This is a genomic window from Brevibacillus antibioticus (assembly GCF_005217615.1).
GTDB lineage: Bacteria > Bacillota > Bacilli > Brevibacillales > Brevibacillaceae > Brevibacillus > Brevibacillus antibioticus.
The window spans coordinates 5,547,672-5,745,000 of record NZ_SZNK01000001.1; the positions used below are offsets into that span (position 1 = coordinate 5,547,672).

160 protein-coding genes, 3 pseudogenes and 1 riboswitch (1 of these 164 running past the window's edge) are annotated in these 197,329 nt (G+C 47.1%); of the genes and pseudogenes, 120 read left to right on the plus strand and 43 right to left on the minus strand.

The genetic code is table 11. The annotated features are described in order from the left end of the window. A protein-coding gene (locus E8L90_RS26780) for an RDD family protein (protein ID WP_137032256.1) crosses the window boundary here: on the minus strand, window positions 1-690 show its 5' portion. The gene continues 390 nt to the left of window position 1, outside the view; only the first 690 of its 1,080 coding nucleotides appear in the window; the start codon lies at window positions 688-690; its stop codon lies off the left edge, out of view. Between the two features lie 135 nt (window positions 691-825). Here E8L90_RS26780 and E8L90_RS26785 point away from each other — a divergent pair, with 135 nt between their 5' ends. The 20 genes from E8L90_RS26785 (at window position 826) to E8L90_RS31155 (ending at window position 53,160) form a co-directional block, all read left to right on the plus strand. Then, the gene (locus E8L90_RS26785) at window positions 826-1,944 is read left to right on the plus strand and encodes a hypothetical protein (RefSeq protein WP_137032258.1); all 1,119 of its coding nucleotides are present in this window, start codon (window positions 826-828) and stop codon (window positions 1,942-1,944) included. Between the two features lie 242 nt (window positions 1,945-2,186). After that, window positions 2,187-4,757 carry a winged helix-turn-helix domain-containing protein gene (locus tag E8L90_RS31150; protein ID WP_137032260.1) on the plus strand — a complete coding sequence of 857 codons (2,571 nt, stop codon included), beginning with the start codon at window positions 2,187-2,189 and terminating at the stop codon, window positions 4,755-4,757. Window positions 4,758-4,947: 190 nt separating this feature from the next. Beyond that, window positions 4,948-9,912, plus strand: coding sequence for an Ig-like domain-containing protein (locus E8L90_RS26795; protein WP_137032262.1), 4,965 nt, complete (start codon window positions 4,948-4,950; stop codon window positions 9,910-9,912). 970 nt (window positions 9,913-10,882) lie between these two features. Beyond that, the gene (locus E8L90_RS26800) at window positions 10,883-17,998 is read left to right on the plus strand and encodes an amino acid adenylation domain-containing protein (protein ID WP_137032264.1); all 7,116 of its coding nucleotides are present in this window, start codon (window positions 10,883-10,885) and stop codon (window positions 17,996-17,998) included. A 10-nt stretch (window positions 17,999-18,008) separates the two neighbouring features. Further along, window positions 18,009-27,551, plus strand: a complete 9,543-nt coding sequence (locus tag E8L90_RS26805) for a non-ribosomal peptide synthetase (RefSeq protein ID WP_137032266.1) — start codon at window positions 18,009-18,011, stop codon at window positions 27,549-27,551. 79 nt (window positions 27,552-27,630) lie between these two features. Beyond that, a complete protein-coding gene (locus E8L90_RS26810) occupies window positions 27,631-29,658 on the plus strand; it encodes a condensation domain-containing protein (protein ID WP_137032268.1) in 2,028 nt (675 codons plus the stop codon). A gap of 18 nt (window positions 29,659-29,676) precedes the next feature. Continuing rightward, window positions 29,677-38,448: a non-ribosomal peptide synthetase gene (locus E8L90_RS26815; RefSeq protein ID WP_137032269.1), complete on the plus strand. Its 8,772-nt coding sequence runs from the start codon at window positions 29,677-29,679 to the stop codon at window positions 38,446-38,448. 71 nt (window positions 38,449-38,519) lie between these two features. Beyond that, entirely contained in the window at window positions 38,520-39,419 is a 900-nt protein-coding gene (locus E8L90_RS26820; protein ID WP_137032271.1) for a GHMP family kinase ATP-binding protein, read from the plus strand. 91 nt (window positions 39,420-39,510) lie between these two features. After that, complete coding sequence (locus E8L90_RS26825; RefSeq protein WP_137032273.1) at window positions 39,511-40,782, plus strand: MFS transporter; 1,272 nt, start codon at window positions 39,511-39,513, stop codon at window positions 40,780-40,782. Between the two features lie 51 nt (window positions 40,783-40,833). Next, window positions 40,834-42,360 carry an argininosuccinate lyase gene (locus E8L90_RS26830; protein ID WP_137032275.1) on the plus strand — a complete coding sequence of 509 codons (1,527 nt, stop codon included), beginning with the start codon at window positions 40,834-40,836 and terminating at the stop codon, window positions 42,358-42,360. Beyond that, window positions 42,350-43,402: a PLP-dependent cysteine synthase family protein gene (locus E8L90_RS26835; RefSeq protein WP_137032277.1), complete on the plus strand. Its 1,053-nt coding sequence runs from the start codon at window positions 42,350-42,352 to the stop codon at window positions 43,400-43,402. Before E8L90_RS26830 ends, E8L90_RS26835 begins: the two co-directional genes overlap by 11 nt. Continuing rightward, window positions 43,377-44,633: an ATP-grasp domain-containing protein gene (locus E8L90_RS26840; protein ID WP_137032279.1), complete on the plus strand. Its 1,257-nt coding sequence runs from the start codon at window positions 43,377-43,379 to the stop codon at window positions 44,631-44,633. The genes E8L90_RS26835 and E8L90_RS26840 overlap by 26 nt, the downstream gene beginning before the upstream one ends. Continuing rightward, complete coding sequence (gene ltaE, locus E8L90_RS26845) at window positions 44,630-45,685, plus strand: low-specificity L-threonine aldolase (RefSeq protein ID WP_137032281.1); 1,056 nt, start codon at window positions 44,630-44,632, stop codon at window positions 45,683-45,685. Before E8L90_RS26840 ends, ltaE begins: the two co-directional genes overlap by 4 nt. Window positions 45,686-45,892: 207 nt before the next feature. Continuing rightward, window positions 45,893-47,632, plus strand: a complete 1,740-nt coding sequence (locus E8L90_RS26850) for a peptide-binding protein (protein ID WP_137032283.1) — start codon at window positions 45,893-45,895, stop codon at window positions 47,630-47,632. Window positions 47,633-47,725: 93 nt separating this feature from the next. Then, window positions 47,726-48,697, plus strand: coding sequence for an ABC transporter permease (locus E8L90_RS26855; protein WP_137032285.1), 972 nt, complete (start codon window positions 47,726-47,728; stop codon window positions 48,695-48,697). Then, the gene (locus tag E8L90_RS26860) at window positions 48,694-49,674 is read left to right on the plus strand and encodes an ABC transporter permease (RefSeq protein WP_137032287.1); all 981 of its coding nucleotides are present in this window, start codon (window positions 48,694-48,696) and stop codon (window positions 49,672-49,674) included. The genes E8L90_RS26855 and E8L90_RS26860 overlap by 4 nt, the downstream gene beginning before the upstream one ends. Continuing rightward, entirely contained in the window at window positions 49,650-50,696 is a 1,047-nt protein-coding gene (locus E8L90_RS26865; protein ID WP_137032289.1) for an ABC transporter ATP-binding protein, read from the plus strand. Before E8L90_RS26860 ends, E8L90_RS26865 begins: the two co-directional genes overlap by 25 nt. Beyond that, the gene (locus tag E8L90_RS26870) at window positions 50,693-51,667 is read left to right on the plus strand and encodes an ABC transporter ATP-binding protein (protein WP_137032291.1); all 975 of its coding nucleotides are present in this window, start codon (window positions 50,693-50,695) and stop codon (window positions 51,665-51,667) included. The genes E8L90_RS26865 and E8L90_RS26870 overlap by 4 nt, the downstream gene beginning before the upstream one ends. A gap of 255 nt (window positions 51,668-51,922) precedes the next feature. Continuing rightward, window positions 51,923-52,993 carry a DUF5050 domain-containing protein gene (locus tag E8L90_RS26875; protein ID WP_137032293.1) on the plus strand — a complete coding sequence of 357 codons (1,071 nt, stop codon included), beginning with the start codon at window positions 51,923-51,925 and terminating at the stop codon, window positions 52,991-52,993. Between the two features lie 32 nt (window positions 52,994-53,025). Next, complete coding sequence (locus tag E8L90_RS31155) at window positions 53,026-53,160, plus strand: hypothetical protein (protein ID WP_279633696.1); 135 nt, start codon at window positions 53,026-53,028, stop codon at window positions 53,158-53,160. A 679-nt stretch (window positions 53,161-53,839) separates the two neighbouring features. Here E8L90_RS31155 and E8L90_RS26880 read toward each other — a convergent pair. Both E8L90_RS26880 and E8L90_RS26885 read right to left on the minus strand, forming a co-directional pair. Further along, a protein-coding gene (locus E8L90_RS26880) for an IS1182 family transposase (protein ID WP_162309130.1) occupies window positions 53,840-55,170 on the minus strand; the annotation gives its coding sequence in 2 pieces (ribosomal slippage) (window positions 53,840-54,630 and window positions 54,630-55,170; 1,332 coding nt in all). A gap of 240 nt (window positions 55,171-55,410) precedes the next feature. After that, window positions 55,411-56,741 (minus strand): IS1182 family transposase gene (locus tag E8L90_RS26885; RefSeq protein WP_162309130.1). Its coding sequence is split into 2 segments (ribosomal slippage): window positions 55,411-56,201 and window positions 56,201-56,741, totalling 1,332 coding nucleotides; the frame shifts between segments, so codons are not numbered across the junction. Between the two features lie 230 nt (window positions 56,742-56,971). Here E8L90_RS26885 and E8L90_RS26890 point away from each other — a divergent pair. Together E8L90_RS26890 and E8L90_RS26895 are read left to right on the plus strand one after the other, a co-directional pair. Beyond that, window positions 56,972-57,802, plus strand: a complete 831-nt coding sequence (locus E8L90_RS26890; RefSeq protein ID WP_137032295.1) for a hypothetical protein — start codon at window positions 56,972-56,974, stop codon at window positions 57,800-57,802. 12 nt (window positions 57,803-57,814) lie between these two features. Further along, on the plus strand, window positions 57,815-57,997 hold the full coding sequence (locus E8L90_RS26895) for a hypothetical protein (protein WP_137032297.1): 183 nt from the start codon (window positions 57,815-57,817) through the stop codon (window positions 57,995-57,997). 75 nt (window positions 57,998-58,072) lie between these two features. Here the strand turns inward: E8L90_RS26895 and E8L90_RS26900 are convergent, their stop codons facing one another. Next, window positions 58,073-59,368, minus strand: coding sequence for an MFS transporter (locus E8L90_RS26900; protein WP_137032298.1), 1,296 nt, complete (start codon window positions 59,366-59,368; stop codon window positions 58,073-58,075). A gap of 190 nt (window positions 59,369-59,558) precedes the next feature. Continuing rightward, on the minus strand, window positions 59,559-60,674 hold the full coding sequence (gene hisC / locus E8L90_RS26905; RefSeq protein WP_137032300.1) for a histidinol-phosphate transaminase: 1,116 nt from the start codon (window positions 60,672-60,674) through the stop codon (window positions 59,559-59,561). Window positions 60,675-60,902: 228 nt separating this feature from the next. On the opposite strand from hisC, the gene E8L90_RS26910 reads away from it, so the two are divergent. The 9 genes from E8L90_RS26910 to E8L90_RS26950 all read left to right on the plus strand — a co-directional run bounded on the left by E8L90_RS26910 (window position 60,903) and on the right by E8L90_RS26950 (window position 68,868). After that, a complete protein-coding gene (locus E8L90_RS26910) occupies window positions 60,903-62,360 on the plus strand; it encodes an aminotransferase class I/II-fold pyridoxal phosphate-dependent enzyme (RefSeq protein WP_137032302.1) in 1,458 nt (485 codons plus the stop codon). Between the two features lie 223 nt (window positions 62,361-62,583). Continuing rightward, complete coding sequence (cyoA, locus tag E8L90_RS26915) at window positions 62,584-63,489, plus strand: ubiquinol oxidase subunit II (RefSeq protein WP_137032304.1); 906 nt, start codon at window positions 62,584-62,586, stop codon at window positions 63,487-63,489. A gap of 36 nt (window positions 63,490-63,525) precedes the next feature. Further along, the gene (locus E8L90_RS26920; protein ID WP_137032306.1) at window positions 63,526-65,499 is read left to right on the plus strand and encodes a cbb3-type cytochrome c oxidase subunit I; all 1,974 of its coding nucleotides are present in this window, start codon (window positions 63,526-63,528) and stop codon (window positions 65,497-65,499) included. Then, window positions 65,499-66,095, plus strand: a complete 597-nt coding sequence (cyoC, locus tag E8L90_RS26925; RefSeq protein ID WP_137032308.1) for a cytochrome o ubiquinol oxidase subunit III — start codon at window positions 65,499-65,501, stop codon at window positions 66,093-66,095. The genes E8L90_RS26920 and cyoC overlap by 1 nt, the downstream gene beginning before the upstream one ends. After that, on the plus strand, window positions 66,096-66,428 hold the full coding sequence (gene cyoD / locus E8L90_RS26930; RefSeq protein ID WP_137032310.1) for a cytochrome o ubiquinol oxidase subunit IV: 333 nt from the start codon (window positions 66,096-66,098) through the stop codon (window positions 66,426-66,428). It abuts the gene before it with no gap. A 28-nt stretch (window positions 66,429-66,456) separates the two neighbouring features. Further along, the gene (locus tag E8L90_RS26935) at window positions 66,457-66,837 is read left to right on the plus strand and encodes a UbiA family prenyltransferase (protein ID WP_244297402.1); all 381 of its coding nucleotides are present in this window, start codon (window positions 66,457-66,459) and stop codon (window positions 66,835-66,837) included. An 89-nt stretch (window positions 66,838-66,926) separates the two neighbouring features. Beyond that, window positions 66,927-67,253 carry a c-type cytochrome gene (locus E8L90_RS26940; protein ID WP_137032312.1) on the plus strand — a complete coding sequence of 109 codons (327 nt, stop codon included), beginning with the start codon at window positions 66,927-66,929 and terminating at the stop codon, window positions 67,251-67,253. Window positions 67,254-67,268: 15 nt separating this feature from the next. Further along, window positions 67,269-67,841 carry an SCO family protein gene (locus E8L90_RS26945; protein ID WP_137032314.1) on the plus strand — a complete coding sequence of 191 codons (573 nt, stop codon included), beginning with the start codon at window positions 67,269-67,271 and terminating at the stop codon, window positions 67,839-67,841. Window positions 67,842-67,911: 70 nt separating this feature from the next. Further along, window positions 67,912-68,868, plus strand: coding sequence for a carbon-nitrogen hydrolase family protein (locus tag E8L90_RS26950; protein ID WP_137032316.1), 957 nt, complete (start codon window positions 67,912-67,914; stop codon window positions 68,866-68,868). A 508-nt stretch (window positions 68,869-69,376) separates the two neighbouring features. Here the strand turns inward: E8L90_RS26950 and pdxR are convergent. Beyond that, window positions 69,377-70,840, minus strand: coding sequence for a MocR-like pyridoxine biosynthesis transcription factor PdxR (gene pdxR / locus E8L90_RS26960; RefSeq protein ID WP_137032318.1), 1,464 nt, complete (start codon window positions 70,838-70,840; stop codon window positions 69,377-69,379). 243 nt (window positions 70,841-71,083) lie between these two features. Between pdxR and E8L90_RS26965 the strand changes: the two genes are divergently transcribed. Continuing rightward, on the plus strand, window positions 71,084-71,593 hold the full coding sequence (locus E8L90_RS26965) for a DUF2165 family protein (protein WP_137032320.1): 510 nt from the start codon (window positions 71,084-71,086) through the stop codon (window positions 71,591-71,593). A gap of 62 nt (window positions 71,594-71,655) precedes the next feature. Here E8L90_RS26965 and E8L90_RS26970 read toward each other — a convergent pair whose 3' ends face one another. The 3 genes from E8L90_RS26970 to E8L90_RS26980 form a co-directional block, all read right to left on the minus strand. Continuing rightward, entirely contained in the window at window positions 71,656-72,513 is an 858-nt protein-coding gene (locus E8L90_RS26970) for an SDR family NAD(P)-dependent oxidoreductase (protein ID WP_137032322.1), read from the minus strand. A 232-nt stretch (window positions 72,514-72,745) separates the two neighbouring features. Then, window positions 72,746-73,369, minus strand: coding sequence for a hypothetical protein (locus E8L90_RS26975; protein ID WP_137032324.1), 624 nt, complete (start codon window positions 73,367-73,369; stop codon window positions 72,746-72,748). A 202-nt stretch (window positions 73,370-73,571) separates the two neighbouring features. Continuing rightward, complete coding sequence (locus E8L90_RS26980) at window positions 73,572-74,888, minus strand: MBL fold metallo-hydrolase (RefSeq protein WP_137032326.1); 1,317 nt, start codon at window positions 74,886-74,888, stop codon at window positions 73,572-73,574. Between the two features lie 174 nt (window positions 74,889-75,062). Here E8L90_RS26980 and E8L90_RS30495 point away from each other — a divergent pair, with 174 nt between their 5' ends. Further along, window positions 75,063-76,259, plus strand: coding sequence for a hypothetical protein (locus E8L90_RS30495; protein WP_208759447.1), 1,197 nt, complete (start codon window positions 75,063-75,065; stop codon window positions 76,257-76,259). 89 nt (window positions 76,260-76,348) lie between these two features. Here the strand turns inward: E8L90_RS30495 and E8L90_RS26990 are convergent, their stop codons facing one another. Both E8L90_RS26990 and E8L90_RS26995 read right to left on the minus strand, forming a co-directional pair. Then, window positions 76,349-76,780: a hypothetical protein gene (locus E8L90_RS26990; RefSeq protein WP_137032328.1), complete on the minus strand. Its 432-nt coding sequence runs from the start codon at window positions 76,778-76,780 to the stop codon at window positions 76,349-76,351. Between the two features lie 173 nt (window positions 76,781-76,953). After that, window positions 76,954-77,616 carry an NAD(P)H-dependent oxidoreductase gene (locus E8L90_RS26995; protein ID WP_137032330.1) on the minus strand — a complete coding sequence of 221 codons (663 nt, stop codon included), beginning with the start codon at window positions 77,614-77,616 and terminating at the stop codon, window positions 76,954-76,956. Window positions 77,617-77,831: 215 nt separating this feature from the next. Here E8L90_RS26995 and E8L90_RS27000 point away from each other — a divergent pair, with 215 nt between their 5' ends. From E8L90_RS27000 to E8L90_RS27035, 8 genes are all read left to right on the plus strand, one after another. Beyond that, window positions 77,832-78,194 carry a winged helix-turn-helix transcriptional regulator gene (locus E8L90_RS27000; protein ID WP_279633697.1) on the plus strand — a complete coding sequence of 121 codons (363 nt, stop codon included), beginning with the start codon at window positions 77,832-77,834 and terminating at the stop codon, window positions 78,192-78,194. 110 nt (window positions 78,195-78,304) lie between these two features. Further along, a complete protein-coding gene (locus E8L90_RS27005; RefSeq protein WP_137032333.1) occupies window positions 78,305-79,831 on the plus strand; it encodes a YcdB/YcdC domain-containing protein in 1,527 nt (508 codons plus the stop codon). A gap of 76 nt (window positions 79,832-79,907) precedes the next feature. Continuing rightward, entirely contained in the window at window positions 79,908-80,456 is a 549-nt protein-coding gene (locus E8L90_RS27010) for an RNA polymerase sigma factor (RefSeq protein ID WP_137032335.1), read from the plus strand. Then, on the plus strand, window positions 80,443-82,128 hold the full coding sequence (locus tag E8L90_RS27015) for a YcdB/YcdC domain-containing protein (RefSeq protein WP_137032337.1): 1,686 nt from the start codon (window positions 80,443-80,445) through the stop codon (window positions 82,126-82,128). Before E8L90_RS27010 ends, E8L90_RS27015 begins: the two co-directional genes overlap by 14 nt. A 282-nt stretch (window positions 82,129-82,410) precedes the next feature. Beyond that, window positions 82,411-84,105 (plus strand): YcdB/YcdC domain-containing protein, encoded by a 1,695-nt coding sequence (locus E8L90_RS27020; protein ID WP_137032338.1) that lies wholly within the window; start codon window positions 82,411-82,413, stop codon window positions 84,103-84,105. 350 nt (window positions 84,106-84,455) lie between these two features. Further along, window positions 84,456-86,429 carry a M6 family metalloprotease domain-containing protein gene (locus tag E8L90_RS27025; RefSeq protein WP_137032340.1) on the plus strand — a complete coding sequence of 658 codons (1,974 nt, stop codon included), beginning with the start codon at window positions 84,456-84,458 and terminating at the stop codon, window positions 86,427-86,429. A gap of 183 nt (window positions 86,430-86,612) precedes the next feature. Beyond that, window positions 86,613-86,915 (plus strand): DUF2089 family protein, encoded by a 303-nt coding sequence (locus E8L90_RS27030; RefSeq protein WP_106835778.1) that lies wholly within the window; start codon window positions 86,613-86,615, stop codon window positions 86,913-86,915. Further along, on the plus strand, window positions 86,912-87,202 hold the full coding sequence (locus tag E8L90_RS27035; RefSeq protein ID WP_137032342.1) for a hypothetical protein: 291 nt from the start codon (window positions 86,912-86,914) through the stop codon (window positions 87,200-87,202). The genes E8L90_RS27030 and E8L90_RS27035 overlap by 4 nt, the downstream gene beginning before the upstream one ends. Before the next feature lie 284 nt (window positions 87,203-87,486). On the opposite strand, the gene E8L90_RS27040 is transcribed toward E8L90_RS27035, so the two are convergent. Next, window positions 87,487-88,575: a suppressor of fused domain protein gene (locus E8L90_RS27040; RefSeq protein ID WP_137032344.1), complete on the minus strand. Its 1,089-nt coding sequence runs from the start codon at window positions 88,573-88,575 to the stop codon at window positions 87,487-87,489. Window positions 88,576-88,720: 145 nt separating this feature from the next. Here E8L90_RS27040 and E8L90_RS27045 point away from each other — a divergent pair, with 145 nt between their 5' ends. The 9 genes and pseudogenes from E8L90_RS27045 to E8L90_RS27085 all read left to right on the plus strand — a co-directional run bounded on the left by E8L90_RS27045 (window position 88,721) and on the right by E8L90_RS27085 (window position 98,328). After that, a complete protein-coding gene (locus tag E8L90_RS27045) occupies window positions 88,721-89,899 on the plus strand; it encodes a DUF4272 domain-containing protein (protein WP_137032346.1) in 1,179 nt (392 codons plus the stop codon). After that, on the plus strand, window positions 89,880-90,608 hold the full coding sequence (locus E8L90_RS27050; RefSeq protein WP_137032348.1) for an alpha/beta fold hydrolase: 729 nt from the start codon (window positions 89,880-89,882) through the stop codon (window positions 90,606-90,608). Before E8L90_RS27045 ends, E8L90_RS27050 begins: the two co-directional genes overlap by 20 nt. After that, window positions 90,605-91,442 (plus strand): annotated as a pseudogene (locus E8L90_RS27055) (DUF2785 domain-containing protein). Before E8L90_RS27050 ends, E8L90_RS27055 begins: the two are co-directional and overlap by 4 nt. Before the next feature lie 359 nt (window positions 91,443-91,801). Continuing rightward, the gene (locus E8L90_RS27060; RefSeq protein WP_137032350.1) at window positions 91,802-92,374 is read left to right on the plus strand and encodes a TetR/AcrR family transcriptional regulator; all 573 of its coding nucleotides are present in this window, start codon (window positions 91,802-91,804) and stop codon (window positions 92,372-92,374) included. A 57-nt stretch (window positions 92,375-92,431) separates the two neighbouring features. After that, window positions 92,432-94,318 (plus strand): alpha/beta fold hydrolase, encoded by a 1,887-nt coding sequence (locus tag E8L90_RS27065; protein ID WP_137032352.1) that lies wholly within the window; start codon window positions 92,432-92,434, stop codon window positions 94,316-94,318. A 232-nt stretch (window positions 94,319-94,550) separates the two neighbouring features. Continuing rightward, complete coding sequence (gene nikB / locus E8L90_RS27070) at window positions 94,551-95,486, plus strand: nickel ABC transporter permease (protein ID WP_137033629.1); 936 nt, start codon at window positions 94,551-94,553, stop codon at window positions 95,484-95,486. Between the two features lies 1 nt (window position 95,487). Continuing rightward, the gene (locus E8L90_RS27075) at window positions 95,488-96,342 is read left to right on the plus strand and encodes an ABC transporter permease (protein ID WP_137032354.1); all 855 of its coding nucleotides are present in this window, start codon (window positions 95,488-95,490) and stop codon (window positions 96,340-96,342) included. 37 nt (window positions 96,343-96,379) lie between these two features. After that, window positions 96,380-97,369: an ABC transporter ATP-binding protein gene (locus E8L90_RS27080; RefSeq protein WP_137032356.1), complete on the plus strand. Its 990-nt coding sequence runs from the start codon at window positions 96,380-96,382 to the stop codon at window positions 97,367-97,369. After that, complete coding sequence (locus E8L90_RS27085; protein ID WP_137033628.1) at window positions 97,366-98,328, plus strand: ABC transporter ATP-binding protein; 963 nt, start codon at window positions 97,366-97,368, stop codon at window positions 98,326-98,328. Before E8L90_RS27080 ends, E8L90_RS27085 begins: the two co-directional genes overlap by 4 nt. Window positions 98,329-98,522: 194 nt before the next feature. Here the strand turns inward: E8L90_RS27085 and E8L90_RS27090 are convergent, their stop codons facing one another. Both E8L90_RS27090 and E8L90_RS27095 read right to left on the minus strand, forming a co-directional pair. Further along, a complete protein-coding gene (locus tag E8L90_RS27090) occupies window positions 98,523-99,023 on the minus strand; it encodes a hypothetical protein (RefSeq protein WP_244297407.1) in 501 nt (166 codons plus the stop codon). A gap of 93 nt (window positions 99,024-99,116) precedes the next feature. Beyond that, window positions 99,117-99,431 carry a hypothetical protein gene (locus E8L90_RS27095; RefSeq protein ID WP_137032359.1) on the minus strand — a complete coding sequence of 105 codons (315 nt, stop codon included), beginning with the start codon at window positions 99,429-99,431 and terminating at the stop codon, window positions 99,117-99,119. Here E8L90_RS27095 and E8L90_RS27100 point away from each other — a divergent pair. From E8L90_RS27100 to E8L90_RS27155, 12 genes are all read left to right on the plus strand, one after another. Next, on the plus strand, window positions 99,412-100,533 hold the full coding sequence (locus E8L90_RS27100; protein WP_137032361.1) for an aminopeptidase: 1,122 nt from the start codon (window positions 99,412-99,414) through the stop codon (window positions 100,531-100,533). The two genes, E8L90_RS27095 and E8L90_RS27100, sit on opposite strands and share 20 nt — an antisense overlap. Further along, the gene (locus tag E8L90_RS27105) at window positions 100,530-101,534 is read left to right on the plus strand and encodes a dipeptidase (protein WP_137032362.1); all 1,005 of its coding nucleotides are present in this window, start codon (window positions 100,530-100,532) and stop codon (window positions 101,532-101,534) included. Before E8L90_RS27100 ends, E8L90_RS27105 begins: the two co-directional genes overlap by 4 nt. 20 nt (window positions 101,535-101,554) lie before the next feature. Next, entirely contained in the window at window positions 101,555-102,868 is a 1,314-nt protein-coding gene (locus tag E8L90_RS27110) for a helix-turn-helix domain-containing protein (protein WP_137032364.1), read from the plus strand. Window positions 102,869-103,028: 160 nt separating this feature from the next. Beyond that, window positions 103,029-104,669, plus strand: a complete 1,641-nt coding sequence (locus E8L90_RS27115; RefSeq protein WP_137032366.1) for an ABC transporter substrate-binding protein — start codon at window positions 103,029-103,031, stop codon at window positions 104,667-104,669. Between the two features lie 3 nt (window positions 104,670-104,672). Continuing rightward, complete coding sequence (locus E8L90_RS27120; protein WP_244297409.1) at window positions 104,673-106,172, plus strand: serine hydrolase domain-containing protein; 1,500 nt, start codon at window positions 104,673-104,675, stop codon at window positions 106,170-106,172. Then, window positions 106,169-107,299: a mandelate racemase/muconate lactonizing enzyme family protein gene (locus E8L90_RS27125; RefSeq protein WP_137032368.1), complete on the plus strand. Its 1,131-nt coding sequence runs from the start codon at window positions 106,169-106,171 to the stop codon at window positions 107,297-107,299. The genes E8L90_RS27120 and E8L90_RS27125 overlap by 4 nt, the downstream gene beginning before the upstream one ends. A 13-nt stretch (window positions 107,300-107,312) precedes the next feature. After that, window positions 107,313-107,777, plus strand: coding sequence for a GNAT family N-acetyltransferase (locus tag E8L90_RS27130; RefSeq protein ID WP_137032370.1), 465 nt, complete (start codon window positions 107,313-107,315; stop codon window positions 107,775-107,777). Between the two features lie 232 nt (window positions 107,778-108,009). Then, on the plus strand, window positions 108,010-108,369 hold the full coding sequence (locus E8L90_RS27135) for a GIY-YIG nuclease family protein (RefSeq protein WP_137032372.1): 360 nt from the start codon (window positions 108,010-108,012) through the stop codon (window positions 108,367-108,369). Between the two features lie 23 nt (window positions 108,370-108,392). Then, the gene (locus E8L90_RS27140; RefSeq protein WP_137032374.1) at window positions 108,393-108,872 is read left to right on the plus strand and encodes a DUF6530 family protein; all 480 of its coding nucleotides are present in this window, start codon (window positions 108,393-108,395) and stop codon (window positions 108,870-108,872) included. Between the two features lies 1 nt (window position 108,873). After that, window positions 108,874-110,082 (plus strand): MFS transporter, encoded by a 1,209-nt coding sequence (locus E8L90_RS27145; protein ID WP_137032375.1) that lies wholly within the window; start codon window positions 108,874-108,876, stop codon window positions 110,080-110,082. A 16-nt stretch (window positions 110,083-110,098) separates the two neighbouring features. Then, a complete protein-coding gene (locus E8L90_RS27150; RefSeq protein ID WP_137032377.1) occupies window positions 110,099-111,217 on the plus strand; it encodes an AAA family ATPase in 1,119 nt (372 codons plus the stop codon). Window positions 111,218-111,291: 74 nt separating this feature from the next. After that, a complete protein-coding gene (locus E8L90_RS27155) occupies window positions 111,292-112,314 on the plus strand; it encodes a vWA domain-containing protein (RefSeq protein WP_137032379.1) in 1,023 nt (340 codons plus the stop codon). 55 nt (window positions 112,315-112,369) lie between these two features. Here the strand turns inward: E8L90_RS27155 and E8L90_RS27160 are convergent, their stop codons facing one another. Beyond that, a complete protein-coding gene (locus E8L90_RS27160) occupies window positions 112,370-114,001 on the minus strand; it encodes a peptide ABC transporter substrate-binding protein (protein WP_137032381.1) in 1,632 nt (543 codons plus the stop codon). Window positions 114,002-114,235: 234 nt separating this feature from the next. Beyond that, the gene (locus E8L90_RS27165) at window positions 114,236-114,805 is read right to left on the minus strand and encodes a DoxX family protein (protein ID WP_137032383.1); all 570 of its coding nucleotides are present in this window, start codon (window positions 114,803-114,805) and stop codon (window positions 114,236-114,238) included. Window positions 114,806-115,052: 247 nt separating this feature from the next. Between E8L90_RS27165 and E8L90_RS27170 the strand changes: the two genes are divergently transcribed. The 5 genes from E8L90_RS27170 (at window position 115,053) to E8L90_RS27190 (ending at window position 120,145) form a co-directional block, all read left to right on the plus strand. Continuing rightward, entirely contained in the window at window positions 115,053-117,119 is a 2,067-nt protein-coding gene (locus E8L90_RS27170) for a methyl-accepting chemotaxis protein (RefSeq protein ID WP_137032385.1), read from the plus strand. Window positions 117,120-117,219: 100 nt separating this feature from the next. Next, complete coding sequence (locus tag E8L90_RS27175) at window positions 117,220-117,795, plus strand: histidine phosphatase family protein (RefSeq protein WP_137032386.1); 576 nt, start codon at window positions 117,220-117,222, stop codon at window positions 117,793-117,795. Window positions 117,796-117,939: 144 nt separating this feature from the next. Further along, entirely contained in the window at window positions 117,940-118,344 is a 405-nt protein-coding gene (gene tnpA / locus E8L90_RS27180) for an IS200/IS605 family transposase (protein WP_137032388.1), read from the plus strand. Between the two features lie 2 nt (window positions 118,345-118,346). Continuing rightward, window positions 118,347-119,438 carry an IS200/IS605 family element RNA-guided endonuclease TnpB gene (gene tnpB / locus E8L90_RS27185; RefSeq protein WP_137032390.1) on the plus strand — a complete coding sequence of 364 codons (1,092 nt, stop codon included), beginning with the start codon at window positions 118,347-118,349 and terminating at the stop codon, window positions 119,436-119,438. A gap of 140 nt (window positions 119,439-119,578) precedes the next feature. Further along, a complete protein-coding gene (locus E8L90_RS27190) occupies window positions 119,579-120,145 on the plus strand; it encodes an SMI1/KNR4 family protein (RefSeq protein WP_137032392.1) in 567 nt (188 codons plus the stop codon). Between the two features lie 82 nt (window positions 120,146-120,227). On the opposite strand, the gene E8L90_RS27195 is transcribed toward E8L90_RS27190, so the two are convergent. Further along, on the minus strand, window positions 120,228-120,731 hold the full coding sequence (locus tag E8L90_RS27195) for a sigma-70 family RNA polymerase sigma factor family protein (protein WP_244297411.1): 504 nt from the start codon (window positions 120,729-120,731) through the stop codon (window positions 120,228-120,230). An 83-nt stretch (window positions 120,732-120,814) separates the two neighbouring features. On the opposite strand from E8L90_RS27195, the gene E8L90_RS27200 reads away from it, so the two are divergent. From E8L90_RS27200 to E8L90_RS27210, 3 genes are read left to right on the plus strand one after another with little or no spacing between them, the layout of a single operon-like run. Then, window positions 120,815-121,555 (plus strand): GNAT family N-acetyltransferase, encoded by a 741-nt coding sequence (locus E8L90_RS27200; RefSeq protein WP_137032394.1) that lies wholly within the window; start codon window positions 120,815-120,817, stop codon window positions 121,553-121,555. Window positions 121,556-121,575: 20 nt separating this feature from the next. Then, complete coding sequence (locus tag E8L90_RS27205) at window positions 121,576-122,232, plus strand: sigma-70 family RNA polymerase sigma factor (protein ID WP_244297413.1); 657 nt, start codon at window positions 121,576-121,578, stop codon at window positions 122,230-122,232. After that, window positions 122,229-123,632: a hypothetical protein gene (locus E8L90_RS27210; RefSeq protein WP_137032396.1), complete on the plus strand. Its 1,404-nt coding sequence runs from the start codon at window positions 122,229-122,231 to the stop codon at window positions 123,630-123,632. The genes E8L90_RS27205 and E8L90_RS27210 overlap by 4 nt, the downstream gene beginning before the upstream one ends. Window positions 123,633-123,715: 83 nt before the next feature. Here E8L90_RS27210 and E8L90_RS27215 read toward each other — a convergent pair whose 3' ends face one another. Genes E8L90_RS27215 through E8L90_RS27225 form a run of 3 tightly spaced genes read right to left on the minus strand, consistent with a single transcriptional unit; the run spans window position 123,716 to window position 126,082 of the window. After that, a complete protein-coding gene (locus tag E8L90_RS27215; RefSeq protein WP_137032397.1) occupies window positions 123,716-125,122 on the minus strand; it encodes a nucleoside recognition domain-containing protein in 1,407 nt (468 codons plus the stop codon). Then, window positions 125,100-125,831, minus strand: a complete 732-nt coding sequence (locus E8L90_RS27220; protein WP_137032399.1) for a FeoB small GTPase domain-containing protein — start codon at window positions 125,829-125,831, stop codon at window positions 125,100-125,102. Before E8L90_RS27220 ends, E8L90_RS27215 begins: the two co-directional genes overlap by 23 nt. Next, window positions 125,828-126,082, minus strand: coding sequence for a FeoA family protein (locus tag E8L90_RS27225; protein ID WP_137032401.1), 255 nt, complete (start codon window positions 126,080-126,082; stop codon window positions 125,828-125,830). The genes E8L90_RS27220 and E8L90_RS27225 overlap by 4 nt, the downstream gene beginning before the upstream one ends. 401 nt (window positions 126,083-126,483) lie before the next feature. Here E8L90_RS27225 and E8L90_RS27230 point away from each other — a divergent pair, with 401 nt between their 5' ends. The 4 genes from E8L90_RS27230 to E8L90_RS27245 all read left to right on the plus strand — a co-directional run bounded on the left by E8L90_RS27230 (window position 126,484) and on the right by E8L90_RS27245 (window position 131,088). Next, a complete protein-coding gene (locus E8L90_RS27230) occupies window positions 126,484-128,013 on the plus strand; it encodes a hypothetical protein (protein WP_137032403.1) in 1,530 nt (509 codons plus the stop codon). A gap of 21 nt (window positions 128,014-128,034) precedes the next feature. Beyond that, complete coding sequence (locus tag E8L90_RS27235; protein ID WP_137032405.1) at window positions 128,035-128,580, plus strand: RNA polymerase sigma factor; 546 nt, start codon at window positions 128,035-128,037, stop codon at window positions 128,578-128,580. Beyond that, window positions 128,564-130,279 (plus strand): hypothetical protein, encoded by a 1,716-nt coding sequence (locus E8L90_RS27240; RefSeq protein ID WP_137032406.1) that lies wholly within the window; start codon window positions 128,564-128,566, stop codon window positions 130,277-130,279. Before E8L90_RS27235 ends, E8L90_RS27240 begins: the two co-directional genes overlap by 17 nt. An 89-nt stretch (window positions 130,280-130,368) precedes the next feature. Then, a complete protein-coding gene (locus E8L90_RS27245) occupies window positions 130,369-131,088 on the plus strand; it encodes a DUF421 domain-containing protein (protein WP_137032408.1) in 720 nt (239 codons plus the stop codon). Window positions 131,089-131,135: 47 nt separating this feature from the next. Here E8L90_RS27245 and E8L90_RS27250 read toward each other — a convergent pair whose 3' ends face one another. Next, window positions 131,136-132,389 (minus strand): ATP-binding protein, encoded by a 1,254-nt coding sequence (locus E8L90_RS27250; protein WP_167497624.1) that lies wholly within the window; start codon window positions 132,387-132,389, stop codon window positions 131,136-131,138. A gap of 202 nt (window positions 132,390-132,591) precedes the next feature. Then, window positions 132,592-132,711: riboswitch (SAM riboswitch) on the plus strand. Window positions 132,712-132,804: 93 nt separating this feature from the next. Here E8L90_RS27250 and E8L90_RS27255 point away from each other — a divergent pair. From E8L90_RS27255 to E8L90_RS27325, 13 genes and pseudogenes are all read left to right on the plus strand, one after another. Beyond that, a complete protein-coding gene (locus E8L90_RS27255; protein ID WP_137032411.1) occupies window positions 132,805-133,827 on the plus strand; it encodes a sugar ABC transporter substrate-binding protein in 1,023 nt (340 codons plus the stop codon). 93 nt (window positions 133,828-133,920) lie between these two features. Further along, entirely contained in the window at window positions 133,921-135,411 is a 1,491-nt protein-coding gene (locus tag E8L90_RS27260; RefSeq protein WP_137032413.1) for a sugar ABC transporter ATP-binding protein, read from the plus strand. 1 nt (window position 135,412) lies between these two features. Further along, window positions 135,413-136,411, plus strand: a complete 999-nt coding sequence (locus E8L90_RS27265; RefSeq protein ID WP_137032415.1) for an ABC transporter permease — start codon at window positions 135,413-135,415, stop codon at window positions 136,409-136,411. Between the two features lie 637 nt (window positions 136,412-137,048). Next, complete coding sequence (locus E8L90_RS27275; protein WP_137032417.1) at window positions 137,049-138,572, plus strand: YcdB/YcdC domain-containing protein; 1,524 nt, start codon at window positions 137,049-137,051, stop codon at window positions 138,570-138,572. Window positions 138,573-138,899: 327 nt separating this feature from the next. Next, window positions 138,900-139,229, plus strand: a complete 330-nt coding sequence (locus tag E8L90_RS27285; protein ID WP_137032421.1) for a DUF2085 domain-containing protein — start codon at window positions 138,900-138,902, stop codon at window positions 139,227-139,229. A 94-nt stretch (window positions 139,230-139,323) separates the two neighbouring features. Next, complete coding sequence (locus tag E8L90_RS27290; protein ID WP_137032423.1) at window positions 139,324-140,139, plus strand: alpha/beta fold hydrolase; 816 nt, start codon at window positions 139,324-139,326, stop codon at window positions 140,137-140,139. A 131-nt stretch (window positions 140,140-140,270) separates the two neighbouring features. Then, window positions 140,271-141,014, plus strand: a complete 744-nt coding sequence (gene map / locus E8L90_RS27295) for a type I methionyl aminopeptidase (RefSeq protein WP_137032425.1) — start codon at window positions 140,271-140,273, stop codon at window positions 141,012-141,014. A gap of 124 nt (window positions 141,015-141,138) precedes the next feature. Beyond that, window positions 141,139-141,696 (plus strand): DNA-3-methyladenine glycosylase I, encoded by a 558-nt coding sequence (locus E8L90_RS27300; protein ID WP_137032427.1) that lies wholly within the window; start codon window positions 141,139-141,141, stop codon window positions 141,694-141,696. A 65-nt stretch (window positions 141,697-141,761) separates the two neighbouring features. Further along, window positions 141,762-142,105: pseudogene (locus tag E8L90_RS31275) on the plus strand (DinB family protein); the annotation flags it as partial. A 391-nt stretch (window positions 142,106-142,496) separates the two neighbouring features. After that, window positions 142,497-142,646: a hypothetical protein gene (locus E8L90_RS31020; RefSeq protein WP_244297419.1), complete on the plus strand. Its 150-nt coding sequence runs from the start codon at window positions 142,497-142,499 to the stop codon at window positions 142,644-142,646. A gap of 37 nt (window positions 142,647-142,683) precedes the next feature. Further along, on the plus strand, window positions 142,684-142,911 hold the full coding sequence (locus E8L90_RS27315) for a hypothetical protein (RefSeq protein ID WP_137032428.1): 228 nt from the start codon (window positions 142,684-142,686) through the stop codon (window positions 142,909-142,911). After that, window positions 142,908-143,105: a hypothetical protein gene (locus E8L90_RS27320; protein ID WP_137032430.1), complete on the plus strand. Its 198-nt coding sequence runs from the start codon at window positions 142,908-142,910 to the stop codon at window positions 143,103-143,105. Before E8L90_RS27315 ends, E8L90_RS27320 begins: the two co-directional genes overlap by 4 nt. Window positions 143,106-143,355: 250 nt before the next feature. Further along, window positions 143,356-144,009, plus strand: a complete 654-nt coding sequence (locus E8L90_RS27325; protein ID WP_137032432.1) for a hypothetical protein — start codon at window positions 143,356-143,358, stop codon at window positions 144,007-144,009. Window positions 144,010-144,151: 142 nt separating this feature from the next. On the opposite strand, the gene E8L90_RS29985 is transcribed toward E8L90_RS27325, so the two are convergent. Next, on the minus strand, window positions 144,152-144,304 hold the full coding sequence (locus E8L90_RS29985) for a hypothetical protein (protein WP_162309122.1): 153 nt from the start codon (window positions 144,302-144,304) through the stop codon (window positions 144,152-144,154). An 80-nt stretch (window positions 144,305-144,384) separates the two neighbouring features. On the opposite strand from E8L90_RS29985, the gene E8L90_RS27330 reads away from it, so the two are divergent. From E8L90_RS27330 to E8L90_RS27420, 19 genes are all read left to right on the plus strand, one after another. Then, complete coding sequence (locus E8L90_RS27330) at window positions 144,385-144,882, plus strand: hypothetical protein (protein WP_244297422.1); 498 nt, start codon at window positions 144,385-144,387, stop codon at window positions 144,880-144,882. Beyond that, window positions 144,882-145,073 carry a hypothetical protein gene (locus tag E8L90_RS27335; protein WP_137032434.1) on the plus strand — a complete coding sequence of 64 codons (192 nt, stop codon included), beginning with the start codon at window positions 144,882-144,884 and terminating at the stop codon, window positions 145,071-145,073. The genes E8L90_RS27330 and E8L90_RS27335 overlap by 1 nt, the downstream gene beginning before the upstream one ends. 2 nt (window positions 145,074-145,075) lie before the next feature. After that, a complete protein-coding gene (locus E8L90_RS27340; RefSeq protein WP_137032436.1) occupies window positions 145,076-146,413 on the plus strand; it encodes a phage tail sheath subtilisin-like domain-containing protein in 1,338 nt (445 codons plus the stop codon). After that, on the plus strand, window positions 146,414-146,866 hold the full coding sequence (locus E8L90_RS27345; RefSeq protein WP_137032438.1) for a hypothetical protein: 453 nt from the start codon (window positions 146,414-146,416) through the stop codon (window positions 146,864-146,866). 14 nt (window positions 146,867-146,880) lie between these two features. Further along, a complete protein-coding gene (locus E8L90_RS27350; RefSeq protein WP_137032440.1) occupies window positions 146,881-147,267 on the plus strand; it encodes a phage tail assembly chaperone in 387 nt (128 codons plus the stop codon). Between the two features lie 224 nt (window positions 147,268-147,491). After that, window positions 147,492-149,690 (plus strand): hypothetical protein, encoded by a 2,199-nt coding sequence (locus E8L90_RS27355; protein ID WP_137032441.1) that lies wholly within the window; start codon window positions 147,492-147,494, stop codon window positions 149,688-149,690. Next, complete coding sequence (locus tag E8L90_RS27360) at window positions 149,687-150,277, plus strand: hypothetical protein (protein WP_137032443.1); 591 nt, start codon at window positions 149,687-149,689, stop codon at window positions 150,275-150,277. The genes E8L90_RS27355 and E8L90_RS27360 overlap by 4 nt, the downstream gene beginning before the upstream one ends. Window positions 150,278-150,292: 15 nt before the next feature. Beyond that, entirely contained in the window at window positions 150,293-151,246 is a 954-nt protein-coding gene (locus E8L90_RS27365) for an XkdQ/YqbQ family protein (RefSeq protein ID WP_137032445.1), read from the plus strand. 3 nt (window positions 151,247-151,249) lie between these two features. Further along, on the plus strand, window positions 151,250-151,498 hold the full coding sequence (locus E8L90_RS27370; protein WP_137032447.1) for a hypothetical protein: 249 nt from the start codon (window positions 151,250-151,252) through the stop codon (window positions 151,496-151,498). Then, window positions 151,498-151,932 carry a DUF2634 domain-containing protein gene (locus tag E8L90_RS27375; RefSeq protein ID WP_137032449.1) on the plus strand — a complete coding sequence of 145 codons (435 nt, stop codon included), beginning with the start codon at window positions 151,498-151,500 and terminating at the stop codon, window positions 151,930-151,932. Before E8L90_RS27370 ends, E8L90_RS27375 begins: the two co-directional genes overlap by 1 nt. Then, window positions 151,920-152,735, plus strand: a complete 816-nt coding sequence (locus E8L90_RS27380; protein WP_137032450.1) for a baseplate J/gp47 family protein — start codon at window positions 151,920-151,922, stop codon at window positions 152,733-152,735. Before E8L90_RS27375 ends, E8L90_RS27380 begins: the two co-directional genes overlap by 13 nt. Next, complete coding sequence (locus E8L90_RS27385) at window positions 152,732-153,304, plus strand: DUF2313 domain-containing protein (RefSeq protein ID WP_137032452.1); 573 nt, start codon at window positions 152,732-152,734, stop codon at window positions 153,302-153,304. Before E8L90_RS27380 ends, E8L90_RS27385 begins: the two co-directional genes overlap by 4 nt. Beyond that, window positions 153,301-153,618: a hypothetical protein gene (locus E8L90_RS27390; RefSeq protein WP_137032454.1), complete on the plus strand. Its 318-nt coding sequence runs from the start codon at window positions 153,301-153,303 to the stop codon at window positions 153,616-153,618. The genes E8L90_RS27385 and E8L90_RS27390 overlap by 4 nt, the downstream gene beginning before the upstream one ends. Continuing rightward, entirely contained in the window at window positions 153,619-153,891 is a 273-nt protein-coding gene (locus tag E8L90_RS27395) for a hypothetical protein (RefSeq protein ID WP_137032456.1), read from the plus strand. A 59-nt stretch (window positions 153,892-153,950) separates the two neighbouring features. Further along, complete coding sequence (locus E8L90_RS27400; RefSeq protein WP_137032458.1) at window positions 153,951-155,771, plus strand: DUF5050 domain-containing protein; 1,821 nt, start codon at window positions 153,951-153,953, stop codon at window positions 155,769-155,771. Beyond that, window positions 155,771-155,965, plus strand: coding sequence for an XkdW family protein (locus tag E8L90_RS27405; RefSeq protein WP_137032460.1), 195 nt, complete (start codon window positions 155,771-155,773; stop codon window positions 155,963-155,965). The genes E8L90_RS27400 and E8L90_RS27405 overlap by 1 nt, the downstream gene beginning before the upstream one ends. After that, window positions 155,965-156,102: an XkdX family protein gene (locus E8L90_RS27410; protein ID WP_137032462.1), complete on the plus strand. Its 138-nt coding sequence runs from the start codon at window positions 155,965-155,967 to the stop codon at window positions 156,100-156,102. Before E8L90_RS27405 ends, E8L90_RS27410 begins: the two co-directional genes overlap by 1 nt. Window positions 156,103-156,195: 93 nt before the next feature. Beyond that, window positions 156,196-156,651 (plus strand): phage holin family protein, encoded by a 456-nt coding sequence (locus E8L90_RS27415; protein ID WP_137032464.1) that lies wholly within the window; start codon window positions 156,196-156,198, stop codon window positions 156,649-156,651. A 6-nt stretch (window positions 156,652-156,657) separates the two neighbouring features. Further along, window positions 156,658-157,494 (plus strand): N-acetylmuramoyl-L-alanine amidase, encoded by an 837-nt coding sequence (locus E8L90_RS27420; protein WP_137032466.1) that lies wholly within the window; start codon window positions 156,658-156,660, stop codon window positions 157,492-157,494. 45 nt (window positions 157,495-157,539) lie between these two features. Here the strand turns inward: E8L90_RS27420 and E8L90_RS27425 are convergent, their stop codons facing one another. Next, a complete protein-coding gene (locus tag E8L90_RS27425) occupies window positions 157,540-158,043 on the minus strand; it encodes a S4 domain-containing protein (protein ID WP_137032468.1) in 504 nt (167 codons plus the stop codon). A gap of 564 nt (window positions 158,044-158,607) precedes the next feature. Between E8L90_RS27425 and E8L90_RS27430 the strand changes: the two genes are divergently transcribed. Then, window positions 158,608-159,750: a sensor histidine kinase gene (locus tag E8L90_RS27430; protein WP_137032470.1), complete on the plus strand. Its 1,143-nt coding sequence runs from the start codon at window positions 158,608-158,610 to the stop codon at window positions 159,748-159,750. Window positions 159,751-159,842: 92 nt separating this feature from the next. On the opposite strand, the gene E8L90_RS27435 is transcribed toward E8L90_RS27430, so the two are convergent. The 7 genes from E8L90_RS27435 to E8L90_RS27465 all read right to left on the minus strand — a co-directional run bounded on the left by E8L90_RS27435 (window position 159,843) and on the right by E8L90_RS27465 (window position 167,302). Continuing rightward, complete coding sequence (locus E8L90_RS27435) at window positions 159,843-160,883, minus strand: acyltransferase family protein (protein ID WP_137033637.1); 1,041 nt, start codon at window positions 160,881-160,883, stop codon at window positions 159,843-159,845. Between the two features lie 188 nt (window positions 160,884-161,071). Further along, the gene (locus E8L90_RS27440; protein WP_137032472.1) at window positions 161,072-161,380 is read right to left on the minus strand and encodes a hypothetical protein; all 309 of its coding nucleotides are present in this window, start codon (window positions 161,378-161,380) and stop codon (window positions 161,072-161,074) included. 84 nt (window positions 161,381-161,464) lie between these two features. Continuing rightward, complete coding sequence (locus E8L90_RS27445) at window positions 161,465-161,671, minus strand: cold-shock protein (protein WP_137032474.1); 207 nt, start codon at window positions 161,669-161,671, stop codon at window positions 161,465-161,467. A 151-nt stretch (window positions 161,672-161,822) separates the two neighbouring features. Further along, the gene (locus E8L90_RS27450; RefSeq protein ID WP_137032475.1) at window positions 161,823-164,711 is read right to left on the minus strand and encodes an ATP-binding protein; all 2,889 of its coding nucleotides are present in this window, start codon (window positions 164,709-164,711) and stop codon (window positions 161,823-161,825) included. Then, complete coding sequence (locus tag E8L90_RS27455; RefSeq protein ID WP_137032477.1) at window positions 164,708-165,070, minus strand: response regulator transcription factor; 363 nt, start codon at window positions 165,068-165,070, stop codon at window positions 164,708-164,710. Before E8L90_RS27455 ends, E8L90_RS27450 begins: the two co-directional genes overlap by 4 nt. A 12-nt stretch (window positions 165,071-165,082) precedes the next feature. After that, entirely contained in the window at window positions 165,083-166,705 is a 1,623-nt protein-coding gene (locus E8L90_RS27460) for a GGDEF domain-containing response regulator (RefSeq protein ID WP_137032479.1), read from the minus strand. Between the two features lie 111 nt (window positions 166,706-166,816). Then, window positions 166,817-167,302 carry a hypothetical protein gene (locus tag E8L90_RS27465; RefSeq protein WP_137032481.1) on the minus strand — a complete coding sequence of 162 codons (486 nt, stop codon included), beginning with the start codon at window positions 167,300-167,302 and terminating at the stop codon, window positions 166,817-166,819. Window positions 167,303-167,379: 77 nt separating this feature from the next. Between E8L90_RS27465 and E8L90_RS27470 the strand changes: the two genes are divergently transcribed. Beyond that, complete coding sequence (locus E8L90_RS27470) at window positions 167,380-167,583, plus strand: YwbE family protein (RefSeq protein ID WP_137032482.1); 204 nt, start codon at window positions 167,380-167,382, stop codon at window positions 167,581-167,583. Between the two features lie 55 nt (window positions 167,584-167,638). Here the strand turns inward: E8L90_RS27470 and E8L90_RS27475 are convergent. The 3 genes and pseudogenes from E8L90_RS27475 to E8L90_RS27485 all read right to left on the minus strand — a co-directional run bounded on the left by E8L90_RS27475 (window position 167,639) and on the right by E8L90_RS27485 (window position 169,503). Beyond that, window positions 167,639-168,080, minus strand: a pseudogene (locus E8L90_RS27475) (NUDIX domain-containing protein). Between the two features lie 102 nt (window positions 168,081-168,182). Next, a complete protein-coding gene (locus E8L90_RS27480; RefSeq protein ID WP_137032484.1) occupies window positions 168,183-168,740 on the minus strand; it encodes a cysteine hydrolase family protein in 558 nt (185 codons plus the stop codon). A gap of 214 nt (window positions 168,741-168,954) precedes the next feature. Then, complete coding sequence (locus E8L90_RS27485) at window positions 168,955-169,503, minus strand: GbsR/MarR family transcriptional regulator (RefSeq protein ID WP_137032486.1); 549 nt, start codon at window positions 169,501-169,503, stop codon at window positions 168,955-168,957. A gap of 260 nt (window positions 169,504-169,763) precedes the next feature. Here E8L90_RS27485 and E8L90_RS27490 point away from each other — a divergent pair, with 260 nt between their 5' ends. From E8L90_RS27490 to E8L90_RS27500, 3 genes are read left to right on the plus strand one after another with little or no spacing between them, the layout of a single operon-like run. Beyond that, complete coding sequence (locus E8L90_RS27490) at window positions 169,764-170,990, plus strand: quaternary amine ABC transporter ATP-binding protein (RefSeq protein ID WP_137032488.1); 1,227 nt, start codon at window positions 169,764-169,766, stop codon at window positions 170,988-170,990. Then, window positions 170,987-171,832, plus strand: a complete 846-nt coding sequence (locus E8L90_RS27495) for an ABC transporter permease (RefSeq protein WP_137032490.1) — start codon at window positions 170,987-170,989, stop codon at window positions 171,830-171,832. Before E8L90_RS27490 ends, E8L90_RS27495 begins: the two co-directional genes overlap by 4 nt. A 17-nt stretch (window positions 171,833-171,849) precedes the next feature. Beyond that, window positions 171,850-172,776, plus strand: a complete 927-nt coding sequence (locus E8L90_RS27500) for a glycine betaine ABC transporter substrate-binding protein (protein WP_137033639.1) — start codon at window positions 171,850-171,852, stop codon at window positions 172,774-172,776. A gap of 54 nt (window positions 172,777-172,830) precedes the next feature. On the opposite strand, the gene E8L90_RS27505 is transcribed toward E8L90_RS27500, so the two are convergent. The 3 genes from E8L90_RS27505 to E8L90_RS27515 all read right to left on the minus strand — a co-directional run bounded on the left by E8L90_RS27505 (window position 172,831) and on the right by E8L90_RS27515 (window position 176,762). Then, a complete protein-coding gene (locus E8L90_RS27505; RefSeq protein WP_137032492.1) occupies window positions 172,831-174,252 on the minus strand; it encodes a DUF1254 domain-containing protein in 1,422 nt (473 codons plus the stop codon). Between the two features lie 94 nt (window positions 174,253-174,346). Beyond that, window positions 174,347-175,831: an amidase gene (locus E8L90_RS27510; protein ID WP_137032493.1), complete on the minus strand. Its 1,485-nt coding sequence runs from the start codon at window positions 175,829-175,831 to the stop codon at window positions 174,347-174,349. A 79-nt stretch (window positions 175,832-175,910) separates the two neighbouring features. Continuing rightward, window positions 175,911-176,762 (minus strand): helix-turn-helix domain-containing protein, encoded by an 852-nt coding sequence (locus tag E8L90_RS27515; RefSeq protein WP_137032495.1) that lies wholly within the window; start codon window positions 176,760-176,762, stop codon window positions 175,911-175,913. 124 nt (window positions 176,763-176,886) lie between these two features. On the opposite strand from E8L90_RS27515, the gene E8L90_RS27520 reads away from it, so the two are divergent. Then, complete coding sequence (locus tag E8L90_RS27520) at window positions 176,887-177,498, plus strand: DedA family protein (RefSeq protein ID WP_137032497.1); 612 nt, start codon at window positions 176,887-176,889, stop codon at window positions 177,496-177,498. A gap of 9 nt (window positions 177,499-177,507) precedes the next feature. On the opposite strand, the gene E8L90_RS27525 is transcribed toward E8L90_RS27520, so the two are convergent. Both E8L90_RS27525 and E8L90_RS27530 read right to left on the minus strand, forming a co-directional pair. Beyond that, window positions 177,508-179,049 (minus strand): vWA domain-containing protein, encoded by a 1,542-nt coding sequence (locus tag E8L90_RS27525; protein ID WP_137032499.1) that lies wholly within the window; start codon window positions 179,047-179,049, stop codon window positions 177,508-177,510. Window positions 179,050-179,207: 158 nt separating this feature from the next. Further along, window positions 179,208-180,287, minus strand: coding sequence for an alpha-helical endospore appendage domain-containing protein (locus E8L90_RS27530; protein WP_137032501.1), 1,080 nt, complete (start codon window positions 180,285-180,287; stop codon window positions 179,208-179,210). Between the two features lie 250 nt (window positions 180,288-180,537). Here E8L90_RS27530 and E8L90_RS27535 point away from each other — a divergent pair, with 250 nt between their 5' ends. The 5 genes from E8L90_RS27535 to E8L90_RS27560 all read left to right on the plus strand — a co-directional run bounded on the left by E8L90_RS27535 (window position 180,538) and on the right by E8L90_RS27560 (window position 186,984). Then, entirely contained in the window at window positions 180,538-181,602 is a 1,065-nt protein-coding gene (locus E8L90_RS27535; protein WP_137032502.1) for an AAA family ATPase, read from the plus strand. 3 nt (window positions 181,603-181,605) lie between these two features. Next, entirely contained in the window at window positions 181,606-183,405 is a 1,800-nt protein-coding gene (locus E8L90_RS27540; RefSeq protein WP_137032504.1) for a vWA domain-containing protein, read from the plus strand. Window positions 183,406-183,526: 121 nt separating this feature from the next. Continuing rightward, window positions 183,527-184,732, plus strand: coding sequence for a chromate transporter (locus E8L90_RS27545; protein ID WP_167497625.1), 1,206 nt, complete (start codon window positions 183,527-183,529; stop codon window positions 184,730-184,732). 358 nt (window positions 184,733-185,090) lie between these two features. Further along, complete coding sequence (locus tag E8L90_RS27555; protein WP_137032508.1) at window positions 185,091-185,690, plus strand: TetR/AcrR family transcriptional regulator; 600 nt, start codon at window positions 185,091-185,093, stop codon at window positions 185,688-185,690. 64 nt (window positions 185,691-185,754) lie between these two features. Next, complete coding sequence (locus E8L90_RS27560; protein WP_137032510.1) at window positions 185,755-186,984, plus strand: MFS transporter; 1,230 nt, start codon at window positions 185,755-185,757, stop codon at window positions 186,982-186,984. A 64-nt stretch (window positions 186,985-187,048) separates the two neighbouring features. Here E8L90_RS27560 and E8L90_RS27565 read toward each other — a convergent pair whose 3' ends face one another. Both E8L90_RS27565 and E8L90_RS27570 read right to left on the minus strand, forming a co-directional pair. Continuing rightward, complete coding sequence (locus E8L90_RS27565) at window positions 187,049-188,227, minus strand: oxalate decarboxylase family bicupin (RefSeq protein WP_137032512.1); 1,179 nt, start codon at window positions 188,225-188,227, stop codon at window positions 187,049-187,051. Between the two features lie 155 nt (window positions 188,228-188,382). Next, window positions 188,383-188,946 carry a YEATS domain-containing protein gene (locus E8L90_RS27570; protein WP_137032513.1) on the minus strand — a complete coding sequence of 188 codons (564 nt, stop codon included), beginning with the start codon at window positions 188,944-188,946 and terminating at the stop codon, window positions 188,383-188,385. 152 nt (window positions 188,947-189,098) lie between these two features. Here E8L90_RS27570 and E8L90_RS27575 point away from each other — a divergent pair, with 152 nt between their 5' ends. Then, the gene (locus E8L90_RS27575) at window positions 189,099-189,686 is read left to right on the plus strand and encodes a TetR/AcrR family transcriptional regulator (RefSeq protein ID WP_137032515.1); all 588 of its coding nucleotides are present in this window, start codon (window positions 189,099-189,101) and stop codon (window positions 189,684-189,686) included. 89 nt (window positions 189,687-189,775) lie between these two features. On the opposite strand, the gene E8L90_RS27580 is transcribed toward E8L90_RS27575, so the two are convergent. From E8L90_RS27580 to E8L90_RS27590, 3 genes are read right to left on the minus strand one after another with little or no spacing between them, the layout of a single operon-like run. Continuing rightward, window positions 189,776-190,927 (minus strand): Ger(x)C family spore germination protein, encoded by a 1,152-nt coding sequence (locus tag E8L90_RS27580; RefSeq protein ID WP_137032517.1) that lies wholly within the window; start codon window positions 190,925-190,927, stop codon window positions 189,776-189,778. An 8-nt stretch (window positions 190,928-190,935) separates the two neighbouring features. Beyond that, complete coding sequence (locus E8L90_RS27585; protein WP_137032519.1) at window positions 190,936-192,456, minus strand: spore germination protein; 1,521 nt, start codon at window positions 192,454-192,456, stop codon at window positions 190,936-190,938. Next, a complete protein-coding gene (locus tag E8L90_RS27590) occupies window positions 192,434-193,540 on the minus strand; it encodes a GerAB/ArcD/ProY family transporter (RefSeq protein WP_137032521.1) in 1,107 nt (368 codons plus the stop codon). Before E8L90_RS27590 ends, E8L90_RS27585 begins: the two co-directional genes overlap by 23 nt. A gap of 113 nt (window positions 193,541-193,653) precedes the next feature. Between E8L90_RS27590 and E8L90_RS27595 the strand changes: the two genes are divergently transcribed. Together E8L90_RS27595 and E8L90_RS27600 are read left to right on the plus strand one after the other, a co-directional pair. Continuing rightward, a complete protein-coding gene (locus E8L90_RS27595; RefSeq protein ID WP_137032523.1) occupies window positions 193,654-195,936 on the plus strand; it encodes a DEAD/DEAH box helicase in 2,283 nt (760 codons plus the stop codon). Further along, the gene (locus E8L90_RS27600) at window positions 195,926-197,302 is read left to right on the plus strand and encodes a ribonuclease H-like domain-containing protein (RefSeq protein ID WP_137032525.1); all 1,377 of its coding nucleotides are present in this window, start codon (window positions 195,926-195,928) and stop codon (window positions 197,300-197,302) included. The genes E8L90_RS27595 and E8L90_RS27600 overlap by 11 nt, the downstream gene beginning before the upstream one ends. The last annotated feature ends 27 nt before the right edge of the window (window positions 197,303-197,329 follow it).

Genomic DNA, 197,329 nt, shown 5'->3' on the forward strand with positions numbered 1-197,329 from the left:
CCAATCCGAAGAGGCTGTTATTTGAAACTTTTTATCCTTGCTATAGAAAATTTCTTCAGTAGGCGTTCTTGATGCGAAATTGATGATCCCAAAAATCATACTAATGATAGATAAAACGGCTACGATGGAAAAGACAACAGCGAGTACGGTTGTTTGCCTTTTGCTGACGTTGTTTAGATCCTTCACTTTAACGACGTATGTATTCGCTGCCAGGTCGCCTAACCGTTGTCTTTTGTCGGTAGCCAACACACTGATACCAGCTGGCAACCCGCCTAGAAGAAATGCATTTGCTTCAAATAGACGAATGAGGGAACGGATAAATGATTTCCATAATCCTGGTGGTCGTCCTTCTGCATTGACAGCAATGATGCGGAAAGTGAATTTTCCGATCGTATATCCAGTTAGTCCTTCTAACAGTACATAATAAGAACATAGGATAATGGCGGCTAGGATGAAGAAAAGGAAAAAGAGACCGCTGGAGCCTTTATCAATGGAACCCCCGAGTGAGAGCAATCCGGTTAGAAAAAAAGCGAGAAGAATATGATCCAGAATATGGGCTCCCCATCTTGTAAAAAAAATCGTTGCCTTGTCGTACGATCTCGATAAATCCCCCATGTTTTTGGGTGACTCTTGTTGGGCAAGAGGAAAAAACTCTGTCGGTACTGATGGTGATGGTGGTTGTTGCTCCAATTTTTTGCACCTCCTGAAAAAATGTAAACATATAACATTTAACCATTTTGAAAATTGTATTGTCAATTGTATACGATTAGAATGGGAAAAGATAAGCGCGCGCGGCTATCCTATTCAGGGAAAGGAGAATAGCATATGGAAATCCACCAAATACCCGAGCAATTGTCATTGATCAAACATTCCAAAGATCTTTGGGACTCTTTTGCATACAGCAAATGTAAGGATGCATACGGTTATGACAAAAATGGGCTGAAAAGATACGCACTGATCGTTCAGTTACAATACGATCAGACTGTGACAGAAGCAGACAAGGAGCTCCTGTACTATTTGATGAGCCAAGAGATTGAGCTGCATAAGTCCCATCCGTATCAGGGATTACATGAATCCATGGACATCGTGGCTTATTTGTTGGCGAAGTGTAAGGATGTTAACCATATTCCATTGTTTGTGCAGGCAAAATTAAGCAATTTTGATACCTACTATGGCTTCGACACCGAGTATATCATTTCGGCGGGGATTGAAGAGGCGATCACGTATATCGAAGAGAACGGTTTGTACCGAATCAGCTCTTTCTTTCAGGATAAGAAAGAGGAGCTGGAGACGATGTATACGGCTGAACATATGGAGCGATGGTTTCAATCCAAGGCTAGGGATTACCCTGCCAATCTTGAGGATGAGTCTTTGATTACGTTAATGGACAGAGCAAGCGATTTTGGTAACATGGCAGAAGCCAGGAAATTATTTGGGAAGCTAGAGGAGCAGCTCGGCTCTGACAAAAAGAATTATTCTCTGCTTTATCATCAGGCAAAACAATTGGAAGAGTACGACAAGGCACTTCACTATCTCACACAGGATCTTCCGGAACAGGAAGATTTGTTTGACAAAGTATCCCTTTGGTTAAGAATTGCCGAAATCCATTTGCTCAAGCAGGACTGGATTCAGGCTTTTGCCAGCGTCAAGCAGTGCGAACCAGAGCTCAAGCTCTTCTCCTCTTGGAAGAGAACCGGTTTGGGCAGACGCTTGAGCGAGATCTTGTTGGATATTTGCTTGAAGGCGAAGGATAGCAACGAGTCTTTGGCTAGAGAAGCGTACCGCTGGGGCGACCAGATGTTGAAATCGACAAACAACTACAGCAGTAATGTTTTGAGAAAGGCGCATCAGTGTGCCAAAGTGCTGCAACTCAAACAGGATAAAAGGCTCTACAGTAAAAAAGTCGCGATAGAAGCCAGACGAATCAACCGAATGATTAGATGACGCAAAGTAAACCTGACATCTGCAACCGTCGGGTTTTTCTCTGTTTGGATGCAACGTTCATAAAAAAAATACCCACGCAGGAGCGAGTTTGCTGTATCTTTAATCTGAGCAATATTTCCTATCTTTATATGAACTCTTTTTCCCCCGTTAGCCAACCTCATTGCGCTTCAGGTCATCGATAGCAAGGCTACTTTCCATGTTTCCTTCATGAATGTCATTTTACTTCTAGGTAGGAGATGCGTATGGATTTATTAACGTACAGTCCACTTATCGCAACCAAGCTTCATGTTCCGAAGTATGGTTCGGACTTGTTACTTCGGCATCAGATATTAAAAGAAATCGATGACGCGGGCGCTGCGAGATTGATTCTCGTGTGCGCGCCAGCCGGTTTCGGTAAAACGACAGCAGTCAGTCAATGGACGCAAAATTCCGGCAAACCGACCGGTTGGATCTCTCTGGATGAATCCGATAATGATCCCGTGCGCTTTTGGCGATATTTTGCTAGGGCAATTGATAGGGCACAGGAAGGCTTGGGCAAAGAATCTTCCTCGGTGGTTCACCCACAGTATACGGCTTCTGCTGAGCAGTTGATGTCCGTGCTACTCGAAGAAATTGCGAGGTTTGAATGTGATTTTTATCTGGTATTGGACGATTACCATCTCATAAAGGAGCCTTCGATTCATGAAGGATTGCAGACACTGATCCAGCATGCTTTCTTCTATATGCATGTCGTCCTAATTACGAGGGAGGAACCTCCTTTTGCCCTGCACCGTCTACGCGTTCGGAAACAGTTGAAGCAACTGGGCTCAGACACTCTTCGGTTCAATGCGGAAGAGTGCCAGCGCTTATTTCGGGAGCAACTGGGTCTGCGTTTGTCCGAACAAGACATTGGCTTGCTAAGCAAACGAACGGAGGGATGGGTGGCCGGTTTGCAGTTAGCAGCGTTGTCCATGCAAGGAAAGCCCGAAGCTTCTAAGGTCATTCATCAATTTTCCGGTAATGACAAGTATGTTGGGGATTATTTGACGGAAGAAGTATTGAAACGGCTTCCAGAAAAGGTACAGATGTTTTTGTTGAAAACGTCCATATTACCGCGTCTGACAGGAGATCTATGCGCAGCCGTTACCGGAGAGTCGGACGCTCACGACATCCTTCGTATGCTGGAGAGAACGAATTCATTTGTCATCGCGCTGGATGGCGTAAATGAGTGGTATCGTTATCACCATTTATTCGCAGACCTCCTGCTTTCTCATGTAAGGAAAACATATAACGATCTACTTCCTGCTCTACATATCTCTGCAAGCTGTTGGTTTGAAAGTCACGGGTGGATCATGGAGGCGACTGAGCATGCGTTTCTCGGAAAGGACTGGAACCGGGCGAGCCGTTTGATCGTCGCACATGCGCCGTGGATGTTGAAGCAGTACGAAAATATTACACTGCGTAGATGGATGAGATACTTTGATAAGTTCTGGTTGGAAAGCAACCCCGAGCTGTGCATGGCTTTTGCCTGGCTGCATGCTGTGTCCAACGAAATTGATCAGGCGGGAATCCTCCTTCAATTGGCTGACGAAGCAACACAGATCAATCATGGGAGCTTTGACGACTGCCGAGTAGAAATGTGTGTGCTTCGGGGATATATCGAAGTGATGCGGGGAAATGTAGACCTTTCCCTCAAATATATGGAAGAATCGGTTCAAATGAAGCCAAAATTCAGCCGCTACTTCATCGTCGGCATTGAACTGAATTCGGATGAGCCGTACGTCCTGCGCAGTCGCGTGGCTTTGAGCGGATATTTGTCCAACGTGAATGAATACTATCCAAAACTAAGGGCGATCTGGAAGCACAGTGGTCTTGGGATATTGGCCTACGGTTCTATCGTTTTGGGTGAGCTTTATTATGAGCAAAATGATTTTGAGCAGTTGAAATATTTCGTACCTCGTGCAATCCAGTTAGGCACGATCTCATTGAACTTTGGTGTATTGGTCCCTGTGTATCTGACTTTGGCTCGATGGAGAAAAGCAGAGCACCGTAACGAAGAGATGTGGCTGGCTATGGAGGAAATCACTTCGCTTTGCCGTCAGCATGATGCACCTCCTCATTGGATGTCTTTTGTAGAAACATTTCGCGTCCGATTATGGATCGAAGAAAATCGCCGGGAAGAAATAGAAAAATGGGCCGAGTCTTATACCAAAATGAATGTAGATATTGTCGCTTCCCGGCATGAATTTGAGCGCATGACGCTGGCCCGGGTATACATCTATTTAAAAAACGACAGTGCAGCCATCATGCTGCTAACCAGCTTAAAGCACGAGGCGGAAATAAAGGATCGGCTCGGGAGTCGGATTGAAGCCTTTCTTCTGCTCAGCCAAGCTTACATGATCCCAAAACAGCAGCATGAAGCTATGGAGTGTATGCGCTTGGCGGTGACGTTAGCCGCGCCAGAAGGCTATGTACGTACTTTTTTGGATGAAGGCCCTGCTGTTGCCAAAATGCTCTATTCGCTCTATAAAAGCAAAAATGTATCCAAACAAGAGATGGCTTATCTTTCGATGCTGCTCAAAAGTGTGGAGAAGGAATTTCCCACGCTTGATATTCAAATCCGGGTATCCCCTTCCTTGGAAAAATTGACGGAAAGAGAGTCGGAAGTGCTGGCACTGATCGGTGAAGGATTGTCCAATTCCGAGATTGCGGACAAGCTACATCTCACACTAGGGACGGTAAAAGGGCATGTGCATCAAATTTTTAGCAAGCTCCAGGTAAAAAATCGGGCACAAGCCATCGTCAGATTAAGAGAAAGTGAGATCGACCATTAGAATCAACCCCGCCTATACGGTGGGGTTTTTTGTTGGGAAGAAAACAATCACGCAAAGACATAACTTTAGTTAGTATTTTTTGCAAAAGACTGTTGTTACCATATTTTTGTTTCACCTAGATGTTTTGCTGGGGGAGTGTGTCGACAGTAGGAGGAGTTCAAATGAAGAAGGAAGGAGGACAGTGTTATTGATGAAAAGAATGATGGCTCGTCTGTTGGTATTTATTTTGCTGTTTGCAATTGTCCAACCTGTGTTTATTTATGAAAAAGTGAATGCAGCTATTACAGATGTGATTCGAGTAGAGGCAAACAAGATCGTGGATGCGTCTGGTGGCTATCCAGAAGGTTTGCCATATGAAATGATTCCGAACGCGTTGATTGTCGGCTATGCGCGAGACAGTAGCATGGATTATGGGGCTGCGAATACTGCTCTACGTTTTGACCTGAGCGGCGTGAAAAGTGAGATGAAAATTGAGTCCGCTAAACTAAGAATTTATGTGCATAAGGTAGAATCAACAGGCGGAGATATGCCCTTTATTGATTTATGGGGCTCGTCTGATGACAGTTGGAACGATGATGCTACGATGACGCTACCTATGCATCATGAAAGAATCATAACAAATGAGATGCTACCGAGTAATTTCACAGGGTGGAAATCGTTTGATGTAACCAGCTTTGTTAAGAGCCAGATTCCAGACAAAAAAGCTACCTTTGTTTTAAGAGGACGACAAACAGCGCCACCTGTTCCCCTTTTGTATCAGCCTCAAATCGTTTTCTACGACAAAAGAAATAGTAGCTACGCTTCTCAGTTGGAAATCACTTATGCTGCTAACACTCCACCAACCGATATCCTCTTATCGTCCAATTCGATTCCTGAAAACAATCAAATAGGAGCGGTAGTTGGTACGCTTTCGGCAGTAGATCCTGATCAAGGGGAAACCGTTACGTTTAGCATTCTAAACAATACGTTGCCATTTACTGTTGAGGGAAATCAACTGAAGGCAACGGAAAAATTTGATTTTGAAACGAAGTCAACTTACTCTGTACCGATAACCGCAACAGACTTGGCTGGCAATTTCTTTACCAAGGTGATGACCATCCAGGTGACAGATGTAAATGAACCACCTACGACAGCGACGGTTACCATCAATGGCGGTTCCGCGATTACGAGTTCAGCAAATGTGACGCTCACCATGAGCCATGATGACCCTGACGCGGCCAAGCCCGAGTACCGTTTGACGAATGTGGAAGGTGGTCCTTGGAGCGAATGGAACTCGTTAGGGACACCTGTAACGTGGACTCTCACAACAGGCGAAGGGACCAAAACGGTCTTCATGGAGCTGCGTGACGGAACAGGAACTGTCCTGCAAGCGGAGGATAGCATTGTGCTGGATACGACGCCTCCGGCAGGGACCATCGAGATCAATAATGGGAACGAAGCCACTTCATCAGAAAAGGTAGAGCTTACCATACAGGGAAGCGATGCGAACGGCCCGGTAGAAGTGATGTTGTCGAATGATAACAACTTTACAGGCAGTTGGATACCTGTCCCAGTCAACAACAAGCTGGAATGGAACTTGGCGAGTGGAGATGGACAAAAAACGGTCTATGCGAGGTTCCGTGATGGTGCAGGGAATCTGTTTACGACATCGGATACCATCGTGTTAGACAAAACACCACCTGTTGTGACGGGGGTTGCGAATGGCAGCTTCTACACGGCAGATGTCACCCCTGTCTTCGACGATGGCACAGCAACATTGAATGGTGCTCCTTTTGCCAGCGGCACAAAGGTGAGTGTGGAGGGCAAGTACACGCTGGTAGTGACGGACACAGCGGGGAATACAACTACGGTAAACTTTTCCCTGGATAAAACCGCGCCTACTGGAACTCTTGCGATCAATAACGGAGCCACCCATGCGAATAATCAGGATGTCACTTTGCAAATCGATGCCACTGACGCTACCAGCAAGGTGAAAATGAAGCTGTCCAACGATAACATCAGCTGGAGTTCGCCAGAGGATGTTGCGACGACCAAGGCTTGGAAACTAACAAATGGAGATGGACAAAAAACGGTCTATGTACAGTTGATCGACGAAGCTGGCAACACACATGATTTACAGGCAACGATTACACTCGACACGGTTGCACCTGTTGTCACAGGGGTAGAGAACAACAAGCTGTACAATCAGAGTGTTACGATCAGCTTCAACGAAGGAAAGGCGACCTTGAACGGAAAGCCGATAGCTGACGGAGAAATCGTCAATGACGATGGCGCTTATACGCTAATTGTCACGGATGAAGCGGGCAATACAACAACGCTTGCATTTTCGATTGATCAAACGAAGCCGTCAGGCAGTCTCAAGATCAATGGTGACGCCAATTATACCAATACACTGGCAACCACATTACAAATTGCTGTTACCGATTTCAGCAATGAACTACAGATGCGCTTTTCCCATGATGCGAGTGATCCAGCCAATTGGACTTCTTGGGAAGCGCTGACGCCAACAAAGGCATGGTCCTTGTCGACTGGAGACGGAACCAAGTCGGTTTCCATGGAAGTAAGGGACAAAGCAGGGAATATTGCCAGCTTTACCGATGAGATCACACTCGATATGACCAGCCCTACGGGTGCTTTTGAGATCAATCAAGGTCAGTCGTATACCAACATGAGCAAAGTTACGTTGAGTGTGGAGTCGGCTGATGCTCATGGTGTGGAAATGCGCTTGTCGAATGACAACCTGACGTGGAGCGATTGGAAAACCGCGCCGACAAAAGGCGACGTTCCATGGGAGCTGAGCGGTATTGATGGAACCAAAATGGTTTATCTGGAGCTGAGAGATCCGGCTGGAAACCAATTGGCCCTTCAAAAGCAAATCACGCTGGATTCCGCTGGACCAGTCGTCACAGGAGTCGTCCAGGATGGTGTCTATGCGAGTGACGTAACAATTACCTTCAATGAGGGAACAGCATTACTGAATGGCAATCCGTTTACGAGCGGTTCTGTCGTCACTGTGGAAGGATCGTATGAGTTGGTCGTCATAGATGATGCACAAAATCGCACGACGATTCGTTTCATGTTGGATAAAACGCCACCGACTGGAACGCTCAGCATCGATAACAGAGCCGAATTTGCGAAAACAGTAGATGTTACGCTGCAACTCACTGCGTCAGGAAAAACAGACGACATCGAAATGGTTATCTCTAACGCGGATGACAATTCGGGCACGTGGGAGCGTTTCGCGGAGTCAAAAGCATGGAAGCTGGCTGATGGCAGCACAAACGGCACCAAAACGGTTTATGTCAAGCTGCGGGACAAAGCGGGGAACGTCACAAAGCTAAGTGATACGATTGTACTGGATGTGTTGGCGCCGACTGGATCCATCACGATCAATAACGGAGACAACCACACCAAGTCTCGTGATATTACGCTCACGATCACAGCGAACGACAGTACCAGTGATGTACAGATCCGCTTCGCCAATGGTGACAACGACTGGAGCGATTGGGAGGCAGCAACTGCGACCAAAGCATGGCAGTTGAAGTCCGGTGATGGAACCAAGACTGTCGAGATGCAGATCACAGACAGGGCAGGGCACATCACAACCGTTTCCGATACGATCGAGCTGGATGCAGATGCACCAGTGGTTACAGGAGTCGAGGACAAAGGCATTTACAAAGATGATGTGACCATCACATTCACCGAAGGAACCGCGACGTTAAACAGTGCTCCGTTCACAAGTGGCGACCAGGTAACAAGTGAAGGCAAGCATGAGCTGCGGGTCGTAGATACTTCCGGAAACGAAACCAAGATCACGTTTACTTTGGATAAAACAGCACCAACGGGCACGTTCGTCATCAACAATGATGATCGTCTAACCAACTCGACCAGCGTGAGACTGCATGTTACTGCCACGGACAATTTGGGAGATGTCGAGATGCGTATCTCCAATGAACAAGGCAAGTGGAGCAGCTGGGAAAAAGTGACGGGAACGGTACCGTGGAGCTTGACGTATGGCGATGGGATGAAAAAGGTTCTGATCCAGCTTCGCGATCAGGCAGGAAACACCGTCGATCTGGATGATTCCATTGAGCTATATGTGCCGAATGTGCCGAATCCATCAACAGGAGAGCCGGTCACCGGAGTTGAGTTAGAAGAAGAGGAGTTGACGCTGCGTGTTGGCGATACAGAAAGCCTTCGAGCCACTGTAAAACCAACGAATGCCACCAACAAACGAGTCAAGTGGGAAAGCAGCGACTCTGAGATCGTCGAGGTAGATGAGGAGGGCAAGATCAAGGCAGTAGCTCCTGGGACTGCGACGATTACAGTGACGACCGTAGACGGGAACAAAACCGATTCGGTGGAAGTAACCGTTAAGGAAATAGCCACCTTCCAGTTGGAAACAGACGAGCCGTCCTTCTGGATGAAACCAAGAGTAACCACAACCTTACGACTCTATAAGGTAGAAGGCAAAAAACGCAAAGACATCACGCGAGACAAAAATGTGGAATACGACACGAAAACCGGGTTGGTTACCGTCAAGCAGGGCCGCATTACGGCAGGCAAAGCAGAGGGAGAAGACATCGTTACCGTTCGTTATATGGGCGAGGAACTGGAGATTCCGGTGACGGTTTCTAAGAAAACCATTCGTTCTTTGACGACCTCCTTCAAGGATTTGGTGCTGGAGATCGATGACGAGAAGCAGCTAACGCTGACAGCCGTCTTCAGTGACAAAAACACCGAAGAGGTGACAGAAAAAGCAACTTGGTCCTCAAGCGACGAAGAGGTCGTCGAAGTAACAAAAGAGGGAAAAGTGACAGCACTGGCTGAAGGGAAGGCTGTCATTACTGCGAAATATGGCGGTAAAAAGGTAACCAATCGTGTGCTCGTGGTAGAAGAAAAGAAAGTGAAAGATTTGCGAGTATCGCGCTCTTCGCTGCGCTTGAATGCAGACAATACTGGAGAGATCGTCCTGTATGCGGTCTATGAAAATAGATACGAGGAGATCGTCACCAAGGATGCCGAATGGACAGTGGAAGATCCTGAGATTGCGACTGTAGAAAATGGTGTCGTGACCGCACTGGAATCTGGTAAAACAACGATTACAGTGGAATACGGCGGCGAGACCATTACGATTAAGATTACGGTCTGGTAAATGAAAAGGGGCTGCTCGATCAACCGTGGAGGGCAGCCTCTTTTCCATTCTGTTTTCAAAGGTGAAGAACTATGGAAAATGCATTCATTGCTTTTGTCACTAGCATGATGATTGGGGCTATTTTCTTTGGAATTTTATGGTGGGAAGGCTCGTGGTTCAGTTTTCGGTTTGCGAAGTGGTACTTCGGTATTTTAATTGCAGTCTCGATAGTGGTAGGAGGGTATACCCTTTTTCAAGGTTAATGATTTTATGTATGGAGTAAGCAAATTTCTACAAAGAAAAATAGACATGTTCAACCTTCTCAGGTATCGATCAATTTCTACACCAGCCTACCCGAGAAGGTAAACATGTCTATTTTTGTTTTATAATAAACAAATGTCTACGCTATGATTTGACATAAAATTCAGATATGATATAATGCCATTAAATGGTAATCTATTACATTTTACGCTCTTAATAGGTAATTGTTCCAGAAATTCCCCTCTTCCTAGTAGAATCTGAAGCTGCCTTCCCACGATTCGAAAGAACAATTCACCATTCCATTGCAAGGCTTTCCTGCATAGGTGTTTCATACTCAACAGTATTCAAAACACTACTCCACTTTTTTCGCGAATTCATAGCAATTCAATTCAGTTACCTTCCTTTTCACATCTCGTTTGTAGCCGCTTTGAACATGCTCTATAAAATTTAGAAACAACATGTTTGTTCGGTCAACTATTCCTCTGGTTTTCCCTTTTTCATTTGTATATATTGGCCTTTTTTGACGCTGCTTACTTGCTTCACCTTAACCAATCGGGTGTCCAGTCTTTATCGTGGACGATTCGATGAGTCAACGCCTACTTTGTAAAGGAGGGGGAGGCTTACCGACCTATATCCATTTTAAAAGTCTGATCAAGCAAAAGCGGGTGAGGAACTTCATGATTTTAGAGGGTTTCTCTTTCATTATCAAGCTCAAAAAGGGAGGATAACCATGACCATGAAAGATCATGTGAATCAGTGGCTTTCAGAATTGGCAGAAGGGGCGCCATTGCTGCAGCTTCCGTTTGATGTCCCCAGACTTAAGAATGCTCGTTATGCGGAAGAGACGCAATCGATTGATCTGTCAAAAACGGTTGGGGAAAAAGCAAGATTCCTTTGCGTGGAAGAAGAGACTGACATGTTTACACTATTTTTGGCTGCCTACCATAGCTATCTTTACAGATATACGGGGCAAAACGACATTCGGATTGGTGCCATAGCGGATGAAAGCTCTGCTTTTTTTGCAAGTCGTGTGATTGTTGGTGGAACGCCGAGCTTTAAGCAGCTGTTGAACGAGGTCAAAGAGAATCTGACGGAAGAGAAGCTTGCTAGTAGCTGTGAAACTACGAAATTATTTCATACCTTTTTCAGAGTGGGAAAAGCCGGGGATGAGGATAACAGACTTTTTGTCGATTCCCAAATAGCAAATGTAGAGCTGCGTGTTGATGTCGAAGAGGCCGAGGGAATGCGTATCACATTTACATATAATTCCTTCCTGTTTACCCAACAAACGATACGACGAATGATCGAGAACTTTTGTAACTGGATCGAACATGTAATTGCTAATGTCGAAACTCCTATTGATTTATTGCGATTGATCACCCAAAACCAAGAGAGAGAACTGGTGGACGAGTGGTGCAGGAATGATGAACCCACGAATGTTCCTGACACAATCTTGACTGCCTTTGGTTTCCAGGCCAGTCGGAATCCCGATGCCATTGCGCTCGTTTTTAAGCAAGAGAAGATGACCTATAGGCAATTGGAGATCCGCTCCAATCAATTAGCGAATTACCTCCGAAAGATTGGGGTAACGAGTGAAGTACTGGTGGGAATATGCCAAGAGCGGTCTATTGAAATGATCGTGAGCATATTAGGTGTGTTGAAAGCAGGAGGCGCTTATGTACCAATCGATCCTGCTTATCCTGTTCAAAGACTCCACTATATTATGGAGGATGCTGCTTTACAAGTAGTGATTGCGGATGAAGCGTCCGCGACGAAAGTGCCTGACGGAATAAAAACGGTTAAATTATCGGATTATTGCAAAATTTTGTCGAATGAAAGCACGGAACCCCCTGCAATCGAAGTAAACGGCCACAATCTTGCTTATGTCATTTATACTTCCGGTTCGACAGGAAATCCCAAGGGGGTAATGATTGAGCATCATTCCGTTATGAATTTTCTTCAAACGTTGGAGAGTCGTAGTCCGCTTTTACATACAGACAGGCTTTTGCAAAAAACGTCTGTTTCCTTTGATGCATCTGTTTGGGAACTCTTTTGGTGGATGCTGAAAGGTGCTAGCCTGTACATCCTCCCGAACAACGATGAGAAAGACCCCGCCTTGCTTGCGAAAGCAGTCGAGACGTATGAAATTACCCATCTTGAGTTTGTGCCGTCTATGTTGAAAGCCGTCTTGGATTATATTGAAAATCATGGTTCTTCTTCTGCATTATCCTCCTTGAAATACGTCACAGTTGGAGGGGAAGTGCTTCCACCTCATGTCGTTACGAAGTGTATCGATCTATTGACCATTCCGCATGGTACAACCTTATACAACACGTATGGGCCGACAGAGACGACAGTCGAGGTTGCCAGCTTCAAATGCCATTCAGATGAAAAGCACACGCAAATACCCATTGGAAAAGCGAATGCCAATACACAGTTATACGTGTTGAACGAGCAATTGCAAATTCAACCTGTCGGAGTTGCCGGAGAACTGTATGTCGGCGGATCAGGCGTAGCAAGAGGTTACTTAAATCGTCCTGAATTGACAAAGGAACGCTTTATTTCCAACCCATATTGTTCAGGAGCAGACTCGCGTTTGTATCGAACGGGTGATTTGGTTCGGTACATGGCAGACGGAAACCTGGAGTATATCGGGCGGAATGACAACCAGGTAAAAGTGAGAGGGTACAGAATTGAGCTGGAAGAAATTGAAGTCACTTTGGGCAATCATTCGACTGTGGAGCAAGCAATCATTGTGGCGAAAAAAGACGCCTATGAAAATAACAAGCTGATCGCTTATGTAATAGGGTCTGGAACGGTAACAGAATGGCGCGATTATCTGAAGGCTCAGCTTCCAGAGTTCATGGTTCCGGCTTACTTTGTGAAAATGGATGTTTTCCCACTTACTCCTAGTGGAAAAATTGATCTTACATCACTGCCAGAGGTAGGCAATAGTCGCCCGCATGTTTCGACGGAATATGTAAAACCGGAAACAGAATGGGAAACGAAGCTCTTGGACATTTGGATGGATTTGTTTGGATACGATGAGATTGGAGTCGAGGATAATTTCTTTGAATTAGGCGGACATTCGCTGTTGGGGACTCAGGTTATTGCCAGAATCCGTGCTCTTTTCAAGAAAGAAATTCCGTTGTCTGCTCTGTTTGCATATCCGACGATTCGGAGCATCGTGCCGATCGTAATTGCCGCAGATGAGGTAAACGCAGTGGATGCATTCCCTGCCATCAAAAGGGTATCACGAGATCGAGAATTGCCGCTTTCTTACTCGCAAGAAAGAGTATGGTTTTTAGAGCAGTTAAGCGCGAATAATTTGGCTTATATTTTTCAAGCCACAATGAAAGTACGTGGGATGCTGGAGCTCCCCATACTCAATAAGTGTTTTGCGGAGATTGTGCGCAGGCATGAAATATTCCGAACCGTTTTTCACGAGAAAAATGGACAACCGTATCAGGTGATCTATGAACCGTTCGATGTGGAACTGCCTGTTATAGATGTCTCGCACTTACCTGAGAGTGATCGTGCCGCTGAAGTCCAAAGATTGATCCAAATGGAGATCAAAAATCCGATTGATATCGCGCAGCTACCATTGGCACGATGGATTGTTTATAAGATTTCTGAGTGGGAGTCTGTCATTTTGTTTGTGGAGCATCATCTGATTCATGATGGATGGTCATTCCGCAAATTTTTAAAAGAACTGTTTACGTTGTACAGTGCCTATCTTGAAAAAAAACCATCTCCACTGGCTGAGTTGCCGATTCAATTCGCAGACTATTGCGTATGGCAAAATGAGCTGTTTAAGCGCGGCAAGGAAAACAAGCAGTTAACGTACTGGAAGAATCTATTGCAAGGGGCAAATGGGGTTCTGGAACTGCCCACTGACAGGCCACGACCAGTCAATCAAACCTTTCACGGGAATATGTTTACCCAATTAATACCGGAAGAACTGTATCTTCAATTGCGTAATTACTGCATGAAAACAAACACGACCTTATTCATGGTCATGATGTCTGCGTTTCAAACCTTGCTCCATCGTTATTCGAATCAAGAAGACATTATTGTAGGCTCGGGTATCGCGAATCGCCGCTGGAAGGACACGGAAGAATTGATCGGGATGTTTGTCAACAATATTGTGATCCGTCAGCAATTTACCGAAAATATGACGTTCCGGGATATATTGCAAGATGTGAAGAGGTCAGCCTTGGAAGCGTACGAGAATCAAGAGATTCCTTTTGATCAAGTAGTCGATGCCTTAAAACTGAAGCGCGATCAAAGTCGTAACCCTCTATTCCAAGTCATGTTTAGTTTCCAGGATGCAAAAGTTACTCATTTACCCGTATCCAATCTGAATATTCAACTCACCGAAGGCATTAGCAACGGATCGGCCAAATTTGATATCAACGTCGTAGTGACGAATCACGAGGAGCTCTCTTCTTCCCTTTTAACAAAGGATGAATACGGAAGTATAAGCCTTGACTGGGAATACAATACGGATTTGTATGACGAAGTTACTATGCGCCGCATGTTTGCGCATTATATTGAGTTGCTGAAAAGCGTTCTTACGCATAGTGACCGGACGTTGCATTCCATGCCTATGCTGACCGCTTCTGAACAGACCCAAATCCTCCAAGAGTGGAATGACACGGAGGTTGTGTTTGAGGATCAGAAAACGCTCCATCAAATCTTCGAGGAGCAAGCTGCCCGGACGCCAGAGCGAATGGCGGTTGTATTCGGCAACGAACAATGGACCTACAGGCAGATAAACACCAGGGCAAACTTCCTGGCAAGCAAATTGCGAGATCTGGGAGTGAAGCCGGATACATTAGTAGGTCTAATGAGTGAGCGTTCTTGCGACATGATGATTGGTATTCTTGCCATTCTAAAAGCGGGTGGCGCGTATATGCCAATGGACACAGCGGCTCCGAAAGAAAGATTGGCCTATATTCTTCGGGATAGCGATACGAAGGTCGTCGTCATGCAAGAGAAATTCAAGACAGCGATCGACTTCAATGGACCTGTCCTGTTATTGGAAGAGAATAGGCCGGATCAGGATGTAGAATGCGAGAATCTGGAGTCTGTTGCCCATTCGAAAAATTTGGCGTACGTCATCTATACCTCAGGTTCGACGGGGACACCAAAAGGAGTCATGATCGAACATTGCTCCGTTGTCAATCGGATGAACTGGATGGTCCATCGCTACCCCATGAACGAGCATGACACCATCTTGCAAAAGACTCCCTATTGCTTTGATGTTTCGGTAACGGAATTAATCCTATGGTTTTTCACGGGCAGCAAACTTTGTTTCCTCGCTCCCCATGCAGAGAAAGACCCGGAGGTTATTGTCAAAACGGTTGCCCAGCACCAAGTCACTTACATTCATTTTGTTCCATCTATGCTCAGCATCTTTTTAGACCATTTGGAAAATGTGGATTGCGTAGAGGAAATAAAAACATTACAGCGAGTTTATACGACAGGGGAAGCTCTGAGTACGGAACAGGTTCAACGTTTTCATCGATTAATCGGGCAACGAAACCATACGACGCTTATTAATCTGTATGGTCCTACGGAAACGACCATTGAAGTGACCTACTATGATTGCCAGGCAGATAGCAAGGTAATCCCTATTGGTAAGCCTATGGATAATATTCAAGCTTATATCCTCAATAAGGAAGGGGACCTGCAACCAATAGGCGTGATGGGCGAATTGGTTATTGGGGGCATTGGTCTTGCACGAGGGTATATCGGAAAGCCTGAGTTAACAGCTGAACGTTTTGTCCCGAATCCTTTTGGCAATCCATCTGAAAGGCTATACAAGACAGGTGACTACGCGAGGTGGATGCCAGACGGCAATATTGAGTACATCGGCCGTATGGATAATCAAGTGAAAATTCGCGGTTATCGGATTGAATTAGGTGAAATCGAAGCGGTTATGAGGAAGCAGCAAGGGGCAGGAGAAGTTGCCGTCATTGCCCATGAATATGAGCCAGGGGATAAACGATTAATCGCTTATTTCAGTGGGGCATCAGAGATCGAGACGTTAAAAAGCCATTTGCAAAAACAGTTACCGTCTTATATGATTCCTTCTCATTTTGTGCGGGTGGGGGAAATGCCGCTCACATCGAGTGGCAAATTGGATCGTAAAGCATTGCCACTGCCTGAGATCTACAACGTAAGCCAGCACTACACAGCGCCGCGAAACTCAACAGAAGAATTGCTTGCACTCATATGGAGTGAAATTTTAAGAGTAAACCAAATAGGGGTATTTGATTCGTTCTTTGAATTAGGCGGGCATTCCCTGTTGGCAACACAGGTTGTATCGCGCATACGAGAAGTGTTTGGTCAACATGTGCCTCTCCGAGCGATCTTTGATTGCCCGACCATTGAGAGCTTGGCTAAGCGGCTAACCGAATTGCGACAAGGCGAGAAAATGGTTCAACTGCCTGCGCTCCTGCAAGTGGATAGAACGGAACCAATCCCCTTATCTTTTGCGCAGCAGCGGTTGTGGTTTTTTGACCAACTGGAGCCAGGAAGCAACGTCTATAACATTCCTTATGTATGGCGTTTAAGTGGTTCATGGGATGTTGCCGGATTAGAAAAAGGATTGAACCAATTAATTGAACGTCATGAAATGCTTCGTACCGTATTCGCAAAACAAAATGGCGTCCCTGTTCAGCTCATTAAGCCGCATCAAGCAAGAGCATTACCTGTCATAGATGTAAGCAGTCTCTCCGCGGATGAAAGAGAACAGCAGGTCCAGCATTATATTCAACGGAGTGCTGATCGCGTATTTGACTTGAGTCAAGGACCGTTGATTGAAGCCGAGCTGATTAAGCAGGATGAATCGGAGTATGTACTGCTTTGTACCGTCCATCATATTGTTTTCGATGGCTGGTCAGAGGATATCTTGCTGGACGAGTGGATGGCCTTTTATGAAGAAGCAGTCAGCGGAACGCCTGCCGATCTGCCACCGTTATCCATTCAATACGGGGACTTTGCTGTGTGGCAAAGACAATGGCTATCGGATGAGACGATGAAAGAGCAAGTGGCGTATTGGGAAAGTGAACTTGCAGACGAGCTCACAGTGCTTCAGTTGCCATTCGACCGTCCACGGCCAGCGATTCAAACGTATGCAGGGGACATGCAGCATATCGATTTGGAAGCTCCATTACTAGAAAAACTAAAAGCTTTCAGCAAGCAAGAGGGTGCTTCGCTGTTCATGACATTACTGGCTGCCTATCAAGGCTTTCTCTCTCGCTATACCGGACAAACAGATATTTTAGTAGGAAGCCCGGTTGCGAATCGCACGCAAAAAGAAATGGAAGGGTTAATCGGGTGCTTTGTAAACACGCTAGTTTACAGAGTGAACGTCGAAGACAATCCAAGCTTCAGGCAATTGGTCGCCCAAGTAAAAGAAAAAACATTGCGCGGGCAAGAAAATCAGGATGTGCCCTTTGAAAAAATAGTAGAGGTCCTTCAGCCAGAGCGAAATGCAAGCTATTCTCCAATCTTCCAAACGATTTTTACGATGCAAACCCATCTGAGAAACCTAAAGCAATGGCCAAATCGAAAAATTGAGCCAGTGAAAAGCACCATTAAGGTCGCCAAATTTGATTTGTCCATTTCCATAGAAGTCAATTCCGAGCACTCGTTGACGATTTCATTTGGCTACAATACAGACTTATTTAATCCGTCCAGCATAGCACGAATGATCGGACATTTTGTGAATTGGCTCGAACAAGTGATGGCATATCCTGAGGAGCCAATAGAAGGCTTGCGACTGATTTCAGAAGAGGAAGAAAGACAACTGCTGGAGATGTGGAGTAATTATTAGGAGGTGCTGTATGCAAGATTCCATTACCGCATTATTTGAAGAACAAGTGGAACTTCATCCTGATGCCATTGCATTGGTATACAAAGATGCAAGCCTTACCTACAAGGAGCTTAACAGCAGAGCGAATCGATTGGCGCATTATTTAAAATCGTGCGGGGTTGGAGCAGAGAGCCGAGTGGGCTTGTACATGGATCGCTCGTTTGAAATGATCGTCAGTATGGTCGCTATTATAAAGGCAGGCGGGGCCTATGTCCCGCTTGACCCTGCCTACCCCGAGCAACGATTGTTTTATATGTTGCAAGATGCAAGCATTTCGATTGTGCTGACACAAGAAAGCTTGGTGCCCAGATTGCCAGACGGAACGAAAATCGTTTGTCCCGATCTGGACGCTAGCAAGATCAACAAGGAATCAGATGCGAATGTAGGCGAGAGCACGACTTCGGAAAGCCTAGCCTATTTGATGTATACGTCTGGTTCGACAGGAAATCCCAAAGGGGTGCTCATCCCGCACCGAGGGGTAGTTCGACTTACGAAGCATGCCTCTTATGTATCGCTCACACCGGACGAAACCATGCTGCAACTCGCGTCGATCTCATTCGATGCGGCGACTTTCGAAATCTGGGGGAGCTTGCTAAATGGCGCGAAATTAGTGATTTATCCATTTCACGGTCTGTCTCTTGAAGAGTTGGGACAGGTGTTGCGCGACGAAAAAATCAGCACGTTATGGCTAACCGCAGGCGTCTTTCATCAAATGATCGATTACCGGATCGAAGACTTAAAAGGGGTACGTCAATTGTTGACGGGCGGCGATATCGTGTCGGCCAAGCATGCGCAACGAGCCTTGGACATGTTACCGAATACACTGGTGATTAACGGGTATGGCCCGACAGAAAACACGACATTTACTTGCTTTTATCACATAACACAGAAGAACGAGATTCAACATTCCGTTCCGATTGGCCGACCAATCAATGATACCGAGGTCTTTATCCTAAACGATAAGCAAAAGCTCGTTCCTGTCGGTCTCGTGGGCGAATTATACGTGGGGGGCAAGGGACTCGCTTTCGGATATTGGAATCGACCGGAGTTGAACGAAGAGAAATTTATTCCGCATCCATTTCAACCAGACGCGGAAGCGAAACTATACAGGACGGGCGACTTGGTGAAATATGTACCGGGGCGAGGAATCGAATTTATCGGGCGAAAGGATAATCAAGTCAAAATAAGAGGAAACCGGATTGAGCTCGGTGAGATCGTGGCTGTTCTCAACCAGCATGAGAGTGTACGGGAAGCCGTCGTCCTTGTACATGAATATGGAGCGGATGATAAACGGCTGATTGCTTATATCGCGGGAGACGGAGATGTCGATGAGTGGAAACGGTATGCGAATGAGCAATTGCCGCCTTTCATGGTCCCTTCCTATTTTGTGAAAATGGACGTTTTTCCGCTCACAGCTAACGGGAAGGTAGACCGACAAGCATTACCGTTGCCAGATATGCGCACGATGAAGGATGAATTTGTCGCACCACGTACGGATACAGAGAATCGGATCGCAGAGATTTGGTATGAAATTTTAAAGGTGGAGCGTCTTAGCATTCATGACTCCTTTTTCGATTTGGGCGGACACTCGCTGCTTGCGACGCAGGTCATATCCCGCTTGCAGGATGCCTTTCAACTGTCTATTCCGTTGCGCATGTTGTTTGAATGCCCGACGATCGCAAGCCTCGATGCCAAAATCATGGAGCTTGACCGGGATGGCAAAAGAGAACGAACACCAGCTATTGCGAGAGTCTCTCATCGAGACAAGTTGCCGCTATCGCATGCCCAGCAGCGTCTATGGTTTTTGCATCAATTGGAGCCGGAGAGTACGGCTTATAACGTTCCACACGTGTGGCGTTTAACAGGGAAATGGGATGTGCGGGCGCTGGAAACGGGATGGAATGCGCTCCTTCAACGCCATGACATCTTGCGCACTGTGTTTCCGAATGAAGGGGGTCAACCTTTCCAGGTCATTGAACCCTATGTGTATCAAACGTTACCCGTGATTGATCTACGCGATCAACCTACCGTCGAAAAAGAAGAGCAAATCCACGACTATATCAAACAGGAATCAGACAAAAGCTTTGATCTACAGAGAGGACCTTTGATTCAAGTCAAATTAATCGTCGTAGAAGAGGAGCAGTTCCTTTTGCTGTGCACGATGCATCATGTCATTACGGATGGCTGGTCAGAGGATATCTTATTGGAAGAATGGCTGGCCTTTTACGAGGAAGCAGAGAGTGGAACACGTGTGGAGCTGCCAGAATTGCCGATTCAATACGCGGATTTTGCGGTATGGCAGCGCGAATGGCTGACGGATGAGGTGATGGGCCAACAACTCGACTATTGGAAAGCGGAGTTGTCCGGGGAGCTTCCTGTCTTGCAATTGCCGATCGATCGACCAAGACCAAGCATTCAAACGTATGCCGGAAGTATGCATAAGATTGTACTGGCATCCGAACTGCTTGAAAAGCTGAAAGCGCTCAGTCGGCAAGAGAATACGACGTTATTTATGACCCTGTTGGCCGCTTACCAAGGTTTTTTATCCAGATATACCGGACAAAACGATATTTTAGTGGGCAGCCCCATAGCGAACCGAAATGTAAAGGAAATCGAAGGCTTGATTGGCTTTTTCGTCAATACGCTCGTCTACCGGGCAAACCTCCAAGACAATCCAACGTTCAAGCAATTGCTTGCCCAAGTAAAAGAAAAAGCTCTACAGGCACAGGAGTACCAGGATGTTCCGTTTGAAAAAATCGTCGAAATGCTGCAAGTGGAACGCAATCCAAGCTACTCCCCGGTATTTCAGACAGTGTTCACATGGGCAGAAATGGAAGCGGATGTCTATCGCACGTCCAGTGGACAATTAGAAAAAATGCCGGTTCAGATCAATGTGGCGAAATTTGATCTTCAATTATCCATGGGTGAGTCCGAGGACGGTCTCGTGATGAACATGATCTACAACACGGATCTATTTGATCCATCCACGATTGGAAAAATGACAGACCACTTCGCTTATTGGTTGCAAGAGCTTGTGAACGAACCGGACGTGCCGATGGCCTTGCTGGAATTGTTGACCGAGGAAGAACGTCACAAGCTCTTACTCGAATGGAATCACACGAGGGCTACAGTCTCCATGCTAGATTCTATCCCCACATTATTTGAGGAACAAGTGGAGCTTCATCCCGACGCCACTGCATTAGTATACAAAGGCACGAGCCTGTCCTATCGAGAGCTTAATAGCAGAGCGAATCAATTGGCGCATTATTTAAAAGCGTGCGGGGTGGGAGCAGATAGCCGAGTTGGCTTGTACATGGATCGCTCGTTTGAAATGATCATCAGTATGGTCGCTATTGTAAAGGCAGGCGGGGCCTATGTCCCGCTTGACCCTGCCTATCCTGAGCAACGATTGCTTTACATGCTGCAAGATGCAAGCATTTCGATTGTGCTGACACAAGAAAGCTTGATGTCCAGATTGCCAGACGGATTGAAAATCGTTTGTCCCGATCTGCAAGCTAGCGAGATCAATAAGGAATCAGTGGCAAATCTGGGCGAGCGTACGACTTCGGAAAGCCTTGCCTATTTGATGTATACGTCCGGTTCGACAGGAAATCCCAAAGGGGTACTCATCCCACATCGCGGGGTGATCCGCCTTACGAAGCAAGTCTCTTATGTATCACTCACACCGGATGAAATCATGCTGCAACTCGCGTCGATCTCATTTGATGCAGCGACCTTCGAAATCTGGGGGAGCTTGCTAAATGGCGCGAAATTGGTGATTTATCCATTTCACGGTCTGTCTCTTGATGAGCTGGGACAGGTGTTGCGCGACGAAAAAATCAGCACGTTATGGCTAACCGCAGGCGTCTTTCATCAAATGATTGATTACCGGATCGAAGATTTAAGAGGAGTGCGTCAATTATTGGCTGGTGGCGACATCTTGTCCGCCAAGCATGCGCAACGTGCCTTGGATATGTTACCAGATACAGTGGTGATTAACGGGTATGGTCCGACTGAAAATACGACATTTACTTGCTATTATCCTATAAAAAATAAGAGCGCAATTCAGCACTCCGTTCCGATCGGTCGACCGATCGATGATACAGAAATCTATATCTTAAACGAAATGGTAAAGGTAGTTCCTGACGGTCTCGTAGGGGAATTGTATGTGGGAGGCAAGGGACTGGCTTTCGGATACTGGAATCGACCAGAGATGAACGAAGAGAAATTTATTCCACACCCGTTTCAACAAGACTCCAAAGCGAGGTTATACAGGACGGGCGACCTGGTGAAATATGTGCCGGGGCGTGGAATTGAATTTATCGGTCGAAAAGATAATCAAGTCAAAATAAGAGGAAACCGGATTGAGCTCGGTGAGATTGTAGCTGTCCTCAGCCAGCATGAGAGTGTAAGAGACGCCGTCGTCCTTGTACATGATTATGGAGCGGATGATAAACGTCTGATTGCTTATATCGCGGGAGACGGGGATGTCGATGAGTGGAAACGGTATGCGAGTGAACGATTGCCGTCTTTCATGGTCCCTTCCTATTTTGTGAAAATGGATGTTTTCCCGCTTACAGCGAACGGGAAGGTGGACCGTCAAGCACTGCCGCTGCCAGAAATGCGCACGATGAAGGATGAATTCGTCGCACCACGTACGGTTACAGAGAGTCGGATCGCATCCATTTGGCGTGACGTTTTAAAAACGGAAACGGAATGCTTGGGTATCCACGATTCCTTTTTCGATTTGGGCGGACACTCGCTGCTTGCGACGCAGGTCATTTCCCGCTTGCAAAAAGCCTTCCATCTGTCTATCCCGTTGCGCATCCTGTTTGAATGCCCGACGATCGCAAGCCTCGATGCCAAAATTATGGAGCTGGGCCGGGATGGCAAAAGAGTACGGACACCAGCTATTGCGAAAGCCTCGCATCGAGAAAAGCTGCCGTTATCGCATGCCCAGCAGCGACTATGGTTTTTACATCAATTAGAGTCGGAGAGTACGGCGTACAACGTTCCTCACATGTGGCGCTTAACCGGGGAGTGGAATGTGCAGGCGTTGGAAACGGGATGGAATGCGCTCCTTCAACGACATGACATCTTGCGCACTGTGTTTTCGAATGAAGGGGGTCAACCTTTCCAGGTCATTGAACCCCATGTGTATCAAACATTGCCGGTGACTGATCTGCGCAATCGACCTGCCGCCGAAAAAGAAGAGCAAATCCACGATTTTATTATGCAGGAAACAGACAGAAGGTTCGATCTACAGCGCGGACCTTTGATTCAAGCCAAGTTAATCGTTGTTGAAGAGGATCAGTTCCTACTGCTGTGCACGATGCATCATGTCATTACGGATGGTTGGTCAGAGGATATCTTATTGGAAGAATGGCTGACCTTTTACGAGGAAGCAGAGAGCGGGGTACGTGCAGAGCTGGCAGAATTGCCGATTCAATACGCGGATTTCGCGGTATGGCAGCGCGAATGGCTGACGGATGAAGTGATGGGCCAACAACTGGATTATTGGAAAGCGGAGTTGTCCGGAGAGCTTCCTGTCCTGCAATTGCCAATTGATCGACCGAGACCAACCATTCAAACCTATGCGGGAAATATGCACAAGGTTGTGCTGGCAACTGAACTGCTTGAAAAGCTGAAAGCACTCAGTCGGCAAGAGAATACGACCTTGTTCATGACCTTGATGGCTGCTTACCAAGCCTTTTTATCCAGATATACCGGACAAAGTGATATTTTGGTGGGCAGCCCGATAGCGAACCGAAATGTAAAGGAAATCGAAGGCCTGATTGGCTTTTTCGTCAATACGCTCGTCTACCGGGCGAACCTCCAAGACAATCCAACATTCAAGCAATTGCTTGCCCAAGTAAAAGAAAAAGCGCTTCAGGCACAGGAGTATCAGGATGTTCCGTTTGAAAAAATCGTAGAAATGCTGCAACTGGAACGCAATACAAGCTACTCCCCAGTATTTCAGACGGTGTTCACATGGGCAGAAATGAAAGCGGATGTTTATCATTCGTCCAGTGGGCAATTAGAAAAAATGCCGGTTCAGATTAATGTGGCGAAATTTGATCTTCAGTTATCCATGGGTGAGTCTGAGGACGGTCTCGTAATGAACATGATCTACAACACGGATCTATTTGATCCATCCACGATTGAAAAAATGATAGAGCACTTCACCAATTGGTTGCAAGAGCTTGTGAACGCACCGGACGTGCCGATGGCCTTGCTAGAATTGTTGAGCGAGAAAGAACGTCACAAAATCGTCGTGGAGTGGAATGATACAGCAGTCGCCATTCCGGAGAATACATGCCTACATGAATTGTTTATCGAACAAGTAAAAAAGACACCGGAACTCATCGCAGCTGAATATGGCAGTGAAACAATAACTTACCAAGAACTGGATAGACGTTCTAACCAGTTGGCGCACTACCTGATGATGCTGGGGGTTGGACCCAATACGCCTGTCGGGATATGTATGAATCGCTCCATTGAGCTTGTCATATCGATCCTCGGAATCGTAAAGGCTGGCGGAGCATTTCTCCCCTTAGATACAGAAATGCCACAAGCGAGGATGACGAAACTGTTGGAAAGCGCAAGAACCAACATTTGTCTATCTGAGCAGGAGTTCATGAACCTGTTTGGAGAAGCCACTTCAGTTAGATGTATAGATACCCAAGCGGAAAAAGAAAAAATAGCAAGTATGCCGGAGGGATTGCCAGAGCAAACCGTAAAGCCGACAGATTTGGTTTCGATTTATTACACGTCAGGTTCGACGGGAAATCCGAAAGGCGTTGAAAACCTCCATTATGGTTGGGTAAATCGCATGTTATGGATGCAGCGACAACATGGCTTGGAGCAGGGCGAGTCTGTTCTGCAAAAAACAACCTTAACATTTGATGATGCAGCTGTTGAGTTTTTTTGGCCATTGTCTGTAGGGGGACGGATATCACTCTTGGAACCATGGCTGCATCGGGACCCTGAGGCGATTATCCAGGCTGCCATTCACTATCAGGTTGCGTGCATTCAATTTGTCCCGAGTATGCTCAATATGTTTGTGGACGCCCTTACTCTAGAAGATGCATCCAACTTGCACAAATTAAAAAATGTCATCTCCAGTGGTGAGGCGCTATTACCCGAAACAGTAGGCAAGTTCTTTAATAAGCTAAATGCCAAACTCCATAATACGTGGGGGGCCACAGAAGTATCGATCGACTCCACCATTTACACATGCTCGCCAATGGACGCGCTGGAAAAGGATTGTGTGAGTGTAGGCAAGCCGATTGATAACAACAGAGTCTATGTTCTTGACCAGAATAGGAAGGCTGTCCCAATTGGCGTCATTGGCGACCTTTATATTGGTGGTCTTGGATTGGCCAGGGGCTATCTGCATAATAGCGAGAAGACCCAAGAAGTATTTATGGAGAATCCGTTTGTACCAGGGGAAAGAATATATCGAACCGGTGACAAGGGGTACTTCCTGCCTTCGGGCAACATTAAATTCGTAGGCAGACAAGATAATCAAATCAAGATTAGAGGCATGCGGGTTGAATTGGGTGAAATTGAATCCACATTAAGCAGGCATCCGTCTGTTCGTGAGGCAGCCGTTATTTCTGTGAAAAACGACAGGTCAGCTACCGAATTGGCTGCCTATATCGTGGGGGACGGGGATGTAAACGAATGGCGGGCATTCCTGAAGGAGCATTTGCCTGCTTATATGATTCCAACTTATTTCATGAAGTTGGACAGCATTCCTAAAACTACAAGTGGGAAAATTGACCGAAACAGACTTGAATTACCGGTCATGAAGCCAAGCGATTTCTTGATCATCGGGCCGCGCACGATACCTGAGGAACTTATACACTCCATCTGGTGCGATATATTGCAGGTGGATCAGATTTCGATCAAGGACTCCTTCTTTGATAGAGGTGGCCATTCCTTATTGGCTACGCAAGTCATTTCCCGCATGCGAAATGCATTTGGGATGGACATACCTTTGCGAACAATATTTGAATTTCCAACCATTGAAGCAATTGCCGCTCGTATATCTGAGATCAAGCAAGGCAGTGAGACGAATACCCGCATCCATGAAGTATCGCGCGTGGAAAATCAGACAGACGTCTCCTTATTCGAAGTATCCCACGGACAAAGAAGACAGTGGTTCCATGCAAAATTCAGTGACCAGGAAGCAGTAGGAGGGGTTTACCTCTTTGAAGTAGCGGGTACCGTTGACAGTCATTCTATGCACAGGTCTATGGGCCTCATGTTTGAACGCCACAGAATCATGCGCACGACGATTATCGAAAACGAAGGGCAATTGTATCAAAAAGTGCATGACGACCTTGAGGTGGAGAATGCGTTTGTAGATTTGTCTTCATTATCCGTGACGGAAGGCGAGCAGCGTATCCAAATGGATTTGCAATCTGCTCTGTACAAGCCATTTGATTTTTCACGTGAGTCTTTCTTCCGGATGACTTTGTATCGAATGACACCATCGAAGCATTTTCTCATCTTGAGTGCTCATCATATTGGATTTGATGGCTGGTCGTTAGATGTGTTTATCAATGATCTCGCGGGCATTTATCAACAAGTAAAGCGTGGTATGCAACAGGAGTTTTCCAAACCATTGGATTATATGGATTACACCTTGTGGCAGCAAACAAGATTGCAAAATGGAGAACTGAACCGTCAACGGGATTATTGGTTAAAACAGCTGCAACAAAATGCAGATGCACCGTTCATACCGCGAGAGACACATTCACTCACTCACGGCAACCGAATTTCAAACGTAGCATCACTTCTCATTGAGCAAGAGACGGCCCAATCGCTTTTAGAATTGACTCGAATGGCTGGTGGTACCGTCTATACGAGCTTGCTTGCGGCGATCAACATTTGGCTGTCACTCCTCACAGACCAAACCATTATTACAGTCGGATCGACTTTATCTGGCCGAACGCAGACGGATCTAGAAGGAATTATTGGTCCGCTAATCAATCCGGTCGCCATGCGTACGGACTTGTCTGGCAACCCGACTGTATTGGAAATGTTGAACAGAACAAGAGAAACCGCATATGGTGCGTACGAGAATCAAGAATATCCGTACAATTTGGTCGTAGAGGATCAACTAGCGGCCACAGGTGATAAGAAGAGTTTGTATTCTATTGTGTTTATTGGACAACACGTATCAAACAATCAGCCTGAATCAGACGAAATGACCTTTACGGAATGTCCGTTGCGTCGTTTTCTGGATGAAGCGATTATCCAAACATATGAAGGTAGTCACTTTGTTCAAGATGATCAATTGGATATGATGCTATTTTTGTCCACGCGTCATGACCAACTGACGTTAACGGCACATTACAACACGGAAGCATTCAGCGAGAATGCCATGGATACGTTACTGGATCAGCTAAAGCATGTCATCTGCCAAATGATAGACAATCCAACGCAACGCTTGTCTCAAATAAACGTGGTGGAAGAATATGATTTCACTGAATTATTCAGCTAACTAGTTTATGGCTGTTGGGGCATGCTGGTGAGAGCCGCATGCCCAACCATTACGCAGTTGCGTATCGGGGAGACTACGAATGATGGATAAAACTTTTGTCAAAACCATCCCTTTGTCTGAGGCTCAAAAAGATTACTATCTACACTATTTAGTCTATCCAATGAGTCCCTATTATCAGGAGCAGTATCTGTTTCACTTCGAAAGTCGATTGGATGTATCGGTTACAATCCGTGCGCTTTACGAGATCGTGAAACGCCACGAAATCTATCGTTCCATTTTCGTCTTGGAAGACGAGCCTATCCAAAAAGTATATAGCGAGTCCGTATTGGATTTTGAACAAGTGTCTTCCGCTACCTGGGACGATACGAGGATTAGAGAATATTTCAATGAGGAGTTCAGCAAGCCTTTTACACTGGAAGAGGGGCCGTTATTCAGTTGCAGATTGCTAGATTATAAAGATAGCGGCAGTATTTTAAGTTTCAAGTATCACCATATCTGCTTTGATGGGTGGAGTGTCTCGCTCACGCTCGATGAATTTACGATGATCTACCAATTACTAATATCTGGAAATGATCAGGGGTTGCAACCACAAATACACCAATACGCAGACTTTGTGGAATGGGAACAGAATTACATAGCCAGCCAAGAAGGCGAAGCTGCGAGAGTGTTTTGGAAAAAGAAATTGGGCGGAACTCTTGAGAGGTTTGAATTACCGGCAGATAAAAAACGTCCTGGTACCCCTTCGTTTAAAGGTGGGACATCATTCTTTACCTTTAGCCGCGAACTCCGGGATGAGTTGATTGCTTATCATAAAAATAATCAATATCCCACAGATGTCATTTATTTATCCCTTTTTAGTGCTTTTCTTTATCGGATAGCTGGGCAAGACGACATCATTGTCGGCGTACCGCGATACGGCAGGCCAAAAAGAGAGTTTCATACGATCATGGGACCGTGTATGGTGATGCTTCCCCTGCGAATCCAAATTCCAAAGAACAGCTCGCTTCGTGAGTTGGCAAAGCAGATACATGAAGAGTTGTCTGTATGTTCACAGTATCAAGACTATCCCATTTCTTTGATTGCAGCTGAGTTGCAATATGAGCGCGATAAAAAATATGCGTCCTTTTTTTCAACGGCTTTCGTCCATCAAAAAGCGATTAAGCAAAATGCAGCCATTATGCTGGGCAATGCCCAAAATACGTTTGATAGCAATGGTCTTACCGTAAGCACCTATCCGATTGGAAAGGATGTATCCCAGTATGATTTATGCTTGGTTGTTGAAAAGGACAACCATCATGACATTCTGGCGGGATTCGAATACAACTCGGATATTTTGAATGAAGAAACCATTGCTAAATGGGTTGTCGACTTTGAACGCACCAGCCTTTCTCTTTTGAAAAATGATTGCGAAAGCATCCCTGTATTTGCAGGTACTCCTAACGATTGGATGAAAAGTCTTGCCAATTTGCCTTCCCTCAAGATATTGCCGGAGGACGTCATCCCGCTTACTACTGACTCCATAAAGTTCGAGCAAGCGGCATTTGAATGGCCATCCCTGCAGGAGACTGGAATATCTCAACTGGCTGAAGTCTGGAATACGTCCTCCTATGTGATATTCATGACCGCATTTCTCGTACTTTTGTATGCAGAAACCGAGACGGAGGATTTGACTTTGGCATTTCGTGCGGGGCAGGTCGAGTGTGAGGATGTCCCAAGCGCCTTGCTTTTACGAGTTGATCTGTCGGGCAATCCCCTACTTGGCGATTTGGTTTTGCAGGTACAAAGCAAGGTAAAAGAAGCCCATTATCATCAAGCGCCCTTTCCTAAACCTCATGAGCCTCAACTCTTATTTGAAATGAGTGACAACGAATATCCCTCCATGATTGATTTTCAATTCCGCATCCATGAAACGAACGATCACATAAATGGTGCCATTACCTATAAGGCGAATGTATTCAAGAGGGAGACTGTGCAACGGATTTGTACCCACTATGAATACTTGTTGGAAAGTGTGAAAGCCGAGCCGCATCAAAGAATCCGCGAGATTGTCAGTCATCTGAACAGCCAATTTCTGACCAGTGATGATTTTGAACAATTATTTCTGTAGCGAAAGAGGTGCACTGGCTTGAAGCATTTAACAAAAGAGAACGTACTGGAAGTTATAGAGCTTTCCATGGTGCAAAAGCAATTGTTACGTCCTGACAAGGTTACATCCATGCGCTATCTCATCGAGCACAGTCTCGAACTGGGACGCGTTCAAGAAACGTGGAAGGAATTAGTCAGCGAGACGCCAGTGATGCGAACGGTTTTTCGCCAGCTCAAAAATAAACATGTACAAGTCGTATTGAAGGAGCTACCCATTCCCATTGACTGGCACGATGTCCGGGAATTAACTCCTGAACAGCAAGAGGAAGTGTATCTCTTTACACTTACATCCCATCAGGAGCCCATTTCGTATGAGGAGGGGCCATTAATCCGGGTATCGATTTTGCAGATGGACGCCAATCAATCCGTCCTCATCTGGACCCATCATGCACTATGTATGGACGATGCCAGTCGCGAGCTTCTTGTAGCGGAATGGCTGAAACGGGTACGGGGTACTCAGCCATCTGTTGACCAGCGGGCCTCTTTCAAAGAGTACGTTGCTTGGGAGTCAAGCCAAGATGGCTCCAAAGTCAAAAGCTTTTGGACAGATCAATTCCAAGGCTATGAAAGCGAGACTGTGTTTTATCCAGTACAAGGGGCACAGAAGGAAGCAAGTCATCTGATCAGTTGCAACGCTGTTCTTTCTGAAGCATTAACCACGTCCATCAGAAGCATGGCATTCGAGCAGCGTGTCTCCATAGAGGCTATCTTTCAGGCTGCTTGGCTCCTCTTGGAGAATATGTACAGTGGCGAGGACAAGCTGGTCATAGGGGTTACCGTCTCTGGCAGACCCGAAGCATGGAAGGAGTCAAATAACATTGTTGGGCCACTAGCGCACAGCTTACCTGTTTTCCAGACCGTGCATGCGAATCAAAAAGTGCGTGATGTCGTAAAGGATGTCCAGGAAAGCTGGGAACAACTGCAGCAACATGAAATGGCCACTCTCGACATGGTCCGTAACTATGCGGGTGTTCGGGAAGCTGATCCTATATATGGAACGACACTGACGATACTAAATGGTGCCGAAGATTACCAGGAATCTGCCATGCTTTATCGCGGCGGCCTCCAAACAGTGGAGATAGTGGTGACGGTCGGGCAGCTCATGAAGATTCAAATTTTCCATGAGAATGCGTCCTCTACGAGCGATCTGGAACGACTGCAATCCCATTACATCCATATGCTCGAGCAGATTTGCCGAGAGGCAGACAGGAGCATCAGCGATCTGAACATCGTGACGGATGAAGAACAAGAGATCATGACAAAGGTGATGGGCAATTTTGCGAAGTCGAATCGCAGTATGGAGCAATTTGCGCACCAAATCATAGAAGAGCAGGTCAAGCGCAATCCTGACGCTATTGCTGCTATCGATCAGAAGCAATCCATCACCTATGGAGAATTGAATGAGGGTTCGAACCGATTGGCGCATTGGCTCAGAAGACAAGGATTTGGCCGGAATGATCTTGCTTGCCTATTTGCAGAGAGAAGCATCGACATGCTGATTGGCATTTTGGCTGTGCTAAAAGCAGGAGGAGCCTATGTCCCGCTTGATACAGCCCATCCCGATCAACGTCTTCTTACCATTCTTGATAACAGCAAGGCGAAGGTCTTACTGACTGAGGCGCGTTTCCAAGCGCGCAGCATGGCTTTGGCAGACACATTGGAGCACAATCCGGTCGTGTTTTGCCTGAACAAGGGGGACGGGACAAGCCCAGACATTTCTTCCTTGCAAGCATCGGATACATCGAATCCAGAGATCATCCATGCACATGCTGATTTGGCAAACGTCTTTTTTACCTCAGGCTCCACTGGTATGCCAAAAGGGGCAATGATCGAGCATAGCGGCATGCTGAATCATCTGTACGCCAAAATGGATGTCCTTGCATTGAATTCAGACAGCATCGTCGTGCAGAATGCCTCCCATTGCTTTGATATATCGGTTTGGCAATTCCTGGCCCCCTTGATGGCAGGGGGAAAGCTTGTGATTTACGACAACGAGACGGCAACTGATCCGGATGCATTGCTCCAAGCCTTGAATCGAGACGGTGTCACCGTGATTCAGATGGTACCAGCGATGATAGAAGCTTTGCACAATGCTGCACGGACTCTTCCACCGGAACAACATGCGTTGCCTCAATTGCAATACATGATCTCTACCGGAGAGGGATTGCCAGTTACCCTGTGCAAAAAATGGCAAGACCTGTATCCCGATGTGATCGTAGTGAACACGTATGGAGCTACGGAGTGCTCGGATGATACGATGCATGAAATCATTGATCGTTCGTATGCGCATGAGGATTATCCGTATGTGGCCTTGGGAAGCTCGATTGCCAACATGAAGCACTATGTGTTGGACAAATGGATGCGCCCTGTTCCGGTTGGTTGTGTCGGGGAAATCTACATTTCTGGAACTGGCGTAGGGCGTGGATATCTACGTGATGCTGAACGCACAGAGCTAGCCTATTCAGAAAATCCATTTTTGCAGGATAGAAAAGAACGGCTGTATAAAACCGGAGATTTGGGACGTTATTTGTCCAATGGGAGACTTCTATTTGTTACGCGTGCTGATTTTCAAGTAAAAGTACGCGGACATCGCATCGAGCTCGGCGAGATAGAAAACGCCCTGTTACGTCACACGTTGGTGAGACAGTGTGTAGCGGTTACACGAGAAGATGAACATGGGCAGAACCGAATGGTTTGCTATGTGGTCATGCATGAACAGCAGAGTGAACAGGAGCTGCAAGCTTATCTCAGAACGATCTTGCCAGAGTACATGATTCCAGAGCGAATCGTCATTCTGGATGCGATGCCACTGAATCGCAACGGAAAAGTAGACAAAAAAGCATTGCCAGCGACAGATGTCATTCAAAAGAAGCCGGAAGCATTCGTCGCTCCCCGCAATGATCTGGAACGAAGCTTGGCAGCTATTTGGCGTACCGTGCTAAACGTAGAGGACATCGGGATCGACGATGACTTTTTCCAGCTTGGCGGGCACTCCATGAAAACCATTCAGGTTCGTTTGCGCATGAAAAGAGAGATGGGCATAGAAGTTACCATCAAGGACTTATTCGAGCATCGAACCATTCGGGAGTTATCCTCCCTGTTTCATACCGAGGAAGTGCTGTCCACAGGTGAGCTCCATACGCAACATGATCGATCAACGATCCCCAAGGCAACAGAGCAAGTGTATTATCCGGTGTCACATGCGCAGAGGAGACTGTTTTTCATTCAGCAGCTAGAGCCTGAGAACACGGCTTATAACATGCCGACGATCTACCATATCACGGGACCATTGAAGGAGCGTATTCTGCATCAGGCATTCGGGTTGCTGGTGACAAGACATGAAGTGTTGCGAACAAAATTCCTGTTAAGAGACGGACACCCCGTTCAACAGGTGCTGCCGGGCAATGACTTCACCTATGCATTTGTCGATCTTTCCAAGGAGTCAGAAGTGTCGAAGCAAGAAGTGATTGATCTGGTTATCCAAAAAGAGACGGAAACCAGCTTTGATTTTGACAGGGATACATTGTTTCGTGTGAAGTTATATAAGGCTGCGGAAGAAAAATACGTATTGTTAATGAACATGCATCACATGATCAGTGATCAATGGTCATGGGGGATATTTCTGAAGGACTTGGGCACCATCTACGAATCCTTGCATCAAGGGATAGAGCCCGAATTGCCGGAATTGAGGATCCAGTATAAAGATTACGCAGTCTGGCAAAATCATTCGATTCATCATGAAGAGCTTGGCGAATCAGAAGCGTATTGGCTGAAGACATTCGAAAAAGAGCTTCCCGTATTGGATTTGCCGACAGATTATCAGCGCCAGCCTGTACAAACGTATTTTTCGGCAATGGAATCTTATCGGATTCCGGATAAAACATTTAACCGGATGCGAGAGATTGCGCAGCAGCACGATGCATCCATGTTTATGGTGATTTTATCAACGATAGGCATTTGGCTGTCCAAGCTAACCAATCAACAGGATATCATCATCGGTACTCCAGAGGCTGGCCGGAATCACATGGATATTGAACAGGTCATTGGATTTTTTATTAACACACTCCCTTTGAGACTGGAAGTCAATCAGGAGCAGACCTTTATCGAGGCGTTGCACGTTTGGCGACAGCAAGCACTGGAGTCTTACATGCATCATGCGTATCCATTCGATAAATTGGTAGAAAAAATTAACCCGGAAAGAGATGTTAGCCGCAATCCTATTTTTTCTTTTATGTTCCAATATATCGAAAAAGTAGAAGAGGAAAATAAAATAACCGGTTTGGAAATGACAGCAGTTGAATCCTATAATTCCATGACGAATTTCGATTTATCGCTTGTATGCATGGATCTGGAAAATGGAGCGGGTTTGACTGTCGAATATCGCACGGATTTATTTAAGCCAGAAACGGTGCAACGGATGCTCAGATATTTGGGCAACATCATCGAACAGGTAGCCAATCAACCAGATATTCATTTCAAGCATATCGAATTATTGTCCGTGGAAGAAAAACAGGCAATGGTCTCTGCCTATAAGGAAGTTTCTTTTACCAATGGGGATGAGCATAAAACGATCATCGAATTATTCGAGGAACAAACGGAGAGAACACCGGATCGAATTGCTCTCGCTTTTGAAGAGCAAGAACTGTCTTATTCGGAACTGAACAAACGGGTGAATCAACTGGCGCGGACATTGGTAGCTGAGGGCGTCGGTGCAAATCAATTGGTGGGGATCATCGCGGAACGGTCCATAGAGATGGTCGTTGGCGTGTTGGCCATTTTGAAAGCGGGTGGAGCCTACGTCCCAATTGACCCTGATTATCCAGAAGAGCGCATACGATACATGCTGGAACATTCGGGAGCAGAAGTTTTGCTGCTGCATCAGTCGGTACGCCATAAAGTGAATGCTGACCAAAAAATGATCATGCTCGACGATGAGGAGTCCTATCATCAGGAGAATACGAATCTGGGGTTACCTGTTCAGTTTGATCAGCTTGCTTATGTGATTTATACATCAGGCACTACGGGAACGCCAAAGGGAGTCATGATTGAACACCGACAGCTTCATTCGCTTGCACAGGCATGGAAACAAGAGTACAAGCTCGATGAATTCCCCGTCAGGAGTTTGCAATGGGCCAGTTTTTCTTTTGATGTGTTCACCGGTGATTATATGAGATGTCTGTTATACGGTGGGAAACTGGTTATTTGCCCAAAAGATGCGAGAGTGGATTTGGAGCGCCTTTACCACCTGATGGAAAAGCATGAGATTAATCTATTTGATTCGACTCCCGTTCTGGTGCTTCCTTTCATGGACTATGTCTATGAAAATGGGCTCAACATAGACTTCATGAAAATATTGATTCTTGGCTCGGATCAATGCCCGTTACATGCCTTTCACAAACTTGTCGATCGGTACGGAAGCGCAATGAGAATCTTAAACTGCTATGGAGTGACGGAGGCAACCATTGATTCCACCTATTATGAAAGAGTTGACCAGCAAGATTACAAATTTTTGCCGATTGGCAAGCCTTTGCCAGGGGTGAAGATGTATATTCTGGATGCCAATCTTCATGTGCAGCCTGTGGGTGTCCCAGGCGAACTGTATATTGGGGGATTGGGAGTAGGAAAAGGATATTTCAAGCAGCCAGATTTGACGAATGAAAAATTCGTTCCCAATCCGTTTTGTATCGGCGAAAACATGTATAAGACAGGGGATATGGCTCGATGGCTCCCCAGCGGAGATATTGAATTTTTAGGACGATTGGATAATCAGGTGAAAATACGTGGAAATCGAATCGAATTGGAAGAAATCGAAGCGGAATTACGAAAAATGGGCGATATTCGTGACGCGGTCGTTATTGTAAGAGTGGATGAATCAGGTCAAAAAAGGCTGGTTGCATTCTATGTAGCGACAAAAACGGTGGAATCGAACGTATTGAGAGAGTCGTTGCGCAAGTCGTTACCGGCATTTATGGTCCCATCTCATTTTGTTCAGCTAGACGAAATACCAGTAACGCCGAATGGAAAGATTGATCGAAAAGCGCTAGTGGAGATTAACATCGTCTTGCAGAGTGAGAGGGAATATGTGGAGCCCCAAACGGACACCGAGAAGACATTGGTGGCTGTGTGGCAAGACGTTTTACATGAGAGAAAGATTGGGATTATGGATCATTTCTTTGAGCTAGGGGGCGACTCGATCAAATCCATTCAAGTCTCCTCGCAATTGGCAGCTATGGGATACAAGATGGAGATTCGGGATCTTTTCAAATATCCAACAATCGCAGAACTGAGTACAAAACTGAAACCATTGAATCGCAAAATTGACCAGAAGGATATGGAAGGCGTTGTACCACTGACACCGATTCAGCATTGGTTGATGCAAGAACACAGTCAGCATCTCCATCACTATAACCTATCTTTTGTGTTGTACCGCAAAGAGCGGTTTGATGAGGGGATGGTTCGCAAAGTCATTGATAAGCTCGTACAGCACCATGATGCACTGCGAATGATTTTCTGCGAGACCAATACCGGCTATGAAGCCTATAATCGAGGCGTCGACACTAGCGACGACATGTATCATCTGGATATTTGGGACTATCAAAATATGAATGAGTCTGAGCTCGAACAAGCAATGGACTTGAAATGCAGTGAAATACAATCGAGGCTTAACATTTTTGATGGCCCATTAATGAGGCTGGGGTTATTCCAATGCTCGGATAGCGATCACTTGCTTATTGCTGTTCACCATTTAGTCGTAGACGGGGTATCATGGCGTATTTTGATCGACGATTTCAAAACAGCTTATGGGCAGCTCCTCCGTAACGAAGAGATTCGTTTACCTTTAAAAAGTGATTCCTTCCAATTATGGGCCCAACAATTGAACGAGTATGCCAATAGTGAAAGGCTCGAACAAGAGCGTGAATATTGGAATCGCATCGAGGAGCGGGACACCCAATCGTTGCCAACGGATTACGATGAGCAAAAACCGCTTCGGAAAACAACTAGGACGAAAACGGTTACGATGGATCAGCACCAAACCGAGGAATTGCTAAAACAAGCCAATCGTGCCTATCAGACGGAAATCGATGAACTTTTGTTGGCGGCTATTGGAATGGCCTTCAAAAAATGGGCAGATATCGATCGCCTTGCCTTAAATATGGAAGGGCATGGAAGGGAATCGATTCTACCAGATCTGAACATTAACCGCACAGTAGGATGGTTCACGAGTGAATATCCAGTAATGGTAGACGTCGGGAACGAACTGAATCCGTCAGCTATCATTCCAAAAATCAAAAAAGATGTGCGACGAATCCCACATAAAGGGATTCACTACGGTGTATTGAAATATTTGTCTGCAAAATCGCCAAACACCACCATGAAGGCACAACCTGAGGTCAGCTTGAATTATTTGGGGCAATTTGATATGGATCGGAAAGAGAAGGATGACGACATTCAATTGTCGACATTCTCAGGCGGAGAATCCATGAGTCTGGAGCAGTCCCGGGAATGCAAGATTGACATTGAGTGCGTGGTGTTGAATGGAAGCTTTCACTTTATGGTCGCTTACAGCGAGGCACAGTATAAAAAGGAAACTATCGAACGACTTACTGCATGCCTCAAGGATAGTCTAAGGGAAGTCATCCAGCACTGCATGATGAAATTGCGCAACAGTCCTGACCACGAAATCGCTGGAGAATGGGTAGATTTCGAGGCAGTGATAGACGGATTTTTCGACTCTTCTACGATGGATGATCTTCCTGGTGCAATAGCGGTGGTAGTCCAACACGGTCAAGTGAAAGTGAAGAAAGCTTACGGTTACGCCAATCTATCAGAAAAAGTGCCTATGCGTGCAGATGAAACCGTAGTCAAGGTAGGTTCGATTTCCAAGCTCGTAACAGTCGCTGCCATTATGAAGCTAGTGGAGCAAGGTCTGATTGGATGGAACGAGGATGTTCAACAATACCTCGATGTTGAAATACCGAGAAGGGTTGAGGGACCACTCACGGTAGAACATTTACTCAGTTACACAACAGGGTTTGACTCCCCAGACACGGGAAATGATCAAAGCTATAATTTTGGCGGGCGTGACTCCCTTACGTTACGAGAGTATATTCACCGCTATATGCCAACCGTGATTTACAAACCTGGCGAACAATATGGAAATGAGAATTTTGCCTTTATGCTGGCGGGTTATCTTGTGGAAAGAGTTACGGGAGTTTCCTTTGATCGCTATGCCAGAGAGCATTTCTTTGCGCCTCTCGAAATGATAGACAGCAGTTTTCTACTACAACCAGAATTAGAGGCGAAAATGGCCACAGGCTATGATCTGGAAAATCAGGCGGTGCCAAAGTACGATTTCAGCCCTGCAATCTCACCTGACGGCAGCATGCTCTCCACGGGGCACGATATCGCCACATTCATGCTGGCTCTCTTAAATGGGGGCGCTTATGGAAAAGAAACCATTTTAGAGGCGGATTCGATAGACAAAATGTTCTCCAGTAAATCAGTACCTCATCCAAATCCAAATGGAACATATACAGGGTATGGATTTACAGTAAAATTCCACCCAGAATACATGCATGAGAATGTTTTGGCGAAGGCAGGCGAGGTCATAGGCTTCAACTCATTTATGTGGCTCCTGCCAGAAAAACAAATGGGGGTTTTTGTTAGTACAAATAAAAGTCAATTTAACAAAATTGAATTTTTCGATTACTTCATGAAGCACTATCGTCCTGCGGAAGCGATCGTCATGTAAATCATGTGCTTCCCTGTAGTCTGTATAGGGGAATCAGCACCAAATCATATTCGTGTAAACGGGGGGCCACTATGAGCATGATAAAGACTAGTTCCATTAGTCGTTTTCCTAATACGAATGACGTAGGTATCGGTGTATCTGTCGGTACTTTTGGGGAACTTCTGCAGGGGATATTAGAGGAAAATAATCGGGACTTTCTGGTGACTTTGCCTATCAAAAATGCATCCTACGCTACTTTTTATTCAATCCCAACCTTACAGGAGATCGTCATCGTGCCACACTCCAAGCAAAAATCAAAAAGGTTGGTCGAAAAAATCATTCAGCACTACGGATTGCCCGCAGGTGGAATTTTAGAGATCAACTCTGAGCTCCCGGTTGGAAAAGGCTTGGCAAGCTCATCAGCAGATTTGGTGGCTGCCTCCAGAGCGGTTGGAGATTGTTTTGATATAAACATTGAGCCTTCCTTACTAGAGTGGTTTTTGTCGAGCATTGAGCCGACGGATGGCGTTATGTATGAGGGTTCCGTTTCTTACTACCATAAAGAGGTCAGATTGCGAGAATACATCGGGGAACTGCCGCCATTATGCATTGTAAGTATTGATGAGGGAGGAACCATCGACACCGTTGAGTTCAATAAACGAACAAAGCCTTATACCCAAGAAGAAAAAATGGAGTACAGTGTGTTGTTACAAAAAATCACGAAAGCCATCAGAGAAAGGGATGTCCACACGATAGGTGCCGTGTCGTCTCGAAGTGCGATCTTAAATCAAAAAATTCTGCCCAAGAAATTATTGCCGGAAGTCATGAAGATCAACGAGAAAATGGGTGGGTTAGGTACTGTTGTGGCACACAGTGGGACCAGCCTCGGTATTTTATTGTTGAAAGAAGAACCTGACTTCTATCAAAAGCTCGAATTGGGATATAGATGGTTAAGTGAATTGAATAAAGAAGTGCATGTGTACCACACGTAGAGGATCAGATCCAAGAGATGGCTTCTGGCATGCACGGAAGTCATCTTCCCTCAAAAATTGATTCCGTTCGTATTGGGAGTGGATTATCGAGATGGAACAGCCAGTAAGCGTTAATGAAAAGGTATCTTTTCGGGCGTTGCTTGGCTTGAAAAGTTATCGCTATTTAATCTTTTCGCAATTTGTCTCGAATATGGGAGATGGAGTGTATCGATTAGCGCTTATTTGGCTAATGAAGGTTTTGACGGAAAGTCCTTTGTTAATGTCAGTTTTATTGGCAGCGGAGACCATTCCATTGATCCTATTCGGATTGTTCGCGGGCGTTTTTGTTGACCGAGGAAATAAAAAGAGGATCATGGTCGTTTCGCATGTATTGAGAGCTGCGCTCATTTTATGCATCGTCCTGTTGTTCCTGTTTAATAGGCTACATCCTGCTGCTCTGATCATCATTGCCGTTTTGCTGACCACAGTCAGTGCCTTTTTTAGGCCAGCGCTCACGGTAGCGATACGGACACTGGTTCCCGAACACCATATGACGCAGGCCCAAAGCTTATCGCAGATGATTCAAACGATTGTCAGTTTGGCGGCTCCGGCATTGGCAGCGGGGTTGATCGCGTTTGGAATGGAATATGCTTTTATTTTGAATGTCGTCACCTATTTGTTAGGTGCTCTGATTATTTTATGGATTAACGAGAAAGAGCTTGTCATGTCTACTGTCAGTGAGTTTACAGCCAAGATGATCATGACGGATTTGAAGGATGGAATCCATGCGATTACGAAGCATGACTTTCTGCGAAACTGCATGATTTATTTTACCATCCTCAATTTTTTGACGGCTCCAGAAACGATCCTGCTGCCACTGATCGTTTCCAATGTTACCGAATTGGCCATGCTCGAGATCAGCTTTTTTATCGGGATTATGCTTGGGTCTCTCCTTATAAATTATTTGAATCGATATGATGCGATTGTTTACATTTGCTGCGGCATTAGTCTGTTCAGTATCGGAATCGGAATGTTTGCGTTTAGCATTCCACTTGTTTGGCAGGTCATCTGTGTATTCGTGAACGGGATAGGCTCGGCATTCGTCAATATCAAAATGGGTACGTTGATCACTTTGATGGTGCCGAAAGAAGTGTTGGGAAGAGCATCGAGCTTGATCAGTGTAATGGTTATGTGCGCCATGCCAGTCTCCGTCTTTCTGGTAGGTCTGACTACTGGCCTTGTTTCCATCTTTACGATATTTGGAATTATTGGCGGAGCGGGACTTCTCATTGTGGTTCTCATGCTGATGAATCCACACTTGAGGATGAAAAAAGAACATCACTATGATTATGCGGAACAAAAATCAGGAGGTATCTCTCTTTAGGGCAACTCCTGATTGGATCGTTACTCAGTCGGAAGCGAGGTGTATTTTTGCATGAGTGTAAAATTAACGGGCAGAATTGCTTCGACACCAAGCAGCCTCTTGCATGATGAAGTATTGAAACCACAGTTCAACTATGAAGTCGATCACTTGCTGCCTGGGTATATTCAGATTGAATTCGCCATGCTTTTGGAATATGTCAGGATGGGCTTGATTACACGACAAGACGCTTTGCCTATCGCAAAGGCACTTCAGGGCGCTACACCAGAAACAATAGCTCCTGACCCTGGACGGAACATGTCTGATATCTCTTTTGCCCTCGAGCGTTATATCGAAGGCTTGCTCCCGAGACCGGTACCGTGTTGGCATATGGATCGCAGCCGCAATGACGTTCAAGCGTGCGCCCAGCTGATGTTTGGGCGTGCGCAATGGCTGGAGACGATAGGGGAATTGGGACAGCTTATTCAATCGATGCATACACTGGCTGTTCAATATCGTTCGGTTCCCATGCCGGGATATACTCACTACCAATCCGCACAAATCATTACCCCTGGATTCTATCTTTCCTCTATTAACAGTGAATTTTTGCAAGCCATGAATCGATGGATACAAATTTATGACGACGTGAATCAGTGCCCGCTTGGGGCAGGGGCCATGGCAGGGGTAGAACTACCGTGGAACCGTCAACGGTTGTCCAAGCTGCTTGGGTTCCGACAGCCTCGAATGAGTGCGTTGTCGGCCGTCGCGTCCCGGGAATGGGTTTTGAGGATGGCAGGTGAGCTATCGACCTTCTCAGTATTGATCTCCCGATTTACAACGGATTTGATTCAATGGGGCAGCAGCGAAATGAACTTTCTCCATTTGCCGGATGAGCTATCAGGTATATCTTCTGCCATGCCACAGAAAAGAAACTTCCCGATCCTGGAGCGTATCCGGGGGAAGAGTGCGCATCTAACGGGATTTTATATGGATATGGTGCTAGGTCAGCGCAATACAGCTTTTACGAATTTGGTAGAGACGTCCAAAGAGGCAGGCACTCATCTTCTGGCGTTGTTTCAACAAACAAAAACGCTCTTGCGCCTGTTAAAGGCGGTGATCGATCATTTGCAATTCAATGAGGATCGATTGCTCTATATATGTAAACGGGACTTTTTTGGAGGCTTTACTCTTGCGAATTTGCTGACGTTGGAGCATGAGATTCCGTATCGCACAGCACAGGTAATCGCAGGCAGATACATTGTTCGCGCGCTGGAACACGGTGTATCGCCAAAGCCGGGAGATCCACGGTTACTCGATGAAGCTTGCGTGGAGGCAGGCTTTCAAGTACCAGATACGGCTGTACTTCTCGCTGCTTCCTTCAATGTGCAGGGCGGCTTGTACGCGAAGAAATCAACGGGTTCCACGAATCCGGAGGAAGTACAGCAGATGCTGACAGCACAGAGGGAGCGTGCAGAGAAGCTACAACGGGAATGGCAGGATCGACAAGGGCAATTGCAGGCGATCGAAGAAAGGCGGGAGAGGGTAATGAAGAGACTTCTTTCTGGCAAGCAAAGGAAGGATGTGAGCGTAGATGCGGTATGAACAGTTGGCAGATACGATCGGGGATACCCCTCTGGTCAAGCTGAGGCTTGATGAAAGGGCAGTAGGCTCCGTATTTGCAAAGCTCGAATTAATGAATCCGTTCGGTATGAAGGATCGTGTGGCCAAGCAGTCAATTTTGGCGGCGATAGAATCGGGAGAACTTCAGGCGGGCATGCCGATTATCGAGAGCTCGTCAGGAACGTTGGCTTGCGGCTTGGCCTTGGTTGGGCGTCAGTTGGGGCATGACGTACACATTGTGACTGATCCGAGAATTGACCCGATTACCTATGCCAAGTTGACCTCACTTGGCTGCCAAGTTCACGTAGTTTCAAAGATGGGCAAACAAGGATGGCAAAGCGCTAGACTGGAGCGACTCCAAGAATTAATGAGCGAGTATCCAGGAGCGTTCTGGCCTCGACAATACGATAATCCGGAAAATCCGCGTGCCTATGCTGCGTTGGCATCCGAGTTGATGCGAGACCTCGATCGAATTGACGTGCTTGTTGGCGCAGTCGGCAGCGGAGGCTCCTTGTCCGGGACCGCCAGAGAATTGAAGCATCATTATAAGGAGCTGCGCGTCGTGGCGGTCGATGCAGCAGGGAGTGTGATATTCGGACAGCCCGATCAGCCGACGCGTCTACAAGGTGGATTGGGAAACAGCTTGATCGCTAAGAATGTAGATTTTTCCATGATGGATGAAGTGCATTGGTTAAACGATGCAGAGGCATTTGCCGCTACGCTGCAGTTGGCCCGTAATGAGCATATTTTTGCTGGCAACAGCTCGGGTTCCGTTTATGCGGTAGCCAACTGGTTAGCGAGCCAAGTCGGGAGTGAGTGCAATATCGTGGCCATCTTGCCGGATCGAGGGGATCGTTATGTCGATACGATCTATAGCCACTCCTACCGTGAGAGCAAAGGTTTGATGCAAATGAACCTGCCAGACACGCCGCAATGTGTAGAACCTAAGACAGTCGTGACTAGCTGGTCCTATTCTAAAGTGATGGGGATGTATCCGAATGAACAAACACTTTCTGTTCGTTGAAGCGAATACGACGGGGACAGGTATGCTCGCTATTAAAAAGGCACGTGAGTTGGGGTTTACGCCCGTATTTTTCACAGAGAAGCCTGAACGTTATCACGGTTTAAATGAGGTGGAATGTCACGTAGTCGTGACAGATACGAATTCCCAAGCAGAGCTGACTGACAGTGTAGCACAAGCGATTAAGGAAGGCAGAGAGATAGCCGGAATCATGTCGACAAGTGACTATTACCTCGAATCGGTTGCCAAGCTGGCTCGGAAATTTGGTTGGACAGGCAATTCCCTGGAGGCGATTGAGGCCTGCCGCAATAAAGCGATATTTCGGGCGAAGCTTCAGGGGCATCAAGTGTCTCAGCCGGAATTTGTGGCAATAGGCTCTATGGAGGCATTGCTGGAAGCGCGCTCTTCCATTTCTCTGCCCTGCGTGGTGAAGCCCGCTGACGATAGCGGGTCGAATAACGTGCGACTGTGCTTTAGCTGGGATGAAGTGGAGCATATAGCGAAGGAAATCCTTGCGATCGAGTACAATGTGCGCGGCCAGGAAACAGCCCGGACAGTTCTTCTCGAGCAGTATGTCGAGGGCCCTGAATTTAGCGTGGAGACGTTCTCGTGGCAAGGACAATGCTTTGTCATCGGCATTACCCAGAAACGGTTGACGGGATATCCATTTTTCGTGGAAGCCGGGCATATTTTCCCTGCACCGCTGTCGGCAGAAGATAAACAGGAGATCGAGCGAACAGTGGAAAGGGCGCTTGCGGCGGTGAACTACCAGTTCGGTGCTGCCCATACAGAAGTGAAGTGGACATCAGCAGGTTGTGTTGTCATCGAAGTCAACGCAAGGCTTGCCGGTGGAATGATTCCAGAGCTGGTTCGCCGCTCCACGGGGATTGATCTGCTTTTGCAACAGATTCGGTGTGCGGCTGGACTTGCGCCTGAATTGTCTCAGACAGTTGAAGTGCAGCAATATGCAGGTATTCATTTTCTCGTGTCTGAGAGTCAGGGAACCTTTAGCGGGATACATGGAATGGATACCGTTCACAACCTGCCGGGAATTGCTGAAGTAGCGATTCATGCAAAAATCGGTCAAAACATCCAGCCTCCGCAAAATTTCTCGCATCGTCTCGGCTATGTCATCGTGGAAGGCAAGCATTACAGCGAGACCGCTGAGCTGATCCAGCAGGTGAAAGACTGCCTGAGGGTACAAGTAGGTCAGCAATTGGAGAGTGGGGTATGAAACCGTTGATAGAATTGAGAAGCGATACATTCACTTTGCCGACAAGTCAGATGATGGATGCAATCCAAGAGGCGGTACTCGGTGACGATGTGTATGGGGAAGATCCTACGGTTCGCCAATTGGAGCAAGAAGCGGCCCAAAAGCTGGGCAAGGAGGCAGCCATTCTCATGCCGAGTGGAACGATGGCCAATTTGGCATCCTTAATGGCGCATTGTCCTCGCGGTTCCAAAGTAATCGTAGGCAATGAGACGGATATTTACATCTATGAAGCGGGTGGTGCGGCTGTGTGCGGTGGCATTATGTACGAGCCGATTCCGACGCAGCCAGATGGAAGGTTGGACATCGCTGATATGGAGCGGGTATTTCCGTTGGAGCCGGAAGATCCACAATTCGCACTGCCTTCCCTGATCTGCCTGGAAAACCCGCATAACCGGATGGGGGGGCGCGTCCTGCCGCTGTCTTATTTGGAAGAGGTTCGCGCATTTGCAAACGAAAAGGCTGTGCCCGTCCATATGGACGGTGCACGCTTGTTCAATGCGGCAGTTGCTCTTGACGTGAATGCGGCTGAGATTGCCCGTTATGCAGATTCCGTGCAAATATGTTTGTCGAAAGGGTTGTCAGCACCGATTGGTTCCCTTGTCGTCGGAACAGAAGACTTTATTCAGAAAGTGTATCGTCTGCGTAAAATGCTGGGTGGCGGTATGCGCCAGGCTGGGCTTATTGCAGCGCCAGGCCTGGTTGCCTTGCAGCAAATGACGGAGCGTTTGGCAGTCGATCACGCAAACGCTCTTCGCTTGGCTCGTGGTCTGGCGGAGATTCCAGGAATCGTGATTCAGGTGGAGGATGTAGAGACCAATATTGTGTTTTTCCGGATTGAACACCCAGTTCATACGTGGCAGACCTTCGTAGAAGCAGCGCAAGCACATGGGCTGCACGTTGCTGAGCTCGGTCACGGCAGAATTCGAGCAGTCACTCATTCCGGTATTGAGACAGCGGATATCGACAAGGCGCTAAGCATCGTACGTGAGCTGTTGCAGTTCCAAACGGTGTAGAACAGACATGTACGCTCCCCCTTCTGAGAAGGGGGATTTGTTATGAAGGTTTATAAAAAAATATAAAATCATCCGATTTTTCCAAAAATTTTAAAGGGAAAATATTTTCAAATAACAGAAAATTATTTAATATGGAAAAGACAAGTCTTGGGATGTATTACCTGTTACGGAAAAGACTTGAAAACAAGTGAAAGAGGGGGAAATGATTTGAAAAGAGGGAAAGGTTGGTTGAAGCCGTTGGCGTTGCTCTCGTTAACCGGCGCACTGTTGGTCGGTTGCTCAAGCGGGAACAATGCTTCGCCAGGAACACCAGCACCAACAAAAAAACCGGTGGAGCAGGTGGCTCCTCAGGCGACCAGTACGGATGATGAGAAGCCAGTAGACGGTGGAACGTTCACGCATTCTACCACGTCTGACATCGTCACGCTCAATCCGATTTTCGGAAATGACACGGCATCCGGCGACGTGATGGAGTACACCCAGGCGTATTTGTACAATCGGAACCCGTCATTTGATTTAGCGGTTTACCCTTGGTCCCTTGCAGCTGAGTTGCCGAAAATTAGCGAAGATGGCCTCACCTATACCATCAAGATGAAGAATAATGCAAAATGGTCGGATGGAACGCCAGTCACGGCAGACGACTTGATTTTTACCATTAATGCCATCAAAACTCCTGAGACTGGCTCACCAGAAATTACGAAATACGACAAAGTGAAAGAGATGAAAAAACTGGATGATTACACCGTAGAAATCAAATTGAAACAATTGTACGCTCCATTTGCTTTTGGATTAATGCAAAAGTTGGCACCAGCCCACGTGTTAAAAGACGTACCGTTTAAAGAATTACAAGCACATTCTTACGGAAAAGATCCAGCCAAGACGCCAACTTCAGGACCGTACAAATGGTCCGAGTGGAAACAAAAGGAATTCCATGTGCTAGATGCTAACCCAAATTACTGGGGTGAAAAGAAGCCGCATATTCAAAAGGTTGTGTACAAAATCTATGCGGATCAAAACACACAAGTACAGGCTCTGATGAAAGGCGACGTTGATTTTGTAGGTTCCATTCCTGTCACGCAGCTCGAAGCGGTGAAGGCGAAAGGAACGATCAACATCTCGACAGAGCCAGGTCCTAGCTATGAATACTTTGCCTTCAACTTCGACAAGAAGAACTTCCCGAACAACTACGGGTTGTTTGAAGGTCAAAAAACGCGTCAGGCTATCGCTCACGCAATCAATCGTCAAGGTATTATCGATAATATCTTGAAGGGAACCGGAAAAATTATGGATGCACCGTTCCTGCCTGGTACATGGGCAGACCCGGGCGATGCAGCAGTCCATTACGAATATAGCGCAGAGAAAGCAAAACAATTGCTGAAAGAAGACGGATGGGTAGCCGGGGCAGATGGAATTCTTTCCAAAGACGGCAATCGTTTCTCCTTTGAATTCATTTTCAACTCGGGGAACAGTCGTCGTGAACAGGCAGCAGTCGTTATTCAGCAAAACCTGAAAGAGATCGGAATTGAAGCGAAGCCAAAAGCATTAGACTTCTCGGCTCTTGTCGATCAGTATGCCAACCCTGGTAAATTCCAGGTTCTGTTACTCGGATGGCAATTGTCTGATCCAGATCCGGATGGCATTTCTACTTTCGGGAAAAAGGCATTCCCGCCTGGTAACAACGCTGGCTGGTACGACAATCCGAAGCTGGATGAGCTCTGGGGAAAAGCTGTATCCACGGTTAAACAAGAGGAGCGCGCAGCGATCTATAAAGAAGTCGGAAAAGAAATCTCGACCAACCTGCCATACGTATTCATGTATCAGTACGGAACGCCACGAGGCATGACTTCTCGCGTCAAATATAAGGATGAGTTTAAACCAGTATCCATGATTCCATATGGGGAGACCTTTGGCTTCCTGAACTGGTGGATCGACGATACCAAAAAATAAGCTCGGCTGGTAGCGGTTAGCGGTTAGCAATAGGAAAAGGGGGAAGGGCAGCCTTATTGTCCCTTCCCCTTTCAAACGAAAGGAGGATGCTGATTGACTGAATATTTAGTACGCCGCGTACTACAAGCCGTGCTTGTTTTATTTTTGATCACAGTGGTTTCGTTCGGACTCATGCATGCAGCACCCGGAGGACCGCTAAAAGTCATGCTTTCACCGGGAATGTCCCCTGAAGCACAGCTCATTCAGATGAAAAATATGGGGTTGGATCAGCCTGTCTATATTCAATACATGAAATGGGTAGGTAATTTACTGCAAGGAGATTTGGGCCATACCTTTAAAAATAACGTGCCTGTTGGTGATATTTTGTGGCCGACGGTTTGGAATACGTTTGTGCTCATGTCTGTAGCGTGGGGACTTTCCATGCTGATCGCTATCCCGTGGGGGATTTACAACAGTACAAAGCAATACGGTCTGTCTGACCAGATCGCCTCCATCGTGGCCTATCTCGGATTCGCGATGCCGACCTTCTGGTTTGGGATAATGCTACAGCAGTATTTTGCGATGCAGCTGAATCTACTCCCACTATCTGACATGTACACGATGGGGAATGAAGGACAAGTAGGCGACCTTATTTTGCACTTGATTTTACCTGTTACGGTGTTAACACTGGTGAACATCGCAGCCTATGTCAAATATACGCGTGCCAGTATGCTGGAGGTTTTGGAGCAGGACTATATTCGGACAGCACGTGCTAAAGGGATGAAGGAAAGACGCGTTATTTTTCGCCATGCTCTGCGGAACGCACTGATTCCTGTCGTGACGATCATCGGATTGGATTTGCCGACTCTGGTAGCAGGTGCAGCATTGACAGAGAGTGTATTTAACTGGCCAGGCATGGGGCGTCTGTTTGTGGATATGGCTGTAGCGCGTGAGTATTCTGTGTTGATGTCGATCACGTTGCTGATTTCGCTTATGGTGATTATCGGAAATCTGTTGGCAGATTTAATCTACGCACTAGTTGATCCTCGTGTTCAGCTTGGGCGAAAAGGAGGCAAGGCAGCATGAGTCAAGTGCAGCTTCAAGACGACACTGTGGTCGAACCAAATAGACCAAGTGGACAATTACCGACGAATCCTGTTGGTCAAAAACCTCCTGGGCTCTTTGCAACAGCGGGTAAAAAATTTATACGAAATCCATATGCTGTTGGTGGGCTGATCGTACTGTTGTTTTTTATTGCGATTGCTGTGTTTGCCGATTGGGTTGCACCGCATGATCCGGCAAAGGTTGATTTTATGATTACCAATCTGCCTCATGGAACAGAAGGGCATGTGCTCGGAACAGACGAGCTCGGTCGTGATATCTTGTCCCGCCTCATTCATAGTAGCCGGGTGTCCATGCTGGTCGGCTTCAGCGTTGCTTTTGCTGCGGTTGTCATTGGGACGCTGATTGGAGCGATTTCTGGTTATTTTGGCGGCTGGGTTGATACCTGCTTCATGCGTCTCGTGGACGTGATGAATTCCATTCCGAGTCTGTTCTTTAACATTCTGGTTCTGGCTCTCTTCGGAGCTGAATTTATCTACATGATCCTGATTTTGTCGCTGACGAGCTGGACAAGTGTGGCACGTTTGGTACGCGGGCAGTTCTTGCAGCTACGGGAAATGCAGTATGTGGAGGCGGCGAGAGCGATCGGCGTCTCGCACTGGGGCATTATAACGCGTCACCTGATACGCAATGCAATGGCTCCGATTATTGTGTACGCGACTCTCATGGTTGGTTCGGCCATTCTATCAGAGTCAGGTCTCTCTTATTTAGGCTTGGGGATTCAACCACCTGAAACAAGCTGGGGATTAATGCTGAGCAAGGCACAGGAATTCATGCTGGTCGATCCTTTGCAAGCACTTTATCCTGGTCTTTGCATTTTGCTCGTAGTGCTAGCGGTTAACTTCGTCGGAGACGGTATTCGTGATGCATTCGACCCACGTAAGAAAAAGAAGAACCCGAAAAGGAGGCTGAACAAGTGGAACGCAACATCCTCGAAATAAAAAATTTGACCACTTGCTTCTTTACGGATGACGGCACGGTCAAGGCCACAGATCGAGTGAGCATCAACGTTGGCAAAGGACAGACGGTGTGCTTGGTAGGGGAATCCGGCAGCGGGAAGAGTGTGACGTCACTTGCGGTCATGCGACTGATTGATTATGCGGGCGGATTTATTCAGAGTGGGAACGTCATGTTTCACGGTCAGGATCTGGCGGCAAAAGACTTGGATGAAATGATGCACATTCGCGGAAACAAAATCGCGATGATCTTCCAAGACCCAATGTCGGCTCTCAATCCGGTGTTTACGGTAGGCGATCAAATTGCGGAGAGCTTGATGCTGCATCAAAATATGGACCAGATAGATGCGTTTAGAAAAGCGATCGAGATGCTTCGTCTGGTGGGGATCCCGGCGCCGGAAGTACGAGTGAAGCAGTACCCGCACGAAATGTCTGGAGGGATGTGCCAACGCGTTGTCATCGCGATGGCCTTGGCCTGCAACCCAGAAATGCTGATAGCAGACGAGCCAACTACTGCTCTTGATGTAACGGTTCAGGCACAAATTTTGGATTTGCTCAGACGGCTGCAACAGGAATTGGGCATGTCGATTTTGCTGATCACCCATGACATGGGAGTAGCAGCAGAGATGGCGGATCGTATCGCGGTGATGTATGCAGGAACGATTGTGGAGGAAGGAACGGTCGAACGGATATTTGACGAGCCTAGGCATCCTTACACGATTGGCTTGCTGCAGTCCATTCCCGGATTTGAAGGGGAGCGCGGCAAAGAATTGTACACCATCCAAGGCACCATCCCGAGCATTACCCAATTGCCGACGGGCTGCCGTTTTCACCCGCGTTGTCCGCATGCGATTGACAAATGCCGAAAAGAGGAACCTATTTTGCGCGAGATTGTCACGGGACAACAAGTGGCTTGCTGGTTGAATGAAGATGTCAGCAATCCATTCAGAATAAATCAGCGTGCCAATTCAGTCGCTGGAAGCAAAGCAGAGGTGAACCGCAAATGAACCAGGAATATTTGATCGAAGCCAACCATATCAAAAAGTATTTTCCGATTAAGGCCGGCTTGTTGAGCCGTGTCATCGGTCATGTAAAAGCCGTAGATGACGTATCTTTCGGAATTCGCGCAGGGGAGACATTTGGACTCGTAGGAGAATCCGGCTGCGGGAAGTCGACGCTGGGGCGTGTTGTGCTGAATTTGCAAAGGGCGACGAGCGGAGAAGTGCTGTTTGACGGAACCAATATCCATCAGGTGAACAGGCAAGAGAATTTGAAGCTGAGACGAGATATGCAAATTATTTTTCAAGACCCGTTTGGTTCGTTGAATCCACGATTTTTGGTTAGCGATATTATTGGAGAGCCGTTGCGGGTTCATCTGCGTGCGTCTGCAAAGGAAATAGATGAGCGGGTAGTCGAGCTGATGAGTCTGGTGGGACTCGATCCTTCGAGACGAAATCGGTATCCGCATGAGTTTTCCGGCGGACAGCGGCAACGGATCGGTATTGCGCGGTCGATTGCACTCTCACCACGGTTTATTGTGGCGGATGAGGCTGTTTCTGCGCTGGATGTGTCCGTACAGTCACAGGTTTTGAACCTGATGATGAAATTACAAAAAGAGATGGGGCTGACCTATCTATTTATCGCGCATGGTCTGAATGTGGTACGCCATATTTCTGATCGGGTAGGCGTGATGTACTTGGGGAAAATGGTGGAGATTGCACGAACGGATGACTTGTTTGCACAGCCACTGCATCCGTATACGGCGGCATTGTTGTCGGCGATTCCAAAGCCTACTCCGCATCGGCGACAAGAGAGGATTGTCCTGCAAGGGGATGTACCATCTCCGGCCAATCCTCCGTCAGGTTGTCGTTTTCATCCTCGTTGTCCAATGGCACAGGAGAGATGCAGCAAGGAGATTCCCGAGCTCATAGAGGTTGGGCAGGATCGGCAGGTCGCGTGTCATTTCCCTTTAGCATAGAGAGAGAAAGAGAAAGAGCCACCTAGGATGGGTGGCTTCTTCTATTCTCAAAACACGGTTATCCCCCTGAAAATCATAAATAGAACTCGTCCCATTGTTCTGATGTATTTGATATATAATTTTACAAAATTTACATATATATCTAGACAAAGGTGGATTCGCTTTGGTACATATAAATCAGAGTTGCCGGATTGTATCGGAATGGGGGATATCTTCGCTGTGACTATATTAGGCTATGAACGGGAGGTTGCATGCATGGTGCAACATAAAGGGAAATGGATGATCACCATTGCGATGGCAGTATGTCTGATTGTGGTTCTTGGCTTTGGCAATCAACAAACAATGGCGACTGCGCCAACTAAAAAACCAGTGATAAACGTTTTTGGCAGCGATCCTGTGAATATCAATTCATACCGAAGCTTTGTCGCCGTTCAAGGAGAGTGGATTTTTTATAACAACGATGGTTTATACAAAATCAAACAGGATGGAAGCTCTCTTCAAAAGTTGAGCAGTGATTGGGCCCATAATCTGAATGTGGTAGGTGACTGGATTTACTATACGCGGAATAAGCCCGTGAAAGAATTCTATCAGCTTGAGATGTCCCCTTATGAGATTGGCTATACGTATGAAGATGTGATGGAGCTCATGAAAATCAAGACAGATGGCAGTTCGAAAACAGTTATCAAGAGCAGTAGTCCTGCGGAAGATGACCCCGATAACGTACTTAGATTGTATGTAGTGGGAGATATCATTTATTACGCGGATAATAAAAGTCATTTGTACAGAATGGACACGAACGGCAAAAATCAAAAGAAGCTACTTGATCGGTTTGAGGAAGTTTATTTCTATCAAGATTGGATTTTTTACACCACTGAGAATCGTCAACTATACAAAATGAAGCGGAATGGAACGCAGAAAAAGCTCGTAAGCAAAGACAAAGAACTGACCCTTGTGGGTCTGTCTGGCGATTTCATTTACTATACAAAATGGGTAGACCATGGGGTCGTCGATGTTTATAAAATAGGATTGCAGGATGGGAAGACTGCTCTAGTCAAGAAAGGGTTGCCACCAGCAGAGAATCCGATCATTATAGCTGGGAAGAATCTATACTACATCTCAGAAATAAACGGCGAAGAAATGGTAGGCCGAATGAATATGACGGACGGCAAGACAACCCCACTGTCTCCATTGGGTTTACAGCTAAACATCGGGGGAGATTTCATCTTTTTTTACGACTATCAAACTTCCGATCATGATAAAAAAGAACTATTCAAAGTAAAGATAGGCGAAAACAAAGTGGAAAAGGTAACCCCAAAGGCGAAGTAAGGATAAGAGCCACCCCAAGGCGGGTGGCTCTATTGTTATGGGCTAATTCCTCGAGCATTCAACTGAAGCCAAACAAGAAAGTAGAAGCGATGAGCGCACTAAACGGGCAGCCTGACGATCACCCACGAATCAATGGCAAAGTACCGACTGTCGCCGAAATGGGTTAACACCAATCCACACGAATAACAAAATCAACAACACGAGCATATACTGATACGGTATCTTCACTTTCTTCTCGAGACCGCCATTTAGCTTGAAGGCGAGAACGCCGAGTGTGATACTGACTTATTCAAGGTAGGGCAAGTCTACTTGATCTATCGAAAATGCGCGCTATGACTAACTCCTTTTCGCTTGGATTATCCTTTATTATGGCAAGGAGTGTGGATGTCAATTGTGCCAATGGGAGCAACATTGTCTGTAACAAAACCGTCACTAACAGTGGAAAAGCAGCACCTAGAAGAGGGGTCTAAACAAAATTAGAACGGCATAAGGTAAGGGGTATTACCTAGACGGATGAAGGTCATAATGAGCATTTCGTGTTTGATAGAGGTGAAAAATGGGCAGACCAATAAGGGAGCGTTTCGTTACGAAGTACACCCAGTATACCGATAGGGGGAATGCGGAATTGTTGAGTTCATTTAAACCGCTAAAGAGAATCGAAGAAAACAGCAAGATTGTACAGCAGACGATACAGTACATAGGCAATCAAAAAGTCAGTACGATAACGATAGAAACGCCGAAAAAACTACCTAAATGTAGGTAGTCAGACTGAAGAGAAACCCCCTTTTGGGGATTTCTTTTTGGTATTGTTCCAGCACGAAGTGCTGAAAAAAGGATAGCCTTCACCTAACTTGCTTTCGCTAGGTGTAGTGCTATCCTTTTAATGTTTTGTACTGTTGCTGTCATCAATACCTGCTCTTGGACATTTTCACGTCCGCGTAACCTACAATAGCGAAGCCCATGCAGTTCTTTAGCATCTGCAAAGCTTCGCTCTATGGTTTGGTATCTTAATCTATATAAATATTTCCCCGATTTACTTAAACGGTTCTGTCGAACCCATTCCTTACTCTCTTCCCAAACGTGCCTACTTATCACCTTTTGGTGATTTTTAGATCGGGTACACTCAGAAAGCCTTGGACAAGTTTTACATATTTCTTTATTGGACTTATACATCCTGTATCCGTTTCGATCGGTAGTCGAATAAGTAAGCGTATGTTTTTGAGGACATGTGTACACATCGCACTCCAGATCATATTTAAAGCGCCATTTAGCAAAAAGACCTTTAACAGGTGTAAAGGCACGATGACCGATGACAGCAAATACATTTATATCGTGAAGTGCCTTGCAGATTGGAGTAGTTAAATAACCAGCATCTAATGCAATAGCTTCAATTGTATCCTTAAACCCAAACTTCTCGATTTGGAGATTCAGCCTATCTATGTAAGGAACGGAATCATGGACATTGCCAGCAGTGACATGGACATCGGTAATAATATTGTACTTATGATCGACAGTCCGGTGATCGAGATAGAAAAAGCCTTCGGGCTTGCTGTCTCGAACCATGTAGCCACTTTCCGGATCAGTGGTACTCACCTTGATTTCCTTTTCTTCCTTCACACCCTCTCTAGGCTTCAATCCTTTTTTCCATGTACCTCACGGTCTTCATTAATTGCTACCTCTAAATCTTTGAGATAGGCACGACTCGATTTCTCGATGACATGCTTCTTAAATTTTCGTTTATTCGCATTTGCTTTAAGATGCGTGGAATCACTTATCAATACACGTCCAGCGACCATTCGATGCTGAATCGCCAAGCGCACAATTTCATCAAAAATCTCCTGAAAAACATTTGTATTTTTAAAACGGGTTCGACGATTCCAACTGATTGTTGTGTGATCTGGAACTCGATCTGTTAAAGAAAGGCCAAGAAACCAACGATAGGCGATGTTAGTCTGGATTTCTTTTTCGAGCTGCCTCTCTGAGCGGATACCGTAAAGGTATCCAATGAAAATCATTTTAAATAAAACAATAGGATCAATCGAAGGTCTACCGTTATCCTCGCAATAATATTGACGTACTTTTTCTCGGATGAAGGAGAAATCTATATGTTTCTGGATGACCCTTAATAAATGGTCCTCTGGGACCAATTCATCAAGGCACACAAATTCGTAATGCATTTGCGGATTTTTATCATTCGAGGTAAGCACAATTATCACCTACTATAAAATGTAATTATAAGAATTATAACAAATTAACGCGGTGTCGCCTTAAAATTAAGTAAAATAAAAATGGCTGTCGACTTTCTCGACAGCCTGACTACCTAAATGTAGGTAGTCAGACTGAAGAGAAACCCCCTTTTGGGGATTTCTTTTTGGTATTGTTCCAGCACGAAGTGCTGAAAAAAGGATAGCCTTCACCTAACTTGCTTTCGCTAGGTGTAGTGCTATCCTTTTAATGTTTTGTACTGTTGCTGTCATCAATACCTGCTCTTGGACATTTTCACGTCCGCGTAACCTACAATAGCGAAGCCCATGCAGTTCTTTAGCATCTGCAAAGCTTCGCTCTATGGTTTGGTATCTTAATCTATATAAATATTTCCCCGATTTACTTAAACGGTTCTGTCGAACCCATTCCTTACTCTCTTCCCAAACGTGCCTACTTATCACCTTTTGGTGATTTTTAGATCGGGTACACTCAGAAAGCCTTGGACAAGTTTTACATATTTCTTTATTGGACTTATACATCCTGTATCCGTTTCGATCGGTAGTCGAATAAGTAAGCGTATGTTTTTGAGGACATGTGTACACATCGCACTCCAGATCATATTTAAAGCGCCATTTAGCAAAAAGACCTTTAACAGGTGTAAAGGCACGATGACCGATGACAGCAAATACATTTATATCGTGAAGTGCCTTGCAGATTGGAGTAGTTAAATAACCAGCATCTAATGCAATAGCTTCAATTGTATCCTTAAACCCAAACTTCTCGATTTGGAGATTCAGCCTATCTATGTAAGGAACGGAATCATGGACATTGCCAGCAGTGACATGGACATCGGTAATAATATTGTACTTATGATCGACAGTCCGGTGATCGAGATAGAAAAAGCCTTCGGGCTTGCTGTCTCGAACCATGTAGCCACTTTCCGGATCAGTGGTACTCACCTTGATTTCCTTTTCTTCCTTCACACCCTCTCTAGGCTTCAATCCTTTTTTCCATGTACCTCACGGTCTTCATTAATTGCTACCTCTAAATCTTTGAGATAGGCACGACTCGATTTCTCGATGACATGCTTCTTAAATTTTCGTTTATTCGCATTTGCTTTAAGATGCGTGGAATCACTTATCAATACACGTCCAGCGACCATTCGATGCTGAATCGCCAAGCGCACAATTTCATCAAAAATCTCCTGAAAAACATTTGTATTTTTAAAACGGGTTCGACGATTCCAACTGATTGTTGTGTGATCTGGAACTCGATCTGTTAAAGAAAGGCCAAGAAACCAACGATAGGCGATGTTAGTCTGGATTTCTTTTTCGAGCTGCCTCTCTGAGCGGATACCGTAAAGGTATCCAATGAAAATCATTTTAAATAAAACAATAGGATCAATCGAAGGTCTACCGTTATCCTCGCAATAATATTGACGTACTTTTTCTCGGATGAAGGAGAAATCTATATGTTTCTGGATGACCCTTAATAAATGGTCCTCTGGGACCAATTCATCAAGGCACACAAATTCGTAATGCATTTGCGGATTTTTATCATTCGAGGTAAGCACAATTATCACCTACTATAAAATGTAATTATAAGAATTATAACAAATTAACGCGGTGTCGCCTTAAAATTAAGTAAAATAAAAATGGCTGTCGACTTTCTCGACAGCCTGACTACCTAAATGTAGGTAGTTTTTTCCTATTTGTAGAATCTAAATAAAATGTTAAAATAATGTAAAACTTTACCAGAAGGAGAGGGTTACAGGTGCTAAAGAATCTCGTGCAGAGCCATGTAAAGATTGTTTTTTCTGTTCTTGGCATCTTGTCCGTTCTGGTCTCATGGCTCGTATTTGAATTGTTAAAAGGTTTGCTGCCAGATTTGATAGCAGTCATACATAAGTGGATGTTTCAACCGATCGAATGGCTATTTATCCTGGCACCGCCACATGAGGAAAACAAACTAGCATCATTAGGCTCTGTTCTAGGCTTATCTATCTTGTATTCCGCTATGTTGGCAGGAATGGTATTCATCGTTTTGTTCATCTGCAACAAGATTGGAGGGAACGAGATCGAGTTCCAGATGGAAGTGAAGTATTGTGAGAAAGAATTGGCCAATGCCATTTACAGCTTGGATGGAAGTGGTCAATCATCCGCTATTATTAATGCGAATGCGATCACGTTTATGAAGGCATTTGAAATGGAAGTAAAGACGATTTATGGATTGAAACCGGACGAGCTATGCTGTTATTGGATCGTACCTACGAATAATGACAAGCAGTTTGAAGTGTTTTACTTAACCGAGTTGAAAGATTTTGACACAGTGCGTACGCTACTACTGTCATCCATGCTTCAAGAGGATTGCAGAATTGCGGATAAACAGGTAAAGGGACGTATTCAAAACACGGACATTGAACAATTTGCGATTGTAAAAAACTTCGGAAAGTTCAGACTTGGTTTTGCGGTCGCTGTTTACAAGAATGACACATTTACTCCCGAAAATATGCAGGAGTTCGAGCGGTTGACAACGTATATGTTACTATTGGGATTTGTTACCAAGTTTGTGAATAAGGTCAAAACCTTAAAGAGAGCTAGTTAGGAGTGGGATACGATGAAATTAGCTGAGTTCTTCGCGAAAAGAGGCAACGAAACTGCTGTTTACTCAAAAAATCTCTCTTCCAAGAAGAAGATTCCCAACAGCAAATTTACTCCTGGCTTTGCTAGCTTAAAAGAGATTGTAGATGAGCATAGTCCGAATGAGCGACATGATAATAAAGCGGTTGGAGGAAAATAACACTGCCTGTGCGCAGTGTTATTTTTTTCTTCGAGGTACTGGGAATAGAGGAAAAGCCACCTGATGAGGGTGGCTTTAGTTTTGGGAGATCTCTACACTGTGTTTGCTTTTTCTGTGGGACCAGATCAGGACAGGGACCAGCAACAGCGATAAAGCGCCTCCGGCAAGGGAAAGTGTTGCGTAGCTGGCATTGGCGACGACCATACCAGACAGGGCTCCACCGGATGCACCAGCCAAGGCAATCAAGACATCAACGGTTCCCTGCGTTTTCGCACGAGTGGCGGGCTGCGTTGCATCCACGATGAGCGCTGTGCCGCTAATTAATCCAAAATTCCAGCCGAGTCCGAGTAGCACAAGAGCGGTGATGAGTAGCGGCATCGAATCGGTTGGTGCAAAAGCAGCAGTCATGCTAGCTGCAAGCAGGATGACACCTGAAGCATAAGCCATTGTGGAACGACCGATCTTGTCAACGAGTACACCCGTCAAGAGCGAGGGGAGGTACATCGCACCGATATGAAAACCGATGACGATGCCTACTTCAGAGAGACCATGTCCATGGTGCTTCATATGTACAGGTGTCATCGTCATAATGGCGACCATGACGATCTGCGTCAAAATCATGACGGTGGCTCCCACGATGATTCCCCGGTTGTTGCTTGCGAGCTGATTCTCATTCAGATAGGACGGCGAGCTCTGATCCACTTGGATTGCTTCGGCGATTGCTTTCGAAACGATGAACGGGTCCGGTCGAAGCAGTACCCAAAATACGAGACCTGCGAGGATGAAGGCTGCGGCACCCAAAATGAAAGGACCAGCCAGTGCGGGGACACCGATGGATGTAGCGAATCGTCCCATGACTTCCACCAGGTTTGGTCCTGCAACGGCCCCGAATGTAGTGGAGACCATGGCAATACTCACGGCAGTCGCGCGCTGTTTAGGCTTTGCCAAGTCTGTGCCTGCATAGCGGGCTTGCAGGTTAGTAGCGGTGCCAGCTCCATACAAAATTAAGGAAGCGAACAGAAGGACAATACTGTTTGCGACAGCTGCGATAACCACCCCAATCGCGCCAATCCCTCCGGCTAAGAATCCGCTAGCGAGCCCCAAACGGCGTCCAAAGCGTTGAGAGAGTCGCCCTACCAGCAATGCAGCGACAGCAGAGCCAAGAGTTAGCAATGCGGAAGGGATACCCGCGAGACTTTCCGAGCCGAGCATATCCTGAGCGAGGAGAGCCCCTACGGTTACGCCTGCCGCAAGTCCTGCACCGCCGAAAATTTGTGAGATGACGACAATCCAGAGCGTTCGTTTGTATAGTCTTTGCTGTTTATCTGGGGAGTTGATGTAGCTTTGTAAATCTTCAGGTTTGAGTGACATCTGATCCACCTTTCTATGGAGCAAAAGCTTTCGTGAAGTTATGAAATTTCAGTCATCCATACGGGCGGAAATGACTGGGGAATTTGCATTCAGTATAGTATTGGCGACGGGTAAACACAAGGAGAATCCAGCTTAAGAAACACTTTGCAAAAGAAAAAACACCGGACATTTTCTATCCGGCGTTTTTCGTTCATTTTCCTACGATAATCAATAGTTCACGGATGTTTTGGATGAGAATTTGATTTTCTTCCAGCGTCCCTACACTGATTCGAATATGCTCCGGCAACCCCCAAGTGTCTCCGTAACGCAAAATGATTCCTCTTTCCAGCAGCTCTTGATAAATCTTACCTGCATTTGGCCCGAATTTTGCCAAGATAAAATTAGACATACTCACGGTATAAGGGATATTCATTTCATCGAATGCATCATAGAGCTGCTTACGGCCTTTGGTGTTTTCCGTGAGGGCTTTTTCAAAATGCTCCACGTCACCAAGGGCGGTAATGGCGGCTGTTTGTGCCAAGGAATTGACATTAAACGGCTCCTTTACTTTCAGGATTTTTTGGATCACCGATGGATGAGCGACGCCAAATCCGACGCGAATACCTGCAAGCGCGTAAATTTTCGAGAAGGTTTGCAAGACGAGAACAGGGTATCCTTGGCGGACAAATTCAATACCTGTTGTGTAATCGTCGGCCGTTGCATAGTGACTGTAAGCAGCGTCGAGTACCACAAGCACCCCGTCTGGCAATTGGTTTAGCAATGCCGTCAAGTCCTGACGAGACAAATAGGTGCCTGTCGGGTTGTTTGGGGAACAGAGGTAGACTAGCTTTGTTCGATTTGTGATGGCTGCCAAAATAGCAGAGACATGGAAGGCATAATCGGCCTCAAGCGGAACCGTTTTGATGACAGCCCCCATGAGATGTGCGCCGAATTCATATTCACCAAAGGTCGGGGAAGGCACGACGATTTCGTCCTCGGTCTCCAGATAGGTTTCGGAAATCAGCTTGATCAGTTCGTCACCGCCATTCGTGACGAGTAAATGCTCCGGAGTTACCTCAAGCTGATCAGCCAAATGCTCTTTTAGCGTCGTTGTATGGGTATCCGGGTAACGATGCAGCTCCGGGAGCGCACCGAGAATGGCACGGATGATCTTGGGGGATGGGCCGAGTGGATTTTCATTTGAGGCTAACTTAATGATATGGGAGAGTCCGTACCTTTTTTTCATCTCCCAAATCGGCATTCCAGGTTGATAGGATTGTATCTTTTCTAGTGTTTTTCGCGATTGTGTAGTGGGCAGTTGTTTCATCTATATGGCCTCCAAAACTTCATGGTAGCAACACTGTAAGTGAAATCTCCAGCACTGTAACCAGCCAATTTACGAAAGATGAAACAGACCAATTACGAGAAAGGACACAAAGTGGATGGTTCATAAAAGTAAAGATTGGATCATGAAGGAAGGAGGCGCTTCCTTTATAATAAGCCAGAAACATCATTCATTCAAACAACACGGAAGGATAGTGAGGTGGAAAAAATGTTGATTCAAGGGCAAACGCCGCTCTTTAACGGGTTGAGAAAGCATGCCCAGAAGAATCCAATCCAATTCCATATACCAGGTCATAAGAAAGGGAAAGGGATGGATCCTGAATTTCGATGGTTCATGGGAAAAAATGCACTTTCCATCGATTTGATTAACATTGAACCATTAGACGATTTGCATCAACCAAAAGGAATTATCAAACAAGCGCAGGAATTGGCTGCTGAAGCCTTTGGCGCTGATCACACCATATTTTCTGTTCAAGGTACGAGCGGAGTCATCATGACGATGATTATGGCGGTATGTCATCCCGGGGATAAGATCATCGTGCCACGGAATGTACACAAATCTATCATGGGCGGAATTATTTTATCCGGTGCGACTCCTATCTTTTTACATCCAGAAATAGACCCTGTCTTCGGGATCTCACATGGAATTACACCACAAGCTGTGGAAAAAGCATTGCAACAGCATCCCGATGCAAAGGCAGTTCTCGTCATCAATCCAACCTATTTCGGAATTGCCGGCGACTTGAAGAGTATCGTTCAAATTGCGCATGCCAGAAGAGTGCCTGTACTTGTAGATGAAGCGCATGGCTCACATGTTCACTTTCATCCCAAGCTTCCCCTATCGGCGATGCAAGCTGGTGCAGATATGGCAGCAAGCAGTATGCATAAATTAGGAGGCTCTATGACGCAGAGCTCGTTGTTAAACATTCAGGGAAATCTGGTCTCGATTCAGCGTGTACAAGCAATCTATAGTATGCTCACGACGACATCCACCTCCTATTTACTGCTCGCTTCACTCGATGTGGCGAGAAAGCGGTTGGTGACATCCGGGAAAACGCTATTGGATCAAACGATTCAGCTGGCAAACGAAGCACGAGCACAAATCAATAAAATTAATCATCTGTACTGCATTGGGAGAGAAATTATCGGGACAAATGGAGCGTTTGCCCATGATCCGACCAAGCTGGTCATCTCGGTAAAAGACCTCGGCATTACCGGATATGATGCTGAAAAATGGCTTCGTGATCGCTATAACATTGAGGTTGAGCTATCTGACCTGTACAACATCGTTTGTATTATCACACCGAGTGATACGAAAGAAGATTTGCAAATCCTTGTCTATGCCTTGGAGGAGTTGGCTGCCGGGTCTGACGATCAAGGAAACAGAAAAGCCCGCCCGAAAATGCAGCTTCCCAAAATACCGGTACTCGCTGTCACCCCGCGCGATGCATTTTACGCACCGACAGAGATGATTCCTGTCGAACAATCCGTGGGAAGAATCATCGCGGAATTTGTCATGGTATATCCACCAGGTATTCCGATTTTTATCCCGGGTGAAATCATTTCGGAAGAGAACCTCATCTATACGAAGAAAAACATTGAGGCAGGTTTACCTGTACAGGGCTTTGAAGACCCCAGGCTACAAACCATACGTGTCATCAAGGAATAACCACACAACCAGGAACAAATGATCCGAATCATAGGAGGAAAGGCCGCCTTGGGGTGGCCTTTTTCTCTTTATGTCTAAAAAGTGTCCAAAATGCAGCGGATTCTTGAACATGGCTGGTTGATCCACTTTGTCATTGGCTGGTGACACTCTATCGGTCCGGCTTTAGAGTAAGACTTGTTTCAAAAGTACCCCGTGCATGGTGATAGGAGATGAGGAAAAGGACATGAAGACGTCCAAGACAGTACGCTGTATGTCATTTTTGTTCATGTTCATCCTGCTGTTCTTGACGACCGGTTGCGCTGATAACTATATCGTGCTCGATCCGAAAGGACCCATTGGTGAACAGCAAAAGGACTTAATGATTTTATCCACGCTTTTAACGTTAATTGTGATTGTTCCCGTACTAATTCTTACGTTTGTCATTGTATGGCGATACCGTGACAGAAAAGGCAGAAAGGCGAAGTACACGCCTAATTGGGAACACAGTACGAAACTGGAAATCATTTGGTGGGGAATTCCCATCATCATTATTGCGTTAATTGGGATCGGGACAGTTCGGTATACGTATTCGTTGGAGCCATCCAAGCCGTTGGAATCCGAGAAGAAACCGATCACGATTCAAGTGACGAATTTAGATTGGAAGTGGCTGTTCCAATATCCTGAACAAGGCATTGCCACTGTGAACTACGTGCAGTTCCCAGAGGATACGCCAGTACGCTTTGAAGTGACATCTGACGCCCCGATGAATTCATTCTGGATTCCACAGCTCGGTGGTCAGATTTATGCCATGTCCGGCATGTCTATGACTCTCTACCTGCAAGCAGATGAACAGGGTGAGTACATGGGCTCTGGTGCAAACTTTACCGGTAAAGAATTTGCGAGGATGTTCTTTACAGCGAATGCGACTTCCCAAGAAGACTTTGATCAATGGGTGAATCAGGTGAAACATACTTCCCCTGAGCTGTCGCTGGATGGTTACAAAGAGCTGACCAAACAAGGAACATCGGATGTACGCTATTTCTCTGCTTTTCCTGAAGGATTGTACGAAATGACGGTGACCAAGTATGCTGCTTCACACAATCACGGCTTATCTACGAGAGTGCAACCGCCAGCGCGGGTGAAAGAATAGTCGGTTGAAATGGAAAGAGGGAGGAGAGAGACAACGATGTGGGAGAGTGTGAAAGAATTCGCCTCTGAATTTTTCGTAACAGGCGATCCACTTATTTACGGTGCGGACGTCAGCATTGTGCTCAGTATGATCGCAATCGTATCGGTGCTGACTTACTTTAAAAAATGGGGATGGCTCTGGCGCGAATGGCTGACGACTGTCGATCACAAGAAGATCGGTATCATGTACATTCTCGCTTCCGTTCTCATGCTGTTTCGAGGAGGGGTAGATGCTCTTTTAATGCGGGCGCAGCTCGTCATGCCTGAGATGCAGTTTTTGAGTGGGGATCACTACAACCAGATTTTTACGACGCATGGCGTCATTATGATTCTGTTTATGGCGATGCCGCTTATGTTTGGTTTATTCAATGTCATCGTGCCGTTGCAACTCGGTGCACGTGACGTAGCCTTTCCGTTTCTGAATGCGCTCAGCTTCTGGTTGTTTTTCTCAGGGGCGATGCTGTTTAACCTGTCCTTCGTCATTGGGGGCTCCCCGGATGCAGGATGGCTGGCTTACCCGCCGTATTCGGAGCTAGCCTTTAACCCGGGACCAGGTCAGGATTTCTACATTTGGGGCATTCAGATCTCAGGGATTGGTAGTTTGATGACCGGGATTAACTTTATTGTGACGATCTTGAAAGTGCGTGCTCCTGGCTTGACTTTGATGAAAATGCCGATGTTTTCCTGGTCAGTTTTGTCGAGTTGTATCGCCATCGTTTTCGCATTCCCCATCTTGACGGTTACCTTGGCACTGCTGTTTATCGATCGCTATTTGGGTGGGCACTTCTTCACCTTGGATGGCGGTGGTAACCCGATGATGTACATCAACCTGATTTGGATGTGGGGTCACCCGGAAGTTTACATTATCGTTTTGCCAGCGTTCGGGATTTTCTCGGAGATAGTTGCAACGTTCTCACGCAAAAAGCTGTTTGGTTACAAATCCATGGTATTCGCCATGATCATCATTAGCGTTCTTTCGTTCCTCGTATGGGCGCATCATTTCTTCACGATGGGCTCCGGTGCGGACGTCAATGCCTTCTTCGCCGTCACGACCATGTTGATTGCGATTCCGACGGGTGTGAAAGTGTTTAACTGGCTGTTTACGATGTTCCGAGGAAAAATTACGTTCGAAACGCCGATGCTGTGGACGGTCGGGATTATCCCGAACTTCGTCATTGGTGGGATGACGGGTGTCCTTCTGTCGGTGGCACCTGCTGACTTCCAGTATCACAACAGCTACTTCCTCGTTGCCCACTTCCACCAAGTGATCATTGCGGGTGTCGTGTTTGGATTCTTCGCTGGCTTGTATTACTGGTGGCCGAAGATTTTTGGCTTCATGCTGAATGAGCGTATTGGCCGTTGGGCTTTCTGGCTGTGGAACATCGGGTTCTACCTGTGCTTCATGCCGCAATACGCGCTGGGCTTGATGGGGATGACACGTCGTCTTTACACGTATGGCTGGGATAAAGGCTGGTTCGAAATGAACCTGGTATCGACGATTGGTGCCGTAATCATGGGTGCTGCATTCCTTGTCCAAATTTGGGACATTGCACACAGCATCAAGCACATGAAGAAAGATACAACAGGTGATCCGTGGAATGCTCGTACATTGGAGTGGTCGATTCCTTCGCCAGCTCCGTTCTATAACTTTGCCGTCATGCCGCAGGTAACATCTCAAGATGATTGGCATGAAAGAAAGCTGCGCATCGAGCAAGGCTTGGAAAAACCAGCGAAAGTAGAGCTGGAACCGATTCATATGCCGAAAAACTCCGGTATTCCGATTGTGATGTCCATGTTCTGGTTCTTTGTCGGATTCGGTTTGATTTTTGACTGGCTATGGATGGCTGTACCAGGGTTTATCGGTGTACTTGCGTGTATGGTTGCTCACTCGTTTAACTACGACACGGACTATTACATCACGGTGGAAGAGATTAAACGTACAGAGGCCGAAGCAGGGAGGGTGATTACGTAATGGCTAATGTGAATGCTGGACATCATGATCATCATCCAGACCAAGAGGAATTGCGCACGTTTGCCTTTTGGATCTACCTCATGACAGATGTTATTTTATTCGCTACTTTGTTTGCGACTTATATCGTACTGCAAGGGAGCACGGATGGTGGACCAGGTCCAAAAGATCTTTTTCAGATGAATGGGATTTACGCGAGTACGTTTATTTTGCTGACCAGTAGCTTTACGAGCGGTCTTGCGATTCTCGCTATGAATAAGGGGAATCGTCTTGCATTGATGAACTGGCTGGCAGTTACCATATTTTTGGGAGCATCCTTCTTGTTCCTGGAAATCAACGAGTTTATGCATCTCGTAAGCGAAGGGGCAACGATTAGCACGAGTGCATTCTTGACTGCTTTTTACACCTTGGTAGGGACGCATGGATTGCACGTGACGCTCGGTATTGGGTGGATGATCATCGTCATCATGCAAATCGCGAAGCGCGGCATTACACCCGTAACGAAACGGAAAGTAAACATCATCAGCTTGTTCTGGCATTTCCTTGATATTGTTTGGATTTTCGTCTTCACCATCGTGTATGTGATGGGGGTGAATTAATTGAGCAAGCAATCTGTGCATGGCACAACAGAACAACACGGCGGTCATGGTTCCCTGAAATCGTATGTGATCGGTTTCGTCTTGTCGCTTGTACTCACCATCATTCCCATTCTGGCCCTAGAGAACGGTTGGTTGGATAGTGATAAGCGGCCCATCATCTATTTAGTAGCGGCTCTGTTCCAGTTTATTGTCCAGTTATTCTTCTTCATGCATCTGAAAGAAGAGGATAAACCAAGATACAACTTGATGTCGCTTTTACTCGGGTTGTTCATCGTGTTCCTCATCGTGATCGGGTCGATTTGGATCATGATGTACAACATGGTCGCCTTATAATGACTAACATTTGGTCGGGGGGATGGAGATGCTAGCAGATTGGATAGAGCTGACCAAGCCCCGCATTCTTCAAGACCGGCCACTTGCTTGCGGACGACTGAAACCTGGGGGCGTACTGCTGTACGCCCTGGTTCTCGGTTTTGTGGGAGAGCTGGTGTTATTTTATAAAGTCAATGCGCTAGTAGGTTGGCTCGGATTATTCGGGATGTTCGTATACGTAGTCGTTTACACAATGTGGCTCAAAAGAACGTCCACTTGGAGCACGTCCATTGGTGGCGTGTCCGGGGCCATGCCGCCTGTTTCCTTCCTATTCGGAATGGTATGGATGGGGCATACGACTATTGGGATTGTGTCGGAGAATACGGAAAAATGGGCGAAGACGATTTTTTCATCTCGATTAATTATTTGATGATTGTGTTTGTGTGTATGGTAGTGGATACGACAGGCCGTCCCTTTTTGTAAGGGATAGTCATTCCCGCAGGAAGGGTTGGGAGTTCCATGAAAGCGATCGGGTATCTAATGATCGGTGCTCTGTTTTTGCTCGTAACTGCATGCGGCAGTGGTGCAACAGAAGAACAACCAGAAGTTGCAGATGCAGATAAAAGTGCGATGAAGCTATACAAAAATAATTGCATGAGCTGCCACGGTAACGATTTATCAGGTAGGGTGGGTCCAGGCTTGCAGCAAGTTGGCTCGAAAATGACGGAGGAAAAACTCGTTGAAATAATTACGGTCGGCGCAAATGGCATGCCTGGTTATGAAAATGTACTCAGCGCCGAAGAAATCGGCCAGTTAGCGAAGTGGCTCTCTGAGAAAAAGGAATAGGAGAGGGGCGGTACCATGAAAAAAACAGCTTTGTTGATTATGCTCAGTATCCTGATTGTTTTGGTAACTGCGTGTGGTCCAGCAAGATATGATCTAAACAATCCGGTTCAGCCATTTGCGTATACGGATCAGGAAGGGAAGCCTTTCTCTTCAACTGATGTAGAAAATAAAGTATGGATCGCCAACTTTATTTTTACGTATTGTGGAACCGTCTGTCCGACGATGACAGCAAACATGGCCGAATTGCAGAAAAAAGCAAAAGAAGCAGGTCTGGATGTGGAGTTCGTCTCCTTTTCCGTCGATCCAGAAAGAGACACGCCAGAAGCATTAAAAACGTATCTCAGCAAATTCAATGCCGATTTCTCAAATTGGCACGCTTTGACTGGATATACGTTCGAGGAGATCAAAACGTTCATTCTCAAATCGTTTAAGACACCGATATCCAAGGACCCGAACTCCGATCAGGTTATCCACGATACGCTGTTGTATCTAGTCGATCAAAAAGGGAATCTCGTTGGGCGCTATGACGGGATGACGGACGTGCCTTACGATAAAATTATCGAGGATATCAAATTGTTGCAGCAGTAGGGGAGACCCTCGTATACACCGAATAGTAGGAGAAGAAGCGAAATTCTCTAGGAGAGCAGGGGAGGTCAATATGTCTAATCCGCAACAAAACGTTCGAGTTGCTGTTGTTCAAGCTGCTTCTGTCATCATGAATCGGGAGGCAAGTACGGAAAAGGCTGTTTCCCTGACACTGGAAGCAGGAGAAAAGGGAGCGAAAATCGTTGTTTTTCCCGAAGCTTTTATCCCGGCGTATCCGAGAGGCCTTACTTTTGGGACAAAAGTAGGCAGTCGTTCTCCAGAAGGCCGCAAAGACTGGTTTCGTTATTGGGACAATTCGATTGTCGTTCCGAGTGAAGAGACAGACAAGCTCGGGGAGGCAGCGCGCAAGGCAGGTGTGTATCTCGTCATTGGTGTGATCGAGAGAGACAATGAAAATAGCGGCGGCACCTTATATTGTTCCGTCTTATTTTTCGGACCAGATGGTGAGTTGCTCGGCGTGCACCGCAAGCTGAAGCCGACTGCATCCGAACGGTTGATTTGGGGCGAAGGGGACGGAAGTACTTTGCCGGTATTCGATACTCCTTACGGTAAGATCGGGGCCCTGATTTGTTGGGAAAATTATATGCCGTTAGCGCGAGCAGCGATGTATGCAAAAGGCGTTCAAATCTACATCGCGCCTACAGCAGACGCGAGGGATGCATGGCAAGCTACCATCCGTCATATCGCATTGGAAGGCAGATGCTTCGTCTTATCGAGCAATCAGTATGTAACAAAAGATATGTATCCGACTGATTTGGCCTGCTACGAAGATCTTGCCTCTTCTCCAGACGAGATGAGCAGAGGTGGAAGTGCGATTGTGGGGCCATTGGGTGACTATATCGTCGAGCCTGTTTTTGGTCGGGAGGAGATTCTCTACGCTGATCTGGACATTCGCGATATCGCGTACAGCCAATTCGATTTTGATGTCGTGGGACATTACTCGCGACCGGATGTTTTTACGTTGTTGGTGAATGAAGAGAAAAAAGAGAATGTGAAGTGGATGAAGTAGAGCTTATATAGTATAAAAAGATCTCCATTTGCTTGATAAAAGCGGTGGAGGTCTTTTTTGTAGCTGCTGTGGTGGGGGAAGAAGCGCATTTCCAGTCTACGCTTCGGCCTACGCCCTGCAAGGGGGGATTTGACTGTTCGCACAGGAATAAATGGCGGGAGCGCTTCAAACGTAGAGGTTTCAAAGTAGTATTCCATAGGTGAAGCTGAAATTCCCCGCCATTTATTCCTGTGCTGGGATGGGCTCCAGAGGCGCTTGGACTGGAAATGCGCTTCTTCCTACGCAGCTTTGGCAATACTTGCAGGTCAATGCAAGTAGTAAAATCGTGAACCGAAGCTTCCATGACCTAACCTGCAAATCTGTTTTTAAAGTCTGAAAGAAACAAAAGCTGTACGAAAGTCCTGTCACATGTTTGGAAGGAGACCGCCCGAACGTAGAGAGGATACAGGCGACTGGAAAACATGTGGCAGGGCTTCCCCCGACCACAATCGTTGTCGGACCACCATCTTTAGGTCAAAACAGCCTTCAATGCATCCGCAAATTTACCGACACCAAGCGTAATTTCCTCTTCTTTCGGTCTTGCAAAGGTAAAGCGCATGTAACCGGAATCTGAACCGTACACACTTCCTGGCACAAAAACGACGCCTCTGCGAAGGGCTTCTTCAAATAATTGGTTGTCATTCACGTCCGGGTTAATTTTACACCACAAATGTAATCCACCTTGGGGAATGGTGAATGAAAGCTCATTGGGTAACTCTTTTTGCAGTGCCTCCACAAGCAAATCTCTTCGGTATTGTAAATGCATACGTAATCGCTCTAAATGCGGTAAAAAGTTATCGGAATGCAAAAACTGGGCCGCGATTTTTTGTGGCACTACGCTCAGGCCAAAATCCATCTGCTGGCGGGCATCTGCCAAACGCTCGACAACGGAATGAGGCGCCACCATCCAACCGACTCGTAAACCGGACGCAGCAATTTTGGAAAAGGAACCGATGTAGACAACAGAGCCAAGCTGATCCAATGATTTGAGTGGCAGTGGAGGCTTACCGTCATAGGAAGTCAGACTGAAAGGATCGTCTTCTACAATGGGGAGACCAAGTTCGCTTGCTACATCCAACAGCTGCGTGCGCCGAGCGGGATTAAGACAAACCCCTGTCGGATTTTGAAAAGTAGGATTGATAAAGATCATCTTGATCCGATGTTTTTTATATAAAGCCCGAATATCTTCTGGATCAATGCCGTTATTGCTGACCGGAAGGCGGAACAGACGAAGGCCAGCAGATTGAAACATAGGCAACGAGTAACAATAAGAGGGATCTTCGATGGCAACTGCATCGCCGGGTGCAAGCAGACATTGTGTGATCAAATGCAGAGATTGTTGAGACCCCGACGTGATCAGAATGGAAGAGTCCGTTGTCTGTACATTCCGGTATCGTGACAAATACGAGACTAGCTCTTCACGCAAAGGTGTAAAGCCTTGTGGATTGTCGTATCCCAAATATTCGGTGAAGGGGTTTTCCTTCATCAGGGTACTGATTTCCTTGCCGGGTGAGAGCTGGGAAGACAATTCTCCACTCGCAAAATCGATGAGGCTGCTGTCTTTTTGTAAGGCCTCTCTAATTCGACGCAGATAAGACAAATTCGGGAGGAATTGACCACCTTCTACATATCGATGCCAGTTGGGCGTATGCTTCGGAGTTGCCTCCCATTTATTTTTACACACACGAGTACCGCTTCCTGTTCTGCTCTCAATGATGCCTAATGCCCGAAGTTCCTCGTACGCTAGAATAACAGTGCTTCGGTTTACTCCTAATTGCTCAGCCAGTTTTCTCTCAGAAGGGAGCAGGCTCCCAGGGGGGAACTCTCCATATGAAATTCTGCGTTCTATCTCATCGGCTATTTGGTGGTATAGAGTTTGACTGCTCGACCGATCAGGCTTCCAAATGATAATCACAACCTTGCACATATTCATTGTTTGTTATATGGGGGAATCCATTTCATCATAACACTGTTAAGAAAAATACATGTGACAAAACCGTTCCAAACTGTTGAACATGGATGGGGAAAAAAATCATGAATGGGAGGTTCCATTTCCGAAAGAGTATGATTAGGCTTCCATCTAATGGTGATGAATAATCGTGAAAGGGTGTGTCAATCCGATCGAGAATGAGTAAAGGCATTATATGGGAATAGGGGAAAAGAGGAGTGATCATCATTGAGTAATTTGACGTTACGGTATTTGAAGGTTTTGGTTGTAGCATTATCCGCAGCATTTGGGACGTCCATTTTCTTAGGGAATCTTATGGACTACCATTCCAATTATCAATTTGTCCAACATGTTCTGTCCATGGATACCACGTTTGAGGGTAATGCACTTATGTGGCGAGCGATTACTGATCCTACTGCTCACACCATAGCTTACATCGGAATCATCATTGCGGAAGGGGTGTTCTCACTTTTTGGTTGGATCGCTGCAGGGAAAATGCTGTGTAATGTAAAGAAGGATGCGAAAATGTTCAATAACTCTAAAACATTCGCATACATCGCTTATATGGTTGCTTTTTGCATCTGGTTTTTCGGATTTGCCATTGTGGGCGCAGAGTGGTTCGCCATGTGGCAATCACAAGTATGGAATGGTCAGCAGGTAGCGTTTAACATTACAGAGGTGATGATTGGATTCGTGATTTTAGTTTCCTTGCGAGACCGAGAATTAATAGATAGATAATACAAGAGCCACGTTCCTTTAAGAGCGTGGCTCTTGGTTGTATTCGCATTTTTCAATCGGAGTTAAATATGCGAGGGGATCACGAACGTCGGGTTATGCTGGTTCAAAATATCTTCCATTCGCTGACGCACAGTTTCTTTATAAGAGGGGTCTGGCAGAATGTAAAAGCGATTGCTCTTGATCGCCAGGAAGGTGTGATCAGCTACTTCTTTCGGAGAAATTCCTTGCTCGACACCAGAACGAATGAACTGGTCGATGGCAGTGGTCATCGGTGAGGGCTCCACGATATCTCCTGGTTTGCTGTACTCGGCTGGACGATTGCGATGAGCGTCACATATTTGCGTCTGAACAAAGCCGGGGCATAAAACGGAAACACCAATTTTCGATTGGATCATTTTCAATTCGTGGTAGAGGGTTTCCGACAGACTGACTAACGCATGCTTGCTTACACGATAAATGCTATTTCCAGGTCCGGACTCAAGGCCAGCGAGTGAGGCGGTGTTCACGATGTGGCATTCAGTCCCTTGTTTCAACATCATGGGTACGAAAGCTTGTGTAGCGTGTATAGTTCCCCACAAGTTCACATTCATGACCCATTGCCAATCAGCAAGGGTGCTTTGCCAGATTGTCGAGCCTGCGCCTACCCCTGCATTGTTGAACAATAAATGGACAGCACCAAACGAGTCTAGCGTATTTTGTGCAAGCTTCTGGATATCTTTTTCTTTACTTACGTCCGTTACAACGGCGAGGACAGTTGCTCCTGCGTCCTTTAACTCCTGCTCCACTTTTTGGAGTGCTGCTACTTCTACATCGGCAAGAACAACCTTCATCTGCTCCTCTGCACAGCGCATTGCCAATGCACGCCCGATACCGCTGGCCGCTCCGGTAATGACCGCTACTTTGTTTTCAAATTGATTCATAATAGGCCTCCCTCTTGAACAATAAACGTTTTACTGATTAGTTTTCATTATAATAGACAAATATAAAAAACGTCTATTATATTTTAGCGGAGTGCAATGCGATTTCCGAATCCGTATCCTTCTCGGGAGGCTTTGCTTCGTTGGAAGAAAGTGTTGGATGCAGCAAACAGAAAAAACAAAAAAGCACCCATAGGAGGGTGCTTTTACTCTGTGAGGAGGAATCGTTGTTTCCTTATTGCACTTTATAAGACATCAAAATTTCTTGCGCGAGTGGTTTCCACTCTTCCATTTTATCCTCGGTGCAATTGAAAGTAGTCATCAGCATTTTGCCGTCGAGCTCTGTAAAGAAAATGAGGTTGTAAATTTTTGTATCAGCAGCAGGAGTCAGCAATTCGAACACACCAACGTTTTTGCCATTGATTTGGATTACTTCATCGCGATACCAAGTTGCATCTTGGTACATGTTAGAGAACGCTTGTTTCATTGGATCCTTCATGTCTTTGAGAAGGTTGTCTTGAATAGGTGTTTCTGTATGATTAAAAGCGATGTTAATGGTACCTTTTTCATCGGTATAAATCAAGGAAGGGCGATTTTCCATTGGGTATTTTTCTTTTGCCATCTCTTCAGACATGACAGTAAAGCCTTTTGGAATCAAGATTTCCACTTTGTCGTTCAGAACCTTTTTCGCTTCTAGCTTGTCGTTTGTTGCTGCAGCTGGTGTAGCAGAATCTGTTTTAGCTGCTCCTGTGGTTTGTGTTGCATTTTGCTCAGCTGGCTTTGTTTCAGCTGGTTTGTTCGAACAAGCAGTAACAGCCAACATGGAGAGCAACAAAGCTACAGATACTAGTTTTTTCATCTGAATAGATCCACCTTTTTATATTATAATTGGTAAACTACGGAATTTCCTTACCGATTCTATCATGGGGTGCATAATACTGGAAATATACCAAGTTAATTTAGAATATTCGAATAAAAATCCCCCTCCCTTACTTGCTCAAGGGGGATAGGACAAAATACACCCATTAAACTAACGATAAAATAGGTGTTTTTTCCTATTTTCAGATATTATTTGTCGTAATATAGCGATTGTGAATCTTCTCTCCCAAATAATTTACCAAAAAACGGACAAACGCCCAGTTCCATCCCATATAAATACCGAAATTGTTGAGCTGTGCAACATGCCCGAGCATGACAAAGCGCTTGAAACGGGCATTCCGACCTTTAGGCGCTTGCAGTCTACCATTGATGCGCAGTGTACTCCATCCCCACAAATGCGTGAAGCAATACTGCAGGGCCTCAGATGATAGCTCCACATCACAATCGAGTGGATCGCATGGGGATTCGATCAACCCATCTGTCAGGGAAAAGCGAAATGTCTTTTGATAGTCTGACAAATAAAAGGTAACGGGTCTAACGATAGAGAGAAACAGCGAATGATTATTTTTTTGAATCTGTTCCTTGAAGTCCAAGGCAGCCTCGAGTAGCATGTCCCATTCGATTTTGACCGAAGAAAGAAGAGTAGGAGAGGAAGCCATCTTCTCATAGTCGCGTGCGTAGAGGGCGAGCGCCTTCGCAGGATTATGCGCTTCATGTGGCGTCCACGTATCCCCGGGGTACAAAATAATTGGTTTGGCATCCGTTTCTTCTAGCAATAGGCGGTACACACTGTCTACTTTATTGATCGCATCATTCATGTAATAGTTTTCGTCGTGACAAAACCAGGCGAAGCTGGCGAAGGGAATCACGTAGAGAGGTTGAAGGACTTCCACCTGTTTTTTCACCCGGGCGAGCTTTTCCATAGCACGTTTTTTGCGGAGCAGAAAGTCTTCCTTGTTCCCAGCCCATCCCGCATACGAGAATTGCGTCCATACTAGATCGATGTCACCAACACGGTTCAGGATATCCTTGGCTTCCTGTGTGGTGCTGACCTCGCAATCGTTCAGGTTCAGGATCGTCATATCAGCTGTCTTGATGCACAGCCAGGAATCGCCGACAGGAAATGGCCGACATAAAACAGAGATATCGTCGGACAAGGAGTACCATTTGTCCGGGGAGAGCTCAATGACTTGCTGAAAGCCAAAGACACGGCACCAATCGATCACTTTTTTATCGGTTGACTGCTGGTAGAGGATCGTAATTCGCTTGCGATACTCCTCGGGTATGGTTCGCAGGCTCTGTGGATGAAAATGATCTGGATGCTCATGAGAAAACCATATATGCGTAATCTCCGCAAAATCCTCAGAGGTGAAGCGGGTCTTGGCTAACAAGCCCCAGCCGTTATCAAAGGCAGTTCCCGTAAGCCATGGATCGGTCAATAATTTGATGGAATCGTGTTCCCATAAAAACGAAGCGTGGTTGATCATTTGAAATTTCATGTGGTTTGTCTCCCTATGTATACTAGCGATTTGCTAAAAGGGATGATCCTGCCGGGGAGGAAAACGTGACAGGAATATGAAAAATATATTTTTTGGAGGGATGTGTCACAAGCTGTGCATGAGGAGGATCGTAACAAGTGAACAGCAATCAACGAGTCGAAAGGATGAACCGACATGAAAAAGCAAGCACTTGTTACCGTTAGCATGGTAGCACTCCTTCTCTCAGCAGTATCCCCATTCGGGATCGCACAGGCACAAACCAACATGGTAGCCGCTGCGAATAAAGCACAAGCGATCACTTTTGATCAGCTCGTCAAAGAAATGGATAAAAAACAGCCTGTTTCCATGTACATCGAATCCACACACACCTCGAAAGTGAAGCAGGGCACCCAGACCCAAAAGGCAAAAACATGGGATAACACGATCAAAGGGGAATGGAGAGAGGAAATCTCAGATGGGAAAAGGGTTCAGCATGCCGTAGGGAAGGCGGGACAGGTGGCAGCGTATCAAGAAGGCGGCAGAGGATTTATCCACTCCGCAACGATTGGCACATACGATAATGAAATCAACAAGACGAAGCGAGAGCTAGGTCGATTGAAAGTGGCGCTGCCAGATTCGAAGGTAGCAATCACCGTGAAGGAAGCACAACTGTTGAATCGAGCTGTGTATCACGTCGCGAAAAAAGAAGAGGCGAAAATCATTGGCAAGCCTCATCATTACCAGGATGATCTGTGGATCGACAAAGAAACAGGGCTGCTGCTCAAGCGCACCTTCACCCACAATCAAGCACAAGCATTTTCGTACACCGTAGACAAGGTGGATTTTCAACCTGTATTTGATGAGAAAACATTCGAAGTGAGCATTCCAGCGGGTGTGGAGCAGAGCAAGTTTTCCCCTGAGGTGGATAAGGTAATAGCTGAGGTGACCAAGCTGTTCCCAGACACGGCACAGTTTTCTGATTATGATAACTATGGCATCGAAGGTAACTGGCAACTCCTGAAAATGTTTGAAGCACAAAAACGGGTGTACAGTCCGACTCCTCGAGCGGAAGCTTTCGTTATCATGGATACCCGTACAAACGAATTGAGCAAAGTCATAATCCAAAATCCAGATTGGGTATCGAAAAAGCTCCCTGCCGAGAAGGTGGCAAAAGAGAAAGCATCCGCTTTCCTAAAACAGCTGGTGGGCGATCAAGCAAGCCAATATAAAGTAGAGGCAAAGGTAGAGCGGGGCGGTGGCGGTGCTATTTTTGAAGACTACGACTATGGATTTGTGACAGCGGACGTGACGTTCCGTCCAGCCAAAGGCGTGGGAATCACGATCTCTGTGGATGAAGCAGGTCGCATCGTAGGCTTTCAGTATACGGAATAAGAAATAGGATCAAGCTGACAGCTATCGTTTGTACGATTTTTGTATAAAATGCAACAAAGTCGCCATTTTTGGCGACTTTTTCATGTTTATTAGTTTGGTAACACGTAAGTGTATACAGAATAATTGAAGTTGTTGTTATCTAAATCGTAGGAGTGTCCTTCAACTCGTAACGTGTATTCTCTTCCAGCTTCTAATTGTACATCGAAGTAGTCTTTATTTAATGTAGTTTCATCTTTGCCTAACAAAACCAACTTAAACTCTTGTTTATTAGCTTTGGAGTAGGCGATTTGAAAACGCACTTTTTGATTTGTGGCAGGCGTAAATTTGAAGTAATCTTGATGATCTCCGTTATGTCTGTCCAGATTACCATTAATTTGATTTCCGTCAGCTACATGAAAAGTATTTGCGGTGTCTCTGCTATTGTTTGGTTCATTATCAGGGTATACGGCAGCAAAGGCGGATGCAGATGTAACTAATACGAGTGTTAAGGCAAGTAGACCAGTAGCAGCAAACTTTTTCATGTAAATACCTCCATATTATGTAAGGTTTAGGACAAATATAAGGCATCAATTATTTGTATAATTGTAAATATATTGAGGTGATTATTCACCATTTGTTCACATTTGCTATGGATATGAAACGCCAAAAAGCATTCGGAATACGAATGCTTTTTAGGTGGAGCCAATCGTTGGTTTTACCCGATAAAACGAATAATCTCTTCTTTCGCTTGTCTGGTTTTCGCACGGGGTTCATTTTTTCGGTAGCCAAAAGCCACCATGCAAGCGACGCCGAAGCGTTCTCTGTCGAGGAGCCCCTCCGCCGCAAGGATATCCTCGACTTTTTCTTTTGCAAAGCCTTCAATGGGGCAGGAATCAATGCCGATCATGGCAGCAGACGTCATCATATTGCCAAGTGCGATATAGGTCTGTCTGGATGCCCATTGGAACATGACTCGCTCGTCGTCAAACAGGGAGAAATCGTTTTTCAGGAAGTGATCGTAAGCCGCGCCTTTTTGCTGTACGACGTTTTCAGGCAAGTCCTGCGTGTCTTTCATGATATGCTGGATATATTCGGAATCAGCGGCCATTTCTTGTTTGGTCCGTGCCAGTATGATGACAAAATGGCTTGCGGTCGGCAGTTGCTTTTGGGCACCCCATGCGACCGGCAACAGCTTCTCTCTAAGAGTCGGGTCTTGCAGCACGAGGAAGTTCCATGGTTCAAAACCAAAGGAGCTGGGCGACAGGCGAGCAGTCTCCATAATAAAATCAAAGTCTTCAACGGTAATTTTTTTAGCTGCATCAAACTCTTTGCAGGCATGTCTGAATTGATAAGCTTCTATGATTTGATCTTTACGCATGATGTCATCCTACTTTCGAATAAGTTTATGAAACCGATGATAGAAAATGGGCGATTTCCACTTGGCCCACTCGAACGTGCTTTTCTATGAGCTGCCTCCTTTAAAAGTGTTTTACAAAACGGAGCATACCAAATACACTGAAGAAAAGTAAGTACGCACTTTTTCGGTTAATACTTACGAAAAGGGAAGTGAGTGGGATGAAGAAGAGGCCATCGATGATGTACCTATTAAATGGCAAGGAATATCCTTGCCCGATCGAGCTTGCCATCTCGGTTTTTGCGGGTAGATGGAAGGTATCGATCATTTGTCAGTTGCTTAAAGGGAAAAAAAGGTACGGAGAGTTAAAGAAAAATATAATCGGTGTGAATCATAAAATGCTGGCAGAGCAATTGCGAGAGTTGGAGGAAGCAGGAATCGTCAAGCGTGAAGTGTATCCTGTCGTTCCGCCAAAAGTAGAGTACGAGTTGACCGAGCTGGGGCAAGGCTTGGGACCTGTCATTGAGTATTTGCGAGAATGGGGAGCACATTTTCAAACAGCGGTACCAGAAGAGTCTCTATCTACTGCTCATGGGTCATGAAAACAGCCGCCTGAAAAGGTGGTTTTTTTATTTTGTAACCTCCCTGTGGTTTTTTCGACTATTACATAGGACAAAAAAACAAACACAAAATTCCTCGGGAGGGAACAACTGTGAAACATAAAAAGAAATTGGCAAGTACGTTTTTCATAGCAAGCCTGTTGGCGACAACTCCGCTATGGCTGCAACCACAAACGATGACCGTACAAGCTGCGACCAATCAAGGGCAGGAAGCGAAGCTCTCGTCAGCAGCGGAAAAAACACTCCAGACGCTCTACGCCATCCAGCCTGAATTGAAAAATACGGACAAAAAGATTACCGGACTGAAAAACGGTGTCTACGAGCTGCGCTTTGACAAAGGAATTGCTCCAGGCAAGATGGAGCTGTATGCCATGGTGGGCTTGGATGCAACGACAGGTGCTTTGCATCGCTACGAAAACGAACAGGAAATGCAGAAGCAAAACAATCAGCCATCGGAGGCGGTTGCCAAACAAAAATCTGCGGCATTTTTACAAAAGCTCTTGGGCGACGACTTCAAAAAGTACAAAGCTACCCAGACAACAAAGGGTGAATGGGATGCTGTCACCTACACGCGCCATGAGCATGGTGTACCTGTTTTTACCGATCGTTATGTCGTTGGCGTCAATAATACGAGTGTCATGTACGTGAATACGTTTGAAGGTGCTCCACTACGAGCAGACTCCTCCTTGTTTGCCAAGCCAGGAAAGGTAATGTCCAAAGAAGAAGTGACGGGGAAAATCGCTTCGCTCATGGAGCTCACTTATTCCGCGCATAAAAAGGAGACAGGAAAGCCGGCTTTGAAATACTCGCTAGAGTCGACCGGATACTTGGATGCTGTGACAGGAGAAGAATTCGAGAGTGCCTCTTCCCTTAAAAGCCGTTACTCGGATGTCATTGCTGTCAAGCCAGGCGGCAAAAAGCTCACAGTCAGCAATGCCGATGAAGCTGTGAAGGTGTTGACAGAACAATTTCAAATCAAAATGGATGGAATCGAGTTAGAGAGGGATGCGCATACCCCAGCGGAAATGAAAGGGGAAGGGGAAACGATTTACAGGTCCAAGGGAAGAGACGGCAGAATCACGGTCTATACGAACAACAACGAAGTGACCGGCTTTCAAGTCCGTGGGAAAGTCGAGATGGGCAATGCCATACAGCATGGTAACAAACTGGCAAATGCCCAGCTTTCGTACGAACAGGCAAAGGAAAAAGCGATGCAGTTTTTGCAGCCGTACCTCGACGTTAGTGTGAAAGAGCTGAAGATCGATCAGACCAAGATCATGATGCCTTCTGCAACGGCATACAGCTTTAGCTTCTACGCTCTGCATGACGGTGTGGTCGTGACAGACCAGCAATACCTCGTCAACGTAGACGGACAGACCGGGGAAATCGTAAATTTTATGGACTACTTTACGAAGCCTACTGCTCCGTTCCCGGACAAAAAGACCGCCATTTCCAAAGAAGCAGCCGCCAAACAGTTTTTGAAAGACCGTCCTGCTGTGCTCGGGTACATGTTCCCTGTTCAGAACGAGAAGGTGCAAGCAAAGCCTAGTCTGGTTTATTCCATCGACACGGTTTCTTACTTCTTACTTGATGCGGTAACAGGAAAGTCATTCAAATAATCGTATTCGATCCCGCTTCCCATTATGAGAAGCGGGATTCCATCATGTCCTGTCGCGAGAAGAGGAGGAAGTAGCCTTGGATGCTCGAGAAGATCGAGGTCAGCAAGACATATCAGGGATATACAGGATGTATTCCAAAGAAGTCTATCAGTATCTCTATCATTTTATCGGAAGTCGGGAAGCCGCAGAGGATTTGACCCAAGAAGTGTTTGTTCGCGTCATTAAATCCTTGCATAGATTTGAGGAGCGCTCGAGTATGCGCACTTGGATTTTACATATTGCCAAGCATGTCGCTATCGATGAATACAGAAAGAAACGGCTACAAACGATTTTTGCCGGGACCTTGCTAAAGCTGTTGCCCAGCTCAGAGGGTTTGCCGGAAAAAGAGTTGCAGGATAAAGAGGAACGTACTCATTTTGAAAAAGCGTTGCTGCAACTGAAGCCCAAGTACCGAAACGTCATCGTATTGCGGGGAATCAGAGAGTATACGGTGAAGGAAACAGCGGAAATTCTCGGCTGCACAGAGGCGAAGGTCAAGGTAGACTTTCACCGCGCGATGAAAATGGTAAAAGAAACGGCGTTACACATTTATGAAAAGGGGGCTGGTGTGCATGAAATTTCCTAGCGATGAAGAAGTGTTACAGGAATTTCGGAACAGACCGGATGCAGTCCCCCGCAGCGAGTTTTTGCACACATTGGAAAGAAAGCTGGTCGAGGTCGATCAACAGCATCGCAGCAGAAGTAAAACGCGACGCACGACAATTCGACTGGGATTATCCGCAGCGGTGCTGCTCGCAGTCTTTTTGCTGGCGCCGATGTTTACCCGGCTGATTACCCATCCGGAATCTATCATGACGATGCAGCCAGAAGTTCCGCTCGTGTTGAAGGGTCAGCAGCTGAAGCTGGCGGAAGTATCCCCTGCCGCAAAGCAAACCTTGGAAAAACTGTTCAATCTCGTTCCGGAACTAAAGACGATGGAACCCAAAATCATCGGAAAAGAAGATGGGATCTATGAGATTGTCTTCTATCAAAAGGAGCAAGGAACAGAACAGCGTTACGCATCTGTGGAGATGGTGGCAGTCACGGGGAAAATGAGCCGCTACGAAAATGAGAAAGCGATGGATGAAGGGGCCCCTTCTACAGAAGAACAAGCGAAGCGAGTATCTGCTGCCTTTTTGCAAGCGCTGTTGGGAGACGAATTCAAGCAGTACCGAGCGAGTCAAACCAGCGGCAATGATTGGGATGCGGTGACCTATACGCGCTATGCAAATGGATTGCCCGTTTTCTCGGATCGATACGTCGTTGGTGTAAACCGTAATGGTGTCACCTATGTCAATACGTTTGAAGCGGCGCCACTGCAAATATCGGCGGAGTCGTTTGCCAAACCGAACGCTGTATTGTCTGAAGAAGAACTCTCGGAGAAAGTCGCGTCGCTGATGGAGCTTACCTATTTTGCGAGTTCGAGACATACTGGGAAGCCAGCGCTGACGTATTCTCTTCAGACGACTGGATACGTGAATGCGGTGACAGGAGAAGAGGTTTGGGGGGAAGCGTCCTATAAAAGCCGATACTCCGCTCCGATCCCGGTAACCCCTGGAGGCAAGAAGGTCACGGTGCAAACGGAGGAAGAAGTGGCGAGGGCTGTGGCGGAACAGTTTCAGGTGAAGCTGGATGAATTTATCCTCACTGGTGGCGATAAGAAGATCAAGGGCGAGCAGATGACGACCTACAAGGCCAAGGAAGGGCTAGGCAGAGTCACCGTCTACTCAAACAACGGGGTAATCACAGGCTTTCAGGTGCGCCGTAGTAAAGAGACGGTCAGCTCCATACAGCATCAGAACCATCCAGTAAATGCCCAGCTTAGCTATGACGAGGCCAAAGAAAAAGCCGTTCAGTTTTTGCAGCCTTATCTGGACAGCCGTGTGGAGGAATTGAAGATCGACGAGACCCAGATATCGATGCCTTCTGCAACGGCGTACAGCTTCAGCTTTTACACCCTTCATAATGGCGTGATCGTTGCTGATCAGCATTACCTCGTCAATGTGGATGGGCAAAACGGGGAGATTGTCAATTTCATGGACTATTTCACGAGTCCAACTGAATCTTTCCCGGAATTGGATACAGTCCTATCGAGGGAAGAAGCAGCCAAGCGATTTTTGCAGAGCCATCCGGTTGAATTGGGATATGTGCTTCCGGTAGCAGATGGGGTGCTGCAACAAAAGCCACTTCTGGTTTTTACGATGAACATGATTTCTGGCTTTAGGATGGATACGGTAACAGGAAAGGCATTCAAATAGACATAGGTGATCCCGCTTCTCATCAAGAGGGGCGGGTTTTTATTGGCTCGGGGGAAGTAAAATAGCAATCCATAAGAAACACAACGAAATGTTCACAGAGACAAATTAGACAAATTAGAACAGGTATTCCCCGATCGGCATAATTCATTTTTACATGAAGGATAAGGGATTATATTAAAGAAATGGAATAATATGTGACTCAAATAATTGCCCCTCCGTCTTACCATTGGTAAGGTCAAACCGAACTTATCCGCAAATCTGAACACTATTTGGAGGTGCCCAATGAAACTCAATCCATCCATGATGACGGTTATAGCGGCGTGCTTACTTGCCTCTGCATCTGCATGGACTACCCATCAACCAACGGTACAAGCAGCAAGCGATGTGAAAAAGGAAGAGTCTCGAAAAAATGATTATTCCCAAGATGTTCAGAATTCTCTGGACAAGCTGTTTGAGGCGATTCCAGAGTTGAAAGGGTATCGACTAATTGATAAACGTTATGAGGAAGACACCTTTCGCCGTTATCCAGAACCAATCTGGAGCTTGCACTTCACCAACAGGCCAAAAACAGATGAAAAAGAAGAGTATGACGCATACTCATCCGTTAGCCTTGAGCTGGATGCACAGACGGGCAGACTGCTTTTCATGGATATCCAAAATCCAGCATGGGCTTCAACCGAGTATCCGGAAGAAAAGCTTGCCAGAGACAAGGCTTCCACTTTTATCGAGGACTTATTCGGTACGGAAGCAAAACAGCTGAAAGCCGAACAAAATCTCGGTAGGGGAAAAGCAGGATCAGGTGACGGCAAGGGCAACAAGCTGGAATGGGCTCGCTCCACCGTGAAATACCACTCTCTCATCAATGACCTCCCTCTGTCCAACAGCTCTATCTCCGTATCCGTTGATCATGCTGGCCATATTATTCGCTATGAAGCGTATCATTTCATCGATCCTAGCAAAGTGAATTGGCCTGATCCGAAAAAAGCGATAACACTTGAGGAAGCAAGCAAAATCTATAAGGACAAGCTTAAGATGGACCTGGCATACGTATTGGAGCAGCCGATTTCCTATGCTCAAAATGGAAAACCGGCAGAAAAGAAACCGATGCTTATTTATCAACTGAATACCATTGGTTGGATCGATGCTCTGACCGGCAAAGTCACAGGGGAAGAAACCGAAATGGCAAGGGAGAGTGTTCATGTAAAAGGAGAAGGGAAAAGCATCAAAATAGCTTCCCGCGAACAAGGAGAGAAATGGCTGAAAACACAGTTTGGTATTGATGTTTCTGGTGCGACCTTTGAATACGATGATCACAAGGACAATCTATCAGAAGGACTTCAGACAATCGAATCCTATCAGTGGATGAACGATTCAAATAAAGGTATGCCTGCATTTGATATGGTTAGCCTCATTACAGATGAACAGAGTGATCGGCTCATCGACTTCGATCTGAATTTCCCGGATGAACGAAAAACAGAGCAGAAAATCAGTGTAGAGGAAGCGAAGAAAAAGGCGATCGCAGCACTCGTACCTTATCTTGACCCGGCGTTAACGGAGCTAACGCTTATCGTGGAGTCTCCTGAAGAAGATATTCCGGAGTGGGTAGACAAGAACAAGCTGGATAAGGAAGAGGATAAAGCGTATTCATTCACTTTCCTCGCAAAACGCAACGGGATCGAAGTGTCTGATGAGTCTTATAGGGTGGGGGTAGACAAGGCAACGGGCACGATTACAGAGTTAAACCTCCACCCTCTCAACCCGGGCATTACCCTTCCCGATTCCAAGAAAATTGTAAGTGAAGCAGAAGCAAAAGAAACGATCCAACAAGAAATTGACCTGGAACTGGTCTATGTGTGGGAGCAGTATGATGGTCAAAGAGCTCCCGAACCTCAACTGGTCTATCAGCGCAAATGGAAGAGTGGCTATAGCTTTATCGATGCTTCGACAGGGAAGCTCGTCAAGGTGTCCCGCCAATAAATGACGTAACAGCCGATTTGCTCTCGCAGCAATATCGGCTTTTTTTTAGTACACCTAGCATGGGCGTCGCTCTAGGGTGAAAGTCCCAAACGGGGGCGCTTTATTAGTTAATGATAAAAAAAAATCCCCGATTTATAGAAAAAGTTAACATGTTGCCAAAATTTCCCAATAATGTAGGTAAGGGCATTCTGGTAGTTCTGTATAGATGATCTGTCGATTCATTCTACGTATGAATCAGGTCCATTTATCAACGGAATATTCAGGATGCCATTAAAAGGGGGCGATCTTCATGAATCTATAGAGGAAACCATTCCAACAGGATAACAACTTCTAAATCGGGAGGAACATTTATGCAAAGAAGTTTTAAAGGCCTGTTCACGTCTGTTTTTTCTTTGATCTGTGTTTTGTACTTTCAAACGGATGGTTTTGCCGCACCCGCATACGATGGAGTTGTCAAAATGAAGCAACCGTCTGGTGAATCGTTTCAAGCCGTGATGCATGGAGATGAATGGTTCCATTGGGCGAGCACAAAGGATGGCGATGTACTTTTACAAGATCAGGAGGGATATTGGAATTACGCTGAACTTACATCAAATGATCTGCAATCGACGGGGATAAAATATAAAATTGACGAAAAGCCTTCAGAAGCAGTAAATGAGAAAAATTTGATGGAATGGATAAATGAGTATGACCCTCAAGCAAATAAAAAACAGGAGTTCATGAATGAGCTTCAACAAGAATTTTCGGGATCGCCAGAAAAAAATATCGACGGAAGTATCACGCCAGTTACAGGAGCCCAAAAATTGCTTGTTTTGTTAATTGGATTTACAGATGTTGATATCGCCTATAATGACAACGATTGGAGCAACAAATTCTTTTCTGCAAATCAAAAGTCGGTAAAGAATTACTATAATGAAGTGAGTAATGGAAAAGCTCAGATCACCCCAGCATCCGAAATGTATGGTACGCAAAATGATGGAGTTGTGAAAGTAAAATTAGATTACGCCCATCCGGATACATCGGGAAAAGACATTAGGACGGTTATAACAGATGCACTGGATAAAGCGGATCCTGTGGTGAATTTTGCTAGTTTTGATACAAATAATGACCAAGTCATCGACTCTAAAGATAGCTTCTACATTGTAACTGTTCTTGCTGGTAATGAAGAGGCTAGTGGTGGTGCAGCACCAAATATTTGGGCACATCAGTGGTATGCTCCCAACACAAATCATGATGGTGTTACGGTATCAGGTATGTATACGACGCAGGGTGAAAAACAATTTGGTCATATGGCAACGATGGGTATCACTGCTCATGAATTGGGTCATTCCTTGGGCCTTCCAGATCTCTATGGTGCTAATAATCATGTGAGTGGTCTAAGTATAATGGCAAATGGAACCTGGAATAATCTCCAAGGGGAAGATCCTGGAACTACACCCACTCATATGGATGCCTGGTCAAAAGCAAAATTAGGATTTGTAACACCAACTGTAGTAAATGCCACTAGCAATTTTACGCTACAAGCCATCCCGAATAATTATAATGTTTTAAAAGTTCCTTTAAAGGATAATACGTATTTTTTAGTTGAGAATCGCGAAAAAGTTGGATATGATGCTAGTTTGCAAACAGATTCTGGTGGCATCGCGGTTTGGCACATTGATGAATCTATGAATAATAACACGAGTGATCCGCATCCTTTCATTGACATAGAGCAATCCGTAAGTGAATACCAAGACCCATTCTATTATACGAATAATAATCATGCTGCTTCCTTTGGTCCAAACACCAATCCGAACAGTAATACCTACCCTGGAGAAAATTCGGGAGTAACGATTACGACGACAAGCACAAGTAATTCTGCCATGAATGTAAATGTAGCAGTCACAGCAGGAGGAGCCAGTCTGATTCCGCAAACGAATTGGACGCTAAAATATGTAGACAGCGATGAATTGTACAATGAAGCCCCGAAAGCCTTTGATGGAAACAACAACACGTTTTGGCACACGAAATGGAGCCCCGTAGCTCCAATGCCGCACGAGATTCAAATTGACTTGGGTGCAACGTATAGCATTTCCAAATTCAGTTACCTGCCCAGACAAGATGGTCAAGTGAACGGAACGATCAAGAACTATGAGTTCTACGTCAGTAGTGATGGAGTGAATTGGGGAACAGCTGTAGCCACAGGTACCTTTGCAAATGATACCACGTTGAAAGAAGTCAGCTTTGCAGCCAAGACAGGTCGCTATATGAAACTGCGTGCCTTAAGCGAGATAAACAATAACCCATGGACAAGTGCGGCTGAACTCAATGTATTTGGGCAATAATGAGAGTGGGGCACATTGGATGAATATTCGACTAAAGAAGGTTTTGTAAAAGGATGAGGACATGAGCAGGAGCATCAGGTGAGGATGCTCCTTTTTTATGGTTAATTTTCATTTTATTAAAAAACACTTGAATAAAACTAAAGTTTTAATTAATATAATTAAAGACAGGGGGCGAGGCGATTCATGGAACGCGACGAAATTCCATCTTGGGTGTTAGCTCTGGACAAGGAGACCCTAGAATTTATCAGGAAGTTCATTATCAGTTCGGGCTCTCTCAAGGGTATGGCTGATGAGTACGGTGTATCGTACCCAACGGTGAGGGCCAAGCTCGACCGAATCATTAAAAAGATCGAATTACATAGCAAGGAAGCGGAAGTAGAGTTCGTGCAAATGATCAAAAACCTGGTCATTGACGAACGGATGAGTTTGGAGGTAGCCAAGCTCGTTATTGAAAAATATAAACAAGAAAGAGATGAAAGCAGATGAGTACGGGGATGATTCAATTTTTGGTTGGGCTCGGTATTGTGGGCTTACAAAATATCGTCGGCAAAATGAATCAAGCTTATTGGGGGGCAGTTATCCCTGCTGGCTTTCTTGGGTATTTGGTCTACGGTTATACGACTGGGTTATTTAAAGAAGGCAGTGAGCTTACAGTAGTTTTGGTAGGCATTGGTGGGCTCGTGATTCTATCATTGGCTTGGTCGGACGGCAGAAGAGCGATGAAGGCGAAGAGGAAGAAAGAGATGGAGAGAATGGAGCTGCTTGATTTGTAGTGACTGGAACCACCTGAGTAGGGTGGTTTTTTGTTTTGATAATAGTAGCTGTTGTGGGGGAGAAGCAAGCTGAAAACCCCCGCTATTTATTTCAGAGCTAGGTTGGGCTCCAGAGGCGCTTGGACTGGAAATGCGCTTCTTCTGACGCAACTTTTGTACACCAATTTAAACGTTGATTTACAAGATGTAAACGACAAAATTAAAAAATCTTCTTCAACGGTGGAGATAATAAAAAAACAGTCCCCGCAGAATGTAATCCGCGAAAACTGTCTTCAAAATTATGTTTACTTCATGAATTTCGCTACCCCGTTAAAGATCCAATCCGTACCATCTCCCGCGGAGTGCTGAGTTAATTGCTCGGAACCGTTCATTTCTGCATACTGCTGTTCCTCTGCGGTAATCGGAATCATCCATAGTAGATTCACAGGATCACCCGCCATGAGCGGAAGTGGAATGGTTGGTGCATCCTCAGGCTTCGCGAGTAGCATGGAGGAGAAACGGCTGTTAAGCTGACTGATTTCCTGGCACGGAATGGTGTGACCTTGTGCAAGGAAGGTCATATACGACCACGGCAGAGAGGTTTGGCCGCTGATGTAGGCCAGCAATTGCTGTTCGTTTTGGGCGAGCCATTTGGTTTCGCAGGCAAAGGCCAGCTCGAATCGGCGTAATTGCTCCGGTTCTTCTGTATACTGCTCGACTTTTGGCTGACGCAATATGGACACGCCGAGGGTCAACGCATAGGTAACGTCGCCTTTTGCGATGGTGACCAATGCTTTCGGGGGCCAGTGACCGCCGTCGATGCCGTAATACTGTTTAACTGGGCCGAGAGTTGAGGTAATCGCATCCATGAACTGCTGCTGGATGTCAGGCCAAGGGTTGCCATCCCAGCTCGTCCAAAAATGCTGGGCAGCCTCGATACGGGCAAACATGGCGTTCGTTTCTGGTGTTCCCAGCGGAAAGCATAAATGAGATTCTCCGGTGCAATCTCGCGCATACGAAGGATAGTGCGAGCCGTCCGGAGAAGGGCCAGCCCAGGCGGGAATCACACACAGCACCTCATCCTCATACAAAAGTGCCGCTGCATCGCCTTCCTCCAGCCAAACGATCGAGAGCTGTTCCGGGTCCAGCCTGTCTGCTCCATCCGGATGAGCACAGCAATCGCGTGGAAGCATGGGAGCTTGACCATCCTGCATGGCATCGAAATCGATCGAGTCCGGTGCAGGTCTGTAATTTCTTACCCAACAAGAGCGAATGCTGGCATGCTCCTCACCGGGATAATCCCACAAATAAAAAAAGACGCCGTTCTCATCCTCTTCGACAAAAGCTTGAATCGGACAAATGGGGGAGAACTCCTCTAATAGAACGTTTTTCATAGGTTTCACCTTCAATCGTCGTGATAGATTCGCCGATAACTATAAAGATTTATGCTTGATTAAACAGGGTTAGGATACCATAATTGAATATTGATTACAAAATTCGGTACTTTGAAAATGTTTTCCCAGCAAAGGAGGTTACCAGATGAATCAATGCACCATCTATGTCTCCATCCAACAATGCGAGAAAGTCGTCACTGCCATTGTCGAGGCTTTTCGTGATCAATTGGTAGAGGTATCCGCAGACGAACGGTCCGTGACCGTGACAGATAAAAAATGGTTTAGCAAGAGCAAGATCACCTTCAATCTTATGCGCGAGGACGATGACCAAGAAGCCTTTCTCCAGATGAAAAAAGGGATGTACGGCTACTTCGCACAGATTGAAACGGCACACGAGAAGGTCCAGCAAAAGCTAATGTACCAAATTACAGCGCTCAATGTGGCGGTAGGAATCGTAGCGAGCAAGGAATTCGACGAGAAGACGTTTGCGTCCATTATGTCGATTGCCGAAGAAGTACACGGGATCGTCTTTCTCCCTACTGGAGACATGCTTGATAAACAAGGAAGGCTGATTCTCAATACGGCAGGAGAGTCCGAAGTGGACGATTTTTTGGTGACGGTCAGCGTAGACCTGGTCGATGGACATATTCAGCCCTCCGAGTCAGGAGAAGCGCGTAAGGAGCGGAGCATCAAGCTATTGCAGGAGCAAGGCATTCCGTACATCCCGCATCTTCCTGTCATCGTCGGGGACGAGGACGCTGTCATCAGGAGCAAGGATGAGATGGTTCAGCGAGCGATTGCACTATGCTTGATTGCGGTATATGCCGGAGGGATCGCTGAAAACGGACAAATCAATGAAGAGCGGGAGTTCATCGAGGGCATTATTGAGCAGTTTGGCGCTGCCGAATTCTTTACGGAAAAAGAGAGAGACTTCTTGAATGATCCACAGCCAGACCGAACCGATATGATTCAGATGGTTTGGATGTACGAATGCTACTGGGTACTACTGTGGGCACTTGGCTATGTGGAAGAGCTCCATTTCCCAGATGAGATTTGTGATGTGAACACCGCGATTGACGCTCTCAGAAGCGCAGGTGACTATGATACCTTCTATAGCAATGCGGGTGTGAGAAGCAAACAAGAGATACTTGACCAAGCAGATTTAATCTACCGCTATGACTGGGCATGCGTGGATGCCCGCATCAACAATCGCACGGTTGCGGGCGGTCTGAATGACGAAGTAGTCGTTGAAAGACACAGAGCATTGAATTGGCTGGTTCGTTACATGGAGGATGACTGGGATCATGTGTCAACGGATACATAGGCTGTACTCGCGAAAGAGTGGGGCACCTAGTGTGATCTTCCTAGCAGGAATGGGCGATAGCGGTGAGACATGGAAGACCATTCAAGACCGCATCTCGCAGGAAGCGTCTACCTTATCCTATGATCGGGCGGGGATTGGCAGGAGTCCAGCGGCAGCGGTCATCCCGCGGACCTGTCACGATCTGGTAGAGGAGCTATATGATTTGCTCCAGGAGATTGAGGTGGAACCACCATGTATATTGGTCGGACATTCTTTTGGCGGTTTGGTCGCTAGACTGTTTGCCAGCTTGTATCCGCAGCTTGTTTCGGGGATGGTTCTGGTTGACGCTGCTCCCGAATATAAGGAACTCGCATATGAAAAGGTTTTGCCTGACAACTTGATTGCAGCCAATCGGGAATATTACGAGAATCCGATGCTCAATCGAGAAAAGATCGATAAGATACGGAGCTATCAAGAGATCGTTGACTCTTTTCGGCAAAGCGACATCCCTGTCTCGATTATTACCAGAGGCTTGCCGGACGTGTGGGACGAGGAATGGCCGAACGAGGAAATCTTAGCAATCGAACAACATCTGCAAGCCGATTTCAAACGGCTTTCAACCTCAAGCAAACAAAGAATGGCTACTCGTAGCGGGCATTATATTCATCACGATGAACCGGATATTGTGATCGAGGAAATTTTGGTCATGTTGAGGGGGATGAACACGTGAGCGATACAAGAACCCAGTTCATGCTGGATCTGCGAGCAGGAACAATATCTGATTGGTGAAGGGGAACAACTGGAGGATTTCGTCGGACGATTGCTACAATACATTGGGGACCCTGACCTAGAATTGCGGGATAATCTCATCTACCCGGCATTTTATTAGTGGATTCTCGACGAGGACAAGCTGACGGAGGTGCAATTGCGCAGCCTCCTGCGAGAACTGACCGACGAAAAGCATTTGTTCTATCAGATCGGCAGCGAGGGTGATCCATCTGTATTTACGAGGACATTCTCTTCGTTGCCGATTGTATTGATTTTGCGCCGTCACAGACAGAAGCCATTTTTGGAGCTTGCCGATTTCCAGCACGTCAAAAATGCCATGCTCCGCTATTTTCAAGAGGAACAGGATTTGCGTGGCTATTTGTCCGAGGGAGGCTGGGCTCACAGTACCGCTCACGGAGCAGACGTATTCGTAGAGCTAGTGCAGTGCCCAGAGAGCGACGGAGCCGTACAGCGAGACGTTCTTCAAGCCATCCAGGACGTGCTGCATAACGGAAAGCACATTTTCAATGATGAAGAGGACGAACGACTTGCGATCATCGTAGATACCATGATAGACAAAGGCTTGCTCTCAGAGAAGGAGCTCACTGATTGGATCAATGGTCTCGCAAGCTGTGCAGAACTGCCGAAAAGTCGTACCCAGGTTATCGCAAGAGTGAACAGCAAAAACTTTTTGCGTTGCCTGTATCTCAGAAGGGTACGAGATAGCCGGGAAAATGAGCTGGTGATTGCCATGCTTGCTGCCTTAACGAAATGTAACAGGTTTGCGATCAGTTAATGGGTGAAGGTTGATACCGTATTAGACGGCATCAACCTTTTCTTCTTTATACGAAGTTTGAAAAGGTAGCGATGAGCCAACAAAGCTGGTAAGAAGAAAAAGCGCAGGGCTCGTAGACCTTGACAACGCCTACCCAGTCGGAACTTCAAAAAGGGGACCACGCTTGTCGAACACCTCTTCCTCGGGTTACTCCCGCCCGTAGGGTGGCTTTGGATCGACGGTCCCCTTTTTGAAGTGTAGACGGACAGTAATTCCCCCCTTGCTGGCGTGTCAGAGTCGAAGAGAACTGCGCTTTTTCTTCTCCTCCACTATCCACTCGAACGATTGACAATAATCTTTTAGTACTATATAGTCCTAATATGAAACGAACCTCAAACCGTGATCATGTCATCGCCACTGCATCCGATTTATTTTTGCAAAAAGGACTCATGAATACCAGCATGGATGACGTCGTAGCACATAGCAAAGTCTCCAAGTCCAACATTTACTACCACTTCAAAAGCAAGGAGGATCTCGTCGTAGCTGTGCTCGGCTACAGAATCAATGTGCTGAGAGGAGCACTGGAAGTCATCCTGCAACAGGCAGACCTGTCTGTTTCCGCCCAGGTGGGGCTGATTTTTACCACCGTTGCAGAGGAACTGGAGGGCCGCTCCTGCGTAGGAGGCTGTCCGATCCTTTCCTTGCTGTCGGCACAAATACCAGAAGTCAAAGCGCGAATCAACGAGTTCCTGATCGAATGGCAGAACCTAGCGGAAAAGCTGCTCATGGAGGGAATCGCCCGTGGAGAATTCAAGGAAAATATCTCGATTCCGCAAACCGCAGTCTTGTTCGTGACCATTGTGGAAGGAGCGATGCTCATGGCTGAATCGCAGGGTCATGCACAGGTACTCGTAGACGCTGGACAGACACTTCTACACTTGATTCAAGTGTAGGATTTTTTTGAAACTGATTAGTACTGATTAGTACTAGAAATGAAGGAGGCAGAAACAATGGCTGTCGTTTTTGTAACAGGTGCGACTGGGTTTATCGGCAAGGAGGTAACAAAGCAGCTGGCGCGGTCTGGTCATACCGTACTGGCGCTAGTTCGTTCGCCTGAGAAGTGGGATGAATTGCTGATGCAGATGACACCAACAGAGAGATCCAATTGCAATGTTGTGCGGGGTGATTTGCGAAAGGAGGGCTTGGGATTATCAGCGAGCGATTACGAGCAGGTATTGCGCGCAACTATCATCATCCATGCAGGTGTCCCGATGGATATTTCGATGGATGAAACGGAGGGGAGGGACTTGATTTTACAAGGAGCAAGTCATCTCACAGCAGTAGCGAACGAATTGCATAAACAACAGCGTCTGGAAAAGCTGATTCATATCGTTGGCTACATGAGCCCGTTTGACGATGAGAGTGGAAAGCTGGCGACAGATGTTTTTGCGCCAACCGATTTTTATCGAGAGGCAGGGGGCTACGAGAAATACAAGTTTCTGGCAGATCTATACCTCAGACAAGAGGCGTATCAAAAAGGAATGCCGCTGGTCGTGGTAAATCCGTGTACGATCATAGGCCCGCGAAGCACCGGGAACACAGAACAAACAGATGGATTCGGGCTCGTGATCAGCTCCATGCGGCGTGGTAAGATCCCTGTTCTTCCCGGTGGTAAGGAGTGGTGGCTGCCCTTGCTTTCCGTCGACGATTTTGCCCAGGTCATTGTGGGGATTGTAGAGACAAATCACATCGAGCATCAAACGTATTACGCCTTAAATGAGCGGAGTGCCACGCCAGCTTTTTCAGAGCTGATTTCGTTGATGGCTAAAGAATTACGCATGAAGCCACCAGCCATTCCTTTCCCGGTATCGGTCTTGAAAAAAATCTTGCATAACGGCGGCAGCGGCTTGCTCGGGGTACCTGCCAATTCGATGGATTTTATCGTAAAGAAAGACTTCCCGCTCGCTCCCTTTCAGCAAATGAAAGCGAAAAAAAGCATCGATGCATACGACGTAGCGGCGTATCTTCCCAGTGTGATTGCCGATCTCGACTACCGTTTGTCGGTCAAGGATCAGAAAGTACCTCCTTGCTTTCACCGCGAGAAAATCGCAGGCATGGCCGCGTACAAGAAAGAAGGCTCGGGTACTCCGTGGCTGCTCGTGCACGGGCTTTTCAGTGAGATGAGCGATTTACTCCCGCTCGCTGAACAGCTGGGTGAACAGGAAGTATGGTTACTGGATTTGCCCGGGTTTGGCAGATCGCCCTATCACCATCACGAAAAACCGATCGAGGGCTTTATCGAGGCAGTGGCCGAGGCATTGCGACAGCTGCCGTCCCCGGTTCATCTTGCAGGACATTCATTTGGCGGGTTTTTGGCATGGGAGGCAGCAAAGCGAGTACCGGAAAAAATCGAGAAGTTATACCTTTTGCAGCCGCCCCTGCATGCGCCGAAGTATTCTTTGCTGCTGGCGGGATTGGGAAAAAGTCCAGCCCTCCTTCAGCGTTTTTTGCAAAAGCAGGTAACGCCAGCCAAATTGGAAAAAGCAATGCTTGAGCAAGGAGTATTTCAGTCCACGGAGGAAATGCCAAAAGGCTATGTAGACAGGGCAGGTAAGCTCCTGAAATCCCCGCGCATCAGCCAGACGCATACAGACGTTCTGCGCTATTTGATGAATGAATTCCGGCAAATGGCGGTAGCGACACAGCCTCTCCCTTTTCCAGCCCAAATCGTATGGGGGACACAGGATAAAGTGTATCAGCTGACAAAAGGAACAGAGGATGCATTCAGGGGAGCAAATGTAGAGATCGAAAGGCTCTCCGTCGCGCATCATTTTCCGCTTAGCCATCCACAGCTAACGGCAAACGTATTGCTACAGATGAGGCACGGCAAGGAATGAGGACGGAACGATTCTTCAGAAGGGGCATGGTAGAAAGGGACCATGCTCTTTTTGAATGAAGTAAGAAAAAACGAGTTGAATTTTCTGTAAATTTGGAATAGACTATTTTTAAATAATAACGACACTATAACGACAAGTGTCGTTAGTGGAGAAAGAGGGAGGAGAGCAAAGTGCAGGAACACAACAAGAAGAAGCAATTTCATACCGTTTCTTACATCTGGGTGAAGACCTCATGAAGCAGTACATCGTGAAGCGCCTATTGTCGGGCATCATTGTCCTGTTTGGACTCTCCGTTTTTACGTTTCTGCTCATTCATCTCATCCCTGGTGACCCTGTGCGGATCATGCTGGGGCAGCGGGCGACTGTCGAACAAATCGAGTCGCTTCGCAAAGAGCTGGGCTTGAACAAACCGTTAGTCGTTCAGTATCTCGACTATGCTTCCGGCGTTTTAAAAGGGGATCTAGGTACTTCCCTGAAAACGGGCCGACCTGTCAGCACAGAAATTGCGGATCGTTTTCCCGCGACAGCAAAAATGGCAGTAGCCAGCCTTGTAGTAGCAGTTGTGATCGGTATCGGGTTGGGTGTCCTGGCGGCAAAACACAAGGATACACCCATCGATGCGGCGATCATGACCTTTTCCACCTTTGGGATGTCTATACCCGGCTTTTGGTTGGGTTTGCTCGTCATCCTTGTATTCTCCGTTCATTTGGGCTGGTTTCCGATTGCGGGAGGGACAGGGCTAAAAGACATGGTTCTTCCAGCGTTTACCCTGGGGACATTGACGGCGACGGCACTCAGCCGACTCACTCGTGCTGGCATGGTAGAGGTTTTGTCCAATGACTATATCCGAACAGCACGTGCGAAAGGGATGAATGAACGAATTGTGCTGCTGCGGCACGCTTTTCGCAATGTGATGATTCCAATTGTGGCTGTCATTGGTCTGGAACTGGCTGGCTTGCTCGGCGGGGCTGTGATTATCGAGCAGGTTTTTGGCTGGCCGGGGGTGGGGACTTTGGCGATTCAAGCGATTAGCTCGCGGGATTTTCCGATGATTCAAGGAACGACGCTGTTTATTGGAGCTGTGTATGTCCTCGTTGTCATTTTGATTGATGTCCTGTACGCGGTTCTCGATCCTCGCATTGACTACACTGCGAAGGAGGGGGTGTAGCGTGTTCTGGAGCAGGCAATGGTCCATACCTCGTTTCGAATTATGGGAAAAGATCATGCAACAAAAGAAAGCGAAATACAGCTTCCTGATGATGCTCTGCATCGTTTTGCTGGGAATCATCGGGCCGTGGATTGCTCCGCATGATCCTACGAAAACGTACTACGAAGCATTTATGCAAGGGCCGTCCAAAGACTTTTGGCTAGGGACAGATGCGATTGGCCGCGATATTTTATCCCGGATGCTGTACGGAACAAGAGTGACACTGACCGTAGCCTTGTTAGCGTCTGTCATGACGTTTGTAGCAGGAACGCTGATTGGTGTGACATGCGCTTACCTCGGAGGAATTGTCGACAATCTGATCATGAGAATCATGGACATCATGCTGGCATTGCCCGGCATTGTGCTTGCTCTAGCCATTGTAGCTGTGCTCGGACCGAGTCAGGAAAATGCGATGATCGCGATCGGAATATCATCGATTCCGGCCTTTTCGATTCTGATCCGTGGTGCGGCACTCTCGATCAAGCAATCCGGTTATGTGGAAGCAAGCCGCTCCATCGGCAGCTCGAATTGGTGGATCATTACGCGCCAGTTCATTCCGAACATCTCGAATGTGCTGATCGTCTATACGACTATGTTCATAGGCAGTGCCATTTTGGGGACCTCGGCACTGGGCTTTATCGGTTTGGGTGCCCAGCCTCCTACACCGGAGTGGGGAACGATGCTGAACGAAGGGAAAAGTTACTTGCGAGAAGCTTGGTGGCTCGCTACTTTTCCTGGTCTTGCGATTACGGTAGTCGTTTTTACAGTGTATCTGCTCGGGGATGCCTTGCGCGATATCTTTGACCCCAAAGCATAGTTTGCGAGCTTCCGTTCCCGAAAAAGGAGTGAGTAACGTGACGAACGTGTTGGAAGTGACAGGATTGACTACCACGTTTTCGAAAAATGAAAGGGTTTTCAAGGTGGTAGACAATCTTTGCTTACAGGTCAAAAAAGGTGAATCGGTCGGGATCGTCGGAGAATCAGGATGTGGAAAAAGCGTTGCCTCTCTATCCATGATGCGTTTGCTCAGTAAAAACGGAACCATTGCAGGCCGTATTCAGCTGAACGGAGCCGATCTCTTGCGCTATAGCGAAAAAGAGATGCAGAAGGTCAGGGGAAAAGAAATCGCCATGATCTTTCAGGAGCCGATGACTTCGCTGAATCCCGTACTGACTATCGGCAAGCAATTGAGCGAAGGACTGGAAAAGCATGAGGGCATGAACCGAGCCCAATCGAGACAAAGAGTGGTCGAGCTGTTGACGCAGGTAGGCATTTCACGTGCCAATGAAATTTATCACGAGTACCCGCATCGTCTGTCAGGGGGGATGCGACAGCGCGTGATGATCGCGATGGCGATTGCCTGTCATCCAAAGCTGCTGATAGCAGACGAACCGACGACTGCACTAGACGTAACGATCCAGGCGCAAATATTGGATGTCATGAAAAAAATCCAAAGAGAGCTGGGCATGTCGCTCATCATGATCACGCATGATTTGGGCGTCGTCGCCGAGACATGTGACCGGGTACTGGTGATGTATGCCGGGCAGGTCATTGAAGCGGCTGATGTTCGCACACTGCTGCGCAGCCCCAAGCATCCGTACACCGTGGGTTTGATCCAATCAACGCCACATAATGCCAAAGGCTTGAAGAGATTGCATAGTATCCCGGGAAGTGTGCCGACCCCCGATCATTACCCAAAGGGATGCCGCTTTGCTCCGCGATGCGAGAAGGTGATGCCTGTCTGTTTGGAACAAAATCCCCCGTTGCTGGATGTGGATCAACAGTCGGAGTGCCGCTGTTGGCTGTATCGAGAGAACAGGGAAAGCACGGCGGTGAATGGATGAAGACGCCTCTTTTGCAAGTGAAGAACCTGAATAAGAAGTTCCTAGTCCGCAAAGGGTGGTTTCAGCAGCCGAGTTACGTGCACGCCGTTCATGGAGTGAACGTGACAGTCGATGCAGGTGAAACGTTGGGAATCGTGGGAGAGTCAGGCTGTGGCAAGTCAACACTAGGTAGATGCATTTTGCGCTTGATCGAGCCGACAGACGGCGAGATCGTGTTCGAGGGTCAAAATATCCGCAGCTTACAGAAGGCAGACATGCAAAAGCTACGGCGTAATATGCAAATGGTGTTTCAAAATCCATTCGATACCCTTAATCCAAAGCTGACGATCCAGCACATTTTGTCAGAGCCACTGATTGCCCATGGTATCCCAAAGCGCGAGCGAGCAGCCATGATCGAAGAGACGCTGGAGATCGTCGGCTTGAACAAAAGTCATTTGTCGCGATACGCCCATGAATTTTCCGGAGGACAAAGGCAAAGAATCGGGATTGCTCGCGCCTTGATGCTCAGGCCAAAGCTCATCATAGCTGACGAGCCTGTGTCCGCTCTGGATGTATCGATCCAATCGCAAATTCTCAATTTGCTTCAGGATTTACAGGAGCAGTTTTCGCTCACGTATCTTTTTATCTCGCATGACTTGAGTGTCGTCGAGCATATCGCCGATCGAGTAGCGGTGATGTACTTGGGAGAAGTGATTGAGCTGGCAAAAAAAGAAGAGCTGTTTCACCGTCCGCTGCATCCCTACACACAGTCGCTGCTCTCCGCCATTCCTATCACTGATCCTGACGAGAAAAAAGAACGGATCATGTTAACAGGGGATCTGCCGTCTCCATCCAATCCGCCGAAGGGCTGCAAGTTTCACCCGCGCTGTTGGGCGTGCATGGACGTGTGCAAGACAGAAGTCCCTCCATTAACAGAAGCAGACGGCAGACTGGTTGCGTGTCATCTCTATGAAAAATAAGGGTGCAGGAGTGATAGATAGATGTTGGACCCACGTCTTACGAAGCTGGCGAATGTGCTGGTGAATATGTCTCCCAACCTTTTGCGGATTATACGGCCACTTCATTGTTCCACGATTTGATTCGAAACTAAGATCCATATGTTTACCCCCATATAAAAAAGAGATGGGTCATTAATTCGACCCATCTTACATCCTTAGTTATTAGACAATGTAATTGTAACACCGTGAGAATCAGCAAGATTTTTAACAGCAGCGTGATACTCTCGCATTAATTTTCTTCCTTCTGCTAGATTCGCATTAGCTTTAGCAATCTCAGCATAATCTTGCTTCTCAAGTGCTGATACGACCATGACAAACCCACTATATTGAGAAGTAGCAGCTGCAATAAATCGTTCGTGAACTTCTTGTACTTCAGGAGTAGACGGACTAATCTTTTCTAGTTCCCCTATAAACTGTGCATAAGTCGGTATAACTTTCTGGATCAATGTTTCGTACATAACATCGTCATCTTGGAAGTTTTCCTCTGAAACTGCGGAATAATCAGCTATCGCTTTTTTCTCAAGTGACGCAATTTTAGGTACTTCGTTATTTATATAATTCAGCAAATCTTCCTGAACTGCATCTGTTCCACACCCTGGCAGTACTATTAATGAAAAAAGCAGTGTAAAAATAATAAGGATTTTTGATTTCAGCATCGGAATCACCTTTCGACAGGACAAAATTATTATCATCAATTATCCCATCATACAAGGCATCTTTCATTCTATATATTCCGACAGAATTCGACTTTATTCTAATTGCCTCATTTTTACTGTTTGTTGCGGCGTTAAAGTTCGATCGTTATACGTTCGTGAGGCATAGTTTGAAATACCCTCCATATGCACTTGAACAGCTCGATTGTCTTCAACAGTGACATGTAAATTATTGTTTGAATGTACCTCAATTGGCTTTTGTTGAAGTTTGCTCAAGTGATCAACTAAGGTAGGAATCAGCGAGGTTGCTTCTGAAGAAGGAGGTGTAGGACGTGTCATTCCTTCAACCATTTGCTTCTTATAACTACTCTTTAGGAGTGGATCGTTTTCAATTTCGCGTAAGTATTGCACGCGATCTCTCCGCTCCTTCTCTCTAAGGTTACCTTCCTCTCTTTTAACATCTGCAATCGATGCGATGGAGGTGGACGCCGCTCTGATAAAGGAGCTTGTCAAAGCCGTTTCGCGAGCAGGCGGACATTCCTTTGTGAATCTGCGTGCATCCTCGATTAGCCGTCAGTTATTGTTAGCGGGAACAGAGGAGCAATTCCGTTTAGGGGCAGAGATGGATAAAGAGCGGATGGAAAAAATGCAAGCGTGTATCATCATCGAGGGTGGGTTGAACATCAACGAAATGTCTGATATCCCGGATGAGCAGATGAAGCTGGCTACGTCCTTTTCCAAAGAAGTAAGTATCGTGCGTCTCAAAAAGAAATGGGTCTATCTTCGCTATCCGACGCCTTCCATGGCCCAACTGGCGAATAAAAGCACAGAAGCATTTGAACAGTTCTACTTCGATGTCTGCACGATGGATTATGCCAAAATGGCAAAAGCAATGCTGCCGCTCAAGGAGCTGATGGAGCGAACGGACCGCGTGAAAATCACGGGACCTGGCACAGAGCTGACCTTCTCAATCAAAGGTATTCCCGCGATTCTATGTCCGGGTCAATACAACATACCAGACGGTGAAGTATTTACGGCCCCTGTGCGTGATTCAGTGAACGGTGTCATCACGTTTAACACACCTTCGCCTTACCAAGGCTTTACCTTTGAAAAGGTACGATTGGAGTTTGTGGACGGGAAGATCGTTCACGCCACGGCCAATGATACGGAGCGCTTGAACAACATTTTGGATACGGATGAAGGTGCCCGGTACATTGGGGAGTTTGCATTGGGGGTTCACCCGGTCATTCGGGAGCCCATGCAGGATATTTTATTCGATGAAAAAATCGACGGCAGCTTCCACTTTACCCCGGGACAATGCTATGACGAGGCATCCAACGGTAACAAATCAAACATCCACTGGGACATGGTCATGATTCAACGCCCGGAGTACGGTGGCGGTGAGATTTGGTTCGATGACCATTTGATTCGCAGAGACGGACGCTTTCTTTTACCGGAGCTTGCACCACTTAACCCGGAAAACCTGAAAGAACAGGAGGAGCATGAGGCATGACACATGGAATCGACGCGCATTTTGACCTTTTGCTGGATGTCGCTATTCAACGCGAGCATGGCAGGCGAAAAGTAATAGAATCGGATTACGTACCTGATTTCGTGGCGGGCGGGGTGCATACAGTTGTCGCCGCCATTTATATCGACAACAAATTCCTGCCGGAGATGGGCTTGAGAAAAGCACTGCAACAAATCAGCGCGTTGCACGCAGAGGCTGATGAATCGCCTGAGAAAATCATGGTTTGCAAAAGTGTGGAAGACATCGAGACAGCGAAACGAATGGGGAAAATTGGTTTTGTGCTCTCTCTGGAAGGCGCGGAGCCGTTATATAATGATCTGAGTATGCTCCGTGTTTTTTACGAGCTGGGGGTGCGCCTTTTGGGTCTCGTGTGGAGCAGGCGGAACTTCCTTGGAGATGGCAGTCATTTTAGTCCGGTACGGGAAGGGCGTAAGGGCGGGCTCACCGAGTTCGGCATCCGCGTCGTCGAAGAGGCAGAAGATATGGGGATCATCATTGATGTGAGCCATCTAAATGACGAAGGGTTCTGGGATCTAATCGAGGTAGCACGTAAGCCCGTCATCGCTTCCCATTCCAATTGCCGGACATTAGCAAGCTCCATGCGCAATCTGACGGATGAGCAAATCAGGGCAATCGCATTCACCAACGGCGTAATCGGCCTCAATGGCGTCAATCTGTTCGTAGCGGACACAGACGACCAGGCTGATATCGAGCACATGATCAACCACGTCGATCACATCGTGAAGCTGGTTGGAGTTGAACACGTCGGACTGGGACTGGACATCATCGAGCCATTTATGAAATACGAATCCCCCGATGTGTTTATCCAAGCAGGGCGCAAGGATTTTGATGTGGTAAAAGGACATACCCAGGTTCCAGAGCTTGTGCGTGCCCTTGCCAAACGAGGGTACAAGGATGAAGCGATTGAGCGTATTTTGGGCAAAAACTTTATTCGCGTGTTCAAGGACGTATGGAAATCATAGAGAGATGAGGGAGTGGAACATTGACCATCACGATAGCGGTAATCTCTTCGGAAGAATTTTTGCCAAGGATCTTGAAGCATACCCAATCCATCGATTGCATCCAACTGACTTCGTATACATACCAGAACCCAAAAGAGAGTGCTGCGTTGCTTGATCAAATCCATGACTGCGACGTGCTGCTTTTTGCTGGACCACTTCCTTATTTTTTTGCCAAGGAAAAGGTAGGGCAAAAGAAGCTGCCTGCGGTGTACATCCCGATCGATGAATATACCATTTCCCTCTCTTTGTTTCATACCTTGCTGAACGTACCAGGAGGACTGGACCGCATCTCGATAGATTTGCCAAAAGCGGAGTATATGGAGAAGGTTGCTGAAGAATCGGGCATTACTTCTACGACTTGGTATGTAAAGGACTACAGTGAGATTATTGAAGAAGGCGGGACGAGATTTGACGTGGAGGAGATTATCCAGTTCCACAAGGAGCACTGGGAACAGAAAAGGAGCCATTTTGCTTTGACTGGCGTTGACTACGTATACAGTCGATTACGTGAGATGAACATCCCCTCCGCATCACTCATCGGTCCCGACAAAAATATTCGTGACGCCGTCAATCAAGCCATTGCTTATGGTCAATTGAAAATTAGCAAAAATTCGCAGATAGCTGTGGGAATTGCTGCGATCCAGCAAAATGATGGTCCACCAGTAGAAACACAATGGCAGGACGCGACGATTGTTTTACTGCAAGAGCTGCTGGAGCTGGTCAAAGAGACGGACGCTTCCATTCAAAAACTGGGACTGGATCAATTTATCATCTATGGCACGAGAGGCAGCATCGAGCAAATGATTGAATACGGGAAGATCATGCAAGTAGTGAGCAATGTCGATCTGCTTGCCAAAGTGACGGTTGCCATCGGGTTTGGCTTTGGCCTAACCGCGAAAGAGGCCGAAGCAAACGCACGCATTGCGATTTATCATGCCAAGAAAACAAATGAAAGCAGTGCGTATTTGGTGACGGATGAAAAAGAAGTGATCGGTCCGCTGAATAACGAATCGAAGACGTTCCAATTAAAAAGCGAGAACAAGGAAGTGCTGGAGATCGCGGAGAAGACTGGCGCAAGTGTCGCTACGATCACGAAAATCATGCAGTATGTCAAGCTTCGCCGCGATAACCGCTTCACCGCTTCCGATTTAGCCGAGTACCTCCAGATCAGTCGCCGCAGCTCAGAAAGAACCTTGAAAAAGCTGATCGAGCATCAGGTCGTAGAGGTTGTCGGAGAAGAGCAGCCGTATCAGCAAGGACGCCCGCGGGCTGTGTATCGCCTTAATCATCCATGACTCTCCTCATGTAATATCAACCTGTCCCGGTTTTCCCGTTTGCGAAGGAAGTCCGGGACCCCCACATTCCTCAACTAAGAAACAATCCGATCTAATTAGCGACTATATACCGACGCGAGCATACTTCGAATGGAAATGACTCGAAAAAGGAGGGTGCAACATGCTATCCGAGAGATTAAAGGGCCAAATACGCAACGTTTTACTCATGTGTGTACTCGTCTTTTCCATAGTTGGCTGCAGCTCTGCTCCCACTCCGACTACAGACGAGAAGCAAGCAAGTCAACCAGCAAAAAACTCCCAGCCCAAAAAGGGAGGGACGATCACCATGGGTTACCAGATGGAGCCAGATACGCTGGACCCGCAAAAGACGTCAATGCCAGCGGGAAATTTTGTTGGGGGCCTGTTGGGGGGAGCCTTGCTGATCCTCGATCCCTTTACGTTTGAGTTGAAGCCACATCTCGCTGAATCGTACACGATCTCGGACGATGGCAAGACCATGACGTTCAAGATACGTCCTGGCATGAAGTTTCATGATGGAACACCACTCACGGCAGAAGTTTTTAAGAAAAGCTATGAACGTGCACTCGATCCGAAAACAGCCTCACCGGTTACGGGACCGGATGTATCTGCGATCAAATCCATTTCAGCTCCTGATGACTCCACATTGATCTTTCATTTGGATGAGCCCTCCGCTCCCTTACTTTCTAACTTATCATATGGCGGCTACCAGCAACCCATTTCTATAGAGGCACGAGACAAATACGGAAACGAGCTGGGACGCAATCCTGTTGGGGTAGGTCCATGGAAATTCGAAAGCTGGAAAACAGGCGAATCGATCACACTGGTACGAAACGACGAGTATAAGTGGGCATCTCCTTTTGCTGAAAATCAAGGACCTGTGAGACCTGACAAGTTCGTTCTGAAATTTATTCAAGACGACCAGACCATGATGGCTGCTCTCGACAGTGGGACGATTGATATAGCAGCTGTACCGCCAAAAGACGCGAAGAAGTACAAGGATCACAAAGATTTTACTGTGTTGGAAGGAATGCCGCCTTCAGAGAACTTTATTGGGATGAATCTGGAAAATGAGATCTTGCAGGATGTCCGCGTGAGAAAGGCACTGAACCTGGCGATCAACAAAGACGCATTGATCATAGCGGATTTGCAAGGAGAGGGGGTGCCTGTCTACGGACCGATCCCGCCTACGATGATCGGATACGATGCGGCAGTAGAGCAATACGGCTACAAGTACAATGCGGAGCAAGCCAGACAACTGCTGGATGAAGCAGGATGGAGCCCAAACGCGCAAGGGATCAGGGAAAAGGATGGGAAAACGCTCAGCCTGACGATGCTCATCGAAGATACAAATCCCGGGCATCAGTTGGTACAAAGTATGTTCAAAGAGATTGGTGTCGCATTGCAAATCCAAAAGTATGAATCGGCGACAGCTCATGAACAGGCACTAAAGGGCGAGTTCGATTTATTCTCAACGGGTCATGGCAGCGTTGATCCAGATATTTTGAGCTTATTACTGCATTCGAGTCAGATCGGGGGCTTGAATTTCTTTCGCCTCAGTGATCAACAGCTCGATAACCTGCTAGATAAAGGGCGAACGACAACAGATCAAGCACGGCGGCAGCAGGTTTTTGCAGACATTCAAAAAAGAGTCGTGGAACAGGCCTGTTGGATTCCGCTCTATTCCGCAAAAACATTCGTGGTCGTCAATAACCGGATTCAAGGTATCAAGCCAAATCCATTAGCATCCTTGATTATTCAAGACATGTGGGTGAATGAGTAGGGCATGGCGATACAACATTCGAAAGAGGTGGAAGAAATGAGACAGCAAGGCTGGTTAGTAGAGTGGGAAGAACTAGTGGAAAAAGAAATGAAGGAAGGCAGAGTTCCGGGCTTCGTCATGGGTGTGAATCTGAATGGGCAGAGCCTGTTTCGCAAAAGCTTTGGCTATCGTGATCGTGAAAAGGAGCTCGAAATCACTCCTGATACCGTGATGGGCTTGGCCTCCGTTACAAAGTCTTTTACATGTATGGCGATCATGCAACTACAGGAAGCGAAGAAGCTCTCTGTTCATGATCCTGTCATCAAATACCTACCTGAATTTCGTACCCCTGATCGTAAAAAAACAGAGCAGATGACAATCCACCATTTTATGACCCACACGTCGGGCATACCGCCGCTGCCGATTGATAACCTGGCGATTCGCAATTCCATGTTCGATGACATGCCAGACGAGGATAACCCGATTCACCGTTACTTGAAAAAGGAGTACCAGAAACCGATCTACACGTTCGAAGAGCTGATGGAAGCTCTTGCTCTGGCAGAATACGAGCTGGTGGGCTCTCCAGGACAATTGTTCAGCTATTCGAATGATTGCTATTCTCTCCTGGGAGCGGTCATAGCCAGAGTGAGTGGGAAGTCGTATGACGTTTATGTCAAAGAACATATTTTGGAACCTGCAGACATGCCAAGCAGCACCTTCCTTCTGAGCGAACTGCCTCACCTGCCGGACGTCACCACCATCTACCATTTTAAAGAGAATAATGGCGTGTCTGAGATTTATCCTGATCCACTGTGGGAGGACGGATTATTAGTAGCCGCCTCAGGACATTTAAATTCAACAGTAGATGACATGTTGAACTACGCTGAAATATTTCGTACGGGAGGATGCGTAGGTAAGGAACGGATTTTATCCGAGGAGAGCGTCAAACAAATGATCTATCCGCATGTCGAGAACAGCTACAGCAGGTATTACGGGTATGGCTTATCCATTCAACCCGACTATTATGGGGGTACCTTGATCAAGCACGGTGGAGCGATCAAAGGTGTCGCCGCTCATTTAGCGATTGTTCCGGAGCGGGGTATTACATCCATGGCTTTGGCCAATTTGATCGGAAGCCCCGTCGAAAAAGCAACATTGACAGCACTGCATGCCATAGAAGGGCGTCCATTGAATACCCCACAGTACCAATTCGAGACATACAGCGTCCCTACTGCCCAATTAGAAGAGTATGTAGGTCGATACGTTAGTGGGGAAGGAATGGATATCATCGTATATGTGGTAGAGGGTGTCCTGATGATGATAGATAAAACGTCGGATGCGTTTGGTGGAAAACAACTGAACGATCCATTGCGACCAATTGGAGAGCATCAATTTATCACCGATAGAGAGGGGAGAGAGCTGACAGTTGGCTTTGTAAAAGGCGAGGACGGCACTGTAATAGCCATGTCTCTTTATTATCGAATCATTCCACGAGTAGCAGCTACGGAGGGGAGTCGAGTATGAAAATAACGTCTGTAATGGTTCATGCCATTAAGCTGCCGCTAAAACGCCCATTTATTATCGCGTACGCCTCATATGAGGATATGCCGTCCATTATTGTAAAAGTGCAGACAGACAATGGTCTGGTCGGACTAGGTGAAGCGGTACCGGATCAAAATGTCACAGGAGAGACGTGGGAGTCCACCTATGCGATGCTCGTTCATAACCTGGCGCCTGTTGTGATTGGTGAGAATCCGTTTGATATCGAGAGAATCCATGAGAAGATGAACCAAACTGTTTGGGGAGCCCCAGCAGCAAAAGCCGCCATCGATATTGCTTGCTATGATCTGATGGGCAAGGAGGCTGGTCAACCTGTTTATCATTTCTTGGGCGGAAAATATCACACGACTCTTTCCTTCCCATACGTGTTAAGCATTTTAGAGCCAGAGGTCATGGCAGCTGAAGCTAAGCAAGCAATCGAAGCTGGGTATGACTCGATCAAAATAAAGGTGGGGGCTGATCTTCGGACAGATATCCAGCGAATCCGGGCTGTTCGGCAGGCAGTTGGCCCTGACATAAAGCTGCGGGTGGATGCCAATCAAGGATGGGAGAATCGTTCCAATTCCCTGCTCTTGTTGAAGCAAATTGAAGAGTGTCACATTGATTGGATGGAGCAGCCTGTCTTGGCTGATGATCTCGATGCTCTCGCGGAAATTCGCAGGCAAACAACAATTCCAATCATGGTAGACGAGGGACTGCACGGGACGAAGGAAATGCGAGAAGTCATCGCGAAGAAAGCGGCAGATAAAGTAAACATCAAACTGATGAAAAGTGGAGGGATATATCCTGCTCTCAAATTGGTGATTCAGGCGGAGATGGCCGGGATGGAGTGTCAGATTGGTTCGATGCTGGAGTCTTCGATTGGCAGTGCTGCTGGTGCCCATTTGTCACTTGCGAAAAAGAATATCATTTCCAACGAATTGGCAGGGCCGGCGATCATTTCGCGGGACGTAGCTCGGCTTATGGTTCACGGGAGTCAAATTGTCGTGTCAGATCAGCCAGGGTTAGGTGTAGAGCTAGACGAAGCGGTGCTTGCCGACATAACAGTTAAGTCAGAGCAGGTCATCGAGGAGAAGCGGCAACCCGTATAGGGAGATGACTGGGATGCAAAATACACGCGTAGAAATCGTCGAGGCATTGACAGAAAGCCAGCTTCAGATGATCAAGGCAATGGAGCAGGAGGCTTTTGGCGTACATGGAGCGATTGATGAATGGGTGCTCGTACCACTCGCGAGACATGGCTGCGTTGCACTTTTCATGGAAGCAGAGGAGGCGTGTCCTGTCGGGGTATGCCAGCTCTTGAGGGATTTTCGTCAGCCGGACAAATGCTACATGTACGGGTATTACATCCGAGCAGATCGCAAAGGGATGGGGTATGGGTTCTCTTTCTTGAACCGATTGCTGGAGCAGCTGCGTGAGGATGGGTTTCGTCAGATTTGCCTGACCGTAAGCCCAGATAATACTGGAGCAGTCGGACTTTATCAAAAAGCAGGCTTTGAAGTTATCGAGACACGAATTGCGGAATATGGGAGTGGAAACGATCGCTATTATATGGTGAAAACGCTATAGAAGGGGCAGGTTGTCGCATACGAACTGTTTTTCATCCAGCTAACAAGCATAAGAGTAGACATTTTTCTCTATTGTTTGGTAGAGATTTTAGGCACCGGACACGTTCCGGTGTTTTTTTGTGCACTTGACAACTGCAAGACAATGAATCATTATGTTTATTAAATAATAAACAAAAACCGTTTTTGTTTATATGTAACTACATTCGTAGCCAGTGAAAAGTGAGGGAGAAACGATGAATCGAGAAGAACTAAAACAACTGTATAAAGAATCGGAAACGCAGGCAGGGGTGTATCAGATCAAAAACACGCAAAACCAAAAAATCTGGATCAGCGCCACCCGCAACCTCAAGACGATGAACGGAAAGCTGTTCACTCTCAAAATGGGTTCGCATATAAACAAGCAGCTTCAACAGGATTGGAATGAGTACGGAGAAGAGGCATTCGTCTTTGAAGTGTTGGAGGTTTTGAAGAAGAAGGAAGACGGATACTTTGATGAAAAGGATGCCCTGAAGAAACTGGAACAAAAATGGCTCGACCAGCTCCAGCCATACGGAGAGCACGGATACCACCAGGAAAAAAAGAAAGAACAATAATCAAACGAAAAGAGGGAACGAAAATGAAAATACCGACGAACTTGAACCATAAGCCTGTTGTGGTGTCGGATAACTATGAGCTTATTGATGGCCGATTCGCCAGGAACACAGATGCGAAAGCACTTTCTCTGGGAGTGGTAGAGGGCAACTCCAGACGAAAGGTCGATCTATCTGCCAAGGTATGGAGATACACGGGAGAAGAATGGTCACAACAGTCGGAGGAACTGCCCCTCCATCGCGTTCTTGATATGTCCATACTGATTTGTCGGTCTTTGGCCCATTTTCGCGACGCATACAGATATGAGCATTATTATGACCCCAAGGAGCCCATCATCGACCGGGTTGCCCTGCAAGGAGATGCCATGAACGTGGCGATATGTACGGACAATGAGCGTCTTCATGAAGACATTAAGCTGTTCAGCCAAGCGTTGAGCAACGACGATGAGATGATCAGCGAGCGTCTGCGTACCTTATCAAAACTAGTAAAGGATATGGGGTATTGAAATGTTTTCCAATGTGTATGTTCGAACGATTGTCCTCTCCCGCGTGCTGCTGCATTTGGGGATTTGGATTCGGAATTATGCCGTTCTTCTTTTCGTTAGCGAATGGACGAATAATAATTCGGTTTATGTATCACTGATTTCGGTTGCGGAATTCGCCCCCATTTTTCTATTCGGCCTGATTGGCGGAACCTTTGCTGACCGATGGCGACCGAAGCGGACAATGGTTTGGAGCGATCTGCTGTCTGCCATGTCCGTCGGGGCTGTGCTGCTTACCCTCATGAATGGGGGATGGATAGCACTGCTCATCGGAACCTTTATTTCCGCCAGCCTGTCTCAGTTTTCTCAGCCCTCGGCCATGAAACTGTACAAACGTCATGTGCCAGCTGAACAACTGCAGGGCGCGATGGCTATGTCCCAAACGCTTGTCGCTGTCTTTACGGTTTTAGGTCCGGTCATCGGCACGTTTATTTTCATCCAGTTTGGAATCACAGTCTCTCTGATTTTGACGGCCGTTCTGTTCCTAGGGTCTTCCCTTATCTTAGCGACGCTTCCCCGTGACGCGGAGGAACCGAAGTCTGAGGATGCCGGCGGCTTCATAGAGGAGCTGAAGGCCGGACTGCGCTATATCCGGTCCAATCAATCCTTACGAACTCTCTGTTTGACTTTCTTCGCTGTCGGATTGGCATCAGGTCTGACACAGCCGCTTCAACTCTTCCTTGTCATAGAGAATTTGGGACAGGACAAACAATTTTTGCAGTGGTTGGTTATGGCCAATGGGGCAGCCATGTTGGCAGGAGGGGCTCTCATCATCGGGATAGCCAAAAAGGTAAGGCCACAGATGTTGCTCATGATAGGCTTGCTTGTCTCTGCCGTTTGCACGATGGTAATAGGGGCTACCACAACGATTTGGTTGATGATTGTTCTCTTAGTGATCAGCGGTTTCTTTTTCCCTTGTATTCAAAGCGGAATCCAGACGCTACTTGTCCGGAACACAGAAGGGGCATTTATGGGCCGGGTATCTGGTACGATCACGCCTGTTTTTATGGGGATGATGGTGATTGGCATGTTTATATCCGGCTATTTAAAGGAGACGTTATCCCTAGTTGCGGTATATGTGGTGAGCGGGGTATTGATTATGATCGGTGCGGCTTTGCTGCTTCCTCTTCTTGTTGAGAAAAGGAGCAAAGATGTGAAGGACCCAGCACTATGAGGGGAGGAGAAATGTGATGATTGAAAATGAAAATGATCATTTGTCACCCGAAAGACAACTGACGGATGCAGAAAAAGAGCTTGTTTGGAAAAAGCCTTCCACTCATAAGGTCAGTGAGGAAGAAGAGCGCATTCGCAAAGAAATCAAACGCAACTGGCATCGCGGGGAAATGAAAATCGCCAATCTATTGTTAGAAGGTGACGCTGGTTCAGGTAAAACACAACTAGCCAAGGCATTATCCGCTCATTTCGGGCTGCCGTATACGAAAGTGACTTGCTTTGCTGATATGGATAAATCGGATATTATTGGCGCTATTTTGCCGGTCATTTCTTCTGAACGTTTAGAGAAAATGGAGCCTGCCGAGCAAACGGTATGGAAAGCAATATATGAAAGCGATGGGTTTTTTAGCCTATCTGAAATTTTGATGGATGCACTGGGGATTACACAGGAACAGGCTGCCTTAAAGATGAAGCAATTACTGAAGCGTGCAGTGGAAAATACCGATGGCGAAGCGATTGAGTACCGATTTTATCCTTCTGAAATCGTGAGAGCCTATCAAAAGGGTTATCTGCTGGAAATTCAAGAACCAAACGTGATTCGTGATGCGGCGGTGTTAATGGCATTAAACTCTGCCTTGGAGCTGGATGGCAGTATCAATCTTCCCACCGAGATCATACGCAGGCACCCGGACTTCATCGCGGTTATCACAACAAACCGCAGTTATGCGGGAACCAGACCGTTAAACGAAGCGCTGCGCGACAGGGTTCAGCATACGGAAAAGATGGACCTGCCGACCAAAGAAACCATGATCGAACGCGTAATAGCCAAAACCAGTTTTCAAGATAGAAAGATGTTGAGTATTTTAGCGGACATAATTATGGTTTTAGACAGAACTGCGCGGGCCAATGCGATCAAGGGCGTGGCTGGAATGCGGTCCTTTTTCTACTGGGCGGATGCGATTGCCGGAGGAGCTTCCGCAAAAGAATCCCTCTATCATAAGGTCATCTACAAGATAACAACCGATTCGGAAGAAATAAAACTTCTGGAAGAAGCACTAAAAAATCATGGTTTGTTTGCCAGCTTGGAAGAAGCCGAGATTGGGGTAAAAAAAAACGAAAATCTGACGATGCCATAGAGATCAGGACATGGGGAGATATCGACGACACTGGTTTTAGCGAAGACAACCAGATAGAGGAAAAGGGAATCGCCTTGAAAAAATCTGCCGATGGTGACGAAAGCTCTTCCCGTGTCTCTGATAATGATTCTACCCATATGGAACGTTCAGGATTGGGTGAAGATGGCTCTCCTAATTATCATCAGGCAAATCCTGAATCCATGTCAGAGGAAGCGAAACAAAAGGAACGCGATTTCCGCAAAAAGCTGAATCGAGAGGCAAGAGAGGCCATTTCCGATTCGATTCATCAAAAAGTAAAGCTCATTGTTCACCGTCCAGATTACGATGAGGAAAACCAGCAGGAATATGTCCGGCTTTGTCAGGGGCTCATGCCTATCGTGCAAGAGATTGCCAGAAAGACACTTCCGTATCTGGAACATGAGATATCTTCCGACTTTGCGAGGAATCGTTACTATGGCAGCAAATTTCAAGCAGACAGCGTTGCTTACAAGGATTACAAGTATTTTGCCAAGAAACGTCCTCCAACTGAATCCCCTTCCCTTGTGGTTGGTCTTAGGATTGATGAATCCGCATCGATGTCAGCGTACGGGAGATTAGAAGCAGCAAAACGAGCAGTGATCGCCGTATATGAATATTGTCAGCTTTGTCATATTCCCATTTTGATCTACGGTGATACGGCGGATGTTTCCAGATTGGAGCAAATGTCGATCTTTGCCTATGCCGACTTTGATAAAGCGGATGCCAATGATCGCTTCAGGTTAATGAGAATTCATGCGAGAAGTAATAATCGCGATGGCATGGCTCTTAGAATTATGGCGGAACGATTAGCCACTTCCCGCCAAAAGACAAAACTGCTGATTAGCATAAGTGACGGACAACCGAAAGCAATGGATGACTATACCGGAAGTTATGCCGTTACAGATATGAAACAGACCATCCAGGAATATGAGCGAAAAGGAGTTACCTTTCTTGCAGCCGCAATCGGTCAAGACAAGGATGTGATAAGTGAGATCTATGGGAATGAAAGATTTTTGGATATTACCAATTTACATGAGTTTCCTGCAAAGTTAGTTCGGATGATCGCTCGGTATTTATGATCGAAGCGCGGGCATCTCTCTATCTGTTTCGCATAGAGAGGATGCCCGCGCTCTATTAATTTTCAATATACGCGTATTTAAAGTAGGAACCGCCGAGAGGGAAGATCACAAAATCCTTCACCTTGTCGTTTTTCACATAAGCATTGCCGCGGAAGTGCAGCGGTGCCAGCGGCATTTCTTCCATGAGAATTCTTTCAGCGTAAAACAGCAGTTGCTTGCGCTTTTTCTCGTCGGTCTCATAGTAGCTCTTATCGAGCATATCGCGGTATTCCTTGTGCTCGAAGCGAACGACGTTGTTGCCACCCAAGTCCTTGTACATCTCGAGGAAATTGATCGGGTCGTTGAAATCGGCTCCCCATTGCCAGATACCGAAGTCATACTTGCCATTTTGGACATCCTCGTTGAACACTTTCCATTCTGAGTTGCGAATGTCTATGTCGACCCCCAGTGTTTTCTTCCATTCGTCCTGGAGTGCTTGAGCCAACTTTTTGTCCGTTTCTCCGGTGTCGTAGTAGTACGTGACTTTAGGGAATTGAGTCAGCCCGAGCTCTTCCATGCCTTCTGCCAAAAGCTGCTTGGCCTTGGCCACATCCTCTTTAAAGTAGCCGTCCGGATTCAACCCCATGGAAACGGGAACCCAGCCATAAGCGGGCTGAACACCAGTCTGTAGGATATTATCCACCAATTGCTGTCGATTGATCGAATACGAAAACGCCTGGCGAATATTTTTGTTGGTAAAAGGGGGTTTCTTTGTATTGAAGATGACGGCTTTGGTACCTGGGTTATCTGCGACGAGCAGCTTGCCCTCTTTCTTGATCTGACCGACCGCATCCGGCGACAAGCCAAAGGAAGGGTAGCCACCCCAATCCAGATCGCCATTTTCAAACATGGACATGGCGGTGTTGTTATCCTCGATGATGACAATATTTATCTGATCGAGCTTGACGTTGGCGTTGTCCCAATAAGTAGGGCTTTTGCTGAAGGTGAGCTTGGACTTGTGCTCCCACTTATCCATGATAAACGGGCCGTTGCCGACAATCGTTTTCGCTTCTGTTGCCCACTGGGGATTGCTCTCGATGGTCTTTTTATGAAGCGGGTAGTAGGTAGTGAATGAGGTCAATTCGCGGAAGAACGGTGTTGGTGAGCGCAAGGTGAAATCTAGTGTGTAGTCGTCCTTTGCCTTTACCCCGACGTCTTCTTGCTTGCCTTTTCCGGAGTAAAATTCCTCGCCCCCTTTGATATAGAAGAGCTGATACGCATAGCCGGAAGCGGTTTTGGGGTCGAGATTGCGCTTGATGGCGTACTCAAAATCGTGAGCGGTAACAGGGTCGCCATTGCTCCATTTGGCGTCCTTTCGAATAGTAAACGTAAAATGAGTGAAGTCAGGAGTATTCGTGTAGCTCTCCGCGATGGCGTTGATCATCTGGCCTTGACGGTCGACGCTGGTCAGTCCTTCGAAGGCGAGGTTGATCATGTCCATTGAGGTTGAATCTGTTGCAATGCCCGCATCCATCGTAGACGGTTCCCCGGTGATGCTCCATTGCAAGACCATTGGCTCTGAGGTAGTAGGCTTTGCTGTTGCTTCCGCTGGAGGGGATTGAATATTGTCGGCGGGTTTTGAGCTACAGCCGACTGAGAGACTAAATAACAAAACAGCAGTAGAAATGCCTAGTAGCCACTTGTTCATACAGTCCTCCTGTTTAATTATTAGAAAAATAAGAAAATTTATAGTTCCTCAAAAGAATAATGCACAGCAATCAGACAGTCATTCAACACAATGTATAAATATTCATCAAAAATCACGGTTTCCAGTCGGAATAAATTCATACAATTTGTCCGTGACTCAAATAACTATTGATCCGAAGGGACAACAAAAGCCACCCGCAAAAGGTGGCTTTGTCATCCAAGAGGAAAGCTAGGATTACTTGTTCATCGGCAAAACACCATCGCGCGGTTTTCTCGTCCAAGGTGTTCCGAGATACGAAAGCGCCCAGCGATCAAGACCATACCAGCCCGCAACCTTCCAAGCCAAAACGAGCCAAGTGGCAAAAATAAAAAGGAGTGGGTTGGTGCTGACCGTTCCTGCGAACAGAAAGCTGACATTCATCAAACCGCCGAAAAACGCTGCGATCCCTGTCAGGCATCCGAGGATCAGGCCGAGTCCGACGAGTACCTCACCATAAGCGACGAAGAAGCCGAATACCTTAGCATTTGGCAATACGACGTTTTCCAGGAACCAGGCGTACCACCCGGTTACGTCCTTTCCTTCGGCTGCTTTTGCCAAGGAGCCTTTTACGAAACCTTGAATCGCTCCGCCAGCCGCATCTCCAGTCCAGCTATCGGACTGGATTTTTTTCCATCCAGCAGTAATCCATGAATAGCCGACATACAATCTGATAATCAACCAGATCGCAGCAGATTTCGTACTGGTGAACAGGAAGTGTGAAACAGGATTTTCAGGAATAATAATTTCGTTTTGACGATTTTGCATGTGGGTGTCCTCCTACATACGTTTTGTACTTCTTTGTTCGTGCCGATTTTAACATAACAAATGGCGGTGCAGTGCGGTTTGGGGCATAAGTTCATACGGTGTTCATTGACACTATAAGCACGGTGTTAATGGTAAATCTTAGTGTGTATATTGCCAAAATACAGTAAACTCCTGAAAGGATTGACAAGTTAAGATGTGGTAAATTATGTTAAGTTATGTTAAAAAAATAACTTCTTGGAGCAGACTTATGAAACGAATGTGGATGTCTTTTCGTACTAAGCTTACCTTGATGATTTCTTTATTTACGATGCTGGTAGCCATTGTGTTGTCTATTATTGACTATGTTCAGTTCAAGGCGAATATTATTTCTGGCCAAGCGGTACAGTACCAGCTGGTAGAGGATCATGTCACGAATGCAGTGAAGAATGTGGATATGGCATACGGTGTTTTTGAGAAAGACATGGAAACCCGCATGCAGCAAACACTGCAGGTGTTAACGAACAACTATCGGAAAAATCCAGCGGTGGGGACGTGGGACTATGCAGCCCTGCGTGAGCAGTATGGGATGGATATTTTCATCATTGACCGAAATATCAAGGTCGCTCATTCTAGCGTCAAAACCGATGTGGGGCTTGATTTTAGCAATGCCGGGGCATTTACGGAGCTGTTGAAAAAGCGGATGGATGGCAATGAGTTTTCTGCAGATGGCATGGAGGTTGCCGTCAATACGGGTAAAATCAAGAAGTTCGCTTATCTCCCTACGTCTGATCATAGGTACCTGTTTGAAGTCAGTGTGAATTTACAGGATAGCGCTCTTTTCCAGACCTTTAATTTCTTGGCTGTGTCACAGGCGATCACGGAGAAATACGACATGGTAAAAGACATTCTGGTCTTTTCTCATGATGGTTATGCTTTGGGGAGAACGGGGAGCGACGGGAAAGCCTTGCGGGTGACCGATAGTCACTTGCCGTTTTTTACCCAAGCATACCAATCGCAAGAGATTAGAGAGTTTCGTGAAAAAACAGAGGAGAAAGATCTCACTTATCGCCTCGTCCCGTACAAGCTGGGCAAAGATCCCAATGATCTCAGCCGATCACGCGTCATCAAGATTGTGTATGACAATACGGAGCTGAACCAGAAGCTGGCGGACAATCTGGAGTCCGTTGTCTGGAAGCTGGTATGTTCGGTGGCAGGAGCGTTGCTACTATCCTTCCTGCTGAGTCGCTGGATTACCCGCCCGATTGATCAAATAAGGGAGATTATTACGAAGACGGCTCAATTTGATTTGCGGGAAAAAATAGCGGTGAACGAGCTGGGGACGCAGGATGAGATTGGATTGACGGCACAGTCGATCCTTGTCATGCGTGAGCAATTGAGCGAGGTTGTGAGCAAGCTGACAGCTGTGTCTCGCTCGGTCGCTGAAAATGCGCAAAGCGCAAAGCAATCTACCAGCAAAGTAAGCGAGCAGTCTAGCGGAACCGCAGAGGCTACAGGCATCTTGCTCACCCATATGCAGGAGACGATGGCGGCCACAGAGGAGATGAATGCGACCTTAAACGACATGGAAACCGTCATTCACTCGATTACGAAAAGAACGGAAGTAGCGGCTGCGACCGCACAGAATGTCAGCTCGCGGGCAACTGCTTTGCGGGAACATGCATTGGCTGCGGATAAAATGACGACAGACCTCTATCTGGATGTAAAGGCGCAAACGGAAATTGCGATCACCGACTCGAAGGAAGCGATGGAAAAAATTAACCTGTTGGCAGGGGCGATACTCACAATCTCTGAGCAGACAAATCTGTTGGCATTGAATGCGGCGATTGAAGCTGCACGTGCGGGAGACAGCGGTAGAGGGTTTTCTGTCGTAGCGGATGAGATACGCAGACTGGCGACGCAATCGTCTGAGGTCGTGGTAGATATTCAACGCATTATCCAGGTCGCGGGCGAATCCGTAGACAATCTGGCTGCCAACTCGTCGAGCGTATTGGACTTTATCGATACGCGGGTCAGCCCTGATTATGACAGGATGATGGAAACATCGGAGAAGTACAATTTGGATGCACACCGTTTCCATACGTTGCTGGCGGAATTCAGTGCGTCTTTTGAAGAGTTGAATTCAACGATTAGCAATGTCGTTACTGTGGTGGAGCAAGTGACGAACTCGATGGAGAAGAGTGCCCACAGTGTGGAGGCGATTACGGAGCAATCACGCATAATCGCGGATAACAACCAACAGATCGTGGCTATCTCAGAGAGAAATGTCGGCTTGACGCAAACGATGGAAGAGATCGTGCGTCGGTTCAAAATTTAAGAGTGTCCCCTTTCTAGTAAAAACCGGAAAGGGGATTTTTGTTGTAATATATTTGCAGGAAGGATGTAGGTGGAGAAAAAAGTTTCTACGGAGGTTAGGTATGAAAACCTGTATTTATATGGTTAGGCACGGAGAATCACCAAAAACCGAAGGGGACGAAAGAACACGAGGACTGACTGAAAAAGGTAGGTCAGATGCCCGTATCATTACGCAATTGTTGAAAGACGAGGGGATAGATTCGTTCATTTCAAGTCCGTATAAAAGGGCAGTGGCAACCATAGAAGAATTAGCCCAGTCCGTAGGAAAAGAGATCGTCGTTTTTGAAGAGCTGAGAGAACTCGTTTTTATCGGAAATGATCAAATCATGGCTGATAACGAATTGTATCCATTAGTAAAGAAGATGTTTACTGAGCCAGACTTTTCGTTGCCTGAGGGGGAATCCATCACCATTTGTCGGAATCGTGTGGTAAGTACGTTGCGAAAAATTGTAGAGCAATATAAAGGGCAGAAAGTTGTAATCGGAACGCATGGTGCCGTTATGACATTGATGATGGGGTACTTTGACAGTCAGTACGACCTGGATTTTTTATTGACGATGTCCAAGCCTGATATTTACAAAATGGAATTCGAGGATGAAGTACTCGTGGAAACGAAGCGATTATCACTCGTGCCGTAAAACCCCTTGCTTTAGCTATGGGGATATAAGGCACTTTGCTCTGCATCCCCTGAAGGGGGTGCTAAGAGCAAACGAAAATAGTTCTTTTTTTGTCGATCTCTGTCAGATATATCTTCTCTATCTAATGAATTGGTATAATTAACCATATACAGATCGGTGGAAAGTAACTACAATGTCGTATTTGACTGTAAATATCACGTTGTTTTTTGTCCGAAGTATCGTAAAAAGGTTTTGAAAGAGCCAGTAGACATTCGATTAAAAGAGTTGTTTCTTGAAAAGGAAAAAGAACTTCGTACAGAAATTGTTGAAATGGAGATCATGCCAGACCACGTTCATTTGCTCATCAAATGCGATCCGCAATTCGGAATCCACCGAGTCGTAAAATCTTTGAAGGGCTATATATCCAGAGTGTTGTGGATGGAATTTAGACATCTCAAAAGCAGACTTCCCTCGCTATGGACAAACTCCTACTTTGTTGCGACTGTTGGAACTGTTCAACTCGATGTGATTCAGAATTACATGGAGTCCCAAAAGGAAAGGAGTGATTGAACTTGCATAGAGCCTACAAATTCCGTTTGTATCCAAACAAAGAACAAGCAACACTCATCAACAAGACAATTGGATGTACTCGCTTTGTATTCAATCACTTTCTTGCGAAACGGAATGACGCCTACGAACATGAAAAGAAAACGCTGAACTACAACGACTGCTCTGCTTTGCTCACGCAACTCAAAAAAGAAATCGAATGGTTGAAAGAAGTGGACTCCACTGCTCTGCAATCAACCTTAAAAGATTTGGATTCCTCCTACAAAAAGTTTTTCAAAGAGAAAAAAGGCTATCCCAAATTCAAGAGTAAGAAGAACCCAAAGCAATCCTATACATGCAAGATGAACATCAAAATAGTAGGAAATCGCATCAAACTTCCTAAGCTGGGATGGGTATCGTTTGCTAAATCCAGAGAAGTCCGGGGGCGTATCTTATCGGCTACGATCAGACTGAATCCTTCTGGAAAATACTTTGTATCCATTCTATGTGAAACGGAAAATCAACCACTCCCAAATGTAGGATCGACTGTAGGGATTGACCTCGGAATCAAGGATTTCGCCATCCTCTCTAATGGAGAGAAGGTTGAGAATCCTAAATACTATCGCAAGTATGAAAAACAACTGGCAAAGTGGCAACGGATTCAATCCCGCAGACAAAAAGGTAATAAAAACCGTAACAAAGCACGTATCAAAGTAGCTAGGCTCCATGAAAAAATTGCAAATACCCGTAACGACTTTCTACATAAGCTGTCAACCAAGCTGATCAACGAAAACCAAGTGATTTGTTTGGAGGACTTGCAAGTGGAAAATATGGTTAAAAACCACAAGTTGGCGAAATCCATTGCGGACGCTTCGTGGTCTATGTTTCGTATGATGTTGGAGTATAAGGCGGAATGGTACGGTAGAACGATCTCCATCGTCGGGAAGCAATTCCCTTCAAGCCAACTCTGCTCCACTCCACATTGTGGATACCGCAACAAAGACGTGAAAAACCTCAACTTGCGACAATGGACTTGCCCGAAATGTGGTACGAAGCATGATCGTGACGAAAACGCAGCCATCAATATTGAGCAAGAAGGACTTCGACTGTTGGCATAGCCAACTGAACTGTGGGACACACAGGGATAGCTTGGTGAATTTCACTCCGTGAGGAGTGACTACCCAAGAATCCCCTGCCTTTAGGCATGGGGAGTGTCAAGGGGGAACTGACTACCTATAGGAAAAAGGAGGCTTTACATATGGATAGAAACGAGTATATCAAGAATGGTTTTGAAGCTTACTATGCCCGATATAACCAAGTAACAGAGGAAGGCTTTTGTAGATGGATGCGGCCAGGCGTCCCTGATGTCATGAAGGTAGCTGATATCGATGAAGAATGGTCCAGATGGAAGCTGGTTCCTTCAATCGTAAGTCAGGAGGATGTGGCTTCGCTCGAAGAACAATTTGGACTGAAATTTCCGGAGTGGTATAAAGCCTTCATTTCCACGTATCATCATTTTTTCGACGTCATCCCTGAACAAGGGATTGATGAGCCATTCGATCGTATTCGGAATATGTACAACCCGTTGCTTTGCAAGTTAGGCTACCTTCCTTTTTCATGGGATACGGAGTACGGAAGTATACGATGTATCGATTTACAAGAAAGTCCAGACGAAGAGAAGTGTGGAATCTATGAAATTGACCATGAAATTTTGTTTGAAATGGATGACGAAAATACAGAACGCAACGAACTGAAAGAATCACTAATCTTTTTGTATCCGAATTTCAAAACTTATTTTGACCACACTTTTTTAGAGCACGCGTGACGCAAAAGCAAACCCTCTTTCACTATAAAATGAAAGAGGGTTTTGTTTTCTTGTGTGAATCGTTTGCTATGCTAGGAGCCGATTACGACACTATGAATCTTAGCTTATCAGGATTTCTGACAAAGTAGAGGTTACGAATAACTCCGTGTTCGATATGCAAAAACACCACGGTGTCGGTTCTGCCATCTAGTCTGATCACAAACCCGGTCTGGTTGTTTAAAGGTGCGAGCTCTACAGAGAATTCTGGACGCTTCGAGAAGCTGCGCATCAAGCCGAGTAAGAAGGAAGCCACGCGTTCGCCAGACAAGATCGGATGCAGGGCTGCCGTGACCTTGCCGCCGCCGTCGGAGAGCAATACCGCATCTGTGGCAAGGAGAGTGAGCAATGTCTCGATATTTCCGTGCTCCAGGGCAGACAGAAAACGGCTGATCCACTCTTCGCCGAGCTCTTTCTCTGGGGTGAGATGAGGTTCCTCTGAGTCAATCCCCATTTTCTTTTTCGCTCGACTAACGATCTTGCGGCAATTCGCTTCGCTTTTTCCTATCAGCTCGGCAATCTCGTCATATTGGAAGTCAATGTGTGACACACCACAAGAGGAAAATGTCGAAGAAAATCGAATAGGGAATAGATGGGAAGCTAGACATCTGAGGTTGTAGGAGGATTCCGAGCATGTCATACAACATCTACACTTTCGCACAAAGATCAGATCTAAACGATCAAGCTGATGAACTCATTGAAGCAAGCTGGTCTACCTTCATGCTCAATGATGAAGTGGCCAACGAATATTACGGTCATCTGTATGACTGGTTCTCTCCTTATCAATTCATGCTGACGGATGAGGCTGACAAGCTGATGGCTGTAGGAAATGCGATTCCATTTTATTGGGATGGCACTGCGGAAGACCTGCCAAAAGGCTGGGATGATGTCTTTCTGCAAGGGATTGAAGACTATCGCCAAGAAAAACAGCCAAACGCGTTATCGGCACTCTCCATCTCCATCGATCCCCGCTATCGTGGACTCGGTCTGAGCAAGCAGATGGTTACGGCGATGAAGGATATCGCAAAGGAAAATGGCTTGGTGCACTTGGTGGCACCTGTACGTCCATCGCTCAAGCACAAGTACCCGCTCACGCCAATGGACAAGTATGTTCAGTGGAAAACGACCGATGACGCTCCGTTTGATCCATGGGTGCGCACGCATTGGAAACTCGGAGCGACGATCATGCAGGTGGCGCCGGAATCCATGCTGATCAGAGGAAGCTTGACGGATTGGGAAAGCTGGACAGGAATGAAATTTCCCGAGTCCGGATTGTACATCATTCCAGACGCATTAGTTCCCGTGCAGGTTAACGTGGAAAAGGACGAAGTGGTATATATCGAGCCGAATATTTGGATGCAGCATGTTTTGTAAAGCGATCAGGAATAGCCGTTGTGGAAACCACAGCGGTTTCTTTTTGCATTTTCTGTCACCTTTTTGCCGTGAGACGGATCATACCTACTAGCAAGCAATCAACGGATGAGGTGAACGGGTTGAACGAAGCAGAAATAATGCCAGCGAGTCTGGAGGTTACACGAGAAGCCAGACTGAAATGGCTAATGCAGCAATACGGGGAGAAGATTTTTCATCTAGTGAGTCTCACGGTAAAGAACCATGCCTTGGCGGACGATATTACCCAAAACGTGTTTATCCAAGCATATCGGCATCTCGATCAGTTCCGCGGGGACGGACAGATCAAGCATTGGCTCTACAAGATCGCGATGAATGAAAGCAAAAAGCATTTTCGGTCGTGGTCCTTCCGCAACATTTTTCCGACGATGGATGATCATTTGGGCGATTTGATGAATCGGCAGGCCAACAATCAGGTAGAGGAAGAGATTTTAAACCGGGTGAAGCGGGAAGAGATCGTCACATACATTCAATCCCTCGCACCGAAGTACAGACAGGTTATTCTCCTGCACTATTACGAAGACCTGTCGATTGCGGAAGTGTCGGATATTCTATCGGTTTCGCAAGAGGTCGTCCGTACGCGTTTGCATCGAGCCAGGAAGCAATTGAAGGAGACCATGTCGAAGGAGGTAAAAGGATGAGCGACGATCGCATGTGGAGGGAATGGAGCCAGTCAGCAAAGCAATCCGTTCGTGAAAAATATCCGTTTCATTTGGAAAAATTCGAGCAGGAAGTACTCACAAAAATTCAGCGTGAGAAGCATCGTCGTCGCTGGCAAGTAACCTCTTGGGCAGCCGGAGTGGCAGTTGCTGCTACCCTTTTCTTCCAGATTGCTCAGCCCTTTGATGGAAGTTTGTGGGGACTGACTGGTGCAGAGCGAGGCCAGAAAGTATTTGAATGGGTCAAGCCCGATGAAGGTTTCATGCATGCTTTGAAGAACGGGTATCCGATTCTGCCTGAGGTGAAATTGGAGAAGGACGGTTTTGTTTATCAGATCAGGGATGCCATGGTCGATCACAGACGGATTACGTTTACGCTTTTAATCTCCGGTGAAAAAATGGAGGAGATTGCGCGAATTCCGGATGAATCGAAAAGAAGCGATATGCTTTATGGGAGTCTTCGTGTAGATTTGGGGGAGCTGAATGAAGTAGGTCATGCTCCGAAAGATTTTCAATTAATCGATGGTGTACATTATCTTATCATCAAACCGAATTACCGAATTGACGACAAAAAAATGCGGGAGTTCATGAATCAGACGAAGCCCGTTCTGCCTGTGCAAATTGTAGATATGCGCAAGAAAGAAGCTGATGAAGTGGTAGCCAAGCTGTTGCTGCCCCTGCCAAGGTCCGTCACTGGAGCAGAAAAAGCAATCCAACCGGATGCAGAAGTAGATGCTGTGCTAGAAACAGACAGCCTGTTGACGAGGCTGAAAGTAAACCAGATAATAGCTTCTCCGACTATAATGGAAGCGGAGCTGGAAGCTACTTTGCAGGATGGATTCGAGCTGTATCGCTTGGAGAATGTGAAGCTGGTAGATGGGAATGGAAAGGAATATCCGGCAATGGATGACCGAATCAATGAGAATCTGGAGCAGGTTCGAGATGGCACTGCTAACAGGGTTCAAGGCAGCGACAAGTATACGATGCAGTTTATGCCGTCGCTCTTTTTTGAAGATACTCCGGGTAAACTCGCGCTCCGTTTCGACGAAGTATCTGCCAATAAGTCTATTAAGGAAAGCTTCGTGCTTGATCTGAATGCCAAATATCCGCAAAGTATTCCGTTTGGAAAAAAGCAAAAGCTGAATATAGAAAAGGCGTATTACGACAAAGGGAAGCTGTTCATTGTCATTCCAAACAAGGCACCGGAAGACATTAACCTGCGAGTAGAAGGTCAGTACTACAAGAATTTTATGATCGCAAAAAATTTGGAGACTGTTTCGATTGTTTTCGAGGTACCCAAACAGGACACGTACAAGGTAGAGATGAGCGGTCTGGAGTTTGAGAGATTCGCCTTGGATGGCGTGATACCTATTACAAAATAAAGAGGATTCCACTGGGAAATTCACGAAAAAGCCTTTGCACGAACCAGAAGGTCTGGTATTGTCCAAAGGCTTTTCGCTGTTTTTTACACCCAACCGAGTGCTCTTGCCACCTGGGCAGTCAAGAACGTTACTCCGATCGCAATGGCTAGCGGAATGAGTGCAGAAAGCACCGTCCATTTCACACTTTTCGTTTCCTTGTAAATATTGAACAAGGTTGTGCCGCAAGGGTAATGAAGCAGAGAGAACAACATCATATTAAGTGCTGTCAACCAAGTCCACCCGTGCTGCAAGAAGACATCCTTGATGTTGTCGAGGCCTTCCACATCAACCATGGCACCGGAGGACATGTACCCCATCAGTAGGATCGGCAGCACAATTTCATTCGCGGGCAAACCGAGAATAAAAGCCATGAGAATATAGCCATCGAGACCAATAATTTGCGCAAACGGATCAAAAAAGGCAGCCATGTGGGCGAGGATGCTGTCTCCACCGACATAGATATTACCCAAAATCCAAGTGATGACACCGGCAGGGGCGGCTACAATGACGGCCCTTTTCAGCACGCTCCACGATTTATCTTTGCTTGCAATCAGGATCGTTTTCCAAATCTGCGGACGGCGGTAAGGGGGCAGCTCCAGCGTATAGTGTGTCGGTACCCCGCGCAAGGCTGTTTTAGAAAGTGTCCAGGAAACTGTAAGAGTGATAACGATTCCAAAAATCACCATACCCATTACGATGAGAGCAGTAGTCAGAGATTGCCAGCCACTGGTCGAGCTTGTCGCCATAAACAGTGAAGCCAATAGGATCAAGGTAGGCCAACGACCATTGCACGGGACGAAATTATTGGTCAGTATCGCCAACATTCGCTCCCGAGGAGATTCGATAATCCGGGTGGAAAGGATGGCAGCTGCGTTACAGCCAAACCCCATCGACATCGTTAATGCCTGTTTTCCATGACCGCCGGCATTTTTAAACAGACGATCCATGTTGAAAGCGACACGCGGCAAATACCCGAAGTTCTCAAGCAGGGCGAAGACCGGGAAAAAGATAGCCATTGGAGGCAGCATGACGCTGACCACCCATGAAGTGCCGCGAAAGAATCCGAGAACAAGAATTCCGTGCAGCCATTCTGGTGCATTCACTGCTTGAAAACCGGCAGTCAGATAACCCTCGACAATGCCGAACATGTCAGCCAGCCAACCGGATGGAACATTGGCGCCTGCAATGGTGATCCAAAAGACTGCACCTAATATCGCCAGCATGATCGGGTAGCCCCATATTTTGGAGGTCACAATTTTATCGAGCTTGTATGCGCTAGACAGCTTTTGCTTGTTTTCGTAGGTCACAGCTTCCTTACAGATGCTTCGACTGGTGCGATAAATGTCACTTACAATCGTGTCCCGAATCTCACTTCCTTCTACTGAGGCGCGGGCCACAGAAAGAAGTGCATCCAGTGGATCGGGCGGATTAGTGGCAAACGGTTTGGCCATGGGTCAAGCGCTCCTCCCCGAAAGACTCAGCTGGCTCTTGCATTCGCTCCCGCAAGGTTTTCAACAAACTCTCATCGCCATCTAGCAAGCGAAGAGCGATCCATCTTGTCGGAAAACGCCTGTTCATGGTTTTTGCAATGAGCGGCTCCAACTCTACCAGCTTTGCTTCAATCTGATCACTGTAGGTTATCTGTACAGGGGTGGGCACGATTGTTCCATTTGCGACTTTCTCCACCTGGTCGAGCAAATTCTCAATCCCGATTTGATTTCTGGCGGAGATGGCCACACAGGGAACGCCCAGTCTTTTCGAGATTTTTTCTAGATCAATATGAATGCCAAGCCGTTTCGCCTCATCGATCAAATTGACGCAAACGACGACGCGGGAGGTCATTTCCAACACCTGTAAGGCCAAATTGAGATTCCGCTCCAAGGAGGTTGCATCCAGTACTACAACAGTGACGTCAGGCTGATCGAAGACGATGTAGTCTCTCGCCACTTCTTCATCTGCCGAGTTGGAATACAAGGAATACGTACCTGGCAAATCAATGATCCGAAAAGTCGTATTTCCCCGAGCGAATTCTCCCTCAGCCATTACGACTGTTTTTCCTGCCCAGTTTCCCGTATGCTGGCGAAGTCCCGTCAATGTGTTGAATAATGTACTCTTACCGGTATTCGGATTTCCTGCCAAGGCAATTGTGTATGAACTCATTTTTCTTCACTCTCCACGTACTCCCCGAATATGAGCGAGCTTTCTTCTTTGCGCAGGGCGATGATCGTGTTATTTACCCGAAAGGCAATGGGATCGCCTAGCGGACTTTTTTGCATGACTTCCACGATGTTGCCGGGGACGAAGCCGAGATCCAGCAATCGCCTGCGCAGTATACCCTGAACGTCAATACGATCCAGACAGATGTGGCTACCAATCAAGGCATCAGACAAAGGAATGCTGATAGATGGCATGATGTTCACTCTCCTTTTTCGTTAAGGACAAACTGTTGGCTTAGGGCAAAAATAAAGGTAAAAAAAAGTGCACGTAGTCGATATCTTATGATTTTAGTTTAAGATAAAACTCTTTCCTAGGCAACAAAGTTTTTGCTTGAGGAAACTTTTTGGTCATAAAAAAACTGCACCTCCACTCGTGAATGGTATCCAACAATGGGGGACAGCTCAGCATAGATAGCCTATCAAGTGTAACTAACGATTAGATTCGTTCGTACAGAAGCCACGATGTTCCCAAGTGTTCGGAAAATCGAGTTTTATTTGCTCCCTACGAAAATTTTGATCTGCTTGTAACATTTCCCTTTTGCTTTCGACTATTGGGCTAAGAACATAAAAAAGTGGAAGCCAGGAGGAAATTCAAAATGAAACCATACGCAACCAAAAAGCTGATGATCACAGCAGGAGCTGCTGCTTTGCTCTTCTCAAGCCCATTGTGGGTTACGCAACCACAAGTAACTGTACAAGCCGCGGCAGTCAAATCGACACAAACCCAATTGAGCAAAGCAGCCCAAAAAACCGTAGATAAGCTGATCAAACACTACCCGGAATTAAAAAATGCGGAAAAAACCATTTTGCGTAACAATCAGGAGCGAGATGTCATCCAGATCCAATTCCGCATCTTCAGCAACAAGGAGCGGACGAAAGTATCCCTGTATGCGGATGCCAAAATCGATGCAAACAACGGTATGCTGTTATTCTTCTCTGCACACGACATTCCCAAAAAGAAACCGACTACAAGTCCTACGGAAGCGATGGGAAAAGAAAAAGCACCAAGTGTTCTGAAGGATTTCATCGGTGACGCCATCAAGCAATACCAAATAGACGAGATAACAGTTGATGGTGAGGGTGCAGAGGCCGTGGCAAATGTGCGTTTCGTTCGGGTTGTGAATCAGATTCCGGTAAAAGACGATAGTTACGTAGTAGCGATCAATGGAGTAGGCGAGCTAGACTATATAAACGCAGGAAACACAACAGGATTGCAGATGGACGCAGGTAAATTCGTCGCTCCGTCAGGGGTTAAGAATCCAGACGAATTCGGCAAACAATTAGAAGACATGCTCCACCTTAGCTATGAGCAAAAAGCAAGAGACATAAGCGCTGGTTTCCGCCCAGTCTACAGCCTGAATTTTTCCGGATATCTGGATGCACGATCAGGAGCCGAGGTAGAGTCCGGATGGACCAAGAAAAATAAGTACGGGAAACCAATCCCGATAACGCCTGGCAACCAGCGGGTCTTCGCCAAAACAAATGAGGAGATAGCCACCGCACTCTCCACTTTTATTCCATTGCCAGAGGGAATTATGTTTAAAATGACCAAAGGTACGCCAGTTCTCGCAGGGGAAAAGGAGTATGATGCCGTGGTTGGAAACAAAAAGTTCTCAGTGAGGACAGTGAATGATCAGATTGCGTACTTCCATGTAATTGAAAACCCACCAAAGCAGAAAGTGATTACAGAGGCAGCTGCCGAGGAAAAAGCAGTGGCGTTTCTGCAACCGTTTGTAGACGCAGAGGTAACGGAGCTAGTACCACGAATGGAGCTGGTACCACAAATGATTAACAGAGAAGCAGGCAAGCAAAAGTTTCTATTTTCCCCTGTACATCAAGGGATTATGGTTGAGGGACAGGGCTATTCAGTAACAGTTGACATGCATACGGGAGACATTGTATCCGCCAGTTTACCAGTAACTACTGGCAAATTATCCTATGATGATGCCTCAAATGTCGTAGGGCCCGAGCAAGCCGTACAAGCATTGTTAAAAGCTAACCCGCTTACAATGAGCTACGTATTTCCTTCCCTTAACGGGCGATACCAGGCAACACCTGTCCTTGTTTATGAGCCAAAAGAAAGAAACGGAAAGGTTGACGCGGTTACCGGTCAATTTATCAGGTAGGGAGCAGGGAGAGGAAATCCAGTGCAGGACACAGCCGATTACGAAGCGCGGATTAAAGCGATCTATCGCGAGCATTACCGAGATGTCTATCAATATCTCTACTACTTCACGGGGAAGCGCGAGCATGCGGAGGATTTGACGCAGGAAGTATTTATCCGGGTTTTGGATGCCTTGGGCAGATACGAGGAGCGTTCCAGCGTGAAGACGTGGATTTTGCATATTGCCAAGCATGTCGCCATCGATGATTACCGGAAGAGGCGGGTGCAAACGCTTTTTGGCATGGAATTGTTAAAAGGGCTGCCTTCTCTTCTGGGAAGGCCGGAAGCGGAGCTGGCTTCCAAGGAAGAACAGCTGGAAATTGAGCAGGCGATGCAAAAAATGAAGCCGCATCATCGGAATGTACTGATTTTGCGCGGGATCAAGGCCTACAGTATCCGGGAAACGGCTGAAATCCTCGGAACAAGCGAAGCCAAGGTCCGCGTAGATTTTCACCGGGCAACAAAAGAACTCAAAAAAGTTTTGCATGTCGACTGGATAGGAGGGTTGGCCAATGAATACTCCAAATGACGAGCAATTCTTCGCTGCACTTCCCCGATCAAAGGATGCGGAGCCGAGGAGCGAATTCGTAGAAGCGCTGGAAGCAAAGCTGGTGCAACGGGCGCGCACCAAAACGAATCGCTCGAAAAGAATCGGTATCAAGCTGGCGACATGGACGGTTTCCGCTGCTACGGTGGCCGCAGCAGTATGGATGATGGGTGTAACCCCGGAGATGTTCACGCAATCTCGGGTTGAATCACAAGCGCATTTGGTTCCCCGCTCCTTCTCCTCGACAGAAATAATAGAAAGCGAGCTAAGCCAAGCGGCGATCAGAACGTTGGAAAAGCTGTACGAGAAATATCCTCCTTTTCGGGAAGCGGAAAAGAGGGTCTACGTAACCAAAGCTCCTCGCGAGGTGTACAACATAGATTTTCGCACGTCTAGCAACAAAGATCGAACAGAAGTGTCGCTATATGCCAGAGCGAAGCTGGACGCCAAAAGCGGGCTCTTGCTCGGATTCGATTTGGAGAAGATTCCCGGGCAAGAGAAAGTCGAAGGAACGCTTTCCAAGGAGAGAATTGAGCAACAGGCGAAGGCATTTATGGAACCGTTCCTGGGCAAAAATCTGGAACAGTATCGGATCGAACTAGTAGATGGGCAAGAGGGAACAGATACCGTTTCGCATGAAGCCGTCCGCTTGCAACGCTACGTGAATGACGTGCAGGTAGAAGGAGATAGCTATGTGATTGGCATGAGCGATGTCGGGCATATTCGCTATATCAATTCAGGGGATTCAACCGGAATGACTCTGGACGCTGGGCAGTTTCCTCCAATAGCTGAGCGGCCTTCTCCGAAGAAAACAGAGAGCGGACTTGCAGAAGTCATGCAGCTGACGTATGTGAGAGTTGGGAAGAAGGACGTGGACTACGTTCTTCGCTACAGGGAGAATTTCTCCGGGTATCTCGACGCTCGTACTGGCAAGGAAGTGAAAACGACCTTGTGGCGAGGGGAGTCGTTTGGCGACAGCATTGCCGTCAAGCCAGGAGGCAAGAGGACAATGGTTGCATCGGCAAAAGAGGCTGCGGCTGCCATGGAGTTTTTCGGTCAGAAGGTGGAGGGCTTCACATTTACCGGGAGTAATGTGCCCGATTATATGCTGGGAGACAACGAACGGGAATACCAGGCCAAAAAAGGAGAGCGATTCATGCGGCTGACTACTGTCAACAATCGGGCAGCAGCGTTCAAGATATCTTATCCGGAGCTGCGAGAAGGTGATCCGACACTTACCATCGCAGAATTGCAGGAGCGAGCGATCTTGTTTTTGGAGCCGTATTTGGATTCACGGGTGAAGACTGTTCGGATGAAGGAGCAAATTTATGTGATGGGCAGACAGGTTGAATTGAACTTTGTCCGAGAAATAAACGGCGTAATGGTGCCGGATCAGTATTATAAAGTAACGATTGACGGGCAGACAGGAGAAATTATCGGGGTGAATTTGACATTCCCTCATGAGCAGGAGAGCTTCGCAGATGTGGCCAAGGTGATTTCAGCGGGAGAGGCAGTGCAGGTTTATCTCCAACATCATCCGCTTAGTCCTCGCTATGTATTCCCGCTTGATAACAATTACAATAAGATTCAAGAGCAACCAGTCTTGGTCTATTCGGCAGAAATACTGAAAAGCAATGGGGATGTGGATGCTATTACAGGAGAATGGCTGCCACTCCAATAATGAGAGACACCAGGGGGAGGCTCCTGGTGTTTTGTTTTGCATAATGCCTTCCCAGAAATTGCATAGTAAAGCGTGAGGGAGGGACAAACGTGGAAGGATTCGGAGAAACCATGATCGTCATCGGGCGCGTATGTACGATTATTCCTTTATTACTGATCATCACTTTATTCATGGGCAAGCGCTCGATTGGGGAGCTGCCGGTTTTTGACTTTATCATCATTATTACTTTGGGCTCAGTGGCAGGGGCTGACATTGCAGAGCCAGATGTCCGGCATATTTCGATTGCAGTAGCGATTGTGACATTGGGCATCTTGCAACGGGTCGTATCGCAGTTGTCCATTGTCTTTCGCTGGTTTGGCAGAATGGTTACATTTGAGCCGACCGTCATTTTCTACAACGGGACTTTTCACGTCAAAAACCTAAAAAAAATCCGCTATTCGCTCGATAATGTCCTCCATATGCTTCGCGAAAAAGACATTTTTGACCTGGCAGAAATTGATTTGGCCATTATCGAGGCGAACGGTCGGTTGACTGTGCTCAAAAAAGTAGAGCAGCAGTTCGTAACGAAACAGGATTTAAGCGTCCAGACTAATTCTGCGGGAATGTCGTTGCCTGTCGTTGTGGAAGGCAAGATTTATCCGGATGTGCTGTCATACCGGAAACGGGACGAGCAATGGCTTGTGCACGAATTGAAGAAAAAGGGGATCGCGTCCGAACAAGTCTTTCTCGCAACAATCAATCGCCAAAATGAATTGCAGTTCTCCTTAAAAAACGAAAAAGAACCACAAGTACCCCCGTTGCATCATTAGCGATCGAATGGAAAAAGGCACAGTCCCTCTGCAAAACCTGCAAGAAGTTACTGTGCCTTATACGGGAGCATAATGGTGAACTTGGTTCCTACTCGTGGTTTGCTTGATACTTTGACCGTTCCACCAATCGCATGAATGACATGATAGGAATACGTCAATCCAAGACCGGTCCCAGTTGTTTTCGTAGAAAAGTAAATCGTTCCGAGGCGGCTGATCTGTCCTGCATCCATGCCGACGCCGTTATCCTTGATGACCAACAGGGCTTTGTTTCGCTCGATGAGCAAGTCCAGGGAGACTTTTCCGTCCGAAATATCCGAACACGCCTCGATGGCATTTTTGATGAAATTCACCAGCACTTGCTTGAACTCGTCTGAATTGGCCTTGATCGTCACAGGTCTCTCAAAGTCTTGCAGTGTAAGCTCCACGTTATGCATATTGGCAAAGGGGAGCATCACCTCGCGGATGGCTTGCAGATGCTCGCTCACATTAATGATCTCATGCCGTTCCTTGAGCGGCTTAGAAATCGCAAGGTACTCGGTCAAAATAGCTTCTGTCCGTTGGATTTCATCGAGACTGATGCCGATGTATTGATCGACCTTTACCAAATTTTCCGGACATTCCTGTATTAATTTCAAGAACCCTTTGACTGCTGTCAGCGGATTGCGAACCTCGTGTGCGAGCGATGCAGCAACATGGCTCATCGTCTGGATTTTTTCGTTTTGCGCGTGGCGAATAAACAGCTCCTTATCCGAAACACATTTACTGAAAAGCGACATTAATAACCAGAGGCCGAAAAAGTTTTGAATAGGAATCACTATGGTGTAGTAAACGAGGTGTTGAGTTACGTACGTGGGAAAAAAGTAATAAGTAGTCCCTAAAGCAACCGTAGAAAAAATCGCACTCGTCATAAAAAGATACAGTGTTTTCCGATAACTGGCTTTGTAGTGTCGATACAAAAAGAGTGAGAAGACAAAATTGACTATAAGAATCAGCATGGCGACCCATGTTCCTTCGCCACCTAGGTAGTACCGATAAAGCAAGGCTTCAATCAGAAGGAGCAAGGCAATCTCAATTCCGCCATAAACCAGTCCGAAAAGAATGATGACATGTCGGATGTCAAAAAACATGCCAGTCGTGACACTCGGCGCGAAGGTCATCGCGAGAAACATGCAGGCTGAGCTGGTGATGACAATAAAGGAACGGCTGTAGTTCCTCATTTTGTCACGGTAATAAATGTTGAAAAACACAAACGGGATAATGGCGAAAAACAATTGAAGAATGACTTCTTTTAATAGACTCATGTAGCATCCCCATTGCAAATATTTGCTAGGCTTGTATCAATCTACGATAATTCGACAAGACACAACAAAATCCCTCTTGATGTTATAGAAGTAGCTGGAATATTTATCAAGAAAATTCTTTTGGTAAACCTAGTTGACAGATAGGTAATTGCCGGATTATATTCTGTATATACTTATACAAACGTTTCGAAAATAGAAACTACTCTTATCAAGAGAAGGCTGAGGGAATGGCCCTATGAAGCCCGGCAACCTAGCACGAGAGAATGCGTTCTTTCGAGCCAAGGTGCTAACTCCACCAGGTAGAATACCTGACAGATAAGAGGCGAGAATCTTGTCGATTTTTGTCCTCTTTTTCTGTGAAAGAGGATTTTTTGCATTTCTCGAAAGTTTCGTAAAAAAGAGGGGGAGCTTCTCAATGAAAAAGAAACTTGGTCTGATCACATCACTTGTTTTGGCAGCATCTGTTCTTGTGACGGCATGCGGCAGCGGGGCAACAACGGGAACCGGCAGCACAAGCGGCGGTGCTTCGGGAGAGAAGGCGAAGAGAATCGCACTGATCATGCGTCAAAACGTAGGGACGTTCTCCGCACAATACATCAATGGCGTGAAGACAGAGGTGGAGAAAAACGGCGGCGAGTTGACCGTATTCAATGCAGATACCGATCTGGCAAAAATGGCGTCCAACCTCGACGCGGCTGTGAACCAAAAGTTTGATGGTATTCTGATCGACCATGGTACGGCGGAAGCGTTGCAGCAGGGCACACAAAAGGCCGTGGATAAAAAAATCCCGGTTGTCCTGTTTGATACAGACATCAACATTCCGGGTGTGCCAGTTGTGGCGCAGGATGATAACAAATTGGCAGAGCTGAGCCTGGAGAAGCTGGCAGCAGATACAAATGGCAAAGGCAACATCGTAAAAATCTGGGTTGCTGGCTTTGCGCCGATGGAAAAACGCCAAGTCACGTATGAAGCTTTCCAGAAGAAATACCCAGACTTGAAAGAGATTGCTGCCTTCGGTTCTGCTACCAACAATACGGCACTCGATACACAAACGCAGATGGAAGCGATCTTGAAAAAGTATCCCAACAAAGGTGACATCACAGCAGTATGGGCGGCTTGGGATGAATTTGCCAAAGGGGCGACACGTGCTATCCAGCAAGCAGGTCGTACGGAAATCAAAGTATACGCCATCGATTTGAGCGATGAGGATCTGCAAATGATCCAGGCGGAAAACTCTCCGTGGACAGCGACGGCAGCAGTAGACCCATCCAATATCGGACGCATTCATGCCCAAACCGTGTTCCAAAAAATCAAAGGCGAGCAAGTGCCAGACAACGTGAAGCTGAATCCAGTGCTGGTGAAACAGGAAGACCTGCCGAAGGATAAAAAAGTAACGATGGGCGACTTGTCCCAATACGTAAAAGAGTGGGGCAAGTAAGAACCAAACTGGCTTTTCCCGTTGATCTGTATCCGTCAACGGGATTTTTCCTTATAGAGGTTGGAACACGCAGGTAAACAGGAGGTGTGAAACATGTCCACATTGCAGATGAAAGGGATGGCGAAGCAGTTCTCTGGGGTTCCAGCCCTGCGATCCGTCGATTTTGAGGTGCGCGCGGGAGAGGTCCACGCACTGCTCGGTGCCAATGGTGCGGGAAAGAGTACCCTGATGAAAATCCTCACGGGAGCGTATCAGGCAGATGGCGGTACGATCACCATCGATGGACAGGCCGTGTCGATTCAATCTCCGCAGGACGCCAATGCACAGGGCATTCAATGTGTATATCAGGAAGTGGACACCGCCTTGATCCCGTATTTGAGCGTTGCTGAAAACATATTGGCGGGCCAGCTCGTCCAGGCGAAAACCAAGGGACTGATCAACTGGCAGAGCTTGTACAACCAATCAGAGCAGATTTTAAAAAACCTCGGCTTCTCCATTCCGGTGAGGATGCTCGTCGAAGAATGTACGCTGTCGGAAAAGCAATTGATTTTGATTGCACGCGCTACCGTTCAAAAGGCGAAGTACGTCATTTTCGATGAACCGACAGCACCGTTGAGCACGAAGGAGAGCGAGCGGCTGTTTCAAATCATTGCACAGTTGAAAAAAGCCGGAGTCGGGATCATTTATATCTCCCACAGGTTGCCGGAAATCTTTGAAATCTGTGATCGGATCACCATTATGCGCGATGGACAGCATGTCGTGACCACAGAGACGGCGGCTACGAATATGGATGAAGTGATCGCGAACATGCTGGGCAAAAGCTTCGACGAGGAGTTCCCGAAGCTTGCAGTGCCGATTGGCGAAACGATTTTTGAGGCGTCAGGTGTGGCGGGCGGCAAAGTACAAGGAGTCGACTTGCGGGTTCGCACGGGAGAGATCGTGGGCGTCGTCGGTCTGGTTGGGGCAGGGAAGACTGAGCTCGCCCGATTGCTCTTCGGTGCGGACGAGGCAAAGGCTGGAGCCGTTCGACTGCATGGAACACGTGTCCAGCTGCGCTCGCCAAAGGACGCCGTCGATGCAGGAATCGTACTCGTCCCGGAGGAAAGGCGCAAAGAAGGCATTTTCGTAGAGGAGTCCGTGCAGAACAACCTGTCTGTCGCCTCGTTGAAAAAGAAGTCCTGGCTCGGTTTTATCAAAAGAGGGGCGGAAGCAGCTAACGCAAGAGAGCTCGTGCAGCGCCTTGGTGTAAAGACAGCCGATATCAAGCAGCTTGTCGGTTTTCTCAGCGGCGGAAACCAGCAAAAAGTCGCTATCGGCAAATGGCTGGATACAAATGCTCACCTCTTTATGTTTGACGAGCCGACAAAAGGGGTGGATATCGGGGCGAAAAGCGATATTTACCGCCTGATTGGAAATCTTGCTGAGCAGAAAAAGGGTGTCCTGTATTTCTCCTGTGAGTTTCAGGAAGTCATCGGAATCGCAGACCGGATTCTCGTCATGTTCGAGGGCAAGATCGTGAAGGAATTGAGTCGCGAGGAAGCAACACAAGAGCTGATTATGTACTACGCAAGCGGAGGTGAGTAACATGGCAGATAAAAAGTTTAGCTTATTTGATTTTGTTTACAAATACGGAACGGTTGCCGTTATCGTCATTGTCATGTTGTTATTCAGTTTGACCAACCCGTATTTCTTCACATACGACAACTTGACGGACATTCTTCGCTCCATCTCGATTGTGACATTTGTCGCGATTGGCGTTACGTTCTCGCTGATTGTCGGAGGCTTTGATTTGTCTGTAGGATCGACGGTTTCATTGACCACGGTCGTTGCTGCTTCGATGATGGTTTGGTACGAACAAGGAGTTGTCACGACTCTGGTTGTTCCGATTGTACTCAGCTTGCTCGTTGGGCTGGTCAACGCTTTCCTGGTCGTGAAAATCCGCATTCCTGATTTGCTGGCTACTCTGGCGATGCTCTACATCGTCAACGGCATTCATATGACGTATTCCCAAGGCTACTCGATCTACGCAAACATGCCGATGCAGGACGGCTCGCAGGCTCCGGGGAAATTTCAGGAATGGTTCCTCTGGCTGGGCCAAGGGGAAATTCTTTCCGTTCCGGTTCCCGTTATCCTGACCTTTTTACTTGTCGCGATCACGCATGTGTACTTGACCTATACGAGACAGGGGCGGATGCTGTACATGACAGGCGGCAATTTGGAAGCAGCCCGTCTGTCGGGGATTCCTGTGAATCGCTATCGTACCTTGGCTTATGTGCTTTCTGCTCTTTTTGCGGGCTTGGGCGGGATGCTTTTGGCAGCACGGATCGGTACCGGGCAGGTGAGCAGTGGCGGCTCTATGCTGATGGATGCAGTAGCGGCTGCTTTCGTAGGCTTCTCCGTTTTCGGTGCAGGAAAGCCAAACGTATTCGGTACATTTGTGGGAGCCATTCTGATCGGGGTACTCCTCAACGGTATGACGATGCTCAATCTGCCGTATTACGCTTACGATATTATTAAGGGAACGGTTTTGGCGCTTGCCCTGGCTGTGACCTATTATCAACTGCGCAGAAAACGAAACGTTTAGAATCGTAACGTTCTTCTTGCTTTTCTCTCATCAAATTCTCGTCTTCCTATTCCCTTCTCTTTTTGGAAGCTTAGTATTGGTCTTACTCAAGTGAGACAAATGCGAAAGCAAATTCAAATAAAGAGAAGGGATGTTATTTTTATGCGTATACTCGTTGTGCCTTCGGGTTTGTTCTGGCTCTGGCTCTGTTTCTGTCCCAAGAAGAGATAGAACGCCCACTCGCGAGTAAAAAGCTCTCCCTCACCTTGTCCAGCAACGAAAAATATACGGTTGCTGTGATCGGGGCGATGGTCATTTTTTTACGCGTACTGGCAGTGGGGGGATTATCGATATAAGTAAAAAGTTATATCTTTCGTACGAATTACTCTTTGAGCCACATCCAATATTTGTTAAAATCATCTAGATAATGGAGTAAGGCTTAGGAGGAGTAGATGGTGGAGCAGTCTATCGGGTGATCACGAAAAAAGATTCCAAAACAGTAGACGTACGCATACATGCAATTACCAGAAAAGTGCTCTCGACTACCACCATCGACAATAGCTCAACCGATGATGACGATGATGATTAAGATGTAGCATTCAAATAGAGAAAGCCGTCAGGGTCTGCATTGACGGTTTTTTCGTTCGGGAGGGAAATTATGATTACATATCCAACGGAAGCAGTTCGGGAGACGATGGAGAGATGGTTTGGCTTGTTTCCTCGTTTGCGTGAAATATCTCCTGTGAAAATCAGAACGGACGATAAATGGAGAACTTGTGAGATAAAAGTAGGTCATGATGATACAGAACTGGAAATAGACAAAGAAACGGGTTGTGTGATGGAGTTCCAACTAGATAGAGCGTACCGAGAGTCGCTTGCTTCTGGCGAGCGGCTCGATGCCGAGTCAGTAACTGCGCGTGCCATAGAAGTGGCGGAAAAACTATATGGGGATCATCTGAAAGAGATGGTGAGAGACAATACAGCCAACCTAAGAGAGTATCGTGAGACCAAACAATGGGAGCTGTACTATCGTTATTTTTTTCATGGGATTCCCCTATCAGGAGTACATCTGCGAATAGCTTTGGACGAGTTCGGAAATTTGGTCAGCATCTATTACCGCGGATTTCATGATTTTGATCGAAAAAATAAACCGACTATGCCGCAAATCATAACAAAGGATGAGGCGAAACAAGCGTACCTAGCTTTATTCCAGAAAAACATGATGCTTATATGCGATGAAGAAGATGAAGGGAAGCTCACGTACATCCCTGATGAGGTACCGCTGGACTATGTCGTCATTCATGCGGAGACAGGACAAATAGCAAAGACAGTCATCGGGGGCAGACGACTTGTAGAAAAACACTCCGAGGTCATTCCGGTAGTTGCCCAAGGAGAATCTATTTTTTTCACAGACATTCGGGAGATCGAGCTGTGGCTGAAGGAACATTTTCAAATAGATGTAACTCACGCAGAGATTAAAAGAGCGACAGTCGTGACTCCAAATGAGGATGGATTAACTTTCTATCCAAGGAGTGGATCTTTTAGATTTGTTGACGCTGCCGCAAACCCTGACTGGCCACCTACTATTCATTATTACTGGCCTTTACCAGAAGATGAGGACGCTGAAACCATTTACGATCCGGATTTTGTATGCGTTACACTCAATCAAACGACCAACGAGTTACTTGCCTTTACCGTTAATCAAAAAATGGAATATGAAACGCCACGACTATCATTCCAAGATGCGTTGCAAATTGCAAAGAGCTTTTTGGAGAAATACATCGAGCGGGGAATTACTGAGCTTCACTATTACGAGCTTTGTTATTTGCGTGGTACCGGAAATACCTATTACTTCTATGAGCGCAGACAAGGGATCGTTCTCACCAATCGAGTTTACAACGTAAAAGTGAATCCTTGGACAGGCAAGGTAACGGGTTTTTACAAGCACGATGTACGCAAAAACAAAGAGATTCCCGATTTGGTCGCTTGTGTTTCTGCTCGGGAAGCCGCGGAGAGTTTCTTACGCTTATTTGATGTGGAACTGGAATATGTGCAAGTTGAGGACAGAGATACAAATAGGCGGGCTAAAGCTCCTGTTCCGATCCCCGTTTATCGGCTTACATACAAACGCACAGAGCGGTATAAATATGTGGACGCCATAACAAATCAGCCGGGGCGATGATTTCACCCCGATCGTAACGCACAGTGAAACTGCAGATACGCTTTCGCGTAGAAAGAAGGGAAGGGAGAGGGTGTATCTGTTTTTTGTTGGATTAACGCTTTGCATGATTGCATGGATAGCGGGAGGCGTATTTCTGTATCAAGGGGATTATATAACAGGAGGAGTCTTGCTCATACTTGGTCTGCTTGTCTTGATTAGCATGATCCTCTATTATTCGACAAACCGGAAAAAGCGTAAAAATTGTTCGCCAGATTGCAGCTATCTTCCCGTTGATTGTCCGAATTGTGATGCACCCGATTGCGATTGCAAGCCAGATTGTGGGAGTTGATGAAGATGAATACGGAGTGGATTCCCTGTCATCGGCGATCAGATCGTTCCTTATATATCTGTGGTAAGAAAATGCCGCTATGTGCCAGGTGTGTTTCAATATTAGCGGGATACTTACTGGCGCCTGTTTTTGCAGGAATGCATATCGTGACCTCTTACTATTTGATTGGATTCCTGTTAGTGCCGATGCTGATTGATGGCTTTACCCAACAATGGAAGTGGCGAACAAGCAATAACAAGCTGAGATTTTTCACAGGGTTCAGTTTTGGAATCGGACAGTCTTTACTCATATCCAATGTCGTTTGGTTTTTGGTAGAGAGACTCGCGTGAAGCGATATGCCTCTCTGTACACAAAAATTTCAATATTATGCTAATCCTTTCACCTGTGACATCCCTCCTATATAATATTGGTGGGGGGATATTAGTGATCCATTATAAGACATACATACGTGGTGAAGATTACGAATGGGTGACTTTTGTCCATGGGGCAGGGGGAAGCTCGTCGATCTGGTATAAGCAACTGAAAGCATACAAAGAGAATTTCAATGTTCTTCTAGTAGATATGCGTGGTCACGGAAAATCTAAGAACATCCCAGGCAAACTGTTTCAAACATACACCTTTGATGATGTCAGCAGAGATATCATTGAGGTCTTGGATCAGGTAAAAATCGTTTCTACCCATTTTGTGGGGATTTCCTTGGGGACGATCATTGTGCAGATTATTTCGGAGCAGGCCCCAGAGAGAATGCGCTCGATGGTTTTAGCAGGGGCTGTGACACACATGAACGTAAGGTCGCAGGTGCTAATTACGCTGGGGAATATGGTCAAGCATTTCATCCCGTACATGTGGCTGTATCGACTGTTTGCCTGGGTGATCATGCCGAGCAAGCGTCATAAAGAGTCGCGCTCCTTGTTTATTCGCGAAGCCAAAAAGCTCTGTCAAAAGGAATTCAAGAGATGGTTCAAGCTAACGAAAGGTATTAATGGTTTCTTAGGAACTCTCTTTGATAAAGAGCCTCCCATTCCTACCTTGTTCATCATGGGTAACGAAGACCATATGTTTTTGCCCTTCGTCCAAATGCGTGTGAAAAAAAGGCAATATGCACAGTTGAGTCTAGTCGCTGACTGCGGTCATGTCGTCAATGTCGATCAGCCGGAAGAATTTAACCGAATCTCCATCGGGTTTATTCAAAAGCAGTCGACAATAGCGCAAGGAATGTATGCATGGAATCCAGCATAGCTTCGTAAGATAAGAGCCACAGAGGATGCTTCTGGGGTTCTTTGTTGTTTTTGCTTCGGTTGCGATTGGCGAAGAAAAATGTTCCAATGGAGGAATAGGGAAATAATTACACTCGAGACAGGAGGGAACACATGTCGATTCAAAATGAACATGATTTGATCTGTTTGAAGCGGATCGGTAGCATTGTGGCAGAAGCAAGAGAAGCGATGATAAAAGCAGTGCGGGCAAGCGTGACGACAAAAGAACTCGACCGGATTGGCGGAGAGATCTTGGCCAAATACGGAGCGCGATCTGCACCGAATATCACGTATGATTTTCCAGGGCATACGTGCATTAGTGTCAATCACATTGTTGCGCACGGCATCCCCGATGATACAGTTCTGCAAAATGGCGATATCATCAATATTGATGTCTCGGCGGAACTGGATGGATATTTTGCCGACACAGGTGCTTCAATCGTGGTAGGGGAAGGCGAGCCCAAGATGCAATCCTTATGCGAATGCGCCGAGGAGTCACTGTACAAGGCATTAGATGCAGCAAAGGCGGGATCGAAGCTAAGCCAGATTGGTCGCATTGTTCACCAGGAGGCCAGGAAAAAAGGCTTTACAGTGGTCAAAAACCTTACGGGCCACGGCATCGGCAAAAGCTTGCATGAAGAGCCTGCTTACATTTTGAATTATTATGATAAGAAGGATAGACGCTTGCTCACAGAAGGTCTCGTGTTGGCAGTTGAAACATTCATTTCAACGGGGACGGAATATGTGGAGGATGGCAAGGATGGTTGGGCGATCATTGCACCTGATAAGAGCTATGTCGCTCAATACGAGCATACCATCGTTGTGACGAAGGGGAAGCCAATTATTTTAACAGCTTGATTGCAGGGAGACCTCAGGTTATTGAGGTCTTTTTTTGTGAAGAAAAACTTGCAGAATAGCCAATGATTGTATATTCTAATATATAGGAATATACGTTCGTGTTATGTGGAGGAGGTTTCTTTCCATGAATCGGTGCGGCTGGGTGAATCAGGACCCTATTTATATGGATTATCACGATCACGAGTGGGGAGTTCCTGTCTATGAGGATCGTTTGCTCTTTGAATATTTGAATTTGGAAGGCGCTCAAGCTGGACTGAGCTGGTACACGATCCTGAAGAAGCGGGAAAATTATCGAATAGCGTTTGATAACTTTGAAGCGGAGAAAATCGTTCAATACGATGAAGCCAAGATCGAGCAATTGCTGACAGACGAAGGCATCGTTCGAAACAGGCTGAAGATTCGCGGTGTCGTGAAGAACGCCCACGCGTATTTGCGGATTGTGGAGGAGTTTGGGTCCTTTAGCAGCTATCTTTGGGCGTTTGTAGGCGGGAAGCCGATTCATAATCATTTTCAGGAAATGAAGGATGTGCCTGCTTCTACCGAAATTAGCGACAAGATGAGCAAGGACTTGAAAAAGCGCGGTTTTACTTTTGTCGGTTCAACCATTTGCTATGCCTTTATGCAAGCAGTCGGCATGGTCAATGATCACGTAGCGACATGTGATCTCTATCAAAAAAACTAGGACGAGCATACGGAGAGGGAAGTATGGCATGAACGAAAATGATCTCTTAATCATAAACTTTGAGAATGATTCGCCATGTCATTGATGGTGAGTTTTTGTATCACCAGATTTTGATCCAACGGGGAAGCGCCGCCTTGTCTGACATCGCCAATCCGTATGAAACCAAAGAGTTTTCGAGCGTAGAAGAAGATTTGGCCTTTGCGAAGCCGTATCGAGAAGAATTTCTCCGCTTCGTCAGAGGGCTGTCCAAGAGCGACTTGGAAAGTGCATCGATCGATCCGATGTAGGCTATATCCGCACCCTTGGAGACATGCTGCTACGAATCGCCTATCATGAGTCGGTACGTACCGGTCAACTGCTAAATTATATGAGAATGATGGGCGTTGAACGTCCGGATATTTGGGATTAGGTGTGTGGGAAAGATAGAGAAGCAAGCTAGCTCTTCTGTTGTGAATGGGAGAGGGGCTTGCTTTTTTATTTTTAATGGTCCTTCTTCATTTAAGATGTTTCTTGCATGATGGGCAGATAAAATCAAAAAGTATGAGAATTATGTACTTTTATGGAGTAGGGACAGTAGTTGTATAAGGATAATTCAATAACTTCCACACAGGCACGATTTCCACTTGATATCGTGTTTTTTGTTGTCTTCTTTGAAGTTTATGCAGAGGATCGATCGGAAAAATCATCTCCGAAAATTTGGTAGAAAGAACTTGAACTTATCATCGTAGTATGAGATACTTGTACTATAAAGAGAACGAACGTTCCTATTTCGCGGATGAAAAAGACAGAAGGTGAAGCAAGTGACAGATGAGCAGTTGAAAGAGCATTGCAGAAAAGTGCTCAAGAGGATTGCTTGGCGATTGCAGTACGCCGCCAAGAAGCGTTTGTACAGGGAGACGGTGATCAAAGAGGGAATGCGGGGAACGGAAACGATCGAGGACAACAGGTAGCCCAAAAACTGAATATGACCAGACAAGGAGTGAGTAAATGCAAAAACAAATATTTGCGCCAATTGGCCGAGAAGCTGACTCGTTCAGCCTGATCCTCCAAAAAGCACAGACAGGGGATAATCGGGCCGTACTGTCGATCCTCGACTTTCTGCTCCCCGACATGGAGTACCTTGCTTCTTTTATCAAACTACCTCGCGAAGAGAGCATGCAAGAAATGAAAACAGCCATGCTCGAAGCAATCCGCAGTGGAGAAGTGATGCTATGATGACGATTGATTACGTTCAGGTTCTCGGGGTTGTCGTGTGCTTCCTTGCTTTGATCGTCACGTTTAAGCAGGTGGATTTGCAGATTCGGATTAACAATCTGTTCAACCTGCAATTAAAGGCAAACAAAGAGAAAAAGAAAGAGCAGCTGGAACAAAAAAAGGAGACTCCGACTGACGATCGGAATCCCCATTGAATGCTTGGGGCAAAGAATACAACTGGTGAGTGTCCTCTTTGCCCCCTTTCATTATACAAGAAAATAATGATGCAAAGGAGATACGTACGAAATGATAGAAGCAGCATTAATCGGAGCAGCTGTTTTATTGGTCGGAGTCATTATCGGACAGATCGGTTTGTCTCAAAGATTAAGAAAAGGCGCAAGAGTCAACGAAAACCGTTAAGCAATCATACAGACTTCATATATATGACCGAGGGGGAATAGTGCCTTGATCAGCAGAGAAATTTTCATGGAAGCAGTATGCGAGGTGTGTCCGGCAACGTGCTGGGGAAAGAAATCACATTGCCAGGTTCATGATAAGCACGTAGGAAAAATCGATTCTTGCCCGGAGTGGGACAAGTACATGCGGGATCAAAAAGCAAAGGGGCAACAAAAGACAGTGTCCACTAGAAAAGAAGGCTTCGCCCGACCAAGTGAGCAAGCACCCATCGTAGATTTTCTACAGAAAGCCGAGGAAGAAATCCGCGACTACAATTACATGCAGATCGAGATCGTCCGTATCCAGCGCTTTTTGCGCGAGGTGGGGGAAGGAATGGTCTCTCAGTACGGATTGGATGCAGGCATGCCAAAAGGAAAGGGCACCACGGGAGATCGGACGCATGCGGAGGTGGCACGCCGGGAGCGAAAGTGGAAGAGGCTGCAAAATTTGCAGGATAAAATCGAGCGGATTAACAAAGCAGTAGAGACGATTCCGGGGGAGCAGGAACGCTTGATAGTCGAAGCTTTGCTGGATGGCGACAAGAACAATCTGATTGCCAAAGAAATCGGGGTGTCCCGACAGCGCTATTATGAAATCAAGCGCAATGCCGTGATGAAGATGGCATGGGCGATGTATGGCGATCAGGCTCAGCAGACTGGATGATGAAAAATAGAGCCCGGCTGAATAGACGAGAAGCTGTCTGATGATGACAGCTTCTTTTCATTTTCGCAAGCATGTTGAGGCTGACAAAGGTTGACACTTCTTTACACATCGGGTCATTTTCCCAGTTTTTCCTCCAGATCGGTTATACTTGAGTCAAGCGAAACAAGTAAGAGAGATACGAGCCATCCGATGAAGCTGTCGGGTGGCTTTTTATGTACGCCGCCGACTCTAATGTCCGGCGAGCGGGGAAAACGGCGATTGGCGCCGCCATTCGATGTTGCGAGTTCAAAGCCATAGGCTACTCGCTCCCTGCTCGGCGGGCATTTGCCGTGGATGCCTTGCCAAATGAAGGGAAGTAGTGGGGGGAAGAGACATGTGACGAAGACAGACGAGAATACCGCAAGTATGGGAGGTGGAAGCTTGATAGATCGCGAGCTAGCCGTTCTCATTGAACTGGTGAAGGAAGCGTATCCAGAGCTGGCTACTGTTGTGAATGTAGACGACTGGATGGCGCAGCGATTCCAGCCGCCTATCGCGTTTCTTTTGACGCAAGGGGTCCGTGAAGAAGGAAGAAGCCTCACTTCCTATCAGGTGGTCTCAGAAGCAGCCATCGTCCTCCACTATCCAAAGGTAGCAGGTGTCTACCAGCCGCTTTCAGCAGAGCCGCTGCGTGAGCTTCTTCGCCAGAGGCAGTTCAGTTATCAAGGCAAGACGTCTGAATTGTCCATCGAGATCGACAGCTCCACCTTGCGTATTTGGCGGGATAAAAAGGACCGGACGGAAATCGCGTTCCAGTTCACCTACAATGTGGCGGTGCAGAGAGCAGCCACACAAAAAATCAACGAATTTGATGTAGAGGGGGTCCGATCATAGTGGCACGAAAAGAACAACAAGCACAGGCCTCAGAGCTTGTGCAATCCAAACAAGAGTGGATCAAGAGCGCCGCTTATCTTGGAGCCGAACGGTTCGAGGTAGCAGGTGCTCTTTTTTCTGAAGCAGATGATCAACTACTGGCAGAAGGACAAGTGAAGAGCCGACTGACCAAATACAAAGGCGGGGTGTAAGCATGACCATTCAACGTGAACGTCCGGGTGTAACGGTCGAACTGATCGCAAAAGCAAAAGAACGTGTAGTACCGAAGAGCGGTGTCGTGCTGGTGCCGTATCAAGCAGAGTGGGGCGTGCCAGATGAGCTGGTGAAGCTAGGGAGCTTTGAGGAGCGACTTGCCCAGACATTTGGCAAGGTCGATACCGTGGAGCTGGCAGCAGAAGGCGGCGCAACGATTCTCGCGTACCGCATGACGAACGGCGCAGCCACTAAAGCAGCGTATGAGCAAGCGGATGCAATCAGAGTCGAGGCTCTGTATCCAGGTTTGGTAGGAAACGAGTTGAAGGTTACGATCACTGCCTCGACGTCCGAACCAGGCAAGAAGGAACTCCAGGTAACAGGCCCGCTGCAAACCGAGAAGTTTTCGTTTACGGATGCGAATGAGCTGGCAGCGAAAACGAGCCAATCCAACTATGTGCGTGTGAAAAAGCTGGGTGAGACTGCCGTTACAATCGTGCCAGAAACAGCGCTGACAGGAGCGAAAAGTGGCACAGTAGCGCTTACTTCAGCTGACTCGACGAAGCTGTTCATGGCTGTGTCCGGTGCTGATTTTGACACGATGTATCTGCCGTTTGACGATGCGGCTGTACAAGCGGCGGCGAAGCAATTCATGAGCGATCGTCGCAAACAAAACAAGAAGCTCAGTACGCTGGTGATCGGTGGCAAAGCGGCGGACGAGGAGAACATGGCGAAGCACATCGAACGCTCTGTAGCGCAAAATGCCCGCTTTGTCGTGAACAGTGCTATCGCTGGTCAACACAACAATGGAAAAGTATACAGCAGCCTGGAGTGGGCCGCATGGGTAGCGGGGATGATCGCAGCAACTCCTGCGCATGAATCGCTGACGGCTGTCGTCGTTCCATTGAAAAAAGCGCTCAAGGATTGGGGCCACACTGATATTTTGAGTGCGCTCGGCTCCGGTACGCTAATCGCAACCCGCGACGGAGATGTATACATCATCGAGAGCGCCGTCAATACGCTGGCGGTGCTAGGCACGCATGAGCGCGAGGACTACGGCAAAATCCGTGTCAGCATGACGCTGGATCAGATCGTCAACGACATCAGCCAAGTCGGCAAGAAATACAAAGGCAAGCTTGGTAACAACGATTTGGGTGGCGCTGTATTTGTTTCTGCCGTCAACGCGTACCTGACCGTCCGCGAGCAGCAGGGCGCGATTGATACAGGCTGGACGTTTACGGATCAAAAGAACGGCATCGGGGATCGCCGTGGCTTCCTCTTGTCTGCGAAGCCGCTTGATGCCATCGAATACTTTGACATTGACTGGGAGGTGCTGTAATTGGCTATTGCACGCGATATTAAACTGAAGAACTGCCAAATTTACGATGAAAATGGAGACCCGATCTTCGGTACCCTGGAAGGAAAAATGGTCCTCAAGGTAGAGTATGGCGACACGAATCGTCTGCAAAAAGGAAAAATCCAGACCGTCAATGACTGGCATGTAGAAGTGACGTTGAAAATTACCGCAACCAACGCTGCGCTGAAATACTACTGCGTCGAGCAGTTGACCCAAGGCAAGACACCAGTTCTCCCATTCCTGATCGGCGAGACGTTGGACAAGGAAGCGGGCAACTCCGAACGCGTCCGCATTTCCAACATCGTGCTGAACCCAGACGAAATTACGCTGTGGGAAGCCAAAGCAGACGGCAACGATCACGCGACATATGACCTGAAAGGGATGTCCATCGAGAAGCCGGACTACCTGGATGAATTGCCAACCTACACCGAATAGGAGAGTGCTTGACTATGAACAAAAACAAACTCGAGAAATTTTTGGCCAAAGCCAATGAACAGGAGCCGCGAAAAGAAATCACCGTAACCATCGACGGTGACGAGTGGAAGGTTCGTCAACTGAATTTGTCCGAGCTGCGCGATTGCGAACGAATGGCGGACAAGGGAGAGAAAACAGATTGGTTCCTGTACAACGATGCTCGTTTGGTGAAGGCCACCGAGCACGATTTTCCTTGGAATCAGGAAGAGCTCAAGAAAGCGTACAAGGTCGGCACCAAGTACGAGCTCGTCGAGAAAATTTTCCGCGACAATCCAGAAGGCTACACCAAGCTGCTCAATGCTGTGCGCGAGGTCAATGCCAGCCAGACGGAAGAAGAAGCCATTGAAGAAGCAAAAAACTAATCCGATCTGACGGTGAGGCCTGGCATATTTGCCGCGCTTTTCTAAAAGGCAGAGGCCGCCCGTCGGATCTACTCGAGTACGAGGTCGATTTGTACAAGCAGAAGCTGTTTATTTTTGCTTGTCAGATGATTGAGGTGGAGGAAGAGGAAAAGGCCGGGGGGTAGGTCTCCCGGTTTTTTCGGGTTCTGCTGGGTGTACATCTGGGAGGATAAGGGGGTGAAAGAATGGCAGGAACAATGATGGGAGCGCTTGATTTAGTAGGTAAATATGACGATTTCGCAAAAGGACTCCTGGGCTCACTAACTCCCATGATCGAAAAGGCTGTTGGAACAACGTTGAGTTCGGTTGCCCAAGAAGCTCAGGCGACAGAAAGAGAAAAGACGCTTTTTGAAATTGGTGGCAAAAGTAATGAGCAACTCCTGAAAGTAGAAGAGACTTCCATAACCATACGTGAGCTCAACCCTGATATAAAGAAAGATCAAGCATACGTCCTCATAGCCAAAGCCGAACTTGTGCATGCAACCAATGGTTTAAAGTACGCAGAGAAAGCAGGCATGCTGAAAAACACGACGCGGTTTACGGAAGATGAAATCATGAAAATGATGAGCTCCATTGAGATTTCTACTGGTGATGAAAGTACCGTAAGGCAGTCAAATGCCGTTCAGTATTTAAGCAACAAGGGAGGGGGAGCCGCGACTGGAAAATTTGTGGAGTCTATGGCTCACTTCAACCTACAGAATGGCAAATTGCTGAATACGCCTGAAAAAATGTCCGCTACCTTTGTCTCAATGGGGAACCTTTTGAATGATTTTAAAACGTATGGTGCGTTGTATGAGAATGCAATGAAGATGTCGGATAATGGTGATCTTGCCGCAATCCTTGAGAAGCATTACAAGGCTCAAAATAAGAAGGATGCAAAGGCCAAGGCCGCCCAAGATATAGCAACGCTGAATCGAAGTCTCGCAACGGGGGAGAAAGAAACAATAAATATCGCCCTCGGAAAACTCCTGATGACTTTTTCTAGCATCCAGGATCAAACGTTACAACAACGTGCATTCGATACTTTGACAGGCGATGCCGGAGATGACGTGGCGAAGGGTCTGCGAGAAGTAAGAGTGGCTACAGGGGCTCTTGTGCCGGAACAGGGGAAAGAGAGCGCATATAAAGTTGGGAATGAAGCGGTGAATGCGCATCAACTGTCTGCACAGAATGATGTTTATTTCAAACCCGGGCAGGCACAAGCGATGGCGAGAAACGAGGCCATGGAGATCGCGACTCAGTACGCAGAACAAATGTCTGGGATAAATACAGGGATTTCGAAAGCAGCTGAAGGAGTAATGGGCTCGTTTAACTCTTTGGACGAGTCGATAAAAGGTACTGCGGTTTTTGTCGGAGGATTACTAATCCTTGGCAGTGCTCTGATTCACACGATATCTCAACTGAAAAAATTCAAAGATCTTCGGACAACCAAAGAAAAGTTTCCTCAAGAAGCGACAGGCGGAAAAGACTGCTGCTGTTGCTGCGATGGCACACAAAGACCTTCTTCTAAAAAGAAATCAAAGAAAAAAGGTTCTCCGGTTCGCTCTCCAACAGGAGAAAAATCTGCTTCGAATAGTGGTGGTCCTCAAGGACAAGCCGGGAAAACAAAAAAAAATGCCCCAACAACTTCTACGGCAGGAAAAAAACAACCGGACGCTGGTGGTGGTAATCCGCAAAAAGAGGCAGAGAAAACTGACGGCAAAAACAAAAATCAAAACAGTGCGCCAACTACCTCTGCTGCAGGAAATCAACCCGGACCAGATAGTGGCGGCAATCATGCTGAGACTGGTAAAGCTGTCAGCAAAGGTGGCTGGAAACAATTGGTGAAAGGAGGACTCAGAAGGGTTCCTCTTCTTGGAACTTTACTAGGAGTCACAGCTATTGCAGGCTCAGCGAACAAGCTGGATACTGCAGCACAAGTGGGGGCAGAAGCACTTGGTGGCTGGGGAGGGGCAGCAGCGGGAGCGGCTACTGGAGCAGTTATTGGTTCGGTGTTACCTGGGATTGGTACAGCAATCGGGGGGATAGTTGGTGGTCTTATTGGCGGCATGGGTGGATCAGCGGCGGGTGGAGCCCTATACGATGGGATCAAGTCGTGGTGGCAGGACAAGACTCCTACGCAGTCTACAACTATGCAACCACCAATTCAAGCAGGTCCTCCTGCTCCGAATCACTCGCCTGTCAGCAACTCAACTGGGAATCCGCAGCCTGTCTCCATTGCTATTCCGCAAGTTTCGATTCCACTGCACGTACAAGGCGTTCTGCAGGATATCCCGACCATGTTAAAAATGCTCAGCGATCCATCTGTTGCGCAGAGAATCAAGGACATCATCGAGCGATCCCTGCTGGATGCAATAGAGACGAGGGGAGGGGTAACGAAATGATCCGTCTACAGGGAAAATATAGGCTGACGTTTCCGGTGACACCTGCGGAAGTCCAGTTTCGTGGCTACGGCAACGACATCGAAAGCTCGACATCGATTACGTTATTGTCCGGCAATCGCATCTCTTCCAGACGTCCAAAGTCCATCTCTTTTGACTTCATCTTACCCGGGGACAGTACGGCCCCTTATGTCGAGGTGCAAGGCTATCAAGGTCCCAGACAGTGGCTTGCTGGATTGGATCGCTTAACAGGTTCCGAAGCGCTTTTGACTATAGATGAGCTTGATTTGGCGTGGAATGTGCTCATCGGGCCATGCGACGGCAAATTCCAAGGAAAAAACGTCGATTTTCACGGCTCGATTGAGCTGCCGCTGTTTGTCAAAGACGAATTCATTACGTGGAGCAATCAGACACAGCTTTTATCCCCGGGTGCGGTTATCACACGACAGCAGCCAGCCCGTCCGAATACGAGCGGGAAGGTAGCAAAGAAGACACGGAAACAGCAAGCGGCCCCACGGATAGACAGCAAAAAATTGGAAGACAGGAAAAGAGAGATTCACGAAAAGCTAGAAAGAGAAAACAGGATGTAACGGAGGGCAGACGAAATGAAAGTCATTTACGGAAAAGAACAGACCCGCTATGACCTGACCCCAGCCGTTACCGAGTTGTCCTGGTCCTCGGCCAGGGGACAAATCGCTCAAAATTGTGATGTGAGAATCAAAGAAGGCCCGCCGCTGCAAACGGCGGGTTTTTTGATGCTCTTTGCAGGTGCAGCGCTAAAAGAATCCCAACAGCTTTTTCATGGCCCGCTCGTGCGTTTTGACCGGGATGACAGGACAGGCGATCTATCCGCAACAGCATACGAGCTTGGCTGGTATTTGCAAAAAAACGAAGTCTCCAGACTCAAGCTGGATGGAGATGCAGGGACGGAGCTTGCGCGAATCATCAAGTCGGCAGGTATTCATTTTAGCTGCCCGGCGTTCGGTTTTACGGTCAAGGAGAGAATCTCGTCCCAATCATATACGTCCCTCTTTACTTCGCTGACCGAGCAAGCTTATGAAAAGACAGGCATCCGCTATTTCGTGCAATATCAGCGTGACAAGCTGACGGTACTCCCCGAGGGGAAAAACAGCATCATCCCGATGTTCAAAGCGAGCTTGCTCACGAGCAGCTCAACGGGTGAGAGCATCGAGGAGGTTTACACCGTCGTGACAGCAGAGCGCTACCGGGAGGATCGAGTGGTGAGCAGTGCGACGAAATCAAATGATGGCTTGGTTAAACAAATCGGTCGCATGCAAAAAATCATCGACGCAGGCGAGGACAAAAACGTAGCCGGATTAGCAGCCAAGCAGCTCGCTGAGTTGTCCAAAATCCCCAAGACACGCTCCATTTCGGTCCGGCACGAGGATGAAAATGCTGCGAGGTTACGTGCGGGTTGGCTCATCAAAATCATGGAGAAAGACAATAAAACCATCACGGATTGGATCGTCACCAACTGCCAAGCGCACTGGAAAGGCGGTCAATACACAATGGATCTCCAATTGGAAAGGAGGACGTAAGAGATGCATTCGGTTATCGCAAAACTGCGAGGGCACGCACAAGACGGCATCGAGAATACGCAAGGGGAATTCGGCAAGCTTTTGTCGCTCTCACCCTTGTCAGTAAAGCTCGACGAGGACCCGACACCCTTGGAACCGTATGAGCTGTCTGTACTGCGTTCTGCCCAATTAAAGCCAGAAGATGTGGGCAAAAAGGTAGCCCTGTTGCGATGCAACAACGAACAATACCTCCTGCTTGGGGTGGTGGAGTAATGTTTCCAGAGCTGAACGGAGACGAAACACAACTGGTTCAATCTCCAGATCACCCGATTCCATGGACATACAAATTCGACTGGACTACAAAACAATTGCAGCAAGGGCCAGATGGTCGCTATTTACGGACGACTACCTATGAAGAGTACCTGGGAGAGACAGCAAAGAAAATCCTGAATACACGTCGTTTCCGGTACGAGATTTACTCGGAAAGGTACGGAGTAGACTTCCTATCTGAGACAGGAAGGATGCGCTCGGGCATTTCATTGCCAACAATTAAGACCCAAGCACAAGAAGCACTTGAGGCCCACAGTGAGGTTGAACGTGCGGAAGTGGTAGACATTCGGTTTGAGGGCAATCGAGTCATTTTTTCGCTCGAAATGGAGGGTACGAGAGGGACGACCAGAACGGAGGTGGATACATGGCAACGATAGACAAACCAGAAATGCCGATTCTTAGGGAAACAGCGGATCAGATTTATCAGCGAATGGCAAATCGGATGGCATTGATAGCACAAAAGCGTGGAGAGACGCCACCAGCGACGGAAGAGGGAGAAATCTTTTATGACCTCGGCTATCCGATCGCAGAGGAAATCAGCGATCAGCAGCAGCTATTTGAGTACGGCTTTCTTCAGCGGTTTTTACCCTGGGCGGATGGAGAGTTTTTGGATGCCACAGGCGTTTTCTTCGGCTTATCTCGCAATGAAGCGGAGACAGACGACGCATATCGGCAGCGCTTAATTGATCGAGCTCGTACAGAAGAGGGAGACGGCAGACGCCAAGACTACGAGCGGTGGGCACGAAATGTAGATGGGGTAGGCGGAGCCGTTGCTATCGAGAAGGCGCGGCATGACCTCTCTATCGACGTGTATATCACAGACCTGACAGGCAACCCTGCGGGGCAGGAACTGGCTACGAGTGTACGGACGAAGCTGGAAGACAAGCGAAGGGCCTTGCACGACTTGCAGGTGCTACCCGCGAAAGTGTATCCGGTGACTATCTCTGTAAAACTGGCTTTGCGACCAGACGCAGAAATCGAGAAGGTCAAAGACCAAATTGCTACACAAATCAAAACCTACCTAAAAGGGCGTTCTCAGATCGTGTACCAGCAGATCGGAGCGCTCTTTTTCGTGGATGGTGTAATAGACTTCACAAGCTACACCTTAAACGGGGCGGAATTGAATTTGATGGTGCCTGCTGACTCTGTCTCGACACTAACCATGGCGGTGACAACATGATTCCAGAACGCTATCGGCGGATGCTGCCGCCGCCATGGTACGAGAATAAAGTGGCGGAATATCACTTTGAAGGTGCAGAGACAGTTGTAGATGCTTTCAGTTTGCAGCGTGAGGACATTCTAAAGCAGTTTAGCCCATGGTCAGCTACTTGGGGGCTGGATGTCTGGGATTGGATTTATTTCGGGAGAAAGCAATTGCTGAGCATGGAGGAACGGCGAAAAAATATCCAGCAAAAGCACTGGTCGTATCTTGGATTTACTCCAAGCGTGCTGCGTGCAATCGGTTTGAGTTCCTCGTCATTCAAGCATGTCCAGATGGTCGAGGATTACGGCAAAAAGGTGATTCGGTACGTCTACCCGATTGAGGACCGATTCGACACAAAGAATGCTGTTCAAGCTGTTGAGAAAATCAGGCCAGTTCATTGTAATGGAGTCGCTTTGGAACCTGTTGTGTCGGAGAAGATCGTGCTGCGAGATGTCTTAGTGGTTGGGATTAAGGAGTACCACAAGGTCAGTGAATTTCGTGTAGGGATGACACCAATCAAGCGTTACGAGGAGGTCGTGAAATGATCCTGACAAGCTATCTTCAAACCGTTCGGAAAGACTTGCTGGATAGGGTATCGGGCGGCGACATTTTGATAAACGGCTCAGTTTCAGTGCCTGTACAGGCTGTGGAGATTGCTTCGCATCCGATTGCAGGCGTAAAAGATGGAATTGCATTACAAGTATCTGCCCAACATGTCGCCAGCGTGCCAGTCATCACGAGCGCAAAGTTGAGGACCAGAACTGGAGCGGTCGTTGCTGAGAAGACAGGAAACATTGAAATGAACGGGGCGCAGTTTGTAAACCTGACCTTTGTTATCGAAGCGAGAGGAGGGGTGTAAGTGTCCTATGTAGCGAAAACGGACTGGAAGCACGATGATCCGGTCACTGAGGTGGACATTAATCGTTGGGAGCAGGGCATTGCAGATGCCCATGCGGAGCTGGCAGTGTTGAAAGCGGATGTTTCGAACCTGAAAGTGCGAGTGAATACAATCGAATCTACATTGCCGGACGGATTTGTGCACAACAATTTTAGCGATGACCTGTCTACTGTTAACTCAATCAGAGTGATTCGAGGCTACTACAACGAAACCCAGAGTCGGCTGGAGGTTTAAATGATAGAAACAGGAATGGGTCGCAATAACGGCCATTTGCGGAAGGAAGGGGGAGGAGCATGGCAACAGGATACGGTTTAAAGCTCTATAACTATCGTGTATTCTTCGAAAATAATTCATACGACCAAACGATTTATGGCTTGATTGGCGATAAAGTTAGGTCGTTCAATAGAGGGACAGGCGCATTCACTGAAATTGGTGGAGCGTATACTATTTTTGACAGATTCTTTGTCTCTAATGATAGGAATTCCATTTACTTTCTAACGTATACAGGATCTTCATATCAACTGAACAAATTACCCATAACAGGTGGCACTCCACAAAACTATAATTACGTTTACCCGAGTGTATCTTCGATTTTAGGTGAAATAGGTAATGCGGTTTACTGGCATCAATCAGCTTTTGATGATTACAAGCTATATGTAACCGTGATTACTACTGGCCCTACGACCAATTGGAATGTCCCAGTTGATTCTATACGAATGATAGACAACCTGTTATTTTTTAGAGACCCATCAACGAATAAAGTCTTTGTTTCAACTACGAGCGATCCTCAAGCAAAAAGTGAGACGGGCGTTTTTGGATATGTTTACAACGTTGGAAAGAAAGGTGGGTATCTTTATATTCAAACAAGCACCGGGATTTATCGATTGGACAGTACAGGCAAAAATCCAACGACTCTTTTGAGCGGTGCCTCATATAGCTTGCAATTATGTAATAACACTATTTTTTATAGTACATCGGATCAAAAAAACATTTATAAAATGAACTATGATGGCAGTGCTAAAACCTTAATGCACACTTTCCCAGAGGCAGTGGCTATATTCACAGCGTCAATTTCTGGAGACAGAATCTATTTTAATCGTCCCAATGAAGATGCGTTCTATGTGGTAGTGTTCAACAACCCACCAACGCTCACATTAACGTCACCTGCCAATAATCTCTCATTATCAGAAGGCAATACGATGGCTGTGCAGGGGTCGGTAACTGACGCTGACGCCAATGATCCTGTTACGATTTATTTGCAAATTAATAATGGAACCATATTGGCTGTAGATTCCAAGGTATCAGACGGAGCTACAGCCATTCCTTTTGCCAAAATACTGACCTACAAAAACAAACGGGTCTATTCTGGCACAACCGATCTAGTCGGCGTGGACTTGGCGGAGAATACGGATCACACCTTAAAAGTTTGGGCTGAGGACAACAAACAGGGGAGGAGCACAGAAGTTATACGCAAGTTCAGGATCGTTTGGAACCGTCCGCCTGTGATCGATGGCCAGAATAGAGACCTCGGCTCCTTTATGCAGATTCCAACAGTGAAATATTCTGCTACCGATCCAGAGGGTAATACTTTCACTTTTAGTGAGTATCTGAACGGCAAGAAAATCAGGTCGTTTGCGGGCGTAGCTGGACAGCAATACAAAGTAGAAATCAGTCATGACTCTTGGATTCGATTGGATTTGGACGTACAGCATCAAATCAAGGTCGTTGCCACGGACAGCGCGGGGATCTCATCCGAGCGAATTTACACATTCACCCGAAAAGAGACTCATATCGAATTTATGCTAGAGTACGGGAATCCAGAAATTCAAGCAGACTTTACGCTAGATGGGATGCCCTTACGTGTCCTGGTGACACTTGAAAGATATATGCCAGAAGGCTCGTCAATTGAAAGCGTAAAAGTCTGCAATAACTACTTGGATGCTGTTCCAACATGGGAAGACTGCACGGGTGCGGTAAAGGGGAATCGAGGCTATCTCTTTACCAATAAAACCAAGACTGCCGCAAATTGGGCAATCAATTTGTGGGTCATTCTTGCCAAGGGAACAGCAACAGAGCGAGTCAGGTTGAACGGATATGGAGGTGCGTTCGACTAATGAAGATGCAAAATAAAGAAGCTATCTCAGTAATTAGAGAACAGCAACAAACAGATCCCGTTATGACAATGGGACAGGAGCTCTCCTCACTCAAAATTAGCAATATCCAAAAGGATGCGTTAATCCAAACAATGGGGGAGCAGCTAGCCCAAGTTAAGCTTGAGCTCATTCAAATAAAAGGAGGTGCCAAGTGATGGCATTTTGGGAGTTGGCATTTAGCATGAAGTGGGTCACAGCAGATAAGCTGCGACTTGCTGTAAAGACTACATCCAATCCTTTTGGAGAAATCTCTCCAGAGGAGTTCAAACAAATTACCAACCAAGATTTTTAAGCTACTACTATTTCATACACGGAGAATTGGAGTCAGCCCCGTACCTAGCGGGGCTATTTTTGTTCCCCAAAGGGGGCGAGGAGGTATGAACCTATGAAATCCCTACACAGCCTAGAAAGCATCGCAACCCCAGCAAACGCCTGGGCGACAACAGCAGGTGCCATCGTGTCGCCCGCCTTTCACTATCTATACGGCACAAACCGTCAAGACATCCTGATCGTCCTCTTCTTCATGATTGCCCTCGATTGGATCACAGGCATATCCGCCGCCAAAAAAGACCAATCCTACTCCTCCGACTACGGCCTGTCCCGAATCCCACGCACCTTATTTCTCATGTCTCTACCAGCCGTAGCCAATCTCCTAGACCGCGTCATGGGCACCCCAGGCTTCTTATTCTACGGCGTCACCTTCGGCCTCATCTACCACACCTGGACAAGCCTGACCGCCAATGCCCACCGCGCAGGCTGGCCGATGCCCAAATCCGTCGAGAAATTAGTCAGCGCCGAAATCAAGGCGAAGGCTGAGCGAGCCAAACGAAAGGAGTCCTAGTAAACGATGAAAATCACCGAGATGCTTTTAACCAACGTAAATTCCCGCCCCAAAAAGAAGATCGTCCCAAAAGGAGTCGTCATCCACTGGACGGCCAACGAGGGCAGCGGTGCAAATGCCGTCGCCAACCGAAACTACTTCAACAGACCAACGACAGTAGCGAGCGCCCACTACATCGTGGACGACAAGCAAATCATTCGCTGCCTGCCCGAGGACGAGATGGGCTACCACGTCGGGGCGCAGACTTATTCACAGGCCGCCTTGAACAAATTGAGCACCTACCCGAACAACTGCACGATTGGGATTGAAATGTGCGTCAATGCAGATGGAAGCTTTGCAAAAATGTACGAGCAAACAGTGGCACTGGCCGCGGATATCTTGAAGCGACATGGCTGGGGAGTCGAGCACCTGTGGCGTCATTACGACATTACGGGGAAAAACTGCCCAGCCTTTTTTGTCGTCAATACGACCGCACAAACCTATACGGGAATGCCAGCGAAGGACGCATGGGCAAAGTTTCAACAGGATGTCCACAGGTTTCTCACAGTTTATCCACAAAAACCACAGCCTGATGTGGATAAGTGCGCAGTTGAGCTGACACTTACTTCCACAGGCAAACTAATCAATGATGTATCCTATGTACCCATCCGGATGATTGTAGAGGCAGTGGGTGGAGCAGTGGAATGGGAGCCTTCCACGCAAAAAGTGACCGTGAACGGACAGGAAGTCTCCTATGTAAACGACCAGGGAACTGCTTTTGCGAAAACAAGAGAGCTAGCTGCCTTACTTGGCCTGCAAGTGGAGTGGGACGAGCCGAGAAAAGCGGTCGTATTGAAGAAATAAAAGAAAAAGCCGCAGATCCTGTCTGCGACTTTTCCATACATACATTTACCCAATCATAATCTGAATAATATCCGCTGCACTCAAGACAGCGCTTGGCTTTGTCTCCTGCTCATTCAGTCGAATCTGCCCGTCCTTGATCTTGCGGACAATCTGGCTGCGGCTCCAGCCTTCTATCTGTTCTGACAGCAGCTTGTCGAGTCTGAATCGAGCCTCTGCGCGCTCAATCCGAATCGTTACTTCCCGAACGCCGTTTTCCTGGTATTCATGCAAGGGGAGAGTGGGGAGTGGCGCGATTTCTTCACTGAACTCCGTGTCTGGCACCTCCCGATGATCTGTAAAGGCTTTGTAGATGGCTAGCTTTTCGTTCCACGTATGATTTTTTTCGCATTTATAGATAGCGAAGCGATAGATGTTTTTGCCGTTAGCGTTGTGGCGGCGGACGTTTGTATCGATAAAGAGAACGATTCGCCCGCAATTGCTACAATATCGTTGCACTGGCTGATTTTCATGATTTTCACGTAATACCCACGTATGCTCGATGGTATGCATGGTCCTTCACCTCGTGTAAAAAGTGAAAGGAACGCACCTGCTATTTGGATGTCCTGTAGGGCAGGCCTGTTTTTGGACACAAAAAAACGGAGATTCCCCATAGCGAACCTCCGTCAGGATTTACACCTACAGATTTCGTTACGTTCCTTTGTAATGGGAAAAAAGGGCAGACTGCACCTGTGCGAAAAACAGTTCGTTTTCCGAAGGGCGAGCTATCCAGTTTTTTAGGCCATTACAAAGTAGTTGTTGGCATACGTAGTTACCGTACCTTTCCATCCAAATAGACGTGGCATTAGCATACCATATAATGGCTTAGCTTCCAAGGGGATCGTATTGTTGACGACAGGAGGACGAGTGGTTTTGACGCGTAAAGGAGCGGAGTCGTAGATCTGCTTCATCCAGGTTCGCGCTTCAGCAAAATCACTCTCCCGATAGATGAAAAGCGTAGCTTCTTTCCCCTTACTATTCTTTTTCGTTAAAGTAGTAAAAATATTTAGTTAATTATTAATAATGATAGTATAATAGGTTGGAAGGGGATTTGCCTATTATTCGGAGTGGGGATAGATGCCGATGGATGACTTGGCAGTATATTTGAACGAGCACGAGGCAACGACCGTAAAAGAATTCAAGCGACGAATTGCCGTTTCGGACAGTGATCAATACAAGGGGTTGATCCATCTGAATGGGCGAGCACTGTATCGTATGGTGATTGAATATTTTCGTTCGGAAATCACTCTCGAGGATATTAAAGAATTGGCTTACAAGGTCGCATATGAACGAAACCGGGCAGAGACCAACATTGGCGATTTCGTTTCCAACGTGTGCATGGGCCGGGAAATGGTTATCGATCTTCTCCAAAAAGGTCCGTTTACGCCTGCCACTTTAATGCCTGCCTTATTGAAAATAAACGAATGCTTTGATGTCTTTTTGGTACACGCTGTTTTCAAATACACGGACCTCAAAGACAGCGATTTGGAAGAGAAGAAGCTATTTATCGAGCGTTCTCATAAAGACAGGCTCACGATTCTGGGGCAAATGGCATCCAGCTTCGTCCATGAATTCCGTAATCCGCTTACTTCCATTATGGGATTCTCTCGTTTGCTAAAAGAAGATTATCCGAATCTCCCTTACGTAGACATTATTGAAAATGAGCTGCGTCAATTGAATTACCGGGTTTCGCAGTTTTTGCTGGTCTCGAAAAAGGGAGCGGTCTATAAGCAAATGGAGGTTTTTAGCGTATGGGGGTTGTTTGACGAGATTCTTTCCTTCCTCTATCCGAATATCGTTGACGTGAATGTGGATATCCAATGCAGTATCGATCCTACCTTTCAGCTAAAAGGCTACAAGGATGAGATGAAGCAGGTGTTTATCAACATCATTTCCAATGCGCTGGATGCGTTACATAAAAAAACAAGCGACAAGGAGATTGTCATTGAGGTGTCCCAAACGCCTGACAGTTCTTTAATTACCGTTTCCAACAATGGATCGCCAATTCCACCTGACCTGCTCTCGGTTATTTTTGAACCATTTTTCACGACGAAGGAGCTCGGTACTGGAATTGGTTTATATGTCTGCAAAGAAATCATTGAGCGGCATGGGGGAACGATTACGTGCGAGTCTACTGATCGGCAGACGAAATTTTCCATGCAATTCAAGCCCTGCGACGTATGTACGAGCGGCTCGATGTCGATGAACCAGCATATCTAATGCCACAAAAAACGACCTATCCATGAAGGCACGCTCGATAACCGACGTGCACCATGAATAGGTCATTTTTTTGTGAAAAAGAAAGCGACTGTTTATTTGCTAGTGTAAAGGTGCCTGTGTGTTTGTCGCATGTTTTTGGAGACACGCTCCAGTTTGTTTACTAACCAGACCAGCATGAGCGCCAACAGACAACTACACCCGATAATTACGAGCAAGTACAGCAGCGAGTACCACGTGTTTTCAAACAGCCAAGCGACCTCGCCGTATTTCTCAAACAGATAATCTTTGAACATGATCAAAAAAGCAGAGTGGAACAAGAAAATGAAATACGTCAGCCCTTTTCGAAACTTGATGTGCAAACGATCGAAGCGTTCCAGAAAGAAGACCATGAGCACGAGAAACGACAGAAGCGTGGCGAAGACAAAAGTCAAATGCACAGCCACATACAGCTTGTTTGAGACAACAAAAAACAGCGCAGCCGCAGTGGAAACACCCGTCATCAGCATCAGGATGGAGCGGTTGTTTCGCAAGAAGGAAAGGATCATTTCACGGTACCAATACAACACGTGCCCCATGTACAGGGTAAAAATCCAGCTCGGGAGCATATGACGCGTGGTGAGCCCGAACCAGCCCTGATGAATAAAATTGATGTACACGTACTGAATACCGAGCAGCATCCAAATCACATACAAAATGTTGCGCTTCGTGATCACACGGCGAAACAGATAGGCAAAAACGTAATACTGGCAAATCATAAACACAAAGTACAGATGGTCACCCGTTTTGCCTAAAACAATGTTCGTAAAGTCTTGGGCAGTATGAGGCATCCCTTTTTTCAACAAGTAATGGTACAGGACACCAGATACTAAATAAGGGACAAAAATATACAGAAGCTTCCCTGAAAAAAACTCGCGAGCAGTAGGGCTCTTGGCTTCAAATGAGTAAGCAGTCAAATAACCTGTGGCGATCGTCAACAGGACAGTGCCGTAGCGACTAATCTGATTGAGGGCCACGATCCAAAACGGATCAGTAAAAGAAAGTGCAGAAGCCGTGAAATGACCGACTACAACGAGAAAACTTGAGAAGAGCTGGATGTAAAACAGAGATTTCAGGATTTTTGAATCTGTATACATTTCGATATTCTCCATTTCATCGTTTGTCGGCTGACGTTGTCGCTCAAACAATAAACTGCGAATGGCTTTATGATAATAAAGGTTTCTTTGATTTGTATTTGGACAGGAGAGGGGAGTTCTGGAAGAGATAAAAAGAAAGAAAGCCACACCCGCGCGCGTAGCTTTCGCACGAGTATGGCTTTCATACATTATTTCGGATTCTTGTTCATTTCATCGATGGTCTCACTGACCACAAACGCCAAATCGTCATTGCCAAACATCGACAATACAGCAAGGAGAGTCGCATCAGGAATGTCCTCTGCTTCTTCTTTTGGAACGGTATTGTCCAGCATTTGAGCGAGTAACGTATTTTCCCCTTGAGCGGGATAAGCGCGGCGGTATAATTCGCGTGCATCTAGACCGTGATTCACACACCATTGGGCAAAAACGAGAATCATCATGCCCTCGTCGCGCTGGTAGGCTTGAATCACTTGATCTTCTATCTCTTTTCGGTTCATGGGCATACTCCTCTAACATTCGTACGTCATGAGCTTATTGTAGAGAAGAGGAAGAATCCCCGCAAGAAAAAAGAAAAGAACGACTCAAGAGTTCCGCTTGTTGCTGTGATTGGTTAGGACTGGCAGCATACGAGTATCTTTTACCATATGGGCATGGCAAAAGGGGCAGCTCGGGCTCTTATCAAAGGAAAAGTTATCTCTCATCCAGCACGTACAGCCCTCATTACTGCATGTCCATACATCTGTTTCCTCTTCTTCGATTGGAACGACTGCTTTTTTTGAGAAATACACATGAACTCCTCCTTTGCAGGGCAAAAGTGCACAAAGTAACCTCTATTAATGTGTGATGGAAAGCGCATGAATATACCAAGATTTTCTTTGGTAAAAGGGAAAAAAGAGGCCGCGCTTTCATCGCCGCAGCCTCTTTTTTCCATTGTCATCTTTACTGTTCGTCGGGAATGTAGATCTGTCCCGTTGCTTCCTGATTCGTGATGGCCTGCAAAATCGCTTTAGACAAGGTATCAGGATGATAAGGCTTGATCAAATAGCCGGTTGCCCCCAGATCAAATGCCTTTTTCTGTTCCTCAAAAGCACTGGAGATCACGATCGGAATCGTTTGTAAATCCGGGTTTTTACGTATCTCCTCAATGACCTTCCAACCACTCTCGCCGTCCTTCAAGATAAGGTCAAGCACGACAGCATCTGGCCGCAGCTGCTCGATTGCTGCTACTGCCTCAGACGCCGTAGAGAAGGAATTGACGCGGAATCCAGAGCTCGTCAGCTCATCGCGCAATAGTTCGGTTAAGTTCAAATCGTCCTCGACGATCACAACGTTCCTATTGCATTGACCGGTTGGAGAGACTGCCTCCTCTATCCTGACAAGATCGCCCGAGGACAAAGCGTGCTCAGCCAGCGGAAGGGTCACCGTAAATGTACTGCCCTTGCCCAATTCGGACGTAACGGCAACTTCTCCATGGTGCATTTGGACGATCTCCCGAACAATGGCGAGCCCCAATCCTGTACCACCGATCTCACGGCGATCCGAGTTATCTACGCGATAAAATTTGGTAAACAGGTGAGGGATGGCTTCGGAAGGAATCCCTAGCCCTTCATCCTGGACCTCCACGAGTAAGCGATTCCCATCTTGTCGACACCCCACCCGGATATGACCACCATGCGGGGAGTATTTGACGGCATTACTGATCAGATTCACAAATACTTGACGCAGCTTGGCCTGGTCCCCATAGACAACAGTTTGCCCCGCTTGCACATCGAGTTCGAATCGATGGAGAGGGGACTGGACTCGATAAAGTCCGAAAATATCCCGAATCACTTGATCAATCGCAACGTTCTCTAGCTCGTACGTTTGTCTGCCGGATTCCATGCGTTGCAAATCTAGAAAATCGTTGATGAGCGCAGTCAGACGAGTCGCTTCTTGATAAATGGTCGCTATGTACCGCTGTTGACGTTCGGGCTTGAGCTCTTTCGTTAACAGCAGCTCCGCAAAGCCAAGCACACTGGCAAGAGGGGTACGCAGCTCATGGCTGACCGTACTGACGAATTCTGATTTCATTTGGTCGATCTCGTATTCCTTGGTGAAGTCACGGTAAACGAGCAAGGTACTCCATTTCTCTTGGTTTCGGTACAGTGGCTCTGCATAGAGCTGAATATAGCGTACTTGCGGTCCGGTCGTCTGAAACACAATACTGCCTGAAGGAATGGCACCTTCGTCTAGAACGACAGCTCTGACATACTGAATCAGCCGATCAGGCTCTGAGGTTCTACTCTGTAGATGGGAAAGGAACTGTTCCAAGTCAAATCCTTGCGAAGCGAGCTGATGGTCGTAACACAAGAGCTCGCAAAAATTCCAGTTCACCTGAAGTGTTTCCCCACTTAGATCAATAAGCTGAATGCCTTCTTGAACAGAGTCGAGCATATCCTGTGTCATTTTACGCTGTCGCTCTGTCTCCTCAAACAACGCGAGCTTGTCGAGCGCCAAGGAGATCTGTTTGGCGAGTCCGATGATGACTTGTAGCTCCTGATCCGTGAATTTGCGATCGATTCGGGAGAGGATGATACATGCCACAAGGGTTTGATGTGCATCCAATACAGGAAGGTAGAGCTCGGAAGTGCGAGAGATTTCCTCCGTGTAGCCGCGCTCAGCATCTGTACTTTCACGGATCAAGACATAGGGCAGGTTCGTTTCCTTGATTCGCACGAGTGGACCGTCGTCCAATCCTTTTCGCAGTTTCTCCAGCACGTCCTGGGAAACGCCAAAGCTAGCAGCATCCCTGTCAGTGTTCAGCATGACGATGACACCCTTATCGGCATCCATGACCTCAGTTATATTGCGAATGATACTGGACAACAGCTCAGCTTTATCCAACGTATTCGACAAAGAGAGGATGAAACGGTTTTTCTTTTCCAAATACCGCTCATTTTCCTCCATCTTTCCCAAGGCTTCTTGCAGCTCTTCTTGCTGCATCATCAGCTCATCCTGCTGGGCTTGTAGCTCTTCGTTTTGCGCCATGAGAACTTCTTCTTTGGCTTGAATTTGCCTGATCAAATAGTTGAGGGAGCGGGAGAGCTTGCCGATTTCGTCAATCCTGTTCAAATCCTGCAAAGGAGGTGTACCGCCATTGGCAAACTGCTCAGCATCTTCGGATAGACGAACCAACGGTCTGCCGATATCCCGTGTGGTTTGAATGGTGACTACCACCATGATCACTAGCACCATCAGCGCATACACGATAAACCAGGTGCTTTGCTGTGACAGCTCTTGGAACAGTATTTGGTTTTTCATATACAAAAGCTGATCGTGTTCTTCCTGATACCGCACGGCGTATTTAAGCAGGTTGTTCACTTCCTGATTCACGCCACTGGACGAAACTTTTCGCAGAGATTCATAGTCTCCGTTCTTTGCATAACTTGAAAAAGTAGGAAACACATTGGCGAAAAAGTTCGTGAAGAATGACTCGACCGAAGCGACTAGCGTTTGTTCCTCCTGATTGAGCGGCAGCTTTTTGAATGCTTCTAGCGCTTGTTCCAACTTCTTTTTCTCAAGAAATAGCTCATTGTACTCGTATGGGCTCAAAAAAGCGTAATAACCCCTTGCGCGAAAAAAGATCTGGTTCGTGTGCTCAGCGATCTCTGCGACCAAATCTTGTTTTTGCTTGGTAGTGTGTATCGCTGCCTGGTATTCGGTAAATGCGCTGTTATTCAAATATTGAACGATGCCAGCGCCCGCAATCAACAGTGATAGAAAGAGAAGCATCATCGCCATGAAGCGACGAGTGATGCTTTTTCTGAAAATCGCCCAGAACCCGGTCATGCGAGCATTTCCTCCACTTTCCGGACAAGATCCATTGGGCTAAAGGGCTTTGGCATGAAGTCATCAGCACCAGCTGCTCGCATTTTCTCCTGTTCGGTATGCTGACTTTTTGCCGAGAGGATCAGGACCTTGACTGCCTTTTTATCGTCCATCTGTTTGAGCTGCTGCAATACTTCAAAGCCTGTCAGCTTTGGCATCATATAATCTAAAATAATCAAGTCGTACTCATTTTGACCGATTTTTTGCAGGGCTTCCTCTCCATCGCAAGCGATATCGAGCTCGTGTCCCTCGTCTTCGAGCGTGTCGCCAATCAACATACGTAACACGGGTTCGTCTTCGGCCAGCATAATTGTTGCCATCTTGCTACCCCCTTACAACATTCGCTTAACCAGTCGAGTGATGCGAGCCTCCAGTTCACGTATACGGAATGGCTTGGTCATATAGTCATCAGCACCGAGCTGAAGGGCACGGACAATGTCTTGCTCTTCCGTACGACCTGTTAGCATAATCACCGTATATTTCTTGGCATTCGGCAAATTCCGGATTTTCTGGAGAACTTCGAGGCCATCCATCTGTGGCATCATCCCGTCTAAAATGACGAGATAAGGCTCTTGTCCCTGATGCCAGGTGGAGTCAAAAAAAGCTGCTCCTTCTTCGTAAGTCTGGATATCGACGTGCATCCAACCGTCAAAACTGGTTTGAATGGAATCGGCAAGCATCACGCGAATCATCGGATCGTCATCAATAATGGCGACCTTCAGTTTTACCTTAGGGGAGTCATGTGTCTCTGTGATTTGAGCGGTTTCAATCCGGCGCCGCCCCGCATTTTTTGCAGCATACAAAGCAGTGTCCGCAGCTTCTACCCAATACGTATGCGGTTTAAGCGGATCATCTACCTGTACGATTCCACCGGAAAAGCTCAAAGAAAACGTTCCTTCAGGAGCAGCGAACGTAAGCGAACAAAAAGCAGAGAGCATTTGTTCCAGGCGTATCTTTCCTGTCTGTACAGTGGTACGCGGCATCAACAGGATAAATTCCTCTCCACCGTACCGGAATAAGACATCATGTTTTTCGGCGCTCTGCCCGATGAAAGCAGCAAAACGAGTCAGCACCTCGTCCCCGATCAGATGACCGTATGTATCATTGACCCCTTTGAAAAAATCAATATCCAAAAAGGCCAGTGAGAAGGGGGCGTTGGTTCGCTGGGCATCAGAAAGAAGCCGTTGGTACGTATCAACAAAAGAATTACGATTATTGACACCCGTGAGCTCGTCCAAAAACAAGATGCTATTCATCCAGCGCTTCCGGCGAAGCTGGCGTTCGAGGCGTACGACCAACTCTTCCATATCAAGCGGTTTGCACATGACGTCATCTGCGCCCAAACGATAGGCATTCAGACGGGTCTCCCGTTCGCAATCCAAGCTGATGATAGTGGTAGGCACGTATTGCTTCTTTATTCTTTCGCTAATCGTCTGCATCACTTGGAAGCCGCCTGTTTCCGGGATGTTCAAATCCAGAATGAAGCAGTCAGGATTCATGTCGTGAAAATAGTCGAGAGCCTTATGAGGATAGACCGTTGCGATGACAGACCAATTACGTTTTTCTAAATATTCCTTTAGATACATAAGTAGGGTAACGTCATCATCCAGGATGAGGACCAAAGGCTGTTGCTCACAAGGGGATTCCCGTTGGAGAGTGGGGTTCTCGATAAAAACTTCCTGTTCCGGGCGTTGTTCGTAACACAAGATGATCAACTCTTGCAAAAACAAGCGCCATTCACCGAGTGACCAATCCTTGGCAGGCATCTCTTCCATTCGATCCAGAAGGAGCTTGGACAGATCAGACAAGTCGGTCAAGCCAATGGTCCCGGATGTCCCTTTCAACGAATGAAGAAAGCGATATAATTCCTCATGAGAGACGGGAGACTTCTGGGCATACCATGTCTCGATCTGTTTGTGGATATTCGTAAGAAGTGTATCTCTGTACTTGATCATGTCGTATCGTCCCCCTGTATTGGGATGGCGCAAGCAGTCGGATCGCTTGCGCCCATTTGATCAAAACGTCTACGATTTGGTATGGTACATGTAGCAGGGAGGAGGAGGGGCTTATTGTTGCAGGGAAAATCCTTCTTCAATCAGATACTGCTCCGCTTCCACGTATGATTCAAAGGAAGCTTCGAGGTTCATCCCGTGGTATACGTTCCACAGCGCGTCTTCCTGTTGCAACAAGAGCGTGCGGTTTTGTTTATCGACCCATGTCTGCTCGAGTTGTTCAGCTGCTGCGGTGTTTTTAGGTGCTTCCTCACGTTTTTGGGAGAGAGAGTGGATCGACGCTTCTATAACTGTGCGCAGTTCTTCCGCCGAGAAATCACGGATGTTGATGAAGCCCTTATCGTCTTTTTGCTTTTGGTAGCTCTTCACAAAGCCGACGAACACAAAACCGTTGCCGTTCGGATGCAGATGATAGACCACTGTCTTTTTGTCATGCAGGCTTTCCTCATAATGAAAATTAACCCGTTTCAGGGAGACGTCATTCCGAGTCAGTTGTGGAAAAGATTCAATAATCGCTAGTTTTTCTTCAAAAGTAAGCATGGATTCCTCCGGTGAGATGGATTTGTTTGTAGATTATATCATAGGTGGGACATAGAACGAAAAAAGGAGAGGGAAAAATGAACGGAAAAAATCGAAAAGACATCACAGCGGGTCTTGAAGTCGAGATTGTATTGAAACAGGACCAACGCACTGGCAAGCGCACTCGTGGGATCGTCAAGGATATTCTGACGAACTCCAGCACCCATCCACATGGAATCAAGGTTCGTTTGACGGATGGACAGGTGGGGAGAGTGCAAGAGATCATCAAAAAAGGGGAGTAATCTTCTTTACGAAAAAACGGACAGGCCACATGGGCAACTGTCCGTTTTTTCATGATCAGTTCCTGTTCTGCAAATGCTCGATAGCTGGTAAGGCGAAGCAAGCCAAATTCGACGGAAGTGTATCGAGCGAAAACCAGCGCATGTCTCCAAGCGCCCCGCCTTCCTCTAAATTGCGTGCTTCTCCACTCAGGATCGTGACTTCGTAAATGACCGAAACCCAATGCTCCCCATTTTCCGGGCGGATCGTTTCTGCGGTGCACAAGAGGGACTTTACCTCGACATCGAGATTGACTTCTTCTTTGATTTCACGGATGACGCTCGTCTCCAGTTCTTCATAAGGGTCCACTTTTCCCCCGGGAATGCTCCACTTTTCCCCCGGGAATGCTCCACGTATCCTTCTCTGGATCTCTATTTCGTAAAACCAGCAAAATCTCGTTTTTGTCGTTTAGGATGACAGCTCCAACGCCCAATCTTGGTATAGCGATAGTAGTCGACATGGTTTCTCCCTCGATAGGCAGATTCGTTTCTTCTATAATAGCAAGTCCAGGACAAAACAAGAAACCGCCTAAGGAGACGGTTTCGAGAAGTTCAGCAAAACGTTAGCGGTAAGAATCATGGGTAGGGGCGAAGACATCCTCCGTTGATTCCCGCACCAAAATAAATGGCTCAATATTTCCTAATCCATGCAAGCATGTATTGTGATGGGCGATAATTTGTTCCGCAGACAGCACTTCATTGTCCGACGTAGAGTGTCCGTCTTTGACGAGCGTTACATCATAGCCGAGTGTCGTCGCTTTGCGGCAGGCACTGTCGATACAAAACTCGGTTTTGCACCCCATGATGACAAGGTGGTTAATTCCGAGCGCTTGTAGCTTTTCGTGCAGGTCAGTTCCGTGAAACGAGTCTGTCGCTAGTTTTCGAATCACCGTTTCTGATGGCAGAGGTGCGATCTCAGGATGGATGGCATTGTCGTCTGAACCGACTTCTCCGACATCATCATCCTGAACGTACAGCACAGGAATATCCTTGCTATAGGCATCTTCTCTTACTTTTTTCAATGTTTGGACAAGTGCAGACGACTGAAAAACAGGGCCAAATTGCCCTTCGATAATACCTACTTGCGCATCAATAATCAGTAGAGCTGTTTGTCGAATCAATCCATTTCCTCCTAGGTGAAAGGGGGTTAGTGTTGGTGTTCCCCTTTTTGGTTGTTTGGTACACGCACAGCTTTATAAGAACGTTGATTCCTGTCCTTTTTCATAACTGATCACTCCTTTCATCATAGAAGAGCGTGAATTCGCTCTGGATAATTGTACCACAAAAAAGACTCATTCCTATTGTAAGGAACGAGTCTTTTTCGATTGCGAAATCTTATGATTCATTTTCCTTTTTCGGTACAAACGCAAAGATATCATGCGATTCGAAGGAGTCGATCAAACGGGACAGCCACAGATAATACTCCAACCCATTTTCAATACGCTTGATACTGAGGTCCACACGCTCGCTGATTTCTTCGGAAAGCTCTTCGGATTGCTGGAGCGCGCGAAGCTCAAGGAGCGACTTTTTCAAGGCGTGTGCATTATGTTCACAGGCGTGACGCCACTTCACGGAAAAGAGGTCAATGAAGTTCTGGTACCAATCCAGATTGACCTCGTAATGATCCTTCCGTGTCCCTTTTTTCCATATCTTTTCTACCATATTTAAGTCCATCAATGTGCGGACGCCAGTACTCATGCTGGTTTTGCTCATGCCCAGTGCTTCGCCCATTTCATCGAGTGTCATTGACTTGTCCTGAAAGAGCAATGTGCCATACAGCAGTCCCGTTGACATGGTAATTCCATATAGATCCATGTTGCGAGCGAGCGTTTCAATCACGCGTTCCTGAGCTTTTTCGAGGATTTTTTCTTGATTGGTATCCATTTTGAAAAAAGCAGCTCCTCTAGTCATAGTAACCTGACTAGAATTGTACGTCTCCAAAAGCAAAAAGTAAATGGAGATATTGTACAGTATATACGTGATAAACTGAGAATACAGGAAGTAAAGTACGTAAAGTTTTTTCTGAACGCTGAAAATGCCCGATTATCCTGCCTCATCCAGTTTGAGGTAAAAAAATTGGCTGGTTACAATTGTAAGGGTAAAGAACAGTCCGGATGCCGGGCGTAATAGTTGGAGGTGACCATATGCCCAAGATCAAAGTAGAGAATTTGACCAAAATCTTTGGACGCCAACCCCAACGCGCATTGTCCCAGGTGAAGCAGGGGAAGACCAAGCAAGAAATCTTGAAGGAAACGGGTCTTACCCTTGGGGTGAATCAAGCGAGTTTTGAGGTGCATGCAGGCGAAATTTTCGTCATCATGGGGCTTTCGGGAAGCGGGAAGTCGACCTTGGTTCGATTATTGAACCGGTTGATTGAACCTACAGAAGGCAAGATCCTGATTGACGGTACGGATATCGTCAGTATGAACACCGAGCAGTTACAGGAAGTAAGAAGAAAGAAGCTGGGGATGGTATTTCAAAAGTTCGCCTTGTTCCCTCACAGGACAGTACTTGAAAATGCGGAGTACGGTCTGGAGATTCAAGGGATGCCAAAGTCCGAGCGTGAGGCAAAAGCGAAAAAGTCACTCGCACTTGTCGGGCTCGGTGGGTGGGAAGCAAGCTACCCGGATCAGCTGAGTGGCGGGATGCAGCAGCGTGTGGGCCTGGCCCGTGCACTCGCGAATGAACCCGATGTGCTGTTGATGGATGAGGCGTTCAGTGCCTTGGACCCGTTGATTCGCAAGGACATGCAGGATGAGCTGTTGGAGCTGCAGAGCACCATGCAGAAGACCATTATTTTCATTACGCATGACCTTGACGAAGCATTAAAGATCGGGGATCGAATCGCTCTGATGAAGGACGGTGCGATCGTGCAGATCGGCTCGCCAGAAGAAATTATGACCAATCCAGCAAACGAATACGTAGAACGCTTCGTAGAGGATGTGGATCGTTCCAAGGTGTTGTCCGCTGAAAAAGTCATGAAGCGAGCAGAGACGATCACATTGGACAGAGGACCTCGCGTCGCACTCCAAATGATGCGTGAGCGCGGTGTATCAAGTCTGTACGTAGTGGATAAACGAAAAACATTGCTGGGTGTGCTGACGGCAGACGCGGTAAACGGAGCGAAGGAAGCAGGACAGTCGCTGGAATCCGTGCTGCGAACAGAGGTACCGACTGTCGGACCGCAGACACTTCTCAATGAGATGTTTGACCTTGTTGCGTTTTCAGATATTCCTGTGGCGGTTACCGGGGAACAAAATCGTCTATTGGGCGTGATTGTAAAAGGAGCCGTCTTAGGTGGATTGGCGGGAAAAGTAAATCAACAAGTTCCAGAGCCAACGATTGAAGAGGGGCAGGTGAATCCATCATGAGTCAAAACCAACTTTTTCAGAAGCTGCCGCTCGACAGTTGGATAGAAACGATTGTAGATGGACTGGAAGAGCATTTGGGCTTCTTGTTCGACTTCATATCAGCTGGAATCGGTGGAACCGTGGACTTGTTTTCGTGGATTCTAACAGGAATCCCGTTTTGGGCCCTGATCATTTTGTTTACGCTGCTGGCGTATCGCGCTGGCAAAGTGGCAATGGCTCTTTTTACCTTCATTGGACTTCTTCTGATTCAGAATCTGGGTTATTGGGAGCACTCGATGGAAACACTTGCGCTGGTATTGACGGCAGGGTTGATCTCGGTGATTATCGGGATTCCCGTCGGTATCTGGTGCGCGAAGAATGATTCCGTGCAGAAGGTCGTCACACCGCTGCTTGATTTCATGCAGACGATGCCGGCGTTTGTGTACTTGATTCCTGCCATCTTTTTCTTCGGGCTCGGTAAAGTACCGGGGGTTATCGCTTCTGTCATTTTTGCGATGCCACCGACGATCCGTCTGACCAACCTCGGAATTCGTCAAGTTCCTGCCGATCTGATCGAAGCTTCTGAGGCATTCGGTTCAACCTATTGGCAAAAGCTGACGAAGGTACAGCTGCCGATTGCCAAGACGACAATGATGGCCGGGATTAACCAGAGCATTATGCTCGCGCTGTCCATGGTCGTGATTGCCTCCATGATTGGGGCGAAAGGCTTGGGGGCGGACGTGTATCGTGCCGTAACACAGATCAAGATTGGTGAAGGTTTTGAGGCGGGTCTGGCCATCGTTATTTTGGCGATTCTGCTGGATCGTCTCACGCAAAGTGTGGGAAAGAGAAAAAACGCGTAGGAGGGGTTTTCATGAAAATGAAAAAAGGCATCTTGAAAGGGATGGCAGTCGCACTCGGACTCAGTATGGTAATGGCAGGATGTTCAAACGCGGGAACACCGCAGGGAAATCAGCCTGCCGAGGGCAATACGGGTACGTCTGCACCGAATAGCGTTGGAGCTCAAGTGGATCATAAAATTATCGGAATCGATCCTGGCGCTGGTCTGATGAAAGCGACCGAAAAAGCCATGAAAGACTACGATCTGAAAGATTGGGAATTGGTGGAGGGCTCCAGTGCGGCGATGACGGCAGCTCTGACACAAGCCTACAAAGACAAAAAACCGATTATCGTGACTGGCTGGACGCCTCACTGGATGTTCTCCAAGTTTGAGATGAAATACCTCGACGACCCGAAAGGCGTCTTCGGGAAGGATGAACAGATTCATACCATCGTGCGTAAAGGACTGAAGGACGAGCACCCAAGTGCGTATGCGTTCCTCGACAAGTTTTCGTGGACACCTGCGGACATGGAAAAAGTGATGCTCGATATCGAGAGCGGCAAAAAGCCGGAAGAGGCAGCAGCCGAATGGGTAAAAAACAATGAGGCTACCGTCAACAAGTGGGTAGAAGGCATTCAGCCAGCAGAAGGCAAGAAATTGACGCTTGCCTACGTCGCGTGGGATTCTGAGATCGCCAGCACGAATGTGGTGAAGACGGTTCTGGAGCAAAAGCTGAAATACAAGGTGGAGCTTAGCCAAGTAGAAGCTGGCCCAATGTGGGTCGGTGTATCCAACGGCGATGTGGATGGAATGGTAGCAGCATGGCTGCCAACGACGCACGCAGACTACATGGAAAAGCTGGGGAAAGACGTAGAGGATCTCGGTCCAAACCTGCAAGGAACCAAGCTGGGATTGGCTGTTCCAACCTATATGGAGATCAACTCCATTGAAGATTTGAAGAAGTAACAGATTCAATACAGAAGGCACCGCTCTCGATGGGGCGGTGCCTTTTTCGTTGTGTTACGGTATTGGGTTGCTTTCCATGACAGCGGGCCAAGCGTGCTGTTTGTCCAGCGTCGCAGGCTCTGGTGCGAATACACGCAAAACGAGATTGAACGCGCCTTCTGGGAGCGGGAGCCAGTTGCCCTCCTTACCTTTGGGCGGTTGCTGTTGCAAAGACAGATCGAGGGAGCCATCCGGATTGTACGCAAGCGTTCCTGTATTGCTGCGAACTGATGCGCGATCAGCCGCTGTTTTGGCTAAAAACAACTGGTTGTCATAGACGTTGATCGACCAGAAAGCAGACGTCTGGGGAAGCTGTTCCTTTGTAAAATGCAGCCTATAGCTTTTGACTCCTGTAAGTGGTTTTCCTGATCCATCTGTCAATGCACGATAATAGGCTTCCTCGCTATGTACATTGGCCCCAATACCGGAATAGGCGATAAAGGAACGGGCGAGAAACTGGTTTCCATATGCGCCGATGGGGGAAAAGGAGCCCCATCCATTACGGAAGGTGGCGTAGCCGAGAAAGCCGTTTTGCACGATGGATGGGGCATCCTGTAAGGCACGCTGTAGACCCGCAAGTTTAGCTGGACCGAGCGCGGAAGGTTCAAAGCCTTTTTGGACATCGATCCCGGCTTGAGCGAATTGTTCGAGCAAGACGCGATCACATTCGGGCGGAGGATTGCTCTGGATCCACTTCGTCATGACTTGGAAAAAGGATAGGGATGACAACACATCAGGGGGAAGCGTTTCGGGAGCATGTGCCGTTTGCAATTTTGGGTGGACAGGGGCAATCGCGATTTGTTTTTCAAACGAGATAGCCTGTGGTAAATCAGCTTCACCCTTTACCTCGACACGGCAAATGAGCCAGACGGTATTCGTAGGGGCGTAGATCACAGGGATATGGGCAGGGGTAGGCCCTTTCCATTGGGGGCTTGCAATGATATATGGCCCAGCCTGCTGTTTGGTGGAACGATTGGAGATATTGCGAAACGTATTCGTGTAGGCATCCAGCATTTGCACGGTATAGTAGCGGTTTTGCGGATTGGCGGGGACAGACAAGCGGACGGGCGTCTCTGACAAATCCAGCCATGCGCTCATATACAATGTATCGGAGTTCGGCGTCACAATATCCCGATAAGCTGGGGAAGCGAGTGTGTCCGCATAGTAAAACTGGTTGATTGGCGCCCGATTTTTGACCATGGCTTCCATCGTTTTGGCGGACATCACTAATGGATAGCCGTAGATGTATGCTTGAATGCCGAGCGAATAGGCAAGCCGCTCCTGCGATTGAAGAAACGACTTCGATTGGAGGAGAGGTGACTGTTGAACAGATGGAGCATTTGTTGTTTCTTTTGCAAAGGACAGGCCGGACAGGTGAAGCGTCATGCAGAGCATAGAAACAATCAGTGTCAGGCGCTTTTTCAATAATGGAAGCATAAAGCCCCTCCTCATTACCAGAAATGGGGTTCGTACTGGTAGTTTTCTTCATAGGAAAGGGGCTTTATGCAAGTTGGACTGGAATATTTTATTCTCAATGCGGCTCCATAGAAATTTCAGGTGCCCGCCACTCTGGGCAGGTCGCATATAGTTTCGACGCTCCCTGAAGCAATTCCCTATCACGCCAGCGCTTGCCCACACACTGTATGCCAATGGGGAGCCCTTGCTCATCAAAACCAATCGGCAATGTCACGACAGGACTTCCGGTGACATTAAACAGACTCGTATAAAAAGTCGTAGCGGCCCAGTAGTTTTGCGGGTTCTCGTCTACGTACAGCGGTTTGGTGTAAAGCGGCTTGTAGCCCCACATTTTCGATTTTTCCAAATGTGGAAAAGCTGTCGTGCAGCTAACCGGACACAAAAACAAGTCACAGTCTGCCATAAATTGCTCGAAGCTGCGAATGAGCTGCTCCCGGATAGTTAAGACACGCATGTAGTTTTTGAACGTCAGCGGGATGAGCATGGTAGCCGAGGGAATTTGGCGATAAATCGGCATGGTCAGGAGATGTGCCAATCCTCTCATCAGGGGAGGCGTCGTAGAGTTTAACTCCGCGTCGATGATTTTTCCCCATGTTTCCCAAGTTTTGCGTACATCCAAAGGTGGTGCCGTCACTTGTTCTACGCGCATGCCTTGTTGCTCTAGCTCTTTGACAAAGCGACGCAACTGATTGCGAATGGCTCTACTCGTCGGGTAGCCGGGCAACTCCTCCATCCAGCGAATGTGCAGGGGCTGATCATGAAGAGGAGGGGGCAATACTTGTGGGCCATGAGGCAAGCCAGCGTTACCGTTATCACCACTAATGATGGAAAACGCCACTTCCAAGTCTTCAATTGAACGGGCAACAGGCCCATAGCAGGCCAGGTGGCGAGACGAGGTATAATCAGACATTCCTTCAAAGCCGGGCATGTGCCCTCTTGCTGGAACGGCTCCTTCTGTCGGCTTCAAGCTAAGTACGCCACAGAAATGAGCCGGAACACGCAACGAACCGCCAATGTCACTGCCAATATCCAAATAGGAAAGCCCGGCAGCAACTGCGGCTGCCGATCCTCCGCTGCTTCCGCCTGTTGTTCTCTCCAGATTCCATGGATTATTCGTTCGACCGTAAATATCATTGTCTGTTTGCATGTCCATCAGAAGAGGAGGGACATTCGTTTTACCCAGTATGATGGCTCCTGCCTGCTTCAGTCTGCTAACAATTGCCGCGTCGTGTTGCGGAATGTAGCCTTTGAGAGGTGTGAAACCAGTAGTAGTGGTGAGTCCTGCTGTAGCAAAAGAGTCTTTGATTGTGATGGGTACCCCGTGAAGAGGCCCGCGATAGATGCCTTCCCCTATTTCTTTGTCTGCTTGTTTGGCTGCTTCGATCGCAGATTTTTCGTCAGAAGCGACGATGGCGTTCACTTTGCCATTGAGGAAGTTGATTCGTTTAAAGGTATGCCGAGTAGCTTCCTCGGCGCTTATTTTCCGCTCGCGAATCCAAGTGCCCATCTTTGTTGCTGTCAAATCGGTCAGTTCTTTCATGCGATTCACTCCTTTTCACACGTCCAGCGTACGATAGGAGAACGAGGAAAACTTGATCGAAAATGCGAATCGTTACCGACTATTCTCTGGCTAGAACGGGTATATAAATGAAGCAAAGCGAATCAGGATGGTCAATTCCGAGAAAGCGGTGATCGTAGTATTCAAAATCGTATCGGGCAGAAAACTGGTCGGATGCGTGTGTCATCCAGCTTCCGTAAATGTATTGATACGTCAGCTTGATATTTTGCACTGGTCCTTTGTGAGGGAACACAAGATAACTAGATGCAGGCAGTGTGAGTGATTCCAGCCCATCTGTGCCATCATGCTCCGGAGCTTGCATGCTAGCAAAATAAGAAAAGCTCAGCTCCAGCCCAAAAGCATCGGGGTAGCGTAAGACACCATAACGCTTTTGACTTTGCTGCACGCCAATTTTCTGCCCTAACTCGTTCCAGCAATGGAAAAAATTGTGTAACGAACAAGTAACCTGGGAGTAGCCTGCGAGATGAAGTGCTTCGTGGGCAGGGACATAGATAGGCTCAATGGACTGCCGCTGAATATTTTCCAAGTACGGTAACTCCATTCGCTCCAACATCATGTATCGCGGCATTTTTCCAGAGCGGCGAAGTGCAGAAGGAGGCAGACCAAAGCGTTTGGTAAAGGCGCGAGTAAAGGCTTCGTGGGAATCAAAGCCATATGTAAAGGCGACTTCTGTCACACTCTTTTGTTCGAGCGACAGCGCTTTGGCAGCCTCGGTCAAGCGTCTCTTCGAAATGTACTGGCCGACAGTTTCTCCTGTCACGTGGAAAAACAAACGTTGAAAATGGTACTTGGAATATCCGGCGGCTGATGCCACTTCGTCGAGTGTGACTTTTTCCGTTAACTGCTTTTCGATAAAAGAAAGGGCGTATGTTATTTGTTCTATATAGTTCATGGCGTCACCTGAAAAAGGAAATAAGATCTTTTTTAGGATACCATATGCCCTGACCTGGTTTTTTGTAAAAAAAGCCAGCATGTCAAAGAATAGGGAGAGAATACAATAAAATAGGATAACGTTATTGGAGGTAGCCGTGGAGCAACATCTCGATCTTTTTTTGATGAAATATGGATATGTCGGCATCTTTTTTTCGCTCACACTCGGTGTTGTAGGGCTCCCCATACCCGATGAGGTACTAATGACGTATGCTGGCTACGCGGTTTCTCGCGGTGTTTTGCATATGCCATTAACGGTGCTGAGTGCCTTTTTGGGAGCGGCAGTAGGGATTTCGGTTAGCTATGCCATCGCGTGGAAGTGGGGGCTACCGTTGCTTATGAAGGTTGGACCGTACTTGCATATTACGCCGAAAAAAATAGAGTCAACCCAAAAGCTGTTTGCCAAGTACGGTCCATACCTGCTGCTCATCGGCTATTTTTTGCCTGGCGTCCGTCATATTACCGCCTATTTGGCAGGAGTTTCTGCGATGGGGTTTCGACGGTTTGCTATTTTTGCTTACGCCGGCGCATTTCTTTGGAGTGTCACTTTTTTACTGTTGGGACGGGCGCTTGAGAAAGAGTGGCTCAAGGTCGTCGTTTATATACGTCATTACGGCATCACATTTTTGCTAATCGGTTCGGCGATTGGAATAATGGTTTATATTTGGATGTGGTACAGGCACGACACTAGAGCCTAGGAACAAGCATTAGTTCCTGCTGATTGCCATGCTATCTTTAACCAAGCGGACAAATTCGAGCTGTTCCTCTCCGGTAGCTGTGGCTTCCGCCAGTTTGAGTACATCGGGAAGGGAGCTTCTTTCGGCATAAGGACCCTCCCGCAATATTTCCCCGTATTCTGCTACAGCAGCAAGGAACGTCACATCAGGAGACAAGGCATTTTGCACCTTCACGGGCTCGGAGATTTCCTCTACTTTTTGGGAAGAGGCATTATGATAGCGCACGCGAACCGTCCCGAGGTCTGTATGGACAGGGGTTGAGAGCTTCACTTCATAAAGAGCGGTCACACTATGGCCAGCGCCGACTTCACCCGCATCTGTCTTGTCGTTGCGAAAATCCTTGTCGCGGACATCGCGGTTCTCATAACCGATTAAGCGATACGAGTCTACCTTCTTAGGGTCGAATTCTACCTGAATTTTCACGTCACGAGCGATCGTTTGGAGGGTGCCCGTTAATGATTCCATAAAAATGCGGCGAGCCTCGGAAAACGTATCGATGTAGGCGTAGCTGCCTTCCCCTTTATTCGCTAATTGCTCCATCAGGACATCATTGTAATTCCCCATGCCAAAGCCAAAGGTGCTCAAGTAAATGTCTTTTCGTGCATAGTCCTCGATCGAACGCAAAATGCCCTCCGCCCCTGTTTCTCCTACATTGGCCACACCGTCGGAGCATAAAATCACCCTGTTAATGGCACCAGGCTTGAAGGCGCGGGCCGCCATTTCATAACCAAGCACGAGTCCTTCTTCCGCATTGGTGGAGCCTTCGGGTTGCAGTTGATCGATGGCTGATAAAATCGCATGTTTGTCCTCGGCAGAGGTTGGGGGCAAAAGAACGCGTCCCTCTGATCCATAGACGACGAGCCCTACTGAATCTGTAGGTTGGAGTTGATCGACAAGAACATGTAAGCTTTTTTTCACCAGCTCTAATCGGTTTTCCTGATTCATCGAGCCAGATACATCAATGACAAAGACGAGAGTAGCGGGCTTTCGCTCTTCTGCGCGTAATTCCTTTCCTTTGATCCCGATTCGCACTACTTGAAGATTTTTTTGAAAGGGTGAGGGGCCACTATCGGCCTGAATCGCAAATGTCTGATTGGTAGGCGCGGGATACGAGGTGGGGAAGAAGTTGATGAATTCCTCCACCCGAACGGCTTCTGCTAGCGGGAGATTCCCGTCTTTTATAAAATTGCGCATCATGGTGTAAGAGGCGCTGTCCACATCAGCGGCAAAAGTAGACAGGCGGTCCTTCGCCGTAGGGACAAATTGGTTGGTGCCGTAATCTTTGAAGTACATGTCATTGGGGAGAGGATCGCCCGATTTTTTCAGGGCGTAATCAGCTAGTTGGCTGGGAGGACTTGGACTGGAGGCTACCTGATTGTTTTGACCTTGCTCAACAGATGCTGTTGCTTTGTTTCCACTTTCGCTTCTTGATAAGAACTGCTCGCTCGAGCTGCATCCGATCAAGGATGTGACCAATAGGGTGATGCCACTGGCTTTCATAATTTTTCTCATCTTTTGTAATTCCCCCTTTGCCTATGTGACGTGGTAAAAAAAGGAATGTTACATAAAGAGGAGAAGTAGGCTTGTCCGCAGCAAGAGCTTCACTCGCAACGACAGCCAGAATCAAGTCGTAGCTGCGGCTCCGAGTGGAGAAATGATTTATGTGTGGATCAGTCGGCAATCTTCACTAAAGTGAGGAAGCTGGTCACCGTCGTCGTTCCGTCTGCGAAGCTTTGCAAAAACTGGTCTGCGATACCTCCCGTACGGAATATGTCTACGATGTCACCTGCTACTAATCGGGTGAAAGAGGTAACCATGCCGATTGCATTCCCATCCCCTGCACTATCCGAACTGCTTGAGGTTCCGGCAGAGCCCGTAATATTGGCGCCATTCCTTCTGATAATGAAAGACACCTCACTAGCCTGTGCAGTAGTAACACGATAGCTGATGAGATAGATGCCGCTTGCAGGTACGGTCACTTGCCCGCCAGCGAGCAAAAAGCCAAGTGAATTGTCTGCATTCACCACATTAAGCGGGACGATCGTATTGGGCGAAATATCGATAGCGGAGGATAGCCAGAAGTTACCGAAAACACTGGAAATAGTACCTGTAGCACCCGTTACACCGGTGGCTCCTGTAGCACCAATAGTGCCCGTAGCGCCATCAGCGCCCGTAGCACCAGTAACGCCCGTGGCGCCTGTAGCACCCGTAGCACCAGTAACGCCCGTGGCGCCTGTAGCACCCGTAGCACCAGTAACGCCTGTAGCACCCGTAGCACCAGTAACGCCCGTGGCACCTGTAACGCCCGTAGCACCAGTAACGCCCGTGGCGCCTGTAACGCCCGTGGCGCCTGTAACGCCCGTAGCCCCTGTTGCTCCTGTTCCACCTGCTCCGGTGGCTCCTGGTAGACCAGTTACTCCAGTGGCTCCCGTTGGTCCTGTAAGACTAGCAATAAACGGTGCTGTTAATACAGAATTCAGCTTGTTGTTCAGCAGAATTTCTTTCTTTGTTATCTCTCTGAGCGTATTTACTACACTAGAATTCACGTTCAGCAAATCACTTATGGTTGCAGGGGGACCTGTTAATCCCGGAAGCGTACCAAGGACATATTGAAGCTTTTCCGCCTCAGCGTTAATGATATGACTTAAACCAAGCTCTTCCAATGCGATGGATGCGAGTAGCAAGTTTGCGACTTGGCTTTGTGTGATAGTAATGAGCGGCGTAATGTTGGGGATATTTACTTGTGACAAATGAAACGTCCTCCTTCTTTCTCCATGTCTTTTCATCCTATTCCGACACTGTGCATGAGGGGATTGGTCGGTGTCATTGTTTTTAATCAGGTACGGTTTACCATGTGATGCCTTTCTTTCTTGCTCCTTAATCAATCTTCTTGTAATATTAGGAAATATTTGTGGTGTGACGGTCGCTCTAGTCAATGGAAATCAATTACGAAAAGAGGTAGATTGCCGCAAAAATCAATCAAACAAGTGAGGGTATGAAATGAATCTAGGAATCCAAGTCACGCAAAAGCAACTAATGGATGTGCTGCTAAACGTTGCGGTAGCTCGTCCCGTATTTATTTGGGGCGCACCGGGAATAGGCAAGTCGTCTCTCGTCGAGGCGTTTGCCGAGCAGGTGGGCCTGCCTTGCGTATCGTTATTGGGTAGTCAGCTGGCACCTGAGGATATTATTGGTGTCCCACAGATCGTAGACGGGAAAAGCAGATTTTGCCCACCTGCGCAAATTGCGCGAGAAGAACCGTACTGCTTGTTTCTTGACGAATTGAATGCATGCTCGCAAGAAGTGCAAAAGGCGTTTTATAGTCTGATTCATGAGCGGAGAATCGGCGATTATCATCTGCCAGAAGGGTCCATTGTGATTGGAGCAGGAAACCGCGCGCAGGATAGCGCGATTGTCAAACCGATGTCGTCTGCTCTGATCAACCGGATGTTCCATGTCCAATTGCTAGTTTCGTATGAACAATGGATGAAGTGGGCGTACAGCAACGGCATTCATTCCTACGTGCTGCAATTTTTAGAGGTGCGCCCGGACTATTTGTGGTCACAGCCACCGAAGAGCGAGGAACCGTTTTCTACTCCGCGTTCATGGCACATGCTCTCTGATGCCCTGAACGAATTCGGTGAAAACTTGACGACAGAGATGGTGGGGGTACTGGCCTACGGATGCTTGACACCCCAGCATGCTGCTCAATTTCGGGCTTTTCACAAGAATATTCAGGGTAAATACCAGCTCAACCGTATTTTGGAGGGAGAGGCTTCTTTCCCGACGGCCCCAGAGGATCGGGACGTCCTGTATTTTCTGGCCGATTCTTTCCGTTCGCAGATCAAAAAAGAACTGCCAGCGGATAAAGCCTCCGTTGGGGAGCAGCATAAACGGTTTGCGCACCGAGCGAAGGGTCTCTTGAAGGAGCTCGCGTCCATCTCACTGGAAATGGCACAGATGATAGTGGCGCGACACGAGGATGGCGACGGATTGCCAGACTGGTTCGTCGTGGAGGTCATTCGTGATTTACCGCGATTGGCCATGGATAGGAAGGGCAAATAGCTAATGGCCCGAGGAGTTAAAAACGACCCGTCGACGCAAAACTACGAGCAGGCCGTCCATTTTTTGGGTCATCACCCGATGTTTGGTCCCCTGTCCTCGCGAGCGCACTTTATACGTTCCGAGCGAAGTATTTGTCCAGATAATGGTTGGGTAGTCGTGACCCGGGAAGGCAGCTTGTACGCTCATCCGAAGCGCAGAGGGGAAGTTGGGGAATGGATTTATGTTCTCGCACATGCGCTGCTGCATTTGGGCTTCGGACATTTTGTGGAAAAAGAGCAGCCAATTTTGTGGAACATCGCATGCGATTGTTATATTACGCGTTTTTTGAGAGACATGAAGCTGGGGAAGCCTCCTGCTGAAATGGCCTTTGAGCTGGATAAATCGGGAAAGAGCGAAGAAGAGCTGTATGAATGGTTCGTGGAGCATGGGGTGCCGGAGCATTTGAAGTTGTATGGAACGGGCGGAGAAAAACAGGCAGACATGCTTTTCTCAGATAAATATGTCCGGTGCACCTACAATCGAGATGTGAAGTGGGAGCGCCTTTTGGGGATCGGGCTGGCGCAAGCGGTGCAAAGTGCTGTCAGCGTAGCGGGCGGCTATTCCGATGCTCTCGGGAATGAAGAGAACCAGCTGTCTGAGGCACAAAAGGCCAAGCGCTGGTTCATCAATCATTATCCATTACTAGCTTCGTTAGCGAGTCATTTCACGATTATCGAGGATTCGCAGATCTGCCAACGGCTGCAAATCTCGGTGGCAGCCATTGATGTCACATCCAACGAAATCTTCATCAATCCTGCGGCGGGCTTGGATGAAGAGGAATGCAAATTCGTGATGGCACATGAGCTACTGCACGCAGGACTTCGTCACCACGAACGCTGCCAGGGGCGCGACCCATATTACTGGAATGTCAGTTGCGATTACGTGATTAATCAATGGCTGATGGAGCTCGGTGTCGGACGTTTTCCGCAAATCGGCGGACTGTACGACCCAGACTTGAAGGGACTCTCGGCAGAGGCGATTTACGATCGGATCGTGACGGACATGCGGACGTATCGCAAGCTTTACACCTTACGAGGAATCGGTATGGGTGATATTCTGGATGGCGACGATCCGCGTTTTTGGGAAAAGGGTCCGGGAACGACGCTGGATGACTTTTATCGCAATGCGATGTCGCAAGGCTTGATCTACCATCAGGAGAAAGGGAGAGGGCTTTTGCCTGCGGGCTTGGTAGAAGAGATTCGCGCCTTGGGGCAACCGCCTATTCCGTGGGATGTTCAGCTTGCTCGTTGGTTTGACGAGCATTTTCCGCCGTTGGAAAAGAGTCGCACGTATGCAAGGGCAAGCCGCAGACAGTCCTCAACACCCGACATTGCCCGTCCTGCCTGGAGCTTTCGGGAAACGGATCGGCTTGCACGCACATTTGGCGTCGTGATCGATACATCCGGCTCGATGGATACCAAGCTACTCGGCAAAGCATTGGGAGCGATCGCGAGCTACAGTGAAGCGCGAGATGTTCCGTATGCGCGCGTGGTCTTTTGTGATGCGCAGGCGCATGATGCGGGCTACCTTTCTCCTGAGGACATTGCAGGTCGTGTCAAAGTCAAAGGACGCGGGGGAACGATCCTGCAGCCGGGCATTGACATGCTGGAGAAAGCAACTGATTTTCCGAAGGACGGACCGATTTTGATCATTACCGATGGGGAATGTGATCGGATCAAAGTAACTCGTAGTCATGCCATCATGCTGCCGAAGGGGAGTAACCTGCCGTTCGTGGCACGAGGACCGGTATTTCGGATGGAATAGCAGTGTTTAGGCTCCGTATCGATACGGGGCCTTCTTCATGATCTTTTTACAATGAAAGGGTAGGAAAAGCAATAAAATAGCTTGTATGATGAAGCGAAAAGCGAAAGAGGTGTACAGCGAAGTGAAGAATAATCTCCTGGAAGAAACCGGGCACCAAATAAGTAGATGGAAAGCTGTGATTGAAGTTCTGCTCGTTTCTGCCAAGCTGGGATTGACTTCATTCGGTGGTCCCATCGCGCATCTCGGTTATTTTCACAACGAATACATTCGACGAAGAAAATGGATGGATGAGCAAAGCTACGCTGACTTGGTTGCGCTTTGTCAGTTCCTCCCTGGTCCCGCAAGCAGCCAGGTAGGGATCGGTATTGGGATCATGCGAGCCGGATTGTGGGGAGGGGTTGCTGCATGGATTGGCTTCACTCTGCCTTCGGTATTGGCGCTCCTGCTATTTGCGTTCACTCTACAAGGAGTGGACAGTGGCAGTGCTGCTTGGATTCACGGTCTAAAATTAGTAGCTGTCGCGATTGTTGCTCATGCCGTATGGGGGATGGGTCAAAAGCTGGCCCCGGATCGAACACGGGTGACGATTGCGATCACCGCTACTGCCATCACGTTGTTGTGGCATTCTGCATGGAGTCAGGTCACAGTCATGATTCTAGCGGGAATAGCAGGATTGCTTATCTTTCGGCAGCAAAAAGGTTCGGATCTCCCTGAATTTCGTGTGCCGATCAGTCGTGGACTAGCCATTGCGTGCTGGATGGTTTTTTTCGGACTTTTGCTTGTGCTGCCCATCCTCCGAGAGAGCACAGGCTTTTCCTTAGTAGCGTTGTTTGAGAGCTTTTACCGAGCGGGCTCACTTGTCTTTGGCGGAGGTCATGTCGTATTGCCTTTGCTAGAGAGGGAAGTGATCCCGACAGGCTGGGTAACGCAAGAAGCGTTTCTGACGGGCTACGGGGCTACACAAGCAGTACCGGGTCCATTGTTTACATTTGCCGCTTATTTAGGAGCATTGATTGCAGGTGGAGTCGGTGCGATAGTGGCTACTATAGCCATTTTTCTACCGGCCTTTTTACTCGTCATCGGCGCATTGCCGTTTTGGAATTCCTTAAGGAGAAATTCCAAGATCCAAGGAATGCTTATAGGTGTGAATGCAGCGGTCGTCGGTATTTTACTCGCAGCCTTGTACGATCCGATTTGGACAAGTACCATTCTTGCCCCGATGGATTTTATCGTAGCGGCTATTTTGTTTATCATGCTGGAGCACTGGAAGCTGCCGCCATGGCTGGTTGTGGTAACCGGGGCATTGTACGGTCTATTGCTTTCTTAGACTGACAGGTCTCACGAACCAATAAAGCTGGTGAGAAGAAAAAGCACAGAACTCGTAGACCTTGACAACGCCTACCCAGTCGGAACTTCCAAAAGAGGACCACGCTTGTCGAACACTTCTTCCTTGAGAAACTTCCGCCCGTAGGGTGGCTTTGGCTCGACGGTCCCCTTTTGGAAGTGTAGACGGACAGTCAATCCCCCAGTTGGCGTGTCAGAGTCGTAGAGACCTGTGCTTTTTCTTCTCCTCCACTATGTTGACTCAAACCCAAATGCTCTTCAGGTTTGCCAACTATGTATGTAACGCTTATAATACTGAATGAAAGTTCAGTATTATAGGGTGGGAAGTTGGTGAAGAACCGTTGAATAAAAAGAAGCAGCAAACAGAGCAGACAAAGAAGAAGATAGCGGACGCGTCCAGAATTTTATTTATGCAAAAAGGCTACAAGGCCACATCAATAGAAGATATCGTGAAAGCTACTGGATACAGCGGCGGCAACATTTATTATCATTTCAAGAGCAAGGAAGGGCTGTTTTTACATCTGATTGAAGCTTGGAACAGGGAATGGGAAGAGCAGTGGCTGGCAAAGGAACAGCTCTATACGACCTCGATCGATAAATTGTACGGAATGGCTGAACATTTTGCGACCGATTTTATGAACCATCCGCTGACCAAGGCTGCTGATGAATTTTTCGACATGTTGGAGAAGCCTTCGGATGTGGAGGAGCGTATCAACGAAATGATCCAAGGCTATATTGACTTTAATCAACAGTTGCTCCAGAAGGGGATCGATAACGGCGAATTTGAAATAACGAATGTAACCGGAGTCGCTATTATCTTGGACAGTCTGATGTTTGGTTTAAATCAACACTCGCGCCGAATGGAACGAGAGGAAGCGCTGGCAACTTTTCGGTTAGCGATGGATGTGTTTTTATTTGGAATTGCCAAACCGTCCCGCTAGTTTTTTTACGCGACTATCTAGAATGGATATTCAGTATTTAGGTAATGGATTGGAGGGATAGGAAATGGCTTTATTATTAAAAAATCAGGGAGCCTTATTGATTCTGATGTTTAATATTTTCCTTGTCTTTACGGGAATCGGGCTTGTTATACCGATTATGCCAAAGTACATGGAGAGTTTGGGAATTACCGGGGGGACTATTGGCCTGTTAGTTGCAGCCTTTTCGCTAACGCAGCTTCTTTTTTCCCCCATTGCCGGGCGATGGGCCGATTCATTCGGAAGAAAAAAGATCATTGTAATCGGCTTGGTTGTGTTTGCGATCTCAGAAGGGATGTTCGGTATAGCGAATTCTCCAGTCCTGCTGTTTGTTTCTAGGATGTTAGGCGGCATCAGTGCCGCACTGATTATGCCGGCCATAATGGCTTATTCAGCAGATATGACAACGAATGAAGAACGAGCGGCCGGGATGGGGTATATTACGGCAGCCATTACGACTGGTTTTATTATCGGTCCAGGCATTGGAGGATACATTGCTGAATTTGGTATTCGCGTACCTTTTTATACCGCAGGCATTGCGGGACTGATTGCTGCATGCATCACGTTATTCATCCTCAAGGAATCGAAACCTACGGAAGATTCATTATCTGACTCTCATTCTAGTGAAAAACAACGAAGCGGTCTTCTTTCCCAGTTAATGCACTCCTATCGAGAGCCTTATTTTTTCAGTTTGATCATTGTGTTTGTCATGTCTTTCGGACTGGCTAATTTTGAAACGGTCTTTTCCTTGTTTGTCGACCATAAGTTTGGATTTGAGCCGAAAGATATCGCGTTTATCATTACATTCGGGTCAATAGCAGGCGCAGTAGTCCAGCTTACTGCCTTTAGCTGGATTATGAATCGCTTTGGCGAGAAAAGGGTCATTTCAGTCTGTCTGCTCTTTGCTGGTTTGTTTATTGTTCTGACGCTTTTTGTTCACGGATTTTGGATGATTTTTGCCGTTACCTTTATCGTATTTTTGGCGATCGATATTTTGCGACCGGCCATCAGTACCCAAATGTCGATGCTTGCAAAGGATCAACAGGGGTATGTTGCTGGTCTTAACTCAGCCTTTACCAGTCTTGGCAATATTGCAGGTCCTATCGTAGCTGGATTTTTATTCGATATAGATATCAACTATCCGTATGCGCTAGCGTGTATGATTTTGCTTATCTGTTTTGTCTTATCACTGGGAGTTAAAAATCGCAACCTGAAGGATGCCAAGGTGGTTTCCAGACAATCGTCCATTCATGGATGATAAAGCATGGCTCTCCACAGAACAGAAATCAGACCAGTCCATTGGGGCTGGTCTTTTCTTGCATTTACGTGACATAGCCATATCCAGGATATTTGACTACCGGCCATTTATCCTTGCGCAAGGCATCCAGTAATTGAGGGCCTACACACAGGTTGGAAGCGACAAGTTCATGCGGGGTGAGTGCCATCCATTGATTCAGCGACACATCGACAAAGCGGTCACTCTTGAACATTTCCAAAAACCACACTGTTTCCGTCCCAGTATTTTGGATATAATGCCCCGTCGCAAAAGGAACGTAACCGACATCACCTGCTTGGTAGTCAAAGGTTCGAGCGTTTCCATTTCCGATAAAAACGGTCATGCGTGCTTGGCCTGAAATGTAATATTGCCACTCGTCGTTATTGGGATGCCAGTGCAGCTCTCTCATGGCTCCGGGACGTAGTTCTACAAGTGCTGCCGCGATTGTTTTGGAGATCGGAAAGTTGCGGGAATCGACGATGCGCACACTGCCTCCGGGTGTAATGAGGGGGCGTTGGGCGAGTAAACGATGGGAAAAAGGAAGGGGGACGGTTCCGTATGGAGATTCCACTTCATCTGCTTCGATGGAACCCGGAACCTCGCTCTGATAAATGTACACTTGCTTGTCGGGAATGTTGGCAAAGGCTGATTCAGGCACACCAAAATTCGCGGAAAGCACATCTGTTGGCGTATGAGCAAACCAATCGGAGATCGATAGCGTATTCAAATCGGAAAAATGTCCATCGTCGAAAACGAGCAAAAACTCGCAACCTTCCTCTAGTCCCTGAATCGAGTGGGGGATGCCGGGAGGGAAATACCACAGATCGCCTTTGCCGATATCTGCGATAAAATTCCGTCCGCGTTGGTCAACGGATGTAATTCGTGCACGGCCGAGTAACATATAGGCCCATTCCGCCTGCTGATGCCAGTGCAGCTCGCGCACACCGCCTGGCGTCAGGCTCATGTTTACACCCGCAAGTGTAGTGGCGATTGGTAGCTCGCGTATGGTGACTTCACGGGACCAACCGCCATGATTTAATGTCATGAAGGCATCTGAGAAGGAAAATTTCAGATTGGGCAGCAAGCCCGCATCTGTGACGGGAGGAACTAGCATATTTGGATTTTGCCGATCACGCATGACGTTCCGTGGGCCGAGATCGACCCATCCGGTCCCGTCTCTCCTCATCGGCTGAGGAATTGGATTCCCTTTGTCTGGCGGATTCATTCGGGCAACCTCCTTCATCCTTGGAGAGGCATAGGTTTTGTCTCACTTCATCCACTAACCATGCCTATGCATCGGCTTACCCGTTATGCAAACATCCAAGCCGTACTATGGAGGTCGATGTCAACTCATGGGCATTGTTTGGGAAGGAAAGCCTCTCACCAATTATTGTTGGGAGTAGTGTCTCGCTTATCTTTCTTTGGAAAGAGAAAATAGCTGGCTGTAATGATCAGATCAATCCCCAAAACAACGGTCCATAGCCGGAGAATATGCCATAAAGAAGCAGTTCGTTCCGCATCATCGATAAAGTAGATGGTCCCCGCTAAGAGAGCCGCCCCAATTACATAGGAGAAGAGATGTCGAAACCAGCTTTTAGCGTAATGCTTGGCGTACTCCATGCCGTATAACTTGGGTTTCGCCTTACCTTGCTTGGTGACGTATTGCTGAAATTTTTCATCCGCCCATTGAATCATGCTTTTCCCAAACGCAAGCGATACCCCGATATAAACGGCAGCCAGTGCATGAGGAATCGTAGCGGTAGCCCCACGATACAAATCCACGCTCGTAACGACGAGCAAAACTACATCAACAACAGGCGTCAGGGCGAGAAGAAAAAGCCCGGCTTTTTTTTGTTTGAGCACGTACCTTGTAAAAAGGCCAAGTACAATGACCACCCAAAATGCGATTTCGCATGCGACAATCATCCATGCAACAAAATTCACTATAATAGGTCCCCTTTTTTGAAGTTTCTTCTCGTGAGAAGTCTTTATAATACATCCGTGCTAGTAAAATGGATTTTATCATCGCTTCTAAAATAATACAATCATATTACTAAAAGTTGCCTGTCCCTTGTAAAGCTTGTTAAAATACAACTATGCCAAAAATAATCGATCATGAGAAAAGAAGAGAACAAATAGCAGAAGCAACGTGGCGTGTCATTGTCGAGCAAGGAATGGAGGGAGCGACGGTAAGGGGCATTGCAAAAGAAGCAGGACTTTCATTAGGTGCTCTGCGACATTACTTCGCAACACAGGATGAACTGTTGATGTATGCCATGCAGCTCGTAAAAGAGAGGGCGACAGCTCGAATTGCTGAAATTTCCGCCAATGAAAAATGGGCACCAAAAGAGAGAATCACCAAAATCTTTTTGGAGCTTCTCCCTACGAATCAAGAAAAGATGATCGAAATGGAAGTGTGGTTTGCTTTTACCGTGTACTTCCGACACAAGAAGGAAGGCTTTGACGCACAGCATGACGGGATCTATGCTGGCATCCGCAACCTGTTGGACTCTGCTGATCAATTGAATCTATTACGCAAAGAGCTGGACAAAGAGATGGAAGCAGAAAAGCTCTATGCCGTCATCGATGGTCTGGCGCTGCATGCCTATCTCGAACCGCAGCGTGTCAATGGGGAACGGATTACGGAAGTGCTGGAGCATCATCTTGCATCCTTGTTTCATTAACTGACTTTTGCTTTCCTAAACAAAAACAGCCGGGGGTGGTCTTTGACTGGTCCCGGCTTTTTTCTATCGGAGATGGCCTTGATATCGGTTTATTTATGCTCGCGTATCTTGGACAAATTTCCCCCGAATAGCTGTAGCTTTACATCTATGTTTGAAATCGTATCGGGACGTAGGGGCAGCTCCCCGTTTTTCGTAAGCCTGTGCCATGCCTTGGGGTCTTGTCGATAAAGCGCATCCGATAATTGAAGCACATCCGTCTGTGTTTTTTGTCCCAACTGGTACGAGTGCATAATCTCCTCGGCAATGCTTTTTTCCGCCCATTCCCTCAAGTCCTTCTCTGGAACGGCTTTCACCAATTGGGGCATGTTTGCCTTTGTACTCACCTTGAGATGAAACGTCACCTTGTCATCTTCCACTTGAGGGATGATCGCAGGCTTGATCTTTTCCATGACGAGTGTGGTAATGGGTTCACCATTATGGTAAACGGTAATGCCAGGACGGCGTGCTTTTTTATCCAACCAGCGTAGACCCATGATTTCTGGGCGCGGCAGGCATAGCTTTAATTTCTTGTTTTGCAAAAAGCAGACGCCACTCATGAGCAGGGTGGGATGCTTTTTTTTGTTTTCGGTCCACTGTACTTTGTTGGTACTCAATATGGGCAATTGCACGGTTTGTCCACTTTCTTTCCACTTCCAAATAAACTTGTAAAGGAACAGGGGGGCTACCACAGAGCTTTGTCGGTAAATATCCTCCGGGTCATTTAGTTGGGAATAAAGAATGGAGATGTTGAGAATCGGCTTGGCGTTAAATAAGTCTTCGATCGGCTCTTTGGTTGCAAACGTCCATACAGTATAGCGGAATTCGTAGTATCGGTCGATCACATCCAATAATTGATTAATCACATCTTTCTTCAAGGCGTTCTCGGTAAAAACAATGGCCTTGATATGACCCCAGGACAGACGCTGCTGGGCAGTCCGGTACAGATTGAAGATGGCTTCATCCAACGTTCTTCCTTCTCCCTTGCCAACGGAAATTGTTTGAGGATTGCGTTGTCCGCCTGCTTCTTGTTTGGCAATGTTATTGAAACTGATGATTTGCGTGTAAAACACAAATTTACCTTTTACATAGTCGATACCGATGGAATTGACGTAGATCATATGCTCGATTTCCCTGGCGCCCCAGCATCCGCTTAACAGGGAAGAGATCAATACAATTGTGAAAAAACATCGTAGTTTATGCATAGCGATTGTTAATTCTCCTTGTTTGATCTGGTTTTTTGCAGCATTCTGGGTACGTTCCCCCATTTTCCCCAAGGGATCCGAAAGATGACTTTCCACAGATCCTGAAAAACAGGGGGAGAGATTGGCTCCAGGTAGTAAACCCCAAAGGAGCGCAGATTGGTTAGGTACAGCACGATGATCCCAACCATGATGAAAAAGCCAAACAACCCCGCCATGCCAGAAACGATCAAGATAAGGAGTCGAAGCAAGCTAACCGTACCGACGAGGTCTTGATTGACCAGCGAAAACGTAGAGAGTACGGACATAGCTACTACCACCAGAATCCCTGGAGCGGTTAAGCCTGCACTGATGGCGGCTTGTCCGATGATCAGCCCGCCGACGACGGACAAAGTTTGGCCAAAAGCCATGGGAAGACGCATGCCTGCTTCGCGAAATAACTCAAACAATAAGAGCATCACGATCGCTTCAAAAGGGGCGGGGATAGGGACGCCTTGTCGGGATAAAACAAGTGTGGCTACCAACGTGTACGGGAGCTGGTCTTGATGATAGGTGATCAAGGCGATCCAGAAGCCAGGCAGAAACAAGGCCAATATGAATCCGAACAATCTCATGAGCCGGGTAAACGCGCTGTACCAAAAATACGAGTAGACATCTTCCGGCGTATTGAATAAATAGGTCAGCGTAACAGGAGCAATGGTGGCGGAAGGAGACCCTTCCACAAAGATGACGAATTTTCCGTGCAACAGGGCGTTCACAGCAAAATCGGGCCGGCCTGTATACTCAAACAGCGGAAACAAGGGGATGCGGGTGCCTGTTAATATATCTTCCAACTGCGTGTTGCTCACAAGGGCCTGTACTTCCAAATTGGAAAGCTTTGTGCGAATTTCTTCTAAGGTATCCGGATTGATCCGATTTTTGAGAAACAGTAAATTGACCTTTGTGTGTGTTTCATCACCCAATCTGTACTCTTCTACGGCGAGCCGATTGGTTTTGAGTCTCTTCCTGATCAGCCCGATGCTGATGTGCGGTTCTTCGGTAAAGCCGTCACGCGGTCCTTTTACAGAGACCTCTGTATTTGATTCTTCGGGTGCACGTTGCGGCGGATCGGAGAGTTCCATCCAATACAGCTTGTTTAACGAATGAAAGAAGAGGAGCAGTTCCCCTTCGAATACTTTTTTGACAATATGATCAGGATTTCGATCATCGAAGACCTCTTTCAAAAATAGCTCACTATATTGCTGCATGTCCAAAGAACTCATCATGGGAGCCGTTTGATGCATTTTGGACAATTTTGGGACCACATATTGATTGATCTGTTTGATATCGCACAGACCCTCTGAATAAATAATGGTTACGAGAGATGAACCCTCCCCATTTCCGTGGTAAGGGAGGCTAATCGTATCAATAATGACATCTCCACATGAGGCAAACAATTGACGGAAATAGTCCTCGGTTAAAGGCTGGTCATCTGGAATGGATGGTGGATGGTCGTTTGGGACAAATACATCAATCCCCTTTTTTCTCCTCATGAATCATTCCCCTCCTTCGACTGGACCAGTTTACGAGCACGATAATGATGAATGAGTAGACGACCATCGTATAAAACATAAATGGAAGGATATGAGCGGTTAACATGTCTAAAAACACGTTATCGCTGAAGGGGAGAACGGCAATGGCAACCAAAAGGGAAGAAAGCAAGACAAGGACCATCATTCTTTTCGCGTTGCTTTTCAATCGAAGAATATCGACAATGAGAAAGATCGTCAAAGACATCCGAATAAAGGCACCGGAAAACCACTGGTATATACTTAAAAAATCCATGTGCTCAATATATCGGCCAATATTAACCAAGCGCCATTCCTCGTAAGCAGGGTATCTCAGTTTCTCCGATTGTTCAGGGCCGAATTCGGCAATGGCCCCCGTAACAGGTCCAAAGGTTAGTCCAATTAAAATGACAGCTAAGATCAAGAGTGGCAGTAGTGAATACTTGGACCGAATATGCTGCTGCATGAACAGAAGGATGATGAGTTCAATCAAACCCGCCCCGACAAAGACCACACCTTTCCATACAGGGAGCATGCCGTATTCCAGGAATGGTTTTAGCAAAATATAGCTTTTATGCGTGTAGTTGGCAGACATGACGAAGAATCCAAGAAAGATGACAAGCGGCAGGAAAAGGACCGCTGTGTTTGCGATGGAGCGTATGCCCAAGTATGCATTACATACACAAATACACGCCAACATGAAGGCGATGAAAATAGTGGGCATTTTCGGGGAAAACGCGACATGAATCCAGGTAACGGTATCTCTCATTGTTATCGCGCACATCATGAATAAATAGACACAGGCAATGGCTGCCAATATATTGGAAATAGCGGGATGGTACGCTTTTTTCAGCAAGAGAAAGACACTTTGCTGACGGGTTTTGGCAACAGCCGAATAGAGAAGACAGACCCATACAATGAAGAAGACACCGGCCAAAATAACGGAAATCCAGGCATCCCGTTTTGCGGCATCCATCAAAATCGGGATGACAATTACATGGTTCATTAAGCCAATGGTGAGCATCAGCATGCAGACAACCTGAAAAAAAGTTAAAGTAGTGTCTTTCATGAACATACCTCTACGTACTTGGGTTGGTAGTAGTATCTGTTCAAAGTGGATCTTTATTCCATGTTTACATGCCGAACGTCCATTCGTAAAATGGTAGCAAGAAGGTGACGAAAATGAATGTGAAAAAAAATATCGCAGCCATATTGGATCACATAAAAACAGACGAACGTTTTCGCGATAACATTGCGCATTGGAGGGTCATTCCTGCTCGTGAAGCAAAGTCCGTTCCATTTCCAAGTGAGCTGGACGGACGAATTCGAGAGGCCCTGACGAATAGAGGCATTTCTTCCTTATACACGCATCAAGAAACGTCTTTTCGCCATGCGCGCGAAGGGAAACATATCGTAGCGGTTACGCCCACGGCTTCAGGAAAAAGCATGTGCTATCATCTGCCGATCCTTCAGACGTTATCGGAAGACACGCAAGCGCGGGCTCTTTATTTGTTCCCAACTAAGGCATTGGCGCAGGATCAAAAGTCCGAGCTGCATGAGTTGATTACGGAAATGGGCCTTTCGATCAAATCCGAAACATATGATGGTGATACACCTGCAAATATTCGGCAGATGGTACGCAAGGCAGGAAATATTGTCATCACCAACCCAGACATGCTACACTCCGCCATTTTGCCTCATCACACCAAGTGGGTGTCCTTTTTCGAGCATCTCAAATACATCGTCATTGACGAGCTGCATACATATCGCGGCGTTTTTGGCAGTCATGTCGCCAATGTCATTCGGCGGTTGAAGCGCATTTGCGCTTTTTATGGGAGCCACCCGCAATTTATTTGCACATCGGCGACCATCGCCAACCCGAAGCAATTGGCAGAAGCTCTGACAGAAGAAGAGGTAGAGCTGGTCAACAACAATGGTGCTCCGTCTGGCATCAAGCATTTTCTTTTCTACAATCCTCCTGTGGTCAACAAGCAGCTCAATATTAGGCGCAGTGCCACATTGGAGGCGCGAGACATTACCGAGCAGTTTTTGACCAATGGCATACAGACGATTTTGTTTGCGAGAAGCCGTGTACGTGTAGAGATTTTGCTCACGTATTTGCAGGAGTTGATTCGCCGCAAGCTTGGGCCGAAAACGATCCAAGGGTATCGTGGCGGCTATTTGCCGAGCCAGCGCAGAGAGATCGAACGCGGATTGCGCAATGGTGACATTATGGGTGTGGTCAGCACCAATGCGCTGGAGCTTGGGGTAGATATCGGGCAGCTTCAGGCTTGTGTCATTACTGGCTATCCGGGCTCTGTCGCTAGCACATGGCAGCAGGCAGGACGGGCAGGAAGACGGCAGGGGGAATCCGTCGTCGTGATGGTCGGCAGCTCCACGCCGTTGGATCAGTATGTGATCGCCAATCCGGAGTACTTTTTCGACCGTAGTCCTGAGACAGCGCGGATCAATCCCGATAACCTGATTATTTTGGTGGATCATCTCAAATGTGCGGCGTACGAGCTGCCGTTTCGGGAGGGAGATACATTCGGACGTGCGGAAATCATAGAAATTCTAGAGTTTTTGACCGAGGAGCAGGTGCTTCATTACTCGCGGGGCAAGTGGTTCTGGATGAACGATTCATTCCCGGCTCACAACATCAGTCTGCGGTCAGCCTCGCAGGAAAATGTCGTAATCATCGACATCAGTGAACGGGGAAATGAGCGTGTCATTGGGGAAATGGACCGTTTCAGCTCCATGACGCTCTTGCATGACGAGGCCATCTACCTGCATCAAGGGACGCAATTCCAGGTGGAAAAGCTGGACTACGAGGAAAAGAAGGCGTATGTCCGGGAAGTGCAGGTCGATTATTACACGGACGCCAATCTGGCTGTTTCGTTGAAGGTTTTGGAGCAAGATCAGTCCCGTCGACATGCGCAGAGCACGTTGGCTTATGGAGAAGTGGCTGTGAATGCGATGGCGACGATCTTTAAGAAAATCAAGTTCGAGACGCATGAAAACATTGGCTCGGGACCGATTCATTTGCCGGAAGAGGAACTGCATACAAATGCGGCGTGGATCGGCTTTTCTGAAGCGTTGCTGGGTGAGATCGGGACTGAGGATGTGGAGCGTGGCTTGGTCGGTTTGGCGCATGTGTTGCAGCATGTAGCCCCGCTGTTTGTCATGTGCGACCCAATGGACCTGCACGTGATACCGCAACGAAAGGCTGTTCATTCACAGGAGCCGACGATTTTTCTGTACGACCGTTATCCAGGAGGCATCGGCTTGAGTGAACAAGTGTATAAGGAAATGGAGACGATATTGACGCAAGCTGAGCGGATGATTGTCTCTTGCCCGTGTGAATCAGGCTGTCCATCTTGTGTGGGAGCGACAGATGACGGCAGCAAGGGGCTAGCCATGACCTTGCTGCGAATCGCTCAAGGGGGAAGTACTTATGTCTCTTAAATCCAAGCTGCAACGGATGAAGGGACATCTCTCGCTGGAAACGGACAAAGCGGTAGCGCCAGCAGTCGAAACAGTCGAATCGGAAACGCCCATTCTCCAGAAAGAGCAGAGGGCGGCTGTACCAGCGGAAAGCGACGCCGAGCTACACATACCTTTTGCCGACAAGTGGAAGGAAATGCAGGCATCGCCTTACATCTGGGATGACGAGTACGTCATGATTCGCGAGGTTCGCTATCCGATCGATCAGCAGCATGGTGCTTACGCCTTTTCCGAGCTGCATGAGGCGATCCGTATGTGGGAAGCGGCTGGTCGAGAGCATCCGCTGTCCGCTGCGGGCAGGAGGCCAGAAGACTTGCTGTTTTTCGATACGGAGACGACAGGGCTGTCAGGCGGGGCAGGCAATGCGATTTTTCTTTTGGGGTACAGTCGTTTCGAGGGGGAGCACGTCGTGGTGCGCCAGCATTTTCTCCCGGGCCCGCATGCAGAGGTGACCTTATACCAATCGTTTTTGGAACAAGCACAAAAGTCTTCGCATCTGGTGACCTTCAACGGAAAGTCCTTTGACTGGCCGCAGGTGCGGACGCGGCATACACTGGTGCGTGATCAAGTACCTGCTTTGCCTACCTTTGGTCATTTTGACCTTTTGCACGGGGCGAGGAGACTGTGGAAGGCGGAGCTGGAATCGTGCCGATTGGGTATCATCGAACAGGAAAAGCTGGATGTGTTTCGCGAGGATGATTTGCCCGGTTATTTGGCACCGGTGCGGTATTTCGACTTTTTGCATGCCCAAGACCCAGATGCTATCGAAGGCGTACTGCGGCACAACGAGACGGACGTCCTGTCTCTGATTACGATGTACATTCATATGACACGGCTATTGGTAGGGCAAGGGAGCGTAACGGTATCTCCCGAGGAAAGCTACGAAATTGCCAGATGGTACGACGCGCTTGGGGATCAGGAAGCCGCTATGACAGGCTATCGCCTCGTCGCAGACAGTGAGCATGCGTGGAGTAACCGGGCCAAGCTCGCGATCGGTCATCTGTACAAAAAGCAAAAGGATTGGCACCAAGCCCTAACCGTATGGGAGTCGTGCATTCAGTCCACCGGATATATCCCGGAAGAGGTGTATATAGAGGCTGCCAAGCTGAACGAGCATCAGTTGAAGGATTGGGAGAAGGCTTTGCATTATACGAAGCAAGCGTATGAGCAGTGGAAGAAGCGTGGGAGTCTTTTGCGAAACAGGTCCAAAGCCGACGCAGAGGCTTATCAAAAGCGAATCGATCGGTTGGAAGGGAAACTTCGCGGAAACGAAGCGGAAGAAGAGAGCTTGTTGTCCGGATTTTTGGATTGGGCGGATGAGCAATAGTAATGAGGAACGTAGTCTGAAGAACTA

What these genes read in the sequence shown, in the direction of transcription:
- E8L90_RS26785 (WP_137032258.1), top strand. Translation starts at nt 826, where the DNA reads ATGGAAATCCACCAAATACCCGAGCAATTGTCATTGATCAAACATTCC.
- E8L90_RS31150 (WP_137032260.1), top strand. Translation starts at nt 2,187, where the DNA reads ATGGATTTATTAACGTACAGTCCACTTATCGCAACCAAGCTTCATGTT.
- E8L90_RS26795 (WP_137032262.1), top strand. Translation starts at nt 4,948, where the DNA reads ATGAAAAGAATGATGGCTCGTCTGTTGGTATTTATTTTGCTGTTTGCA.
- E8L90_RS26800 (WP_137032264.1), top strand. Translation starts at nt 10,883, where the DNA reads ATGACCATGAAAGATCATGTGAATCAGTGGCTTTCAGAATTGGCAGAA.
- E8L90_RS26805 (WP_137032266.1), top strand. Translation starts at nt 18,009, where the DNA reads ATGCAAGATTCCATTACCGCATTATTTGAAGAACAAGTGGAACTTCAT.
- E8L90_RS26810 (WP_137032268.1), top strand. Translation starts at nt 27,631, where the DNA reads ATGATGGATAAAACTTTTGTCAAAACCATCCCTTTGTCTGAGGCTCAA.
- E8L90_RS26820 (WP_137032271.1), top strand. Translation starts at nt 38,520, where the DNA reads ATGAGCATGATAAAGACTAGTTCCATTAGTCGTTTTCCTAATACGAAT.
- E8L90_RS26825 (WP_137032273.1), top strand. Translation starts at nt 39,511, where the DNA reads ATGGAACAGCCAGTAAGCGTTAATGAAAAGGTATCTTTTCGGGCGTTG.
- E8L90_RS26830 (WP_137032275.1), top strand. Translation starts at nt 40,834, where the DNA reads ATGAGTGTAAAATTAACGGGCAGAATTGCTTCGACACCAAGCAGCCTC.
- E8L90_RS26835 (WP_137032277.1), top strand. Translation starts at nt 42,350, where the DNA reads ATGCGGTATGAACAGTTGGCAGATACGATCGGGGATACCCCTCTGGTC.
- E8L90_RS26840 (WP_137032279.1), top strand. Translation starts at nt 43,377, where the DNA reads ATGAACAAACACTTTCTGTTCGTTGAAGCGAATACGACGGGGACAGGT.
- ltaE (WP_137032281.1), top strand. Translation starts at nt 44,630, where the DNA reads ATGAAACCGTTGATAGAATTGAGAAGCGATACATTCACTTTGCCGACA.
- E8L90_RS26860 (WP_137032287.1), top strand. Translation starts at nt 48,694, where the DNA reads ATGAGTCAAGTGCAGCTTCAAGACGACACTGTGGTCGAACCAAATAGA.
- E8L90_RS26870 (WP_137032291.1), top strand. Translation starts at nt 50,693, where the DNA reads ATGAACCAGGAATATTTGATCGAAGCCAACCATATCAAAAAGTATTTT.
- E8L90_RS26875 (WP_137032293.1), top strand. Translation starts at nt 51,923, where the DNA reads ATGGTGCAACATAAAGGGAAATGGATGATCACCATTGCGATGGCAGTA.
- E8L90_RS26895 (WP_137032297.1), top strand. Translation starts at nt 57,815, where the DNA reads ATGAAATTAGCTGAGTTCTTCGCGAAAAGAGGCAACGAAACTGCTGTT.
- E8L90_RS26900 (WP_137032298.1), bottom strand. Translation starts at nt 59,368, where the DNA reads ATGTCACTCAAACCTGAAGATTTACAAAGCTACATCAACTCCCCAGAT.
- hisC (WP_137032300.1), bottom strand. Translation starts at nt 60,674, where the DNA reads ATGAAACAACTGCCCACTACACAATCGCGAAAAACACTAGAAAAGATA.
- cyoA (WP_137032304.1), top strand. Translation starts at nt 62,584, where the DNA reads ATGAAGACGTCCAAGACAGTACGCTGTATGTCATTTTTGTTCATGTTC.
- E8L90_RS26920 (WP_137032306.1), top strand. Translation starts at nt 63,526, where the DNA reads ATGTGGGAGAGTGTGAAAGAATTCGCCTCTGAATTTTTCGTAACAGGC.
- cyoC (WP_137032308.1), top strand. Translation starts at nt 65,499, where the DNA reads ATGGCTAATGTGAATGCTGGACATCATGATCATCATCCAGACCAAGAG.
- E8L90_RS26935 (WP_244297402.1), top strand. Translation starts at nt 66,457, where the DNA reads ATGCTAGCAGATTGGATAGAGCTGACCAAGCCCCGCATTCTTCAAGAC.
- E8L90_RS26940 (WP_137032312.1), top strand. Translation starts at nt 66,927, where the DNA reads ATGAAAGCGATCGGGTATCTAATGATCGGTGCTCTGTTTTTGCTCGTA.
- E8L90_RS26945 (WP_137032314.1), top strand. Translation starts at nt 67,269, where the DNA reads ATGAAAAAAACAGCTTTGTTGATTATGCTCAGTATCCTGATTGTTTTG.
- E8L90_RS26950 (WP_137032316.1), top strand. Translation starts at nt 67,912, where the DNA reads ATGTCTAATCCGCAACAAAACGTTCGAGTTGCTGTTGTTCAAGCTGCT.
- pdxR (WP_137032318.1), bottom strand. Translation starts at nt 70,840, where the DNA reads ATGAATATGTGCAAGGTTGTGATTATCATTTGGAAGCCTGATCGGTCG.
- E8L90_RS26970 (WP_137032322.1), bottom strand. Translation starts at nt 72,513, where the DNA reads ATGAATCAATTTGAAAACAAAGTAGCGGTCATTACCGGAGCGGCCAGC.
- E8L90_RS26975 (WP_137032324.1), bottom strand. Translation starts at nt 73,369, where the DNA reads ATGAAAAAACTAGTATCTGTAGCTTTGTTGCTCTCCATGTTGGCTGTT.
- E8L90_RS26980 (WP_137032326.1), bottom strand. Translation starts at nt 74,888, where the DNA reads ATGAAATTTCAAATGATCAACCACGCTTCGTTTTTATGGGAACACGAT.
- E8L90_RS30495 (WP_208759447.1), top strand. Translation starts at nt 75,063, where the DNA reads ATGAAAAAGCAAGCACTTGTTACCGTTAGCATGGTAGCACTCCTTCTC.
- E8L90_RS26990 (WP_137032328.1), bottom strand. Translation starts at nt 76,780, where the DNA reads ATGAAAAAGTTTGCTGCTACTGGTCTACTTGCCTTAACACTCGTATTA.
- E8L90_RS26995 (WP_137032330.1), bottom strand. Translation starts at nt 77,616, where the DNA reads ATGCGTAAAGATCAAATCATAGAAGCTTATCAATTCAGACATGCCTGC.
- E8L90_RS27000 (WP_279633697.1), top strand. Translation starts at nt 77,832, where the DNA reads ATGATGTACCTATTAAATGGCAAGGAATATCCTTGCCCGATCGAGCTT.
- E8L90_RS27015 (WP_137032337.1), top strand. Translation starts at nt 80,443, where the DNA reads ATGAAATTTCCTAGCGATGAAGAAGTGTTACAGGAATTTCGGAACAGA.
- E8L90_RS27020 (WP_137032338.1), top strand. Translation starts at nt 82,411, where the DNA reads ATGAAACTCAATCCATCCATGATGACGGTTATAGCGGCGTGCTTACTT.
- E8L90_RS27025 (WP_137032340.1), top strand. Translation starts at nt 84,456, where the DNA reads ATGCAAAGAAGTTTTAAAGGCCTGTTCACGTCTGTTTTTTCTTTGATC.
- E8L90_RS27030 (WP_106835778.1), top strand. Translation starts at nt 86,613, where the DNA reads ATGGAACGCGACGAAATTCCATCTTGGGTGTTAGCTCTGGACAAGGAG.
- E8L90_RS27035 (WP_137032342.1), top strand. Translation starts at nt 86,912, where the DNA reads ATGAGTACGGGGATGATTCAATTTTTGGTTGGGCTCGGTATTGTGGGC.
- E8L90_RS27040 (WP_137032344.1), bottom strand. Translation starts at nt 88,575, where the DNA reads ATGAAAAACGTTCTATTAGAGGAGTTCTCCCCCATTTGTCCGATTCAA.
- E8L90_RS27045 (WP_137032346.1), top strand. Translation starts at nt 88,721, where the DNA reads ATGAATCAATGCACCATCTATGTCTCCATCCAACAATGCGAGAAAGTC.
- E8L90_RS27050 (WP_137032348.1), top strand. Translation starts at nt 89,880, where the DNA reads ATGTGTCAACGGATACATAGGCTGTACTCGCGAAAGAGTGGGGCACCT.
- E8L90_RS27060 (WP_137032350.1), top strand. Translation starts at nt 91,802, where the DNA reads ATGAAACGAACCTCAAACCGTGATCATGTCATCGCCACTGCATCCGAT.
- E8L90_RS27065 (WP_137032352.1), top strand. Translation starts at nt 92,432, where the DNA reads ATGGCTGTCGTTTTTGTAACAGGTGCGACTGGGTTTATCGGCAAGGAG.
- nikB (WP_137033629.1), top strand. Translation starts at nt 94,551, where the DNA reads ATGAAGCAGTACATCGTGAAGCGCCTATTGTCGGGCATCATTGTCCTG.
- E8L90_RS27085 (WP_137033628.1), top strand. Translation starts at nt 97,366, where the DNA reads ATGAAGACGCCTCTTTTGCAAGTGAAGAACCTGAATAAGAAGTTCCTA.
- E8L90_RS27090 (WP_244297407.1), bottom strand. Translation starts at nt 99,023, where the DNA reads ATGCTGAAATCAAAAATCCTTATTATTTTTACACTGCTTTTTTCATTA.
- E8L90_RS27105 (WP_137032362.1), top strand. Translation starts at nt 100,530, where the DNA reads ATGACACATGGAATCGACGCGCATTTTGACCTTTTGCTGGATGTCGCT.
- E8L90_RS27115 (WP_137032366.1), top strand. Translation starts at nt 103,029, where the DNA reads ATGCTATCCGAGAGATTAAAGGGCCAAATACGCAACGTTTTACTCATG.
- E8L90_RS27120 (WP_244297409.1), top strand. Translation starts at nt 104,673, where the DNA reads ATGGCGATACAACATTCGAAAGAGGTGGAAGAAATGAGACAGCAAGGC.
- E8L90_RS27125 (WP_137032368.1), top strand. Translation starts at nt 106,169, where the DNA reads ATGAAAATAACGTCTGTAATGGTTCATGCCATTAAGCTGCCGCTAAAA.
- E8L90_RS27130 (WP_137032370.1), top strand. Translation starts at nt 107,313, where the DNA reads ATGCAAAATACACGCGTAGAAATCGTCGAGGCATTGACAGAAAGCCAG.
- E8L90_RS27135 (WP_137032372.1), top strand. Translation starts at nt 108,010, where the DNA reads ATGAATCGAGAAGAACTAAAACAACTGTATAAAGAATCGGAAACGCAG.
- E8L90_RS27140 (WP_137032374.1), top strand. Translation starts at nt 108,393, where the DNA reads ATGAAAATACCGACGAACTTGAACCATAAGCCTGTTGTGGTGTCGGAT.
- E8L90_RS27145 (WP_137032375.1), top strand. Translation starts at nt 108,874, where the DNA reads ATGTTTTCCAATGTGTATGTTCGAACGATTGTCCTCTCCCGCGTGCTG.
- E8L90_RS27150 (WP_137032377.1), top strand. Translation starts at nt 110,099, where the DNA reads ATGATTGAAAATGAAAATGATCATTTGTCACCCGAAAGACAACTGACG.
- E8L90_RS27160 (WP_137032381.1), bottom strand. Translation starts at nt 114,001, where the DNA reads ATGAACAAGTGGCTACTAGGCATTTCTACTGCTGTTTTGTTATTTAGT.
- E8L90_RS27165 (WP_137032383.1), bottom strand. Translation starts at nt 114,805, where the DNA reads ATGCAAAATCGTCAAAACGAAATTATTATTCCTGAAAATCCTGTTTCA.
- E8L90_RS27170 (WP_137032385.1), top strand. Translation starts at nt 115,053, where the DNA reads ATGAAACGAATGTGGATGTCTTTTCGTACTAAGCTTACCTTGATGATT.
- E8L90_RS27175 (WP_137032386.1), top strand. Translation starts at nt 117,220, where the DNA reads ATGAAAACCTGTATTTATATGGTTAGGCACGGAGAATCACCAAAAACC.
- E8L90_RS27190 (WP_137032392.1), top strand. Translation starts at nt 119,579, where the DNA reads ATGGATAGAAACGAGTATATCAAGAATGGTTTTGAAGCTTACTATGCC.
- E8L90_RS27200 (WP_137032394.1), top strand. Translation starts at nt 120,815, where the DNA reads ATGTCATACAACATCTACACTTTCGCACAAAGATCAGATCTAAACGAT.
- E8L90_RS27210 (WP_137032396.1), top strand. Translation starts at nt 122,229, where the DNA reads ATGAGCGACGATCGCATGTGGAGGGAATGGAGCCAGTCAGCAAAGCAA.
- E8L90_RS27215 (WP_137032397.1), bottom strand. Translation starts at nt 125,122, where the DNA reads ATGGCCAAACCGTTTGCCACTAATCCGCCCGATCCACTGGATGCACTT.
- E8L90_RS27220 (WP_137032399.1), bottom strand. Translation starts at nt 125,831, where the DNA reads ATGAGTTCATACACAATTGCCTTGGCAGGAAATCCGAATACCGGTAAG.
- E8L90_RS27225 (WP_137032401.1), bottom strand. Translation starts at nt 126,082, where the DNA reads ATGCCATCTATCAGCATTCCTTTGTCTGATGCCTTGATTGGTAGCCAC.
- E8L90_RS27230 (WP_137032403.1), top strand. Translation starts at nt 126,484, where the DNA reads ATGAAACCATACGCAACCAAAAAGCTGATGATCACAGCAGGAGCTGCT.
- E8L90_RS27240 (WP_137032406.1), top strand. Translation starts at nt 128,564, where the DNA reads ATGAATACTCCAAATGACGAGCAATTCTTCGCTGCACTTCCCCGATCA.
- E8L90_RS27250 (WP_167497624.1), bottom strand. Translation starts at nt 132,389, where the DNA reads ATGAGTCTATTAAAAGAAGTCATTCTTCAATTGTTTTTCGCCATTATC.
- E8L90_RS27255 (WP_137032411.1), top strand. Translation starts at nt 132,805, where the DNA reads ATGAAAAAGAAACTTGGTCTGATCACATCACTTGTTTTGGCAGCATCT.
- E8L90_RS27260 (WP_137032413.1), top strand. Translation starts at nt 133,921, where the DNA reads ATGTCCACATTGCAGATGAAAGGGATGGCGAAGCAGTTCTCTGGGGTT.
- E8L90_RS27265 (WP_137032415.1), top strand. Translation starts at nt 135,413, where the DNA reads ATGGCAGATAAAAAGTTTAGCTTATTTGATTTTGTTTACAAATACGGA.
- E8L90_RS27275 (WP_137032417.1), top strand. Translation starts at nt 137,049, where the DNA reads ATGATTACATATCCAACGGAAGCAGTTCGGGAGACGATGGAGAGATGG.
- E8L90_RS27285 (WP_137032421.1), top strand. Translation starts at nt 138,900, where the DNA reads ATGAAGATGAATACGGAGTGGATTCCCTGTCATCGGCGATCAGATCGT.
- map (WP_137032425.1), top strand. Translation starts at nt 140,271, where the DNA reads ATGTCGATTCAAAATGAACATGATTTGATCTGTTTGAAGCGGATCGGT.
- E8L90_RS27300 (WP_137032427.1), top strand. Translation starts at nt 141,139, where the DNA reads ATGAATCGGTGCGGCTGGGTGAATCAGGACCCTATTTATATGGATTAT.
- E8L90_RS27315 (WP_137032428.1), top strand. Translation starts at nt 142,684, where the DNA reads ATGCAAAAACAAATATTTGCGCCAATTGGCCGAGAAGCTGACTCGTTC.
- E8L90_RS27320 (WP_137032430.1), top strand. Translation starts at nt 142,908, where the DNA reads ATGATGACGATTGATTACGTTCAGGTTCTCGGGGTTGTCGTGTGCTTC.
- E8L90_RS29985 (WP_162309122.1), bottom strand. Translation starts at nt 144,304, where the DNA reads ATGGCTTTGAACTCGCAACATCGAATGGCGGCGCCAATCGCCGTTTTC.
- E8L90_RS27340 (WP_137032436.1), top strand. Translation starts at nt 145,076, where the DNA reads ATGACCATTCAACGTGAACGTCCGGGTGTAACGGTCGAACTGATCGCA.
- E8L90_RS27350 (WP_137032440.1), top strand. Translation starts at nt 146,881, where the DNA reads ATGAACAAAAACAAACTCGAGAAATTTTTGGCCAAAGCCAATGAACAG.
- E8L90_RS27355 (WP_137032441.1), top strand. Translation starts at nt 147,492, where the DNA reads ATGGCAGGAACAATGATGGGAGCGCTTGATTTAGTAGGTAAATATGAC.
- E8L90_RS27360 (WP_137032443.1), top strand. Translation starts at nt 149,687, where the DNA reads ATGATCCGTCTACAGGGAAAATATAGGCTGACGTTTCCGGTGACACCT.
- E8L90_RS27365 (WP_137032445.1), top strand. Translation starts at nt 150,293, where the DNA reads ATGAAAGTCATTTACGGAAAAGAACAGACCCGCTATGACCTGACCCCA.
- E8L90_RS27370 (WP_137032447.1), top strand. Translation starts at nt 151,250, where the DNA reads ATGCATTCGGTTATCGCAAAACTGCGAGGGCACGCACAAGACGGCATC.
- E8L90_RS27375 (WP_137032449.1), top strand. Translation starts at nt 151,498, where the DNA reads ATGTTTCCAGAGCTGAACGGAGACGAAACACAACTGGTTCAATCTCCA.
- E8L90_RS27380 (WP_137032450.1), top strand. Translation starts at nt 151,920, where the DNA reads ATGGCAACGATAGACAAACCAGAAATGCCGATTCTTAGGGAAACAGCG.
- E8L90_RS27385 (WP_137032452.1), top strand. Translation starts at nt 152,732, where the DNA reads ATGATTCCAGAACGCTATCGGCGGATGCTGCCGCCGCCATGGTACGAG.
- E8L90_RS27390 (WP_137032454.1), top strand. Translation starts at nt 153,301, where the DNA reads ATGATCCTGACAAGCTATCTTCAAACCGTTCGGAAAGACTTGCTGGAT.
- E8L90_RS27400 (WP_137032458.1), top strand. Translation starts at nt 153,951, where the DNA reads ATGGCAACAGGATACGGTTTAAAGCTCTATAACTATCGTGTATTCTTC.
- E8L90_RS27405 (WP_137032460.1), top strand. Translation starts at nt 155,771, where the DNA reads ATGAAGATGCAAAATAAAGAAGCTATCTCAGTAATTAGAGAACAGCAA.
- E8L90_RS27410 (WP_137032462.1), top strand. Translation starts at nt 155,965, where the DNA reads ATGGCATTTTGGGAGTTGGCATTTAGCATGAAGTGGGTCACAGCAGAT.
- E8L90_RS27415 (WP_137032464.1), top strand. Translation starts at nt 156,196, where the DNA reads ATGAAATCCCTACACAGCCTAGAAAGCATCGCAACCCCAGCAAACGCC.
- E8L90_RS27420 (WP_137032466.1), top strand. Translation starts at nt 156,658, where the DNA reads ATGAAAATCACCGAGATGCTTTTAACCAACGTAAATTCCCGCCCCAAA.
- E8L90_RS27425 (WP_137032468.1), bottom strand. Translation starts at nt 158,043, where the DNA reads ATGCATACCATCGAGCATACGTGGGTATTACGTGAAAATCATGAAAAT.
- E8L90_RS27430 (WP_137032470.1), top strand. Translation starts at nt 158,608, where the DNA reads ATGCCGATGGATGACTTGGCAGTATATTTGAACGAGCACGAGGCAACG.
- E8L90_RS27435 (WP_137033637.1), bottom strand. Translation starts at nt 160,883, where the DNA reads ATGTATACAGATTCAAAAATCCTGAAATCTCTGTTTTACATCCAGCTC.
- E8L90_RS27440 (WP_137032472.1), bottom strand. Translation starts at nt 161,380, where the DNA reads ATGAACCGAAAAGAGATAGAAGATCAAGTGATTCAAGCCTACCAGCGC.
- E8L90_RS27450 (WP_137032475.1), bottom strand. Translation starts at nt 164,711, where the DNA reads ATGACCGGGTTCTGGGCGATTTTCAGAAAAAGCATCACTCGTCGCTTC.
- E8L90_RS27455 (WP_137032477.1), bottom strand. Translation starts at nt 165,070, where the DNA reads ATGGCAACAATTATGCTGGCCGAAGACGAACCCGTGTTACGTATGTTG.
- E8L90_RS27460 (WP_137032479.1), bottom strand. Translation starts at nt 166,705, where the DNA reads ATGATCAAGTACAGAGATACACTTCTTACGAATATCCACAAACAGATC.
- E8L90_RS27465 (WP_137032481.1), bottom strand. Translation starts at nt 167,302, where the DNA reads ATGCTTACTTTTGAAGAAAAACTAGCGATTATTGAATCTTTTCCACAA.
- E8L90_RS27470 (WP_137032482.1), top strand. Translation starts at nt 167,380, where the DNA reads ATGAACGGAAAAAATCGAAAAGACATCACAGCGGGTCTTGAAGTCGAG.
- E8L90_RS27485 (WP_137032486.1), bottom strand. Translation starts at nt 169,503, where the DNA reads ATGGATACCAATCAAGAAAAAATCCTCGAAAAAGCTCAGGAACGCGTG.
- E8L90_RS27490 (WP_137032488.1), top strand. Translation starts at nt 169,764, where the DNA reads ATGCCCAAGATCAAAGTAGAGAATTTGACCAAAATCTTTGGACGCCAA.
- E8L90_RS27495 (WP_137032490.1), top strand. Translation starts at nt 170,987, where the DNA reads ATGAGTCAAAACCAACTTTTTCAGAAGCTGCCGCTCGACAGTTGGATA.
- E8L90_RS27500 (WP_137033639.1), top strand. Translation starts at nt 171,850, where the DNA reads ATGAAAAAAGGCATCTTGAAAGGGATGGCAGTCGCACTCGGACTCAGT.
- E8L90_RS27505 (WP_137032492.1), bottom strand. Translation starts at nt 174,252, where the DNA reads ATGCTTCCATTATTGAAAAAGCGCCTGACACTGATTGTTTCTATGCTC.
- E8L90_RS27510 (WP_137032493.1), bottom strand. Translation starts at nt 175,831, where the DNA reads ATGAAAGAACTGACCGATTTGACAGCAACAAAGATGGGCACTTGGATT.
- E8L90_RS27515 (WP_137032495.1), bottom strand. Translation starts at nt 176,762, where the DNA reads ATGAACTATATAGAACAAATAACATACGCCCTTTCTTTTATCGAAAAG.
- E8L90_RS27525 (WP_137032499.1), bottom strand. Translation starts at nt 179,049, where the DNA reads ATGAGAAAAATTATGAAAGCCAGTGGCATCACCCTATTGGTCACATCC.
- E8L90_RS27535 (WP_137032502.1), top strand. Translation starts at nt 180,538, where the DNA reads ATGAATCTAGGAATCCAAGTCACGCAAAAGCAACTAATGGATGTGCTG.
- E8L90_RS27540 (WP_137032504.1), top strand. Translation starts at nt 181,606, where the DNA reads ATGGCCCGAGGAGTTAAAAACGACCCGTCGACGCAAAACTACGAGCAG.
- E8L90_RS27560 (WP_137032510.1), top strand. Translation starts at nt 185,755, where the DNA reads ATGGCTTTATTATTAAAAAATCAGGGAGCCTTATTGATTCTGATGTTT.
- E8L90_RS27565 (WP_137032512.1), bottom strand. Translation starts at nt 188,227, where the DNA reads ATGAATCCGCCAGACAAAGGGAATCCAATTCCTCAGCCGATGAGGAGA.
- E8L90_RS27575 (WP_137032515.1), top strand. Translation starts at nt 189,099, where the DNA reads ATGCCAAAAATAATCGATCATGAGAAAAGAAGAGAACAAATAGCAGAA.
- E8L90_RS27580 (WP_137032517.1), bottom strand. Translation starts at nt 190,927, where the DNA reads ATGCATAAACTACGATGTTTTTTCACAATTGTATTGATCTCTTCCCTG.
- E8L90_RS27585 (WP_137032519.1), bottom strand. Translation starts at nt 192,456, where the DNA reads ATGAGGAGAAAAAAGGGGATTGATGTATTTGTCCCAAACGACCATCCA.
- E8L90_RS27590 (WP_137032521.1), bottom strand. Translation starts at nt 193,540, where the DNA reads ATGAAAGACACTACTTTAACTTTTTTTCAGGTTGTCTGCATGCTGATG.
- E8L90_RS27595 (WP_137032523.1), top strand. Translation starts at nt 193,654, where the DNA reads ATGAATGTGAAAAAAAATATCGCAGCCATATTGGATCACATAAAAACA.
- E8L90_RS27600 (WP_137032525.1), top strand. Translation starts at nt 195,926, where the DNA reads ATGTCTCTTAAATCCAAGCTGCAACGGATGAAGGGACATCTCTCGCTG.